Raw genomic sequence first — 170,211 nt, 5'->3', positions numbered from 1 at the left:
GACCTTGCCGATCCCGAGGTTCGGATCTTAGGAGCGGTGCGTCGCCAGGTGTCCGGTGATTCCTTCCGCTGGGATCTGCGTCGAGTCGCTGCCGGCGCTGCCTGGGGCCTGGACGTGACCTGCGATCTGGCTGGCGAGCGCGACGAGGCGGTCGGTGTTCTACTGCGTGGTCTGACGACGCAGATGCGGCAGCAGGGACTGATTCCCGTCACCGTCGACCGGTTCCGCTAGCGCTTCAGCACACCGCGTCCCAACTGTTCGCGCGAACATCGCCAATCGGATCCAGCTACCTCGCTAGGTGTGGTCAGACGGTCGATGGCCAGCGGTTTGTTCATCAGTTCCCGCCCCACCTCGATCGGGTGGATTCGATGTTCACCAGTTTCGGACCCACCTGAGCCGGTGGGAGCATCGGCAGGTCTGACGGGAGCCCGCTGATGCCGCCGATGTCGAAGGTCGACCTGTTCGCGGCGATCCGCCGGGACTCGCGCGCTGGCATGTCGGTGCGGGCGATGGCCGGCAAGTATCAGGTGAGCCGGCGCACGATCCGCGCGGCTTTGCAGTCAGCATTGCCCCAACCGCGCAAGCCGATGCCGCCGCGGGCGTCGAGGCTGGACGAGTTCAAACCAATCGTCGACGCCATTTTGCGCGCGGATCTGGACGCGCCCCGCAAGCAACGGCACACAGTGACCAGGATTTACGACCGGCTCATCAGCGAGCACGGCATGCTCGGAGTGTCGTACTCCGTGGTGCGCCGCTATGTCGCCGACCGCAAACCGAAGATCCGTGTCGAGGCCGGGCGCGGGCCGGTCAACGTGTTCTTCCCGCAGACCCACCGCCCGGGCAAGGAGGCGGAGGTCGACTTCGGCGAGGTCACGATCAACCTGCGCGGCGAGCCGGTGACCTGCATGCTGTTCGCGTTACGGCTGTCGTTCTCCGGCAAAGCCGTCCACCGACCTGTTGACCGCACTACCGGCGCGTCGCATTTCGTTCTGATCGCGTAGTCCGTGACGCTTCCTTCCAGGCCGATCTTGGGATGGAAGACGTGGCAGAGGACGATCAGGCGTTGGTGCGACGCGACGTGACCGCACTCGTGGTAATCCGGGCCGGCAGCGTCGTCTCGACCGGTGATGCGGGTACTGCCCTGGGTGGTGCGCGACGGTGCGGGTAAGCCGATCGAGGCGGTGAGCGCGTTTCTGCGTGATCTGCTGGCGTGCGGCTCGAGCGCGGCGTCGTGCCGCTCGTATGGCTACGATCTGCTGCGCTGGTTCCGGTTCCTCGGTGCGGTCGATGTGGCGTGGGACCGGGCGAGCCGCTCCGAGGTCCGCGACTTCGTGTTGTGGCTGCGGACCAGTCACAACCCGGCCCGGGACCGACGCCGGACGGACGCGCCGGCGCCGGGTTCGGTGAACGCGCGGACCGGCAAGGCACACCTGGCGGCCGGATACGCACCGGCGACGATCAACCACGCGACCTCGGTGCTGGCCGCGTTCTACGACTTCCAGCTCGGCTGCGGCCTCGGCCCGGTCGTCTCGCCGGTGCCGCCGCAGTCACGCAGCGGAAGGCGGTTGAACGGCCATCACAATCCGCTCGAGCCGTTCCGGTTGCACCGGCGCGGCGCCTACCGCCAGAAGCAGCCCGACCGGGAGCCGCGCGCGGTGCCCGATCGCGTGCTCGACGACGTGTTCGCGGCGTTGGCCTGCAACCGCGACCGCGCGCTGGTGAGCATGTTCCTGTCCAGCGGCGCCCGAGCCGCAGAGACGCTCGGGATGAGCGTCGCAGACGCCCAGCCGGGTGACGGCCGGATCTGGGTGCAGACCAAGGGTCTCGGCGGGGCGAAGCAGGCATGCCCGGCCTCGCCGGAAGCGTTCGCGTGGCTAGCGCTCTACCTCGGCGAACTCGCCGACGACGGTGTCCGTCCGCGGCTGAACGAGCCGCTGTGGTGGACCCGCCGACATCCGCTGCGCCCGTTGACCTACACCGCGCTGCGGGCGGTCCTGAACCGGATCAACGCCCGGATCGGTGCGAACATCACCTGGCACGACCTGCGGCACACTCTGTGTCTGCGCCTGATCGACGACCCGGACGTCACCCTCGTCGACGTCCAGCAGGTGATGCGGCACCGCCGGATCACCACCACCGGCGGCTACCTGCGGCCGCGCACCGACGAGGTGATCGCCAAGGTCCACGAGCACTACACCCGCCCCAGGGCGTCGCCGAAGCCATTGACCGGCTGGGACTACGACCCGCAGGACCTCGCCGACGTGTTCGGGGACGTCTGATGGCTCGGCATGGACGGGTCGCCCGCACCCCGGTCAGCCTGCGCGAACCTACGGTCCTGCCCAGCGGGCAGAAGCCGCCTCCGGAGGCCGATGCTGTGGTCGGCGGCCGGGACAATGCCGGCCGAGACGAGCTCGTGCGGCTGGCCGAGGCGTTGCTCGTCGAACCGACCCACCAGCAGCGGTCCCGGCAGCGACGCGGGCTCGCCCGGGTGCTGGACTGGCTGGAGTCCTTCCCGGGCGAGGGCTGGCAGGACCGGTGGCTGCTGGCCGACGGCGATGAAGCCGGAACCGGGTGGGGACCGGCCGGGTTGACGGCAGGACAGCGGCAGCGGCTGACCGCCGGACTTGGCGTCCTGATCGTGCTGCGGGCCGTCCGCCCGTCCTACCCGTGGCTCTGCGGCAGCCGGCTGCTGGGCGTCTACGCCGCGTTCCGCCGGCACAATCACGCCAGTGTCTTCGCCGAACTGGAGCAGACCGCGTCCGATCGCGGCGCCGGCGAGTATGCGGCGGAGGCGGTGAACCTGCTGACCCGCATGGTGATCGTGACCGGCAAAGACCCGCGGGAGCTGGACCTGGCCGACTTCATCACCTACGCCGACGCTCGTCGCGGCAGCGGCAGGACGGTGGCCGCGCTTCCGTTCGCCTACGAGATCCTGCACGCTGCCGGCGGCCTCCACGGTTTGCCGACGACATTGCGCCAGGCCCGATCCCGTGGGCAGTTGTCGGTGGCCGAACTCGTGGACCGCTACCTGGTCGCCTGCCGGCCGGTCCGCGACGTGCTCGTGCACTACCTGACCGAACGCGCCGCAGCACTCGACTACGGCTCCCTGGTCAACCAAGTCCAGGCACTGGTGGACCTGTTCTGGGCCGATCTGGAGCGTCACCACCCTGGCATCAACTCCCTGCACCTGCCCGACTCGGTGGCGCAGGCGTGGAAGCAACGCGTCCGCACCCTGCCCAATGGAAGACCGCGCCGCAACGTGCACACCGTGCTGCTCATAGTGCGGTCGCTCTATCTGGATCTGCGCCAGTGGTCGCTGGAGGACCCTGCCCGGTGGGCGATCTGGGCGGCTCCATGCCCGATCGGCGAAGCGGACGTCCGCGGCTACGTCAAGGAGACCCGGCAGCGGCAAGCCCGCATGCAGGAGCGCACCAGGACCCTCATCCCGGTCCTGCCGCGACTGATCGCCGCCGCCAGCGAGCACCTTGAGCGAACCCGAGTACTGCTCGACACGATCCGCGACGTCCGGCCCGGGGAAGAGTTCACCGTTGCCAGCGAACGGTTCCAGCGCGCCGGCCGTGAACGCAGCCACTGGCGGCCGACTGCGCTGTTCGCCGTCCCGCTCGACGAGCCCGGGCCACGTTTCGACGTTGAACGTCTCGAAGACAATGCCTTCTGGACCTGGGCCACCGTCGAGGTCTTGCGCCGCACCGGCGCCCGCATCGAAGAGCTGCTCGAGGTGACCCACCTGAGTCTGCGCCAATACCAGGCTCCCACCGGAGAGAAGGTGCCGCTGCTGCAGATCAGCCCGTCCAAGACCGACACCGAACGGGTCATCCCGGCCGACCCCGATCTGGTTGCGGTCCTGGCCCGCATCATCCGCCGCGTCAAGGACGCCAACGGCAAGGTCCCGCTGCTGAGCCGCTACGACGGCTACGAGCGGAAATTCGGGCCGCCGTTGCCGCACCTGTTCCAACGCGTCACCCACCACCGCCTGCAGGTGATCCCACCTGACCGGGTCCGTGAGCTCGACGCCGTCCTACAAGCCCACGACATCACCGGCGGACCGGGCTGGCTGATCGACATGCTCGCGCTCACCCGCCGACGTCTGCAAGGTGGGACCCAAACTCACGCCCATTGATCACGGCGAAACAGTGCACCCTGGGCCCGAAGAAGACGCTCATTCAGGACCCATTCTCACGACCGAAGCCATTCCGCCAACTATCGCGGACAGTCACACGGGACACGCGAACGGCGCCTCAGCCGGAAACGGTCAAACGGTAATCGGCGTCGGAACCCGCCACTGCGGGAATGGGTCCTCCGCCGGGTACGGGGTCTGCGAAGCACCCGAGGTCGCGCGCAGCAGGATTCGGCTGCCGTCCGCGCACAGCACGCTCACACCCGCGGGCACCGTACCGCGTTGGTCCGTCGGGCCGAGGTTCTCCAGGGCGACCAGCCGCCACGCCCGGAACTGGGCGGGCTTCGCGGCATCGAGCAGCTGGGCGGCGAGCACGGCGATCCGCTGCGCCCCCAGCCGCGGCGGTGGCAGCTGCTCGGGCACCTCCAGCGGGGTCTCCTTGCCCTTCCACGTGGTCGGGCCTGACAGGTACATGTGGGCGTCACGCTGGTCCCGCAGGTCGACGCCGGCGAGGGACTCGGCGGTGCCTTTGCCGTACCGGCGGACTTCGGCGATGTCGGGGTGCTGCGCCGCATTGAATAGGCGCTCGAATACGTCCAGGACGTCGGTCAGTTCCATGATCCCCCCATGATCAGCTCGTGGGGGAGTGTAGTGGCGGCTCAGCAGCGCCATCCGCGTCACCGCGCGACTCGATATATTCTCCGCGTGTCCCAGCATCCGCCGGGCTTCCTCGTGCGCCCGGCGATGCCGCCTCTTCTCGCCGGGCAACGGGAACGGGGCGCATGCCCGCGACCTTGATTGCGGGTTCGTCGCTCATGCGAACTCGTCGAAGTCAGGTCACGAACCGTCCAACCGGCCAGCACGGCACGGGCGGCGTCCTCGGCGCCCGCGAAACCTTCCTTCTCGGCCCTTGCCGGCCACCTTGGTTGCGAGCCGCCGTAGCGGAGGTCGATTTCGGTACGGACCCCACTGTCACGGCTGCCTATTCGATGGTCAGTTCGGTGTCGACTGCTGCGGCCGAAGGCTCCGGTCCGGTGTGGGGTGTGCGCGGTACCGATGCTGGCCTCGCTGGCATCGACTGCGTGGAGGCGTCGACGGCGTCGGCTACAGCGGTGATGACACGGTTGAGGCCGCGGATGCTGCACAGCATCTGTTGCTGGGTGTGGTGGGTGGCGGCTGCTTCGATCTGGCGTAGCAGATCGGCGAGCGGGTGGATGGGCGCGGTTACTTGGTTCGCTGGCCCGTGAGGTTGCGGGTAGGGTGGTGCTGACAACAAGGATGCTTGAGCACTCTGGCTCAGGTGTTCGGGGCCGCGCTCGCCACTTGTAGGTTGTGGTGGAGCGGCCCTGTTGCTTGTCACGGTCAGTTCTCGGCCGGTGTGTGCGTCGAGGACGGTGGCGGTGTCGGTGATCCGGGACCACCATTGCGGGTCGTCGTGGGCGACGGCGCGTTGCAGTGCCCAAGCGGCGGCGTCGGCCATCCACAGCCCTGGTTGCTGCCGGTCGTCACGGTGCAGCATCCGCATACGGGCATTGATTTGCCGGCTGCGGACCAGCCTCTTGTACGTGTCGGTGTCAGGTGCGTCGGCGATGCTGACTTTGCGTCCCTCCCGCTGGGTCTGGGCTTGTTCATCGGGGCCGGCACGGGTGTCGGCGATGACGTCGTGGACTTTCTGTTCGTCGAGTTGGTGCAGCATCCGCCCAAGTGCCTGTTGCCGTGACTGCTCGCGGTCGCGGGGGCCGATCGGTTGGGCGACGTAGAAGGTCCAGCCGGCGTGCTCGATGATGGTGTCGAGCAGCGCGGTGATCCGCGAGTGGAAGCCGCGCCGGTATAGGTCGGTGGCGTGGAAGCTGTTGTTGCCGGTGGCCTGCCGCACGGCGGTGATGGTGTCGGGTAGGTCGGCGCCGTCGATGACGATTCCCGCAAACAGGTAGAGGCCGGTGCGGTTGCGGCGTTCGATGACGGTTTCGTCGACGAACGCCAGACGATAGTCAGCCATCAGCGCGCCCGTGGTGTGACCGCCTGCTGGGGTGCAACTCGTCCGCCGTGTGCTGATCAGTCATGGCCGAGGTCCAGATCTGGTGTCTCGGTCTGCGGCAGATCCGGGTCGGTGGTGTCGGCGACGCGGTGCTGGCTGGCGGCGGCCTGGTCGGCGAGTTGCTGGCGGACGGGAGCGGTGTGCTGCTGGGGGCGGGTGGCGTCGACGGCGTGGACGCGGTCAGCGGTTTGGCGGGCGGCGTCGGCCAGGCGCCGGGTGCTGGTGGCCAGGTTGCGGGCGCGGCGCGCGGATTCGGCCGCGGCGGCCAGGCCGCCGTAGCGGATCGGCAGGGCCTGCTGATACCAGGTGTTCCAGTCGCGGTGGCGTTCCTCGAGGACGGCGACGTCGTCGGCGGCCGCGGTGACGCGGGCGCGGGCGTGGTCGAGACGTGCGCCGAGTTCGTCGACGAGGACCTGGGCGCGCAGCGCGGCGACCGCTGCGGAGTGCTGTTCGGTGGCGGTGCGGGTACGGGCTGCCGTGGGTCGCCACCAGGCCGGCGCCGGTGTCGGTGCGGTGATGGTGGTGGCGTGGTGCTGGGCGGTGGCGAGCGTGATGCGGCTGTCGCGCAGGTGCTGTTCGGCGGCGACAAGCCGGGTGTGGGTGTTACGGAGTTCGCCGCTGACGTAGGGCGGTGCGGCGCGGTCGGCGGCGCGTTGCGCTTCCATGAGGGTTCGCAGCTGGCTGTCGGAGGCGGCGGTGATCTTGCCGGTGAGGGTGGCGATGCCGAGGACGAGTTGGGCGCGGTGCCAGGCTCCCCACCGTGCGGGGTCACGGTCGGAGGGTTCCGGGCCGATCGGGTCGTCGCCGGTGATGGCGTAGCGGTCGCGGTAGGCGGCGACGACGGCGGCGCCGGAGAGCCAGTGCTGGCGTCCGGCTTCGTCCTCTGGCGGGGGGCCGAGAGCACGGCTCCAGGCAGGCTGGTGCTGCGCGGCATTCTCGGCGAGGGCTTCGATACGGCGGTCGCAGATGGCCGCGACGTCGGTGAGGGCGGCGCCGATGTCGCCGACGAGGTCGGGTAGCCGGTCGGTGTAGGTGCCGGCGTGGGGGCCACTGATGGCTACGGTCGGGTCGGGCCGGATGTCGCGGTAGGCGTTGTCGATGCGCCAGGCGAGCACGGCGGCGGTGTCGCGGGCGCTGTGCAGTTCCCGTTCGGAGGCGATCGCGGCGAGGACCTGTTCGGGGTCGTAGCCGGCGGCGGCGAGGCCCTGCAGCCGGGCGGCGATGGCGGGCATGGCCGGGTCGGCGGCGAGGTTCGCGGCGACGGTGTCGCCGGCCACGCGGCGGATGACGCCGGTGTAGCGGGGGGCGGCGGCGCGGGCGGTGAGGTCGTCGTAGATTGCACCCCAGCGACTCAGGGCGTCGACGTCGGCCCACAGCGTTTGCTCGGCCTCGGTGGCGGAGCGGTCGGTGGTGTCGGTGCGCAGGATGTCGGCGAGCACCGTGATCCCGGCGGTGGGCGGCTGTGGTGGGTGGCTTTCGGGTGGTTCGTCGCTGGTGATGACGGCGATCTGGTTGAGCAGCCGGCCGCGGGTGGCCATGACGTACAGCCTGGCCCGGGTCGTGGCGGAGTCGACCAGGGCGCGGCCGACATCGACGGTGCGGCCTTGAGCGGAGTCGACGGTCGCGGCGTAAGCGAGCTGGACGTGCTCGGCAACGTAGGCAGCGGGCAGCACCAGGGCGGCTTGGGTGGTGGTGTGCCGGACCTGGAGGGCGCCGTCCTGGCGGACAGTGAGGACCTGCCATTGGTCCCGGTTGGCGACGAACCGGTCCTCGGCGATAAGGTCACGGTTGTTGCGCCGGGTGACGATCAGATCGCCGGTACTCGCGCGGGTGCCGTTGGCGAGCGTGACCGCGTGGCCGTCCTGGACGAGGCCGGCACTGATCAGGATGCGCCGGGCCTGCGCGGCGAGGTCGGCGGCCTCAGCCTCGGTTTCGACCATGATCAGGCTGGAGCGGCCCTGGATGATGTCGGCGGCCCACCCGTCGAGGACCCGCCGGGTGAGGTTTTGGCGGTCGCCGCCGAGGATCCGGCCGCGCCGGTCGTACTCGGCAAGCACAGTGGTGTCCGCCTCACGCAGCCGCAGCGACGCCGGGCCTTCCCACGCTTCGGCGAAACGTCGGACCTCGGTCAGGGTGGTGGTGTTGCCGAGGGAGGCGAGGTACCGGAACATGCCGCCAGGCCCGATCGCCGAAATCTGCTCGGGGTCGCCGACCAGGATCAGTTTCCCGCCGACGGCGTCGAGCAGCTGGGTGAGGCGGACCAGGTCGAGGGTGGAGGCTTGGGATGCCTCGTCGACGATGACCCACTGGCCGGGAGCGAAGGTCCAATCCGCTGGGGTGGTGCCCTCGGGTGGGGTGTGCTGGGCGTGCAGCCACATGGCGATGTTCTCGGTCCGGATGCCCGGCGATCCGCCTTCGCGGGTGGCTTCGGCGAGCACGTACGCGGCGTTCTGCGACACGGTCAGGCCGAGCACGGGAGTGTTCGCTCGGTGTGCGGCGACGCCGACGGCTCGCTGCAGGTAGGTCTTTCCGGTGCCGGCTGGGCCGACGATGCCGGTGACGCGCCGGTCGTCGCCGACGGCGAACCGCAGTGCTTCTCGCTTCTCCGGGCTCAGGTCGAGTTCGCCGGCGACATTCTCGAGCAGCGCTCGGGCGGCCGGAGTAGCGCCGCGCCGGGTCGCGTAGGCGATGAGTTCTTTCTCGGCGGCCAGGACCGGCTGGGTAGACAGTTGCAGGTCGCGGTGGCGGGTGTAGATGCTCTGCTGGTCACTGCCGCGCACGAGGGTGTCGCCCCATTCCATCAGCGCTGGCGGCGTTAGGACGCGCAGGCCGGCGGCGTGGGTGCGTACGGCGTGGGCGGCGAGGCGCTGGACGTGCTGCCAGTCGGCGGTGCGGGCGGTGCCGGCAGGCACGTGCAGGACTCGGCCGATGGCCAGCTCGAGGTGGTCGAGGGTGAACACCGCCCGTTCGGCGCTGAGGTCGTGGATCGCCTGCTCGACCGCCAGGTGAGGAACCCGTCGGGCCGCGGCATCGACAACAAGGTGGCGCTGCGCGTCGTCGCGGATCCCGAGGCGAACAGCGGCGTGATGCAGGCTGTCGGGGTCCCGACGGCGTCCGGCCAGGGTGCGTTCGGCCTCGCGCAAGACCTGCACCGCAGCGTGGCCGATGTGGTCGCTGAACGTGCCGGCGACGATCTGCCGGACCGAGGTCGAGGTGTTCAGACCGGCGACTCGGTCTTCGCGATGCCAGCGAGACACGGCGTCGCGGGTCGATTCAGGGCCGTCCTTGAGCTGGCGGGTGCGCAGGGTGGCGTCTTGTGCGCGGCGCCGCCACCGGCCCGCCCGCACGCGTTCTCGGCCTGCTGACGGGTCGGTGAGCCGTTCGTCCATCTCTGTTTCGATGGCGGCGCGGCGCTTGGAGTAGTGCGCGAGCATGCGCGGGGTGAACCCGATGATCTCGCGGATCGGGGAGCCTTCCCGGGCGGCGAACCGAACGCCGAGCCGACCGCCGAGTTCGGTTTCGACGGCGCGTTCGTAGGCGATGCGGGCGGCGATGCTGGCTTGGTAGAAGGCGCGGCTGTCGAGCGACAGCCAGTCATGGCGGCCGTTGCGGGTGACGCGGACTTTTGAGCTGACGATGATGTGCGAGTGCAGTTGTGGGTCTTTCTCCCGGGACATGCGGTGGTCCCAGACGCTGGCGGCGAGGCCGTCGGTGTCGACCTGCACCAGGCCGTTGGTGCCGAGCCGGGTGAACGCGCCGTGGGCGCGCAGGTGTTCCAGGGTGGCTCGGACCCCTTCGTGGTGGGCCGCCATCACTTGCTTCTTGATGCTGTCGTCGCCGAAAGCCCACAGCAGGCTGACGCTTTTCACCGGGGAAACGGTGACGTCGAAACCGGCTACGGGACGCCGTTCCGGGGCGGTCCAGATGTTGAGCCACACGCGGGCGATCTGCTCGTAGGTCGCGTCTGGCGGGAGTTTGGCCCACGCTTTTTCGACGGCGGCTTGGCGGGCGGCGTCGTCCATCGGCTGGTATTGCCGCCACAACCTGCCGAGTTGTTCGCCGGTGACGGGGTTCTTTCCCTCGGCGAGCAGTCGTTGTAGTTGCTGTTCGGTGACGTCGCCGTGGACGCCGAACAATGCGTTGCTTTGCCCGGCCCACCAGCCGGGTGCTTCGCCGTGGGCGGTCGGGTCGGCGTGGTAGGCGACGACGGAGTGGGGTTGAGCTGGGCGAAAGTCGTGCCGGCCGGTGGCTACCTGCCGGGTCAGATAGGTGATCCCGGCCCCGGGTGCGATGCGGGTAACCGTGAGCATGACGCCAAGAGTAGGGCGCGGGTAGGCCCTTTTCGACATTTGAATGCCAGGGGGTGTGCTAGATCGTAGAACGAGTAGAGGGATGAGCTCTCGTTTGTGCAGCAAGCATATAGTGCGACGATTGTTAAACGATGGGGAAACTTTTTAGGACGATGGTTAAACCATTCTTGGCAATGGCAGGAAGGCTGGTGGTGAAGGTATTTTGGCCAGCATGGCTAGCAAGACGAGTAATGAGGCAGTGCAGGCACTGCGGCAGCAGCAGAAGGCGGAGGAAACCGCGCTGGTGGCGGTTCTCGGCGCGAGCGGTGCGGTGGAGCAGGCGCGTCAGCGTCGGGCGGCGGAGCTCGCGGCGCTCGACGCTGCCGTGAGTGATGCTGAGGCGGGCGAGGATGTGGCCTTGGCGGTGCTGGGTGCGCTGATGCCTGCCGATCGGGCGGGCCGTTTGGCGGGGGTGAGTCCGGCCCGGATGCAACAGGCGCTGCGCCGTGCGGCGGGCGAGACCGTGACCGGAAAGCTGGAGACTCTGACCGGCGGCGGGACTGTGGCGATGCGGCGGCGTGGCCGTCCACGCGGCTCGGGTGTGCCTCGTCGGGCGGGGCGGAGTGGGGAACGGGCGGACGTGAGCTCAGCGACCGACGATGAGCATCGCGATCAGCAGGAGCGCGGCGGCAGCGGCGAGGGTGACGCCGATGACGGCGAGCGTCCCGCCGCATCCGACGACGGAGCGGCCTAGACGATCGTTGTTGATGAGCGGCATGGCGGGCGAGCCTCCGGGGGTGCGCGGGTGGTGGTGTCATTCTGCGGGTGGAGCGTTGATCGTGGCCGATGGGCGCGCTACGGTGGGGTTCTGCCTCTCTCGGCGTTCGCGCCGATGTGATGGTTGGTATTGGGCCGGCGGACTTGGCTGTGCATTCCCTTTCGGGGGATGTTCCCCCTTGTGGGGCCGTCGGCCCATCTTTATGCGCTCCACGGGCCAGGACTGAGGGACTGTGGTGGTGCGGCCGGGAGTGGCGGGTGCGGCAGCCCGGGGCGGCGTGCTCGATGCGCGTCGACGCGGCCGCCATGCGGGCGGCTCGCTGACGGCCCCCGGGGCGCGCTGAGTGCGCGCCCCGGGATCGCGGTGGTTAGAACGGCGGCTCGAAGTTGTCCCAATCGATCGGGGCGGGTGCGTAGCCGCTCATGATCTGAACGGCGGCGGGAACTTCGCACATGCCTTCGCGTGCGGCGTCGGCGTTGAGCTTGTCGACGAGGTCATCGGGAATCTCGGCGTACTCGCTGAGCATGTCGATGATGACTTTCGCCTCGGTGATCTCCCGGAAGTCGCATCCGAGGTCGTAGTCGGGGGCGTCGTCCTCGTTGTCGTTGGTGGTGAGCCAGACCTGAGCGAAGAAGGTGCCGAAGGTGCGTTCCCATCCGGCGACGGCACAGGACACGCTGGGGTCCACGGGCTTGAGTTCGTGGCGGCTCATGATTAAGCCTCTCTGTTGAATTGTAATGATTGGTATTGGTCGGGGCTTGGCTTCCCTGACTGCATTAATGGTATAGCACTAAATGACTGAAGTCGATGTCCAGCGCATTTAAGAATGAATGTTTTTGGGGTTTCGCGCGCCCGCTGTGACGCATTGCGTAAGCGTTCCTGCTGGTCACGGGCGCGCGCACGGCGGCTGGCCGCTTTTTCGGCCGTGGGGGGCGAGCTTGCTCGCCAGGTTGGGAGCGGCTGGAGCCAAATTCGCTGCGGGGGTTTCGATTAAAAGATCATGCGGGTTGTGCATGATGTTTTATGAGCCCGCAGTGGATTTGGTGGAGGCCGTGAGCGACCTACACTCGTAGCGCCAGCCGACGGCCGGAAAAGGGGCATTGACAGCGCGGCCGTAGGCCGCTCCTTTCTACCGGCCGGCCACGGCCGGCCGGGTTGAGCTCGCGCCGGCCCGCCAGTCCTGCGGCAGACGGGTGCGGAGGACCCGGAGGTCCTCCGCACCTGAGTGTTCTACCGCTGGTTGTAGCCCTGGACGACCTGGAACTCCCGGTAGTCGGCGGGGCTGGCGGTGTCGTAGAACTCCTTCTCCCCGACCAGGACGAACTTGCGGGCGGCGCGGGGGCGGTTGAGGCCGGTGTCGCGGCGCGTGCGGCGGTCGGTGAAGTCGAGGTGCTGGAACATGGCGCTGCCTCCCTGCGGTGAACCGGTGCGGCTGCCGCCGGTGGTGACCGGGCAGCCGCGCTGACGGGCCCAGGTGGGACCGGCGTGGCCTGCCGGTGGGCAAGCCAGCACTTGAGGTCAAAGATCTTTGGCCGGTGCAGCGCAGCAATCCGGCCAAGATGTTTTGCCGGCTTGCCCGCCGCCGGACGGGTCGGTCATCCATGAGGACTGGCATGTGCGTCTGTCCGGCACCGGCGGCCAGCCAGCATCCGGCACCGCCAGGGGCGCCATGTTCGGCCCTCGACACACGACCGCCGCGGTTACGCATCGTGGCGCCGGCCGGGTCAACCGCCCCCCGCGGCGCCAATCTCTTCCCGAACTAACTCGCGCCGGGCGGCAGCGCCACCCGGCGCGAGGACTTCGTGCGCTCCTGCTGTTGGCCGCTGCGCGGCCGTCACAGGGTTCGGTGCACTGGGCAGTGCCCGACTTCAGGTTTCTTGGTGTGACGGCGGCGGGTGGTCCCAGTCCAGGTGCGATTGCACCTGGACCGGCCACATCCGGATTCAGGCGCCGAGACCGTGCTGTCGGGCGAGGGCCGGACCGAGTTCCACTGCGGCTACCGCGGCGGGCAGGTGGCGGTGCTGCCATCCGTGCAGGGCGGTCGCCAGGTCGGCGCCGTATTTGCGGTGCTGGGTGAGCGCGGCGGCAAGGCCGGCGGCTTGTTCGATGCCGTTGTTGGCGCCGCGGGCGGTGTGCGGGCGTACCGGGGCGAGCGCGTCGCCGATGAGCACGGCGTGCCCGTCGCCGACGGGCCAGGCCATGCGGGTCGGCGGGTCGATGTCCATGACCGCGGCGCCCATCCGGGTGTTCGTGGCGTGGACCAGGGCAGCCTGTTCGTCGGGCAGATAGCGCTGGGCGCTGTCGTCGACGGCGGCGTGGGCGGTGCCGGTGACGTGCTGCGGGAGGGCGAAGACGCGCCGGGTGGGTGCGGCGCCGAAGAAGTCGGTGTACTGGGCGGCGGTGGCCCCGAGGTAGAAGGTCCAGTCGGTGCCGCCGGGAATGGGCGCCACGTTGAACTGCATCCCGCTGCGATCGGGTTCGAAGCGCAGGAAGTCGAGCAGGCCCGGCACGATGGTGTCGCTCTGGCCTCGGTGCGCGACGTAGCCGGCGTAGTGCAACTGCCGTTGCGGGTCGAGCAGCCGCCGCCCCGTGGAGGCGCGGCCGTCGGCGAAGACGATCAGGTCGGCGGTCGCGGTGTCGCCGTCAGCGAAGTGCAGCAGCGGCCGGCCGTGCTCAGTGTCCAGGCCGGTGACGCGTTTGCCGGTGTGCAGTACCCCGGAGGGCAGGCGGCGGGCCAGCGCCGGGTGCAGCAGCGACCAGGTGGTGTTGCGGCCGGCATAGAGGTGGCGTTGCTCGGCGCCGGGCCGGCGCTCGCGGACGGTGATCTGCATGACCGCCTCGGAGTTGTAGCGGACGAACTCGTCCTGCGGCACGCCGAGCTGGTCGAGGACGTCCAGCGCCGAGTGTTCCAGGCCGATCAGCCCGCCGCCCAGCGGTGCACTGGCGGGCACGGCCTCGTAGAGGGCGACGGTGTCGAAGCCGGCGTGCAGCAGCAGCAGTGCGGTGGTGGGGCCGGTCAGCGATCCGCCGACGACGGCGATCCGCAGCTTGGGGTTGGGACGGCTGGTGGTGGGCGTGTTCATAGGCGTGGCCTCCATGGGTGTGAGCCCGGGGCGACTGGCGCCGGTTGCACCGGCGCTGCCGCGTTGACGAGGCCACGGGGGACCGGCCCGAGTGGTGGCGGGCAAGCCAGACACTTGCGGTCAAAAGATCTTGGAAGCGCAGCGCTGCTGCCGATCGTTGACCACTGGGCTGCGCTTCCAAGATGTTTTGCCGGGCTTGCCGGCTGCTACCGGGTCGGTCATCGCTGAGGACCGGCGAACGCGGCGGCCCGCAGTGATACCGCCGCGTTCGCCGTTGGGCTATGCATCCCGAGGTGCGGCGCACGCGCATCATCTGCCGAGCAGTACCGGCGCATGTGCCAACAGCTGGGGACGGACAGGCGCACCGAACCTCCATGCATTACCGGGCGGCAGAGGGCGACTGTGCACTGGCGTGAGTAGAGCGGCGCGATGCTGATGGATCCGCGGCCCTACCCGCCGGTCTCACCCTGGCAATGGCTGCCGGCTCTGCCGAATCTGGCCTCCAGCGCGGCGATCAGTGTTGCTCGGTCGGTTGTCGACGCGATGGCCTCGCCGATGTCGGCGAACGAGCGCACGACCTCCCCGGTGTTGGTGCAGTCAGCCTCGAAGTCACCGACACCGGGCGTGTAGCGCAGCAGTGTGCCGAGCGCCTCGTGGTGCGGCTCTTCGTAGACGGTGAAGCTGAACTGGTGCGCCGGTAGGATGCCGCCTTTCATCAGCGCGCACAGCTCGTCAGCTATGTCGTTGCGGGTACCGACGAAGGCGACACCGCTGATGTCGTCCAGGGAGGAATCGTCGGTGATGTCGCTCGCGTGCTCGTTGAAGATGGTGCAGATCGCGTCGGCGTATCCCTCGGGCAGTAGCTCGGGATGATCGATGTGAAGGTGTATGGCGATGCTGTCGGCCATGGCAGATGGCTACTTTCTGGAGCAGGGAGAGTTCGCGTAGCAGCTCGCGGTGTGAGGGGTGCCAGCCCTAGAGCTGCTGGTCCGTCGTTGTGCCAGGCCGGGGCACGGCCGGCTTGATCTCGTACGGTCTGAGGGGCGTCACTGCGTCTCACCGGCATCGGCCTGCTGTACGACGTTGCCGTACTGGTCTTTGGGCACGGTGGGATCGATGATGGCGGCGGCCCAGGCGATACCTTCGCGCCGGTACCATGACGGCATCGAGACCTCGTTGCAGCGGGCCCGGAGAAGGTCCGCGAAGTCCTTGCCCGCTTCCCGGTAGACGCGCCGGGTTTCGGCTCGCGCATCTCTGGCCTGCTGTTCGGCGGTCTCTCGCTGCAGGCGGTCCAGCGCGCTGGTGTCGTAAAGGTGCCGGGCGTAGCTCTCGGTGGTCAATCCTTCGCCGCGGTCCAGGCGCTCCCGGAAGTTCCCGTCGGCCGGCCGGAATCCCAGCGTCCGGCGCAGCGCCTCGGCATAGAAGTCGTTGCCGTATCGCTGCTGCGGCTCGTGGTGGATGAGGTTCGCCATCTCGGTTTGGAGTCGTTCGGCGATGCGATCCCAGTTCACGGAGTCGTTCGTCACGGCCGTCGTGTCCTTACTGGTTCAGCGGGTGGTCAGGCGGAGCTGGTGGGCGCCGGTGGTGTGCACGGCTGGCAGATCGGGCCGAGGTCGGCCTGATATCCGGCGTCGCAGGCCTCGCACACGAGGCGCAGGCATGCCCGGCATTCGCCGGAGGCGACGCTGTCGAGCGGGGTGCCGCAGAAGCCACAGTCGCCGGTCAGGCAGGCGCCGTGTTGCGGCCGGGGTGGTGCTGGCGGCAGGGATGATCACTCATCGACGCTGTGCCGCAGATGCTCATCAACGGTCGCGGCGGTCAGGGCTGTGCCGGTGCGGGTCTCCGGGCGGGTGATGCGCCGCCAGCCGGCCGGGTCGCAGGCCAGCCATGTGGTGTTCTCGTCGGTGGTGACGGCGATGACGTCACCGACGGACAGCGAGCGTCGTCGCAGCAGCCGGTAGGTACAGGCGAGCAGGAAGTCCACCTCGCCGGCGTCGGTCTTGCCCCGGCTGGCCTGTAGATCGTCGAGGTCGGTGTTGAAAATGTGGAACGCCCAGCTGCCGATCTGTTCCGGCGTTGTGTCGGCAGGTAGGTGACGACGGTGGGTGATGACCTTTGTCAGGGTGTGGTCGGGCTCGTAGGGGAGGAACTGGGTGTCGACGTTGTGGTAGATCGCGATGTAGAACAGCGTCACGATGGTGCCCTTCGACGAGAGGTGAGCAGCATTCATGCCGGGACCGGCGAGAGAGAGCCACGGGGACCTGCCGACGCGGCCATGGCAATGGCGTCACGCGGGAGCCGTCGAGGTCGCGCAGTCGGCCCGAGGGGACACAGAGCGGCGCTCTGGTTTGGCATAGACGAGGCATCGCCGCTGACGGGCCGGCCATTGCGCAGCGGAAGCTACCGGCGCGCATCCGGAACGCTCTGGTTCAGGCGACGGATCCTGAGCCACTTGTCCTCTTGGCGTTGATCGCCGCCCGACGCGGTGAAACCGACGGTGGGACGGGGGATCGCTCAGGCGGCACGCTGCCCGGCCGGTTCGCATCGGCCGGGCAGCGTGTCATGACTACCGCATCAGGGTGGCGGTGGTCTCCTCGGCGGACTCGGTCGAGACGGCGAAGTCCGCCACGGTCGAGTAGTTCAGGACGTACGCCATGCCTGCCTGGTCGGCCGGTCGCCCGCCCAACTGTTCATCGGTGACGGTGAAGGCGACCGTGTAGGTGCGGACCGGAAGCGGGACCTCGTCCAGCTGGTAGGCGTCGACGAGTTCGCGGTACAGGCGGCAATACTCCTCGTCGCCGTAGCCGAGGTCGATGGCCTTCCGGATGGCCGTCTTCAGGCGGGCCTTGGTGACGAACGGATCGGTGGAGTCAGCCACGGTGAACCGCTCGTCGGCCACGTCAGCGGCAGCGTCGTCGTAGCAGATCCGGCAGGACAGGTTGCCGCATCCCTCGCTCCCGCGGCGCAGTGGCTTGAACGACAGCCCTTCGTTCAGGGCTTGCTTGGTGATGGACTCGGCGGTGCCGCACCAGTTGTTGTCGGTGGCGTGCTGGCGAATGCGGGCGAGGACGTCGGAGAGGTAGACCGATCCCTGCGGAGCGGCCGGCCGCCCGGTACCGGCGGAGTCCTGATCGTCCGGAGTGGCGCTGGTGATCTGGTCGGTGACGTTGTCCGTCATGGTGCATGCCTCCATCAGGCTGTGCTGATGCGGCACCCCGCGCCGGGATTCGGTGATCCCGGCGCTGGGGTGCCGCGCTGACGGGGCCGGTCAGAGCCCACCCATGTGCCTGGGGATGCAAGCCCCCGTTCAGCGGAAGATCTTGGCGGTCGAGCGCAGCGCTGACCTGGGCGCCAAGATGTTCGGCTGGGGGCTTAGCGCCCTCGGCACGGGTGGGCCGACCTCGGGTCCCTCAGCGAGCGGCTCCAGACGCCGTAGTGGTTGATCGCCGGAGCGTGGGCGGCGTCGTGAATGACCACGCGGGCCGGTGGCTGGCATAGGCAAACGGGAGTCACGCCCGTAGCGGAGATACGACCCCGTTACCTTTTTGATCGTCCCCACCGGGGACTGCTCGGTCGCTCGGTCCGGTATGGCTTACTGCCCCTGTCGTTCGCATGATCCGGGGGGTGTTGTCGCCGGGCCGGGTGGCGTCGACGGATCGCTGATAGGGACACGACCGCCTGGCGGGTTGGGGTAGGTCTCCTCGTAACGTGGCTGCCGACGGTCGACGCCGGACTGGCGATCGGGCTGAGAGGTAGCGTCGCGGGGAGGCGAAGTGCACGGCGGTTACCAGGTGTTCCTCGGTCTCGACGTTGGCAAGGACGGCCACCATGCCGTCGCCCTAGACCCCGGCGGTAAGCGGCTGCACGACGCCGCGCTGGTCAACACCGAAGCCCGACTGCGGCAGGTGTTCGACAAACTCGCCCGTCACGGCCGGATCCTGGTGGTCGTCGACCAGCCCGCGTCGATCGGAGCGCTACCGGTCGCGGTCGCCCGAGCCTGCGGTCATCAGGTGGCCTATTTGCCCGGGCTGGCGATGCGCCGGATCGCGGACCTGCATCCCGGTTCGGCGAAGACCGACGCCCGCGACGCCTACGTCATCGCGGACGCCGCCCGCACCCTGCCCCACACGCTGCGCCGCGTCGACGTCGGTGACGAAACCCTCGCCGAGCTGGAGGTCCTGGTCGGCTTCGATGATGACCTCGCAGGCGAAGCCACCCGGATTTCAAACCGCATCCGTGGGCTGCTCACCCAGATCCACCCCGCGCTGGAGCGTGTTCTCGGGCCGAGGGTGCAGCACAAGGTGGTGCTGGAGCTGCTGTCGCGTTGCGGTGGTCCGGCCGGGCTGCGCAAAGCCGGCCGTTCCAAGCTGCTGGAGATCGCCGCGAAGAACGCTCCTCGCATGGGCGAACGTCTGGTCGGGCAGGTCATGACCGCTTTGGACGAGCAGACGGTGACCGTTCCCGGCACGGCCGCGGCGGAGAAGATCCTGCCCCGGCTGGCCGACAGTCTCCGCGGCGTCCTTCAACAGCGTGATCAGGTCGCCGGTGAGGTCGAAGGGATCCTTGATGCGCACCCTCTTGCCCGGGTCCTGACCTCGATGCCCGGCGTCGGGGTCAGGACCGCAGCCCGGATCCTGCTCGAGGTCGGTGACGGCACCGCCTTCAAAACCCCTGGCCATTTGGCCGCTTACGCCGGCCTGGCCCCGGTCACCCGCCGCTCCGGCATCTCCATCCGCGGTGAACACCCACCCAAGGGCGGTAACAAGCAGCTCAAACGCGCGTTCTTCCTCGCCGCCTTCGCGTCGCTGGCGCATCCGCCCTCGCGGGCCTACTACGACCGCAAACGAGCCCAAGGCAAACGCCACAACGCCGCCCTCATCTGCCTCGCCCGCCGCCGCTGCGACGTCCTATTCGCCATGCTCCGCGACCAGCAGCCCTACCAACCCCGACCGGCAGACCACGCCCTCGCAGCTTGACGAAACCCATAGGGACACCCGTTACCTTTTTGATCGTCCCCAGCCGGGGGCTGCTCGGTCGCTCGGTCCGGTATGACTTACTGCCCCTGTCGTACGCATGATCCGGGGGGTGTTGTCGCCGGGCCGGGTGGCGTCGGCAAGACCGCTGATAGGGACCCGGCCACCCGATCCTGGGTAGGTCTCTCCGTAACGTGGCTGCCGGCAGTCCGACGCTCTGACCAGCGACCGAGCCCATGATGGACATCGTGGGAGACCAATAGTGACCAACGAGTACGGCGTGTTCCTGGGCCTGGACGTCGGCAAGACCGACCATCACGCTGTTGCACTCGATCCGGCGGGCAAACGGCTGCATGACGCGGCACTGCCGAACACCGAGGCGGGGCTGCGCAAGCTGTTCGACAAACTCGGCCGGCACGGCCGGATCCTGGCGGTGGTCGACCAGCCTGCCTCGATCGGCGCCCTCCCGGTGGCGGTCGCCCGAGCGTGTGGGCACCAGATCGCCTACCTGCCCGGCCTGGTCATGCGCCGCCTCGCTGACCTGCATCCCGGCACCGCGAAGACCGACGCCCGCGACGCTTGGGTGATCGCCGACGCTGCTCGGACGCTGCCGCACACGCTGCGCCGGGTCGACGCCGGTGACGACACCCTTGCCGAGTTGGAGATGCTGGTCGGCTACGACGACGACCTCGCCGGTGAGGTCACCCGCATCTCGAATCGGATCCGTGGCCTGCTCACGCAGATCCACCCGCCGCTGGAACGGGTCCTGGGCCCGAAAGTGCAGCATGCCGCCGTGCTGGAGCTGCTGTCGCGGTGCGGTGGCCCCGCCGGGCTGCGCAAGGCCGGCAGGTCGAAACTCGCCGAGATCGTCAAGAGCCGAGCTCCGCGAATGGGCGCCCGCCTCGTCGAGCAGGTCTTCGTCGCTCTGGACGCCCAGACGGTGGTCGTTCCTGGTACCACCGCGGCCGAGACCATCCTGCCGAAGTTGGCGGACAGCCTGCGTGAGCTGCTGATACAGCGTGACCAGGTCGCCGGCCAAGTTGAGGAGATGCTTGATGCTCACCCTCTCTCCTCGGTCCTGATCTCGATGCCCGGCATCGGGGTCAGGACCGCAGCTCGGATCCTGCTCGAAGTCGGCGACGTCGCCGCGTTCCCGACCTCTGGCCACCTGGCCGCCTACGCCGGACTCGCCCCGGTGACCCGCCGCTCGGGCACCAGCATCCGCGGCGAGCACCCGCCCAAAGGCGGCAACAAGCAGCTGAAACGCGCTTTCTTCCTGTCCGCGTTCGCGGCCCTGTCCGACCCGCTCAGCCGGGCCTACTACGACCGCAAGAGAGCCGAAGGCAAGAAACACAACGCCGCCCTCATCTGCCTCGCCCGCCGCCGCGTCGACGTCCTCCACGCCATGCTCCGCACCCGCACGCAATACCAGCAAAAACCGGTAGAAAAACTTGCGCTCGCTGCTTGACAAAAACCATAGGGACACCCCCCGCCGGTGGCGGAGCCCAGCGCCGCGGGTGTCGGCAACACCCATCTCTGCCCTCCTGCTGCGGACAGCACCGCACGACGGCGATGCGGCGCCGGGTTCTCAGCTACGCACGCGATGGCGTCCCGACCTTCCGGCGTCGCGACCGGCTTGGCCGGGCACGCTGTCGACACCGATGACCCCGTCCTTCGGGATCGGCGTTCAGCGCGATTGGCCGCGAGCGGTCGCACGCCGCTCGGCGGACTTGATCGCCATCGGGGTTCGCCGTTGCGCTGCGGTGCTCTGTCTCGCGACATAGCGTGTGAGCCGGCGTCAGGCAGGCGGGCTCGACAGAGCTGCTCTGCGGCGTAGTTCGCGCAGCGGTAGTGGGTAGCTGACCCCCTGACGCTGTTCCTTCAGGATCGCGACGTCGCCGAGCTGGGCACGGAGTTTCTCCTCCTCGGCTTCGGCAGCCCGATACCGTTCGGGAGCGATGTGCAGCAGGTGCCGCCACTGGCGCTGACCAGCCCGCACGCACACTCCGAAGCAGTTGTTGTGGCTGAAGCCCTGCTCATAAAGGCGGGGCGGCCGAAGGCCTTCAGCGCGGGCCCAGTCGAGCATGTCCTGCTTGCTCAGATGCGGCGGCTCGCACATCGGGAACCGCACGGGCCACGGCGCCCACCCTTTTTCGATGGCCGGCGTGCGCCGCTGTTCGCTCGAGTCGATCCCGACGTACAGCATCGTGTTCGCCGGGTTGGTGTTTGCTGTCAGCCAGGCGCGGCAGGGCCGCTGTTTCAGGTGCACCGAGCACGGGGCGATTCGCGAGTTCCCGACGAATCGTTGGTCGGCGAAGACCTGCCATGGGGTGCGGCCGTCTGCCACCACGATCGGCTCGACGCCGAGCAGTGATCCAGCGTCGGCAACAAATCTCCACAGATCAGGATCTTCAGCCTTGGTGTCGGCCGCGAGCAGGACGAGGTTGTCCGTGCTGTGTTCGGCGGCGACACGCATGGCGGCCGCCCAGCTGCCGATGCCTCCGGAGAACTGCACGACGTGCTTCATCGGCGCGGCGTTCGGTAGCGCGGATCCCGGGCCGCGCGCCTGGTTGTGGTCGCGCGGCCGGTGCGCTGCATCGGACGTCGGCACTTTGCTGTCGCTGATGGTCATGGCGTTGTCCCGGTACGCAGTGCGGCGGTGCGGTGCAGGACGTCGCGGTCAGGGACGGTCCAGCCGTCGGTGGATACGATCTGCTGTTGTCCGTTGAGGTCGGTCAGCGTGTACCAGCCGGTTTCGCCGGGAGCTTGTCGTTGCGGATCGATGGGGCCGTGTTCGGCGAGGTAGGCCGGGATGCGGTCGGTAGCGAGCTGGCGGAGCTGGGTGATCCAGTGGGCGGCGGGGCTGTCGTTCCAGCCGGGGTGCTCGCACGACTGGTGCTGTAGCGAGGCTGCGGCGGCTTGAATAACGTCGGGGTCGATGCGGCCGGGGTAAGGCTGGTACCGGTAGGTGTCGACGTCACGGTCGCGGAAGCTGTCAGGGCCGGGCCGGCCGCCGTCACGGTCGTGCGGAAAGCAGTGGGCAACGCTGGTGAGGTTTTCCTTCCACAGCATCCGGCCGGTCTCGTCGCCCTGGTCGGCGGTGATGACATTCCAATCGATAGCGGCGGTGAGGAGAAGGTCGAGGTGGTCGCGGTCGACGATCCAGGCACTCATGTTCGTTTTCCTTGCGCAGAAGCGGGGATGTGCTGAGACGGGACGCTGGTGGGACACCCCGATCGGGGTGTCCCACCAGCGAGGAGCTCAGTGCAGGCCGATCATCGGCAGCGCCGGGGTGTGCTCGAGGATGGCGAGGGCGACGACGTGCAGGCCGATCAGGCCGGAGACGTGGGCGAAGTCGTGGGTCAGGTGCTCGCGGACCTTACGCAGAACGCTCTTGGGCTTGTTGCCGTCGTTCTCGGGCATGGACGTCACCTTTCGATCGAAGAGATGCAATGACTGACGGTGCGAAGAGTGGGTTCAGCGGTTCTCGGAGTGCTCGTCGTATGACCGGCCGGGCCATCGGGCCGCGTCGAGGCTCATGCCGGTGAAGGCGCTGGTGTCGTTGTCGCTCCAGTACCAGGAGCAGGTGTGCGGGTTGTGGCCGGTGCCGGGATCGGCGCCGCAGTCACTGCACGGCCGGGCGACCGTGGGAGTGCGGCAATCGTCGGTGTGCTCGAAGTACCAGCCGGTGCAGCAGCCCGCCGGCACGCGGATATGAATCGGTGGTGTGATGGCGCGCAACCGGGGCTCCTTCGCGCGTGGGGACGGCCGCCCGGTCCCGGGGCTGTGCTCGGGACCGGGCCATGCACGGCCGGTGTCAGCGGGGGCGGTGAACGGATTCGAGGTTGCCGACGACGTCGGGCCACGCCTCGGCGGCGATGGTCTCGCCTTCGGGGCTGGTGACGAGGTGACCGCTTCGCTGGCCGGCCGTGGAGCGGTTGCCGACGTCGCGGATGCTGACGCTCAGCTCGCGGGCGTACATCTTCAGCCCGAGGACGCCGTTGTTGTCGTAGGGCATCAGGGTGTTGCCGATGACCGTGACGGTGGTGCGCAGGCTGAGCTTGCGGGCCTGCTGAGCGAGTTCACCCCAGCAGAGGATGTCGATGACGAGCCGGCCTGACGTGCGCTTCTTGTTGCCGTCCATCCACTCGCGAAAGTGGGTGATCTCGAACTGCGTGTACTCACGGCCGTCACCAGCAACACCGATTTCGGGCCGGCGGGTGATGATGCCTTCGTAGACGATCTGCGCGAACATGAGCGGCTCCTGCCAAGACGAGGAATGGGCGAGAGGACCGGGCCGGGGCCGGCCGTGCCGGCCCCGGGATGCGTGGACTAGAAGGCGGGCTCCAGCTCCCGCTCGGCCGGCTCATCGAGGTCCGCGGACCACGGCGTCTTGGCGCCGTCGGTCTCGGTCTCGACGACCTGGACCTCCTCGAAGCGGGAGCTGAGGCCGATGTCGGCGGCGGTCACCTGCAGCAGCGCTCCGGCTTCGCCGTTGTCGCGGCGGTTGTACGCCCACGGCGCCAGGTCGTCGCGGGCGACGACGAAGACGGTGTTGCCCTTCTTCCACTTGGCGGCGCGCTCGGCGAGATCGCCCCAGACGGTGACGGTGATCCACATGGTCGGCGCGTCATCCCACACGCCGTCCCTCTGGACGCGTCGGCCATGGCCGACGCGCAGGTGGCAGACGCTGCGCCCGGACTTGGAAATCTCGAGCTCGGCGTCGGCGGCGAGGTTGCCGTCGAACGAGAAGTGGTACATAGGGTGACTCCCCTTCAGCGGTGCGGTGCGGTGCGGCTGAAGCCCCCGGGTTGTCGGATCGGGTGATCCGCAGCGCCGGGGTGCCGCGCTGACGGGGCCGGTCAGAGCCCGCCCATGTGCCTGGGGGTGCAAGCCCCCGTTCTGCGGAAGATCTTGGCGGTCGAGCGCAGCGCTGACCTGGGTGCCAAGATGTTCTGCTGAGGGCTTAGCGCCCTCGGCGCGGGTGGGCTGACCTACGGGCCATCTCAGCGGCGGACACCTCCGGACGCCGCCGGATCTCACGCCGAACCCGCGAACAAGCCGGTGAACTCACGCTGGCGGGGCATCACCCCGGACGACAGCGCGGCCGCCCGGGGCTGGCGGATCGACGATCATGCAGGCGCCGGTAGGACGACTGTTGCGGCTCCTGGCCGCACATTGACAGGCCGCCGCTTCGAGGTTCGGAGGTGCGACCCGGTAGCGCCCAGTCCCGCGGGCAGGCACGGCGCCGCCTGCCCGCAGGACAAGGCAACCTGGACGGCGATGATCGTCGTCGGCAAGGGTGACTGCTCTACCTCCGCTGGGCTGCAACGCGCATCGCCTATGCCGGCACCGGCGAACATCTGGCCATGCGCGAGGAGAGCGCGGCTCGGCGAACGCCGCGGTTGTGACGGGAGCTGGTGCGACGTTGGTGCTCGCGTCGCGCCGTACAGGCGGCGCCGATCCTGACATCGATCCGCCGGAGGGCTACTCGGTCGTCGCAGCGACCGTGGATGGCACAAAGCAGGACGGCTTGGCTGCTGCTTTGTCGGACGAGCTGCACAGCTGCTGGTTACAGCGGTGTCGGCCTCTTCGCGTCGGCCGGCCGATGAGACCCGTCGGCGTCGGGCTGTGCTGGAGCAAGGGTGCATGGTCCGGTGAGCTGGGCGAGTGTCACCGTGATGGCGTTGCCGTCGCCGACGGTGCGGGCGTAGCCGAGCATTTGCGAGACCGCGCTTCGGGTGGTGCCGTCGACGGCGCAGCGAATGAAGTGTCGGCAGGAGTTCTGCGCTGTGCGGTGGGTGTCGCTGTCGAAGCGGCTCCAGTCGACCGGCTCGTCGCTGCCAGCGGATGCGATGGTCGTCATCAGCGGACCAGCCCTTCGCGGTGCAGCCGGGCGATGAGTGCTGCGAAAGCTCGGCTGGTAGGGCTGTCGGCGTCGATTTCGGCGGGCATCGTCTGGCGCGCTCGATCGAGTAGCTCCTGCAGCGAAGGCTGTTCAGCGGTCCGCGTGTCGACGATCTCACTGCGCGGCGGTTGCTGGCCGGCCACCCTCGATGCTGCCGTCCGCGGCTCGGCGGCGGCCGGCCCGGTGAGGTCGAGCAGTAGGGCCGGGTCGGCGTCGGTGCGTACGGTCGTGCGTGCCTGAATCTCGCGTGCGATGACCTGGCATGCGTCGTGGCCGAGCTCGAACCCCACCCGGTGCAGGACCGCGGCGGCGTCCGTGCTGACGTGGCCGCCGAGGGCGTCGATGATGAGTTGGGCGTAGCGGTGGGAGTATTGCTGCGCCAGTTGGCGGAAGTCGGGCTGGCTGTTGCCGTCGGTCATGTGATCCCTCGGGGCTTCTGGAGACGATAGGTGGCTGACGGCCTGAGCGGAGGAGTTGGGTGATCCCGCCGGGCCTGGGCTGTTCTGGAGAGAGCCCGCAGGTCGGGTCTGCGGGTCGGTGTTCTGTTGCGCGCCGATGAAGATGGTGACGGCGCGTACTGCGGGTCGCCCGTGTGAGCGGCCCGGGGCGTTCTGCCGGAACGCTGGGTAGATGCTGCCGTCTTCCAGGCCCATCACGCTGGAGCGCGCCACCTGGCCGTCGACGAATGCGTAGATGTCCGCGCTCAGATACTCGTTGCGGTCGCCGGCGGCCACGCCCGCGAACTCCACGATTGCCTTCTTCGCGCCACCGGCGAAGGAGACGATCACGATGTGGCGCTGCTGATCGGCGGTGTCGAGGTCGATGGTGGGGTGGTGGCCGATGCGGTCGAGGTAGTCGGCGAAGGTCTTTGCCATGAGAAGGGACTGCTCCTGGAGGGTCGAGTGTGAGCGTGGCACGGCGGCGGAGGTGGCACGGCGGCCGAGCCACAGGTGTGAGGAAGGTAGGGCCGGGGGTGCCGATGCGGGACGGGGTGAAGGCCGCGGTGACCGGCGGCCTGTCACGGTGTTTGCCTTGCGGGATCAGGCTGGTTCCGGCCGCGGACTTGTGACGGCCAGCGGCCGGTCGTCGCGCTGCCCGCCCAGGCAGAGCGCTTCCGGCGGCAGGGAGCACGCCAGCCGGTGCAGCGACGAGCCGTCGGGGTAGCGGTCGTAGAAGTCCCGATGCGCTGAGCGGGCCGCCGCTTCGGTGTAGGGCTGGGCGGCGAGCCGGTGTACCGAGGTGATGATGTGGTTGAGGAAGTAGGCCGGCCAGGTGAACATGCGCATCGCGGCGATGAGGCCGGTGTCGGCATGGACCAGGAACGTCGACACGCGGGTGTGCGTGCCGCGGGGTGCCGGCTGCAGGGAGAACGGTGTGGTGAGCCGCTGCGGATTGAACGGGGCGTCGTTCCACGGCGAGTCGCCGTACTGGAACAGCAGGAATCCGTTGATGCCCTGTTCGGTCCACCCGAACCGGGCCTTGCCGGTGTGCACGGCGGCTATCTCGCGCAGGCTCGGGCGGGTCAGGAAGATCGTCAGCCGGATGTGGTCGGCGTCCATCCACAGGTGCGGTCCTTGCGGCCAGACGGACCGGTCGGGATCGAACGAGCCGCCGACGCGGTAGGCGTGGCCGTCGGTGAACGTCGCCTCGACCTCGCGACGATGCGCCGCGCATGCGGCGCCCCGGCCGCTGGCCCAGCCGCCGCCGGCGTCGGTGATCAGCCACCACTGCTCGCGCTGGTTCAAGCTATGCCGGCCGACATCGCAATGGCGCACGGTAGGTGAGGCGGGGAAAGGGCCACTGACGGTTACTACGTTGTCCATATCGGGATTCCCTCGAGGAGTCGTGGATTTCGAGCCCGCCAGATGCAGGGTGGCGTGGTGCTCGCCACCGGCGATGCGGGTGCCATCGGCGTAGACCTGTGTCGGTGTGCGCCGGATCGCATGTCACCCACCGGTGCCGAGTCCGCAGGCACGCGCGGCGTAGTCGCGCGTGGTGGTGTGGGTGACCGAGTCCGAAGAGCGGCCGGATGTGCGACCGCCGTAGGGCCAATGACGTCGGGCCGGGCCCCGAGCGGTCTGCAAGAGCAGTCTTCCCAGGCGTCGCGAGAGGTCAGAACAGTGTCAGCTGCTCATGGCCGCCAGACGGCATCGGTCGGGCTCGCCTGCGCGATGCCGTGCGCCGCAGGTGCGGATCGCGGCGCAGCAGGTTGTCGACGTGGATGCGGTGGCCGGGGCCGATCTGCGGGTAGCGGATGCCGTTGGTGCCGGGTCGGCGCGAGATGCGGCGCACCTCCACGTACGGCCAATGCAAGGCGATGACGGCGCATCGCGGCTGCTGATAGCAGATCGGTGGGGCCAGGAGGGTTCGTGCGGTGGGCCACACGTGCATGCCCACCCGGAACTCACCAGGAACGATCTTGGGAGCCATGGAGCTGGAGCCGTCCTTCCACGCGTGTGGGTGGGGCGGTCAGCTGTTGCCGAAGCGGCAGGTGACGCGACTGCCGTGATGCAATCCCCGGCACTGGATGCCGCCGAGTTGCCGGGCGGGGTCGGCGGCATTGCGTCGCAGCATGGCTTCCAGTTCGTCGATCCGTGTGCCATGCAGCTGCTGGTAGGGGCTCTGGTCACCCATGAGTTCAGCGAAGAGCGGATGGTCGCCGAAAGCGGCCTGCCCCATCCGGAAGTACAGGCCGGCGCCTGCTCCGTGTATCGGGGTCTGCAGGCTGACCTTCGACAGCAGAAGGCAGATCTCGGCAGCGGTTGCCGGGCGTAGGTCTGTGTCGGCGGCGACGCGTTCTAGGAGTTCGCGGGCGTGGCCGCGGTAGACGAACTCGGTGCCCATGCCTGATCCGATGTTGCGGGACTTCAGGAGGCCGAACGTGTGGAAGAGAAGGTCTGCCTGGCCGGGGTGGCGGCGGCTCGCTGCGGCGATCTCGTCTTCGGCCCACTCGACGGGAGTCAGCAGCGAGGCGACCTCCGTCTGAAGTGCGGTTGCCAGGGCTGCTGGATCGACCCCGAGGGCTTGGTGACGGGAAGCGTCGATGACAGTCATATGCGGAATTCCTCATGTATGGATACTGGTGGCTCACCGTTCGGTTCGGCGCGAGCGGCGGGATCCGGTGAAGCCCTTGCGGACGTGAGATGACAGTGGGGGCGGCTGGCGTTGTAGCCGTTCTGGCTTGTGCCGGGGTGCCGTGATCTCCGGTGTTGGCGGGGCCGTCATCGGCGTCGCCCTGGAGTTCGGCGGCGACAAGAGGTGGTCACGAAGAGCGGCCGTCAGGCGGTGGTGTGCCTCGCGCCGCTGTCGTGTCTGCCGCCGGTCAGTGCGCGGCGTGCCGCTGTGCACGCTGACGCCGTGAGGCGGCCAGCTGTCATCGGCGTGGACGATCGCGCCCGGCCCGCCAGCCGGAGTCGATGGTGCGCTGCGCCTCGGCGAGGCTCAGTCCGGTCTGCACGGCCGCCGCGGTCAGTTCGTGGCGCACGGCGGCTTCGTCGACGTGGCCGCGAGCCGACAGTTGTCCCAGGCGGAATGCCGCCAGGTGCAGGGTGTTGTTGCGTTCTCCGCCGGTGATGCGGGTGCCGCCGGAGTACACCGGCGCCGGTGCCTGGCGGATGCGCTGTAGTTCACCGTCGAGCGCTGCTCGTGTGTACCGGTCGAACCGCGTGATCGTCTCGGCGGTGAGCGTGACGGGGACGGCTGGTGCGGCGACGAGGGCACGCAGTGGTGGCGGGCAGTCGGGAAGGGCGCGTCCGTTCCACGGTTGCTGGAAGCGGTAGGCGGCGCCGCTGACGTGGACCGATGGTGGGGCGACGACCAGGCCGCCGGCGCCGCGCCAGTCGACGCCGGGTAGCAGGCCAACCCGGTTCGGCAGGTCGGTCGAGGCGTACCACAGGTGCCAGCCGTTGCCGGTGCGGACCAGCGGCGCGGCCGGTTTGATGACGTCGAGGGTGTCGAGCACGGCGGCGAGTCCGGCGCCGGTGTCCATGTCGCAGACGTCGAGGGCGGTTCCGGTGACGAGGCCGACGTTGGCGTCGGGCCATTGGCGCCACCAGGAGTCGATCAGGCCGGGGTCACGGGAGGCGTCGTGCAGGCCGTGCCGCAGCCGTGGATGCTTGCCCGCGGACTCACAGCCGTCGGCGTTTCGGCAGGTGCAGGTGCCGTCGGCTGCCGGGGTGTGCAGGGGCAGCACCGGGATGCCTGCCCGGGCGTACCACAGGGCTGCTTTATGCAGGTTCGGATCGGCTTGTCGGGCTGTGCGCCTGGACAGGGGGCGGGAGTTGGTCGTGGTAGCCATCGGCGTATCACCGGCTCGGGCGACGTGACGGGACACCGGCAGTACCGGAGGCATCCGGGCGTCGCCGGTGGCTGTTCAGGCGCGCGGGGTGCGGCGAGATGGCCGTGGTGACAGCAGAGTTCGGGGGTGGCCAGGAGAGGGTCATGATCGTGGTCCTTGCGCGGAAAGGGATCGGCACCCGGGAGGGAACGGATCGCCATGGTGAGTACGACGGCCGCCGGATCTCGAACGCGTCGCCCGGGTCGGCCGGTCCAGGGGGTCTGCAGGCTCCAGCCGTGGCGGTTCGAGGGCTGCCGTGGCGTTGGTCGGCGAGGTGTTGTCACAGGCCGAGAAGTTGCTCGACGGTGAGCCCTGCTGTCGTGTCGGTCAGCGGCACGCGGTCGGTGTCGTGGCCGAAGAGGTGTTGAACGAGATTGCGGGCTGGCCGCCAGTCGCGATGCCAGGAGCCGTCTCCGCCGATGACGAACGTGTCAGGAGCCAGCAGATGGCAGCGCAGCAGCGTCGCGGTGACAGCGAGGTCGTACGGGAGCCAGCGGGTGTTGCAGTAGAACCAGTGCCGTCGCTGAGGGCCGGGCGCCGGGAGCAGGAAGCTGTCGCAGCCGGCGTCGTCGGCGCCGTTGAACGCGATGCCGGACATCGCATCGATCACCGGCGGGCCGTTGCGGCCGGGGCCGGCCAGCGCGATGGTGCGTGACACCTCCTGCACGATTCGGGTTGTGTCGTGGATCAGCGAGGGCCAGACCGCGGCCCAGGCGGGATGGTTCGGCTGGTAGCGCCAGTGGTGGGTGTGGCCCACGGTGGATCAACTCCAGAAAAGAGTGCGGTCAGGGTGGGGCGGGGCGTGATCGCCCGTGGCTGGGAGGAACGGGCGATCACGCCCCTGGCGGCCCGGCCCCTGGGGAAAGAAGGACCGGGCAGGCGGGAGCAAAGTCAGTGCGGCGCGGCCGGGCGCGGCGGTTCGGCATCGATGACGCGCAGAGCGTTAACCGCGCTGTGCAGGTCGGTCTGCACCCGGCCGAGAGCGGTACCGGTCTGCACGAGACGGCTGGTCAGGCCGTTGTGGCGGTCGGCCGGGCTCGTGCCGTCGAGGCTGGTGACGAACCGGCCGTGCAGACGCTGATCGATCGTGGCAACCCACGAGGTGACGACAGTCCGGGTGCGGCCGGTGAACAGGGAGAGGTTCTGGACGAGGCAGATCGCGTGGCGGGCGGCCGGGACCGACGGCAGGGCGGCGATCGCCTCACGCAGGGCGGTATCGAACGCCGCCAGCGGCAAGTCGTGCGGCTCATCGGGGGCCGCGGTGATGCTGCGGGGACGCACGCAGAGCAGATCGTCAAAGTCTTCCAGCAGCAGCGACAGGCGCAGGCGGTCGCCGCGGTGCTGGTGGCGGCGGCGGCAGCCGCATGGGCCGGCGAGGACGTGGGGTCCGTGCCGTGAGGGGATGCTGCCGCGGTAGTGCACCGGTTCCATGTCGGTGACCAGAAGCCGCGCCTCGTCTGCCAGCCGGGTGAGCTGGTCGGCGAGCCCGGAGGTACGTTCGGCGGCCAGGTCGCACGCGTGACGGACGTCGCGCCAGTGCTCGCCGGTACGGCGCTGGCTGGTGTCGGCCCTCAGCGGGCAGATGGTGTCGGCGACGTCGGCGATCGCCGACGCGAGCGACTGCGTAGCGGCTGCTGCCGCGGTGATCCCCGTGCTGCGGCCGGCCGCGGTGGCGGTCAGTTCAGGGTTGCGGTCGGCCCGTAAACAGTTGAGAAGGTCGATGACGGTGGCGGTGTTCAGCCCGCGCACAAGATTCCTCCAGCAGATCCGAGACCAATGGTTGCGAGCGTCCGACGGTGTACGCCGCGGTGAGGTGCGCACCGTGACGACGTGAAGGCCGTTGTCGGGTGCGCACCTTCGCCGCGTTCAGCGGGGTGAGATGTCGAACGTGCCGGCGTCCGGGACGGTGGTGGTGACTCCCGGGAACCGGCCGAGGATGGTCGCGGCCTCGGCGATGACCGGCACGGCTTCGGTGCGGGCGCACCGCTCGTTGGTGGCGGAAAGGTCGATCCTCAGCTGCACGTCTGCCGTGACCGAGGCCGACCGGCGCCTGGCGGTGACGGTGAGGTCCTCCGGATGGGTGTGGTAGACGTAGACGCCCTTGACCTGGCGAAGCTGGTCCTCGGCCTGCCGGAGCGTGACGAGCGCTGCCTCACGTGCGGCAAGGTCACCGCGGGCGGCGACCTGAAGACTGACGGTGAGTGTGGTATCGACGAGGAACGGCCAGCCACGATGGGTGAGTTCGACGGTCAGCTGCTCGTTGAGGGCGTCGACCGCCTTCTCGAATTCGTGGCACCAGCGGCGACTGTCGGCTTCGGCGCGTAGCCGCTCGCCGATGCGCGCGATGTCCGCCTCATGAAGCCGCAGACGCTCGTCGGCCAGCCGCCGGTGGTGCTCTGACTCTGCGGTGACCGCCGCCAGCCGCGCACGCAGCTGTGCGACGTCGTTGGTAGCGGAGGCGGTGGTATGCCGCCGGAGAAGCTGAAGCATGGAGTGCTCGCAATCGTTGATGCAGGGAGGGGAAAGGGAGGATTCGACCGCCGACCAGGTCGATCCGCTGACGAGGGAACCTGCGCGCTGACGACGGTGCTGAACTGGCGATACGCCGCCCTCACCGTGACGGCAATCACGGCGGTGGGTCGACGCGGACGGGTCTTGGAGCGACGACACGGTGAGGGCTCTGCCCGGACAGCACAGAGCCCCCACCGTGGGTCAGCGACAGCGGTCACGCAGCAGTCGCGTACTCCGCGTCGTCGTCCTGCTCCGTGTCGAGCACCGTGAACCGCGCAGCGACAGGATCGGGTGCCTGGGGACCGTCGTCGGAGACAGCCGGCGACGCCTCACCCTCGATCTCCCCGTCGCCGCCGATGTCGTCGGCGTCGGCGTCGGCGTCCGGCTCGTCCGCGGTGGTGACGTCCGCGTCGTTCTCGTCCGAATCGTCCTCGTCCTCGTCCTCGTCGGCTGCGGTGGCCGGCAGCAGCGCCTGGTAGAGCTCCTTCTCGGCCTCGGACATGGGGTAGCCGTCGGCGGTGAGCCGGTCGAACCAGGCGACCGCCGGTTCCTTGCTGACCCAGCTCAGGTTGCGCCGCAGCGCGTCATCGAGGTTGTTCTCCTGGCTGCACACGTACTTCGCGATCAGGCTGCGGCGCAGCCGGTCCTCGCCCGCCGTGGCGATCTCGGCGCTGGTGAGACCACCGAGGGCCCGGTACAGGTCCTCGAGACCGCCGCCGCGGTACATGGAGTGGCCGTTGTTGGCTGCCCGCAGCGCCGCGGTGGCCAGCTTGCGGCAGTTCTTGGCGGTGCCGTAAGTACGCTGCACGAACTCGTGCCGCACTGAGACGGCCGCGCGAAGCCCGTCGAGCATCTCCTCGCGGCGCCGGTCCTTCTCCTGCTGCTCGGCGATCTCCTCGGCACTCATGCCTTCGTGCTTGTCCGCCTCCTGGCGGTGGTAGCCGAACTTGGCGGGGTCTTCGCAGTAGATGACGGTGCGGGCCTGGCCCCCGTTCTTCTCGACGAACGCGTGCCACCCCGGCAGGGTCTTGACCTTCTCGACGTCCAGGGGCTGGTTGTCGGCGTCGACGAGGCGGTCGGCGGCCACCGCAGTGCCTTCGTACCCGAATCCGCGCGGCTTCGGCGTGACGTCAACGCCGTCGATGAGCAGCTGGGCTTTCGCCAGGTCACGGCTGCGGCCGTACTGGCGCTTGTCGCGCAGCGAGCTGAGGGTGTGCTTGAACTCGTACTCACCCTTGCCGATCTTGTCGAGCAGCCGCTGCTGGTCCTCCGGAGAGTCTGCGAACTCCTCCAGGCCTTGCGCCATGTCGAGCGTCAGCGTGCCCGAGTTGAGGGCACGCTGTGCCCGCGACGGCAGTGACAGGGCTTTGACCGCCGTCGTCACATGCTCCACCGCGATGTTGCGGGCCTGGGCGATGGCGTCTACGTCCCAGTCGAGGTCCAGCAGCATCTGGTAGGCGCCGGCTTCCTCGATGGCTTCGAGGTCCTTGCGGTGGGCATTGGCCTCCAGGATGGCCAGGATCTCGAACGCGGCTCCGGCGTCGTCGACGATGATGCACGGCACCCGAGTCTGTCCGGCTTCGATCGCCGCGTAGTGGCGACGTTTGCCGCCGAGAACCTCGAAGATCTCGGTAACCGGCTCGTCCGCCTCGTCGCCGTCGGCAGCGGCCGTCGGCTCGGCGGGAAGTTCGTTGACCGGCGCCGGGCGGCCGACGACGACCAGCGGATCGCGAACACCGAACATGCTGATCGAGGCGACCAGTTCGGCGAGGTCACCGAGTTCCTGGCGGGGGTGCAGCGGACTGTCACGCAGATGCCGCGGATCGAGGTTGCCCGCCCGAAACGGCGGCAGCTGAACGTCCTCACCGGTGTTGAGCCGGATCGGGCCGCTCACGATTTCGCCGACCACAAGCGACGACGACGGTTCGAGGGTGGTCTCCGCCGACACCACGCCCCCACTGGCGGCGTCGGTATCGGGCTGCTCAGCAACCTCGCTGGAGTTCTCCGGGTTGATAGCGACAGTAGTCACGATGGATCTGTCCTCCACAAAAGAGAAAGAAAAGAAAAGGCCAAGGGCGTCCGCCGAGGGCTGAGTGGCCCTGGGCGGGGCTGGCACGATCCGCTTGGGCCGGCCGATCGGCGCAGACCCGCAAGACCCACCCGCGCAGCAACGGCACAGCCATGCAGCCGCTGTGACGGGTGGGCCTTGAGGGGCCAGCCGCGGTCGGCCAGGATCAAGGGCCAGCGACACCCGGGCCGCCGCCCACGGCGGCGACCCGAAAGGTCCGCAAAAAGGCAGGAATGTGGGTGTGGCGAATAATCGTTATACCGAGTGACTCAAAATGCGTATACGCCGAACGGGAATGTGGACGGAGTCCTGGTTAGAACGGTCGCAGAGAAACGACCGGATGACGAATACAACATTTCTTGGCATGGATTCAGGTCGGCAAGACCGCGGCGCGGCCGGCTGATGTTTGTGTCCGCGCCGTCAACGTTCTTGGTCACCGGGCACTGGCATATCGGTGTCTCGCTGCGTGGTCCGGCAGGCGAGTGGTCCGGTTTCCGGTGCGAGGCCGGGTGCGGCGTCGTTCGGCCATCAGCCGGGCGGCGAGCCTCGGCGCCAGGTCGGTGATCGGCCACCGCACTCGCCAGCCGTCATGGACGGGCCCGACACCGGTGCCGGTGACGACTTTTGCCATCAGATCGGCGATCCGCTCGGGTGAGATGAGGTCCCATACCTGCTGGCAGGTAGGCCGCAGCTGCGCATACAGGTCGATGGCGGCGAGTCCGGCCCAGGATTTGGCGATGTCCTCGCCTCGCTACGCCCGGTGATCGTCCTCGTCGAGGACCGCGTCCGTGCCGGCCAGCGAACACAGAGCGTTCACGGCGGCCTGCGGCAGGTCGGCGATGAACGCGCCGAGCTCGGTCACATCGCGGGCGACGGTGTCGGTCCACGTCTCGGGGAACCGGCGGTGCAGGCTGCGGAAGTTGCTGCGCTGCACCACATGTGCCAGTCCGGCGGCCGCATCACCGCACGCGAACCGGCCGCAGTTGACGTAGACCGCCTGGCCCGGATGCCGACGCCAGTCAGTGACCGCCAAAGGTGTCACGTAACCGGCCTGGCGGCGGCCACGATCGGTGAAGCCGATGCGGTGTCCCGCGGCACGCAGCCGGTCGAGAACCGGAGCGGCTGTCGCCTCAAGCAACTGCATGAGCTGGTACTCATCACGGGGCAGTGAAAACATCGGCGGCCCGTTCGTGGCGCCGGCCGCGGTCATGGGGCACGACCCGTCAACAGCGATGATCATCTGCGCTGATGCCGGAACTCTGTCCACGGTGGTGACGCGGGCGGCTCCGACGAGAGTGACGGCCGGCAAGACCCGGCTGGTGAGGGCAATGTCGGCTCGGACGCTCAGACGCACACCGGCGCGTGTCGCCAGCTCCTGGACCTGGCCGCTGATGTGCGGGTCGTAGGTGATCAGCAGGGCGCTGGTCACGACTGGATCCGCGACGTCGCCGCCGGAAGGTGTGGGGTGGGCGGCCAGCGCAGCCGGTGAGCGGGCAGGTGAGCGCCCACGACCAGGCTGACGGTGCGGGTGAAGCCGTCCTCAGGGTCTGCTGTGCGGGCACGGTCGAGTGCCGCCTCGGCCAGCGCTTGCTGGCCGAGGCGCCACGCGGACCAGGCGGCCAGACTCGCCGGTGCAGCGACGTGCTGCTGCGGTGCCCGGCGGGTGACGTCGAGCCACAGCTCGCGCTGCCACCGCCGGCCGGTGGTCTGGTGCCATGCCGCGGTGAGCCGGTCAGGGTCGTGCAGCGCGAGACACAGCCGGGCGACCTGTTCGGCGGTGAGCCGTTCACCGGCTCGGGCAGGTGCCGTCAGCGCCGCCACCTGCGCGATGTCGGTGTTGGCAAGGGTGTTGAGGGCCGCCTGGGTTTCGGCCTGGGCCCTCGGGTCACCCGCAACCAGGGTGTCCAGTTCCTGCCGGGAGGGCAGCACCACCCGCCCGGTCAGAGCCAGCTTGGCGGCGAGCTGCGTACTGCGCGGGTCAACCGGTATGCCGCCGTCGGGCGTGCAGTCGCACCCCGACGTCAGGCAGGTCAGAATTCCGTCGTCGTATAGGAAACGGCCCAGGACAGGCACGAACAGCTGAAGAGCGCCGCTGACCTCGAAAATCTTCGCGCGGTGGATGGCGCGTCCGTAGCCGATCAGGATGATGCCGGCGGTGCGGTCGCGGACGTGCGTGGCCAGGTGTTCCAGCAGCGCTTCGGCCGGTTCGTTCAGCGGCAGGCTGATGGCGTGCGGTAGGTGTTGGCCGACCGGGCGGATGATCGCGACCAGCGCGTCGGCGGGATGGTAGCCGAGCAGATAGGGCACCAGGCCCAGCAACTCGCCTGAGCCGCTCGTGCGGGGCGGGAAATCGGTTTCGAACATGGCGGTGCGACTCCTTTGAGAAAGGTGCGAATAGACGGGTGGTGGATGGCCTGACAGAGCCCATGGGCAGATGCGCAGTAGCGGATCTATCGCGCGGCGCGGTGCGGCGCGGCAACAGCCGAGGTCACCGCAGATGTCGTGGCGGCCATCGGCCGGTGGGGGCCAGCCGGAGGCGATGTATCGACGCGTCGATTGAGGCGGCGCGGGTGGTCAACTCGGCTGATCTCGGTCGGCACCGTCAGCAAGAGCCGCGTTGTGTTGCGCGGCGATGTGCCGGGCGATCGATTCCGAGGCGACGTCAGCGACGGTGGGGATCCCCGAGGACGGCGGCACGTCGGCGGGCGTGACCGACCATCCGCCGATCACGTCGTTCGGTCGTGCGTACCAGCGGGCGTGTGTCAAGGCGTGACTCAGCGACGGGCCGACTCTGGACTGCCACCATTCCGCTGTCGCGTGGGCTACCGGCTCGGCGGTGCCGGCGTCCTCATCGGCGGGGCGTGCGTCGCTGTCGGTGATATCGGATTGACCCAGTAGGTAGGCCGCCAGCAGCCGGGCCTCGTCGAGGCCGTAGACGTCCCACCAGGTGTCCGCCTTGATCCATAGAGTGTGCTGGTCAGAGCCGCAGTACGGACAGGCCGGCAGTTCGAGGCGCTGTTGCAGGACGACTCCGTATACCTGGCCGGTCAGCCAGTACCGCCATTGCTGCTCGTCGTCGGCCAGATGCGGCGCACCGCATTGGGGACGGATGACGACCGTCGCTGCGTAGGGGCACGCATCGAGGGCGCTCCCGGCGACGGCCGCGGTAGGGGTCAGGGACAGTCAGGGGTGGGATTGCGCTCGTTGTCGACGGCGCCGGCAGTGACCGGTCCGGGCGTGCGGGAGCCGGAATCCTCACGGGTGTCGAGGCTGAGGCCGAGTCGGCGACGTTCCAGTGCGATCAGCGCGCGAGCAGGGGCATGCCAGCTGTCGTCGTCCATCGCCGCCGGTGTCTGGCCTTCGGCCAGAGCATGCAGGGCCGGAATGTGCTGGGCGTAGGGGGCGCCGAGGGTTTCCAGGTCGGTGCAGGCCCGGTCGATGGCGTCGCGCATCTTCTTGGTCCATCGGCCGGGCTGTCCCCATCTCGCGCGGGGACGGCCGTGCAGGGGCCCTTCGCACAGGTGGTAGCCGAGCCAGACGACCGGTGGGTGCACCCCGGCCGCGGCGGCGAGCAGGGCGTTCTTGTCGTAGTCCCAGGCCCTGCCGCCCCGCTGCTGCCGGTGTCCGGCAACCTTCGGTTGGGTGAGGGTGCGCCAGTAGTCCGGGTGGACTGCGGTGGAGGCGACCAGGTCCTTGGCGTCGCGGAAGCCGCCGTCGGCGATGGCCTCGGGCAGCCGGTCATGAAGCAGGTGGGCCAGCTCCCGGCGGACGGCGGGCACCGCGGGGTCGTTGGCCGGTGCCAGACGGCGCTGTCGTCCGGTCGGCGCCGGCAGGTCGACGACGGCCAGTAGCGGTGTGTCGACGGCGAGGTAGCCGAGCAGCACCGCCGCGAAATCGCTGAGAACACGCTCAAAACCGCGGCTGCGATCCCGATAGTCGGGGATCGGCAGCCAGCGTCCGCCGCCACGGTGGGCTACGCGATGCGCGGCTTCGTGAATCAGCACCAGCAGGGAGCGGTGCCGGTCGGCAAGGACGGCGCGGTGGATGGCTGTGTCCCCGGTGCTGGGCGTGTAGAAGCCGTCCGCACACGGGCTTTCCTCGCTGGCCGAGTAGACGCGGACCCGGTCCAGCGCGAACGGGCCGATCGCACGGCGCACCAGGTCGCGGCAGGAGGTGAGCACCTCACGTTCGGCGGAGGTGAGCGCCTTGTCGGGAACCCAGGTGGTCTTGTTGCGGGCGCGCTCGTAGTGGCGGGTCTGCCGTGTCTGGGCGACCTCGACACCGAGCAGGTCCATCAGGGACCGCTGCAGGTAGCTGGGCAGGCCATCGGCGGTGATCTCGGTGTAACCGTTGTCGATCAGGTCCAGCGCCGCTTGCTCGTTGCCGGTGGTGGTGTAGTACGCCAGATCGGGTAGATGGGTGCGGGACCACCAGCGCCAGGCGGCGCGGGCGTACGGCTCGTAAACGTCGCTGAAGAACTGCTCCGGCTCGGCCAGCTTCCCACCGCCCAGCACGTGCTGCGCGAAACGGGCGATGATCTGCTCGTCCTGGCTGGTGGCGAGCATGGCCCGTACGGCGGTGCGCAAAGCTCCTGCGTCGACGACGGTCCGGTCGCGGTTCTGCATGCCCTTGGCGTCCAGGGGCAGGTCGTAGGAGGCCAGCAAATCCGGCTGAACATTGACCAGGACCCCGCCGATCCAGATTCGGCCCGGTTCGCCGTCGAGCACGCATTGCCCCGGCGCGGCCGGGGGACGGTAGCCGGGTTCGGTTATGGCCCGGAACCGGCTGCGGGCTTCTTCGGCGAGCTCACGTGAACATTCGACGGTGAAGACGGTGCCCTTGACCCGGCCGGTGCGGTACAGGTGGTAGACCAGCAGCTCCGCGCCCTGCTGCGACAGCGACGGGACCAGGCCGCCGAGCAGCCGGCGCCGTTGCACACTCGGTGTGAAGCCATAGCCGACTGTCTCGCACCGCACCTGCCCGATCTGCGGGCTGCGGGCCAAGACGAGCGCCGCCAGCTTCTTGCCCTCGCCGAACTGGCCGATCTGATCGGTGGCCTTTGTCGAGTGGCCGAGCACGAGCCCTTCCTCGGGGATACCGGGCCCGTCGTCGGCGATGATCATGACGCCGTCAGCCCAGCTGACCCGCGCGTCCGGATCCTCGTCGAGCGCATTGGCGATCAGCTCGGACAACGCGCGGACCTCGGTCCACGAACTCACATAGTCCGGAGAAATGGGATAGGTCAGGGTGGTCACGGCTGACAGGTCTGCGGTGCCACTGGTGTCGAGGTGGTCGATGGGAACCCCGGTGGCCGTGGAATCGTCCACAGTGTTCTCCTTGCTGAACTCGAGGGAGGAGCAGCGCGGGATCTGACCGCTCCCAGCAGGTAGACGGCGCGGCTCTGCGGAGGCAAAAAGGGGATCGGTCGGCACGAAGACGGCGCGGCGGTGGCCGGTGTCCCGGTATGCGGAGACACCGGCCCGCTTCGTGCGGTTAGCCGAGGAGCCGCTCGACGGGGAAGTCCTCTGGCGGCGGCCAGGGCAGCTTCTCCGGTTTGAGCGGCGTGGTCAGGAAGGTGGCGATCAGCACGGACAGGGAGTTGTCCGGCGCCATGGTCGCCGCCCGGGTCAGTGCGGTCCAGGCGAGCAGAGATTCACGGCGGCGCCAGGCGGTCCAGGCGACTAGGTTCGCCGGCGTCGTCACGTACGCGTCGGGGACCCGGCGGGTCAGATCTCGCCACAGGTCGTGCTGCCACTGCTGATCTGTGGTCGCTCGCCACGCCGCGACAAGGCCGCCGGTGATGGTGAGCGCCACCGCCAGGTGCGCGGCCTGCTCGTCGGTGAGCCGGTCGCCGGATCGTGCGATCGCCATGCTGTTGTGCACGACGTCGACAGGATCCGGCAGCAGCTCTGGCAGAGCCGCGAGCGACGCGGTGATGCGCTCTCGCGCGTCGGTGTCGACGGCGATGAAGTCGTCGACCGCCTGCCCTGACGGCAGCGCAACCAGGCCGCGGAAGGCCATCTCCGCGGGAAGGACACTGCTGTCAGGGTCGAGGACAGCCCCACCGGCTGGCGTGCACGGGCAATCGGCGACGAGGCAGTAGTAGCGGTCACCGCAGACCAGCAGGCAGTGACCGACCGGCACCGCCGTGTGCAGCTTGTCGGCGAGCTCGATGAGCTGGTCGCGGTCCGACAGCGGCCCGTATCCGACGACGTACGCCGCGCCAGTAGCGGTCGTGGAGGCCATGGCGATGGACTGTTCGACCTTGACCGACAGCGGCGTTTCCCGGTCGAAGGCCACAACGTCGGTGAGCCGGTCATCAGGGTTGACGAACACCACGATCACGCACTGGTCGAGGTGGGCTCCGACCACGTACGGCATTGCGGCGAGTAGATCGGCGGGGCCGCGGGCGACAGATGGCGCAGGTTCGAGCATGTGATCACTCCAGGCATCACAGCGGGCTGCGGCCCTGATGCGCAGACTGCCCGGTGTGTATCGCGATCGGGAGAGGCCTCCGATCGCGATACACCGGTCCGGGCCGGGCGCGGGGCCGCACTGACCCCGGGCGCGGACCTGCCCTGACGGCCCAAGGGCAGGCCAGGACCAAGCCCCGGGCGGCCACCAGCAGCCGCATCGCAGTCCAGCGCAACAGTGGCGTGGCCGCTCCAGGGGTGCGGTGTCCTGGCCGGCCCGGGACGGGGCCGGTATAAGCGCTTGCGGGCAGTGACGGCCACCGTCCACCGAGGCGGTCGCGACGCACGCCACGACTGAGTAACCCCTGAGAAGTAGTTCACCGATCCCGGCCGAAGCAGCCGGCAGCCATCGCACCACTGGACGCTGCAACCCGCGCCAGGCGGCGCGCCCCTCGCCAACCTCAACTGAGCAGCACGCTTGAGATGTCTCAACTGAGCAGCACGCTTGAGATGTGACGTCCACGAGCCGGCCAGGGCGACTCCTTAAGTCTGGCGCCCATCAGCTGCGGGGTACTCGCGGGCGAGCCAGATGACGTGCTGGCCGATCTCCTCGAGGACGTCGTCGACCGACGTGACTACCTGGGTGGCCGGATGGCGGCGCAGCAGTTCGTGACATCCCTGCGACAACACCGAAGTGACCGGGCCGGGAACGATCATCGCCGGCCGGTTCAGATCGAGAGCGCGATTCAGCATCTGCCTGGTGCCGCTACGGGGCGCGGCTTCCAACACGACAGTTCCTGCGGTCATTGCGGCGACGATTCTGTTCCTCAGCAGAAACCGATGCCGCAGCGGCTCGGCACCTGCCGGCCATTCACTGACCAGTAGGCCACGGTCGGCAATCAGATCAAACAAGGCGGCGTTGCCAGCGGGATAGGGCCGGTGCAGCCCGCAGGCGAGCACCGCGACGGTCCGTCGGCCCGGGGCGGTCAGCGCGCCTCTGTGCGCGGCTGCATCGACGCCGAAGGCGCCCCCTGAGGCAACCGTCCATCCACGTTCGGCCAGACCGGACGCGAAGCGGCCGCTGATGTGAAGGCCGTACTCGGTGGTGGCCCGTGCGCCGACAATAGCCACGGAGTGGGCTGACGCGTCGCTTAACGGCCAGTCGCCCCGCACCCACAAACACAGCGGCGGCATGGCGTTGCTGTATCTGTGGCGAGCTGCGTCTGCTGTCACGGTTGCCAGGTCGTCGAGCGGTGCGGGCCATTCGCTGTCAGACGGTGTGACCAGCCGTATGCCCGAACGGTCCGCGCGCCGCATCGCGATCTCGGCGGCTCGCCGGACGTCGACCACGCGGGTGCGGGCTGTGATCGCAGCGCGCAGGTCGGCGTCGTCGATGTCACCGGCAAGCAGGCGGTCCAGGGTTGCGGTCGGACCGGTCTGCTGAACCATCGACCAGATGATGTTGGTGCCGGGGTCAGCGAGCCGGGTCAGCGCGACCCGGGCGAGCCGGTCCGCCTCGCTATCGGCCTGGTTCATTTGCATGACGTGCTGAGTCATATCGACCTTCGTGTGGAGTGAGCAGGGGTGGGATCGTGGTGCGTTCATGGCTGTGGCAGTACCTGAGTCGCGGGCGGCCTGATGCCGAGCCGGCGGTGCTCGGCGCGGGCCGAGGGTCAGCGGCAGCGTGTTCTGGCTGCGTCCGCCTTGTGTGATTGGCGCAGGCCGACGGCACTCGTCCGATGCCGAGGCGGCGCCGGAAGGGGCCGCGTTCTTGCAGGATTGGGACGGCAGAGCAGTTGCGATCTCTGGACCGGCGGTCTACGTCTCGCTGTTGTCGCGGGCCCTGCGACGGTCAGCCGGGGTTCGCGGGTAGGTCATCCCCGCCTCGAAGACGACCGGTCCGCCAGCGTGTTTGCTGTGGTAGAGCGCGATGTCAGCGCTGGTCAATGCGCTCTCCCACGGATAGCCGGCCGGTACGGAGACCAGTCCGGCGCTGCCGGACACCGTCAGCGGGCCGGACGGCAGATCAGCGATCGCCAGGTCAGCGGTCGCTGCGACGGCGACCGCCTCGGCGGTCGCGCTGGTGGCCGTGGGCAGGATGACGGCGAACTCGTCACCGCCAAGCCGACCAGCCCACCCGCCGTAGCGCGACGCCAGCTCGGCCAGGCGGTGGCCGAGCGCGGACAGGATTTTATCGCCGACGGGATGCCCGTGCCGGTCGTTGGCCAGCTTGAAGTTATCGATATCGACCAGGATCACCTGTCGGCCTTGCATGGCCGCGCGGGTGTAGGCGTCCTCGAGACCGGAGCGGTTCAGGAGCCCGGACAGCGGGTCGTGCAGAACCCGCTGGGTCAGCGTGTTGACTTGGGCGCGTAGTCGCCGGATGAGCGGTGCTGCGGCGAGACGTCCGGCGACGGCGCCGAGCAGCAGGCCGGTGAGGCATAGCACCGCGGCGGAGAACCAGTGCATGAGTAACGCCTCCACACGAAGACACGCGGATCCCGCGGCCGGGAGCGACCGCGGGATCCAGAAAGTGGATGAAAGCCGGGTGCCGGCGAGCTTGCTCGGCACCCCGATCGGCGGCGTCAGGCCATGGCAGCCTTGGCCGCGAGGTGCAGCGCCTGGCCGGCGGTGGTCTCCATCCGGTAGGCGACATCGGCGTCAGCAACGCTGCGCCCGAAGGAGGTGACCGCCTGCATGATCCCGCCGGCGCTCAGATCGGCGCCGGTGATGAAGTGCGCCAGGATCTCCTTCTGCTGGTCCTCGGTGTACTTGAGTTCCTTGCCCACGATCTTGATCGTCTCGTCGGGGCGGGCGACCACGATGCCGGCAGCCTGCTCCATCTCACGCACGGCTCGGGTGACGAAGTCGACGTCCAGGTAAGCGCGGACGGCGTCCTTGGTCTGCTCGGTGATCAGTTCGAGCAGCTTGCGCAGCGTCGCGGGAGATGGATCGATGATCCCGTCACCGTCGGTGATCTTGGCGCCTTTGTGGGTGCGGCTGAGCAGCGGCTTGTCGATGGTCTGGCCGTTCATGCAGACCTTGACCCGGATGAACGGGGCGAGGCTGTACTTCCCGAAGCCCGTCTCGGAGTTGGTGAGAATGAAACCACCATTGATGACGGGCAGGTCACTGCCGAGGCGGCCGTCGAACGGCGAGCGGTAGTTGCGCAGCAAGTCCGGGGCCAGGACCTCGATCTCGGGAGAGATGAACCGGACATACATGCGCCGTTCGGTGAGGTCGCAGGAGTCCACCTCGACGGATACGCCGGTGTCGCGAATGCCGTTCAGGACGGCGAGCAGCACGTCGAGGTTGTCCAGGCGCAGGAAACTGTCGGACAGGAACGCCCGAGCGACACCGCCGTCGTTGCCGCCGGCGGTGTGCCGTAGGCAACGCACGAGAAAGCGCCGGTGGTCTCGCTCCATCCAGGTGTTGACGTTGTAATCGAGCGCCGGCACGTTGTCCTCAGCCATCCGCCGCAGATAAGGCAGAGGGATGTTGAGCTTCTCACCGACCCCGGCGAGCGCGATGTCGCTGAGGGTGTAGGCACCCGTCGTCAGGGTGACGCCGTCGTCGCCGAGATCCGGCTCCGTGCCGTTGAGGAGCAGCATCCCGTCCTGGCAGCTCAGTGTGCCGGTGCCGGCGATCACGTCGATCGCGCGGGTGTTCCGGTCGTTCAAGATCTGCATCAGATGGGGCAGTCCGATGTGACGGTTCGGTGCAACGGTCAGAGTCGTCTGAGCCATGAGGCACGTCCTCCACGAACACAAAGCCACCACCGCGGCGGCAGCTGACGAGACGCACCCACCTCGAGCCGGGTCCGAGACGACCGGCGGGCGAGCGCGTGCTGGCCCCGGTGCCCGTGGCCGGCCCGGCCGGCCGGACGGCAAGGCAGAGGGCGAGGAGATCTCTGGCCGAAGGCCAAGATGTTTTCGCCCTGCCTTGCGGCCGGTGCCGGGCCGAGCCAACGTGCCCAGGCCAGCACCGCCGCGCCGCCGCGATCACGGCCCGGAACCGGATCCGGCCACCGTCGGAAAGAGCACGGTATTCCTGGGGCATTCGCGGCCGGTAACGGGACAACCGAAGACAACATCAGCCAATGGAAGACAACCGAAGACAACTATTGCCCACCGAACTGATCCGGCACAGTCGAATGCGCGGGAGAACGACAACGTCCGCGCATTCCCGTCATCCACTCCGGTCGGATGCCGTCACGGTTGATCCAAGGGAATGAGCAGACCGGTTCTCCCCACCTGCATCCTTTCAGGAAGGGAATTTCCATGGTCCGAGAATCAACACCTGCGCGGCGTTCAATTCCGGCGCGGGGCCTATTCGCGGCGGTCCTGGTCGTCCTGGCGGTGCTCGTGGTCGCGAGCCCGGCGTCGGCGAGCGTGTCGAAACATCACGGCAAATGGGCGAGTCAGGTCGCCGGCTGTCAGTCGAACTTCCGGATCGGCAAGACAGCCCGGCTCATCGCCGGTAACGGCGCCGACTACGGCTGGGTGGAGTGGCGGGCCAGCCGCACCGGTGCCTGCGCTGGCTACCAGTGGGTGCGGCTGCACTTCACCCGTAACCTCGGCTTCACCTCCAACGAACCCCACTACAAGTCGTGGCAGATGCAGTACAAGAACCGTCCGTGGGTGCGGGGTGCGGAGTCACGCCATCAATACAACCTGAAGGTGCGCGGCCTGCGGTATTTCAAGGCAGGAGACTACAACTCGCGGATCTTCTACGCGCCCAGCGAAAAGGCCTGCGCCACCCTCGAAACCTACGCGAACCGGCGGGCCGTGAGCCTGCGCATCAACGGTCAGGGACAGCTGCCCAAACTCAAATACTGCGCCTGAGAACGCGGCCGTCGAAACGGTGAACCGTCAAGATGCTGTTCGCCGCCGGGCATCGATGTCGCCGCACTGCACGGGTCGCCACCGAGGAACCGTCTCCGCAGGGTGAGGAGTGGTCATGCGTGTCCTGCTACTAGTCAGCGCTTTCAACGGGTTGAGCCAGCGGGTCTGGTGTGAGCTGCGGGCCGCAGGTCATGAGGTCGGCGTCCTGCTCGCGGCTGGCCAGCAGGAGACCATCGACGGGGTCCGGGCGGCGGCGCCCGAGCTGATCATCTGCCCGTTCCTCAAGCATCGGGTACCCCGCGCAGTGTCGGAGAACTACCGCACCGTGATCATTCACCCAGGGCCGGTCGGCGACCGCGGCCCGTCATCGCTGGACTGGGCGATCGGCGAAGGCGCTACCGAGTGGGGCGTGACCGCCCTGCAAGCGGTCGACGAACTGGACGCCGGCCCGATCTGGGCGACCCGCACGTTCCCGATGCCGCATCCGCCGGTGCCCAAGTCAGCGCTCTACAACGGGCCGGTCGCCGACGCCGCGCTGCAGTGCGTGATGGAGGTGATCGTCAAAGGCGCAGATCCGCAGTTCGTGCCGGTGGAGCAGCACCGGTACCCGGTGCAGATACCGGGCGCCCGCCCGCGGCCCGCTATCAGGCAGGCAGACCGGGCCTTCGACTGGAGCCAGACCAGTGCGGAGATCGCCCGGATGATCCGGGCCGCTGACGGGACGCCCGGGGTCCGAACCGAGATCGCCGGGCTCACGGTGCACGCCTTCGACGCGCACCCGGGCCAGCAGTTCCCGGCCACACCGGGCCGGCTGCTGGCCCGCCGAATGGGCGCAGTTCAGGTCGCCACCGGCGACGGCAGCGTGTGGCTGGGGCGGCTGCGCCGCGCCGACGCCGGCTCAAGGTTGGGCATCAAGCTGCCTGCCACCAGCGTGTTGCCGCGCCAGCCCCGGCAGCAGCGTCGGCGAATGGCGCCGCCGCTGATCAGTGCCGCCCCGCTCGCCCGCGGGCACGGCCTGCCAGACGGGCTACGGGAGATCACCTACCGGCCTGCGGGGGCGATCGGCTGGCTGACGATCAACTTCTACAACGGGGCGATGTCCACCGAGCAGTGCCGGCGGCTCGCCTCAGCGGTGCGGCACGCCGCGACCCAGGACACCCGTGCCCTGGTGCTGACCAGCAGCACCGAGATGTTCTCCAACGGCATTGACCTGAACAGCATCGAGGCTGCCGCCGACCCCGCCGCGGAAGCGTGGGACAACATCCAAGCAATCAACACCGTCTGCCGGCAGATCATCGAATGCACGAGCCAGCCGGTGATCACGGCGTTCGCGGGTAACGCCGGCGCCGGCGGGGTGATGCTCGGACTGGGCGCAGACGTGGTGGCCGCCCGGGCCGGGATCGTGCTCAACCCGTACTACGACATCGGCCTGTACGGCTCCGAATTGCACACCTGGACACTGCCGCGCCGCGTCGGCGTGGAGCCTGCACAGCGGCTGCTCACCGATAAGCTGCCGGTCACCGCCGAGCAGGCCGCATCGATGGGTCTGGTCGATGCGGTCGGCCCGCGTCACCCGGAGGCATGGATGCGGTGGCTCGCCGAACTCGCGCACCGCCACAGCGACCCCGTCACGGCACAACGGATGTGCGAGGCGAAGCAGGCGCGGCAGAACACCCAGCCGATGCCGGTCGCGGTGTACGAGCTGCGCGAACTGGCCGAAATGAGCCGCGACATCTTCGACGACCGCAGCGGCTTCGCCGCCGCTCGGCGTGCTTTCGTGTTCAAGGCCGCGCCGCGCATACCGGATCAGCTGCGGATGCAGCCCGCCACGATGATCGGCTCGCGCATGGGATGACGGCGACGGAGCCGGTCTGGGCCGGCCTCGCTCGGGGGTGGGCGGTCAGGCGGCGCCTACGCTGCGGGCCGGCGCGGCATCGGCGGGGACCAGGTCGGCCATGTCGACGCCCGCTTCGGTGAGGAGCCGCTCGACGGTGGCGATCGCCAGACCGTCGGCGGTGTTGTCGGCGGGCACGTTGATGAGCCGGTAGAAGTGGTCGCGGCCCCGACGGATGGCCTCGACGCGCCATCGCCGGTCCACCGTTTCGAACGCTCCTTCCACGGTTTCTTGTCGCTGCGGTGCCGTTCGCGGCGGAGGTGGAGCAGTGGCGGGGTGGTCGTGGCGGCGCGCGGCTCGGGGTGGCCGGTCGGTGCGGAGGCCACGCCACGCCGAGTGTCGCAGCCGCCCGTCGGGGGTCCAGTTCCGGAACGCGACTTCACCGACCAGGACGGGCTCGACCCAGTGTGCGTGCCGGGCGTGCTCCTGTGGCACGTCGGCGACAGCGGGAGTGGCGCGATGCAACGGTTTCAGCTGGTCGCTGAGCTGGCGGAGCATGACGTCGGTGAAGCCGGTGCCGACGTGTCCGGCGAACGTCAGCTGATCGGCCTGGTCGTAGACGGCGAGCAGCAGGGAGCCGATGGTGCCGGCCCGGCGCCCCTCGCCCGGCTTCCAGCCGATGACGAGGACTTCCTGGGTACGCACGAGCGGCACTTTGGTCCAGTCGCTCGAGCGTTTCCCCGGCCGGTACGGGGAGCCGAGCCGTTTCGCGACGACACCTTCGAGCCCGCCGAGTTCCGCGGCGCGCAGCACGGCGTGGCCGTCCTTGTCGACGAGATGCGGCGGCGTCCGCACCGCGGGGCTGTCGAGAGTGAGGCCGGCGAGCAGGTCGCGGCGTTGTTCGTAGGGCAGGTCGAGCATGGATCGGCCGTCGAGCTGGGGCAGGTCGAACACGTAGTAGACGACCGGCACCGCGGTCAGCAGTGCCTCAGTGGGCCGGGCGACGTGGATGCGGTTCGCCAATTGCGCGAACGACGGCCGGTCACCGGGGTCCAGGGCGACGATCTCACCGTCCACGACCGCGGTGTGCCCGGACAGCAGGCGGCCGAGGTCGCCAAGTTCGGGGTAGTTCGTGGTGATGTCGTTGTGGTTGCGTGACATCACTCGTACCGCTCCGTCGTGCAGGTATGAGACGGCGCGTACGCCGTCGTACTTGAACTCGAACGCCCAGCCCGCGCCAGCTGGCAGCGCACCGGCGGCGGCCAACATCGGCGGAATCAGATCGGGCAGGGCTTCGGTCACCCACTTTGCCTACCCGACCTGGCAGCCAAGGTCACCCGCTCGGACTGAACTACGCGCGTGTAGTTCGCGAAGCTGCCGTCGTGCCGGCGCTGACCGCGCTCGCCCGTTGGGGGACCACGGTGCTGGATCGGTGTGGACGCGGCAAGTAGCGTTCGGTGCGACCGGTAGTCGACGGGTCGCGGGGTGATCATGCGGTGGATCATGGGGCGGTTCAGGCACTGGCGGCTGTCCGCGGAGCTGGGGGACTGGCTGCCGGTGATGGCCATCCTGGTCGGGTACGGCCTGATCCGCATCGCTGTTACGGCCGCGGTCGTGTATCGCGGCGGATGGCCGACTGAGGCATTGGGGTGGAGCGGCGCCGCTGGCAGCCTGGCGGCGGCCGGACAGGCGGCCGCAGTCGCGCTGCTGCTGCCGGCCGTGCGACGACGACGGCCAGCGCTCGCCTGGACGATCGCGATATTCGGAGTTGGCATCGCGCTGATCGATGCGGTGTTGTGGGTGGTGCTCGGCAGTGCTGCTGCGCCCGGCGGATACGCGTGGCAGCTCGTCCTGGCCACAGCCCTCGCGGTAGCCGCCCTGGTGCTTTGCCGTACCGGCATGCGGTGGATGTCGTCCGGCTCGGGCTACGACCTTCGCCGGGTCGAGAGGGTTCTGGTGCGGACCGGCGGCGTGTCGATCGTGCTGGCGGCTTCGGGCGGCATCTCGGCGGTGTTGGTGGAGCAGCCGGTGTGGGCTGATTGGCTGCTGCGGCTGCTCGCGGTTGTCGGAGCAGCGGCCGCGGTCAGCGCCGTGATTGCCGTGCTGGCGTTGGTGCTGGAACGGGTGCGTAGGCAGCGCGGGGCCAGGGTCGCGGACATGTACCGGCAGATTTCCGATGCTGCGGAGCCGGCCGATCGGTGACGCTGACGGCCCGGCGCGGTGTAGGAACCCGAAACCGGCCAAGTGAGTGTGGTCGGTCGGGCTGGGTGGCCGGGAGAGTTGTACCTGCGCCTGGGACGCGGCTCGCGGCGGTACTGGGCGTATCGAGTTGTGGCGGTTGATGCCATGATCCTGTCGGCCGTTGGTGCTTCTGGGCCTGCCCGCCGGGTCGATGGTTCAGTGCTGCGGGCTGCGGTCGTGACGCAGCCGGTCCCACGCGCGTCGCGTCTCGAGCACCTGGCCCAGTGACTCGTGTAGTTCGCGGAGCACGGCGACGTCCGCTCTGGTCCACTCGCGGATCCGAGTGCCCGGGTCGAGGGGGACACCGTGCAGGAGCAGGGCGGTGTGCGCGTGAGCGAACCGGCGTAGCGCGGCGATGTACGCGGTGCGCGCCAGGGGCGTCTGGCGTTCCGGCCGGCTGGTTCCCACGGAGCTGATCGTACAAGCGTGCCAATCATCAGGTTTCTGTGGGTAGTTGAGTAGGTACTCCGCCGTGGCAGAAGTGGATCATTTCGATGAGGTTGTCGAGGTCGGCGTAGCCGTGGGCGCGGCGTTGGATCAGGCGGATGCCGGCGTTGATGGCTTCGAGCAGCGAGTTCGACAGTTGCAGATCGATGGCGTTGAGGACGCCGTCGCGGTGGCGGCGCAGCCGTTTGGCGAGGGTGACGAAGGCGTTGATGCCGCTGCGCCGGGCCCTGTTCGTCCAGCGGCGCAGATGCTCGGCGGCGTCGGCGGCCGGTACCTGGTAGAGCCGGCGGAGTTCCTCTTTCAGCAGCCAGGCGCGGTGCAGCCGCGGATGCTTGCGGCGCAGTTGCTCGATGATCGCGGCGCGGGTCGGGTCGTGTTTCTCGCCTGGCTGGCGCAGGGCGCCGCGGACTTTCTGCCAGGTCTGGGTGGGTGTCATCGTGTCCACGCTGATCTTTACGCCCTGCTCGCGGCAGGTTTGGTAGGCCAGATCGAGGGCTTCGCCGGCCCATTTGATGACGTGGAACGGGTCGAGGCAGACCTTGGCGTGCGGGATGTGGGTGATAGCGGCCTTGCGGTAGATCGGCGTCATGTCCATGCTGACCGCCTCGATCCGGGCCCGGCCGTCTTCGCCCAGCGACGCCAAGAAGTCTCCGAATACGTGCTGGGTGCGGCCTTCGCCGACGAACAGCACCCGGCCGGTGTCATGGTCGGCGACCACGGTCAGGAACTTACGGCCCCGGCGGTAGGCGATCTCGTCGACGCCGATGCGGTAGAGCTTGCTGAGCCGGTCGCTGTCGAGGTGGACATCGACCAGTGCGCGTACCAGGGCGTCGACCTTCGCCCAGGTGGTACCCAGCAGCTTCGCCACGCCGGTCTTGGACATGCGTTTGACCAGCCAGCAGGCCATGTCCTCGAAGTCGCGGGTGAACCGGGACCCGGGCCGCGCCCAGGGTGTCCATTCGGTACGGACCCGTCCGCATCCACGGCAGTCGACCCGGCGGATCTCGGCTTCGATCACTACCGCGGAACGGCCGAAGTTCAGGTGGCGCCACCTGCGCCGGGACCGGTCATACCGCGCCCGGCTCGTGCGACCGCACGGACAGACCAGCATCAACGATGTCAACCGGACCGAAACGACCATCACGGTCCCCTCGAAACGTACGCCCTCGACGACCGTTGCCTTGAAACCCAGAAGACGGTTGATAACCGTAGCGGCGCGCACGTGGATCCCTTGTTCAGCATGGCTTTAGACACCTGCCGAACGATCGGGACATCCACTGCGCGCCGCCCTTTTGTGCGTTAAGGCCCTAAATCGGACCCACAGAAACCTGATGATTGGCACAAGCGTTCGAAGTCGTTGTCGCTGGTGACAGCGTCTCTGGTGATCAAGATCGTGTGACTTTCGGTCTTAGCTGGCACTTTTCTGCGGTAGTTGGCACCGCTGTGACTGCCGGCGGTGGTGGCATCAGTAGCCGCGGAGATCACGACGTCGTGATGTCGAAAAGTCGGCGATCAGGCGGGTCACCAGCGGGCGCAGCGCAGCTGATCTTGCGCGGCGCCAGGTGGAAATGCTCGGATTGAAGGTGTCCGGGACCGTCGCGGCGCGAATGCACCACATCCCGGCCAAGCCCACGACGAAGCGCGATGCCTCAGCGGGCAACGAGCACAACAGCCGATACGCGCGTTCCGTTGCCGCTTGCTGACCGAGGGAGTGTCCGGTGGCGACCACGTCCGCCGCCATCTGCGCGAGATCGATCCACGGGGCGCCGGCCGCCGCATATGCCCAGTCGAGCAGTACCGCCGTTGTGCCTTGCTCGTCGACTGTCGTGTTGTCGAGACGGAGGTCGCGGTGGACCAATGCATCGCCTGTCGTCCAGTGGTCCCACCCGGCCACCATCTCGGCCGCCGGCTCCGCGTAGGCCGCTTCCCATTCGTCGCGCGTGCCGATCTCGAGCAAGCGCGTCCAGCCGTCGAAGTCGAAGATGCGTTGGGACACTGGCGGGAGCATGTCTGGCGCCCGGTGCCCGTTCGCTGCCCGGCATGCCTGGGTGACAGCCGCGATCGATGCATCGGTCCATGACGCCTTCGTCGCGCCGGGCGCCCAGGTGGTAGCCAGTGCGGCCCAGGACCCATGTTCGACGGTCGCGAGGCGTCGAGGCGCCGGCACCGAATTTGGCAGGGCGTCCAGGATTCCGGCTTCCTGCAGAATCATCTTGTGGTTGTGCGCCCGGACCTCGGCGGACACGGCCTTGACGAAGACCTGTCGCCCGTCGGCCAGTTGCAGGCCCGCTGCCGGCCCGGGTGACATGCCGCCGTGCAGATCCTGGTGAGCGACGATCGTTGTGCCGAGGGCCTCGGCGAGCGCAGTTCGTACCGGCTCTGGGGTGTCGGCCCACGCGGCTCGGGGTGTAAACGTCACGCCGCATCATATTCCGGGCATGCGCGCCGCCCTTGGACGTCGTCAGTCCGAGCGCCGGCTCCGGCAACGCGCCGGATGCGTCGAGCACATTTCGGTCGACGTCTCTGGCTATCGCAGTTCGGCTCCCACCTGCCCATGGTGGTCACGACCGCGCGTCGACGGCAGTGACCGTTTGATCGGTGTATTGGTCGCTGGGCCAGCACGTCCACCAGGTCCCGGCGAAATCCAACGCCAGCAGCAGCCGAGCCTCCGCCAACGACTCGAACCCGTGATGCCGGCCCGTGCTCACCAAGAACTGCAGGCCAGGCCGATGTCGCTGGTCACAGGCCCAGCTGAAACGGCGTACCGGCTCACAACCCGCCGACGGCATCGCCCCAAGATCGCGTACCGGGCTCGACACCGCGCCGCCGTCGTACCGCCACGAAGCCGTCCACCGCCGAGACCAATCAGACCGTACGTCCAACTCCCCGCGGACCTGATCAAGTCCACCCAGCAGCACAGCCAGATCGGCCCAACCGCACGCATCCGACCAACTACCCGGCGCCAACGGCACCGGGCCCACGTCCAGGTCAACGCTGCGCTCTCTGGCAGGCACACCAGCATCGAAACCTACGCCGACCCACCGGTCACCCCAACCTGCTCCCCACGGGTGACTACACCACCGAAAAAGCCGTACCAGTGCCACCCAGAACCGAAAATCGGTGCCAACTATCGCCGAAACCCGGCGCAACGCAGCAGTTCACTGCCGCTGGTCTGGGCTTCCCCTCGTAACGTGGAGACATCGCCTTAAGGGATTGGTGATCGGCGATGGCGGAGACACGACGAAGGTTTGATCAGGATTTCCGAGATGGTGCGGTGCGGTTGGTCCGGGAGACCGGCAAGCCGATCGCGCAGGTGGCCCGGGACCTGGGGATCAAGGACGGCACCCTGGCGAACTGGGTGAACATGGACCGGCGGCGCCGGGAGAATGGCGCCGGTGACGGGCTGGGTGAGGACGAGCGGGCCGAGCTGGCCCGGCTACGTCGGGAGAACGCCGAGCTGCGGATGCGGTGTGACGTACTCAAGCGCAGTCTGGCCCTCTGGGTCGAGGACTCGATGGGCCGGTAGCCATGGCCGGGTTCATCGCCGTTCAGAGGGCACAGCACGGCATCCCGTACGCGGTCTCGTGCCGGGCACTCGGTGTGTCGCCGGCCTGGCTGTACAAGTGGCTGCCCGGCGACACGTCGCTGCGCCGGGCCCGCCGGCAGGCGCTGACCACCCTGGTCGTCACGCTGTTTAACCGGCGCAAGGGCCGTTACGGGTCCCCGCGGATCACCGATGATCTGCGGGCGATGGGCTGGCGGGTCAGCGTGAACACGATCGCCAAGATCATGGCCGAGCAGCACCTGGCCGCCCGGCCGAAGCGTCGCCGCCGCAATCTCACCCGGCCGGACAAGTCCGCGCGTAAGGCGCCGGATCTGCTCAACCGGAACTTCAGCCCGCCGAGCGAGCCGAACACGGCGTGGGTCGGTGACCTCACTGAGATCCCGTGCGAGCAGGGCAAGTTCTACCTTGCCACCGTGCTGAACCTGCACTCACGCCGGGCGGTCGGGTTCGCCATGGGTGCCCACCACGACGCCGCCCTCGCGACGGCCGCGTTGCAGGTTGCGATCGCGGTCCGTGGTGGTGACGTGGCCGGGGTGATCTTCCATAGTGATCAGGGCGGGGAATACACCGGCAACCTGTTCAAGGCGGCCTGCGCTCGGGCCAAGGTGCGCCAATCGATGGGCCGCACCGGCTCTGGCCTGGACAACGCGGTCGCCGAGTCGTTCAACTCGACCCTGGAGTTCGAGCTGCTCGCCGACGCCGGCCGCTACGCCACCCGGGCCCAGGCCCGCACCGCGGTCGCCGCGTTCATCGACGAGTACAACCACGACAGACGGCACTCGACCGCAGGCCGGCTCCCGCCGGCGGTCTACGAGGCCCGGGTCCGTGCCGAACGGGTGGCATGAAGATCCAGAGAAGGAGGCGGCTACGCCGCCACTCTTCCCAGACCATCAAGATCTAAAAACCTCAAGATCAAAGTCTCTACGGTTTCAGGGGATTGCCAGTCAGTGCCAGCGACGGCCGAAAGTCACAGATCGTTGGCCGACGGAGACGCCGCCCCTATTGGCGCGGATGCGCCGGGAGTCGTCGTTTCACCATCAGGGTGCCCGTTGCATAAACAGCGGGCGGTGGGCGTCGGGGCCGTCTGGGTGGTCGTATCGCCGCCACCCTAATGATGCCCAGAACTCATCGGCTTCCTGGCTGAATGCCAGCAGCCGACGGTCCGGATACCGAACATGAAGTCCTAGCATGATTACGGTGCCGAAACCTCGACGCCTCTGCGACTGCGCCACCTCGAAAAACCCGATCTCGAGTGTCGTCGTGCCGAGCTCAGGGGTCGCGTAGGCCTCGTCGATCACCACTCCCGGTTCAAGATCAAGGCGTGCCACTTCAACCTCACCGAGACGAACTTCGAGCAGAATATAGGGGTCCTCGGGGTCGAACTGATGACGCCACCAGTCGCGGCTGAATTCGTCGCTCTCGGCAAACGGTTCCCAGCCGTATCGGTCTTCGTCCGGCCCCGGTCGCTTCTCAATGAAAACGAATTCCACAATGCGGATCTTATCCAGGGCCGCCTTGTCCAAGCCGTATCGACAGCTGACCCAGGTGTGATGTCCGAACCGGGTGATCGCTGCGAGTTCGCCGACAGTGGTGTGGCGTCGGCGGCGGTTGTCCGCGTGTAGGGCGACGCCGCAGCCGAGTCGCTGAACCCCCAACGCCAAAGTCGGTCAGGTGGCTCGATCGTTGAGTGCTGCCCACGGGCTCGACGCTGGTCGGGTCTCAAGGTTTCCCCAGTGTCCGTTCGCAAGCGGTTCTGGCAAGGTGGATGACGGCGCGAGGCGGCGAGCTGGCGGCGGGACAATCACAGGCGGTCGGTAGTGCAGAGTGAGCGTGGTCGAGCGGGGGCGTGCAGCGCTACCCCGCCCGCTGGTCTGCACGTCCAGCTCCTGCCACTTCAGACGGCCTCGCCCTCGTCCGAGGCCGTGCCACCGGCGGCCGGTCACTTGCAGGGTGAGGTCGGCTCCGGTCCATACCTGCGTCGAGACGAGCACCGTACCGCGCTGGCGGGCTCGGGCCTGCAGCGAGCGGATGATCGCGGCGGCAGTGCCGACCGGTGGTTGCACCACGACTATGTCCACGCCATCCAGGAGTGTGGCGACGACGGTCGGCCAGTCCGGGCCCGGCTCTGGGACCAGGGCGAGGTGGCCGAGTGGAATGCTGTGGTCGACGCTCGCGCATAGCGCGCCGAACGCGGGCATGCCTACCACAGCGGCGTACGCGCCGGTGTCTTTCAGCGCCCCGGCGAGCAGGACCATGATCAGCGATGTGGAGCCGACCGCGGCGACGGTGGCGCCGCGGCGTATCCCGCCCGGCCAGGGCATGAGCTGATTCAGATCAGGATGGGTCGGGACGGCGCGCGAGGCGTCCGGGGCAGTAAGCGCCGCTTCCGCTGCTGTCTGTACCGGGCGCGTGAGCAGGGCCGTGGCTCCGCGAGTCTGAGCGGTCGCATTGACCCGATCCAGGGCGGCGCGCCCGTCGGCGGCACCGCTGATGCGGCCGTCGCCGATCCAGGATGTGTCCACGCCTGCTCCCGCGTCTCACTGTGCTGCGGGGAAGGGCAGCCACCTGCGCATGTGCGAGCCGATTCGCGGTCGTATCGAACATGCGTACGACTATCAGAGTAACAAATGCCGGTGGGGCTGCAAGACGCTGATCGTCGCTCGTGCCACGTCGTGATGTCGTACTTGGTGTCGCTGCACGGTGACCGCCGGCTTGGCGCAGCAGCACATGACCGACAGGCGATGGTGTGGGGCCGGCTGATCATGGACGCCCCTTTGCGTCACGTGCCGGAGGGCCGCTCGACGTGCCGGCTTTACCGATGTGGGCACCTCAGCCTGCGCAGTAAGCGGCGGTGGCGACTAGCTCGAGGTCTTGGTCCCTGGGCATGGTTGCTAACTCGGAACAAGGCTGCTGCTAGGCACAGAGTGGTTCCGGACCATTCCAGCGCGGTGACGAAAACATTTATGTGCTCGTGGGCTACTGCGAAAGTGACGGCGAGGCCGGCCATGGAGCAGCCGGCCGCTAACGTTCCTGCCGCCAGTAGCACCATTGCGGCGATACACACCGTAAGCCTCCGTCGCACGGGCTGCATATCGATCCTCGTTGTGCGTATTGGGATGGGTGACTGCCCGGATTGACGGTCCACCTGCGGGCTTGGGCCGAGGGTGGCCCGTAGGTCGCAGGTGAGTTCGTTTTCGGTGGACTCGCCGATGTCGTCACCCGGCTGGGTTATATGTCGGGGTGGAGTTCATCGGACGTCCGGTGCGGGGGAGACCGACGGGTGGTTGACCTGTCGGTGGGTTGGCAGCGGATGTCGTGGGTGTGCTGGCGGTGGCCGGTGATGGTGTCGCGGGTCTCGACGAGGAGCAGCCAGCTGAAGGTGGCCGCGAACAGCACGGTGAGGGCTGCGGGGACGGCTATGGGGTTGTAGACGGCAGCGGCGGGCACGGTGGCGCACGCGGCGCAGAGATGCAGCCTGATGAGCCAGGTCGCGGTGGTGGCCAACGCAGTGGTGGGCTGGTGGTGTCGGCTGCGGATGGCGATAGCGGCGGTCACGGTGTGGGTGAGGGCGCCGAGGGTGCACCACGCGGCTATCGCTGCGATGGCGGCGGCAAGACCGGTGTCGTGCGGGGCAGCTTCGGTGGCCAGCCAGATGAGGAACATGGCGGGCGCGGCGTGGAAGCCGGCGCTGACACCGTTCTCGATGGCACGGCGGGTCAGGCGGCGGTTGGGGCACGGTTGGGCGGATCGCCGCGAGGCATCACGGCGCGGCGTGATGGCCGCCCGGGGGCGGGCGGCTGTGGGCGGTGCGGTGGTGGCAGAGGTTGCCGGTGGGGCGGGGTGGATGAGGTCATGCCACAGGGCCGGCTGGTCATCATCGGTGGTCATGGCGGGTTACCAGGGTTTGCGGGCGACGCCGCCGTAGACGGGTGCCTGATCGTCGGCCGGTGCTGGTGGGTCGTGGGGGTCGTGGTGCCAGTGGCTGACCGGGGTGAGCCCGGGTTTGAGCATGTGCAGGCCGGTGAAGAACCGGCCGATCTGGGTGCGGGTGCGGCTGGTGAACCCGTCTTTACCGGGATAGGCCGTGTCGGTCTGCGCTGTCCGGGTATCGGCGGGAAGCAGGTCATAGCTGACGTGCGACAGCACGAGGAAGCTGCCGGGGGCGAGCGCGCGGAGCAGGGTCCGGACGCTGGCGTAGGCCTGCTTGTCGTCGACAAGGAAATGCAGGACGGCGACCAGGAGCAGCCCGACCGGCCGGGACAGGTCAAGGGTGCCGGTCAGCTCATCACTGGTGAGGATGGCGCCGGGCTGGCACAGGTCCGCCTGCAGGTAGGCAGTGCGCCCGGGTGGGGTGCTGCTGAGCAGGGCGCCGGCATGAACCAGCACGAGGGGATCGTTGTCGACGTAAACGACGCGGGAGTCCGGGATGATCTGCTGGGCGATGTGGTGCGGGTGCCGGTCGGTGGGCAGGACGGTACCGATGTCGAGGAACTGGTCGACGCCGTGGCGTTGGGCGAGGTAACGCACGGCACGCGCGGCGAACCGGTGGTTTTCGCGTGCGGCGGTGACGATGCCCGGGAACCGGGCGGCGATGGCGTCGCCGGATTGGCGGTCGGCGGCGTAGGTGTCTTTGCCGCCGAGCCAGTAGTTGTAGCGGCGGGCGGGGTGCGGCCGGGTGGAGTCGATGGGCGGGTGCGGCGGGAGCGGCTGCCGCAGCGGGTCGCCTGGCTGGTGACTCATGCGGGTGCTCCGGTGGTGGGGCAGTCCGGCGCTTTGCAGTGGCTGCGGTGGTGGGCGTGCAGCCAGAAGTCGCGGCCGCTGATCAGGACCACGCACAGGTGGGGTCGCCAGGGTGAGCGCCGCCATCGGGTGTGCTGGCTGTTTAACAGGTCGGCGGCGTCGGTCAGGGTGGTGGCGGGGCTGACGAATTCGTGGGTGCCGTCGGCCCAGTCCCGGCGTATCGCGTACACGGTGCCCGAAGGGGTCGCGCCGACGGTGCCGGCGGGGGCTGGTGCGGCGGGAGCGGGCCGGCTACGCCGGGGTCGTCTGGTGAGTCGCATCATCGGGACTGCTTTCAAGGACGTAGTGACGGGTTGGGATCCGGGCCGAGCCAGGCCAGGGGCGGGCGGTTGTGGCTGGTGTGTGGTCGTGCGCGTGCCTGACGTGGCCGGGTGCAGGGGTGGGCGTGACCGGGCTTCGGAGGAAGAGGATGTTCGGTCACGCTCACCGGGTCGCGCCACCGGAGGCTGGGGGTGGTGGCGGGAGGCTTCGCCGGGTGGACCGGCCGTCGAAACGGTGTGCGGCGGTCAGTTGCCGTTGCTTCTGGTGGCAGTCTTGTCCGGGGTGTTGACCATGCTGGTGGTTGTCGGCTGGCAGGGGCAGTCGCGTCCGGTTGCCGGGTCGAGGTCGCCGCCGATCTCGCACCGTGGGGTGAAGTTGGTCAGCGGGGCGTAGCCGTCAAGTGCTGCGTACCGGACCGGCTGCCATGCGGTCACTGTCAGCGGGATCGCCGACGAATCCCCGTACTCGTGCCGGTCCTCGCGTTCGATCAGTTGTGCGGCCCACTGTTGAGCGTCCTGGACCTGCGTGGCTGTGTGCAGCTGCTGGTTCATGTCGTCGAGCAGCAGAAACGCGTGGTCGTCGCCGGGTGTCAGCAGTACCCAGCAGCCGTGGGAACGGTCGAAGACGAGCAGCCGGGTCAGCCACCTGCGGGTACGCCTGAGGTCGGCCTCGTCGGACAGCACGATCTGCCGACCTGACAGCCGCGGCGGTCGCCGGGTTCCGGCTGCCGGTTCGGTGAAGCACTCAGCGTGTCGGCGCGTGTCGGCGACGGGGGGCACGTTGGTCGTGGTGGTGTTCTCGGTACTGCTCATGGGGGTGAAGCTCCCTTTCGGTTAAGCGGATCGTGGCCAGGGCGGAAGCGGTGGTGCTGCGGGCGCCGCGACTGATGCACTGGTAGACGCCCGGGTGCTGGGGTGGGGGTGAAGCACGGCGGCTGGGCCTGCCCGGTCCGAGGGTCGTGTGGGGCACTGCGCAACTCGAACCGGGCAGGTGCGTGTCTGTTGTGTCTCGTCCGGCGCGCCGGTGGCTCGCATTTGGGCCGGCTCTGCGCGACGGCTGCGAGGCGGATGGGCCGGTGAATTTCGGTCACCACGTTTGGTGCGTTTCGGCGTGGCCGAGGCGATGGGGGCGGTAGGCGCAGACAGGGCGGTGGCGCGAGGTGGTCTCGGCGTCCGGCAAGTAGCGGATCTTGGCCTGGCCGGGCAGTAGTGAGGCGAGGGGGTGTGGCGGGCTTCGTCGCGGAGGAGTGCGAGGTCCGCGTGGCGGCGGTAGCCGTCGAGGATCCGCAGATAGGTGCGTAGGACGGTCTCACCGGTCGGGTTTGCGCCGTTGACGTCGGGACGTCGTCGCCACAGAAGCCAGGCGGGGCTGATCGCGTCTGCTGCGCCGGTGCAGTGGCCGCTGTCGTGGAGGCAGCCGGCCACGGCTGCCCGGATCAGGAGGTCGTCGCTGGGCCGGTTGAGCTGCAGGTAGGTGGTGATGAGCTCGCAGCGCAGCATGACGGATTCCTCGCATTCGCCCTGCTGGTGCAGGACTTCGGCGAGCGTTTCCATGGCGGCGAGCAGCCGGGGGTGGTGGTCCTGGTGGAGGCGGCGGGCGGGGTCGTACGCGTACCGGGCGACGTGGACTTGTCGGTGGCCGTGGGTGAGTGGCGCGTACAAGGTGCAGGCGCCGATGAGGATGGGGTTGCCGGGCACCCTGGTGAGGTCGATGCCGCCGAGGTGCCGGCTCAGTAGTTGAGCCGCGGCCGCGGTGCGGCCTTCGGTCAGCAGCTGACGTGCTGTGTCGATGGCGTGGGGCAGCGCATCGAGGTTTTGGCGGAGGGCCGCGGTGGGGGCGAAGTACGGCGGGAGGCTCACTGCGGTGGGCTGGCGGAGTTGCTGGGGCTGGGGCCGGCCGAGGCAGCACTGTATCCGGTATCGGCGATGAGGGCTGTAGACCACGTGACGTGTCCTTTCCGGCGGGCAGGTCTTGACGGATGTAGTTCGTGGTGCGAGAGATGTGCGGCTGGATGTCTTTCTGCGGTTTGTCTCACTCCAGCCGGGCGCCGGTCACGACCTCATCGGCATCCCGAGGCACGTTGTCGGCATAGCGGCGCACGGCGTCACGGGTGTTGAGCAGGAACAGCCCGGCGGTGCCGGCCAACACAACCGGGATAAGCGCGAGAGGCACGACGTACGGGCTGGTGATCGCGATGAGCAGCAGCACGGCGAGCGCGACGCTGAGGTGCAGCCAGGCGAGCCGGGATGCTGCGGTCAACAGCGACGTGGTGGGCCGGCGGTGCCTGGCCCTGGCGGCGATCATGGCGGCCAGAACCAGGGCGGCGGTGGCCAGCGTCGCGTGGCAGGCCAGGGACAGGGCGGCCAGGAGCGCCGAGCTGCCGTATCGCTGTGCGAGAACGGTGGCCGCCCAGCCGAACAGCAGGACGAGGCATCCGAAGAAGCAGGCGAGCGTGGTGTTGCCGACGACCTGACCGGTCAGCCGGCGGCGGGTGACGGTGGCGGCTCGGCGCGGCGACCCCGGAGTGGGTGGGCGGGGTGTCGCCGGCATCGGTGTGTCATGAGCGGCTGGTCCGGGCGGCGGCGCTGGCGGTGGCGGGTGGACGAGGTCATGCCGTGGCGTCGGCTCGTGGTTGTCGGGTCTCATCGGTCCTCGCGGGGCGCGGCTGATGTCGGTTGGCGGCGCCAGTCGCCACGGTTGCGGATCTCGACGCCGGAGAGGTGCAGCAGCCGGTGGGCGGTCCCGTAGGAGACGCCGAGCTCGGCAGCGATCGTGCGGATCGATTTCTTGTCGTCGCTGTACATGCGGCCGACGCGTGCGGCGGCTTGCTTTTCGGCCACGGATCCTGGGCGTAGGCGTGGGCCGGCGGTGCGTTGTTTGCGGATCTGCACGCCGGCTTCGGTGAGAACGCTGCGGATGAATTTGGTGCCGCGGCCGACGTCGCGGGCGATGGCGGCGAGTGGGGCGCCGTTGCGGTGCCGGTTGAGGATTTTTCGCCGGATCATGGCGTACTGCGTCGGGGTGAGTTTCGGGTACTTGAGGTGGGGGATCGGTTTCTGGCCTGTAGCCGGCGTGGGTTGAGAGGTAGTCATCGGGCTCTCGTCGGGCGATAGGCAGTGGGCAGCGGGACGAGGCCCGCGGCGCTGTAGTGGAGGTGCCGGATGGCAGTTGCCGGGCGAGGCGGGCAGCTCGAGTCCTGGTTTGCCGCGCTGCCCGGGTGCTGGTGGCTGCGGTGTTCTGCGGCTAGCGCGGTGTGTTGGTGGCCCGGGCCGGTGCTGACGGTCGGCGAGGGCTGGGGATGGTGCGGCCGCGGCGCTGGTGGGCGAGGTCGGTGAGCAGTTCGTCGATCCACGCTGGTTCGATGCCGGGCATGCAGATGATTCGCCCGGTGTGGCTGTCGCCGCCGAGGACCCAGGGTCGTGGCAGCGGCGTGGCGGGCTGATCGAGGGTGATGGTGAAGGCGTCGGGAAGGCGTTGCGCGGGCCAGCCGATGCGGTGCAGGGCGTCAACGGTGTGGGCGGCCAGGTCGCGCGCGCCGTTGGCGCGGGCGCGGTGTTCGTCGATGCCGTGGTGGAACAGGGCATGGGACAGCAGCAGTGGGGTGTGTCCGGATCGGGAGCCGGTGATGGTGGTGTCGGCGGCGCCGATGTAGGGGATCGGCTGCTGGGTGTGGCCGGTCGGCGGGCGTGGGTAGGCCAGTACGGCGCAGGGCATCAGGGTGGACAGGAATTTGTGCCCGGAGATGACGATGCTGGTGGCGCCGGCGGTGAAACCGAACGTCGGGCGACGGGCGACGGGCAGCAGGGCCAGGGGGATACCGGCGAGGGCGGCGTCGACGTGGATGCGCCGCCGGCGGATGCCGAGGTCGTCGCAGCGGGTGGTGATGCCGGCGACGTCGTCGACGGCTTCCCGTTCGGTGGTCCCGACGGTCGCGACGATCATCGCGGCGCGCTGGCGGTTCGCGGTGAGGTGGTGACGGAGTTCGGCGAGCCGCATCCGGCCGTGCTGGTTCGTGCCGATCAATGTCAGCGGTGCACGGACGAGGCGTGCGGCTTTGGCTACCGAGTAGTGGGCGGCGGTGGAGGCGTAGATGATCGTGTCGGGGTGGGCGGTGAGGGCTTCGTCGATGGCGTGCAGGGTGCCTTCGGTGGCGCCGGTGGTGACGTAGCCCCACACGTCGTCGCCGGCGCCGAATAGTTGGCCGATGCAGCGTACGACGTCGCGTTCGGCCTCTTTGGTGTGGTTGGGGCCGTGTCCGGGCTGCCAGGGGTCGCCGACGTTGTTGAGCAGCCGGGTGGTGAGCAGTTCGGCGAGGGCGGGGTAGGTGATGTCGGTGGCGCCGGGGAAGGCCAGGTTGTAGCGGCGGTCAGCTGCTGCGGCCGCGCGGCCGGGCGCCGCTTGAGGCGTCGTGGTGTGGTCGACCGGGGCGGGGCGGGTGAGGTCGTCGAGGCTCATTGAGATCTCCGTCGGCTGTCGCGTCGGGTGGGGCCGGCCTGCCGGCGGGCCGGGTGTGTGGTGAGGGCGCGACGGGTCTGGTCGGCGGCGCGGATCTCCCGGTCGAGGTCGTGCATCCAGGTGAGCAGGTCGCCGTGGACGGCGTCCTGGTACAGCCGGTGGAGGCTGACGTCGAGGTATGGGTACGGGGAGGTCACCTGAGGGGTGCTCAGGGCGCGATGGCTGTGGATGGTTACCCGGTTGCGGTCGTTGACGCCGCGCCGGTCGGCGAGAAGGGCTTGCGGGCCGGGTTCGGCGGCGACGAACAGGATCGTGCCGGGGATACCGAGCTGGCTGGTGACGGCTCGGCTGACCTCGGCGAAGGTGCCGGTGTGGGTGTTCAGATTCGACATGGCCAGCCCGAGGTATTCCGCTTGCGGGAGCATGCCGCCGTCGCAGCGGTTGGCCAGCTCGTCGCGTACGTCCCACGGCTGCTCGGGGTCGCGGTTGCGGACCAGGTCGGTGGCGGCGGCGAGAAGGTCGGCGGGGTCTTCGGTTTCCGGGCTTGAAAGCCACAGTTTCGTGGCTGCTTTCACCTCAAGAAGCCCGTGGGTCGGCAGTGTGGCATTGGTGGGCTGGCGGAACAGGAACGCGACCGCGTACGGGGCGATCGGCTGCCGGATCCGCATCTCCCAGGCGGCTTGGGCGTGTTTGATCGACAGCGTCCAGGCGCGGTGGAACACCTGCCATTGCAGGGCACCGTCACGCCGTCGCTGTTCCTCCTGGCGCCGGGCGCGGTCTTCCTCGTCCCGTGCCTGCCGCCAGGCGCGGTCCTGTTCGTGTCGCAGTGCTGCCAGCTCAGCTTCTGTCGGATCCGCTGGCTGCTCGTCGCCGGGGTCTCGCGAGCCGTGGTGTGTGCCGTGGTCGGGCCGAGGCTCACTGAAGATGCCTTGTGCTGCACCGTGATGGGGCATCGGTAGGTCGGTCTGCTCGGCGGGGTACGGCGCCAGGTGGTCTCTGTTGCCGTCGTACTGCCGGTGGCCGGCCGGGTTTGGGGGCAGCGGGCGGGGCGGGCGGGGGTTGGTCACGGTGTTCATACCTCGACGCCCTCGAGGACATGGTCTTGGACGGTGCGCCCGTCGGGCACTCCCCGGCCGATCTGCGCGTACACGTCGGGGCGGGTGCGGCGCAGGACCAGGCCGGTCACTGTGGCGATGATGATCGCGGTGATGATCGGGGCGGCGACCAGCCAGGGTGTGGCCGAGCCGGGTGGGGTGCCGAGCAGGTTGCTGAGGCTGGAGACCATGAACAGCACGACGAAGATGCCGATGATGCCGCCGGTGAACGGGAACACCTGCCGGATCCACACTGATTCGGTGCCGCCGAGGCCGCGTTCGAAGAACGTTAGTGCCGACCAGTTTGCTGCGGTCAGCAGCACCAGGACGCAGACGGCGCCGATGGTGGACAGCCAGGTGAAGATGGTTGCCATCGGGTCGGCGCCGGCGGCCATGAACAGGGCCAGGACGACGGCGGCGGTGACCGCCTGCACGGTGGCGCCGCCGAGCGGGGCCCCGCCGGTGCTGCCTTCGCTGACTTTGCCGCACCAGGCAGGCAGTACGTTTTCGCGGGACAGGTTGAACACGATGCGGGCGTCGGCGGCGGCGAACGCCGACATCGCGGCCAGCACGCTGGTGCCCAGCAGCACCATGGCCAGGTCGGCGATCACCGGCCCGTAGACGGTGCCGAGCAGCGTTAACGGCTGGCTGTCGTCCTGGCCGGCCGCGGTCTGCAGGTTGTCGAGGCCGATCCAAGAGCTGTAAGCCCACGAGGCCAGGCAGTACAGCACGCCGCATACGGCGATCGCCCCGCCGGTGCCGACTGCCAGGGCCCGGAACGTCTTGGCTTCCTCGGCGAAGGCCAGAACGGTGTCGATGCCGGCGTACGCGGCGACGGCGAACACGATCACGCTGGCCGCCATCCCCGGGACCAGCAGACTCGACGGGGCGAACCCAGCGAACGACACGGCGCCGCCAGCAGGTTGGGTCAGTCCGGCGGCGATGAACAGCATCATCACGACGAGTTCCAGGGCCAGCGCGATCCCGAGAACCTTCGCGGCGATGTTGCCGCGGTACTGGCCGAGCAGGAACACGGCCACGCCACCCAGGAGCGCCCACAACCACCATGGCCCGCCGAGCAGGCCGGCCATGGTGGTCCCCAGCACCGGGTACAGCGAGATGTGCAAGGCGTTGTAGCCGACGAACGTCACCCCGGCTGCGGCGAGTCCGAGCGTCGGGTTGGTGCCCTGCGCCAGCTGCGCGTAGAACGGGGCGCCGTGCCGGACGTGCCGGCCCACGGCCACGTAGGCGACGGCGAGCAAACCGATCACGAACATGACCACGACGAAGGCCAAGGGCTGCCCGGTGACTCCGGTCGTGCGATAGGTGGTGGTGATGCCGCCGTTGAGCACCGTCAACGGTGAGCTAGCCAGCACGCCGAGGCTGCCGACCGCGACGGTGCCCATCGTCAGCCGCGCGAGGGTTGCTCGGGTCACGCGACCACCTCCCAAGCCACGGCAACGCGGCTGCCGGGACAGGGGTTTCCGGCTCGGGCTTGGTCCGGTTGGGGCTGTGCCGCGACATGTGCCGCCGGCCCCGTGGTGCCTTGCACGTCGCAAGAGACGGGCGTGGGTGCTAGGTAAGTCTTCATCGTGAAATATCCCCCGGGTGACGCCGCCAACGCTGATGCCGGGCGGTGCTCGCGGATGGCCATGCTGCCGATGGCAGCCGGCGCGATCCCCACCGCTGCCAGAAGGGAAGACCCTGGCCGCAGCAGTGATCACTGAGTACATGTCCACACTGGCAAATTGATCGGACCTTGGGAATGCCGAAAAAGGGTTGGAAACGGCGTACTGAAACACGGTTGGAACGGCCGTGGTTCGCGCATGTATCAGTGTGAGAGCGCGTCGAACACGCGGCTGCCTAGCAATGCTCGCTGCAATCAGAAATGCTTGAAATTGCAGCGATCAACCAGCCGGTTTATCGGCGGTGAAGAGCCAATCCGCGCTAGCGACATCGCCGACCGGCCGGGGGTGTGGTGTCAGCCAGCGCTGACCGCCTTGGATCGGGTGCCGACCGCCCCGTACATGGCGATGTCACCCGGGCTGGGCCGCTCGTCGTCGTTGCCGGGGCGCCAGTCGGCGATCGAGACGATCCCGGGTGCCACCAGGTCGAGGCCCTCGAAGTAACCGCGGATGAGGTGCTCCGGCCGTGGCCGGACATCGATCTCGCCCGCGGCGGACATCGCCTCAAAGCGAGCCACGGCGTCGCCGTCCTGATGGTCCAGGGTGGCGTGACTGATCACCAGGAAGCTGCCCGGCGCCAGCGCGTCGACCAACTGCCGGACGATGTCGGCGGTTTGGTCGTCGTCGGGCAGGAAGTGCAGCACCGCGACCAGCAGTACAGCGACGGGCTGGTCCAAGTCCAGGGTGCGAGTGAAGATGGGATCGCGCAGCAGAGATGCGGGATCACGGACATCGGCTTCCAAATAACCGGTGCAGCCTACTTGATCACTGATCATCAACGCCCGCGCGTGGACCATCACCAGCGGGTCATTGTCGACGTACAGCACCCGGGCCTCCGGTGAGACCTTCTGCGCGATCTCATGGGTGTTGTCCGGCGTCGGCAGGCCGGCGCCGATGTCCAGGAACTGCCGGACGCCGCACTCGGCGGCGAGATACCGGACCATGCGGTGCAGGAATGCGCGATTCTGGCGGGCGGCCTGAATTACTGACGGAAACACGTCGGCGATCATGTTGCCTGATTCCCGGTCGGGGGCGAAGTTGTCCTTGCCGCCGAGCCAGTAGTTGTATCGGCGGGCCGCATTCGGTCGCGTGGCGTCGATGGCAGGGGAACCGTGGGCGTTCGCCGGCGCGGTCCTGGTCATGGCGGCCGGCCTAGTCGGCTGGCCGCTGGCGCCGAGCCCGGTCTCCGGTGCTGTTTCGTCATCGCTGTGCAGCGGCCCGGTGCTCTGGCTGACGTACAGCCCGAGCTCCGCGTCGGTGGCGACATCGAACAGGCGCCGTAACGCGGCGCGGCGGTGTTTCCGGGGCCAGTGGTTTTGGCCGCGTTCCATGAACCCGACCCACTGCCGGGTGACATACAGAGGTCTCAGGTTCTCGTCCGGATACAGCTCGTCGAGGATCCTGTTGACGGCTTCCGCCATTTCGGAACGCGACATGAACTGATCCCGGCGAAACGGCGAGGGCGTCCGCTCCCGTAGTCTCCGTAGGGTCTCGTTCGGTGTCGACGTCGGCTTTGTCGTGCGCGAGCGTGGCGGGTTTCCGGTGTCAGGTGGGGCTGGAGTGCGCATCGGCCTTTCCCCGTCGGTCGAATACGGTCAAAAAACAAGCGGAGAGATGGGTCGGTCGGGCAATGTTCCTGCGGAGAGCGTGCCGTTGGCTGTCACGGTTTCCGCGCTATGCCGGCCCAGTAGTAGGCGGCTTCGGGATCGACATTCGGGTCGTCCGGGCGCCACGCGGAGACCGGTACCAGTCCGGGCTCCAGCAGTTCCCAATCGCCGAAGAAGGCACAGACCTGCTCCTCCGCGCGGGTGACCAGGGTCATCCCCGCCCCGGTGGCGGCCGCGACCGCCGCGTCCACCTCGGCCGGGTTGAAGTCGGCCGTCGGGTGGGTGATGGCCAGGCAGCTGCCCGACGGCAGCGCGTCGCGCAGCTCGGCCACCTTGCTCCACGGGTCGTCCTCGTCGGCGAGCAGCATCAGGATGGCGATCAGGGTCAGCCCGACCGGCTTGGTCAGGTCCAGGGTGTCCAGCAGCGCCCGGTCGGTCACGATCGAGGCCGGGTCGCGCAGGTCGGCCGAGATGTACTCACTGCGGCCCTCGGGGTGGCTGAGCATCAGGGCGCGGGCGTGGACCAGCACGATCGGGTCGTTGTCCACATAGACCACCCGGGCGTCCGGACGGATCTGCTGAGCGACCTCGTGCAGGTTGGGCCGCGTCGGTATGCCGGTGCCGACGTCGAGGAACTGGTGGATGCCCTCGCGTTCGACCAGGTCACGGGCCACCCGGTGGACGAACTTGCGGTTCTCCCCGGCCATGTACCGCATCCCGGGGATGGCCTGCATCATGGCCTCGCCGACGGCCCGGTCGACCGCGAAGTTGTCCTTGCCGCCGAGCCAGTAGTCGTAAACACGAGCCGAGTGCGGGACGTTAATGTTGATGCCGGGAGGGGCAGGCGCACGGTCGCTGCTCATCCGACGCCCACTAGCGACGAAGCAGTGGGCAAAGAGGGCTTCTCCCGATAGTTCGGCACGGAGGGTGTGGACTGACGGTGACGTGACCGGTGTACGGCGAGGGCGTCAGCGATCCAGATGGCCGGGCCCCGCATCGCAAGCCCCAGGGTTTGGGAGAAGGTGAATGGCGTAGCCGCGACGAGCACAGCTGTCCGGCGACGGGAAGAATGCGCTGCGAGTAGGCCCATGTCCGGTGCGGCGAGCCGCCGTGTCGGGGGCGCGGTCACCGCCTGTCCTCGCGGGACCCACGGATGCCGACTGTGCCCCCGCCATGGTTGGTCACGCGCGCGGACCCGGCCCGGTACCGGCGAGCTGACGTGTTGCGGCGGCCAGGAATGCTCAGTTCGGGGCTGTACAGCATGGTTTGCGTGATCGCCCCGCCCGCCGCCAGGAGCACCGGTGCGCCGTGCGGGCGGTATCCGCAGCGAGCGCACAGCACGGCGAGGGGCCCATCAACCGCGGTCACACACCGCGCCGGTAGTAGCGGGGCCGGCTCAGGTTCGGTGAGCAGTTGGATGGCGACACGGTGGCTCCGCCATCGGGCCAGCACGCCCAGGCCCACTAGCCGCAGGTGCGGCTGGGACAGGCGCGGCTCGTTGCGTGCGGTGCCGAGCTGGTCGAGACGTCGGTGGAAACCGTCCTCACCGCGGGCGGCTGCCGGATGCCGGGTGCTGTCGGTGGAGCAGGGCAGCCACAGCGCCGCCGCGACCACCTCGCCCGGCTCGTCGGCGACCCGGGCGGTGCCGTGCTGGATCGCCTCGACGACCCGGGCCTGGTAGAAGTCGTACAGGTGCCGACCACGGGTGACGGGATCCGGGCCGAGCCAATGGCCGAGCGCGGTGTCCAGCGTGGTGACCGAGAGAACCTCGGCAACCGAGCGGATGTCCCAGAAGGTGACGTCACGAACGGTCAGCATCGGCCGTTCCTCTCGCCCAGCCGGCCGGGCGCAGACGCGGACGCGACGGTGAGCCCGCAGGCGTGTGCGGCCGGATGAAGCCGAACCCGGCCAGCGAAAGCCTCAACGATGTCCGCCGGTCCGACACTCGTGGCCTCGCTGCTCAGATCCGGCACCAGCAGCAGACCCGGCAGCGGCGGCACCAACCCAGCCAGCGGCGGTAGGACGGCTCCTGGTGTGCAACCCCGCTCCATCACCGAAGCCGCGGCAGCCAACATCGTCGACAGGCAGGTGTCGGCCTCCACCTTGCCGAGTAACCCGGCCAGCATGCGAGTGCCGGCCTGGCAGTGGCTCCGCTGGTAGACCGCGATCGCCTGCATCGCGCTAGCCACGACGTAGCGGAGCCAGCTGAACGGCTGTTCGCCGGCGACCGCGTGCACGAAAGCGGCACACGCATCGGCTGCGTCGGCGCCGCCCACGCGCAAGGCCACGTCGGCGCTGACACCGACGGCCAGAGTCCGGCGGCGAAGATCACCGGCAGACTGTTGCGTGATGTCGGCTGCGCCCCGACTTGCTTTCAGCGCCGCGTCCGGATGTCCCTGCCAGGCCAGGGCTTCCGCCGACAAGATCAGCAGATCGGCACGTCGATCGGCAATGACCTTCCCGGCCAGGCGTTCAGCGATTGTCTGCAGGCTCACCTCGGGGGTGCTAGGGCGGAGGACCGGCATGGCCTGCACATCCGGGCTGCCCAGTGGCGCCAGGCCGGCATGCGCGATCATCTGCGTGCTCCCTTCACCTGTTCCTTCTGTCGGCGTCGCTTCACGCGGTGGCAGTTGGCTGGACGCGCTACCCGATCGCTCATCAATGCCGGTGATCCGGGGCCTGACGCAGCGTCGCCAACCTGCATGCGACCGGCAATAGACGCCCGCCGCCGAACGGCGCAGGTCAGCGCCATCACCGTGCCGTTTCGGCGCGTCCCCAGGCGCAGCGCGGGGCATCGCCGTCATCGTGGCGCTTCCGCCGGAACACCGAACCTCAGAGACACAGCAAGAAGGTTCTTCGCTCCTCGGTACGCCGGCTGCGTGCAGGATCGACGGCTTTCCACGTCGGGCACCGGGCCTTGGAGGCGACGCGGTGCTTCGGTGTTGCCAAGCCGCAGGCGCCCGGTGTGGAAGCGGCGAACGGTTGGCCGTCGCCCGTGAGCACGACGGTCTTCAGGCAATCGCGCGTCACCAGTTTCGGAAGGCGGGGAGTTCGAGCGGGATCCGTCTTGGTTGCGGTGGGTCGAGCCGGTATCTCGATTCATCAAAGCTCCCAGGACGTCATGAAGCGGTCCGCTGAATGTTCCGATGCGTCAGGCCGTGGCTACGAGAATTGGTAACTCGGTGTCGGCGTAGGGTCCACGATCACGCATTGCCGTCAGGCGTGGAAGGCCGGAAACATGGGAATGTTAGGGGAATTTAGAGGGGAATCGAGAGGGGAATTATGTGAAGCGACCTGGTCTTCCGCCGTCGAGGCGTTTGCTGCCGGTCGGTCGACTATGAAAAGCTAGGTTACGATGCCATCGTTGCGCCCGACCTTAGAAGATCGGCGCACGACGTCAACGATTTCCGGCGGAGGTCGCATTGCCGAGAATAAGCCCATACGTTTGGCGGCTACGACTCGCTGCCGAAATGGTCGACGCCCGGAACCAGGCGGGATATACGGCCGATCGGCTTGCCAATGAAACGGGAACTCAGCGACAGAAGATCAGCCATATCGAGACCGCGAGAAAGCGGGTCAGCGTTGACGTCATTCAACTGATCACTAGGCACCTTGGAGTGAACCCCACTCGTGCAGCGAAGATCATGAATCTAGCGAAAGGGTCGGCTCAAGCGGGCTGGTGGGAGCGTTTCGACGACGAGATGGGTCCACGACAGGCACATATCGCGGGCCTCGAGGCGGGCGCCGTCCGGATCGTTCAGCACCAGCCAGCCCTTGTTCCCGGTCTGCTGCAAATGCCGGAGTTCGCACGGGTGCGAGCTGAAGCCGACAGACCAGGGACGCCGCGTCGCTTCTCGGCCGCGCGTATGGTCGAGGCGCGGACGCAGCGGCAAGCGATCTTGCTGGGCGCGGACGCTGTCACCTATGAGGTGATCATCGACGAAGCGGTGCTACATCGGCATCTCGCACCACCGCAGGTCATGCAGGCGCAGTTGACCCACCTTATCGGCGTAACGATCAACATGCCGGCCGTCACCGTGCGCATTCTTCCCCTGAACGCCAGGGTTCAGGGTTACGCGCAGGCCCGTACGGAGTTCTCCGTCTACACCTACCAAGAACCCGAGGCCCTGGAGCTTGTCACCGTCGACACCAACGTCGAAGACTTGATGATCGCTGAACCGGCGACCGTCGCAGGCTGTGTGGAAGTCAAGTTCGACGAGACCGGGCAGGTGAGTGTGCGAGATTCCAAGAACCCAGACGCCCTCACTCTCCGGTTCACCGGTGACGACTTCCAGGAGCTCGTTTGTCACGTTCGATACGGTCACTTCGGCGGCCCCGTGTCGTTCACTGATCACCACGGTCGTATCGAGGTGCGCTTCAAGGGAGACGGCCTGATCACCATCGCCGATGCTGAGCAACCCGGCCTTGGCGTGCTGACTTATAACGAGCACGAGATCGGAGCCTTCGTCGCCGGTGTCAAAGCCGGAGAATTCGACCACCAGCCTTCCGAAAGCCCGAAGGGCGTTGGACCGTAGGCGTCGGACGCCGCGGACCAGGCTGGCGCCACCGGTCAGAAGCTCGCCGGCAGGTGCCCCTGGCTCGCGACTATCAAAATCACACTGACGAGTGGCTGGCAACAAGCCCATACCTTGCGGACTTGGTCGACCGCAGACCACGATGCGAGAAGCCTGATCCGCTTCGATTAAACACAGCGCTGCAGGAGGCGGCATGTCCGCGCAAGCACCGGTCCCGAACGACCTCTTCCGCGACGCCCGCGTGCACCTGTTCGGTAGCAGAGAGGCTCTCGCCAATGCGGCGAACGAGATCGTCCCGGCTTCACACCTGCTGACCGCCAACGACATCGGCAAGATCGAACTGGGTAAGGTCACGTGGCCTAGGTCGCCGCGCCGTCAGGCGTTTCGGCATCTACTGCAGGTTGCCACCGACGCAGAGATCGGCCTCTTCGACAAGAAGAAGCAGCAGCCGACTGCCACCAGTTCTCTCCCGCCAAGCCCCGCTCTTGACCTATCCCTCAGCAGCCAGCGGCTCGTGATCCTCGGGGTCGCTAGTCCACCCCAGGTTTTGTCCCGTGAATCGAGCATCCGCCCTCACCCCTTAATACCGAGGACACGCACAGGGCGCACACTTGCCAGCAGGCCGACAGCCACTGCATCCGACCAGGGAACCGAATCCGCGCACTCAAGGCTCGCCGATGCTGGCCCTTCAGCACAGGTGATTTACGAGGAACTGTTCGAATCATTGGATTCCGCGGACAATGACTGGAATAGCTTCTCCCGGGTCACGAGCATGCTTGCGCAGCAGCGGCAGGCCGTCGCGCCGATGGCCCTGCTGAGCCTGGTTGAGGCACACCGAGACTGCTTGTCAACATTACTCCGTAATGCCGGTTCCGACCCTGTTAGGGTCAAGATTGGCGCCATGCTCGGTGAAGCGTCGGTCGTCGCCAGTCGTCTATGGAGTGCCCAAGGCAATCGGGCCATGGCGCTCGCACATTGTGCCTATGCACGAAGGCTCGCCGATCGGCTACGAAATCCTTTCCTTGGCGCCACAGCGCGGATCTTCGAAAGTAATCTGCACTCCGACGCGTCGAGCTTGATCGACGCTGACGGGGACGCCATTGCCGGACTGAGGCTGCTGGAGGAAGCGGCTTCAGCCGCATGTCATCTGAGCGCCCCGGCCCGAGCGCGGATTGCCGCCGAGCAGGCGCAGACTTACGCAGCCCTCGAACTGCGTCGTGAGGCCAGCCTTGCCCTCGAACACGCACGCCAGGCCGCGGCGGAGATCCAGCCCGGGGACTGCGTTGGCTTGTACAGCGACTGGAACCAGAACCGGGTCCGAGTCTACGAAGGAACCTGCCAATTGCTACTCGACGAGCCCGTTAAAGCCGTCGACACACTTGAGTCAGTCCTCCACGAGTTGAAAGACGATCGGCAGAATACAAACGTCCTCCTCGCCGCAAAGGTGGATCTTGCCAGCTCGTATGCCGCGATCGGCAAACTGGCCATGGGCTGTTCGATCTTGGGCGACACCTACGAGCAGCTAAAGATTGTTGGCAATTTGCGTGGTATCCGGCGGGCCGAACGCGCCAGGGAAAAGCTGAGCGCATGGGTTGGTAATCCGGCCGTCCGTCAACTGGATGTACGAATGATGGCGGCCTAATCGTTGCTGCCGTTCTGCTTGTCGCCGAGCATAGACCGGACTGTTGAGACAATGGTTTGGGAATCAAAGTGATCCACGATGGCGTCGGGATCGTATGGGGTCAACTCGTCTCTGCTCGCTCGGTGAGTCACCACAACCACCCGGAAACCTGCATGCCGCGCGCAGGCTATGTCGTTCGGCGCGTCGCCGATAATAAGTGCCCGGCTCGGCCTCAACCGATGTCCGTAGACGCGCTCGAACCGCTGGGCTACGACAGCGGGAAGGTTGAAGCGATCACGATCGTCCGACCCGTAACCACCGATGTGGAGGTCTAGATGCGTCGCCAGCCCGAGTTCGACCAGCTTGATCTCCGCAGCGGAGCGAAGATTGCCGGTTAGGACCGTCTGTACGAACCCGGCTTGATGCAGCTCAGCAATGCTAGCGGCTACTCCCGGGTAGGGAGGTTGGACGCGGCGTAGCTCCTCGCGGCCCTCGTCCATCACGCCAGCGAGTTTCTCCCCGAACCGCGATATGCCGGCCTCGGCCTCGGCAGGAGGAACACCCGAGGCGATCGCCGTGTCAACAACGATGGACTCGTCCGTGTACCCGTGGACCTTCTTCCCTGGGAAGGTGACAGCGTTCTCCGTGAGCTCATACGTTCGGGCGATCGCCCGACGCAGCCAGCGAAGATCCGCCGGAATCATCGTGCCATCCACGTCCCAAATCACAAGGCTGACGTCGTCAAAGTCCACTTCCGCATCGTTTCACAAACGTGACCCGGGCACTTGCCACGCCGCACTGGCTGGAGCGCTGGCCAAAGGTGCGGACGACCCCGCGGAGTGACCGGGGAGGCAGCCGGTCATCAAGTGGCAATAGGTGATGCCCCGCTGACGGCCGTCCACCAGACGTCAAAAATCGACAGCGATCATTGTTTGCTACTTTTCAGGAAGGGTGTTCCTGCAGGTAGATCCCACATCGCTGGCTAGATTCCCTAGATTCCCATCTAAATTCCCCTGTGGATGACGTTCCTCTCCACGAGGGCAAGCCGGATGGTGGAACAACACGAGGGCAGTCGCAAACCGGACACGCTCGCCGCCGGCTGGGACGCAACGGAAGGCAATACGACCTGCCTCGGCCTCTTCGGCTACCCGTCCCAGTCGACCCGAGAAGCACCGTGCCGTCAGGAGAGAAGCATGCCGTTTGCCCCCGCCGGAGCACTTACGCCGCCGCTGCGTATCGGTTACAGCTTCTGGGGTTTTCTCACAACCGGTGTGATCGATACGCCCGATGGAGCTCGTAGCTTCCGCCGCGCGTTCGTCGATGCCCTACAAGAGGCCGGTCACGAGGTGGTGTCGTTGCAGGTCAACCGCGACTTGATCGAGGCCGGCACCGACCTGGCCAGCGCATACCGCTTCGATGAGGGCTTGCCGGACCTCGACGCCATCGTATTCGAGTGGCGATGGCCGCTACCCGGCCGCAACACCACCGTCTGTGGGACGCCAGGGCACACCTGCGATCTGCACCGTCAGCAGCAACTGCTCGACCACTACACCCACGGCCTCGGGTTGCCAACTGTCGTCTGGGACCACGATCTATGGCTGCCCGCCCGCGATCCGCTGCGGCGGCAGACAAACGTGCGTGTCGCTGAGCCCGCATTGCATCCCAGCGCGGGCGCAATTACCGTAACGTCTCCTATCCCGGATGAGGCGCTCGACATTGCCGCCCCGAGTTTCCTTGCCCGGCTTCCTAGACCGCTGCCTTTGGTGTACGTGGGCAACCAGTACGGCCGCGACGAGGCGTTCGATCGCTGGTTCGCGCCCGCTGCCGCACAGATGGCTCACCGGGTCGCCGGGAAGTGGACGAATACGAGCGCGTGGCCGCACGTGCAGTTCACCGGCCGAATCCGATTCGCTGAGGTCGCCGGGCTGCACGCCCAAGCGCTCACAACGGTGCTGCTGAAGCCGGAGCGGTACCGCACCGTCGGTGCCTTCGGCTCCCGTCTGTTCGAGTCCGTCACCCAGGGATGCCTGCCGGTGACCCCGGCCGACACGGTCGGCGCCGACCGGCTCACGCCGAAGAGTTTGCACGTGCGCGACGCTGCTGAGCTTGTCGACCGGATCCGCTGGATCGAAAGCATCGCGGGCACTGACGAGCATGCCAGCTTAATCCGCGCCTGTTTGGACCTGCTCGACCCGTACCGGATCTCGCGGCAAGCCGCCGTGCTGCTCGCCGCCCTGCACGACCTCGCCGGCACCGGCCGGCCCGACCATATCAGGAGCCGCTGATGCTCACCCCGGACGAGTTCGACACATTCACCGACGCGTACACCGCCGTGCTGCGCCGCATCCTCACCGACCCCGAGTACGAGACCGTCGGCCGCGGCAAGGACGGCCTCGAAATCCCCAACATCAGCTTCCGGCTCACCGAACCGACCCGGCGCACCCCGTGGCTGGCCAAGCGCCGGTCCAACATCGCGTTCAACTACGCCGAGCTGCTCTGGTACGTCGGCGGCCGCGCCGACGTAGCCACGATCAGCTACTACGCGCCCCGGCTGGCGAAGCTGTCCACCGACGGCACCACCCTGACCGGCACCGCGTACGGTCCCCGCCTCTTCGGCCCAGGCGGCCAGGACGGGCTCTCGCAGTTCGACCGATGCATCAAGGCACTGCGGCAGGACCCGGACAGCAAACGCGCGGCGATGGTCATCATGCACCCACATGAGCCGATCGGCGTCGACAACCCGGACGTCGCCTGCACCCTCGCGCTGCAGTTCATGCTCCGCGGCGGCCGCCTGCACGCCACCGGATACATGCGCGGCAACGACGCGGTCATCGGCCTGCTCGGCGACACGTTCGCCTTCACCATGATCCAAGAGATCGCCGCCCGGCACCTCGGCGTCGAACTCGGCACCTACACCCACCACGTCGGGTCGATGCACATCAACGTCCTCGACCGCGACAAGGTAACCGCGATCCTCGCCGAAGCCGACAGCAGGCCCGCCCCGCAGTTCCCCGCCCCGCCGATGCCCGGTCTCAGCGACGCCGACCTCGAAGTACTGCTCGACTGGGAGAGTGCCCTGCGCACCGGCGACAGCGAACTGACGGCCGAGACCGCTACCGAACTGCCGCTGTCGGACTACTGGCAGCAGGTGCTGCTGATCTTTCAGGCGTACCAGCAGATCCAGGCAGGTCACCCGGTCACCGCCGACATCACCGCGGCGCTGACGCCCGCCCACCGGTGGCTACTCGCCGCACGCTGGCCCGACCGGATTCCCAGCCCTGAGCCGGCAGCGCAGCCGTCATGACCGACGGTGCCGCAGTCGACTGGAACCTCTGGACCGTCATCCTGCTCAAACCGGACTGCCTGCACCGCAAGCTCCTCAGTCCCGTGCTGGCCATGGTCGCCGAGCACCTGACCGTCCTGCATGTCACCACCGTGTTCCCGACCGAAGAGCAGATCTTCGCGCACTACGCCGACATGCTGACGCGCTCCGCCGAACTCGGCCGTGACGTGCCCGCCGAACTGCGCCGCATCTACGTCGGCAAGCGGGCGGCTGTCGCGCTCGGCTACGGTCCCGGCGCCGCGCTCCGGCTGCGGGAACTGCTCGGCCCGACCGACCCCGCCGCCGCAGGCTTCGACACGATCCGCGGCCGGTTCGCCGCCGACAGCCTCGCCCAGGCCGCCGCCGACGGGCGGCTGATCGACAACGTCATCCACAGCTCGGACACCAGTACGGCCGCCGCCGGCGACTTCGCCACCTGGTACGGACCCGGCAACACCCACCTGCTGCGCGCCCCGATCGCCGCCCACGTGAATGGAGGCCACCGATGACCGGCCCGACCCTGCTACAGATCTCTCCCGGCCCGAGACAGCTGCGCCTGATGCCCGAAGCAGAGCAGGCCGGCCTCGATCCGTACATCGCGCAGATCATCGGCAATCGTAAGAGCGGCCTGTCGCTCAACCACATTGTCGGTTGCACCCTCAACTGCGGCTACTGCGTCCGGCACTTCTGGGGCAACTTCGACATGAAGATCCCCCAGTTGCTCATGCCGACTGAACAAGCGATCGACCTGCTGATCAACCACCCGATGTTCACCCCGCACGTCACGCCGCTGCAGATCTTCAACAAGGCCACCGACCCGTTCCTGACCGGCGTCAAACCGCACCTGTTCCAGGTCCTGGCCGCCCTCGACGACCGCGGCTTCACCAACCACATGCTGGTGATCACCCGGTTCAAAGTCACCGCCGACGACATGGCGTTCCTCGAAAGCCTCAAGCACCTACGGGTCACGCTGCTGTTCACCTACTCGGGGATCACCGACGACCGGATCGAGCCGATCTCCAAGAGCAACATGACCGTCACCTCTATCCGCACCGCCGCCGAACACCGCCAGCGGACCGGCGTCATCTTGTACTGGCGTCCGATCACTCCCGGCTGGAACGACAGCCCCGAAACCATGGCGCACGTCCTCGACGTCGGCCGTAACGTCGACGCGATGGTCTTCACCGGCCTCTACCACAAGCAGGAGAACGCCACCTACCTGGAGAACCTCGGCGTCACCGTCCCCTACACCGAGCTCGAATACCATCGCCGCAAGACGATGGCCGCCGACCTCGACACCCGCGTCGTCGCCGCCTGGCGCGCTTCCGGAACCACCACACCACTGTTCCGCAAGACGTCCTGCGGCGTCGCCTACGCCCACACCACGTTCGACTACAACGGCCATTGGGGCGTCCGCGAACTCTGCGACATTTGCCCTCTCGAGCAGCAACGCCGCTGCGCCGACGCCCTCCGGCAGCCCACCGACAACGCGATGCGCGCAGCCCTCGACCACTTCGGATTCGACACACCCTGGGTCCTCGACGACGGCCACGTCTGGACCACCGGCCTCGGTGAACAGCGCCGCTACGCGCTGCAGCACCACTTCCAGTTCCAGATGTGGGACATCGAAACCCCGCACGTGCTCGGCGCGCACGGCAGGTCGATGACCGGCCACGACCTTGTCCCCGACCAAGCCGCCGACTTCGAACGGGTGAGGCGAACCTTCGCGCTTGCTGCTCGCACCGAGGACGACTGACCGCCGGTACGGTGAACGCAGTGACCACCGAACCCCAGCCCTGGCACACCGCCAACCTGGTCGCCCTTGACCTGGAAGGCAGCGGCGCCCAGGAACGCGACCAGGAGCAGATCCTCGAGATCGCCGCGGTCCGGCTGCTCAACGGACACCCGGACATGGCCACCGCCTACACCACCGGCATAGATCCCGGCCGCACGATCCCCGCCCGGCCGTGGATCTCACCCGGGCTGGCCGGCACCGCCCTGCACGGCCAGCCCACCCTCGACACCATCCGCCCTGCCCTGCACGCGCGCCTCAACGGCGCCTGGCTCGTCGGCCACAACATCGGCGTCGACTGGCGGCTGCTGCACCGGCACCTACCCGACCTGACCATCGCCGGCCTCATCGACACAGTGCGCCTCGCGAAAGTCACCACCATTCCCGGCAAACTCGGCCTGACCAACCTGCTGGCCCACCTGCAGCTGACCGCCGCCGTCACAGCCGCCGCACCTGACAGCCAACCCCACCGAGCGCTGTGGGACACCGTCGGCGTCGCGCTGCTTCTCCCCGCTCTGATCCGTCGACACTTCACCACCCATCCGACGCTGCAACAACTGATCGCCGTCGCCGCAATTCCCACCACTCCTGCACAGCCGACCGCCGCGCCGGCAGATCCGCAACCGACCCTCTTCGACTAACAGGTCCTCGCCGACACGGGGGCTTAAGCGAAAGGCACCCGATGACGAGCAGCACCGACACGCAGACATTCGCCATCGGCGGTGACCTGCCGATCCGGCGCCTCGGCTACGGCACGATGCAACTCACCGGCCCCGGCCACTGGGACCTACCTGCCGACCCGGACACCGCCCGCCGCATCCTGCGCGCCGCCGTCCACGACTACGGCATCAACCACCTCGACACCGCTGACTCCTACGGCCCGCACACCGTCGAAACGCTGATCCGCCAAGCACTGCACCCTTACGCCGACGACCTGCTGATCGCGACCAAAGGCGGGCTCACACGCCCGGGACCGAACATCTGGCGGCCCTGCGGACGCCCGGAGTACCTGACCCAATGCGCCGAACTGAGCCTGCGGCACCTCGGCGTCGACGCACTCGACCTGTACTACCTACACCGCATCGATCCACAGGTGCCGCTCACCGACCAGCTCGGCGCCCTCGTCGACCTTCAACAAGCCGGAAAGATCCGGCACATCGGCCTGTCGAAAGTCACCGTCGACCAGCTTGAACAAGCCCGTACCATCACCACCATCGCCGCCGTGCAGAACCAACACACACTGACCAGCACCGACCCTGTAGTCGGATATTGCGAACACAACGGCCTGGCCTACGTCGCTTACAAGCCGTTCGGCGCCGGCGCTGACCTGCCACGTAACGAGTCCGGCGCGAACTTGCACAGGCCGGCCGAGATTCTGCAAACGTTGCTGGACCGTTCCCCGGCGATGCTGGTCATCCCCGGTACGGCCTCGCTTAAGCACCTACAAGCCAACTGCACCGCCGACGGCGTCGCGGCCTGAGAACTTGTCCGGAGGGACCCGCGTGGCTGCCACCGAAACAGGAGCCAGCCCAGCCACCGACAGCACCGCTGACGGTCTATTCGGGTTGCTCGTGGACACCGCCCAAACACTGACAGCCCGCTACCCCCAAGACACGGGAGCATTCGTCCGACTGGCGAAGCTCACCGAAGAGACCGGGGAAGTCGCCGCGCAGATCAACATCTGGGCCGGAACCGGCCTCAAACGAGAGAAACACGGCGAGTTCAACCCCCGCGAACTGGCCGCCGAACTCTCCGACGTCCTGCGGTCCGCCGTCAGCATCGCCCTCGACCTCAACATCCTTGACCTGCTCATCGCCGAGATCCGCGGCCGGCACACCGAAATTGTCGCAGCCCCCACTAGCACCGGCCTATGACACCGTCCGCCAACAAGAACCAGCCGCTGCCGCCCCGCACACTCTGCGTACAAACCCTCGCAGCGACGAAGTCGCGCAGCAAGCTACGGCGGTGGAACCCTCCCCCTCTTGCCAGCCGCGCTGCTGGTGCGGCTCGCCGCGAAATACCTCGCCCGCGGCGACCTCGAGCGCGAAGCCGCGATCCGCCGGCAACTGCAGGATCCGCAGTTCGCCCGCGATGCGCCGGGCTGCGGCGCATTATTGCGGCCCGCATCATGACCGGCGCGCAACTGACTCTGGGTGTAGCGGTCGCCGCTGCACACCGGCTGGTCGATGTCGCCAAAGCCCCTGACCGGCTCGCCTGACCGACCCGCAACCGACATCACCGCAGCCGAGCCAACGGCGGCCATGACAACGAAGAAGGGCCAGCATCGTGACGGCAGACAACGTGATCTGGGCCGAGGTGCACCGCTGGCGGGCCCTGCTCGACGAGCAGAACGGCACCGACCGTCTGGAACTGACCTGCAGCATTATGAAGATCGCTGAAGAGGCGGGCGAGGCCACACAGGCGTGGATTGGTGTGCTGGGCCAGAATCCACGCAAGGGGGTAACGCACACGGTCGATGACGTGATCGGTGAACTCACCGATGTGGTGTTCACCAGCCTGGTAGCGATCGCTAGCCTCGGCGCCGACCCGAGGGACGCGGTCGCCGCGGTGGCAGCGAAGGCCGCGACCTACCGATCGGGCCTCGCCAGGACTACGGCGGGGTCACCGCCGACTGGACCGGGGCCGCGCATGACAGCTGGACCGGGGGTATCGCCACAGGTGGACGGCGGGCCGGTGCCGGACACGTTCACGGCGCTCGTGGCGACGGTGCATGCGCTGACACGCCGCTTCTGCTCGTGAGTATCGGTCACGCCGCCGCCGTTAGCCGTGCTGCGGACCCTGGCTGGCCCGATGAGAACAGGCTGCCCAGCCGTCGGATCCTTCACCGCCGCCCTCGTGCCGTACCACGGCGCCGACCTGCCCGGTGGGACCTACGGACCACCCACCGCCACATCGCAACCGACCCCGCAAGCCACCTTTGCGCAAGGGAGAACACCAGCATGATCTCTTCGATCTTCACGGCAGGAACGACAGTCGTAAGACGCGACGTGATCCACGGTCGGGTCTGGACCGCCGGCGCTCACCGCGTCTTGCACGACGACGGAACGAGCCTCGTACTCGCGACCTGGCCGGGCACCATAGGCCTCGCGCCGACCAGATGGATTGAATGGTTTACCACCGGCGACGACACGCAACGCCCCCAGGCCGTCGCCGACCTTGCCGACGGCCGGTGGCAGCTCGGCCGCTGGACCTGGCGCGACACGGCGGTCCTGACCTGGGTCGGCCTCGACCCGTACTTCAACCTCCAGCTCTACCTACCGGTCAACGGCGGTACCCCATTTTGGAAGATCAACTTTGAGCGGCCGGTGACCCGTACATCGGCCGGTATCGACACGTTCGACCTGCTGCTGGACTACGTCACCGATCCGGCCACCGGCCACTGGCGATGGAAAGACGAGGACGAGTACGCCCAGGCCCGGCAGCTCGGAGTGATCACCGACCCCGAGCGCCGGCAGGTAGACGCTGCCAGGGAGCGCGCCGTCGCCTTCGCCGAAGCCGGCCGGGGGCCGCTCGGCGAGGACTGGGATACCTGGCATGTGGCCGGCGATTGGCCGTTGCCGGTACTACCCGCTGACGTCCTCGCGCTCGGCGCCGGGCCGTCGACCGGAGAACCGCGATGACCGCTAATCCGTCTCTCATCGAACACAATTCCGCCGTGTTTACTGATCCTGCTGATAATCAGGGGGAATTCTGGCTCCGGGAAGACCACCACGGCGCGGGAAGCCCGCCGCAGATTCGGCCGGGGTGCGGCCCTGCTGAGCCTTGACCAGGTTCGCCGTGAGATTTTGCGGGAGCACGGCAGCGGGCGGATGGGCCCGGGAGCTCAGACGCGTAGGCCGGTAGTTCGTAGACGCGCAGCCAGGATCGACGGAAGAACGCGGCTCGCATGGCCGGGGTCTTGTGCAGTGACAGCCGGTCCCAGACCAGCACGATCGGGCCTCGTAGCTGCTGATAGGCGCCGTCGAGCATGGCGATCAGGTCGGGTGCGCGGAACCCTTTCGGCTCACCCTTACGGCCGTCGTAGAGCAGGGTGCGGTAGATCAGCCGGCTGCGGTGGCCGGGCCGGTAGCAGCACAGCCCAGCCACCGATACCCGCACGGTGCCCTTCGCGGTCACCTTGACCACCGGGGTCACGCCCTTCGGCGCCCAGGTCGTGGCTTTGTGCGCTCTTAACGTCTGCCCGCACTCGTCGGCGAACACGATCCACGCGCCGCGGCGGGCAGCGACTCTTTTAGCGCCGGCCACTGATACCGGCGCCAGGCGGCGATCGCTTCCTCATCGCGTTCAGTGGCTCGGTGGACCGGCATCCCCACCGCTGGTCACCGGCATACCCAGCCGCCGGGACCTCGTCCAGGCGACGATCCGCCCTTCGGCAGACGGCGAACCACCAGCGGGAATACCAGTGCGTGAGAGCCGGTCAGGCTGCTGCCTTCAGGCGACTGACCTCGGCGCCGTGCGACTTATTGCTGGCCTGGGACCCGGGGCATGGAGCCCGTGCTGCCGGCTGGTTCGGCGGGCCTAAAAATGTGCGAGCTACTCGGGCCGCTGGTTGAGCCGCCAGCTCGGAGCCGGAGAGCGCTTGTCCGGCGAGCCGGGAGCGGTGTCTTGGGCGTTGGCCTCGGCTGCCAGCTTGGCTTCGAGTTTCTCCACCTCTGCTGCGCAGGCTGCGGCTTCCTTGCGGCGCTCATCTTCGCTCAGGCATTGATACCAGTCGTGGAATTCGTTGACCTTCGGCTCCAGCGCGTCGGCGTATGTTGAGAAGGCGATTCCGTCAGACAGGCTGATGTTGCCCCGCCGAACCTCGGTTCCCAGTTCACGCAGGACATCGCTGTCACCGTTCTCGGCGAGGTACAGCAGGAATCGGTGGGCGATCTCGCATTCCGCCTGTTCGTTCGAGGCCCCACGCTGAAGGTGCTCGTCCATGGTCTCCTTCATGCCGGGGGTTCGGTAGCGGGGTGCTGGTAGGGGCGGTAGGCAGTGGGTGCCGGGAGAGCGCGCCAGTGTCAGCGGACCAGGACTGGATCTGGCCGCTGACCGCGAAGACGACGTTGTACGCGGTGGAAATGATCAGCTTGAGGTCGACGCCGAGGTTGTAGACCTTCCACGCCTGGTAGGCGGCGTAGCTGTAGCCGGCGACTGCGCCGATCCCGGTTTCAATGGCGGCGGTCCCGGCGGCGGCCGCGATCACGCCCGCCATAGCGGCATCGCCCATGTCCTTGAGGATGCCGGAGACGGATTCAGCGACCCGGAAGGTGCCCTCGGCGGCTTTGACGTAGGAGTCGGCCAGTTCGGTCAGGCTCAGCCTTTGCTCACTGAGTGCGGAGCCCAGGCTCGTGAAGTACAGGTATGCCGACTCCGCCGCGTTGCCGTCCCACGCGATGTCAAGGTCGAGGTTGCCCTGGGCGACGTTGACGCCGATATCCGGCAGAGCGTGGGCCAGGTTACGGATGGCGCCGGCAGCCTCCCACACGGTTTCCCAGTCGCCGCCGAAAACCTTGGCGGCCTCACCGACGACGTCGTAGCCGCAGGCCTGCTTGATGAACTCGTTGATGAGGTGCGACGCGCTGAACCAGTCGAACACTGATCCGGGGTGGGAGAACGGTTGCCCGAGGATGTCCTCGGTGTGCTTCGCCGGGTCCGTCAGATGAGCGGTGGGGTCAGCCGAGTCACTGAAGCCCATGGTCAGCTGACCGCGGGGATCGGTCGATGCACCGCAGGCAAGCTGTCGTCCAGGCGCTTCGCCGAATCACTGTCGGTGCGCTCGTAGTGGGCGGCCGCGTTGAAGAGCGACTGTTGTGAGTCCTCGAGGATGTCTACCAGCCGGTCCAGCAGCGCCCCGAGTTCCTGACGAACCCCGAAGTGTGCGTAACCGATGGGATTGATCAGGCCGCCCTCGACGCCGGGTGTGATGTCGGCGACCCGCGCATGGAAGTACGCCTTGCATTCCTGCGCGTCGTCGAGGGCACGCCGGAGCAGGAAGCCGTAACTGCGTAACGCCTCCGGATCCACGTTCAACGTCACATCGCTCACCTCTCCCGGAATCGAGCGGATCTCACACCAGTGCGGCGCGCAGGCCGAAGATCAACGCGTCGCCCACAATGATCAGCGCCGCGCCGGCGCCGACCCGTTGGGCGGACCGCTTCGGGTCGCCGGTCAGGATCCCGATCGCGGTAACCACGGCGCCGGCCACGATGAACGGGGCAGCTACCACGACCGGCATCACCGGGAATTGGGATCCGCCGGGACTGCGGGCCAGCAGCGAGAACATCAGCAGCGGCGCACCGCCGACCAAGATCAGGAAGACCCCCACGTAGCGACGCAGGTCCCGCGACGGGTCGGAAAGAGTACTCAACCTTCTAATCCTCCTGATGGCCGGACTCCCGGACAATCTTGATCAGGGTCCTAGCGCCCTTGCGGAATCCTTTGATCCATTCGGCGTAAAACAGAGTTTGTCAGTGCTGCATCTCGTGGCAGTCAGCCGGGAAACGCATTTCGGCGCACTTCTGGCCACTCGGCAGGCTGCAGGCCAGCGACTCCGCACCTCGGCCGAAGACCGCAAAAGGCGATCAGCGAAGCCGGGCGAAGCGCAAAGTGCCCTGTCGTGTCGTACATCCCGCTGGTTCACCTTCCCCGTCGGCGGTCGGTTCAGGATAGCCAAGAACTTCAATCAATGCGGCAACACTAGGCACTCGCTTAGGGCGCCCGACTAGAGGTGTGTGCCGCTTGATGAGGCGAAACTGCCCGATGGTGAAACTCGCAGAATCCCGCAGCGTTGGGCATTACGCGGCAGGCAGCAATCATCCGTTCTCGAAGTTCACAGCTTGTCGTTTCTCGCAAGGACGATGAGTTCAGGGTGGAGGTTCGCTACGCCGGCACCGGTGTAGTGCGAGCGCCTCACGCATCTCAAAACACCCTAGTCGTGTGTAATAAGCGTGCGACTAGAGCGTGTATCAATTTAGGCGTCTGCCTAGCTTGCGCACGCCTAGCCTCGGCTCATGGTCAGCAAGCGGCAGATCAGCCTGATGGGCTCACACGAAATCCGCGTGCGCCTCGGCGGGATCAGCCGGCAGCGCGTCTACCAAATCACGCAGGGCCGAAGCTTTCCCGAGCCGATCGCCAAGTTGGAGATGGGCAACGTCTGGCTGACTGAAGACGTCGAGGAGTGGATCAAAGAGCACCGGAGCGACCCGGAAGGGGACTGACGGTATCGCGTAGGCAGCCGACAGATCGCTGGAAGCAACAAGGTCTGACCCGGGGCGGGCGCCTCGCCGCAGCCGTGGTTCACGGCGAAGGGATGCGCGCAAGCGCCCGCTGGGATCGTGACGCCAACGATGTGACAGTTCGGTTGCGTACACGCCGGGTGCAGGCGCGGCCGTTGCGACCACCGCTGGCACCATCACGGCCTGCAAACACAAGAGCAGTGGCGCACTACGCGTACCGCCCGCGGGCAAGGCCTGCACAAAGACCGAGACCACGCTCGCCTGGAACGCTCGCGGCGCTGCTGGCCCCCGTGGCCCCGCTGGTCCGCCGGGACCCCGGGGTGACAAGGGTGAGCCGGGCACGAAAGGTGCCGTCGGTGCTCAAGGCGAAACAGGAAGCCGCGGGCCAGCCGGGCCGCAGGGCGAGCGCGGACCTCAAGGACCGCAAGGCGCCACTGGCCCTGCGGGGCCCCGGGCGCACCCGGAGCCCCAGGACCGCAAGGGCCCGCAGGCCCGCAGGCCCGCAAGGCGTTTCTGGGCCCTCAGGGACAGCAGGCAAACCACTCACCACGATCCGATTCGGCTATTTCAGCTGCACGCCCGGAGGTGCATGCCCAGCGACCGTGGACGCCTCGGCAGCTACAGGGGACCTCACCCTCGCCCAAGGAACCGCCCTTGGCGGTGACGGCCAGCCGCAGACGAAGGCCAGAACCGGGCTCGCGGTCTCACCCGCCAGAACTCGAGCGGGCGGCGGACGCACTTACAGAAGCAGGTGCCAGCTGATGACCGCGATCAGCATCAGGACCGTCAGGCGGGCGGTCCGCGACATGCTCAGCCCACTCCGTGATACCGGGCAGTTCGGCTCGCTCGCCAAAGCCACCCGTACGCCCTCGGCGCGTCGATTGCGATCCTATCTCAGCCGTTTCAGCCGAGCGAACAGTTCGGACATTCCGGGCGAGTCGAGTACACGAGATATCGCCATGGCAGAGACATTCGCATCCGGTAGGTCGATCCCCAGATCCATGGCAGCGCTCCGGACGAGGATTGCGAGCGACGCCCCATCAGATGCTTCGCGGGAAGCCTTCTGTACCAGCTCGTACGCTGTGACGCGGGAAACGTTGGCGGTCAGGAGCATTGACAAGTACATATCCGAGTAGATCGTTTCGCCAGCGCGTTCGATATTGGCCTTCATGCGGTCGGCATTCACTGTCAATCCGGCGACCACATCGGCCGTGATGACGACAATATGTTCGGTGATGCTTGACGCGTCAGGCAGGCAGATGCGTTCCACGGATGAGTGACTGATGTCGCGTTCATGCCAAAGCGCGATGCCCTCCGTCACCGGAGTCACGAAGCTTCGGACAATGCGGGCGAGGCCGCAGACCTTCTCACTGGAGATGGGATTTCTCTTGTGGGGCATGGCTGAGGAACCCGCTTGACGTGCGGTGAAGCCCTCCGCCAGCTCGCCCACCTCGGTGCGCTGGCCATGGCGGACTTCCAGAGCGATTGCCTCACAACTAGTGGCGATCAAGGACAGTGAGGATACCCAGTCAGCAAGTGAGTCGCGAAGCAACACTTGCGTGGCGCACGGCGCCGGTCGCAGCCCGAGCCGTTCGGCCGCCATCTGCTCGAGCCGTGGATCCAGGCCGGCATAGTTCCCGACCGGACCGGACATCTTGGCGATCTTGTTGGCCTGAGTCGTTGTGATGAGCCGATCGCGACATCGTGCGATGGCGAAGGCGAAATCTGCTACGCGGTGGCCCCACGTATCCAGCATGGCCGCCATGCCGTGGGTCCTGCCTAGGCGCAGCGTCGATGCGTGACGAAGAGAGTGCGACCGGAGTTCATCGACCAACGTGTCGAGCGCTTTCCCGAGGATCCGGCTTGCGTCCGCGATCAGCAGCGATTGTGCAGTGTCAACAATGTCCGAGCTTGTCAGTCCGCGATGAACCCATGATGCAGCTGGCTCATCCATGGGGGCCGTCCAGGCTCGAAGAAACGCCTCGAAGTCGTGCCGAGTCACCGCTTCGAGGTCGTCGACAGCGGCTACTTCCGGTGGCGGGATCGACGCGGCATGGGCAACGAAGTCGCCCGGAATCTCACCCAGGGTGGCGCGAGCCTCGAGGGCGGCGAGCTCCACCTCCCTCCATCGAGTGAAACGGTTGGCTGATGACCAGACCGTCCGCATTGCGGATGATGTGTAACGCTCGTGCACCTTGTGCTCCCGAAAGCAGATTGAGGTCGTGAGCTGGGTAAACGGTCTGAGTCGCCAACGGTACCGAGGCAGAGCCGATGCCGAACCGAAGCCTGTGTCTCCGGCCAACCATGGCAGGCTAGGGCGATGCCAGAAGAGACCGCGACCGCAGCGGTGGTCAGAGGCGGCAGGTCGAGGCTCGCGGCGCGTTCGGGTCGTACTTCGGCCAAGCGCCGTCGTGCGCCCAATCCTGCTCAACTCGTCCTCGATCTGGACCTGCCGGCGCCGATCCACCCACACCACGGTGCGCGGAGCGCGGAATCGCCCGAACCGCCCGGTCCCCGCCCTGACGACGCCTTCATCCGGAGCGACGCGGCGCTGGCGGTCATGGCTTTCCACGGGGCATTCGGCTTGCCGCGGCGACTTCTGCCGTCAGTCAAGGTTAGCGAAGGGCTGTCGGAACTGCGTATCAGTTTGCTGGAGGAAGAGATCGGCGAGTTCGCGCAGGCGTCGCGAGCGCGTGACCTTGTAGGTATCGCCGATGGCCTCGCTGACATCGTCTACGTCGCCTACGGAGCAGCGATCACTTATGGCATCGATCTCGACGCCGTTCTTGCAGAGGTACACCGATCCAACATGAGTAAGCTGGACGCGTCGGGTCGGCCCGTACTCCGCGCGGACGGTAAGGTGATCAAGTCCGAGCGGTACCAGCCGCCAAACATCTCCGGAGTGCTCTACCAGCAGCTACCGTTGATGTAGGCACGGAACACGAAGTCTTCCTGACACGAGACGTATCAAGCAGCTTCACCTCAATTAGGATCCCCTCATGGCGGATACGGCCGAGGGCATTGATCAACTCAAGTGGACAAATCCGTCCGTGCGGGCCATCGCGGGTGACGCGGATCCGCTTAAGCTCGTGACGGAGCGAGCCAGGGCGCTCATGTTTGCAGCGTTGGACTCAGGCCTGTCCGGCCCGCCGTTCGACCCGTTCGCGCTTGCCGGACTGATGGGCATTGGGATCCGCGCGAGAGCCGACGTAGCTGACGCACGAATCCGACGTTCGGACGCTGGTGAGCTGACGCCGAGCGGTGCTCCTTTGGCCTCCTTTGTGCCGTCACAGGCGCCGCTGACAATCGAATACAATCCGTCGCGGCCCCGAGGTCGCTTGCGATACAGCGTCGCGCATGAAATAGCGCACGCTCTATTCCATGATGTGGGTGACGCCGTCCGCCACCGGACTGCGACAGGCGCGGTACCCCGTCAAAGCGGGGAAGATGACTCCTGGCAGCTTGAGTTGCTCTGCAACGTTGCGGGTTCAGAGTTCCTGATGCCGGTGGAGGCGGTCGCCGGCATCCTGGACATTGATCCCGACATAGATTTTCTGATGGCGACCCGGGCCAAGCTGGACGTGTCCACTGAGGCGCTCCTGCGCCGGGTCGCCCATGAAACGAACCGGCCACTCGCCATCGTCGCGTCCAGCCGCGTGGCAGACACCCTCGGCTCGAATCTTAGGTGCGAGTACGTAGTGCACTCCCGAACGTGGCGCCCGGCGGCCGTCCGCGGCTTGCAGATTGACGGGGCGGGCCCGTTCGGAGCGCCGACCGCAGTCGGGCAAACGGTCCGGGGGAAGCAGACGCTCGCCGGCGAACCCCTTCTTGTGCAAGCTGTTGGAATCGCCCCATATCCTGGACGTGTCTTCCCTCGTGTGCTGGGCCTCGTAGAGCCAGCCGGAGCGCCACGCTTGGCGCCGACTGGAATCGACTACGTCTCGGGCGATGTGTCCCGCCCGCACGGCGAAGGGCCTCTGCTCGTTGCACACGTCGTATCAAGCACGGCGCGTGCTTGGAGCCGAAGGGGGGTCGGCAAGTCCCTCACAGCAGCATTCCCGGAGGCGGCGACCGCCTACCACCAGTGGAGCGTCGCCTCGCCAGAGAATCTCCGGCTCGGTAACGTGCATCTGGTTCGCGCGGCAATCAGCACGAACATCTATGTGGCGAGCATGGTTGTGCAGCAGGGATTCGGTCCGGCATCGAGGCTGAGTTACCAGGCTCTACGTGATGCGCTGCGGTCGTTGGCGCACCACGCCACTCGTCTCGGTGCGTCGCTCCACATGCCTCGCATCGGAGCCGGTGAAGCCGGAGGACGATGGGACCTGATCGAACAAGAGATAGAGCAGTCCCTGCTCGGAGCAGGCCTTACCGTCAAGATCTATACGCCCACCCGCACAATCAGATGACATCGGCTTGATAAATAGCTAATATCAGAACAGCTTGGCGGGAGGCCTGATGAAAAGTCCCCTGCGCATCATCGTCGTCAGCGGGCAGGTCGGCGCCGGCAAGAGCACCCTCGCCGAAGCCCTCGAAAGAAGGTTTCAGGCCCGTCGGCTCAGCACTAAGGACGCACTGCGCAATCTGGCTGCAGACACCGCCCGGCAGCTACCAAACGAGCGGCGAGCCCTTCAAGACTTCGGCGCCGAACTTGACGAACGGACCGCGGGCCGTTGGGTAGCCGACGCGACCGTCGAACTGCTGGGGGAATACCCCGCAGCCGAACTGGTCATTATCGACGCTGTACGGCTGCACAGCCAGGTCGAACGATTGCGTGAAGCGTTTACCTCCGCAGTCACCCACGTTCATGTCTACGCGCCCGACGATGAGCTCGCTCGCCGCTACCAAGAGCGCGGCAACTCCTCAGGTATCACGGAACTTAAGTCGTATGACGAGGTTAAAGCACACGCCACTGAGGCGAATGTCCATAAGCTCAAAGCAGAGGCCGATATCGCGGTTGATTCGCAGAGATGCGTGCCTGAGGACGTGCTGACCCGGGTCGCGGCCGCCCTCGGCCTGTATGGTTCGGGCCGTGAGCAACTCGTGGACGTAATTGTCGGCGGCCAATACGGCAGTGAGGGCAAGGGAAACATAGCCTTCTATCTGGCGCCAGAGTACGACGTTCTGATGAGAGTCGGCGGTCCGAACGCCGGGCACAAGGTACCGTTACCGACCCCGTACACCCACCGTCTCCTTCCCTCGGGCACTCAGGCGAACACCAATGCGAAGCTGCTCATCGGGCCCGGCGCGACTTTAGACGTCACTCTGCTCATGGGCGAGATTTCAGACTGTTCTGTCGACGTCGACCGGCTCACGATCGACCCGCAGGCGATGGTAATCGAGGACGAGGACAAAGCGGCCGAAGCGGCTTTAGTTGCTGCCATCGGGAGTACGGGCAAGGGCGGCGGACATGCCGCGGCCAGAAGGATCAGCGGAAGAAACAACCCCAACGTGCAGCCGGCGGTGAGGCTCGCAAAGGACGTGCCGCAACTTCAGCCGTACGTTAGAGAGTCTGCACACGTGCTAGAAAAAGCGTTTCGACGTGGCGATCTCGTTCTACTGGAAGGCACACAGGGCACTGAGCTGAGTCTCTATCATGGAAGTTACCCGCATGTCACCAGCCGGGACACCACCACCGCCGGATGCTTGGCAGAAGCTGGCATCGGCCCGCATCGGCTGAGGCGGGTCGTCCAAGTCTCGAGAACATATCCCATTCGGGTGCAGAGCCCGAACAACGCTACCTCCGGTCCGATGTCGCAGGAGATAACCTTCGATGACATCGCCGAAAGGTCAGGTATTCCTGCGGATGAACTCCACGAAACAGAGAAGGGATCCGTCAGCAATAAGAAGCGCCGCGTTGCTGAGTTCGACTGGCGCATGCTTCGACGCGCTGTTGAGTTGAATGGGTCCACAGACATCGCTCTCACCTTCACTGACTACTTGGATCAGAAGAACCGGGACGCCAGGCGCTATGAGCAACTGACGCCAGAGACAATTCGTTTTGTGGAAGAAGTTGAAAGGGTTGCAGGTATCCCCGTCAGCCTGCTTGGAACCAGATTTGACGTTCGTAGCGTTATCGATCGGCGACGTTGGTGACTCGAATTCCGGCCGCGCGCAATTGAAACCGAGGTCACATGAAGCCCGAGGATCTGGCCGAGACCTATCCGCTGCTCTACCACATGGCCGAAGAGGGAACGTGGCCGTCCATTAAAAAGTACGGCCTCCTGACCACTCGCCAACTCGTCGAGTTGAGCCGTCCCGCCTCAGAAGTGGCGGACGCAATCTTGAAGCGACGGCGACCGCGTAGCGTCGAGCTCACGACGGCGGGGCAGGCATTCCACGTACGCGACCAGGCTCCGCTTCGACTCAACTTCCTGGAATCCTGCTTGCAGGACATGACGATTCAGGAGTGGCTTGACGTCCTTAACAGCAGGGTGTTTTTCTGGCTCACCGCCGAGAAGCTTGCCCAATTGCTAGCGGCGCGACGCTACCGAAGCAGATCCCATGACGTTCTCGTGGTCAGCACCAAGAGCCTACTGAGCGAATATGCCGATGTTGTTCGGCTGTCTCCGGTCAACTCTGGGGCGACGCTGTACCCCAACGCCAGTGCCCGTGGCCCTGAGACCTTCCGAACGATCGGCGACTACGAATTCACCGCATGGCGAAAGCGGCGAGGGCTAGGTGGGGCCATCGTCGAGCTGGCCGTGGTCGACGGGGTGCCGAACATCAGCAATCATGTAATAAGGGTTGAGCGGCGCCATCAGGACCAAGTACTCGAGGTATTATTCCAACGCTGATTAGTCCCGAATGGTGCCGTGATGAGTGAACCAGGCGAGGCAGATCGGAGGCGTGCCCTGCGCAGCGCCGGATGCACGGCTGCTGCAGGTGCCCCTCACCCAGGCCGCCGCTAGACTTCGGAGTGGTGCTCGAATCTGCCGTTGGATCAAGCCCGTATTCGCTGGTAAAGGCTCGTGAGCGTCAGACGTCGATGGAAACAGCGTTGCGGGTGCCGAGAATGTCATCCATGCTGGTCAAGCGGCATTTTTATACTCGTGGATGAGTCCTCCGATTCGATCGTGTCGGCGGATGCGGAGCCGTTCAAGGGTCGCCGGGTCGGTGGTTGGGTCGGGCAGCGGTGCGCGTGGTCGGGCGTTGGCGATGCCTCGGTGCGGCCGGTGGTCGTTGTGGTGGCGTTCGTACTCGCGCAAGGCATTCAGCAGATGTGCCTGATTCCAGATCGGGGTCCGGTCGAGCAGTTCATGGCGGCAGGCTTGGATCCACCGTTCCATGATTGAGTTCATGCGGGGCATCCGGACGCCGCTGAGCACGACCTCGATCCCGGCATCCGCGAGGACGGCGTCGAACAGGGCCGGGTACTTGCCGTCCCGGTCACGGATCAGGTACCTGAGCGGACATCCGGTGTCTTCGAGGTCCATGACCAGGTTCCGGGCAGCCTGCGCGACCCACGCGGCGGTGGGATGCGCGGTGACGCCGATGATCTGGATGCGGCGGGTGGCGTGTTCGATCACGGCCAGCACGTACAGGTGGGCGCCGGTCAGCGTCACGGTTTCGAAGAAGTCAGCCGCGATGATGGCCTGGGCCTGGGAGCGCAGGAACGTCGCCCAGGTACTGCTCGTACGGTCCGGTGCCGGGCCGACGCCGGCGTCTTTAAGGATCTCCCAGACGGTGGAGGCGGCGACCTTCACGCCCAGGGTGAGCAGTTCGCCGTGGATACGCCGGTAGCCCCAGCCGGTGTTCTCCGACGCCAGACGCAGTACCAGCCGACGGATTGACCGGATCGTTCGTGGCCGGCCGGCCCGGCGGGGCCGGGAACTCCTGGCGTGCCGGCGGGCGATCAGGTCCCGGTGCCAGCGCAGCACGGTCTCCGGGTGGACCAGTAGCCGCAGGTGGTTCAGCACGTCGCGCGGTAGCGGGTGCAGTAGGGCTGCCAGCCAGGCCCGGTCGACTGGAGTGAACCGGACCCGTTCGCCGTGCAGCTGCCGTTCCAGGACCGTGATCTGGTGCCGCAGGGTGAGAATCTCGGCGTCCTTGTCGCGGTCCCTCATCGGCAGCAGCCGCAGTAGCACGAGGGTGTTGGTCACGCCGAGGTACGCCAGTCGAAACAGCACACATCTCATCGTCGCGCAGTACTCGGCGTAGAGCACCGTCGCGATTCAGCCGAGTGGATCCGCGTCGGCACCGGCTTTGTCGCCTCGGTGATCAAGATGGCTGTGACCAGGATGGATGAAATTTTCGGCATCCACAACGTGCGTACGGTTTCGTGCAAGTCCCGTTGATCTCGCCGTCCACCGCGGCTTCCCGATTGAGATGCTCATGGCTGAGTCGCGGGCCGGACCGTATCCTCGAGTGCCGTTGAGCAGCATGTTCGCGGCCTGGATGTGCTGCCTTTCCCTGTGAGCTGTCGCCCGCCCGCAGGTTCAACCCTCGATGCCAGGCCAATATCCTATGTGGATGATCGCGACACATCGGCGACACGAACGCACGTACGGTGATCTTGGCCTACTCCTCCGATGCTGTGGCCTCGGCTATCCGGCTGTACTGATGGACTTGGGTCATGGTCATGGTTGTGGTCGTGCGTCGGTGTCTTCGCTGTCATTCCATGATGGCGGTCGGCGGTGCGTTGCGGAAGTTGACCGGGGTTGTCCGCGGTAGTCCCGCCGGTTCCCCTGCCCACGAGTGTTCGCTGAACGAAGCCTGGCCGCTTCGCGCGGCCGAGTCCAGCAACCTCCAGTGGGCAACGCTGCGACCGGTCGAGGCATCTGCGGACGAAGCCAGACCTGCGTTGGGCGGCGCGGTGCCGTGAGATTCGCTTGAGGCATGCGCAACGGCTGCCCTCGAGAGTGTTTCGACGCACTGAACTGCCGGACGAGAGTGCGTTCACCGGACTGGAATAATTGCGCAGTGTCTGTGGTTTCCTTTCAACCGCAGACACTGCGCAGGGCGAGTGCTAAGACATGGACGGATACAGTCAGGTCTAGATTGTCAAGAAAGAGAAGGCGGCGACGAACCCCGGCTTTGCGAGCTGTCCTTCACGACCACGGGCACGGGACTTCGGGTTAAGTCCGATAAGAACAGCAATCTAAACGTCGCTGATGCCGCTGGCCAGACGGTCTTCACCGGCAACACGCAACCGATGTGGGACGCCGCTGCTCAGGAAATGACCACGGGAGTGAACTCCGGAGCCAAGAGCAACCGGCGAGCAACGACTACGGCAGCGCGCGCGACGATGCTGATCAAGACCGATGGCAGAAGGATCATAATCTACCGTCAGGGCGCTGTTTGCTGACCCTCAGGTCACATTTCCCGTGTACATCGAACCAGGCCTCACGCTGAATCGACTCGGTTTTCTGTGGTCAGTTCGGCCGCTCCCGACACGGCGTTCTGCAATGTTTTCGACGATGCGTTCGTCGGATCATGGGACGGCGGATCGATTGTGCATCGGTCGTTTTCTATCTTGATCCCAGCATCGGAGATCCTGGGATCGCAGGTCAATCGGATCGGCTGCCGACGCGGCAGGCGCACCGGAGCTGTCGAGGTTGTGGGAATGAACGAGCAGCGCCACGCAGCGACACTGCTCTCACTCAGCTTCCGGCTCGCTCATGGGGCATCGCCTTCTGCCGGTGGCAACAGGACGTCCGTGACGTCCCGCCGTGGCAGGGTGCGCCCAGGCGTGCCGTAACCGATGCGTAGGGCCAGTTGCGGGTAGCCGCTTCGGCCGAGTGAGCGGCGCAGTTGGTCGCGGGCGGCCGGCACCTCGATCGGCTGGGAGATCATCGAGGCCGCCAGGCCGGCGTCGGTCGCGGTCAGCAGCACCTTCTGCAGTGCCTGGCCGGCGGTGATCTGATCGACCGGCCGATCACCGGGTACGCCGAGGATGGCGATGAGGGGTTCGGGTTCGTAGTCGCGGCCGGGCGTGCGGCGCCGGTCACCGAAAGTGCGTTGAGGAAGTAGATCCTGTGGTTCGGCGAGGGGCGCGCCGGCGCTGACGGGTACGCCGTCCGGCGCATAGCCGGCATGCGTCCAGCTGATCAGTTCGGCCTGGTATCGGTTGTCGCGGCGCAGGACGCGGTCGGCACTGTCGGCGATCTCGGCGAATCCGGTGAGGGCGGTCATGCCGACCAGCAGGTCGAGCCAGGCCGATTCGGCGCGGGCAGCTTCGATGAGGCGGATCCGGGTGTCGGCGGGTACCGGGTCGGGCGAGAACGGCGCCCGGTTGCTGTGCCGGCGTGGGATGGCGGCGTGCAGGTTCTGCTCGGCGGAGGTCGGCGGCCGTTCGCGTTCGGGAGTGAGCCGGGCGACGAGGTCAGGTTCGCCGGCGTTGGGGCGGAGGTGGACCTCGGCGGGCCGGCCGTGAACGGCCAAGGCGAGGCGGGCGTTGTAGGTGGCGGCGCCGCAGGCGAGCCGGGCTGCCCAGCCGGACCGGTCGGCGACGGATAGGTGCCTGGTTGGGTCGGCGAGGATCTCGATCGCGCCGTCGCGCAACCGAAACTGCCACGGCTGGCTGTTGTGCAGTGAAGGGGCACGGATTCCCGCTTCAGCTGCCAATAGCAGATTTGCCTCGCCGTAGCCGTTCACAGCCGGTCTCCTTCGTGTTGCTCCGATGGGACACCGCGACCCGGCAGAAGGCCTCGCGCCGATGTCATGTCGGGGACCTCCGTCGTACGGTCCACCCACCACCGTGCCTGTTGCCGGCAGCGCCCGTTCAGGGCCGAAGGTCCCGTTTCGGCCGCTGATCGGAACGCGCCAAATCAACTTCGTCTTGGTGCCTTCGCACACGGCGCCGGTTTCGAAGCTGCCGCCCAAGTCAGGGGCGCGTGCCCATGCTGACGACACCGTCGCGGGCGGGTTCGAAGCCGAAGCCGTCGTCCTCGGCGCACATGATGACTTCTCCGTCGGATCCACTCACCGCGGGCCCATGGTCCCTACGGCTCGTTGGCTGGACACGGTATGAAGGACAGATGATCCGTGTCTTTCTGCTCGACGACCACGAGGTGGTGCGTCGCGGTCTGGTCGATCTGCTGCAGGCTGACGGCGATATCGAGGTGATCGGCGAGTCGGGCCTTGCTCAGGAGGCCACGCGGCGCATCCCTGCGTTGCGGCCCGACGTGGCCATCCTCGACGCCCGGCTGCCCGACGGCAACGGCATCGACGTGTGCCGCGACGTGCGGGCCGTCGATTCGTCGATCAAGGGACTGATCCTGACGTCGTACGAGGACGACGAGGCGCTGTTTGCCGCCATCATGGCGGGCGCCTCGGGGTACGTGCTCAAACAGATCCGCGGCAACGACCTGCTGGATGCGGTTCGGCGGGTGGCGGCCGGTCAGTCGATGCTCGATCCGGCGGTGACCCAGCGGGTGCTGGAGCGCATTCGGCACGGGGTGGAGCAGCCACGTGAACTGGCGTCGTTGACCGATCAGGAGCGCAAGATCTTGGAGTTCATCGCCGAAGGGCTGACGAACCGTGAGATCGCCGGCCGGATGTTCCTGGCGGAGAAGACGGTGAAGAATTACGTCTCGAGCCTGTTGGCCAAGCTCGGCTTGGAGCGGCGGACGCAGGCGGCAGTACTCGCCACTCGCTTGCTCGGCGAGCATCCGAACAGGTGACCGTCGTTGAACCACCTCAGTAAGAGGTGCGCCACGCCGGGCCAGTCTCGAGGCGGAACGGGATCACCCGGCCGCGATGAGCGGCCGGGCGAGGCTGTCCCGTCGATGATTGCGCATGGCGTCAGATGAGCCAGCGGTTCTTCTGGACGATCGGCAGGGAGGCCCACCACTTGCCCAAACCCCAGGTGTGACCGGCGTAGGTCAGCGCCAGGACGATGCCGGCGAGGCCGTAGATGATGTGGTAGTCGATGATCGGGTTGGTCGATCCGCTGGGCTCGCCGGCGGCGGTGGTCTGGTCGAGCGGCCATTCCGCGGCCCACATGAGAAGCATCATGAGCGCGCCGGCGCCGGCGGCGAGGCGCATGCCGATGCCGAGCACGAAGGCCAAGCCGATGGCGAGTAGGCCGAGCATGAACGCCCAGTTGGCCCAGGGGTCGCCGGCGATGTTGTGGAAGAACGTCTGCAGCCAACCGGGGCCCACCTCGACACCGGACAGGAATCCCTTGGTGGGCGAACCACCGTTGGTCCAGGCGCGCTCCGCCGGGGTGGCGAAGCCCCAGCCGAAGGTCTTGTCGAAGAACGCCCACAGGAAGACGAAGCCGGTGGAGATGCGCAGAACGGCCAGTGCCCTGGCGGCGGTCTTGGTGAGCATGGAACCCGGGGCTTCGACGTGCTCCAGGTGATTGGCAGTGCCTCGGCCGATGGTTGTCATGGTGTCCTCCTTCATCGATGTCCGCACCTTGAGACTGCACCGGTCATGGGCCCGGATCCCGAGGCCATATGCCTGACTTGGACAGGCCGAAAGTCCCGCCTTGCCCGGGGTGGCCGCGCCGAGATATCGGGACGAGTGGCCCGGCCGGTGGTGCCCACCGGCCGTGACGCCGCCCGCTTCCGGGCGCCTAACTTGCGACTATGGGCAGTGATGTGGCGACACCCCGGAACCGGCCGGTCATGGTCGGTGTGAACGGCTCGCGCATCAGTCCGCCGCTGGTCGACCTTGCGGTGGCGGAAGCGGCTCTGTATGACGTTCCGCTGCTCATCGTGCACGTCTGGCCCGGCCGGTACAGCGGCGCCTACCGTGGCCGTGGGACCGTGCCGTCACGCGCCGACGCACAACGGCTGCTCGAACTGTCGGCCGTCCGCGCCCGGTTGACCGCGCCCGACGTGCCGGTCAGCACCGAGCTGCTCGATGGCGGTGCCGCCAACCTGCTGACCCAGACCTCGGGACGCGCCCGCCTGCTTGTGCTGGGGCATCGCGACGAGGTCGTCACCCGGCCGGCCTGGGGTTCGACGACCGCCTACCTGGCGCACCACAGTGCATGCCCGTTGCTGGTCTATCGCGGGGCGACGCCGTGTGACGGGCCGATCGTGGTGGCGACCTCGGCCCGGCCGGAGGGCAACGCCACCCTTGGATACGCTTTCGCGCGTGCCGCGCTGGTGAACGCCCCGCTTGTCGCGATTCACATGTGGACGAGGCCCGGCGCCGCAGAAGGGATTCCCCTGGCCGTTCCACCAGGAGCGTACGGCGAGGAACGGGCGGGTGCGGAGAAGGCGCTGACCGCAGCTTTGGCCGGCTGGACCGAGCGGTTTCCCGGCGTGGTTGTCGAGCGGCTCGTCGTCAACGACTTCGAGATGGCGTACACCATCGAACGCGCCCTTCGGCGCGGTCGCCTCATGGTGGCCGGGATCGGCCGGAGCGGCAGCTTCGCCGAGCTGCTCTGCAGCGCGCGGGCAGCCTCCGCGGGTGTGCGGAGGACGTGTCCGACGGTGTTGGTTCCGCCCTCCTCGCCGATGTCGTCGCATGGGGCGGCCACGGCCTCCATGACCGGGTCCAACGGCACTGGGAACGGCGCGCGTGCCGCGACAGGCTGAGAGTGAGCCCCACCGGTTCCGGGCGAAGGCCTGAGACGGCGGCTCCCGGTGCGGCCGGTTCCGCGTCTGCCCCCTCAGGAGCCGGCCGCGCGGCCCTCGACCCGGCGCTGCGAGGAGAAACGATGACCACCACGATCACACCCCCGGTTCGGGAGATCCTCCTCGACTGCGTGCGCACCGCGACGGCTGCGCCGTCGGTGCACAACAGCCAGCCGTGGAAGTTCCGGGTGCGGGGCGGCCGCGTCGATGTGTACGCCGACTCGTCGCGCCACCTGCGCGTGCTGGACGAGGAAGGCCGTGAACAGCTGATCAGCGTGGGCGCGGCCGTGTTCACCCTGCGCCTGGCGATCCGGAGCAACGGCTATCGCTGCGACTACACGCTGTTTCCCGAGCCTGGCGAACCCGATCTCGTAGCGCGCGTGACCGCCAACCGCCCCGCCCCGGTCACTGCTGCGGCGGAAGCGCTGGCCGCCGCCGTCCCGCACCGGCACACCAATCGGTGGCCCTTCGCACAGATACCCGTTCCCCGTGAGGCACTTGATCGGCTGCGCGACGCCGCTCGTCGTGAGGGTGCCGTGCTGGCTGTGGCCAACCCAGCCGGCCGCGATGCCGTTCTCCGCCTGGCCCGCCATGCGGACCAACGGCTGCGCCGGCGACCCGGCTACCGCGACGAGTTCGCCCGCTGGACCGGTGATCGCGTACGCAACGACGGTGTTCCACCGCGAGCGGCCGGCCCCTGGGACGCGCTGGAATCCGTGCCTGTGCGCGACTTCACCGAGGTGTCGGCACAGCATCAGAACGGCGAGCCGTTCGAGCCGTACCCGACGGTCCTGGTTCTTACCACCGCGAGCGATCGGCCCGTGGATTGGGTGCGCGCCGGACAGGCCCTGCAGCGGGTGCTTCTCACCGCGACCTGGCAGGACCTGGCGACGATGCCGATCAGCCAACCCGTCGAGGTACCGGCTGTCCGCTGGTTGCTCATCGAGCCCGGCTCCGGATTGTTCGCGCAGATGGTGTTGCGGGTGGGCTACGGGCGTACTACCGAAGGGACACCGCGGCGGCCCCTGTCCGAAGTGCTCATGCCTTCTCACGATTCCCGTACCGACGGCTCTGTCCGGGCTCGGCGGCGTGCCTCGGGCGGTTCGGTGTAACGGGCTGGCCGGTCCTCCGGCGGTGCCGTCTGTTCGAAAAGGGACAGGGCACGGACGGGTCGGGACTTTCGGCCCTGAGCATCGTGCGCGATGATCGAAAGACTCGGCGGGTACCTGTCGAAAGGACCCGCCCGTGGACGCGCTCGACCTGGCCCGATGGCAGTTCGGGATCACCACCGTTTACCACTTCCTGTTCGTGCCGATCACGATCGGGATGTCGGCCCTGGTGGCCGGCCTGCAGACCGCCTGGGTGCGCACCGGCAAGGAGCACTACCTGCGCGCCACCAAGTTCTGGGGCAAGCTGTTTCTGATCAACTTTGCGATGGGTGTGGTCACCGGCATCGTGCAGGAGTTCCAGTTCGGGATGAACTGGAGCGACTACTCCCGCTTCGTCGGGGACATCTTCGGCGCACCGTTGGCGATCGAAGGGCTGCTGGCCTTCTTCCTCGAGTCCACTTTCCTCGGCCTGTGGATCTTCGGTTGGGACCGGCTGCCGAAGAAGCTCCACCTGGCGACCATCTGGCTCGCCTCGATCGGGACACTGCTGTCGGCGTATTTCATCCTTGCCGCCAATTCGTGGATGCAGCACCCGGTCGGCTACGAGGTGAACACCGTGACCGGCCGGGCCGAGCTGCACAGCATCGGGGCGGTGCTGACCAACTCGACGACGCTGGTCACCTTCCCGCACACGGTCACGGCGTGCTTCCTGACCGCCGGTGCGGTGCTGCTGGCGGTGAGCGCGTGGCATCTCAAGCGCCGTAATCAGGAGGACGTCTTCCGGCCGGGCCTCAAGCTCGGTGCGTGGGTGGTGCTGATCGCCGGCGTCGGCGTGCTGATCACCGGTGATCTGCAGGCCCGGATCATGACCGAGCAGCAGCCGATGAAGATGGCCGCCGCCGAGGCGCTCTACGACACCTCGAAGCCGGCGAGCTTCTCGCTGTTCACCATCGGTTCGCTGGACGGCCGCGAGGAGGTCGCCAGCGTCCGCATTCCCTCGCTGTTGTCCTTCATGGCCACCGGCAGCCCGAGCGGCGAGGTTGAGGGCATCAACAATCTCCAGGCCGAGTACGCCGAGAAGTACGGCCCCGGCGACTACACGCCGTACGTGCCAGTCACGTATTGGTCGTTCCGCCTGATGATCGGCTTCGGTGGGCTCGCCATGCTCGTCGCGCTCGCCGCCCTGTGGGCGACCCGCCGCGGCCGGGCGCCCACCAGCCGGTGGCTCTGGTTCGCGTCGATCGCCTCGATCGGCATGCCACTGGCCGCCAACTCCTTCGGGTGGATCTTCACCGAGATGGGTCGCCAACCATGGACCGTCTTCGGCGTCTTCAAGACCGCCGACAGTGTCTCGCCGTCGGTGAGTGCCGGTGAGGTCGCCACTTCGCTGATCGTGCTCACCCTGCTCTACGGCGTCCTCGCGGTGGTAGAGGTGGGCCTGTTCGTCCGGTACGCCCGCGCCGGTGCGCCGGACATCTCGCCCGAGGCGGACAACGAGCCCGCAGACCGTCCGCTGGCGTTCGCGTACTGAGAGGCCGTCATGGAACTCACTACCGTCTGGTTCGCCCTCATCGCGATCCTCTGGGCCGGCTACTTCCTGTTGGAAGGCTTCGACTTCGGCGTCGGCATACTGCTGCCGGTGCTGGCCCGAGACAACCGGGAGCGCCGCCTGTTGATCAACACCATCGGCCCGGTCTGGGACGGCAACGAGGTGTGGCTGCTGGTTGCCGGCGGCGCCACCTTCGCCGCCTTCCCGGAGTGGTACGCCACCCTGTTCTCCGGGTTCTACCTGCCGCTGCTGCTCATCCTGGTCGCGCTGATCGTGCGCGGGGTCGCCTTCGAGTACCGCGGCAAGCGCGACGACGACACCTGGCGGCATCGTTGGGACCTCTGCATCATCGGCGGCAGCCTGGTGCCGGCGATCCTCTGGGGCGTCGCCTTCGGCAACATCGTGCGTGGCGTACGCCTGGACGCGAACCATGAGTACGTCGGCGGCTTCTTCGAGCTGCTCAACCCGTACGCGTTGCTCGGTGGCCTGACCACCCTGACGCTGTTCGTGCTGCACGGCGCGGTGTTCCTGGCCTTGAAGACCGGCGGCGAGATGCGGGAACGGGCCGGCCGGCTCGCTGAGCGGCTGTCGCTACCGGCGATCCTGGTCGCCGGCGGTTTTCTGGCCTGGACCGCGGGCACCCACCACGACGTCACCGGGTGGCTGATCTTCGCCGCTGCGGCGCTCGCCCTGGCCGGCGCGGCCTTCGCCACCCGGCTGCGCCGCGAAGGCTGGGCGTTCCTGGCCACCGGGGCCACCCTCGTGCTCGCCGTCTTCGGCCTGTTCGTGACGCTCTTCCCGGACGTCATGCCGTCCAGCATCGCGGCAGCGAACAGCCTCACCGTCGACAACGCCTCGTCGACGCCGTACACGCTCAAGGTGATGACCTGGGTGGCGGTCGCTTTCACCCCCGTCGTCCTCGTTTACCAGGGCTGGACCTACTGGGTGTTCCGCAAGCGCCTGACCCTCGAACGGATCCCGGTGTGAAGCCCTTGGACCCGCGGCTGCTGCGGTACGCCCGCGGCACCCGCACCTACCTCGCCGCGACCGTCGCCCTCGGGTTGGTGCTCGCCGCGCTGATCGTCGCCCAGGCCACCCTGCTGGCGCACGGCATCACGGCCGTGTTCCTCGACGGCGCCGACGTGCGTACGCTGACGCCGACGGTGGTCGCGCTGGCCGCGGTGGTCGCCGGGCGGGCCGCCGTCGCGTGGGCGCAGGAAGCCGTCGCCGCGCGCTCGTCCGCCGCCGTCAAGAGCGAACTGCGCGGCCGCCTGCTCGCCCATCTCGTCGCCCTCGGGCCGGCTCGCGGGGGAGACACCGGTGCGGTCACCACACTGATCACCCGAGGACTCGACGCTCTCGACGCGTACTTCGCCCGTTACCTGCCGCAGCTCGTGCTCGCCGCACTGGTCCCGGCGGTCGTGCTGGCCCGGTTGCTTCCGGCCGACCTGATCGCCGCCGTGACCATTGCCCTGACCCTGCCGCTCATCCCGGTGTTCATGGCGCTCGTTGGCCTGCACACCGAGGCCGCCAACCGCCGCCAGTTCCGCCTGCTGACCCGCCTGTCGCACCACTTCCTCGACGTGGTCGCCGGCCTCACCACACTCAAGATCTTCGGCCGCGCCGGGGCACAGGCGGCCACGATCCGGCGGATCAGCGCCGAGCAGCGCCGCCTCACCATGCGGACACTGCGGATCGCCTTCCTGTCCTCGCTGGTCCTGGAGCTGCTGGCCACCCTGTCGGTGGCGCTGGTCGCGGTCGGCATCGGCCTGCGCCTGGTCTCCGGTCACCTCGATCTGACCACCGCGCTGCTCGTGCTGATCCTGGCGCCGGAGGCCTACCTGCCGCTGCGGCAAGTGGGCGCGCACTACCACGCCAGCGCCGAAGGACTGGCAGCCGCGGAGGAGGCGTTCACCATCCTCGAGACCCCGGTACCCACAAACGGATCGGCGCCCGCGCCGACCGGGAGGATCGTCTTCGACGACGTGGTGGTCCGCTACCGCGACCGCGACGCACTGCGCCTCACCGCGACGATCGAGCCGGGCGAGATCGTAGCGGTGACCGGGCCCAGCGGATGCGGCAAGTCCACAGCACTCAACGTCCTGCTCGGCTTCGTCGCTCCGGACAGCGGCCGGGTCACTGTTGGCGGCATCGATCTGGCGACCGTCGACCCCGGGGACTGGCGTTCCCGGATCGCGTGGGTGCCGCAGCGGCCGTACCTGTTCGCGGGTACCGTCCGCGACAACATCGCCCTTGGCCGGGACATGGCCGCGCCACCCGAACCGCCGACCGCCTTCGCCCACTGCTTCACCGGGACCGCGCCTGTGGCCTCGAGCCCGGAGGTGGTCATCGCGGCACGGCGGGCCGGGGCGGACCGATTCATCGCCGCGCTGCCTGACGGCTACGGGACCGCGCTCGGCGACGACGGCGCCGGGCTCTCGGCAGGGCAGCGGCAACGCATCGCGCTGGCCCGCGCCCTGGTGCGCGACGCACCGATCGTCCTGCTGGACGAGCCCACCGCGAACCTCGACACAGACACCGCCGACGAGGTCATGGCCGCGATCCGGCGGCTCGCCCACGGCCGTACGGTCATCATGGCCGCGCACCGCCCTGAGCTGATCGCCCTGGCCGGCCGGGTCGTCGACCTGGCCCGGCAGCCGGTGGGTGCCTGATGAGCTGGGTGCGTCTGCTGCGCACCGCGGCCGCCCCCGCCACCGGCGGACTGGTGCTCGCGGTGCTCGCCGGGGCCGGCGCGGCCGGTGCCGCGGTCGGTCTCATGGCCGTCTCCGCCTGGCTGATCTCCCGCGCCGCCCTGCACCCACCGGTACTGCATCTGATGGTCGCGATCGTGGCGGTCCGCGCATTCGGCCTGACCCGCGGCGTCCTTCGCTACGCCGAGCGCCTGGCCGGCCACGACGCCGCCCTGCGCGTCCTCGGCCGCCTCCGGGCGCGCGTCTTCTCCCGGCTCGCCGACCTGGCCCCGGCCGGGCTCGCCGGGTACCGCCGCGCCGATCTTGCCCAGCGCCTGGCTGCCGACGTCGATGCCGTGCTGGACATGCTGACCCGGGTGCTGTTGCCGTACGCCGTCGCCACGCTCGTCGGAATCGGCTCGGTGTTGCTGGTCAGCGCGTACTCGGCCCCCGCCGGGCTGGCAGTCGCCGGCGGCCTGCTGCTCGTCGGTGCGGTCGTGCCGGTGCTGCAGGCCCGGGCTGCCCGCCGCGCCGACGGGCGACTGGCGCCCCTGCGCGCCGAGCTTGCCACCGGAACGGTTGACCTGATGCACGGCTTGCCCGACCTGCTGGTCTACGGTGCTGTCGATGCTCGCCTCGCCCTGCTCGCCGACGCCGACGCGCGACTGCGCCGGGCGCAGCAGCGCTCCACCGCGATGGCCGGCCTGTCCGCGGCCGTCACCGCGCTGGCCACCGGCGTCTGCCTGCTCGTGGGGCTGGCCGCCGGCGCGGTCGCGGTACGCTCCGGCGCCCTCCCCGGCGAGTTGCTCGCCGTAGTGGTGCTGACCCCGCTCGCGGTGTTCGAAACGGCCGCCGGCCTGCCCGCCGCGGCGCAGCAGTTCGCCGCCGCAAGGGGATCGCTGCGACGGCTCGCTGACGTGCTCTCCACACCGGTGCCTGTCATTGCCCCGCAAGCGCCGGTCGATGTCCCGGACGGCCCGGACACGCTGCGGTTGGAGGCGGTCAGTGCCGCCTGGACGCCGGGCGGCACCGTGCTGTACGACGTCGATCTCGAGCTGCGGCCCGGTGCCCGGGTGGCGCTGGTCGGCCCGAGCGGCTGCGGCAAGAGCACGGTTGCGGCGCTGCTGGTCCGGTTCCTCGACCCGAGCGCGGGCCGGGTGACTCTGGACGGCATCGATCTGCGCCTTCTTGAGCCGGAGCGGGTCCGGCGAGTCGTCGGTTACCTGCCCGAGGACGCCTACCTGTTCGACACCACCATCGCGGCGAACCTGCGGGTCGCCCGCCCGGACGCCACCGATGACCAGTTGCGGGCAGCCCTGTCCGAGGCGCGGCTGCTGGGCTGGGTCGACACCCTGCCCGACGGGCTGGAGACGCTGGTCGGTGAGCACGGCCGGGCGTTGTCCGGCGGGCAACGTCGCCGGCTCGCCCTGGCCAGGGCGCTGCTGGCCGGCTTTCGGGTACTCATCCTGGACGAGCCCACCGAGCACTTGGACGACGAGAACGCCGCCGCGCTGCTCGACGACGTACTTGCCGCCGCCGGCGATCGCAGCGTCCTGGTGATCTCCCACCGCGCCGACATCACCGCCCGGGTGGACGAGGTGATCGATCTGGGACAGGCCCGCCCGGCAGTGCACCAAGGTGCCTCGGCGTGCCGTTGACCGTCCGCCCTCAATACACCGTCAGGCCGTGGGCGCGGAACTGGTCGTGCACTCGCCGGAGCAAAGCCTCGTCCGGTGCCGGTGTATCGGCGAGTGGGAAAGGCAGCCCGAGGGCGGCGTACTTCGGTGCGCCGAGGCGGTGGAACGGCAGCACCTCGACGCGTTCGACGGTGGGCACGCCTGCCGCGACGGCGGCGACGGCGTCCACGTTCGCCGGGCCGTCGGTGAGGCCGGGCACCAGCACGAACCGTACCCAGATCGGCATGCCGCGGTCGGCGAGGCGGTGGGCGAAACGCACGGTGGGCGCGAGCCGGCCGGTCCCGGTCACTTTCCGGTACGTGGCCGGGTCGCCGGACTTGATGTCGAGCAGTACCAGGTCGGTGGCGTCGAGCAGGGCGTCGTCGGCGCGGTCGCCGAGGAAGCCGCTGGTGTCCAGGGCGGTGTGCAGGTGCATGTCCTTGCACCGGCGCAGTACTTCACGGGTGAAGGCCGGCTGTTGCAGCGGTTCGCCGCCGCTGATCGTCACTCCGCCACCGGCGATTTTGAGGAAGCGCTCGTAGCGGCGGATCTCCAGCAGCAGGTCGTCGGCAGTGGTCGGCCGGCCGTAGCGCCGGTACTGGGTGTCCGGGCTGTGGCAGTACGGGCAACGCAGCGGACAGCCCGCGAGGAAGGCGACGAAGCGGGTGCCCGGCCCGTCCACTCCGGTCGATAGGTCGAAGGAGTGGACGGAGCCGGTCACGGCGGGTGCCGCCGTGATGAGGTCGGTCATCACAGCGTCCCGTGAAAGGTGCGGGAGATGACGTCGCGCTGCTGGTCGGCGGTGAGCTTGACGAAGTTCACCGCGTACCCGGAGACCCGGATGGTGAGCTGCGGGTACTTCTCCGGGTGCTCCACGGCGTCCTCGAGCGTGGCCCGGTCGAGCACGTTGACGTTCATGTGGAAGCCGCCGCCGTCGGTGTAGCCGTCCAGGACACCGGCCAGGTTGCCGATCCGCTCATCGCGGGAGTGTCCGAGACCGTCCGGCGTGACTGTGATGGTCAGCGAGATACCGTCCCGGGCCGCGCGGTAGGGCAGCTTCGCGACCGAGAGGGCCGCGGCGACCATGCCGTGCTTGTCGCGGCCGTTCATCGGGTTGGCGCCGGGTGCGAACGGCTCCCCGGCGCGTCGGCCGTCGGGGGTGTTGCCGGTCTTCTTGCCGTAGACGACGTTGGACGTGATGGTCAGCACGGACAGGCTGGGTTCGGCGTCGCGGTAGGTGGGCTGCCGGCGGATCTTGTCCATGAACCGTTCGACCAGATCCACGGCGATCGCGTCGACGCGATCGTCGTTGTTGCCGAAGGTCGGGAAGTCCCCGTCGACGGTGTAGTCGACAACCAGGCCGGTCTCGTCCCGCAGGGCCTTGACCTGGGCGTGCTTGATCGCTGAGAGGCTGTCGGCGGCCACCGACAGGCCGGCGATGCCGGTGGCCAGGAACCGGTGCACCGGGTAGTCGTGCAGGGCCATCTCGAGCCGCTCGTAGGCATATTTGTCGTGCATGTAGTGGATGACGTTGAGCGCGTCCACGTACGTCTCGGCGAGCCAGTCCAGCGTTCGGTCGTACGCGGCCAGCACCTGGTCGTAGTCCAGCACGTCCTCGCTGATCGGTTCGGCCGGCGGGGCCACCTGTTCGCCGGTCATCTCGTCGCGGCCGCCGTTGATCGCGTACAGCAGGGCCTTGGCGAGGTTGGCGCGGGCGCCGAAGAACTGCATGTCCTTGCCGACCCGCATGGCCGACACGCAGCAGGCGATCGCGGTGTCGTCGCTGTAGGCGGGCCGAATCAGGTCGTCGTTCTCGTACTGGATGGCGCTGGTGTCCATCGATACCTGTGCGCAGAACCGCTTGAAGCCCTCGGGCAGGGCCGGCGACCACAGGACAGTGAGGTTGGGCTCCGGGGCGGGCCCGAGGTTGTAGAGGGTCTGCAGGTAGCGGAAGCTGGTGCGGGTGACCAGCGGCCGGCCGTCGCAGTCGAGGCCGCCGAGCGACTCGGTGACCCAGGTGGGGTCGCCGGAGAACAGCTGGTCGTACTCCGGGGTGCGCAGGAAACGGATGATTCGCAGCTTGATCACGAAGTCGTCGACCAGCTCCTGCGCCTGCTGCTCGGTCAGCGTGCCCTCGGCGATGTCACGCTGCAGGTAGACGTCGACGAACGACGCGGTCCGGCCGAGCGACATCGCGGCGCCGTTCTGCTCCTTCGTGGCGGCCAGGTAGGCGAAGTAGAGCCACTGGATCGCCTCGCGGCCGGTGGTGGCCGGACCGGAGATGTCGTGGCCGTACCGGTCGGCCATCAACCGCAGTTCCTCCAGTGCGCGGATCTGCTCGGCCAGTTCCTCGCGGTCGCGGATGACATCGGGGGACGACAGCCGGGCGTCCAGCGAGGACCTGGCGGCTTGCCGCTCGGTGATGAGCCGGTCGACCCCGTAGAGAGCGACCCGGCGGTAGTCGCCGATGATCCGGCCGCGGCCGTACGCGTCGGGCAAGCCGGTGATGATGTGTGAGCGTCGCGCCGCCTTGACGTCGGCCGGGTAGGCGTCGAAGACGCCGTCGTTGTGCGTCTTGCGGTACTGGCTGAAGATCGCCTTCACCGTGGGGTCGAGGCTGAAGCCGTACGCCGCGAGCCCGGCCTGCACCATGCGCAGGCCGCCGTTGGGCATGATGGCCCGGCGCAGCGGCGCACTGGTCTGCAGTCCCACGATCAGCTCGTGGTCGCGGTCGAGGTAGCCCGGCTCGTGCGAAGTGATCGTGGAGGGGGTGTGCGTGTCCACGTCGTAGATCCCACGCCGGCGCTCCTCGACGAACATGCGCCGCAGTTGCCGCCAGATCCGCTCGGTGCGGTGCGTGGGTCCGGCGAGGAACTCCGGTCCGCCGGCGTACGGCTCGATGTTGTCGTGGATGAAGCCGCCGACGTCGATCGTCTCGCGCCAGCCGGTGCCGCGGTAGCCGCGCCAGGCGTCGTGGGATGTGGTGGCCATGGCCCCTCCTTCTTCTCCTTACAGCCTTGCCGATCGTTGACCCGGCGGTCAGGGCCGGAGGTCCCGGACGGTCGGAACCGTCCGGGACCTCCGGGTGCGGGCGCGATCTCGTCGGCCCTGTGGTGTGGTCTACGGCAGCAGCACGAGGCGGGCCGGGACGCGGCCGGCGAGCACCTCCTCGATGGCGTCGTTGATCTGCTCGAGCGCTCGGGTCTCGTAGAAGACCCGGGTGCGGCCGACGGCGTGCAGCCGGAAGACCTCGGCGAGGTCGGCGCGGGTGCCGACGATACTGCCGATGACCCGGATGCCCTTGAGGACGGTCTGGAAGATCGGCAGGGACATGGCGTTGTCCTTGGGCAGCGAGACCAGGATTAGCCGGCCGCCGCGGCGCAGCGAGGCGTGCGCCTGTTCGAGCACCCTGGGGTCGGCCGCGAGCACGACGGCGACGTCGGCCCCGCCGAGCGCCTCGATCGCGGCGACCGGGTCGGTGGTCGCAGCGTTGACGGTGTGTGCCGCGCCGAGCTGCTTCGCAAGAGCCAGCTTCTCGTCGGTGACGTCGACCGCGATCGTCTCGCCGCCGAAGATCTGTGCGTACTGCTGAGCGAGGTGGCCGAGCCCGCCGATCCCGAAGATGGCCACCCGGTCGCCGGGCGTGACGCCGCCGACCTTGACCGCCTTGTAGGTGGTGACGCCGGCGCAGGTCAGCGGCGCCGCCTCGGCCGGGTCGAGACCGGCCGGCACCGCGACGGCGAATCGGGCGTCGGCGATCAGGTACTCGGCGTGCCCACCGTCGATCGCGTAGCCGGTGTTGAGCTGCGCCTCGCACAGCGTCTCCCAGCCGGTGATGCAGTATTCGCACGAGCCGCAGGCGTACCCCAGCCACGGGATCGCGACCCGGTCGCCGATCTTGTGCTGGGTCACGCCCGATCCGGCCTTCTCGACGATGCCCACACCCTCGTGACCGGGGACGAACGGCAGAACGGGTTTGACCGGCCAGTCGCCACGGGCGGCGTGGATGTCGGTGTGGCAGAGGCCGCTGGCCTCGATCCGGACCCGGACCTGACCGGCGCCCGGCTCGGGGACCGGCACCTCCTTGACTTCCAGCGGCTGGTCGAAACTGGTGACCACGGCGGCACGCATGACGGAACTCCTTTGATCTCTGCTGCATCGAGCGTCGTCCTTCGCGGCAGCCGTCAGTAGGGCCGAGCGACCTGCCGGGAGGGCTGCCGACATGACGGCCGAGGACCCTCTCAGTAGGGCCAGACGTCCCTACTCGGCGGCCCGTAGCAGGCCGAGCATGGAGGCAACGACACGGAAAGGAGTTCGGTGATGAAGGGGCGTGTGTACGGTGAGCCTGGCGTCCGATCCCCGACGGAGATCCCCGACCCGTGGGCCCATGCTCCGCGGGACGCGATCATTGAAGTCGATGCCCTCGCCATCTTCGGCACCGACCCGGCGTGCTGTGGCGTGCTGAAAGCGGTGCTGTCGCGATGAGGGCCCCAATGCTCCTGATCGGCGCCGGGTTGGCCGTGGCCGTGTCGCCGTGGGCCCGCCGGCGGTATGTCACCTGGGGCGCCACGCCCGAGGAGATAACCGGGACCCTGCCCGGCGACGACCTGCTGCCGGATGCCGGACTGGTCTCCACCCGGGCGATCACGATAGACGCGGAGCCGTCGGCGGTCTGGCCGTGGCTGGTGCAGATGGGCAGCGGCCGTGGCGGGGCCTACACGTACGACTGGATCGAGAATCTCTTCGGGCTGAGCATGCACAGCGCCGACGCGATCCTGCCGCAGTTCCAGCAGCTCGCCGTCGGCGATACTCTGCCGCTGGGGTCCGAAGGGCCCGCCATGCGGGTCGAGATCTGCGAACCGGAGCGGACGCTCGCCTTCCGATCCGACGACGGCGCCTGGGTTTGGATCTTCGAGACGCGGCCGGATCGGGGCGCGACCAGGCTGATCAGCCGCAACCGCATCTCCCCGCCGGGCACGGGCCGGGCTGCCCGGCTGGTCTACGACGTGGTGATGGCGCCCGGAAGTTTGATCATGGAACGCCGGATGTTACACGGCATCAAAGAGCGAGCCGAGCGGATCGGCAGGTCGGCGGACCCCGTCACGGCCTGACCTCTCGGCACCGACACCACCGGCGCCGAGGTCTTCTCCATCACCTGACTTGTCGCGCGGGCCCGGCCGCCACCGGGGCTCCGCGCCCATCACTGGAGCGCGCCATGCCCTCGTTGAGCGTCTTCGACCTGCTCGCCATGCACGATTTCGTCGCCGACCTGCCTGCGGGCTGGCTTCACCGGCTCGCTCTGACCGGACAGCCGGTGTTTTTCGGCCCCGGGCATCGGCTGTGCCGCGAGGACGGGAACGCCGACCGGTTCTGGCTGCTGCACTCCGGGACGGTCGCGGTCGACTTCTACGTACCGGGCCGGGGCGACATCGTCGTTGAACGTGTCGGACCCGGCTCGCCTGTCGGACGGTCGTGGATGCGGCCGCCATACCGGTGGCGCTTCGGCGCCGTCGTCGCCGAAGACGTCCATGCCGTTGAGTTCGACGCCGAGCGAGTGCGCAAGCTGATCGCCGAGGACGCCGATCTGGGACGTGAACTGACCGGTCGCATGCTGGACGTCGTGACTGCCCGGCTGCAGTCCGCGCGGCATCGGCTGATCGAGCTCTACGCCTACCCGGCGGAGTAGTGGACGCTGATCGCGGATTTGATGTACCGCGGCGCACGTCCCACGCTCCGGCCCCACGCTGACTCGTTCCGTCAGTCCCGCCTGACAGGGCCGAAGGTCCCATCAGCCCCGGCTTCCGGCCCTACGGGAGAAGGCGTCCCCCGCCATACGGTCGACCCGACGACGAAGATCCGGGAAGGAATCGCCGTGACCGCGGTTGTGTCCGACTTGCTGCAGACCCTCGCCGAACCCGACGAGGCCGACCTCGCTCGCCTCGACGCCTGGTGGCGGGCCGCCAACTATCTCACCATCGGCCAGATCTACCTCAAGGCCAATCCGTTGCTGCGCGAGCCGCTGACCGCCGAGCACATCAAGCCCCGGCTGCTCGGGCATTGGGGGACCAGTCCCGGCCTGTCGCTGATCTACGCCCACGTATCACGGTTGATCCGGCACACCGGCCAGCAGGCCATATACCTGGCCGGGCCGGGCCACGGTGGTCCCGCGCTGGTCGCCGCCGGCTACCTGGAAGGCACGTACTCGGAGATCTATCCGCAGGTCAGCCGAGACGAAGAGGGCATGGGGAAGTTGTTCCGCCAGTTCTCCAGCCCTGGCGGTATCCCCAGCCACGTCTCTGTCACCACACCCGGCTCGATCCACGAGGGCGGCGAGCTCGGCTACGTGCTGGTGCACGCGTTCGGTGCGGTGATGGACAACCCCGATCTGCTGGCGATCGCAGTGGTCGGCGACGGTGAGGCCGAGACAGGCCCCCTCGAAGGCTCGTGGAAGGGTGTCTCGTTCATCAACCCGGCGCGCGACGGTGCGGTGCTGCCGATCCTGCACCTCAACGGCGCCAAGATCGCGGGCCCCACCGTGCTGGCCCGCAAGCATGCCGACGAGGTGCAAGAACTGCTGCGCGGTCACGGCTACGACGTCATCGAAGTCTCCGGGGACGACCTGCCCGGCATGCATTTCCGGTTCGCTGCAGCCCTCGCGCAGGCGTGGGGGCGCATCCGCGAGATCCAGACTTGCGCCCGCAACGGCGAGTGGGACGGCACCCGTCCGGCCTGGCCGCTGATCGTCCTTCGTTCGCCGAAAGGCTGGACCGGACCGGCCGAGGTCGACGGAGTCAGAGTCACCGGCACATGGCGGTCGCACCAGGTGCCGCTTTCCGGTGTCCGGGACAACCCCGAGCACCTGGCGATCCTCGAGCAGTGGCTCAGGTCGTACCGTCCCGAGGAGTTGTTCGACGCGGCCGGAGCGCCCGCCGACGTGCTCCGCGAGCAGGCGCCGGAAGGCGACCTGCGGATGAGCGCCTCACCGCACGCCAACGGCGGCGTCCTGACCCGCGACCTGGACCTTCCTGACTTCCGCGGCTACGCCGTCGAAGTCGCCGCGCCGGCCACTGAGCGGGCCGAGTCGACCCGCCGCCTCGGCGAGTTGATGCGCGACATCTACGCAGGCAACCCTGACCGGTTCCGGTTGTTCTGCCCGGACGAGACCAACAGCAACCGCCTGGGTGCGGTCTTCGAGGTGTCCGATCGCGCGTTCATGGAGCGCGTGATGCCGGGCGACGTTGCGATCAGCCGCGACGGCCGGGTGATGGAGGTGCTTTCCGAGCACAACTGCCACGGCTGGCTGGAGGGTTACAACCTCACCGGCCGGCACGGCATGTTCGCCACCTACGAGGCGTTCGCCATGGTCAGCGCGTCGCAGACGGTGCAGCACGGCAAGTGGCTGCAGGAGGCGCAACACCTGCCGTGGCGCGCGAAGGTGCCGAGCCTCAACGTGCTGCTCACCTCCACCGCCTGGCGCAACGACCACAACGGCTTCTCCCACCAGGGACCCGGCCTGATCCAGGTGGTGCTGACCCAGCGCGGCGACATCGCCCGGGTCTACCTGCCGCCGGACGCGAACACCCTGCTCTCGGTCGCGGACCACTGCTTCCGGTCGAAGTCGTACATCAACCTGATCGTCATCGACAAGCAGCCGCAGCTGCAGTACCTGACAATGGACGAGGCGATCGAGCACTGTGCCCGCGGCGCCGGGATCTGGGAGTGGGCCGGCACCGACGACGGCAACAGCGACCCGGACATCGTCCTTGCGTGCGCCGGCGACATCGTCACCATGGAAACCGTCGCCGCGGCGCAGATCCTGCGCGAACGGCTTCCCGGCTTCAAGGTCCGCGTCGTCAACGTGGTCGACCTGATGACGCTGCCACGGCCGAAGGACCACCCGCACGGCATGAGCGGGACCCAGTTCACCGAGCTGTTCACCGACACGGTAGACGTCGTCTTCCCCTTCCACGGCTACCCGGGCGCGATCCACCAACTGGTGCACGGCCGGCCGGACGCCGACCGGTTCCGGGTGCGCGGCTTCATCGAGCAGGGCACCACGACCACCCCGTTCGACATGATGGTGCGTAACCGGGCGTCGCGTTATCACCTGGTGATGGACGCCATCAACAACGCCCACCGCCTGCCGCGCGGCGCCGCCGACCTCAAGGCATGGTGCGAGGCGCAGCTCCGGCGCCACGAGGCGTACGTCGTCGAGCACCTGGAGGACATGCCTGAGGTTCGTGACTGGTCGCTGGAGCGCACAGAGCCGTAGCAGCCATCGCTGCCAGACGGCGGCTCCGGAGCTTCCCGGGGCCGCCGTAGCGGAACGGTCTCGATTGCCGTCCGGCGATGATGACGTCTCGTTGATCCATACGGGCGAGGCCTGCGACAGGCATCGCTGTACCGCACCGGCGACCAACGGCAAGCGCCACCGGCGAGAGCAATGCGGCTGGGACGGAGTCTGCTGAGGCGGTGTCGGGCCACGCACCTCAAAACAGTCACCGAGAAGAGGGCGGCGCTGACCGCGAGCCGCAGCCAGGCAAGGGGCGCGTCAGCCGTTGCACCACTCCGGCGAGCAGGGTGGTGTGGCTGATCATCGCCACGACGTCCCGCCGTTGGCCAGTGGTGTGGAGAAGAGCCGTCCCGTCGGCGTCAGCGGACTGTGTAGCCGGTCCTCTCGATCTCGTGGCACCGGCGGCACTTGTGGGCCTGCGGCGCGTTGAACTCCGTGTTCGCGTATAGCCATGGACCCCAATCATGCTCGGACCCGGACTCCGTCGTGCCGCACCTCTCGCAGTGGCGAACCTGTTCGCACCGGTCGGCATTGACATAGGCGAACTCGCGCCAGGTGTGGCAGATGCTCTCGTTGGTCTTTCCGCATGCGGTACAGACGCGCATGCTCTCGCATCGAACGCCCGGACCGACCACCGCCCCGAATGCGGGCCTGTCGCGCACAGCAACTTCCTGAAAACGTTCATCTCGGCTCCCAACAGAGGAGGAGGCCGTAGCTTTCGAGACGAACCTATGACGCCGACGGAGAACGTCGTCAGGGCCGAAAAGACCCGTGACGGTGAGGCGTATCGAGGCGAACGTATGCCCTATGGGCCATCACCCTCCGGACCGGGGCGGCGGGCCACACCATGACGGCCTGGATGGCGTTGGTGCTCATGTGGCCTCCTCCTTGCTCGGTCGGGTCGGGCTCGGTCAGTGGCTGGCATCCGCGCCGCTGTCAGGCCCACGGGCGCGATTGCTGGCGCAGCGAGAACGATCGCTCTTCTCGCGCCTTTCTCGAGCGACATGACGGCCGCACGCACTTGAAGGATCAAACCGCCAGAACGTTGATCTCAGCAAGAACTCGGGCCTTTCGAGCCGGCCCTCCAGGGACTGTCGGCCCTCTCGCGGCGGCGTGTCGGGGCAAATACTCAGATTTATCGAACACGCAATGCCGAATTGAAGGGCTTCGGGAGAAGACCGTCGTTTTTCGATGACGAGAGGGCAGAGGCGATAATGGGTAAGTACATCGCAGGCTCTGACCCGGCCGTACCTGCCGGCCGCCACGTGCTGGAGGACTGCGTCGAGGCTGCCACCATGGCGCCGTCGCTGCACAACAGCCAGCCCTGGAAGTTCCGGATCGCCGACGGTGCCGTCAACGTGTACGCCGACCACACCCGGCAACTGGCCGTCCTCGACCCCTCCGGGCGAGAGCTCATGATCAGCGTGGGAGCCGCGGTGTTCAACCTGCGCCTGCGGCTGCGCCAGGCCGGCCATCTTCCTCGCCTGACCGTCTTCCCGGACTCCGGTCAATCGGATCTCGTCGCCACGGTGACCTCCGCCGGTCCCGCGCCTGTCACCACCTCCCGATCGAGCAACTCGCTGCCGCGATCGAGCACCGGCACACTAACCGGCATCCGTTCGCGCGCACCGTCATCCCCGCTGACGTCACCGAACACTTGAGCGCCGCAGCAACCAAGGAGGCCGCCGTCTTGACGGTGGCGAGCCCGGCCGGCCGCAACGCGATCATCGCGCTGTCGCAGGCAGCCGATCGCCGGCAACGCGCCACCGGTGGCTACCGGGCGGAACTGGCCCGGTGGACCATCCACCGCATCGCGCATCGCGACGGTGTCCCGCCCACAGCGATCGGGCCGTGGGATGCATTGGAGACCATGCCGATCCGAGACTTCGGGTTGCTGCAGCCGCAGTTGAACCGGCCCACCGAGGCGTTCGAGCCTTATCCGAGCATCATGGTCCTGGCCACCGCCGGCGACGACGCCGCCGCCTGGCTCACCGCCGGGCAGGCTCTTCAACGCGTGCTGCTCACGGCGACGTGGCACAACCTGGCCACCACCCCGATCAGCCAACCCGTCGAGATTCCCGCCATCCGTGAGCAGCTGACCGACACCCGGAAGGGTATCTGGGCACAGATGATCCTGCGTGTCGGATACGGGCGGCCCGCCCCCGCCACACCAAGGCGGCCTCTGAGTGAAGTCCTGGAAACCGGCAGGGCCGACTCTTGAGGATCTCAGTGGGATCAGCTGCGCGTGTGCCCGTCTGCGACCGAGGACGGGCAATGCGCCGCCGTGATCACCGGGAGCCGGATTGCCCTGGATCGGCCTTGCCGCGCCCGAGGCCGTCGCGTACCGGCATGATGATCTGGCAGCGTTGCCGGGCTCCGCTGAGCTGTTGGGCTCCTGGAGCTTTCGTCTTCGGTCTGGCAACGCCGGCAACAAAGATGATCCGGTGGATGTCGTCGACCGGATGCCGCGATCGGTCGGATCAATACGGAAGGACACCGATGACAGAGGATGCCGACGTCCGTAGCGTGCTGGCGCGGGCGGCAAATGCCGCCAGGTTCGCGCCGTCGATCCACAACACCCAGCCGTGGCGGTGGATCGTGTTCGGCGACCGGCTGGAGCTGCACCGGGTGACCGATCGTCAGCTGCGCTTCCAGGACCCGGACCGGCACATGCTGCTGATCAGCTGCGGAACCGCCCTGCATCACGCCAGGATCGCCTTGACCGCGGAGGGTCGGCAGCACCGGGTGGAGCGGGTCGGCGCCGACCCGCTCGCGGTCGTGCATCCCGGCGAACGCGTCGCGGTCGACCCGGCGGCGATCCGCCACTTCGAGCAGCTCTCGGTGCGGCACACCGACCGGCGCACGGTCACCGGCGACGCGGTCACCGGTGACATCCTCGACGTGCTGGTGAAAGCGGCCGAACAAGCCGGTGCCCGGCTGCATGTGCTGGGCCGCGACCAGGTGATCGAACTCGCCGTGCTGGTGGAGCAAGCCCAGAAGGCCGAAGATGCTGACGAGCTGCTGCGGGCCGAGTCGACGACGTGGGTGGGTGGTGGCCGTGCCGCCGGTACGGGCATTCCCGATGCGAACCTGCCCGCTGAGTTGCCGCCGACCACCGTCGCGGAACGCGACTTCGGTGCGTCCGGCACTCTTGCGGCCGGTTCCGGGCACGACACCGCCGCCACTTACGCGCTGCTCTACGGCCCGGGTGACGAGGCCGTTGACTGGTTGCGCGCCGGTGAGGCGCTCAGCGCGGTCTGGCTGACGGCCTCCGAGCACGGCGTTGCGCTACTGCCGTTGAGCGGCCCGGTCGAGGTTGCGTCCACCCGTCATCAGCTGAGGCGACTGCTGGGCGGCATCGGATTCCCGCATATGGTCATGCGGCTGGGCACGTTCGATTCCGCACGGCCTGTTCCTGCGCGGACACCACGCCTGCCGACCGAACAGGTGGTCGAGATCCGCGACTGACTCCGCCGGCCGCACCCGGCACCGAACCGCGAGGGGCGATTCGGTCCGGCGGCGTGTCAGCTTATGGTGGCGCCGATCAGCTTTCCGATGCCGAAGGTGACAGCCATGGCTGCTGCGCCGCCACCCACCAGCCGCACCACCGCACGAGCGATTGACGCCGAGCCCATTTTGGCGCTGATCGCGCCGGTCACGGCGAGGGCGACAACAACGACGACGAAGGTGACTGTGACCCGTATGTGCGGCGGCGACAGCAGGATTGCGATCAGTGGGAGCAGCGATCCGGCGGCGAAGGCGAGCGCCGAGGCGCCGGCCGCGTGCCACGGGTTGGCCAGACCGTCAGGGTCGATCCGCAATTCGACGTCCGCGTGGGCGGCGAAGGCGTCGTGCGCGGTCAGCTCCTCGGCTACCTGACGTGCGGTCGCCTGCGAGAGTCCCTTCGCCTGATACATCGCCGTCAGTTCGTCGAGCTCCTGGTCGGGGAACTCGTCGAGTTCGGTGCGTTCCTTCGCGAGAAGAGCGCGTTCGGTGTCGCGTTGGCTGCTGACTGAGACGTACTCGCCCAAGGCCATGGATACGGCGCCTGCCACCAGGCCGGCGAACCCGGCGGTGGCGATAGGGCCGCTGGCCAGGGTCGCTCCGGCTACTCCGATGACGAGGCCGGCCGTAGACACGATGCCGTCGTTGGCGCCGAGGACCCCGGCCCGGAGCCGGTTCAGCCGGCCGGACAGCGCGCCGCTGTGTGGTTCACCGGAATGTGTCACGGTCACTCCGCCTGGCTCATGGTCTGCATGACTGTAATCGTGTTCCTGTCCGTCGGTTCAAGGCAGAGGCAACCGGCTCGTCATCGGGCCGGCGAGCCGTGCCACGCCCGTCAGCCGCGCCACGTCCCCGTCGGTGAGCACGCCGCTGGCGACAGGCGAGCCGGCAGCACTCTCCCGGTGATCAGCGCGCTCGGCCGAAGGTGGCTGTCGCCCGCCTGCCCGCTGTGGGAGACGACGGCGCGGCCACTGTTGCGCTCCATCTCACGGCACTGATGTTCCTGGCCAGCGCAGCCGTCGCAGTTGACCGGCCTGAGTTTGGTTCTGCTGGCCGTTACACCGTGGCTGATCGTGGCGCTGTCAGAGGCGGTGCTCGTCGGCGTGGGCGCCGGGATGGGCACCCTGTGCGGTGTGGGCGTGGCCGCGCTGCGCCAGATGGACGACCGGCACGTCTCGCTGTCACGCGACCTGTGGCAGGCCCTGGCCCGCCGCCTGGCGGGCTCTGACAACCCTTGACGAACACCAGGCCGAAGGTCCCAGCCCGGTGGTCCTGTAGCCCCTGCCCACCCGATCAGTTCCGGTTCATGCTGGTAATACGTTCAAGCCTTGCTTGCACGCGTCGAGGAGCATCTGGCGCGTAAGCGGCGGCGGTTGCCCTCCGCAACGCCGCTATGACGAAGAAGCGAGGAACCGCTGGGTGTGCTGGTTTCTCACCTGACTGCGAGGACCGACATGAGCGCGCAACGTGTAGAGGCTCCATCATCGTCGCCGCCGGCCGTACAGGTGCACCGGTACGCCACACCGACTGGCGCGCCCTGCCCCTACACCGTGCGCGCCAACGGTTCCGTGGACGGCGATGGCGCCTGCCGCGGCTGCGGAACCTGCCTGCTCGGCGCCGGCTGGGAAGCGGATCGCTGACACGGCGACACGGCCAAGGAGGATTGTGATGCGGGTCTGGACAGTCGACGACGTGATGACCACAGCGGTCGTGACCGTGGAGCCGGGCGCTTCCTACCGTGAAGTGGTCGATCTTCTGATCGGGCGGCGGATCAGCGCGGTGCCGGTGGTGAACGAGTCGGTCCAGGTGGTTGGGGTAGTGTCCGAAGCCGACCTGCTCCGCAAGATCGAATATGCCGGGGACGAGAAGCCGCGGCTCTTCGACGGCCGGCGGCGGCGTGACGAACGGGCGAAAGCCGCCGTCGGCACCGCCGCGGATCTGATGAGCGCCCCGCCGGTGATCGCCCGCACCGGTATGTCGATCGCCGCAGCGGCACGGCTGATGGACGCTGAGAACGTCAAGCGGCTGCCCGTCATCGACGACCACGGTCGGCTGCTCGGCATCGTCGCGCGCAGTGACCTGCTGAAAGCGCATCTGCGGCCGGACGACGAACTCCGTGACGACGTGCTGACCGGCATGCTCGCCCCCTATTTCGCCGACAGCGTGAGAGAAGTCGACGCACAGGTCAGTGACGGCGCCGTCACACTCACCGGCCGTGTCGACCGCGCGTCGACGGCCGACGCGGCCGGTCAGGTCACCCGGCAGGTGCCTGGCGTGGTCACCGTCGTCAACGCGATCGACTGGGTCTGGGACGACCGGCAGACCGCGACCGGCGGCGGCTACGGCGCAGCCTGAGCCCGTCGAGTGCCGACCTAATGCATTCGGTTACGAAGGCTTGCGTGTGACGTCACGTCACAGTCCACACTGACCTCATGCTCGTCAAGGAGCTCGCAGACCTGACCGGGACCACGGTGCGCACGATCCGCTATTACCACCAGATCGGGCTGGTGCCGGTGCCCGGGACCCGACAGGGACGCCGTAACTACGATCTGAGCCACGTCGCCCGGGTGAGCCGGATCCGCTGGCTGGTGCAGGCGGGCGTGCCGTTGTCCCGGATCGCGACCGTGCTCGACCAGCAGTCCGGGCCCACCGATAACGTCCTGGCGGATCTGATCGCCACCGCCGACGCCATCAATCACGGGATCGCCGAACTGTCGGCCCAGCGGGCTCGGACGCTACGCCTGATCGAGGCGGCACAGCGCGGCGACCTGATCTCGCCGATGCCCGCTGTCGTGGCCGGCTTCTACGACGATCTGGCGGCGCGGGCCACCGACGAAAAAGTCCAGAGGGCCATTCGCCAGGAGCGTGACTTCATGGAACTCGCCTACTACCGCGGCGACATGCCACCGCAGGCCGAGGCCGTCTATCAGGGTCTCAACGAGGCCCGGCTCGCGGAGAGCCTTGCCGGTTTTCACGCGCTTGCCGCCCGATCGGGCGGCGACATCGACGTGGAGAAGGTCGCCGCGGCAACGGTTGAGGCGGCAATGGCTCGGCTCGGCACAGCGCTGCCGCAGCTGATCGCCTCACTCGACCCCGCCGTGGCCTGCCGGGCGGCGCAACTGTACGTACGCGTCAACGGCGACGACCGTCTCGCCCGGGCCATCGCCGACATGTTCATCGCCGCCATCGAGGAGGCACGCAACTGATGACCGCATCCGCCGCCATCGAGGTGCAGGGGCTTGTCAAACGCTTCGGACACTTCGCCGCCGTCGACGGGCTCGACCTCTTCGTCGAACGAGGCCAGGTGCACGGGTTCCTCGGCCCCAACGGCGCGGGCAAGACCACCACCCTGCGCGTCCTTCTTGGCCTCTATCGGGCCGGTGCCGGCCGGGTACGGGTCCTCGGCCGGGACCCCGGCCGCGACCCCGCCGCCGTCACCCGTCGCGTCTCCTACGTCCCCGGCGATCTCGACCTCTGGCCCAACCTCACCGGCCGGCAGTGCCTCGACGCCCTCGCCGGGCTACGTGGCACCCGCGACGAGGCAGCCGAGCGACGCCTCACCGACGATTTCGGCCTCGACGTCCGCAAGACGATCAGCACCTACTCGAAGGGGAACCGGCAGAAGGTGATCCTGGTGGCCGCGTTCGCCGCCCCGACCGAACTGCTGATCCTTGATGAGCCGACGTCCGGGCTCGACCCGCTGATGGAAGAACTGTTCCGCCGTTGCGTGCGTGACGCGGTGGCAGCGGGCCGGACCGTGTTGCTGTCCAGCCACATCCTCAGCGAGGTGGAGAAACTCTGCCACGCGGTCACCATCGTCAAGGACGGCCGACTCGTCGAAGCCGGCCGCCTCGAGCACCTGCGCCACCTCGCCGCCTCCACGGTCACCGCCCGGCTGACCGACGCGCAAGCCTGCCGAGTGGCTGCCGGTCTGCAGCGGATGGGTGTGGCCGACGGCATCGCACCGGGAACCGACCTGGTGCTGAACGTGGTGCGGGAGAACGTACCGCTGGTACTGGAGCTGCTGGCCCGGTCGCAGGCCGAAGACATCACCTGCACGCCGGCCAGCCTTGAGGACCTGTTCCTGCGGCACTACGAGGGGGCCGCACGATGACCACGATCCGACTCCTCGCCCACCGGCACCGCTTGATGATCGCGGCCTGGCTGGTCCTGCTGCTCGGACTGATCGGTGGCACCGTGTGGGCCTATCGGGACACGTACGCCACCGCGCAGCAACAGGCCACCGCGGTGCGCCTCGCCCGGGCCGACACGGCGACCACCCTGCTGTACGGCGAGCTACCGCTGCCCGGAACGCCGGCACAGATGTTCACCTGGGAGGTCGGTGGGATCGTCACGATCCTCGCCGCGGTGTTCGCCGTTCTGCTCACCGTGGCATTGACCCGTGCCACCGAGGACGACGGCACCTTGGAACTGATCCGCAGCTGCGGCGTGTCACGCCACCATCCGCTGGAGGCCGCGGCCGCTGTGCTGACCGCCGTGGCGGCGCTGCTTGCCGGCGCCGGTACCGTCGCGCTGGGCATGTGGGCCGGCCACGTCGATGGCGTCACCCTGTCCGGTGCTGTTGCTTTCAACGTGACGATCGCCTTGAGCTTCCTGCTGGTGGCGGCCGTGACGGCCGTCCTGTCACAGGCGGCCTCCTCCGCGCCGGCCGCCCGCCTGTACGGGCTCACCGCCTTCGCCTTCGCCTTCGCCGTACGCGCTGTCGCCGACGTACAGAATCTGCCGGCCGGTAACTGGCTGAGCCCGCTGGGACTGCGGGCCACCGTCCGGCCGTTCACGGCCGAGCGATGGTGGACACTGCCGCTGTTCGCGATCGTTGTCGCGTCGCTGTGGTATCTGGCGCGGAGCTTGTCGGACCGGCGGGAGTACCGCTCCGGGCTGATCACCCTTTCCGGAAACCGCGACCATCGGCTCACCGCGCATTCCGTGGTGGGGTTGCGGCTACGTCTCACCCGCCGGTCCACCCGGATCTGGGCGGCAGCCGCGACTGCGATCGGATTGATGTTCACCGCGATGGGCTCCGGCGTGGTGGAGCAGAGCCGCGACGGGGACATGGGCGGCTTTCTCGGCTCCCAGATGGGAACCGCTGATCCGGTGGCGGCGTACTGCGCCTACACCGCGACGCTGCTGGGAATCCTGGTCTCCGCCTACGCCGTCCTGCAGGTGCTCGATTACCGGCACCAGGAATCCGCCGGCCGGATCGGCCTGCAACTCGCCACCGGCGTGCACCGCAGCGGGCCCCTGCTGGCCCATGCCGTCGCGGCCGTGGTCGGCACCGCGGCGATGCTGGCGGCTGCCGCCACGGCGACGGCTCTGCTTGCCCCGGTCACCATCGGCGGTAGTCACGCCGCAATGCGCATGTTCACCTTCGTGACCGGGCAGTGGCCCGCGACTGCGGTGCTGGCCGGTGCAGCCGCGTTACTGGCCGGATGGTTCCCGCGGCTGATCGGGCTCGTCTGGTTACCGTTCACGGCCGGCGGCGTTCTCGCCCTCCTCGGCCCGCTGCTCGACGTCCCGCGGAACATCCGCGACCTCGGCCCTTTCCAACAGGTACCCGACTTCTTCTCCGATCGGCCGGACTGGTTCGGCTTGCTGATGCTGCTCATCCTGGCCGTTGCGGCGACCTCCGTCGGGTTGGCGGGCGCCAACCGGCGAGACGTCCTCGCCGGTTGATCTCCGTGATCCTGAGCGGATCCGCGGGCGCAGGTTTCCCGGCGGTGCGTCAGAACGCGACACGGTGGTCGCCCCGGCGACCACCGCATCCACTGCGCAGGTACCCGCCGGGCGAACCCCACGCGTCACTTGTCCTGGTCACGCTGCCGGTCCAGATAGACCGGGCAATCGGCGTGATGCAGCAGCTGCAACCCGGTCGAGCCGAGCAGCGTACCGACGATCACCCCGTGGCCCCGGCTGCCGACCACGATAAGCTGCGCGCCGTGCGAGACACCGACCAGCACGCCGGCCGCACTGTCGTGCGAGACCAGTGCCTCCACCGGCACGTCGGGGAACTTCATCCGCCAGGGAGCGAGCTGTTCGGCGAGACGGGCACGTTCGGCGGTGTCCTGCTCCGGCGTGGAGATCGTCGCCGCCAGAACGTCTGCGCCGTAGTACAGCGGTATCGTCGGCAGGTAGGACCGGATCGCGACCAGGCTGGTGCCGCGGTCGGCAGCTGCGGCGAAAGCCGTGGCAAGGGCATGTTCGGCCGCGTCGGAGTCATCGACGCCGACGGCGACCGGTCCCTCGGCGGGGTCGGTGCGCCCGCGCACGACGACCACCGGGCATGGGGCGTGCGTGGCGACGTGCCGGCTGACCGAGCCGAGCATGAGGCCGGTGAACCCGCCGTGCCCGCGGCCGCCCAGCACGAGCAGTTCCGCGCCGTCGGCGACGGCCAGCAGCCGTGCGGCCGGGTTGCCGATCAGCGTCGCTTCCGTGACGGCCACCCCCGGGGCGACGGCTCGGGCGGCCGCCGCCGCTACGGCGGTGACGCTCTCAGCGAGCTTGCGAGCCATCTCGAAGTGGCCGCCGCCGAAGTCGTAGCGGGCCGAGTTCCAGTCCCAGTCCAAGACGTGCGCGACGAGTAGATCGATGTGCCGGTGTTCGGCTTCGCGGGCCGCCCACTGCACTGTTGCCTGGCCTGATGCGGCACCGTCGGTGGCGACGATGATGGTGGGAGTTCGCATGACTCCTCCTTCTCCATCTCTCCCTCCATCGTGATCCATGGCGATGTCTTCGAGCAGGGTGCGAGGTCATGCCCGGCAGGGACCGAAGTCCTGTCTCAGTGACCTGGTCGAGGTCCTGGGCTGCGGGCGACCGTTGAAGGCGGGCCGTAGGACCCTACTGAGTCTCCGCCAGTGAAGTGATCATGAGGTTATGCCCCGGTTGTCATGATCCGGGGATGATCAGGGGAGGCGTCATGACGCGTGTTGACCAAGTCATCAGCCCTCAGGTGCACACCCACGGCAAGGTCGGTGCGGACACCGTGGCGTACGCCGTGGCCAAGCTCGAGGCGGCCCTGCACCACGCCCCCGGATCGGTTCTGCGGACCTCGCTGACCCTCGACGCGGCGGCCCCGGGCCATCGGGTCGACGCCCACGTCGACCTGAACGGAACGGGTGTGCATGTCCACGCGGTCGGCGAGACGATGCAGGAGGCGGTGGACCTGATGCAGGAGCGCCTCCGTTCACGGCTGCGCCGCATCCGGCGCCGGCCTTACTGACAATCGACGAATGCGACGCTCACCTCCGAGATCGCGCGCTCGGTGCCGAAGGTTCGGTGTGGCCGTCGTCGATCGTTGCCCGGCCCGCGCAGACCTCGGGTCCTTCGGCCCTGACTCCCGGGATGGGTTGCTCCTAGCTTCAGCAGAGACAACAGGGAGGGCTGATGAAGACCTGGACCGTGGACGATGTGATGACCAAGGCTGTGGTGTCCGTGGCGGCGACCGCCTCCTACCGGGAGCTGGTCGATCTGCTGACCGCCCGGCACTTCAGTGCGGTGCCCGTCGTGGACGACTTCCAGCGGGTGACCGGAGTGGTGTCGGAGGCTGATCTACTTCGCAAGATCGAGTATGCGGGGGACGAGGAGCCCCGGCTCTTCGAAACCCGGCACCGGCGTGGGGCACGTGCCAAGGCGCTGGCCAGGACGGCCGGTGAGCTGATGAGCTGCCCTCCGGCACTCACCTTCGCCGGGACCTCGATCGCCGCGGCCGCCCGCACCATGGACGCCGAACACGTCAAGCGCCTTCCCGTGGTGGACGACCTCGGCCGGCTCGTCGGCATCGTCACCCGCGGCGACCTGCTCAAGGCGCACCTGCGACCCGACGACGAGATTCGTGCCGACGTGCTCTCCGCGCTGCGGGCCCCGTTGCTCGGCGATGAGGTCGAACCGGTGGAGGCGGAGGTGAACCGGGGCGTGGTGACTCTCACCGGCCGTGTCGGCCGCTGGTCCACCACGGACCGATCGATGCGTTTCACACGTCAGGTCGCCGGGGTGGTGCATGTGATCGACAGGCTCGAGTTCGACGTCGATGACCGCGAGGTCCCGGTACGGGAACGTTCTTCGGCGTCGCATGAGCATCGAGCGCGCATCGATGTGACGCAGGTACGAGACGCGGGGGTCGTTGGACCCTGTCCCGAGCCGGTCCGTGGGACGACGCTGAGAATGACGAAAGTTTGGAGGAAGAGACGATGACCTACCGTGTTGCCATCAACGGGTTCGGCCGGATCGGCCGTAACTACCTGCGCCGGCTGGTGTCCCCGGACCTGGCCGGCCAGCAGCTGCAGGTGGTCGCGATCAACGACCTGTACGACACCGCGGCGCTTGCGCACCTGTTGGAGTACGACTCGACATTCGGCCGTCTGAACGCCGAGGTCGGCCACGACGACGATGTACTGACCGTCGGCCGGCACAGCATCCCGGTCTTCTCCCGCCGGGCGCCGGACACCCTGCCGTGGGGCGAGCTCGGCGTCGACCTGGTGATCGAGGCGACCGGCAAGCTCCGCAGTCGTGACGACGCGGCGCTGCACCTGAAGGCCGGAGCCGGTCGGGTGCTGATCTCCGCACCGGGCAAGGGCGTCGACGCGACGCTGGTGCCGGGTGTCAACGCCGACAGCTACGACCCGGTGCGGCATCAGATCGTGTCCGCCGCGTCCTGCACCACCAACTGCGTGGCGCCGCTGCTCAAGGTTTTGCACGAAGCGTTCGGTGTCGAGCAGGGTTACCTGACGACGGTGCACGCGTACACCAACGATCAGAACGTCCTGGACGCCCCGCACAAGGACGCGCGCCGTGCCCGCGCCGCCGCGGTCAACATCATTCCCACCAGCACCGGCGCCGCCAAGGCCGTCGGTCTGGTGCTCCCGGCACTGGCGGGCCGCCTCGACGGTGTCGCGCTGCGGGTACCGGTCATCGACGGCTCGATCAGCGATCTGACCCTGCGGCTGGCCGTGGAGGCGACCGCGGCGCAGATCAACGAGGTCGTCGCGGCGGCGTCGGTGCCGGGACGGCCGATGCACGGCATCATCAGCTACACCGAGGCGCCGATCGTCTCGGCCGACATCGTCGGCGACCCGGCTTCCTGCGTCTTCGACTCCCGTCTCACCCAGGCGCAGGGCCGGCTGGTGAAAGTCTTCGGCTGGTACGACAACGAGTGGGGCTACACGAACCGCCTCGTCGACCTGACCGGGCAGTTCGCCGCCGCCACATGATCCGGCAACTGAGCGGTGCGCTCGATGGCCGAGCGGCCCTACCCCGGACGGGGCGGGGCCGTTCGGCAATGCGGCGCGGGCAGCGCCGCCACGCTGGGAAGTCGGGACTTCAGTCCCGGCCGGCCGGGACGCCGGCCCCCCGCGCAATCGCCGCGGGGACGCGACGATGAAGGTGTGACCGGACGGCAGTTCCGGACACTGACGATCGGAGTAGTCCCCATGAGCCGCACGACCGCGACCACCACCCTGCCGGCCGAGACGAACGCAGCCATCAAGACACTGGTCGACAACGGTCTCAAGGCCTTGGACGACTACGCCGGCTTCAACCAGGAGCGCATCGACCAGATCGTTGCAAAGGCGTCCGTGGCTGCCCTGGGCCGGCACGGCGACCTGGCAAGGCTCGCGGTGGCGGAGACCGGCCGCGGGGTGTTCGAGGACAAGGCAGTCAAGAACATCTTCGCGTGCGAGCACGTCACCAACCACATGGCTGACCTGAAGACGGTCGGGGTCATCGCCCGCGACGAGATCAACGGCATCGTCGAGATCGCCGAGCCGGTCGGCGTGGTCTGCGCCGTCACACCGGTCACCAATCCGACCTCGACCACCATCTTCAAGGCTCTGCTCGGGCTCAAGACCCGCAACCCAATGATCTTCGCCTTCCATCCCGCCGCGCAGGGGTGCAGCGCCGAGGCGGCCCGGGTCGTACGGGACGCCGCGGTCGCCGCGGGTGCTCCGGAGCACTGCATCCAGTGGATCGAGCAACCGTCGGTCGAGGCGACGGGTGCGCTGATGCACCACCCCGGAGTGTCGACGATCCTCGCGACCGGAGGCAACGGCATGGTGCGAGCGGCGTACTCGGCGGGGAAGCCGGCCCTCGGGGTGGGCGCGGGCAACGTGCCGGCGTACGTTCACCGCGGTGCGAAGCTGCGCCGGGCGGTGCACGACATCGTGCTGTCGAAGTCGTTCGACAACGGCATGATCTGCGCCTCCGAGCAGGCGGCGATCATCGACGACACCGTGTACGACGCGGCGCTGGCCGAGTTCCGGAGCCTGCACGCCCACGTGGTCACCGCACCGGAGAAGCGCAAGCTCGAAGAGTTCATCTTCGGCGCTGCGGCCGGAGGCTCGGACTGCTCCGGTGCGCGCCTCAACCCGGACGTCGTCGGGCGCAGCGCGTCATGGATCGCCGAGCAGGCCGGCTTCACCGTTGCGGCCGACACGTCGCTGCTGCTCGTGGAGGTCGACCACGTCGGCTTCGACGAACCGCTCACCCGGGAAAAGCTCTGCCCCGTCCTGGCCGTGCTGCGGGCCGCCTCGACCGAGGACGGCATCCGCTACGCCGAGCAGATGGTCGAGCTCAACGGTCTCGGCCACAGCGCGGTCATCCACACGGAGGACGAGCAACTCGCCGAGGAGTACGGCCAGCGGGTCAAGGCGGTGCGCATCATCTGGAACGCACCCGCGTCGCAGGGTGGCATCGGTGACATGTACAACGCGTTCCTGCCGTCGCTGACACTCGGTTGCGGCAGCTACGGCCGCAACTCGGTGTCGAACAACGTCACCGCGGTGGACCTGGTCAACGTCAAGCGGATCGGGCGGCGTGCCAACAACCTGCAGTGGTTCAAGGTCCCGCCGAAGATCTACTTCGAGCCGAACGCGATCCGTTACCTGGCCGACATGCCGGACGTGCGCCGGGTCACCGTGGTCACCGACCACACCATGACGAAGCTGGGGTACGTGGACCGGCTCATCACCGTCCTGCAGCGGCGGCCGGAGCGCGTGGCACTGCAGATCATCGACGACGTCGAACCGGAACCCAGCGTGGGTACGGTCGACCGCGGCGCGGAGCTGATGCGCTCCTTCCAGCCGGACACGATCATCGCGCTGGGTGGCGGCTCGGCCATGGATGCGGCCAAGGTGATGTGGCTGCGCTACGAGCACCCGGAGGTCGTCTTCGCCGACATGCGGGAGAAGTTCTTCGACATCCGCAAGCGGGCTTTCAAATTCCCGACCTTGGGCGAGCGGGCCCAGCTGGTCTGCATCCCCACCACATCGGGTACGGGCGCCGAGGTGACGCCGTTCGCCGTCATCACCGACACCACGAGCGGAAAGAAGTACCCGCTCGCCGACTACGCCCTGACGCCGAGCGTGGCCATCGTCGACCCGGTGCTCGCGGCCGACCTGCCGCCCACCATCACGGCCGACAGCGGCTTCGACGCGCTCACCCACGCCACCGAGTCGTACGTGTCCGTCTACGCCAACGACTTCACCGACGGACTGGCGCTGCAGGCCATCAAGCTCATCTTCGCCAACCTCGAACGAGCCGTGCACAACGGCGGGGCCGACCCCGAGGCGCGGGAGAAGATGCACAACGCCGGAACCATCGCCGGCATGGCCTTCGGCAGCGCATTCCTGGGCATCGTGCACGCCATGTCACACACCCTGGGCGCGAATTTCCACGTGGCCCACGGCCGCACCAACGCGATACTGCTGCCGTACGTCATCCGCTACAACGGCTCCACCCCGGCCAAGCTGACCGGCTGGCCCAAGTACGAGAGCTACCGCGCACCGGAGCGCTTCCAGGACATCGCCCGCATGCTCGGCCTGCCGGCGGCCACACCCCAGGAAGGCGTCGAATCGTACGCGGCCGCGGTGGAACGGCTCCGTGACGCTGCCGGGATCGAGCCCTCCTTCAAGGCCGTCGGCGTCGATGAGACCGACTTCCTGGCAGCCCTGCCGCAGCAGGCCGTCAACGCCTACGAGGACCAGTGCGCCCCGGCCAACCCGCGCATGCCGATGCTCGACGACATGCAGCAACTCATGCGGGCCGCCTACTACGGGGTGTGAGCATCAACCCGGAGCTGGCGGGAGGCGAGTATCAAGCCTGCCCGCCAGCCCGGCGCCCGGCCGGCAGAGGGTGGCCTGATGATGCTCATGTCGTGCCCGCTACGGGCGAGCAGCCAAGCGATCAGAGAGTTGGAGTTCCACATCTCGCCGGTGCGGAGTTCGTCGCGGCCCCACGTGAGAGGTGGCGCCTGCGGTACGAGCTCGAACAGGTGCTGAACCCGTGCCGCGTCCTCATCAACCAGGCGAAGGCTGTCGACGGCCTCCGCCAGATCAGGAATGGACCCGTCACGCCATCGCCGAATCTCGTACCGGAAGGCAACGAACCGGCCGAGCCACCGCAGACCGACAGGGCCTTCGAGAACGACGCCGCGGTCAGCGGTGCGGGTGGCCCAGACCGGCGCCATCTCGATGACATAGCGGTTCCCGTCAACGACGATCTCGAGCGCGCTGTGGTACAGCGCGGCGGCCACCCGCTTCTCGCGCCGGGCCTGGACCATCTCGTACAGTGCGCCGTTCCAGCGCACCACGTGCCCGCCCGCGCCCAATGGCAGCCAGTGGACGACCACGCCGGCCGCTGACCTGCTCGGCTCGACACCCGCCATCGTTGTTCGCCTCCTGCCGTCATCCGATCCCGACACTGTCCTGGTGCGGCACGACCAGGACCAGCCGGTGCGCGCGATGCAGCGTGCTCATGGCGACACTGCCGAGCACGATCTCGCGAACCGCCGACCGGCCACGCGAGCCGAGCACTGTCACCGCTGCCTTCCGGTCACGAGCCGCTATGGCCAGACCGTCCATCCCGCGGCCCGCGCCAGCGCGACACCCATTGCTGCGACCCGGTTGGCCTCCCGTTCCCCCTCCCGCTCGACGGCCTCGACGAATGCGTCAACCTACTGAGATCACGTCCAGAGTCGTCGCCGCAGATGCTCGCCGGCGAATGGCGGAGTCCACAGGCGGGCCGCCGTGGCGTGCGCCGCCGACAGTAACCGAGCGTATTCCTCGATCGCCGCGCCCGACGGCAGCGAACCGTCGTACCCGATCACAACTTGCACTGTGGAATCGTCCATGGGTGCGGGTCCGCATGCTGCCTCCTTCGCCGTTCTGTCTTGCATCGTTAGCCACGTCGAGGTCGCCCGGAAGTGCGACAGGTGTCGGCGCGGCGTCGAACGGCACGTCGCCGGACCCGGGCCGTCGGCCCGAGTGCTCGACCGCGACAGATCACCGGGGGTACGTCTCGGCGAGCACTGTGTCCGTCAGTAGTCGGTTGAAGCGTCCGGGTTCCTCGGCGTCCGGGTTGTGCCCGGACCGCTGGAAGACGTATGTCCGCTTGATCGGCGCCCGCAGCTGGGCGATCCACTCGTCGGCGAGCGTGCCGCGTGCGGTCAGTTCATGCCGGCCTTGCGCGAAGTAGACGGGAACCTCGAGCACGGGAACATTGATGCGGAAGTCGATGCCCTGCAGCCGCGGGTAGAGCACTCCACCCATATCGGCGAAGCCGCGCACCTCGTTCCACGTGTCGAGCAGGCTGTACTCATCCGGGAAGAATCCCCGCAGCCCTCGCGCTTCGTCGAACGCTGGCTCGTGCTCGTACGGCTCCAGTGCGTCGTAGTACTCCATCACCAGCGCATACCCGAACACATCACGGTAGGGTGGCTCACCCAGGGCGGCCAGCTCGTCTCGCAGCCGCTCGTCGCCGTTGCGTGCAGCGTAGGCGTTCAACTGGCGGTAGAGCAGCCGGTCCGTCTCGCGCTGACTGACCATCTGGCCGGTGCCGATGTAGGCGTGGAACAGGTCGGGTCGCCGCTGCACCATGAGGACGCCGAGTGTGCTGCCCCAGGAGTTGCCGGAAAGGTAGATCTTGCGCTCGTCGAAGCGTTCGGCCAGCCACGCCGACAGTTCGATGCCGTCGGACACCAGCTGATCTGGTGTGAGCCGACTTGTGGGATCGAGCGCCGGGTAGGACTTACCGCCCCCGCGCTGCTCCCACACCACCACAGTGAAGTGCTGCTCCAAGGGCTGGTTGAAAGTGCGTACCCAGCCCACGTCGGAGCTGCCCGGCCCGCCGGACAGGTGCAGCAGCACAGGATTCGCGGCGCTGGAGCCTCGCATCGACACCCACTGCGGGGTGCCGCCGAGGCGTACTGCCTCAAGCGTGGCAACACTACCCGCTGGCGTCGTGCCGTCCACGCCGCGCACCGGTGCGACCCGCGACGGCCACACCAGCACCACACCCGCGGCCATGACGGCGAGAAAAGCCACACCGCCGGCCGCGACGGCGGCCCCTCGGCGGCGCGCCCAGGCACGTCCGCCCAGCACGCCGATCAGCATCGGCATCGCCACGATCAACGCATACATCAGATGTACGGTAAGGAACAGCGCGACGCCGAGCGGCACGTCGAAGCGGGGCCGGCCGAAGGCAGCCCCGTCCAGTCGGAAGATCGTGGCCCGTGACAGTTCCCAGAGCGCGATGTGCAGGGCCGGTGCCGCGATCAGCACCCATCGGGTACGGATCAGGAGGCCCGACACGGCGCCGACAATGGCCGCACCGACGAGCAGGGCGATCACCGCGCCTCCGGTGACCGGCCCGCGTGGTACGAGGGCCGCTGCCACCACACCGGACGAGGCGACGACCAACCAAGCCCACGCCCCGGGTGCCGCCGAATGACGTGCTGCGACGGCCTCGACCGCGAACACCGTGCGGCTCTGTAGCGAGCGAGTCATCGCCGGTACTCAGTCGCGACGGACTTCGCCCACTGCCGGGCGCGGTCGAGTTCTCCGGCCAGCAAGGGGCCGGTCGTGCCGTCGACACGGAAGCTCTCCGCCGGAAGGACACGACGGCAGCCGAGGCCGTGCAGCTGCCGAAGTGCCGTACGGGCTGCGGATCCCGGCAGGAACCGCATCTTCACCTTGGTGTCGAAGGCGGCGACCGGCAGCCCGGGGAGCTGTGGCGAGCATTCGAGATACTCGCGAATGCCGACCGCGGCCGCCCCGGCGCGGACTTCGCCCTGTTTGGCCGCGTCCGTCCGGGTGCCGGGACGGCTCAATCCGAAGGCGTGGGTGGGTGCTCCGACCACGAGCAGATCGGCCTCGGCCGCCGGCGGCATGTCGTGGACGTCGGCGAGAGTGACGTCAAAGGTGCCGACGAGCCCGTCCGCGACCGCGCGGGCGACCTCGGCGGTGTTGCCAAACATGGATTCGTAGACCACGAGTGCCTTCATCGCAGTTCTCCTTCAATGGCGTGGCACGGGCTCGCGCACCGGGGCGCGCTGCTGGATGGGAACCGGAATGACCACGACCGGGCAGGTGGCCTTGCGGACGCATTCCGCGCTGACCGAGCCGAGGACGGTATGCCGCAGCGCGCTGTGGCCATGGCTGCCCAGGACGAGCAGGCCGGCGTTGCGTGCGGCGGCGGAGAGCACGTCGGCGGGGCGTCCCTCGATCGCTTCGGCGGCGATCGGCAGGTGTGAGCCGTACCGGGAGATGACCTCCTGGACCTGAGCGGCCAGCACCTCGGAGGCGCGCTGTTGCTCTTCCTCCCGGGTGGTCGCGGTGACCGGGCCGTAGTCGAGGCCGTCCCAGGACCACACCATGACGGCCTGGACGGCGTTGCCTCGTTCGGCGGCCTCGCGGACCGCCCATTCGAGGGCTCGCCGACCGCCGTCGGAGCCGTCGACCCCAACGACGATCAGCTGGTAGGCGTTCATGTGGTCTCCTCCTCGATCAGCCGGAGCCGGCTCGGTCAGTTCGGGTCGCGCAGCCGCCGCAGCACCCGGTCAAGCTTCCGCGCGAACCGGTGCGAGCCGCAGCTTGGCGTCGACCGCGTGGATCCCGTCCGGCCCGGCCCACACGGGATTGAGTCCACCGTGTCGTTGCCGGGTCCGGCCGGGCGTGGTCATCGTCCGCTGTCCCGTTTGCCGTGCGGGCGCACGATGAGGACCGGGCATTCGGCGTGGTGCAGCAGTTGCAGGCCGGTCGAGCCGAGCAGGGTCCCTGCGATCACGCCGTGACCGCGGCTGCCGACCACCACCAGTTGCGTACCGTGGGAAACGCCGACCAGCAACGCCGCAGCGCTGTCGTGCGACAGGAGGATCTCCACCGGAACGTCCGGGTACTTCTCGCGCCACGGCGCCAGTTGCGCGGTCAGCCTGGCCCGCTCGGCGTCGTCCTGCTCAGGGGTGTGCACCTGCGCCGGCGGGAGATGACCCCAGTACGACATGAGGACCGGCACGAACGACCGGATCACGCTCAGCGACGTGCCGCGTGCCCGGGCTGCCGTGAATGCGGCCTCCAGCACCTCGTCGGCGCCGTCGGTGTCGTCGATCCCCACCGCGATGGGCCCCTGCAAGGGCGTCGTCCGCCCGCGGACCACGACGATCGGGCAAGCGGCGTGCATGGCCACCCGCTGACTGACCGAGCCCAGGTGCAGGCCCGCGAATCCGCCTCGGCCACGGTTGCCCAGCACCAGCAGGTGCGCACCCTCGGAGGCAATGATCAACTGGGCTGACGGGTCACCGATCGCCACGTCGGTGCTGACGTCGATCGCCGGGGCGACGGTCGTCGCCTCGGTTGCCGCGCGGGCGGCGATGCCATCCGCACTCTTCCGTGCCGTTTCGAAATGCTCGCTGCCGAAGTCGTAGCGGGCGGCGGCCCAGTCCCAGTCCATGACGTGGACGAGCAGCAACGGCTGGTTGCTGAGTTCTGCCTCCCGTGCGGCCCACCGTACGGCCGCCCGGCTGGAATCGGTGCCGTCGACTGCGACGACGATCGCTGGGGTGCGCATCGTTCCTCCCTCGCCCGTTTCTCACTCCAGCGTCATTGCCGACGACGCGTTTCGGCAGGGCGGCACGGCCCGTGTGAGCGGGCCGTGAGTCCCTCATCGGGGTGTCATCACCTCCGGCCCGGCCCGGCCCGGCCCGGCCCGGCCCGGTCCGGGGCCGGAGGCGACGCGCCGGCGATCACAAAGGAGCCGGCGCCTGCGGCGTCAGCCGCGGCAGGGGGCCGACCGGTCCCTGCGGCGGCGGCGGTGGATCGCTGTGCCGACGGCCGAGTCCCACACCGCCGAGGCCGATCAACGCCACCGCGACGAGGAAGAGCACGATGCCGGTGGCGAGCAGACCGCCGCCGAGAGCCGCCAGGCCCGGCACGCGGACCGCACCGCGGGCGTCCGCGGCGACACCCGCTGAACCATCGGCGTTCGCGACGACCACGGCGTAGTCACCGCTCGTCACGTCCCATTGGAGGGCCACCGTACCCGGCCCGCTCGCCTGCGCCAGCCAGAAGTCCTGGGCCGCCGGTTCGGCTACTCGGCGGACCGCCCCGAGGGCTCGGTTGTAGACGGCACGGCCGGAGTCCAGGCCCACGAGCCGGTCGTGTGCGGTGCCGGCGAGCCAGGAATCGACTGACGCCTGCGGTGCAACGCCGACGAACACGGATTGGCCGGCCGGTGAGGTCGCCGTCACCCGCAGTCCGCCGACGTCGACGACCTCACGGGTCCACAGACCGGTGTCGGTGATGGTGAGGTTCTCCGCGGTGATCGCTGCTGTGCTGCTGTCCAGCATCAGGGTGGGGCTGGTCACGTATCCCGCGTGGTCGCGCGCGGCGTCGAGTGCCAGCAGTGTGCCGCCGCCGATGCCGAGGCCCGCGGCCGGGACGAGCAGCACGGCGCCGGCGACCAGCCAGATGACCGGGCCGGCGACCGGAACGTGCCGTGACGGGCCCGCCCTGGCCGGACCCTCGGGAACCGGATCCGGCTCGCACCCGCCTTGATCGAGTCGCAGCGGGGGGAAGCGGGGAGTCAGCAGCGTCAGATAGGCGGTAACCCGCAGCCCCCAGCGCGCTATACCGACCAGCAGATCATGCAGGCCATGCGGGTAGCGCCCGGTGAACAGCAGCGCGACGACAGCGGTCAGCAACACCACCAGGGTGACGCTGATCGGGCCGACCGTCGGGGTGTCGCCGTCGCGGATCGTTCGGCCCGCCGCCCCGCTCAAGGCGCCCAGGATCATCAGGTGGGGGATGGCGAGCAACCAGGCGACCAGCGGCAGCCAGCGAGGCGGTGACTCGTGGTGCTCCAGGTGCAGGCGAGCCGGGTACTCCGGGACGTCGGCGAGGGTGAACGGTGGATAGGTGTCTGTGCCGAGAACTGGATAGCCGTAATAGCCGACACGCCAGGTCCAGCGCAGCACCCCCAGGTTGTAGGCGCGGATGGGCGCCGGGTAACGGCCGGTGATCAATACCGCCAGGTAGGCCACCAGGGTGAGCACCACCAGCCCGATCCAGAGCACCAGCAACGTCACGTAGTGCGGGATGAGCAGCAGCCACTTGACGAGCCACAGCCAGCGGCTCAGGGATTCGTCGCGGCGCGCTTCGACTCGTAACGGATAAAGGTCCATGACACCTCCCAGGTCTTCCTCCAGCACAAACCCGGTGCCGCCGGGCCCGGCAGGGCCGGACGGCCCTGCCGGGCCCTCTTCCGTGAGCCGTAGCGTCGTCCGTGGGAGACGACTCCCGTCCTGGGAGCAGCCATGGCACTTGCGAGCACGTCCTTCTCCGGCAGGCCGGCCAGCGAAAGGGCTTCGTTGATGGCGCTCCCGCCGCCACCCGACGCCGAAGGTGAGCTTCTCGGTCAGGTGATGACGGGCAAAATCAGCCGCAACGAGCACCGAACCGCGATGGCGGTGCTCGCGCAGAGCGACGCCCGCACCCATCCGCTGCGGGTCCCGGCCGAGTGACCGGCGGCTCGCCTCGGCGCCGCCGTACATCATCCGGAGCCGGCCCGATTTCTCAGGGCTCTGGTGAGGGCGACCGCCTGCACCACCACGGCGATGATGCTGCCGAACAGGCCCACGGCCAGCAAATCGCGCGCCACCAGCGGCCAATTGAACGAGGCGTCCCCGAAGTCCAGCGGGAACACCTGCCACAGCCGCACGAGCGCGGGCAACCCGGCCGCAGTGGTCGCCATGCTGCCGAGAGCCACCAGCCAGCGCGGATCGCGGGCGAACTGCACGAGGGGCACGACGACGCCCACCCCCAGTGACGCGTTGACCAAAGGCATCACGGCGTCGGTCTCCCCGGTCAGGAACGGCACGGCGCCCCAACCCGGGTGTGCGTTGATGAGGTAGAGAAGGGTGACGTTGACTGCGGCGGCGATGCCGTAACCCGCTCGGCGGGCGGCTGTCGACGGACGTCGTCTCTCCGCGTCGGCGGTGATGACGATCTCTGACGTGTTCCGTGTTGGCATGATGCACCTCCCGGCATCGGACGCCAGGCATACTTCGATGTCTGGCTTCAGTCTCCGAGATGTTCTGACTCCCGGGCAGAGGCGAACGACCCGGGGCACTCCCCGCGGGCCGGGCGCCCGCGGGAAGTGCCGCAGCGGGGCTGTCGGCGGTGAGCGCCCGGGCCACCACGAGCCTCGTCGTGGAGTAGATCGGGTAGTGGCGTCATGTCGTGCCACGCCGGATTCATGTCTGCGCCGCTTGCCTATCCGGTTTGTTGGTGTCAGATATCGCGGTGGACCACCGCGATGGTGCATTCGGCATGACGCAGCAGGTGCTGGCTGACCGAGCCAAGCAGCAGCCCGCTGACAGCGCCGTGCCCCCGGCTCCCGACCACCAGAAGCTGGGCGTGGGTACTCGCCAGCGTGAGTGCGGCCGCCGGGTGCGCCACCGTCGCCTCGGCCTGGATCGACAGGTCGGGGAAGGTGTCGCGGACGACGGTCACCAGCGTGTCGAATGGCTCCCGCTCGTGATCGGTGACCGTGTTGGTGGCCATCGGGGTTCTCTCCCACAATCCGGTCACCGGCTGCCAGGTGCGGATCACGTGAAGCGGCACCTTGCGCTCAGCCGCCTGCTCAGCGGCGAAGGTCAGCACAGGCGACGCCGACGCCGATCCGTCGACGCCGGCCACCACGGGCGCGGTTGCGGCCGCCTCGCCGCGGACGACCACGACCGGACAGTGCGCGTGTGCGCTGACCGCCGAGCTCACCGAACCAAGCAGCCCCACGACGGCGCTGTGCCCCCGCGCGCCGACGACGACCAGGCGAGCCTGCCTGGACAGGTTGACCAGCGCAGTCGCTGCGTAAGCGCGTACAGTCCTCGCAGTCACGCTGACCAGGGGCTGAGTCTTCTTCGCCGAGGCGACCGCGTGCTCCAGCGTTCCGTCGATGACATCCACCACGTAGCTGTCGGGCCGCAGAGCCGGAGACGGGACCATGCTCGCCGCGGGTGCCAGGATCGGCCACTCGTCGGCATAGACCAGCTCGACGGACGCCCCGGTGCGGGCCGCCTCGTCCAGAGCCCAGGACAGGGTGTTGTGAGCGTAGGACGAGCCGTCGTACCCCACTATGATTTTGTTGTTCACGGCACGGACCTCCTTTCGGTACCGCACCGCGCCGGGAGCGCGGTGGCGGGTCCGACCGTTCTCCCTCCATCGCACGCTCATCGATGCGTGACGTGCAGGGGTTTAGGTCCCGGGCCGGAAAGGCCGGACGGCCTCTCTGTTCGACGGTTCGTTACCGCGACGCGGCCGCGAGCATGCTCAGCAGCTCCGGTCAGACCGTCCGCGACACCTTTGGCCGTGCCGATGTCGGTCGAGAGTCGTTCGCGGGCCGTAGGTCGCGGCCCGGGCCAGGGCCGCTGTGTTCGCAGCTCTCGTCGCGCAAAGGGGTCCAATGGACTCCACCTTTGATGCCGGTCGACCGTGCCGGGCCTGCCACCGAGCGGCCTAGCGTGCGTTTATGCACAGCGTCGTATCGGTCGAAGAGAAGCTGCCCGTCGTGGTCGGCGTCGATGGCGTGCCGGGCGGAATACAGGTAGTCGATGTCGCAGCCGCAGAGGCGGCCTATCGAGGTGTACCGCTGGAGATTGTGCACGCGTGGCCGGGCAGGCGTGGTGGACCGGCGCGGCTGCGCGCCGCACGATCAGGTCCCGACGACGGCCGCCACCTGCTGGAGCTTGCGGCCCGCCGGGCCGGACACGTCTTGCCGGGGGTGCGGGTGCGTACCCGTTTGGTGGACGACAGCGCCGCAGAAGCGCTGATCCAACTGTCGGCACACGCCTGCTTGCTGGTGGTGGGTCACCGTGATGAGGCAGGGCTCGGCCGCGGCTGGGGTTCGACCGCGGCGTATGTGGCGAACCACGCCCACTGCCCGCTGCTCGTATACCGCGGGCCGAACGTTTCGCGCGGTCCGGTGGTGGTGGCGGCCTCCGGCCGTCACGCTGCAACTGTCGGCTGTGCGTACGAGGCCGCAGCGCGCGCCGACTGTCCTCTCGTAGCGGTACACGTCTGGGCGCCGGAAGATGCCGGCGCCGGCAACGGAGGTGATCGCCACGAGGCCGAGGATCGTCTGTCGGGGTCGCTCACCGTCTGGGCGCCGACCTGGCCGGACGTCGTGGTGGAACGGTTGCTCATCAGCGAGGCCGACATCGGATACACGGTGGAGAGGGCGTCAAGGCGTGGTCGTCTCCTGGTCGCCGGCAGGGGCCGCAAAGGCTGGTCCGTCGAGATGCTCTACAGCATCGGCAGCGTCTCACCGGGTGGGCGCAGGCTGTGCCCCGTGCTGGTGGTGCCTCCGGGATGGTCCGGGACGGACCTCGTGCGCTCCGCGCCGGTGAGCACGGCGCGTTCGTGAACTACGAGGTGGTCACGCGAGCGCGGCCGTGCCGCGGGCGGCGCTTATCCGCCTGTTCGGTGCGCTGTGGCTGAGGCAAGGCCGTGGAAGCTGGGCGCCTGTCCGGCAGGAGAGCCCGGACGAGCGCGACAGGGGCGGGCGAGTGATGCAGCATCGTCTGCGCGACCCAGCCCAGCAGGCCGGCATAGGGCCGATCGCCTCGTGCGCCGACGATGACCAGGCCGGCGCGCTGTGAAGCTTGGCGTAGTACCACCTCGGGATCTCCCTCGATGATCTGTAGCTCGGCGCGGAGCCCGTATTTGCGCTGCATCTGCCCGACCATCTGGATCACGGCCGCAGCGGCCCGGGCGTCGTCGTCCGACTGTTCGCGGATGTGAATCACGACGAGTTTCGCCTGCCGTCCGGTGGCCGCGTCGAAGGCGAATTCCAATGCGCGCCCGGAAGCGGCCGAGCCGTCGGCGCCGACCACGACGGGACGCGCCGGAACCGATGCGGCCCGGGTGACCAGGACGGTGCCGGCGGCGCGCGCCGCGACCTGCACCGTGACTGCATCCGGTGGCATGCACACGGACTGGAGCAGGTCTCCGTCACCGATGACGGTCAGGTCGGCAGTGCGGGACCTGCGGAGCAGGGAGGTGACGGCGGCTCCCTCGAGTGGGCGAACATCGATCAGCACACCCGGAGCGACGCTGCGGGCGTCGGTGATCGCCCGGGTGATCAGAGCTTCTCTGGACCGCGGCGGGTCCAGGGCGGCGGTTCGGGAGAGTTTTGGTATCCAGTTGAACGCATGCACCAGCTCCAGGCGGCACTGACGCATGGCGGCCTCAATTGCGCCCGCCTCGACTGCTCGCCGGCTTGCGGGTGAATCGTTGACACCGACGACGATCAATCCAGCCGTTCCGGTCTCCATGTCTGGCCCCTCCTCCGGAAACGGCGTTCAGCGCACCGTTGCGAGGACCGATCGGGATGCTCCCTCCAGCGTTGCGCTGGCCGTACCGCACCGGGAAGGGCCGTTCGTCACCGGTCCGTTCGCCGGACGGCAGGGACTGTTCGGTGAGGCGCTCCAGCAGGCCAGCTGGTTGGTACTGCGCCGCCGGGACTTTCGTCCCTGTCGATCAAGGCGAGCTGGATCGAGGATGCAAATAGATGGAGGTGGTTGCGATGGTGTTCTTGATTCTCCTCATCGTGGGTCTGATCATGGCCGCTGGCCTGCTTCTCTCGCCGCAGACTGCCGCATCCGCGCAGGGGCAGGACGAGGAGAGTGTCCGCAGCGGACAGGCTGACGGCGATTCCGGATTCACGCCCACCACGCTGGAAGGCGTGCTGGTGGCGCAACTCCTCACAGGGGATATCAGCCGAGGTCAGTACAGCAAGGCGCTGGCCCGGCTCGCGGAGCGGGACGACGAACGCAATCCGATGTCGGTGCCGGGGAACGACCGTCCGGATGCGTGCGCCTGACCCCGCACCTCGCGCTCATTCCCCGGCCGGTCGTCACCAGTGGTGTGCGCGGTTGACAGTTCTGTCGGCCCTGGTCCGTATGGGGTGAGTGGGGCAGCCTGGAGCTGTGCCCGGAACTGTTCTGGTCGTCGAGGACGACCGTGATCTGCGGGAGTTGGCCCGTCGTTATCTGCAGCGGGCCGGCCACCCGGTGCGCACCACCGGCTCCGGCGCCGAGGCCATCACCCTGTTGGCTGCCGGTGCGGTGGACCTGGTCGTGCTCGAGCTGGGCCTGCCGGACGTCGATGGGCGTGAGGTCCTGTCAGCCGCTCGGGAAGGCCGGGACGTGCCGGTGATCGTCCTCACCGCGCGCAGCAGCGTCGATGACCGCATCGACGGATTACGCCGAGGTGGAGGAGTTGCGCGACGGCCTGCAAACGGCCGAGCCGGCTCGGCTGGCCGCCCTGCACGACCAGAGTCTGCGGCTGGGACGAATAGTGCAGGACCTCGCTGATCTGTCCGCTGCCGAGTCGGCCGTGCTGTCCCTGCACCCGGTCGACACCGACCTCGCCGAGATCGCCGCGGCGGCCCTGGCCGCTTCGCTGCCTCAACTGGAGGCTAAGTTGACCACGGCCACCGACCTGGGCGCGCGAGTGCCGGTGCACGCGGATTCTGATCGCATGCACGGCGGTGGTCAACCTGCTCGCCAACGCGGCGTGCTACTGCCGGCCCGGCGACCAGGTACGGGTGACGGTGCAGATGCAGGACGGTGCGGCGGTGCTGGAGGTCGCCGACACTGGGCCAGGCATTGCTCCCGACGAGCTGCCGCACGCGTTCGAACGCCTCTGGCGCGCAGCGACGCGGCACCGATTTCGGGCACCGGGATAGCCTGGCCGTTGTGCGGGAGCTGGTCACCGCCCACGGCGGCACCGTCACCCTGGACTCGCCGGCCGGTTCTGGGTGATTGTCACGATCCGGCTGCCGCCGGCCGGCGTTCGGGCCATCGAGCACGGCCGGCGTTGACGGCCACCGTGCGACCCTGATCCCGGTTCGGTTGATCGCCACCTACGGCGCTTCCGGCGAGCACGCCGCAGCGCACCGGTGGTGGGGCGTCACCGCCCCACCACCCGCGGTTTCATCGGGTCGCCCAGCGGGTGAACGCGGCGAGGTGCCGCTCGGAGGCCGTCAGCAGGTTCCTGTAGACCTGCTTGACGTCGGCCGCAGCGAGTCCGTCGAGGCCGGCCTTCACATCGGCGATGCCGTCCCGCTCCACCTGCTGTCCGACCGCCAGGGCAGCGGCCAGGCTTCCCTCGCCCCGCGCGAGCAGCTCGTCATACGTCGTGCGGACAGCAGGACCGGTGAACGCACCGGCCGCCTGGTTCGCTGTCGGGTCGGCCACGCCGTAACGCTGCAGCAGCGTGCGCACCGCGACCAGGTGCCGGGCCTCGGCCACGGCGACATGGTCGAAGACGACGATGTCGTAGCGGTCCGCGAATGCCGCATACAGGTCGTGGGCGAGTTTCTCCTCCTGCGCCATCGACACCAGCGTCGCCTTCTGCGTTTCGCTGAGTGTGCCCTTCTCGGCGGTGACAGCCACCCCTCGGCAGGTGCCGCCACCGTATCCGCCTCCCATGCCGTATCCGCCTCCCATGCCGTGGCCGAAGCCGTTGCGGTCGGCGGGGGCCGAGCTTGCCGGGACGGGACGGCTGAAAGGACCGGTGCCGGCCAATGCCGGGGCTGCGATCACCAGTCCACCCAGGCCCAGTGCTCCGGTCGCCACGAGGGTTGCTACGCGGCGGGTCTTGGTCTTCATGGCTCCTCCCTATCTCTACCTTCACACTGACCGGTCACCGTGGTGGTGGAGCCGATGTGCGGACCGTGTGGAGATGCTGATCCTCGGCCGGCCGGCATCAATCGTCGGCAGTGGCCGATCGCCCTTGCTCGGCCGGGTGCGCGTGGCGATCCGAAGCGTCCGCTGCCGATGCCGGAGAAATGCGATCCCGGCTCGAACGCCTGACCCGGCCGATGAGAATTCCGGCCAGCAGAGCCGAGATCTCACCGACCGGGAGCACGTGATCGATGACCTCGGCGCGACTGATCGTCGCGTAAGGCATCGCGAACACCGCCGAGGTGGACTCGTCGCTGGCGATCACTGTTCCGCCCAGGTGGTGGATCGCGGTCGCACCGGTCGCACCGTCGATGCCGTACCCGGAGAGCACCACCACGACTGCCCGGTTCCGGGCGGCGATGGCGACGCTGGTCAGCAGGAGGTCGGCGGACGGCCGGTACGGGGGGCGATCACCCGAACGCACCAGGACGATGGTGTAGCCGCAGGTCACCATGGTGTGGTACCCCGCCGGCGCCACCAGCACCCGCCCCGCGATCAACGCGTCGCCGTCGCGGGCGAGCCGTACCGGAAGCCGACTGGAGCGCTGCAGGATGGTGGCGAGCAGGTTGGCGGCCTGCGGGTCCTGGTGGCGCAGCACGATCACCGCGGCTGGGAAGCCGGGCGTCAAGCCGGACAGGATGCGTTCGATCGCCTGGAGCCCGCCCGCTGAGCAGACCAGCGCCACGACAGGCGGACGGTTGTTCCCCGTCACCATGGTGAGCTCCCTTCGTCGCTCAGCGCCCCGGGTGCGAAGTTCTGCCCCCGATGTCATGGCCGGGCCCGATCCGCGGGGAGAGACCCGGCCGGCGCCTCATCCCGGTTCAGCCGGTGGTCTTCCCGGCCAGTGCACCACTGGGTGTGCCACCGTGATCACCCTCCTTTGCAGTGCCCCTCACATCGGTTCTGCCAGCCACGGGGCGTGACTGCCAGGGCCGGTGGTCCCGAAGCAGCGGGGACGGCCGGGCGTCAGGTCAGGGAGTCGCGGCGGCGCCAGGCCACCAGCAGCGCAGGAACGGTCCATCCGGCGAGCACCGCCACGTGCCCGGCAGCGACCCCGGTGCCCGTGGATGCCGGGTCGGTGGCGGTGAGTACCGCGCCCAGCAGATGACGCAAGGGGAACACAGCGGCGGCCGTGGTGAGCCAGTCGGGCAACGGCTGTTCGCCGACGACGAAGATCTCCGAGACGAAACAGAGTGGCAGCAGCGTGCCGAGCGTGACGGCAAGGATGGAACGCGCCGAGGGCAGCATCGCCGCGACTGCCAGACCGAGAGCGGCGAAACACAGGGAACCCGCGACGATCGCGAGCAGCAGCGCCGGTACCCGCGCTGCTGCCAGGCCCACGTCCAGGAAAACGGCGCCCACGACGGTGAGCAGGATGGCAGCGAGCAGCGAAACGATCAGCGCCGCACAGACCCGGCCGGCGAAGTACCAGCGGAATGGCAGGGGAGTGCCGTGCAACCGTTTGAGGACCCCGGCGGCGCGGGCGCCGACCACCGCTTCGGGCATGTCCACGTACGCCGCAACGGCCACCGTGTAAGCGATCATGCCGGCGAACAGGTACTGGGCCATCGGCATCCCGTGCACCCGGCTGTTGCCGAAGACGGTGGGGAACAGCGCGAGCAGCATGGTCGGAAAGACCACCGAGAAGAACACCGACAGCTGGTCGCGCCGCAGCCCGAGCAGGGCATAGCGGAGTTGACCCGAAAGCAGTCGCAGCGGCGACCGGCGGGTGTGTTCCGACGCATCGGACAGGCGGTTCAGCCGCGGCGTGTCTGCCCGGGGAACCGGCACGACCGGCGACGTGACGTCTGTATGTGGCTGCCAGGAGAACCTCGCCCCTGCGACGACAACCCCGGCGAGCGTCCAAGCCAGCAGTACAGCCAGGTGCGCGGGCGCGAATCCGGAGCCGGCAGCGGGATCGAAGGTCGCGGCCATGGCTTGGGCGAAGTGCTTCAGCGGCAGCACCGTCCCGGCCAGATCCAGCCAGCGTGGCAGGTCGGCGCCGACGATGAAGACGTCCGAGATGAACGCGAGGGTGATCAGCAGGCCCTGCGCCACCGTCTGCGCGACCAGCGCGGTACGAGCCAACGAGGCCAGCGCCAGCCCCAGAGCGGCACAGCAGGCGATACCGAGAAGCAGCGTCACCAGCATCGCCGGCACCTTGTGCCAGAAGATCTGGACGTCGTACGCGAGGAGCCCCACTGCGGTCAACAGGAACACCGCCGTGGCGGAGGCGATCACCGAAGCGCCGATCCGGGACACCAGCACGGTCCATGCCGGTACCGGGGCACACCGCAGCCGCAGCAGCGCGCCGTTGTCCCGCAGGGTCGCCATGTCGACGGCTACCAGGACGAACGACGCCTGCGCCACGCCGAATACCGCGAACGGCGATACCAGGAACTGAACCACCGGGACGCCACCGGCAACCTGGTTCCCGACGATCGTGGCGACGATGACCAGAAAGGCGAGCGGAAAGGCGAGCGTGAAGAACGCAGCGATCGGATTGCGCAGGAAAGCGCGTACGGCGTGCCCGGTCAGAGCCGGCAGCATCGCGGCCGGCCGCCGACGCACCGGCAGGCGCGCCGGGGTCTCAAGTTGGACACTCATCGGGACTCTCCTCGGTCAGCGCGAGGTAGACGTCTTCGAGCGTCGGCGGGGCGACGGCGAAGTCCGGCAGGTCGAGCCGGCGATCGGTTGCCCATCCGGTGAGACGCCACGCATCCGCGACCGGGGTGTGGGATGCCAGGCGTACCCGTCCTGCCGTCACCGACGGAGGTGCGCTCAGCGGCGGCAACTGCCCCACCGACACGCCCGGCGGAAGGCCGAAACTGATCTCGGTGGGCAGCTTGCTGCCGGCGCGTAACCGTTCGGGAGCGCTGACGGCGATCAGCCGGCCGTCGCGCATCACCGCGACACGGTCCGCGAGCCGCTGTGCCTCGTCCAGGTAATGGGTGGTCAGCAGGATCGTCGTGCCCAGTTCGCGCAGGTTCGCGATCAGATCCCAGGCGTGGTGCCGGGCAGCCGGGTCGAATCCGGTGGTCGGCTCGTCGAGGAACAGCAGGTCCGGTGCCCCGGCCAGCCCCAGTGCGAGGTCCAGCCGCCGCCGCTGCCCGCCGGAGAGCCCTTTGACCCGGGTCGTCCGCTTGTCGGCGAGCCCGACCAGAGTGATCAGCTCCTCGGGGTCGTGCGCGCGCGGGTACAGCCCGGTTTGCAGGCGGACCAGCTCGCGGACCGTGAACTCCTCCTCGAACCCCGCCGACTGCAACACCACCCCGATGCGCGAGCGGTACGCCGAACCTCCGGTCGCGGGGTCGAAGCCCAGCACGCGTACGGTTCCCGCGTCGCGCGTACGGTAGCCCTCCAGAATCTCCACCGTGGTGGTCTTGCCCGCGCCGTTGGGCCCGAGCAACGCGAAGATCTCGCCGTCGCCCACCGAGAAGCTGATGCTGTCGACGGCCTGTACCGGCCCGTACGCCCGCGCCAGATCGCGTACCTCGATGGTTGCCATACCTACAGCATTCGCGACGGGAACCCGCCTCCGGCAGTGCCTGAGGTCCCGCCGCCGCGGCCGTTGGACCACCGCGTGACAGGAATCCGGTCCTTCGGCCCTTCCGGGAGCCTCTGGCGGCCGCGCATCCTCGGCACAGCGCAATTCCCTCAACGGCGAAGGAGGCGGTCATGAAAGGCCTTGTGTACGGCGGAGCGGGCGAACGTTCCTGGATCCAGGTCCCCGATGCCGAGGTGCGTGATGCGCGGGATGCGGTCATCCGGGTCGACGCGGTCACCATCTGCGGAACCGACCTGCACATCCTGGCCGGTGACGTGCCCGAGGTGACGCCGGGCCGGATCCTCGGGCACGAGGCGGTCGGCACAGTGGTCGGACTCGGCTCCGCGGTCACCGGTCTGGCGGTGGGCGACCGGGTACTGGCCTCCTGCATCTCGGCGTGCGGAACCTGTCGATTCTGCCGTGAGGGTGCCTACGGCCAGTGCCGGGCCGGCGGTGGCTGGATCCTCGGTCACACGATCGACGGTGTGCAGTCCGAGTACGCCCGCATCCCGTTCGCCGACCTGTCCACCTACCGGCTACCTCAACAGGTGAGCAACGAGGCCGCGGTGATGCTGGCCGACATCCTGCCCACCTCCTACGAAGTCGGGGTGCTCAACGGCCGGGTACGCCCCGGCGACACCGTGGTGGTGGTGGGCGCCGGGCCGATCGGGCTCGCCGCGGTCCTCACCGCCAAGCTCTACTCGCCCGCGCACATCGTGGTGATCGACAAGGCTGAGAGCCGCCTGCAGGCCGCCAAGAGCCTGGGCGCCGACGTCACCCTGACCCCGGAACGGGTTGCGCTGGGCACGGTGCACGCACTCACCGGCGGCCTCGGTGCCGACGTCGTCATGGAGGCCGTGGGCACACCGCAGACCTTCGAGCTCTGCACCACGCTGGTGCGTCCCGGCGGCACGGTCGCCAACATCGGCGTGCACGGCAAGCCCGCCACCCTGCACCTGGAAGACCTGTGGATTCGCAACCTCACCATCACGACCGGGCTGGTGGACACGTACTCGACGCCGAAGCTGTTGCAGATGCTCGTCGCCGGGCAGCTCGACGTCACGCAGCTCGTCACGCACCGGTTCCCGCTGGAGGAGATCGAGCAGGCGTACGAGGTCTTCGCCCACCCGGCGCAGACCGGTGCTCTCAAGGTGCTCCTCACCCGGTGAATCGACCCGGCGACCCGCCTCCGGACGGGTCGCCGAGTCTGGGGTTGTCCATGCCCTTCACGCAAAGCGGGTCATGGGGAAGTGGGACGGAGACGGCGCGTGGAGACGGCGCGTGGAGACGGCGCGTGGAGCGGGCCCGCCAGCCGGGCCCGCGCCTGCACACGGCGTCCTTCGATGCGCCCGTCAGTCGTCGACGACGAGACGGCGGGCCCGCAGAATGTGAGCCCACCACGGGCGCCGGGCCGCCGGGCCGGCGCGCAGCCTCGGCGCCGGGCTCCGCTTGATGCTGATCCAGCCACCGGGCCCCATCGTCACCGCGCCGATCGCCGACCGGCGGTGCACCGCCACGGCGGCCGCGGCGGCGACCACGGACACCGTGATGGTGGCGAGCGAGGCGAGCACGACGGCGGTGACGTCCACCGCGGGCACGAACACGGTGCGATCGGGCCCGACGGCGTACGCACCGATCTCGCGCCGCCCGGCGCGGACCGCGACCAGGTCACGCCGCTGATCCACGACGGTGGTCATCATCCCTCCTAGCGGCTGTCGGAGTCGGTGACGGTGCTGGCCGCCGCCCGGCCCGCCTCGAGCCGGGCGATCGGCACCCGGAACGGGGAGCAGGACACGTAGTCCAGCCCGGCACCGTGGAAGAACCGCACCGAGGCCGGATCCCCGCCGTGCTCGCCGCAGACGCCCACGGTCAGATCGGGCCGGGTCGCCCGGCCACGCTCGACGGCGACGCGCACCAGTTCACCGACACCGTCGGCGTCGATCGTCTCGAACGGGGAGGAACCGAAGACGCCGAGTTCGAGGTAACGCCCGAAGAACGCGCCCTCCACGTCGTCGCGGGAGAAACCCCACGTCATCTGGGTCAGATCGTTGGTGCCGAAGGAGAAGAACTCGGCGGAGGCGGCGATCCGCCCGGCCGTCAGGGCGGCGCGCGGCACCTCGATCATGGTGCCGATCCGGATCGGCGGAGCCCCTTCGACGTCTGCGAGGACCGAGGCCGCCTCCGCGCGTACACAATCAAGCTCTCGCACCGATGCGACAAGCGGAACCATGATTTCCGGTCGCGGGTCGCCGCCGGCGGCGACCCGCGCGGCCGCGGCCTCAGCGATCGCCCGGACCTGCATCGCGAAGAGCCCGGGAATCACCAGCCCGAGACGTACGCCGCGCAGGCCCAGCATCGGGTTCTGCTCGTGCAGTCGCCGCACGGCGGTCAGCAGCACGCCGTCGTGCCCCGGATCCCGGCCGAGCGCCTCGGCGCGGGCGACCCGCGCGGTCAGTTCCTCGAGCGGAGGCAGGAACTCGTGCAACGGCGGATCGATCAGCCGGACGGTCACCGGCAGGCCGTCCATGGCGGCGAACAGCTCGGCGAAATCGCCCCGCTGCAACGGCAGCAGCTCCGCCAGCGCGGCTTCCCGCTCCGCGTCGTTGTCGGCGACGATGAGCCGTTCCACCAGGACCCGGCGGTCGCCGAGGAACATGTGCTCGGTTCGGCAAAGGCCGACACCGGTGACGCCGAAGCGGCGTGCCCGGGCGGCGTCGGCGGCGGTGTCGGCGTTCGCGTGCACGCCGAGCCGGGCCGCGTGGTCGGCGTGCGTCAGGAGCCGTTGCACGGCCGAGAGCAGCGGATCGCCCTGGGGTGACAGCTCGCCCTCGAAGTAGCGGACGACGGGGGAGGGGCGAACCGGGACGGTGCCGGCGTGGACCCGGCCGCTGGTTCCGTCGACGGAGATCACGTCACCGGCCCCGACGGTCCGTCCGCGTACGGTGAACGACGCCTCGCCGATCTCGATCTCCTCCGCGCCGCAGACACACGTCTTGCCCATGCCTCGCGCGACCACGGCGGCGTGCGAGGTCTTGCCGCCACGGCTGGTCAGGATGCCCTGAGCGGCGATCATGCCGGGAAGGTCGTCGGGGTTGGTCTCGCGGCGGACCAGGATGACCGGACCGGTCGCTGCTGCCGCGGCGGCGGAGTCGAAGACGACCGCGCCGACCGCGGCACCCGGCGAGGCAGGCACCCCGGCGGTCAGCGGTTCCGGGGCGGCCGCGGTGTCGAAACTGGGGAACATCAGCTGGGCCAGTTGTTCACCGCTGACCCGCTGCAGCGCCTCGTCGAGGGTGATGGCACCTTCCTCGACGAGTTGCCCGGCGATCACGAAGGCGGCGGCGGGAGTGCGCTTGCCGACCCGCGTCTGCAACATCCACAGTTTGCCGTCCTCGATGGTGAACTCGATGTCGCACAGGTCGCGGTAGCGCTGCTCCAGCCGTTCCATGATCGACAGCAGCTTTCGGTGAGCGTGCGCGTCGATGCCGGCCAGTTCGTCGAGGCTCATCGTGTTACGGATGCCGGCCACCACGTCCTCGCCCTGAGCGTTGCGCAGGTAGTCGCCGTACACTCCGCGCCGTCCGGTGGCCGGGTCGCGGGTGAACGCCACACCGGTTCCGGAGTCGTCGCCGCGGTTGCCGAAGACCATGGCCATCACGTTCACGGCGGTTCCCAGATCGTCCGGGATGTGTTCTTGGCGGCGGTAGAGCACGGCACGCTCGGCGTTCCAGGACTTGAACACCGAAGTGATGGCAAGGAACAGTTGTTCGTGCGGAGCCTGCGGGAAGTCACGCCCGGTGTGCGTGTGGAAGACCTTCTTGTACGCCTGGACGAGATCCTGCAACTGAGCGGCGCTCAGGTCGGCGTCCGACCGCACACCGGCGGCGGAACGGGCCGCGGCGAGCTCGGCCTCGAACTCCTCGCCGGGCACGTCGAAGACGGTCCGGCCGAACATCTGGATCAACCGGCGGTACGAGTCCCAGGCGAAACGCTCGTCGTGGCTGTGCCGTGCCAGTCCGGTCACGCTGGCGTCCCGCAACCCGATGTCGAGGATGGTCTCCATCATCCCGGGCATCGAGAACTTCCCGCCCGAGCGCACCGACAGCAGCAGCGGGTCGTCGGCGTCGCCCAGCGTCTTGCCCATTCGCTCCTGAACAAGTCTGAGATGCTGTTCCACCTGGTCGAACAGCCCGCGCGGCACCGACCCGGTACGCAGGTACTCCCGGCACGCCTCGGTGCTGATGGTGAAGCCGGGCGGCACCGGCAGACCCATCCGGGTCATCTCGGCCAGGTTCGCGCCCTTGCCGCCGAGCAGGTCTTTGAGATCCTTGTTGCCGTCGATGAAGTCGTACACATAGGTGGACATCCGGTCCTCGCCCTCATTGGCCAGTGGTTAGCCCTCCTTCGGTGGTATCGCGCGCCGGTCCCGCGGAGTAGGGCCGGATGTCCCGGGCCGGGGAGCCTTGTGCCCGCTGTGCCGGAAGAAACGGACCGAATGGAAGTTTGGCGCACACTCCCGGTCGTCCTGGCTGGCTGAGGCTCCGGCACTTTGCCGAAGGGCCCGCTCCCGTGGGGCAGTGGGCCATTCTCCTCCGGGTGGAGGCGGGCCTACCGTCGAAGGCGGAGGGATCACCATGAAGACTTGGCATGTAAGCGATGTGATGACCACCGATGTCGTCGCTGTCGGACCGGATACCCCGTACCGAGATCTCGTCGACCTGCTCACCGGCAACCGCATCAGCGCGGTGCCCGTCATCGACGCGTTCCGGCGGGTGATCGGTGTGGTCTCGGAATCGGACGTGCTTGCGAAGATCGGATATGCCGGATCGGCGCGGGCGCGCTGGTTCCAGAGTCATCGGCGCGCACAGCAGCGCAAGGCGGAAGGGCGGACCGCCGGAGAGCTGATGACCGCACCGGCGGTCGCGGCGCTGACGAACACGACGGTCGCAGCTGCGGCACGCCGCATGGACGAGGAGGGCGTCAAATGGCTGCCGGTCGAGGACGACCTGGGCCGGTTGGCCGGCATCGTGACCCGCGGCGACCTGTTGAAGGAGCATCTGCGGTCCGATGCCGACATTCGGGCCGACGTGCAGGCCGCCGTCGATGAAGTGCTGTTGGCGGAGAACGTCGCGGCGATGCAGGTCGAGGTTGCCCGCGGTACCGTCACCCTGACCGGCCGCGTCGAACGCTGGTCGACAGCTGTGCTCGCCGCTCGGCGCGCGTCGTTGGCGCCGGGTGTGGTGCGGGTTACCGAACGGATCACCTACGTTTACGACGACCGCGAGGCCGTCGAGTCGGTGCCGGCGTTCTTCGTCGCCTGAGACTCGCGCTGCGCTGCGCTGACAGGATCTCCGGTCCTGGCGGCCCGCGCCGCACCCGGCCAATTTGGAAGTGGAACAGGCCAGTGTCGGCTGCTGGATCGGCCGGCACCACGGCGGACCGGCCACCTCCCTGAAGACGGCCTCACCGGTCCCGACGCCCGGCCCTGCCGTCACCGGCGGGGCCGGGCCGCCCGTTGGAAGTTCCTGCCCGTTTGTCGCGGAGCCTGCCGGACGGATGGCGGGATCACTCTGCCATGTCCGCCCCTCCGCTGAACCCCGGCGCTCGGTCACACGTGCCTGAGGGCCGGGCAGGACAGGACCTGTGGACCCGGCGATAGTGCTGACCGGCCGTACCCCGATCGTTGCGGCGGCTCCTAGTTTGAGGGTATGCACAGCGTGGTGTCGATGAGAGACGAGCTGCCCGTGGTGGTCGGCGTCGATGACATGCCGGCTGGACTGCAGGTTGTGGACTTCGCCGCCGGGCAAGCGGCAGCCCGCGGCGCACCACTGAGGGTTGTGCACGCGTGGCCGGGAAGACGCGGTGGATCACCGAGGCGGCGGGCCTTCGTACCGGATCGCGCGGAGGCAGAACACTGGCTCGGCCTGGCCGTCCTGCGGGCGCAACGTGTCGCACCCGGACTGGACGTCACCTCCGAACTGGTGGACGGCGGCGCGGCACAGGCGCTGATCCGGCGTTCCGTCGATGCCGGCCTCATGGTGATCGGACATCGCGACGACGTGGGAGCCGGACACAGCTGGGGTTCGACCGCGGCGTATCTGGCCCATCACAGTGCCTGTCCGCTGTTGGTGCACCGTGGTGCGGTGCCGGAACGAGGTCCGGTCGTGGTGGCCGTGTCGGGTCGCCGTACAGCGACGCCGGGATCTGCCTACGACGCTGCCGGCCGAACCGGCTGCCTGCTGGTGGCGGTGCACGTATGGTCACGGCCCGAATCCGGCCTGACCGACAGCGACGAGCGACGTGCGGCAAACGACCGGGTCACCTGCTCGCTGTCCGCCTGGGACACAACGTGGCCCGACGTCCCGGTGCGTCGGCTGCTGATCGAGCCGAACGACGTCGAGTACACCCTGGACCGGGCGTCCCAGCGTGGCCGCCTCGTGGTGGCCGGGCTCGGACGCAAGGGCTGGGTCGTCGAGGCGCTGTACAGCGGAGGCGCTGTCCGGCCGTCCCGCCACGGGCTCTGCCCGGTGCTGCTCGTGCCGCCCGGATGGCCGACGCGCGAATCGGCACCCGCCGAACAGGAGGCTGCCACGTCACCCTGACCCTGCCGCAGGTCCCCTTCACTCACTGATCGGCACGCGCCACGTCAGAACCGTACCGTTGCCCTGGGGCCCGGGCCCGACGGTGAAGGCGCCACCGAGGTCATTCGCCCGTTCGGTCATGTTGACGACGCCACCGCGAGCCCGGTTCGGGTCGAAGCCGACACCATCGTCCTCGACACACAGGACGACCTCGCCATCAGCGACCCGGACGGACACACGCGCACTCTTGGCGTGGGCATGCCGAGCGATGTTGGACAAAGCCTCACGCGCTACCGCCACTATCTCGGGTTTCACGTCATCGGGGATCGCGCTGTCCACCGGGCCGGAAGTGTCCAGCACCGGCCGGAAGCCGAGCCCTTGGACGGCTGCCTCCACGGCTTCGCCGAGCTCGGCGCGCAGCGACGGGCCGATCGGCATACGCAGCTCGAAGATGGAGCGGCGGATGTCGCGGATAGTCGCGTCCAACTCGTCCACAGCGGCGTTGATCCGCTTTACCGTATCCGGCCTGACCGCATGCGAGACCGCGCCCTGCAACTGCATACCGGTGGCGAACAGTCGTTGGATGACCACGTCATGCAGGTCCCGGGCGATTCGCTCGCGGTCCTCCAGGACCACGAGCAGTTCTCGCTCCTCCTGCGCGCGGGCGCGCTCGAGAGCGAGGGCGGCTTGCCCGGCGAAGGTCGACAATCGCACCGGATCCTCATCACCGGGTTGCTCACCGGGGGGACGCGTGACAATGAGAACGCCGTGCAGGGTGTCCGCGCCCGCCAGCGGGACGGCCATCGCCGGACTGTCCGGGACCGGGCCCGGCCAGTCGATGGCCGTGCGCAGACTTTCCAGCGCGCGGAACTTCTCTCGCCCGAACTCCGCGCCCCTAGCCGGATCCACCGGAACGAGCTTGCCGACAAGTTCACTGCTCGCCGGATCGGCGCCATCTGCGACCTCGATGGTGTACCGCGAGTTCTCCTCGTCGTACAGCATCACCATGACCAGTTCGGCGCCGGAGACCTCGCGTGCCCGGCGGGCGATGAGCCGTAGAGCCTCGGTCCGCTGTACCGTGCCGAGCAGCACGCTGGTGATCTCAGCGGTGGCAGCCAGCCAGCGTTCCCGGCGCTGCACCAGTTCGTACAGCCGGGCGTTGTCGATGGCGACGCCGGCGGCGGCGGCCAGGGCGATCACGATCTCCTCGTCGTCGTCGCTGAACTCGGGGGCGCCCCGCTTCTCAGCCAGGTAAAGGTTGCCGAAGATCTGGTCGCGGGTGCGCACCGGGACACCGAGGAAGCTGTGCATCGGCGGGTGGTTCGGCGGGAACCCGTACGAGTTGGGATGCTCGGTGATGTCCGGCAGCCGGACCGGCCGCGGATCGGTGATCAGCAGGCCCAGCACGCCGCGCCCGTGCGGCAGATCGCCGATCCTCGCGTGCTCCGCCGGGTCGATGCCGTGGGTGATGAAGTCGGACAGATCCGTGCGGTCGCTGCCGATCACGCCGAGCGCGCCGTACCGGGCGCCGGCCAGTGTGCACGCCGCCTCGACGATGCGCTGCAGGGTGCTGCGCAGGCCGAGGTCGGCGCCGATGCCGACGACCGCGTCCAGCAGCGCGCGCAGACGCTCGCGGCTGGTGACCACCTCGCCGACCCGGTCCAGCATCTCCTGCAGCAGCTCGTCGAGCCGCACGCGCGACAACGGGCTCAGCCCCAGCGACAAGGGCTCGGCGCGCTCGCCGTCGGGGAAGAGTTCCGCCATGGCGTCAGGTTAGGCCTTGGCCGTGCCTCGTGGAACCGCCTTCTCCTCGCGTTCCCCGTCTCCGCAGGTAAGGGCCCGGAAGAGTGAGGCTAATGCGCTGCCGACGCCGAAGATCTCTTCGTTCAACGCGGCGCGACGTGATGAACGGCGGCGGGGCGAAGCACCCGGGCCTGCGGCATGGACCAGGAGGCCCGGAGTCACATGTCCGAGGACTCTGCTGTGAGGCGGCGGAGAAGCGGTCTGCTCAAGGTACGCAAGTCGGCACCCGGCAGGAGGGCAGCATCATGAAGCGTCAGTTGATCGCGATCGGTGTCGCGGGGGTGTTCCCGCTGATCGGTGTGGCCGTCGTCGTGATCGCGACAGCGGTCGACGCAGCAGCACTGGGCATCCACCGTCTGATTCATCGGTGACCCGTCTGGAGGTCCCGGAGCGTCCGGTCCTGACCCGCTGTGGACGCGGTCCGTAGCGTCGGAAGCCGAGGACAGGAGGCGCTGTGATGAAGCCTGGACCGTGGATGATGTGATGACCGAGGCGGTCGTGCCGGTGCGGCCGACCGCCTCCTACCGAGAAATGGTCGAGGTCGGCGATGACGGTGATTCACCGGCCTCATTGAGCAGCTTCGCCCGGTTGGTGAAAAGGTCGAGCACGGTGGCGTAGTGGAGCAGGGCCACACCGATCGAGGCAGCAGCAACCTCTGACCGCCACACCCCCGTGGGTTCGACCGGGGGAGTGCCGGTCCTGTTTTTTTCGGGCATATGGGCTCTCGATCGGCGGCCGGTCGGCCCTGTCGTCGGCCTGACGGCGGCTGCACAATGAGGTGGAAGGGCGGCAACGCCCGGAGAACAGGGCCGGTAGACATGCGGCAACTACCCGAACAGGGTGAGGCGGACCGAGGGATTCCCCGCGCCTACATGCGAGGTTCGACTCCTCGCCCGGCCACCACAGTTACGCCTGTTCTGGTGCGGCGCTTCCGGCTTCGCGTTGCGAGGTTTGCGGCCACCGCGATGGATGCCGCTGCGGTGCTCACCGCACCGCCGTGGCCGCCGCATGCCGTCCCGGGCGGCGCGGCAGGCTGTTGAGCACATGGGCGGCGTCGCGGCCGGCGCCACGCAGGGTTGCCGAGGCGAAGCTGCGTTGCCGTTTCAAGCCCACATAAATGGGTGCGCTTCGTTGCCGCCGTTCGAGCGTCCGCGTCGTTCGAAATCCACGTGTACCATCGGGGAACCGAGGTGGGTATCTACGGGAGTAATGGCTTCTTCAATAAACACAACATCACCGCCAGTGACGTGAATGTGCCGGACCAGGTGCAGAATCGACTCAAGGGAATTTGCGGTAGATCAGATGCGGAAAATCGGGCAAATCCCGGCTGACGCAAATATTAAGGGCGACGCCTGGAAGCGCCCGATGATTGGGTCGAGCGGTGGTGGATGCTGATGCAATTCGTGCGTGTCGAATCAGGCCAAGGCGCGTGGTCTGCAACGGCTCTGGATCCAGGGCCGTATCTTGAAGTGCTCGATGACCTGCTGCCGCAGTTGCCCGACGGGGCGCGTGCCTTCGCTTCAGACGCCGATCACTACGACTTCACCGCTTCCCGATGCGTGAAAGATTTGACCGTCAGTGCCATTTCATTACGAGAAGCCGGGCAAGCCCGGGTTGGTGCTGTGATTGAGTTCGAGCCGAATCGGTTCAAGCACGGCGGGCCGCTGACCGTCGTCTACGATGACGTTCAGAATTTCAGTGTGGAGGTGGATGAAATGAATTCAACCACGCGCATCTGGCCGGAAAGTCGACGACTGGGAAGTGTTCAGTTGGACGAGATAGTTCCGAGCGCCCTCGGCTGTCGCCATGAGATAAGGATGACTGGCGGGGTCATTATTATCGACTGCGCGGACTTGCGCGCGACGTGGGGAGAGCCCTCAACCGATGGGATTGCTCACGCTCACACACACAGTGACTGACGTGTGTCCGTGGCGTAGCGGGCATGTGCAGATTGCCGTCACGCCAGGCACGTTATTGATGAATAGCGGTGCCTGGCGTTGGCGGCGTGCGCCCGGGGCCGTAGGCCTTTTAGCGCGTGCGCGCGGCCCGGCTTCGACAGTATTCACGGGCTGAGGCCTTCGCGCAGGTACAGCCTTTCAGCCCGTCGACCTGGCTGGCGTCGGACTGACCCACGACGATGCCAAACGCAGCCGCTCGTCGTCGATCAGGATGAGCCCGCAGACGCCGGAGCAGAGCAGGACCCTTGATTGACGGCGAACGAGATGACGCCGCCGGTGCCGACGATGTCGATGGGCTTGCGGCTGTCCACCACAGACCGGCACGGAACGTCGCAGCTTGGAACTACCGGCCGAACCGCGCCGAGAACCGCTCACCTGGGCGTTGAGAGTGCTCGGCTTCGACGCGGACGGCGAGGAGCCGAAGTTTATCCTCGGCCGGTACCGGCTGAGGTTTGTCCGAATTTAGCGCGGATTCGTGCGTGCTGCGGTGATCACCGCGTGGGCGGCGCCGCAGCGCACCTGGAAACGAGTTTCCTGGTGGCCTCGGGCGGCATGCAGCGACCGTCAGGACCCTGCCGGGTCAGGCCCGGCCCCGGTCAGTGGATCTCTCCGACCCTCGCCGCAAGGCTGCGCAGGCCACTCGGTGTCACGACCGGCGCATACAACAAGCGCTTATCAACTCGTGCGCTGAGGAACACCGCAGTTCCTGCGGAGCACGGGTCTCGGCGGCGCAGAGGGCTTGCGTGGCGCGGTCGTGACGGCCTTGCTGCTCCTACGCCCGGGCCGTGTCGATGCAGTACCGCGCGTACCGTTCCGATGATTCCAACAAGGCGACCTCAACCGTGCTGGCATGGTGCAGCGCCGTAGCACTGTCACCCAGCGCGGTAAAGACGCCGATCTTGTAGACGGCGACGTGGGTGGCACTGAAGACGAGTTCACCGGGATTGATCGCAGCGCTCATGCGTGTCGCTGCGGCATGCGCCTCGCCGAGCTCGTCGAGGCCCGGCAGTGCGGGAGCCGAGCTGCCGAGTGGCGGATGTGGTCGTTGCTCCATGAAGTCGCCGCAGGCCTGAGGTGGCCCCGGCGGGCCTGGGGTTCCGCACTCGCGTGAGTCATGACAACGAGAAGGCTCTGCGGGATGCCTTGCAGGAGTTCGCAGTGCCCAAAAAATGACATCGACCAACTGGACGAGTTCCTTCTCGGCCGGCGGCGCCCCCAGTACAACTTCCGCACCTGACGCGCAGGAGGGCGCCGATCGGGCGCGATTCTCGGATTTGACCCGGCATCCGTTCCAGGTTGATGTCGGGACGGCGTGAGTGAGCAGTCCGTTTCGGCCCAATATGGTCTAAACAGCATCGCCGAGGGTTCGGTGATCGTGGGTTCGATGCCGGCGTTGGCCTCGTACTTGGCGATGTCGTCGTCGAGGCCCTGGTGGGCGGCCTTGAGGTTCGCGAGTTCCTGGATGGCGGCGTTGATCGCGTGCAGGTCTTTGGCGAGCATGGCGTCGACGATGCGTCCGACGATCTCGTTCTGGCGGAGCAGGAACTCGGCGACGCGCCGGTTGAGGTTGGGGTCCTCGGCCATGGCGGGAGTGCCGCCGCGGTCGGGGACGGGCTTGCCGTCGGTGCCGGCGCGTTCGCGAGCGAGTGGGTGCACGAAGGTGCCCTTGCCGACGACGGCGTAGGTGAGCCCGAGGTGTTGCAGTTCGCGAAGGGCGCGTTGGGCGGTCATCGAGGCGACGCCGTAGTTGTCGGCCATCCTGCGTGCGATGGGTAGCGCGTCGCCGGCCTGGAGTGTGCCGGTGCGGATCTGGTCCACGACGTCTTCGACGACCCGTTGGAACAGGGGCGCGTTTGTCGTCGGCGTCGTGTGGCGACGGTCCGGTCGCCCGGGCGGTGCTGGCCGCCTTGCTGCTCGCCGACTGCACGAGGAGCACCGAGTCTCTGGTCGTCCGTGTCTGTGTGAGCCCGGCGCCACGACTAGAGACAGCGTGTACCACTACACCGGACAGTTGCGCGGCCGGCTGCAGCGGATCGGTCCGTGCGCGCGAATCGCCGGGCACCGCCCCGGCTATCGCCTAAACAGTCGAGAGACTCCGCGTCGGCAGCCGCCCTCTCACACTCGGTGATCAAGACGGCTGCGACCAGCTGGATGGGCTCTCGGCACCCGCAAGGGTTCAGCGGCTACTTTCTGTAGTGGTCAGATGTGCTGGCGTGAAGGGGGTGCGTGTGCCGGATATCGGGCGGATTCTGGATCTGGCTGCGGTGAGCAGAGGGCTGTGAGCGCGATGGAAGGCGTAGCGTCGGCGGCAGAATGCGCCGAATTTCGCTGGACGACAGACGTGCATGTCTCAATATACGAGACGATAAATGGATGGGTCCGAGCTTTGAGAGGACTGCAAAACGGGCGCCGCTGGTCGTGGCCTTCAAGGCTTTGAGCTCTTCTGATTGCGGCGCTGTCTACGGATCAGAAGGTTAGGGGAACACATCCAGCTCCACACCACCCTCGCCGACGACCTGTGGCGGGTGCTCGCCGACCCCGGCCAACTCGAACAGGTCCTGGTCAACCTGGCCGTCAACGCCCGCGACGCGATGCCCGACGGCGGCACCCTGAGTATCGACACCACCAACATCACCCTCGACGGCACCACGACCACCGGCCGGGGCCCCGCCCTACCGGCAGGCCGGCACGTCAAACTGCGGGTGAGCGACACTGGCACCGGCATCCCCGCCCACATCGTCGAACGCGTCTTCGAACCCTTCTTCACCACCAAACCCAAAGGCGAAGGCTCCGGCCTCGGCCTGGCCACCGTCTACGGCATCATCACCCAAGCCGGCGGCCACGTCGAGATCACCTCCGCGCCTGGCGTCGGCACCGCCTTCACCGTCCTGCTGCCCGCCACCGACCAGCAACCCGCCGCCGTCACACTGCCGGCAGCCGCCACCACCCGCGGCAGCGGCGGGGAAACCATCCTGGTCGTCGAAGACGAAGAAGCCCTGCGCGAAGTCACCCGCCGCATCCTCGACCGCAACGGCTACCACGTCCTGACCGCCCCCAACGGGCCCGAGGCCCTCAACACCGCCGAACACGCCACCGGACCCATCCACCTGCTACTCACCGACGTGATCATGCCGCAGATGCTCGGCAAAGAACTCGCCACCACGATCCGCGAGCTCTACCCCGCCACCCGCGTGCTCTACATGTCCGGCTACGCCCAACCCGTCCTGGCCACCCAAGGCACCCTCGACCCCGGCGTCACCCTGGTCGAGAAACCCTTCTCCGAAACCACCCTGCTCGACCGCGTCCGAACCGTCCTGGACACACCCCACCCGGCCTGAACCGGCCTCCGGCCACCGCCCGGCCGGCGAGCAGGCCGCCGGTCATGGAAAGGGTGCCCGCGAACGTTTCCGGTGACCTGGTCCGGGCCGCGCTGATGGAAGCCCGGCCGGCGGGGCTGACCAACCGGCAGTTGGTGACCGCGACCGAGATGAACCAGTATCAAGTCCCGTCCGGGCTGCGGTTCTTGCGCGAGGTCCTCGCGGCGCAGAACCTGACCCCGCTGACCTGGACTCGCCGCGACGGCTACCAGCTGTCGACCGATCCGGGCCGACTGGATCGCTTACGAGCGGGCCTGCGTGCGCACCGAGCTGACCCACATCGCCCCGGCTGCGCGGGACCTGCACCTCGCCGCCGTCGGTGACGACACCACCCAGCCCGCACCGCAAACCGGACCAGGCGATCAGGCGTTCACCGCAGTCCACTTGCACAGCGGCCACGGGCACCAGGGCCGTGCCGTGGCCGACGCCCTGACGGTTTACGCCCGCGAGCAGAAAGCCGCCGCCATCGTGGTCGGCTCACGCGGCCGTTCAGCCCCTGCCGAAATCGTCCTCGGCAGCGTCGCGATGGCGACCCTGCACCAGGCCCACCGTCCTGTGCTCGTCAGCCCTCCGCTCTCCCGCAAGATCTGAACAGGCCTAATCTCTCGAGCTGGCCTCTCCGGCCAGTCGGGACGCCCATTCGTCGATTGCCCGGTACACCTGGGCCACGTGCTGCTCATCGTTCGGGGCGTGCGGGTCGGGTTCGAGGAACGTCAGGGCGGTACCAGCGACGCTGAGCGCCGACAGGGACCAGCGCTGTGGGGGGCCGTCGTCGAACGGGCTCGCGACGATCTCCCGGCGGGCGACATCGGGCGCCGCGATCGCGGCGACGACGAGGCCGTGCATGGCGACGCTCAGGACCGAGGCGAGGGTCTCGAATTCGGTGTCGAGGTCGGGACGCAGCCGGTAACCGAACAGCCCGGTCAGTGTCCGCCACGCGTCGGCGATCCGGGCGATCCGGGCGTTCTCCGACTCGGCGAGCGCGGCCTGTACCTGGTCACGTAGGTCGCTGTCGGTCAGGCCGGAGACGGTTGCGCACAGGGCGTGGTAGGTCCGCCAGGCCGGTGACGCGAGGATGGCGTCCAGATCGAACGCGGCGAGCCGCCGGATCAGCTCGATCATCACGCGATGCCGGCCGTTGGTCGTGGCGAGCCGGTCCTCGTGCTCGGCCAGGACTTGCTTGATGAGGCTGATCTCGTCGCGCACGATCGGCGGTCCGGCGCTGCTGGCCAACTCCCGTACGAGGTCACCGTAGAACTGGTGCTTGTACTGCCAATGCCGGTAGGCCGTGCTGCGGGAGACGTCGGCCGCCCGGATGACCGCCTCGAAGCTGATGTGCTCCAGGCTCACGGTGAGACCGTCACGATCGATCATCTCGATCGCGGTCCGCAACATCCGCTCCCGGGTCTCGGCGTCGCTGAGCCGCCGATGCCGCCGGGTGATACCGCCCGGGCCTTCTCGCCCCTTCATCTCGATGAGAGTAGTTCAGATCATGCGAAACTTGAACTTGAGACTTCATGTCTCAAGTCTCAACTATCACGCTGAATGCATGCTGTCGAAGGACGACTATCTCCGCGCCATGTACATCGGCGGGCGAGGCAACGCCACCGCCCGCCGGTACGCCCGTTTCTGGGCAGCTCTTTTCGGCGCCGGGCTCACACCCCGCCGCTGGATCACCCTTGAAGTGCCCGGCCGCCGCACCGGCCGCATCGCCCGTTTCCCCCTCGGCATGACCGACTGGCAGGGCAACTGGTATCTGGTGCCGATGCTCGGCGGCGACTGCAACTGGGTCCGCAACGTCCGCGCCGCCGGCGGCCGGGCCGTCATCCGGCACGGCCGGGCCCGCCCCTGCCGCCTCATCGAGATGCCCACCGATCAGCGCGCCCCGATCCTGCGCCGATTCCTGCGGCAGATCCCGGGCGCCCGGCCGCACCTGCCTGTCAACCGGGACGCGCCCCTGGAGGCGTTCGCCGCGATCGCCGACCGCTACCCGGCGTTCCGGGTCGACTTCGAGGAGACGAACCCATGACCGCCCCCACCGTCTCGCCTCGCCGAGTCCGCACCCGGCGCCGCCTGTGGTGGGCCCTCGGGATCACCGCGGTCCTGCTGGTCGGCCTGCTCGGCGCGGCCATGGCCTTCGTCGCCTTCCAGACGGCCGCGGCGCCCCTCACTCTGCCGCCTGCCGGAAGTGCTCCGCCGGCCGGGCCGATGCCCGCTCAGTGGCGGATCGCCTCCGGATCGGTCGCCGGCTTCCGGATCGAACAAACCTTCCTCGGCGCCACCAGCGAGGTCACCGGCCATACCGAAGGCGTGACCGGCGCCATGACGACGACCGGCAACCGGATCGACTCCGTCGAGGCCACCATCGACCTGCTCAGCCTCACCACCGACGGCAAACAACCCGCACCCCAGTACGCGGAAAGCCTGGAGACCGCACGCTTCCCACACACCACCGTACGGCTGACCGAGCCGGTCCCCTTCGACGCGGGCTTCACTTCCGGAGCCACCACCGAGCTCACCGCCACCGGCGAGCTCACCCTCCACGGCGTCACCCGCCCGATCACCGCCGCCGTAACCGCCCGCCGCGACGCCACGGGCATCGCGGTCACCGGCTCCGTCCCGATCCGCTTCGCTGACTGGAACATCGCAGAACCTCAAGGGTACGGAGCGCTCGGCGCCCTCGCCGACCATGGCAGCGCAGAGTTCCTGCTGATCCTGCACCCCAACTGACCAAGCGGCCAGCAGTCTCGAATCCAGCCCGCAATATTCACCCTGATCCGGAGACGTGCCCAGCCGGTCGAACCAGCCTCTGACAAGCAGCGCCGGGCAGGAACGGGGGCCGGCTCCAATGATGGTGCCGGCCCCCGCTTGTTCGTCCTGGGTCAGTGCTCGGCCCAATCGCCGAGCGACCAGTCCCGGACCTCGGGCATGTCCTCGAGGTGCTCGACCACGTACTGCTCGTGCTTCGCCAGCTGCGACTCGCACCAGGCCTTCAACTCGGTCGCCCCGGACGGCAGGCGCCTGGCATTGTTGATCGCGTCGATCACCAGGTGATAGCGCGACGCCCGGTTGCGGACCGTCATGTCGAACGGCGTGGTCGTGGTGCCCTCCTCGATGAAGCCGCGCACCCGGAACCGGTCGGCGTCCGGCCGGCCGTGCACGAGCTGGTGGATGGCGCCCGGATAGCCGTGAAACGAGAACACCACATCCACGTGATCGGTGAACAGCTCACGGAACATGGTCTCGCTCATGCCGTGTGGGTGGTCCTTCGACCGCGGCAGGGTCATCAGGTTGACCACGTTCACCACCCGGACCTTCAGCTGTGGCAGCTTCTTGGCGAGGATCTGCGCGGCGGCAACGGTCTCCATGGTCACCACGTCACCGGCGCAGGCCAGCACGATGTCCGGGTCGCTGTTGCCGTCGTCGGTGCCGGCCCACTCCCAGATCCCGGCGCCCTTGGCGCAGTGCTCGATCGCCTGGTCCATGTCCAGCCACTGCAGCTGCGGCTGCTTGTCGATCACGATCAGGTTGACGTACGACTTCGACCGGAAGCAGTGATCGGCGACCGACAGCAGGGTGTTCGCGTCCGGCGGCAGGTAGACCCGAGCCACCGTGCCCCGCTGGTTGAGGACCACCTGGATCAGGCCGGGCCCCTGGTGCGAGAAGCCGTTGTGGTCGTTGCGCCACGCCGTCGACGTGAGCAGGATGTTCAAGCTCGGCACCTTGGCCCGCCACGGCAGGTGCGACGCCTCCTGCAGCCACTTGCCGTGCTGCACCGTCTGCGAGGCACTGACCATGGCGAACGCCTCGTAGGTGGCGAACATGCCGTGCCTGCCGGTGAGGTTGTAGCCCTCCAGCCAGCCGTGGCAGTTGTGCTCCGACAGCACCTCCATCACGCGGCCTTTGTTGCTGATCTTCACGTCATCGGCGGTGACCGACTCCATGAAACCGCGGTCGGAGACCTCGAAGACGGCTCCGAGCCGGTTGCTGTTCGTCTCGTCCGGGCAGAACAGTCGGAAGCTGTCCGGGTTGCGGGAGTAGATGTCGCGCATCATCTCGCCCAGCTTGCGGGTCGACTCGGCACGGCCCTCGGCCGGCTTCTTCACGTCGATCGCGTAGTCGCGGAAGTCGGGCAGGTCCAGGTCACGGGTGAGCAGGCCGCCGTTGGCGTGCGGGCTGGCGCTCATCCGCAGGTCACCGGGCGGGGCCACGTCGCGGATCAGCCCGACTGGGGCGCCGGTGGCGTCGAAGAGTTCCTCCGGCCGGTAGGACCGCAGCCATTTCTCCAGCTCCCGCAGGTGGTCCTCGTTGCCTTTGACACCGGAGAGCGGCACCTGATGCGACCGCCAGGTGCCGGTCACGGTGATCCCGTCGATCTTGTCGGGGCCGGTCCAGCCCTTGGGCGTACGCATGATGATCATCGGCCAGCGGGGGCGCGTGCCGTCCCACGTACCGTTGCGGGCCGCGTCCTGGATGCCCTTGATCTTCCCCCAGGCCTCGGCGAGGACCGCGGCGAACCGGTGGTGCATGCCGGGCAGATCCTCGCCCCCGACCTCGAGCACCTCGTAGCCGTGCCCCTCGAACAGCTTGCGCACCTCGGCCGGGTCCTTGCGGGCCAGCACGGTCGGGCCGGCGATCTTCGCGCCGTTGAGGTGCAGGATCGGCAGCACGGCGCCGTCGTGCTCCGGGTTGATGAAGGAGACGCCCTTCCAGGAGCCTTCCAGCGGCCCGGTCTCGGCCTCGCCGTCGCCGACGACCGCGATCGTCAGCAGGTCCGGGTTGTCCATCACCGCGCCGAACGCGTGCACCAGCACGTATCCGAGCTCGCCGCCCTCGTGGATCGAGCCGGGCGTGGTCACCGACACGTGGCTGGGGATGCCGCCGGGCGAGGAGAACTGGCGGAACAGCTGCAGCAGGCCGCTCTCGTCCAGGCTCACCTTCGGGTAGACCTCGGAGTAGGTGCCCTCCAGGTAGCCGGCGGCGACCAGCGCCGGGCCACCGTGCCCCGGCCCGGCCAGGTAGATCGTCTGCTGGCCGGTCTGCTTGATCAGCCGGGACACGTGTGCGTAGATGAACGACAGTCCCGGGCTGGTGCCCCAGTGGCCGAGCAGGCGCGGCTTGATGTGCTCGTTCGTGAGCGGCTCCCGCAGCAGCGGATTGCCCTGCAGGTAAATCTGGCCGATGGTCAGGTAGTTGTTGGCACGCCACCAGGCGTCCAGCCCGGCCACCTCGGCGTCGTCCGGCGCGGCGAGTCTGCGCACCAGTTCCTGCTGGTCGCTCGGGGCGGTCCGGTGGTCCGAAACGGCGGTCACAGACATGATCCTCTCCTGTGCGATGACATCTCGATCGGATGCTATTGCCGTGCTCGGTGGCTCGCAGTCGAAGTCTGGTTTCCTGGCCGGTGCCGACAGGTCGTGTCGCAGCTCAGGGCGGTGCATGGACCGAATCTTCTCGGTGAACGCCCGGGCGGGCCGCATAGGGGGTGATGCCCGGCCAGGTGGTGCCGCTCGCAGGCTGTGGCCAGAGACCACAGCGGCCGGCCATGCCGACCGCAACGAAGGTGCGGCCCACGGCGCCCGACCGTTGTGAGGGCGGCTCAGTCGGTGTCCGCCTGCCACAGGTCCGGACCGAACACCTCGTACTGGATGTCGTGAACGGAAACTCCGCGAGCGAGCAGGTGTGAGCGGATCGCCTGCATGAACGGAATCGGTCCGCACAGGTAGTAGACGGCGCTACCGGGCAGGTCCACGCCGGTCAAGTCCATCATGCCGGCGTGGGTGCTGGTGACAGGAAGTTCGCTGCCGGAGCCGTCCTCGTACCAGACGTGCAACGCCGATCCCGGCAGCCGGGCCAGATCGGCAGCGACCTGGCGGCGCAGCGGGAACGAGGCTTCGTTCGCGTCGGCGTGCAGCAAGGTCACCTTCAGGCGGGAACCGGCCGCGACCAGGTGCGAGATCATGCCGGCCATCGGGCTGATCCCGATCCCCGCACTGACGAACACCACCGGCCGGCCGCCGTCGTCGAGTACGACATCGCCGTACGGGACGCTCATGGTCAATTCGTCGCCGACCCGGATCTGATCGTGCAGCAGCGTCGACACCTCACCGTCGGGCTTCCCGCCGCCGTGCACTCGTTTGACGGCGAAGTAGCGGTGCTCACCGTCGTCCGCGCGAGTCAGACTGAACTGGCGGGGCTGACGGATTCCGTCCGGCATCAGCACGTTGACGGTGATGTACTGGCCGGGCAGTGACGTCTTCACCGGCCGGTCGTCGATGCGTTGCATGACGAACAAGGTGACGTCGGTGGTCTCCGGGACCTTCTGAGCGACCCGCCACTGCCGCCACACCCGTGCCGCCGTCACTCCCCGGGCGCTGTACAGACCGCGTTCCTGATGGATCAGCGCGTAGGCCATCAGCCAGTACACCTCGTCCCAGGCGGCCGCGACGTCCTCGGTGACGGCGTCGCCGAGCACGTCGCCGATGGCCCACATGAGGTTGTCACGCACGGTCTGGTACTGATCCGCGCGGATGCCCAATGACGCGTGCTTGTGCGCGATGCGGGTGAGCAGCCGTTCCGGCAGCTGTTGCGGACTCTTGATCAGCGCGGTGGCGAACACGGCCACCGAGCCGGCAAGGGCCTTCGGCTGGCTGCCCTCGGCCTGGTTCCCGCGGTTGAACACGCCGTCCTGCAGCTCTGGGTGCTCAGCGAACATGTGGGCGTAGAACCGGTTCGCGATCTCCTCGATGTGAGCGCCGACGACCGGCAACGTGGCCTCGACGATGGGGCGCGCCTTGTCCGACAGCACGGTGGACCTCCCGGGAAGTAGGGGGCGGCCATCCCCCGACACGCGGTCGGAGGTGCCGGCCCGGTGGGTGTCGTATGTCCGCGCGGCGCAGGATGCCTGGCGTGACGCGCTCGCCCGGAAACGGATCTTGTCCCCGACATTAATCAGGATCCGGTCGACAGCGGATGGATCGGGAAACGTGGGGCCCATCGGCACCGTAACTTGGGCCGAAGGGCCCACCGTCGAGAAGTCCGACCCCGAAGCCAGGCCGGAGGATGACGCCTCGCCCGATCATCGGCAGCGGGTGTCGACCAGCGTTGCATGGCGAACGTGCGTGCGAAAAACGCCCTGAGTGCTGCGCCCTATGGCCCGGCCGAGCATGGCGTCGAGCGAGCCCCGACCGGCTGCTTGCCGAATCGGGACCTTCGGCCCAGGCATTTTCGGCAAGATCGTAGTGGAGTGGTAGAGGCCGGTTGTTCGAGTTGCGTCAATGTGTTGCGGTTACCAATGTGGCTTTCAGAGTCATTAGCGAGGGAACGAGGGCAGATGGCGAGCGCGACCGAAACCGCAGGACGGGCGCTACTGGCGGTCGGCGGGTTGGTGCGGCGGGCGGAGGTGTCCGGCGACGGGCGGACGCTGCACCAGATCGGCGGCCGGGAGGCGGACAGTTTCTATCGGGATCGCTGGTCCTACGACAAGGTGGTGCGCTCGACGCACGGGGTGAACTGCACCGGGTCGTGCTCGTGGAAGGTGTACGTCAAGGACGGCATCATCACCTGGGAGCAGCAGCAGACCGACTACCCGAGTGTGGGTGCGGACCGGCCGGAGTACGAGCCGCGAGGCTGTCCGCGCGGTGCCGCGTTCTCCTGGTACACGTACTCGCCGACCCGGGTGCGGTACCCGTACGCCCGTGGTGTTCTGGTGGAGATGTTCCGGGAGGCCAAACGCCGGCTGGGCGGTGACCCGGTCGCGGCGTGGGCGGACATCCAGGCCGACCCGGTGCGCCGGCGCCGCTATCAGCAGGCCCGCGGCAAGGGCGGCCTGGTGCGGGTGTCGTGGGACGAGGCGCAGGAGATCGTCGCCGCCGCGCACGTGCACACTATTGCGGAACATGGGCCGGACCGGGTCGCGGGGTTCTCGCCGATCCCGGCGATGTCGATGGTGTCGCACGCGACCGGCGCCCGGTTCCTCTCGTTGATCGGCGCTTCGATGCTGTCGTTCTACGACTGGTACGCCGATCTGCCGGTCGCGTCGCCGCAGATGTTCGGCGACCAGACCGACGTGCCCGAGTCCGGCGACTGGTGGGACGCCTCCTACCTGATGATGTGGGGTTCGAACGTCCCGGTGACGCGGACCCCGGACGCGCACTGGATGGCGGAGGCGCGCTACCGGGGGCAGAAGGTCGTCGTGGTGTCGCCGGACTACGCCGACAACGTGAAGTTCGCTGATGAGTGGCTGCCTGCGCAGCCCGGCACCGACGGTGCGCTCGCGATGGCGATGGGCCACGTGATCCTCAAGGAGTTCTTCGTCGAGAAGACGACGCCGCGGTTCGTCGACTACGTGTCGCGCTACACCGACCTGCCCTATCTGGTCTCGCTGGAGCCGGTCGAGGGCGGCGGCTACCGGCCGGGCAAGTTCGTCACGGCGGCGGACCTGGGCGAGACGGACGCTGAGGCGGCGTTCCGGCCCGTGTTGTGGGATTCCGCCACCGACGCGGTGGCGGTGCCCGGTGGTTCGTTGGGGGACCGGTTCAGCGAAGCCGGAGTCGGCAAGTGGAATCTCGATCTCGGTGACATCGTCCCGCGGCTCAGCTGCGCAGGCGGGGACGGCGTCGAGATCGTGTTGCCGCGCTTCGACAACGACGTTCCGGAGCTGATGCGCCGCGGCGTGCCCACGGCCCAGGTCGCCGGCAAGCTGGTGACGACGGTCTTCGACTTGATGCTCGCCCAGTACGGCGTCGTCCGGCCGGGTCTGCCGGGCACCTGGCCGACTGGCTACGACGACGCCGAGGTGCCGTACACGCCGGCGTGGCAGGAGCCGATCACCGGCGTGCCCGGCGCTGCGGTGGCCCGTATCGGCCGGGAGTTCGCCGACAACGCCGAGCGCTCCGGCGGCCGATCGATGATCCTGATGGGAGCTGGAACCAATCACTGGTTCCACTCCGACACCACCTACCGGGCCATGCTCACGCTCACCACGCTGACCGGCTGCCAGGGCGTCAACGGCGGCGGCTGGGCGCACTACGTGGGCCAGGAGAAGTGCCGGCCGGTGACCGGCTGGGCGCATCTGGCGTTCGGGCTGGACTGGGTCCGTCCGCCGCGGCAGATGATCGGCACCGCGTACTGGTACCTGCACACCGACCAGTGGCGCTACGACCAGTACAGCGCGGACGTGCTGACCTCGCCGCTGGCCAAGGGCGAGTTCGCCGGCAAGCACACCGCTGACCTGTTGGCGAAGTCGGCGCGGCTGGGTTGGATGCCGTCGATGCCGACGTTCGACCGCAACCCGCTCGACGTGGCCGACGAGGCGCTCTCCGCCGCCCCGGACGACCCGGCCGGGTACGTGGCGAGAGAGCTGGTCGACGGGCGGCTCGGGTTCGCCTGCACCGACCCGGACGCGGAGCAGAACTGGCCCCGGGTGCTGACGGCGTGGCGGGCGAACCTGCTCGGTTCCTCGGCGAAGGGCAACGAGTACTTCCTGCGGCACCTTCTCGGCACCGACGCCTCGCTGCGGGCCGAGGAGGCGGCACCGGAGAAGCGGCCGCAGGAGGTGGTCTGGCATGACGAGGCGCCGGAGGGCAAGCTGGACCTGTTGCTGTCCCTGGACTTCCGGATGACCTCGACCACGTTGTTCTCCGACGTGGTGCTGCCGGCGGCGACGTGGTACGAGAAGCACGACC

The 170,211-nt window shown here is 68.2% G+C and carries 155 protein-coding genes and 4 pseudogenes (1 of these 159 cut by a window edge); 68 read left to right on the top strand and 91 right to left on the bottom strand.

The features are described 5' to 3' along the window. The 4 genes and pseudogenes from ACFQV6_RS16205 to ACFQV6_RS16190 all read left to right on the top strand — a co-directional run. Positions 1–231: pseudogene (locus tag ACFQV6_RS16205) on the top strand (hypothetical protein); the annotation flags it as partial. Between the two features lie 212 nt (positions 232–443). Beyond that, positions 444–1,001 (top strand): hypothetical protein, encoded by a 558-nt coding sequence (locus ACFQV6_RS16200; RefSeq protein ID WP_378028302.1) that lies wholly within the window; start codon positions 444–446, stop codon positions 999–1,001. Positions 1,002–1,127: 126 nt separating this feature from the next. Then, positions 1,128–2,279 carry a tyrosine-type recombinase/integrase gene (locus ACFQV6_RS16195; protein WP_378028306.1) on the top strand — a complete coding sequence of 384 codons (1,152 nt, stop codon included), beginning with the start codon at positions 1,128–1,130 and terminating at the stop codon, positions 2,277–2,279. Then, positions 2,279–4,141 (top strand): hypothetical protein, encoded by a 1,863-nt coding sequence (locus tag ACFQV6_RS16190; RefSeq protein ID WP_378028301.1) that lies wholly within the window; start codon positions 2,279–2,281, stop codon positions 4,139–4,141. The genes ACFQV6_RS16195 and ACFQV6_RS16190 overlap by 1 nt, the downstream gene beginning before the upstream one ends. 132 nt (positions 4,142–4,273) lie before the next feature. Here the strand turns inward: ACFQV6_RS16190 and ACFQV6_RS16185 are convergent, their stop codons facing one another. The 3 genes from ACFQV6_RS16185 to mobF form a co-directional block, all read right to left on the bottom strand. Then, positions 4,274–4,756 (bottom strand): hypothetical protein, encoded by a 483-nt coding sequence (locus ACFQV6_RS16185; RefSeq protein WP_378028300.1) that lies wholly within the window; start codon positions 4,754–4,756, stop codon positions 4,274–4,276. A 364-nt stretch (positions 4,757–5,120) separates the two neighbouring features. Then, positions 5,121–6,137, bottom strand: a complete 1,017-nt coding sequence (locus ACFQV6_RS16180; RefSeq protein ID WP_378028299.1) for a hypothetical protein — start codon at positions 6,135–6,137, stop codon at positions 5,121–5,123. A 56-nt stretch (positions 6,138–6,193) separates the two neighbouring features. Further along, positions 6,194–10,486, bottom strand: coding sequence for a MobF family relaxase (gene mobF, locus ACFQV6_RS16175; RefSeq protein WP_378028298.1), 4,293 nt, complete (start codon positions 10,484–10,486; stop codon positions 6,194–6,196). Positions 10,487–10,724: 238 nt separating this feature from the next. On the opposite strand from mobF, the gene ACFQV6_RS16170 reads away from it, so the two are divergent. Continuing rightward, complete coding sequence (locus tag ACFQV6_RS16170; protein ID WP_378028297.1) at positions 10,725–11,219, top strand: hypothetical protein; 495 nt, start codon at positions 10,725–10,727, stop codon at positions 11,217–11,219. A 391-nt stretch (positions 11,220–11,610) separates the two neighbouring features. Here the strand turns inward: ACFQV6_RS16170 and ACFQV6_RS16165 are convergent, their stop codons facing one another. From ACFQV6_RS16165 to ACFQV6_RS16135, 7 genes are all read right to left on the bottom strand, one after another. Then, positions 11,611–11,955, bottom strand: coding sequence for a hypothetical protein (locus ACFQV6_RS16165; protein WP_378028296.1), 345 nt, complete (start codon positions 11,953–11,955; stop codon positions 11,611–11,613). A 518-nt stretch (positions 11,956–12,473) separates the two neighbouring features. After that, positions 12,474–12,644 (bottom strand): hypothetical protein, encoded by a 171-nt coding sequence (locus ACFQV6_RS16160; protein ID WP_378028295.1) that lies wholly within the window; start codon positions 12,642–12,644, stop codon positions 12,474–12,476. A 542-nt stretch (positions 12,645–13,186) separates the two neighbouring features. Next, on the bottom strand, positions 13,187–14,326 hold the full coding sequence (locus ACFQV6_RS16155) for an FAD-dependent monooxygenase (RefSeq protein ID WP_378028294.1): 1,140 nt from the start codon (positions 14,324–14,326) through the stop codon (positions 13,187–13,189). A gap of 449 nt (positions 14,327–14,775) precedes the next feature. Then, positions 14,776–15,234 (bottom strand): hypothetical protein, encoded by a 459-nt coding sequence (locus tag ACFQV6_RS16150; protein WP_378028293.1) that lies wholly within the window; start codon positions 15,232–15,234, stop codon positions 14,776–14,778. Positions 15,235–15,372: 138 nt separating this feature from the next. Beyond that, entirely contained in the window at positions 15,373–15,852 is a 480-nt protein-coding gene (locus ACFQV6_RS16145) for a hypothetical protein (protein ID WP_378028292.1), read from the bottom strand. A gap of 245 nt (positions 15,853–16,097) precedes the next feature. Further along, on the bottom strand, positions 16,098–16,556 hold the full coding sequence (locus ACFQV6_RS16140) for a hypothetical protein (RefSeq protein WP_378028291.1): 459 nt from the start codon (positions 16,554–16,556) through the stop codon (positions 16,098–16,100). A gap of 336 nt (positions 16,557–16,892) precedes the next feature. Beyond that, positions 16,893–17,504, bottom strand: coding sequence for a hypothetical protein (locus tag ACFQV6_RS16135; RefSeq protein WP_378028290.1), 612 nt, complete (start codon positions 17,502–17,504; stop codon positions 16,893–16,895). A 595-nt stretch (positions 17,505–18,099) separates the two neighbouring features. On the opposite strand from ACFQV6_RS16135, the gene ACFQV6_RS16130 reads away from it, so the two are divergent. Both ACFQV6_RS16130 and ACFQV6_RS16125 read left to right on the top strand, forming a co-directional pair. Continuing rightward, complete coding sequence (locus tag ACFQV6_RS16130; RefSeq protein WP_378028289.1) at positions 18,100–19,302, top strand: IS110 family transposase; 1,203 nt, start codon at positions 18,100–18,102, stop codon at positions 19,300–19,302. A gap of 259 nt (positions 19,303–19,561) precedes the next feature. Next, complete coding sequence (locus tag ACFQV6_RS16125) at positions 19,562–20,767, top strand: IS110 family transposase (RefSeq protein WP_378028288.1); 1,206 nt, start codon at positions 19,562–19,564, stop codon at positions 20,765–20,767. A 330-nt stretch (positions 20,768–21,097) separates the two neighbouring features. On the opposite strand, the gene ACFQV6_RS16120 is transcribed toward ACFQV6_RS16125, so the two are convergent. From ACFQV6_RS16120 to ACFQV6_RS16005, 24 genes are all read right to left on the bottom strand, one after another. Next, positions 21,098–21,931 carry a hypothetical protein gene (locus tag ACFQV6_RS16120; RefSeq protein WP_378028287.1) on the bottom strand — a complete coding sequence of 278 codons (834 nt, stop codon included), beginning with the start codon at positions 21,929–21,931 and terminating at the stop codon, positions 21,098–21,100. Beyond that, positions 21,928–22,473 (bottom strand): hypothetical protein, encoded by a 546-nt coding sequence (locus tag ACFQV6_RS16115; protein WP_378028286.1) that lies wholly within the window; start codon positions 22,471–22,473, stop codon positions 21,928–21,930. The genes ACFQV6_RS16120 and ACFQV6_RS16115 overlap by 4 nt, the downstream gene beginning before the upstream one ends. 87 nt (positions 22,474–22,560) lie before the next feature. Continuing rightward, entirely contained in the window at positions 22,561–22,722 is a 162-nt protein-coding gene (locus ACFQV6_RS16110; protein WP_378028285.1) for a hypothetical protein, read from the bottom strand. A gap of 54 nt (positions 22,723–22,776) precedes the next feature. Next, positions 22,777–23,040, bottom strand: coding sequence for a hypothetical protein (locus ACFQV6_RS16105; protein WP_378028284.1), 264 nt, complete (start codon positions 23,038–23,040; stop codon positions 22,777–22,779). Between the two features lie 76 nt (positions 23,041–23,116). After that, positions 23,117–23,554 (bottom strand): hypothetical protein, encoded by a 438-nt coding sequence (locus tag ACFQV6_RS16100; protein WP_378028283.1) that lies wholly within the window; start codon positions 23,552–23,554, stop codon positions 23,117–23,119. A gap of 77 nt (positions 23,555–23,631) precedes the next feature. After that, positions 23,632–24,060 carry a single-stranded DNA-binding protein gene (locus tag ACFQV6_RS16095; protein WP_378028282.1) on the bottom strand — a complete coding sequence of 143 codons (429 nt, stop codon included), beginning with the start codon at positions 24,058–24,060 and terminating at the stop codon, positions 23,632–23,634. An 811-nt stretch (positions 24,061–24,871) separates the two neighbouring features. Continuing rightward, positions 24,872–25,165 (bottom strand): hypothetical protein, encoded by a 294-nt coding sequence (locus ACFQV6_RS16090; RefSeq protein WP_378028281.1) that lies wholly within the window; start codon positions 25,163–25,165, stop codon positions 24,872–24,874. Further along, entirely contained in the window at positions 25,165–26,082 is a 918-nt protein-coding gene (locus tag ACFQV6_RS16085) for a hypothetical protein (RefSeq protein ID WP_378028280.1), read from the bottom strand. The genes ACFQV6_RS16090 and ACFQV6_RS16085 overlap by 1 nt, the downstream gene beginning before the upstream one ends. A 165-nt stretch (positions 26,083–26,247) precedes the next feature. Further along, positions 26,248–26,952 (bottom strand): hypothetical protein, encoded by a 705-nt coding sequence (locus ACFQV6_RS16080; RefSeq protein WP_378028279.1) that lies wholly within the window; start codon positions 26,950–26,952, stop codon positions 26,248–26,250. 367 nt (positions 26,953–27,319) lie between these two features. Continuing rightward, a complete protein-coding gene (locus ACFQV6_RS16075; RefSeq protein WP_378028278.1) occupies positions 27,320–27,637 on the bottom strand; it encodes a hypothetical protein in 318 nt (105 codons plus the stop codon). Between the two features lie 39 nt (positions 27,638–27,676). Then, positions 27,677–28,261 carry a hypothetical protein gene (locus ACFQV6_RS16070; protein WP_378028277.1) on the bottom strand — a complete coding sequence of 195 codons (585 nt, stop codon included), beginning with the start codon at positions 28,259–28,261 and terminating at the stop codon, positions 27,677–27,679. Between the two features lie 319 nt (positions 28,262–28,580). Beyond that, positions 28,581–29,504: a bifunctional DNA primase/polymerase gene (locus ACFQV6_RS16065; RefSeq protein WP_378028276.1), complete on the bottom strand. Its 924-nt coding sequence runs from the start codon at positions 29,502–29,504 to the stop codon at positions 28,581–28,583. Between the two features lie 319 nt (positions 29,505–29,823). After that, positions 29,824–30,300, bottom strand: coding sequence for a hypothetical protein (locus ACFQV6_RS16060; protein ID WP_378028275.1), 477 nt, complete (start codon positions 30,298–30,300; stop codon positions 29,824–29,826). Positions 30,301–30,434: 134 nt separating this feature from the next. Further along, positions 30,435–31,292, bottom strand: a complete 858-nt coding sequence (locus ACFQV6_RS16055) for a hypothetical protein (protein WP_378028274.1) — start codon at positions 31,290–31,292, stop codon at positions 30,435–30,437. Between the two features lie 117 nt (positions 31,293–31,409). Then, positions 31,410–32,033 carry a hypothetical protein gene (locus ACFQV6_RS16050; RefSeq protein WP_378028273.1) on the bottom strand — a complete coding sequence of 208 codons (624 nt, stop codon included), beginning with the start codon at positions 32,031–32,033 and terminating at the stop codon, positions 31,410–31,412. A 235-nt stretch (positions 32,034–32,268) separates the two neighbouring features. After that, the gene (locus tag ACFQV6_RS16045) at positions 32,269–34,083 is read right to left on the bottom strand and encodes a ParB/RepB/Spo0J family partition protein (protein ID WP_378028272.1); all 1,815 of its coding nucleotides are present in this window, start codon (positions 34,081–34,083) and stop codon (positions 32,269–32,271) included. 790 nt (positions 34,084–34,873) lie between these two features. Further along, positions 34,874–35,551 carry a hypothetical protein gene (locus ACFQV6_RS16040; RefSeq protein WP_378028271.1) on the bottom strand — a complete coding sequence of 226 codons (678 nt, stop codon included), beginning with the start codon at positions 35,549–35,551 and terminating at the stop codon, positions 34,874–34,876. Next, a complete protein-coding gene (locus ACFQV6_RS16035; RefSeq protein ID WP_378028270.1) occupies positions 35,548–36,486 on the bottom strand; it encodes a DUF4192 domain-containing protein in 939 nt (312 codons plus the stop codon). The genes ACFQV6_RS16040 and ACFQV6_RS16035 overlap by 4 nt, the downstream gene beginning before the upstream one ends. A gap of 210 nt (positions 36,487–36,696) precedes the next feature. After that, positions 36,697–36,888 (bottom strand): hypothetical protein, encoded by a 192-nt coding sequence (locus tag ACFQV6_RS16030; protein WP_378028269.1) that lies wholly within the window; start codon positions 36,886–36,888, stop codon positions 36,697–36,699. Positions 36,889–37,295: 407 nt separating this feature from the next. Continuing rightward, a complete protein-coding gene (locus ACFQV6_RS16025) occupies positions 37,296–39,449 on the bottom strand; it encodes an ATP-binding protein (RefSeq protein WP_378028268.1) in 2,154 nt (717 codons plus the stop codon). Positions 39,450–39,615: 166 nt separating this feature from the next. Then, the gene (locus tag ACFQV6_RS16020) at positions 39,616–40,557 is read right to left on the bottom strand and encodes a DUF4192 domain-containing protein (protein WP_378028267.1); all 942 of its coding nucleotides are present in this window, start codon (positions 40,555–40,557) and stop codon (positions 39,616–39,618) included. 521 nt (positions 40,558–41,078) lie between these two features. Then, on the bottom strand, positions 41,079–42,092 hold the full coding sequence (locus ACFQV6_RS16015) for a DNA-processing protein DprA (RefSeq protein WP_378028266.1): 1,014 nt from the start codon (positions 42,090–42,092) through the stop codon (positions 41,079–41,081). Positions 42,093–42,353: 261 nt separating this feature from the next. Further along, a complete protein-coding gene (locus ACFQV6_RS16010; protein ID WP_378028265.1) occupies positions 42,354–43,004 on the bottom strand; it encodes a GGDEF domain-containing protein in 651 nt (216 codons plus the stop codon). A 116-nt stretch (positions 43,005–43,120) separates the two neighbouring features. Beyond that, a complete protein-coding gene (locus tag ACFQV6_RS16005; RefSeq protein ID WP_378028264.1) occupies positions 43,121–44,281 on the bottom strand; it encodes a DUF932 domain-containing protein in 1,161 nt (386 codons plus the stop codon). Between the two features lie 534 nt (positions 44,282–44,815). On the opposite strand from ACFQV6_RS16005, the gene ACFQV6_RS16000 reads away from it, so the two are divergent. Both ACFQV6_RS16000 and ACFQV6_RS15995 read left to right on the top strand, forming a co-directional pair. Next, a complete protein-coding gene (locus ACFQV6_RS16000; RefSeq protein ID WP_378028263.1) occupies positions 44,816–45,379 on the top strand; it encodes a hypothetical protein in 564 nt (187 codons plus the stop codon). Between the two features lie 115 nt (positions 45,380–45,494). Then, complete coding sequence (locus tag ACFQV6_RS15995) at positions 45,495–47,234, top strand: hydrogenase maturation protein (RefSeq protein WP_378028262.1); 1,740 nt, start codon at positions 45,495–45,497, stop codon at positions 47,232–47,234. Between the two features lie 45 nt (positions 47,235–47,279). Here ACFQV6_RS15995 and ligD read toward each other — a convergent pair whose 3' ends face one another. Beyond that, on the bottom strand, positions 47,280–48,515 hold the full coding sequence (gene ligD / locus ACFQV6_RS15990; RefSeq protein ID WP_378028261.1) for a non-homologous end-joining DNA ligase: 1,236 nt from the start codon (positions 48,513–48,515) through the stop codon (positions 47,280–47,282). 189 nt (positions 48,516–48,704) lie between these two features. Here ligD and ACFQV6_RS15985 point away from each other — a divergent pair, with 189 nt between their 5' ends. Then, entirely contained in the window at positions 48,705–49,415 is a 711-nt protein-coding gene (locus ACFQV6_RS15985) for a hypothetical protein (protein ID WP_378028260.1), read from the top strand. Between the two features lie 195 nt (positions 49,416–49,610). Here ACFQV6_RS15985 and ACFQV6_RS15980 read toward each other — a convergent pair whose 3' ends face one another. The 3 genes from ACFQV6_RS15980 to ACFQV6_RS15970 all read right to left on the bottom strand — a co-directional run bounded on the left by ACFQV6_RS15980 (position 49,611) and on the right by ACFQV6_RS15970 (position 52,320). Beyond that, positions 49,611–49,862, bottom strand: coding sequence for a hypothetical protein (locus ACFQV6_RS15980; protein ID WP_378028259.1), 252 nt, complete (start codon positions 49,860–49,862; stop codon positions 49,611–49,613). A 28-nt stretch (positions 49,863–49,890) separates the two neighbouring features. Then, positions 49,891–51,042 carry an ISL3 family transposase gene (locus ACFQV6_RS15975; RefSeq protein WP_378028305.1) on the bottom strand — a complete coding sequence of 384 codons (1,152 nt, stop codon included), beginning with the start codon at positions 51,040–51,042 and terminating at the stop codon, positions 49,891–49,893. Positions 51,043–51,366: 324 nt separating this feature from the next. Further along, entirely contained in the window at positions 51,367–52,320 is a 954-nt protein-coding gene (locus ACFQV6_RS15970) for a phosphotransferase (protein ID WP_378028258.1), read from the bottom strand. Positions 52,321–53,127: 807 nt separating this feature from the next. Between ACFQV6_RS15970 and ACFQV6_RS15965 the strand changes: the two genes are divergently transcribed. Next, positions 53,128–53,427, top strand: coding sequence for a transposase (locus ACFQV6_RS15965; RefSeq protein WP_378028257.1), 300 nt, complete (start codon positions 53,128–53,130; stop codon positions 53,425–53,427). Positions 53,428–53,429: 2 nt separating this feature from the next. After that, complete coding sequence (locus ACFQV6_RS15960) at positions 53,430–54,311, top strand: IS3 family transposase (RefSeq protein WP_378028256.1); 882 nt, start codon at positions 53,430–53,432, stop codon at positions 54,309–54,311. A gap of 192 nt (positions 54,312–54,503) precedes the next feature. Here the strand turns inward: ACFQV6_RS15960 and ACFQV6_RS15955 are convergent, their stop codons facing one another. From ACFQV6_RS15955 to ACFQV6_RS15935, 5 genes are all read right to left on the bottom strand, one after another. Next, entirely contained in the window at positions 54,504–54,989 is a 486-nt protein-coding gene (locus ACFQV6_RS15955) for a hypothetical protein (RefSeq protein ID WP_378028255.1), read from the bottom strand. A gap of 144 nt (positions 54,990–55,133) precedes the next feature. Continuing rightward, complete coding sequence (locus ACFQV6_RS15950) at positions 55,134–55,988, bottom strand: hypothetical protein (protein WP_378028254.1); 855 nt, start codon at positions 55,986–55,988, stop codon at positions 55,134–55,136. Between the two features lie 706 nt (positions 55,989–56,694). Beyond that, on the bottom strand, positions 56,695–57,354 hold the full coding sequence (locus tag ACFQV6_RS15945; RefSeq protein ID WP_378028253.1) for a hypothetical protein: 660 nt from the start codon (positions 57,352–57,354) through the stop codon (positions 56,695–56,697). A gap of 6 nt (positions 57,355–57,360) precedes the next feature. Continuing rightward, positions 57,361–58,206 carry an SAM-dependent methyltransferase gene (locus ACFQV6_RS15940; protein ID WP_378028252.1) on the bottom strand — a complete coding sequence of 282 codons (846 nt, stop codon included), beginning with the start codon at positions 58,204–58,206 and terminating at the stop codon, positions 57,361–57,363. A gap of 566 nt (positions 58,207–58,772) precedes the next feature. Then, positions 58,773–59,339, bottom strand: coding sequence for a hypothetical protein (locus ACFQV6_RS15935; RefSeq protein ID WP_378028251.1), 567 nt, complete (start codon positions 59,337–59,339; stop codon positions 58,773–58,775). 582 nt (positions 59,340–59,921) lie between these two features. On the opposite strand from ACFQV6_RS15935, the gene ACFQV6_RS15930 reads away from it, so the two are divergent. Continuing rightward, positions 59,922–60,263: a hypothetical protein gene (locus ACFQV6_RS15930; RefSeq protein ID WP_378028250.1), complete on the top strand. Its 342-nt coding sequence runs from the start codon at positions 59,922–59,924 to the stop codon at positions 60,261–60,263. Between the two features lie 295 nt (positions 60,264–60,558). Here ACFQV6_RS15930 and ACFQV6_RS15925 read toward each other — a convergent pair whose 3' ends face one another. From ACFQV6_RS15925 to ACFQV6_RS15885, 9 genes are all read right to left on the bottom strand, one after another. Next, entirely contained in the window at positions 60,559–61,077 is a 519-nt protein-coding gene (locus tag ACFQV6_RS15925) for a hypothetical protein (RefSeq protein ID WP_378028249.1), read from the bottom strand. 92 nt (positions 61,078–61,169) lie between these two features. Continuing rightward, complete coding sequence (locus tag ACFQV6_RS15920) at positions 61,170–61,619, bottom strand: helix-turn-helix domain-containing protein (protein WP_378028248.1); 450 nt, start codon at positions 61,617–61,619, stop codon at positions 61,170–61,172. Positions 61,620–61,770: 151 nt separating this feature from the next. Further along, a complete protein-coding gene (locus ACFQV6_RS15915; RefSeq protein ID WP_378028247.1) occupies positions 61,771–62,982 on the bottom strand; it encodes a pyridoxal-dependent decarboxylase in 1,212 nt (403 codons plus the stop codon). Then, positions 62,979–64,058: a hypothetical protein gene (locus tag ACFQV6_RS15910; protein ID WP_378028246.1), complete on the bottom strand. Its 1,080-nt coding sequence runs from the start codon at positions 64,056–64,058 to the stop codon at positions 62,979–62,981. Before ACFQV6_RS15910 ends, ACFQV6_RS15915 begins: the two co-directional genes overlap by 4 nt. Beyond that, positions 64,055–65,512 (bottom strand): APC family permease, encoded by a 1,458-nt coding sequence (locus ACFQV6_RS15905; protein WP_378028245.1) that lies wholly within the window; start codon positions 65,510–65,512, stop codon positions 64,055–64,057. Before ACFQV6_RS15905 ends, ACFQV6_RS15910 begins: the two co-directional genes overlap by 4 nt. A 545-nt stretch (positions 65,513–66,057) precedes the next feature. Further along, positions 66,058–67,182, bottom strand: a complete 1,125-nt coding sequence (locus tag ACFQV6_RS15900) for an SAM-dependent methyltransferase (protein WP_378028244.1) — start codon at positions 67,180–67,182, stop codon at positions 66,058–66,060. 239 nt (positions 67,183–67,421) lie between these two features. Beyond that, positions 67,422–68,231, bottom strand: a complete 810-nt coding sequence (locus tag ACFQV6_RS15895; protein ID WP_378028243.1) for an SAM-dependent methyltransferase — start codon at positions 68,229–68,231, stop codon at positions 67,422–67,424. 262 nt (positions 68,232–68,493) lie between these two features. Beyond that, positions 68,494–69,186, bottom strand: a complete 693-nt coding sequence (locus tag ACFQV6_RS15890; protein ID WP_378028242.1) for a hypothetical protein — start codon at positions 69,184–69,186, stop codon at positions 68,494–68,496. Then, on the bottom strand, positions 69,180–69,944 hold the full coding sequence (locus ACFQV6_RS15885) for a hypothetical protein (protein ID WP_378028241.1): 765 nt from the start codon (positions 69,942–69,944) through the stop codon (positions 69,180–69,182). Before ACFQV6_RS15885 ends, ACFQV6_RS15890 begins: the two co-directional genes overlap by 7 nt. Positions 69,945–70,838: 894 nt before the next feature. Here ACFQV6_RS15885 and ACFQV6_RS15880 point away from each other — a divergent pair. Next, a complete protein-coding gene (locus ACFQV6_RS15880; RefSeq protein WP_378028240.1) occupies positions 70,839–71,903 on the top strand; it encodes a Scr1 family TA system antitoxin-like transcriptional regulator in 1,065 nt (354 codons plus the stop codon). Positions 71,904–72,096: 193 nt separating this feature from the next. Further along, positions 72,097–73,545 carry a hypothetical protein gene (locus ACFQV6_RS15875; RefSeq protein WP_378028239.1) on the top strand — a complete coding sequence of 483 codons (1,449 nt, stop codon included), beginning with the start codon at positions 72,097–72,099 and terminating at the stop codon, positions 73,543–73,545. Here the strand turns inward: ACFQV6_RS15875 and ACFQV6_RS15870 are convergent. Then, entirely contained in the window at positions 73,542–74,276 is a 735-nt protein-coding gene (locus ACFQV6_RS15870; protein ID WP_378028238.1) for an HAD family hydrolase, read from the bottom strand. The genes ACFQV6_RS15875 and ACFQV6_RS15870 overlap by 4 nt on opposite strands. Positions 74,277–74,717: 441 nt before the next feature. On the opposite strand from ACFQV6_RS15870, the gene ACFQV6_RS15865 reads away from it, so the two are divergent. From ACFQV6_RS15865 to ACFQV6_RS15815, 11 genes and pseudogenes are all read left to right on the top strand, one after another. Beyond that, positions 74,718–75,809 carry a hypothetical protein gene (locus tag ACFQV6_RS15865; RefSeq protein ID WP_378028304.1) on the top strand — a complete coding sequence of 364 codons (1,092 nt, stop codon included), beginning with the start codon at positions 74,718–74,720 and terminating at the stop codon, positions 75,807–75,809. Continuing rightward, the gene (locus ACFQV6_RS15860; protein ID WP_378028237.1) at positions 75,809–76,828 is read left to right on the top strand and encodes a thymidylate synthase; all 1,020 of its coding nucleotides are present in this window, start codon (positions 75,809–75,811) and stop codon (positions 76,826–76,828) included. Before ACFQV6_RS15865 ends, ACFQV6_RS15860 begins: the two co-directional genes overlap by 1 nt. After that, positions 76,825–77,355, top strand: coding sequence for a nucleoside-diphosphate kinase (locus ACFQV6_RS15855; protein ID WP_378028236.1), 531 nt, complete (start codon positions 76,825–76,827; stop codon positions 77,353–77,355). Before ACFQV6_RS15860 ends, ACFQV6_RS15855 begins: the two co-directional genes overlap by 4 nt. Next, positions 77,352–78,602 carry a hypothetical protein gene (locus ACFQV6_RS15850; protein WP_378028235.1) on the top strand — a complete coding sequence of 417 codons (1,251 nt, stop codon included), beginning with the start codon at positions 77,352–77,354 and terminating at the stop codon, positions 78,600–78,602. The genes ACFQV6_RS15855 and ACFQV6_RS15850 overlap by 4 nt, the downstream gene beginning before the upstream one ends. Positions 78,603–78,622: 20 nt before the next feature. Beyond that, positions 78,623–79,279, top strand: a complete 657-nt coding sequence (locus ACFQV6_RS15845) for a 3'-5' exonuclease (protein ID WP_378028234.1) — start codon at positions 78,623–78,625, stop codon at positions 79,277–79,279. Between the two features lie 41 nt (positions 79,280–79,320). Then, the gene (locus ACFQV6_RS15840) at positions 79,321–80,118 is read left to right on the top strand and encodes an aldo/keto reductase (protein ID WP_378028233.1); all 798 of its coding nucleotides are present in this window, start codon (positions 79,321–79,323) and stop codon (positions 80,116–80,118) included. 22 nt (positions 80,119–80,140) lie between these two features. After that, positions 80,141–80,512 (top strand): hypothetical protein, encoded by a 372-nt coding sequence (locus ACFQV6_RS15835; protein ID WP_378028232.1) that lies wholly within the window; start codon positions 80,141–80,143, stop codon positions 80,510–80,512. 108 nt (positions 80,513–80,620) lie between these two features. Beyond that, positions 80,621–80,770, top strand: a complete 150-nt coding sequence (locus tag ACFQV6_RS15830; RefSeq protein ID WP_378028231.1) for a hypothetical protein — start codon at positions 80,621–80,623, stop codon at positions 80,768–80,770. A gap of 154 nt (positions 80,771–80,924) precedes the next feature. Then, on the top strand, positions 80,925–81,398 hold the full coding sequence (locus ACFQV6_RS15825; RefSeq protein ID WP_378028230.1) for a MazG-like family protein: 474 nt from the start codon (positions 80,925–80,927) through the stop codon (positions 81,396–81,398). Between the two features lie 248 nt (positions 81,399–81,646). Further along, complete coding sequence (locus ACFQV6_RS15820) at positions 81,647–82,279, top strand: hypothetical protein (RefSeq protein ID WP_378028229.1); 633 nt, start codon at positions 81,647–81,649, stop codon at positions 82,277–82,279. A 27-nt stretch (positions 82,280–82,306) separates the two neighbouring features. After that, positions 82,307–82,453: pseudogene (locus ACFQV6_RS15815) on the top strand (kinase); the annotation flags it as partial. Between the two features lie 85 nt (positions 82,454–82,538). On the opposite strand, the pseudogene ACFQV6_RS15810 reads toward ACFQV6_RS15815, so the two are convergent. The 5 genes and pseudogenes from ACFQV6_RS15810 to ACFQV6_RS15790 all read right to left on the bottom strand — a co-directional run. Beyond that, positions 82,539–82,859: pseudogene (locus ACFQV6_RS15810) on the bottom strand (hypothetical protein); the annotation flags it as partial. 333 nt (positions 82,860–83,192) lie between these two features. Then, complete coding sequence (locus ACFQV6_RS15805) at positions 83,193–83,582, bottom strand: hypothetical protein (protein ID WP_378028228.1); 390 nt, start codon at positions 83,580–83,582, stop codon at positions 83,193–83,195. Continuing rightward, positions 83,491–84,240, bottom strand: a complete 750-nt coding sequence (locus tag ACFQV6_RS15800) for a hypothetical protein (RefSeq protein ID WP_378028227.1) — start codon at positions 84,238–84,240, stop codon at positions 83,491–83,493. Before ACFQV6_RS15800 ends, ACFQV6_RS15805 begins: the two co-directional genes overlap by 92 nt. A 101-nt stretch (positions 84,241–84,341) precedes the next feature. Further along, positions 84,342–84,680 (bottom strand): hypothetical protein, encoded by a 339-nt coding sequence (locus ACFQV6_RS15795; RefSeq protein ID WP_378028226.1) that lies wholly within the window; start codon positions 84,678–84,680, stop codon positions 84,342–84,344. A gap of 31 nt (positions 84,681–84,711) precedes the next feature. Then, positions 84,712–85,011 carry a hypothetical protein gene (locus ACFQV6_RS15790; RefSeq protein ID WP_378028225.1) on the bottom strand — a complete coding sequence of 100 codons (300 nt, stop codon included), beginning with the start codon at positions 85,009–85,011 and terminating at the stop codon, positions 84,712–84,714. Between the two features lie 643 nt (positions 85,012–85,654). Between ACFQV6_RS15790 and ACFQV6_RS15785 the strand changes: the two genes are divergently transcribed. Further along, positions 85,655–85,861: a DNA-binding protein gene (locus ACFQV6_RS15785; protein ID WP_378028224.1), complete on the top strand. Its 207-nt coding sequence runs from the start codon at positions 85,655–85,657 to the stop codon at positions 85,859–85,861. Between the two features lie 907 nt (positions 85,862–86,768). On the opposite strand, the gene purB is transcribed toward ACFQV6_RS15785, so the two are convergent. Beyond that, on the bottom strand, positions 86,769–88,073 hold the full coding sequence (gene purB / locus ACFQV6_RS15780; protein WP_378028223.1) for an adenylosuccinate lyase: 1,305 nt from the start codon (positions 88,071–88,073) through the stop codon (positions 86,769–86,771). A 126-nt stretch (positions 88,074–88,199) separates the two neighbouring features. Here purB and ACFQV6_RS15775 point away from each other — a divergent pair, with 126 nt between their 5' ends. The 4 genes from ACFQV6_RS15775 to ACFQV6_RS15760 all read left to right on the top strand — a co-directional run bounded on the left by ACFQV6_RS15775 (position 88,200) and on the right by ACFQV6_RS15760 (position 92,676). Continuing rightward, positions 88,200–88,811, top strand: coding sequence for a hypothetical protein (locus ACFQV6_RS15775; RefSeq protein WP_378028222.1), 612 nt, complete (start codon positions 88,200–88,202; stop codon positions 88,809–88,811). A 67-nt stretch (positions 88,812–88,878) separates the two neighbouring features. Further along, positions 88,879–90,288 carry an ImmA/IrrE family metallo-endopeptidase gene (locus ACFQV6_RS15770; RefSeq protein ID WP_378028221.1) on the top strand — a complete coding sequence of 470 codons (1,410 nt, stop codon included), beginning with the start codon at positions 88,879–88,881 and terminating at the stop codon, positions 90,286–90,288. Positions 90,289–90,337: 49 nt separating this feature from the next. After that, positions 90,338–91,975, top strand: coding sequence for an adenylosuccinate synthetase (locus ACFQV6_RS15765; RefSeq protein ID WP_378028220.1), 1,638 nt, complete (start codon positions 90,338–90,340; stop codon positions 91,973–91,975). Between the two features lie 38 nt (positions 91,976–92,013). After that, complete coding sequence (locus tag ACFQV6_RS15760) at positions 92,014–92,676, top strand: DUF7002 family protein (protein WP_378028219.1); 663 nt, start codon at positions 92,014–92,016, stop codon at positions 92,674–92,676. A 234-nt stretch (positions 92,677–92,910) separates the two neighbouring features. Here ACFQV6_RS15760 and ACFQV6_RS15755 read toward each other — a convergent pair whose 3' ends face one another. Both ACFQV6_RS15755 and ACFQV6_RS15750 read right to left on the bottom strand, forming a co-directional pair. Further along, positions 92,911–94,017, bottom strand: coding sequence for an integrase core domain-containing protein (locus tag ACFQV6_RS15755; RefSeq protein ID WP_378028303.1), 1,107 nt, complete (start codon positions 94,015–94,017; stop codon positions 92,911–92,913). A gap of 1,480 nt (positions 94,018–95,497) precedes the next feature. Beyond that, a complete protein-coding gene (locus ACFQV6_RS15750) occupies positions 95,498–96,475 on the bottom strand; it encodes an Acg family FMN-binding oxidoreductase (RefSeq protein ID WP_378028218.1) in 978 nt (325 codons plus the stop codon). Positions 96,476–96,858: 383 nt separating this feature from the next. Between ACFQV6_RS15750 and ACFQV6_RS15745 the strand changes: the two genes are divergently transcribed. Next, positions 96,859–97,503, top strand: a complete 645-nt coding sequence (locus ACFQV6_RS15745; protein WP_378028217.1) for a response regulator — start codon at positions 96,859–96,861, stop codon at positions 97,501–97,503. Positions 97,504–97,624: 121 nt separating this feature from the next. Here ACFQV6_RS15745 and ACFQV6_RS15740 read toward each other — a convergent pair whose 3' ends face one another. After that, positions 97,625–98,215: a hypothetical protein gene (locus ACFQV6_RS15740; RefSeq protein ID WP_378028216.1), complete on the bottom strand. Its 591-nt coding sequence runs from the start codon at positions 98,213–98,215 to the stop codon at positions 97,625–97,627. 200 nt (positions 98,216–98,415) lie between these two features. On the opposite strand from ACFQV6_RS15740, the gene ACFQV6_RS15735 reads away from it, so the two are divergent. The 6 genes from ACFQV6_RS15735 to cydC all read left to right on the top strand — a co-directional run bounded on the left by ACFQV6_RS15735 (position 98,416) and on the right by cydC (position 106,420). Further along, complete coding sequence (locus ACFQV6_RS15735) at positions 98,416–99,375, top strand: universal stress protein (RefSeq protein WP_378028215.1); 960 nt, start codon at positions 98,416–98,418, stop codon at positions 99,373–99,375. Positions 99,376–99,497: 122 nt separating this feature from the next. After that, entirely contained in the window at positions 99,498–100,526 is a 1,029-nt protein-coding gene (locus ACFQV6_RS15730) for an Acg family FMN-binding oxidoreductase (RefSeq protein ID WP_378028214.1), read from the top strand. A gap of 133 nt (positions 100,527–100,659) precedes the next feature. Continuing rightward, positions 100,660–102,054 carry a cytochrome ubiquinol oxidase subunit I gene (locus ACFQV6_RS15725; RefSeq protein WP_378028213.1) on the top strand — a complete coding sequence of 465 codons (1,395 nt, stop codon included), beginning with the start codon at positions 100,660–100,662 and terminating at the stop codon, positions 102,052–102,054. A 9-nt stretch (positions 102,055–102,063) separates the two neighbouring features. Next, entirely contained in the window at positions 102,064–103,059 is a 996-nt protein-coding gene (gene cydB / locus ACFQV6_RS15720; RefSeq protein WP_378028212.1) for a cytochrome d ubiquinol oxidase subunit II, read from the top strand. Next, positions 103,056–104,744 carry a thiol reductant ABC exporter subunit CydD gene (gene cydD, locus ACFQV6_RS15715; protein ID WP_378028211.1) on the top strand — a complete coding sequence of 563 codons (1,689 nt, stop codon included), beginning with the start codon at positions 103,056–103,058 and terminating at the stop codon, positions 104,742–104,744. The genes cydB and cydD overlap by 4 nt, the downstream gene beginning before the upstream one ends. Next, positions 104,744–106,420 carry a thiol reductant ABC exporter subunit CydC gene (gene cydC, locus ACFQV6_RS15710; RefSeq protein ID WP_378028210.1) on the top strand — a complete coding sequence of 559 codons (1,677 nt, stop codon included), beginning with the start codon at positions 104,744–104,746 and terminating at the stop codon, positions 106,418–106,420. The genes cydD and cydC overlap by 1 nt, the downstream gene beginning before the upstream one ends. 10 nt (positions 106,421–106,430) lie before the next feature. Here cydC and pflA read toward each other — a convergent pair whose 3' ends face one another. From pflA to adhP, 3 genes are all read right to left on the bottom strand, one after another. Further along, positions 106,431–107,189 carry a pyruvate formate-lyase-activating protein gene (pflA, locus tag ACFQV6_RS15705; RefSeq protein WP_378028209.1) on the bottom strand — a complete coding sequence of 253 codons (759 nt, stop codon included), beginning with the start codon at positions 107,187–107,189 and terminating at the stop codon, positions 106,431–106,433. Next, positions 107,189–109,429: a formate C-acetyltransferase gene (gene pflB / locus ACFQV6_RS15700; RefSeq protein WP_378028208.1), complete on the bottom strand. Its 2,241-nt coding sequence runs from the start codon at positions 109,427–109,429 to the stop codon at positions 107,189–107,191. Before pflB ends, pflA begins: the two co-directional genes overlap by 1 nt. A 129-nt stretch (positions 109,430–109,558) precedes the next feature. After that, complete coding sequence (adhP, locus tag ACFQV6_RS15695; protein ID WP_378028207.1) at positions 109,559–110,569, bottom strand: alcohol dehydrogenase AdhP; 1,011 nt, start codon at positions 110,567–110,569, stop codon at positions 109,559–109,561. A gap of 362 nt (positions 110,570–110,931) precedes the next feature. Between adhP and ACFQV6_RS15690 the strand changes: the two genes are divergently transcribed. From ACFQV6_RS15690 to ACFQV6_RS15665, 6 genes are all read left to right on the top strand, one after another. After that, on the top strand, positions 110,932–111,549 hold the full coding sequence (locus tag ACFQV6_RS15690) for an SRPBCC family protein (RefSeq protein ID WP_378028206.1): 618 nt from the start codon (positions 110,932–110,934) through the stop codon (positions 111,547–111,549). A gap of 104 nt (positions 111,550–111,653) precedes the next feature. Next, on the top strand, positions 111,654–112,124 hold the full coding sequence (locus ACFQV6_RS15685) for a Crp/Fnr family transcriptional regulator (RefSeq protein WP_378028205.1): 471 nt from the start codon (positions 111,654–111,656) through the stop codon (positions 112,122–112,124). Between the two features lie 186 nt (positions 112,125–112,310). Next, entirely contained in the window at positions 112,311–114,710 is a 2,400-nt protein-coding gene (locus ACFQV6_RS15680; protein WP_378028204.1) for a phosphoketolase, read from the top strand. A 1,235-nt stretch (positions 114,711–115,945) separates the two neighbouring features. Further along, positions 115,946–116,392, top strand: a complete 447-nt coding sequence (locus tag ACFQV6_RS15675; protein WP_378028203.1) for a hypothetical protein — start codon at positions 115,946–115,948, stop codon at positions 116,390–116,392. 29 nt (positions 116,393–116,421) lie between these two features. Further along, positions 116,422–116,952: a hypothetical protein gene (locus ACFQV6_RS15670; protein WP_378028202.1), complete on the top strand. Its 531-nt coding sequence runs from the start codon at positions 116,422–116,424 to the stop codon at positions 116,950–116,952. 278 nt (positions 116,953–117,230) lie between these two features. Next, a complete protein-coding gene (locus ACFQV6_RS15665) occupies positions 117,231–118,199 on the top strand; it encodes an Acg family FMN-binding oxidoreductase (protein WP_378028201.1) in 969 nt (322 codons plus the stop codon). A 56-nt stretch (positions 118,200–118,255) separates the two neighbouring features. Here the strand turns inward: ACFQV6_RS15665 and ACFQV6_RS15660 are convergent, their stop codons facing one another. Continuing rightward, the gene (locus ACFQV6_RS15660) at positions 118,256–118,960 is read right to left on the bottom strand and encodes a VIT family protein (RefSeq protein WP_378028200.1); all 705 of its coding nucleotides are present in this window, start codon (positions 118,958–118,960) and stop codon (positions 118,256–118,258) included. A 348-nt stretch (positions 118,961–119,308) separates the two neighbouring features. Here ACFQV6_RS15660 and ACFQV6_RS15655 point away from each other — a divergent pair, with 348 nt between their 5' ends. The 5 genes from ACFQV6_RS15655 (at position 119,309) to ACFQV6_RS15635 (ending at position 123,929) form a co-directional block, all read left to right on the top strand. After that, positions 119,309–119,473 (top strand): hypothetical protein, encoded by a 165-nt coding sequence (locus ACFQV6_RS15655; RefSeq protein ID WP_378028199.1) that lies wholly within the window; start codon positions 119,309–119,311, stop codon positions 119,471–119,473. 430 nt (positions 119,474–119,903) lie between these two features. Further along, positions 119,904–120,590 (top strand): CBS domain-containing protein, encoded by a 687-nt coding sequence (locus ACFQV6_RS15650; RefSeq protein WP_378028198.1) that lies wholly within the window; start codon positions 119,904–119,906, stop codon positions 120,588–120,590. A 77-nt stretch (positions 120,591–120,667) separates the two neighbouring features. Then, entirely contained in the window at positions 120,668–121,441 is a 774-nt protein-coding gene (locus ACFQV6_RS15645; protein ID WP_378028197.1) for a MerR family transcriptional regulator, read from the top strand. Then, positions 121,441–122,349: an ABC transporter ATP-binding protein gene (locus ACFQV6_RS15640; RefSeq protein WP_378028196.1), complete on the top strand. Its 909-nt coding sequence runs from the start codon at positions 121,441–121,443 to the stop codon at positions 122,347–122,349. The genes ACFQV6_RS15645 and ACFQV6_RS15640 overlap by 1 nt, the downstream gene beginning before the upstream one ends. After that, positions 122,346–123,929, top strand: a complete 1,584-nt coding sequence (locus tag ACFQV6_RS15635) for a hypothetical protein (protein ID WP_378028195.1) — start codon at positions 122,346–122,348, stop codon at positions 123,927–123,929. The genes ACFQV6_RS15640 and ACFQV6_RS15635 overlap by 4 nt, the downstream gene beginning before the upstream one ends. 125 nt (positions 123,930–124,054) lie before the next feature. Here the strand turns inward: ACFQV6_RS15635 and ACFQV6_RS15630 are convergent, their stop codons facing one another. Next, a complete protein-coding gene (locus ACFQV6_RS15630; protein ID WP_378028194.1) occupies positions 124,055–124,936 on the bottom strand; it encodes a universal stress protein in 882 nt (293 codons plus the stop codon). Positions 124,937–125,169: 233 nt separating this feature from the next. Between ACFQV6_RS15630 and ACFQV6_RS15625 the strand changes: the two genes are divergently transcribed. From ACFQV6_RS15625 to adhE, 4 genes are all read left to right on the top strand, one after another. Next, positions 125,170–125,472, top strand: coding sequence for an HPF/RaiA family ribosome-associated protein (locus ACFQV6_RS15625; protein WP_378028193.1), 303 nt, complete (start codon positions 125,170–125,172; stop codon positions 125,470–125,472). 164 nt (positions 125,473–125,636) lie between these two features. Then, positions 125,637–126,443, top strand: a complete 807-nt coding sequence (locus ACFQV6_RS15620) for a CBS domain-containing protein (RefSeq protein WP_378028192.1) — start codon at positions 125,637–125,639, stop codon at positions 126,441–126,443. Continuing rightward, positions 126,440–127,459 carry a type I glyceraldehyde-3-phosphate dehydrogenase gene (gene gap / locus ACFQV6_RS15615; RefSeq protein WP_378028191.1) on the top strand — a complete coding sequence of 340 codons (1,020 nt, stop codon included), beginning with the start codon at positions 126,440–126,442 and terminating at the stop codon, positions 127,457–127,459. The genes ACFQV6_RS15620 and gap overlap by 4 nt, the downstream gene beginning before the upstream one ends. Before the next feature lie 219 nt (positions 127,460–127,678). Beyond that, the gene (gene adhE / locus ACFQV6_RS15610) at positions 127,679–130,306 is read left to right on the top strand and encodes a bifunctional acetaldehyde-CoA/alcohol dehydrogenase (protein WP_378028190.1); all 2,628 of its coding nucleotides are present in this window, start codon (positions 127,679–127,681) and stop codon (positions 130,304–130,306) included. Here the strand turns inward: adhE and ACFQV6_RS15605 are convergent. The 8 genes from ACFQV6_RS15605 to ACFQV6_RS15570 form a co-directional block, all read right to left on the bottom strand. Then, positions 130,294–130,908, bottom strand: a complete 615-nt coding sequence (locus tag ACFQV6_RS15605) for a hypothetical protein (protein ID WP_378028189.1) — start codon at positions 130,906–130,908, stop codon at positions 130,294–130,296. The two genes, adhE and ACFQV6_RS15605, sit on opposite strands and share 13 nt — an antisense overlap. 19 nt (positions 130,909–130,927) lie before the next feature. After that, on the bottom strand, positions 130,928–131,104 hold the full coding sequence (locus ACFQV6_RS15600; RefSeq protein WP_378028188.1) for a universal stress protein: 177 nt from the start codon (positions 131,102–131,104) through the stop codon (positions 130,928–130,930). Positions 131,105–131,205: 101 nt separating this feature from the next. Continuing rightward, positions 131,206–131,349, bottom strand: coding sequence for a hypothetical protein (locus ACFQV6_RS15595; protein ID WP_378028187.1), 144 nt, complete (start codon positions 131,347–131,349; stop codon positions 131,206–131,208). 175 nt (positions 131,350–131,524) lie between these two features. Beyond that, positions 131,525–133,027, bottom strand: a complete 1,503-nt coding sequence (locus ACFQV6_RS15590) for an alpha/beta fold hydrolase (RefSeq protein ID WP_378028186.1) — start codon at positions 133,025–133,027, stop codon at positions 131,525–131,527. Next, positions 133,024–133,524, bottom strand: coding sequence for a flavodoxin family protein (locus ACFQV6_RS15585; RefSeq protein WP_378028185.1), 501 nt, complete (start codon positions 133,522–133,524; stop codon positions 133,024–133,026). Before ACFQV6_RS15585 ends, ACFQV6_RS15590 begins: the two co-directional genes overlap by 4 nt. Positions 133,525–133,536: 12 nt before the next feature. Further along, positions 133,537–134,010: a universal stress protein gene (locus ACFQV6_RS15580; RefSeq protein WP_378028184.1), complete on the bottom strand. Its 474-nt coding sequence runs from the start codon at positions 134,008–134,010 to the stop codon at positions 133,537–133,539. 188 nt (positions 134,011–134,198) lie between these two features. After that, positions 134,199–135,086 (bottom strand): universal stress protein, encoded by an 888-nt coding sequence (locus ACFQV6_RS15575; protein WP_378028183.1) that lies wholly within the window; start codon positions 135,084–135,086, stop codon positions 134,199–134,201. A gap of 175 nt (positions 135,087–135,261) precedes the next feature. Beyond that, positions 135,262–136,698, bottom strand: a complete 1,437-nt coding sequence (locus tag ACFQV6_RS15570) for a DUF4389 domain-containing protein (RefSeq protein ID WP_378028182.1) — start codon at positions 136,696–136,698, stop codon at positions 135,262–135,264. A 132-nt stretch (positions 136,699–136,830) separates the two neighbouring features. On the opposite strand from ACFQV6_RS15570, the gene ACFQV6_RS15565 reads away from it, so the two are divergent. Beyond that, on the top strand, positions 136,831–137,037 hold the full coding sequence (locus tag ACFQV6_RS15565) for a hypothetical protein (protein ID WP_378028181.1): 207 nt from the start codon (positions 136,831–136,833) through the stop codon (positions 137,035–137,037). A gap of 29 nt (positions 137,038–137,066) precedes the next feature. Here the strand turns inward: ACFQV6_RS15565 and ACFQV6_RS15560 are convergent, their stop codons facing one another. Together ACFQV6_RS15560 and ACFQV6_RS15555 are read right to left on the bottom strand one after the other, a co-directional pair. Next, positions 137,067–137,546, bottom strand: coding sequence for a hypothetical protein (locus ACFQV6_RS15560; protein ID WP_378028180.1), 480 nt, complete (start codon positions 137,544–137,546; stop codon positions 137,067–137,069). A 260-nt stretch (positions 137,547–137,806) separates the two neighbouring features. Next, the gene (locus tag ACFQV6_RS15555) at positions 137,807–138,667 is read right to left on the bottom strand and encodes a universal stress protein (RefSeq protein WP_378028179.1); all 861 of its coding nucleotides are present in this window, start codon (positions 138,665–138,667) and stop codon (positions 137,807–137,809) included. Positions 138,668–139,043: 376 nt separating this feature from the next. On the opposite strand from ACFQV6_RS15555, the gene ACFQV6_RS15550 reads away from it, so the two are divergent. After that, positions 139,044–139,937, top strand: coding sequence for a universal stress protein (locus ACFQV6_RS15550; RefSeq protein WP_378028178.1), 894 nt, complete (start codon positions 139,044–139,046; stop codon positions 139,935–139,937). 1 nt (position 139,938) lies between these two features. Here ACFQV6_RS15550 and ACFQV6_RS15545 read toward each other — a convergent pair whose 3' ends face one another. Continuing rightward, a complete protein-coding gene (locus ACFQV6_RS15545; protein ID WP_378028177.1) occupies positions 139,939–140,826 on the bottom strand; it encodes a universal stress protein in 888 nt (295 codons plus the stop codon). A gap of 257 nt (positions 140,827–141,083) precedes the next feature. Here ACFQV6_RS15545 and ACFQV6_RS15540 point away from each other — a divergent pair, with 257 nt between their 5' ends. Together ACFQV6_RS15540 and ACFQV6_RS15535 are read left to right on the top strand one after the other, a co-directional pair. Next, the gene (locus tag ACFQV6_RS15540) at positions 141,084–141,395 is read left to right on the top strand and encodes a hypothetical protein (RefSeq protein ID WP_378028176.1); all 312 of its coding nucleotides are present in this window, start codon (positions 141,084–141,086) and stop codon (positions 141,393–141,395) included. A gap of 88 nt (positions 141,396–141,483) precedes the next feature. Further along, a pseudogene (locus tag ACFQV6_RS15535) lies at positions 141,484–141,726 on the top strand (response regulator transcription factor); the annotation flags it as partial. Positions 141,727–141,736: 10 nt separating this feature from the next. Here the strand turns inward: ACFQV6_RS15535 and ACFQV6_RS15530 are convergent. Beyond that, the gene (locus tag ACFQV6_RS15530) at positions 141,737–142,072 is read right to left on the bottom strand and encodes a hypothetical protein (RefSeq protein WP_378028308.1); all 336 of its coding nucleotides are present in this window, start codon (positions 142,070–142,072) and stop codon (positions 141,737–141,739) included. On the opposite strand from ACFQV6_RS15530, the gene ACFQV6_RS15525 reads away from it, so the two are divergent. Continuing rightward, a complete protein-coding gene (locus ACFQV6_RS15525; protein ID WP_378028175.1) occupies positions 142,065–142,262 on the top strand; it encodes an ATP-binding protein in 198 nt (65 codons plus the stop codon). The genes ACFQV6_RS15530 and ACFQV6_RS15525 overlap by 8 nt on opposite strands. Before the next feature lie 247 nt (positions 142,263–142,509). Here ACFQV6_RS15525 and ACFQV6_RS15520 read toward each other — a convergent pair whose 3' ends face one another. From ACFQV6_RS15520 to ACFQV6_RS15505, 4 genes are all read right to left on the bottom strand, one after another. Beyond that, positions 142,510–143,187, bottom strand: coding sequence for a DUF2202 domain-containing protein (locus ACFQV6_RS15520; protein WP_378028174.1), 678 nt, complete (start codon positions 143,185–143,187; stop codon positions 142,510–142,512). 97 nt (positions 143,188–143,284) lie between these two features. Next, complete coding sequence (locus tag ACFQV6_RS15515) at positions 143,285–143,977, bottom strand: chemotaxis protein CheB (protein ID WP_378028173.1); 693 nt, start codon at positions 143,975–143,977, stop codon at positions 143,285–143,287. A 251-nt stretch (positions 143,978–144,228) separates the two neighbouring features. Continuing rightward, positions 144,229–145,869 (bottom strand): ABC transporter permease, encoded by a 1,641-nt coding sequence (locus ACFQV6_RS15510; protein ID WP_378028172.1) that lies wholly within the window; start codon positions 145,867–145,869, stop codon positions 144,229–144,231. Beyond that, positions 145,853–146,770 (bottom strand): ABC transporter ATP-binding protein, encoded by a 918-nt coding sequence (locus ACFQV6_RS15505; RefSeq protein ID WP_378028171.1) that lies wholly within the window; start codon positions 146,768–146,770, stop codon positions 145,853–145,855. Before ACFQV6_RS15505 ends, ACFQV6_RS15510 begins: the two co-directional genes overlap by 17 nt. A 170-nt stretch (positions 146,771–146,940) precedes the next feature. Here ACFQV6_RS15505 and ACFQV6_RS15500 point away from each other — a divergent pair, with 170 nt between their 5' ends. Continuing rightward, entirely contained in the window at positions 146,941–147,978 is a 1,038-nt protein-coding gene (locus ACFQV6_RS15500) for a zinc-dependent alcohol dehydrogenase family protein (RefSeq protein ID WP_378028170.1), read from the top strand. Positions 147,979–148,161: 183 nt separating this feature from the next. Here ACFQV6_RS15500 and ACFQV6_RS15495 read toward each other — a convergent pair whose 3' ends face one another. Further along, positions 148,162–148,506, bottom strand: a complete 345-nt coding sequence (locus ACFQV6_RS15495; protein WP_378028169.1) for a hypothetical protein — start codon at positions 148,504–148,506, stop codon at positions 148,162–148,164. An 8-nt stretch (positions 148,507–148,514) separates the two neighbouring features. After that, complete coding sequence (gene ppdK, locus ACFQV6_RS15490) at positions 148,515–151,175, bottom strand: pyruvate, phosphate dikinase (protein WP_378028168.1); 2,661 nt, start codon at positions 151,173–151,175, stop codon at positions 148,515–148,517. A gap of 268 nt (positions 151,176–151,443) precedes the next feature. Here ppdK and ACFQV6_RS15485 point away from each other — a divergent pair, with 268 nt between their 5' ends. Together ACFQV6_RS15485 and ACFQV6_RS15480 are read left to right on the top strand one after the other, a co-directional pair. Next, the gene (locus ACFQV6_RS15485; RefSeq protein ID WP_378028167.1) at positions 151,444–152,130 is read left to right on the top strand and encodes a CBS domain-containing protein; all 687 of its coding nucleotides are present in this window, start codon (positions 151,444–151,446) and stop codon (positions 152,128–152,130) included. A 405-nt stretch (positions 152,131–152,535) separates the two neighbouring features. Beyond that, positions 152,536–153,411: a universal stress protein gene (locus ACFQV6_RS15480; protein ID WP_378028166.1), complete on the top strand. Its 876-nt coding sequence runs from the start codon at positions 152,536–152,538 to the stop codon at positions 153,409–153,411. Between the two features lie 18 nt (positions 153,412–153,429). Here the strand turns inward: ACFQV6_RS15480 and ACFQV6_RS15475 are convergent, their stop codons facing one another. Next, positions 153,430–155,154 (bottom strand): GAF domain-containing protein, encoded by a 1,725-nt coding sequence (locus tag ACFQV6_RS15475; protein WP_378028165.1) that lies wholly within the window; start codon positions 155,152–155,154, stop codon positions 153,430–153,432. A gap of 284 nt (positions 155,155–155,438) precedes the next feature. Here ACFQV6_RS15475 and ACFQV6_RS15470 point away from each other — a divergent pair, with 284 nt between their 5' ends. Together ACFQV6_RS15470 and ACFQV6_RS15465 are read left to right on the top strand one after the other, a co-directional pair. Continuing rightward, positions 155,439–155,564, top strand: coding sequence for a hypothetical protein (locus tag ACFQV6_RS15470; RefSeq protein WP_378028164.1), 126 nt, complete (start codon positions 155,439–155,441; stop codon positions 155,562–155,564). A gap of 1,017 nt (positions 155,565–156,581) precedes the next feature. Then, positions 156,582–157,112: a hypothetical protein gene (locus ACFQV6_RS15465; RefSeq protein ID WP_378028163.1), complete on the top strand. Its 531-nt coding sequence runs from the start codon at positions 156,582–156,584 to the stop codon at positions 157,110–157,112. A gap of 811 nt (positions 157,113–157,923) precedes the next feature. Here the strand turns inward: ACFQV6_RS15465 and ACFQV6_RS15460 are convergent. Continuing rightward, positions 157,924–158,112 carry a hypothetical protein gene (locus ACFQV6_RS15460; protein ID WP_378028162.1) on the bottom strand — a complete coding sequence of 63 codons (189 nt, stop codon included), beginning with the start codon at positions 158,110–158,112 and terminating at the stop codon, positions 157,924–157,926. Then, positions 158,109–158,969, bottom strand: coding sequence for a GntR family transcriptional regulator (locus tag ACFQV6_RS15455; protein ID WP_378028161.1), 861 nt, complete (start codon positions 158,967–158,969; stop codon positions 158,109–158,111). The genes ACFQV6_RS15460 and ACFQV6_RS15455 overlap by 4 nt, the downstream gene beginning before the upstream one ends. Before the next feature lie 629 nt (positions 158,970–159,598). On the opposite strand from ACFQV6_RS15455, the gene ACFQV6_RS15450 reads away from it, so the two are divergent. Both ACFQV6_RS15450 and ACFQV6_RS15445 read left to right on the top strand, forming a co-directional pair. Next, positions 159,599–160,489, top strand: coding sequence for an ATP-binding protein (locus tag ACFQV6_RS15450; RefSeq protein WP_378028160.1), 891 nt, complete (start codon positions 159,599–159,601; stop codon positions 160,487–160,489). 297 nt (positions 160,490–160,786) lie between these two features. Next, positions 160,787–161,119, top strand: a complete 333-nt coding sequence (locus tag ACFQV6_RS15445) for a universal stress protein (protein WP_378028159.1) — start codon at positions 160,787–160,789, stop codon at positions 161,117–161,119. Between the two features lie 6 nt (positions 161,120–161,125). On the opposite strand, the gene ACFQV6_RS15440 is transcribed toward ACFQV6_RS15445, so the two are convergent. Next, entirely contained in the window at positions 161,126–161,998 is an 873-nt protein-coding gene (locus tag ACFQV6_RS15440) for a TetR/AcrR family transcriptional regulator (RefSeq protein WP_378028158.1), read from the bottom strand. A gap of 79 nt (positions 161,999–162,077) precedes the next feature. Between ACFQV6_RS15440 and ACFQV6_RS15435 the strand changes: the two genes are divergently transcribed. Then, positions 162,078–162,557 (top strand): nitroreductase family deazaflavin-dependent oxidoreductase, encoded by a 480-nt coding sequence (locus ACFQV6_RS15435; protein WP_378028157.1) that lies wholly within the window; start codon positions 162,078–162,080, stop codon positions 162,555–162,557. Beyond that, positions 162,554–163,258 (top strand): YceI family protein, encoded by a 705-nt coding sequence (locus ACFQV6_RS15430; RefSeq protein WP_378028156.1) that lies wholly within the window; start codon positions 162,554–162,556, stop codon positions 163,256–163,258. Before ACFQV6_RS15435 ends, ACFQV6_RS15430 begins: the two co-directional genes overlap by 4 nt. A gap of 152 nt (positions 163,259–163,410) precedes the next feature. Here ACFQV6_RS15430 and ACFQV6_RS15425 read toward each other — a convergent pair whose 3' ends face one another. Both ACFQV6_RS15425 and ACFQV6_RS15420 read right to left on the bottom strand, forming a co-directional pair. Continuing rightward, the gene (locus ACFQV6_RS15425; protein WP_378028155.1) at positions 163,411–165,846 is read right to left on the bottom strand and encodes a phosphoketolase; all 2,436 of its coding nucleotides are present in this window, start codon (positions 165,844–165,846) and stop codon (positions 163,411–163,413) included. 278 nt (positions 165,847–166,124) lie between these two features. Next, positions 166,125–167,522 (bottom strand): globin domain-containing protein, encoded by a 1,398-nt coding sequence (locus ACFQV6_RS15420; RefSeq protein ID WP_378028154.1) that lies wholly within the window; start codon positions 167,520–167,522, stop codon positions 166,125–166,127. 336 nt (positions 167,523–167,858) lie between these two features. Here ACFQV6_RS15420 and ACFQV6_RS15415 point away from each other — a divergent pair, with 336 nt between their 5' ends. Then, on the top strand, positions 167,859–170,211 hold the 5' portion of the coding sequence (locus ACFQV6_RS15415; protein ID WP_378028153.1) for a nitrate reductase subunit alpha. The gene runs 1,316 nt beyond the window's last position; 2,353 of the gene's 3,669 nt are visible here — the first part of the coding sequence; it begins with the start codon at positions 167,859–167,861; its stop codon lies beyond the right edge, outside the window.

It is taken from the genome of Actinoplanes sp. GCM10030250, assembly GCF_042666575.1.
Classification (GTDB): Bacteria; Actinomycetota; Actinomycetes; order Mycobacteriales; family Micromonosporaceae; genus Actinoplanes.
The sequence above is the reverse complement of the archived record's forward strand: the minus strand, read 5'-3'. Positions and strand labels throughout refer to the sequence as shown.

Excerpts from the sequence above, each read along its gene's own strand:
- pflA (WP_378028209.1), bottom strand. The coding sequence starts at position 107,189 with ATGACCGACCTCATCACGGCGGCACCCGCCGTGACCGGCTCCGTCCAC.
- ACFQV6_RS16135 (WP_378028290.1), bottom strand. The coding sequence starts at position 17,504 with ATGACGGACAACGTCACCGACCAGATCACCAGCGCCACTCCGGACGAT.
- ACFQV6_RS15440 (WP_378028158.1), bottom strand. The coding sequence starts at position 161,998 with ATGAAGGGGCGAGAAGGCCCGGGCGGTATCACCCGGCGGCATCGGCGG.
- pflB (WP_378028208.1), bottom strand. The coding sequence starts at position 109,429 with ATGGCCACCACATCCCACGACGCCTGGCGCGGCTACCGCGGCACCGGC.
- ACFQV6_RS15475 (WP_378028165.1), bottom strand. The coding sequence starts at position 155,154 with ATGGCGGAACTCTTCCCCGACGGCGAGCGCGCCGAGCCCTTGTCGCTG.
- ACFQV6_RS15740 (WP_378028216.1), bottom strand. The coding sequence starts at position 98,215 with ATGACAACCATCGGCCGAGGCACTGCCAATCACCTGGAGCACGTCGAA.
- ACFQV6_RS16195 (WP_378028306.1), top strand. The coding sequence starts at position 1,128 with ATGCGGGTACTGCCCTGGGTGGTGCGCGACGGTGCGGGTAAGCCGATC.
- ACFQV6_RS16085 (WP_378028280.1), bottom strand. The coding sequence starts at position 26,082 with ATGGCAAAGACCTTCGCCGACTACCTCGACCGCATCGGCCACCACCCC.
- ACFQV6_RS16010 (WP_378028265.1), bottom strand. The coding sequence starts at position 43,004 with ATGCACTGGTTCTCCGCCGCGGTGCTATGCCTCACCGGCCTGCTGCTC.
- ACFQV6_RS16155 (WP_378028294.1), bottom strand. The coding sequence starts at position 14,326 with ATGAACACGCCCACCACCAGCCGTCCCAACCCCAAGCTGCGGATCGCC.
- ACFQV6_RS15645 (WP_378028197.1), top strand. The coding sequence starts at position 120,668 with ATGCTCGTCAAGGAGCTCGCAGACCTGACCGGGACCACGGTGCGCACG.
- ACFQV6_RS15565 (WP_378028181.1), top strand. The coding sequence starts at position 136,831 with ATGGCACTTGCGAGCACGTCCTTCTCCGGCAGGCCGGCCAGCGAAAGG.
- ACFQV6_RS15785 (WP_378028224.1), top strand. The coding sequence starts at position 85,655 with ATGGTCAGCAAGCGGCAGATCAGCCTGATGGGCTCACACGAAATCCGC.
- ACFQV6_RS16110 (WP_378028285.1), bottom strand. The coding sequence starts at position 22,722 with ATGCCCGAGAACGACGGCAACAAGCCCAAGAGCGTTCTGCGTAAGGTC.
- ACFQV6_RS15890 (WP_378028242.1), bottom strand. The coding sequence starts at position 69,186 with ATGCTGACCGTTCGTGACGTCACCTTCTGGGACATCCGCTCGGTTGCC.
- ACFQV6_RS15495 (WP_378028169.1), bottom strand. The coding sequence starts at position 148,506 with ATGACCACCGTCGTGGATCAGCGGCGTGACCTGGTCGCGGTCCGCGCC.
- ACFQV6_RS15585 (WP_378028185.1), bottom strand. The coding sequence starts at position 133,524 with ATGAAGGCACTCGTGGTCTACGAATCCATGTTTGGCAACACCGCCGAG.
- ACFQV6_RS15855 (WP_378028236.1), top strand. The coding sequence starts at position 76,825 with ATGACCGACGGTGCCGCAGTCGACTGGAACCTCTGGACCGTCATCCTG.
- ACFQV6_RS15580 (WP_378028184.1), bottom strand. The coding sequence starts at position 134,010 with ATGAACGCCTACCAGCTGATCGTCGTTGGGGTCGACGGCTCCGACGGC.
- ACFQV6_RS16120 (WP_378028287.1), bottom strand. The coding sequence starts at position 21,931 with ATGACCATCAGCGACAGCAAAGTGCCGACGTCCGATGCAGCGCACCGG.
- ACFQV6_RS15965 (WP_378028257.1), top strand. The coding sequence starts at position 53,128 with ATGGCGGAGACACGACGAAGGTTTGATCAGGATTTCCGAGATGGTGCG.
- ACFQV6_RS16200 (WP_378028302.1), top strand. The coding sequence starts at position 444 with ATGTCGAAGGTCGACCTGTTCGCGGCGATCCGCCGGGACTCGCGCGCT.
- ACFQV6_RS16070 (WP_378028277.1), bottom strand. The coding sequence starts at position 28,261 with ATGACTGTCATCGACGCTTCCCGTCACCAAGCCCTCGGGGTCGATCCA.
- ACFQV6_RS15520 (WP_378028174.1), bottom strand. The coding sequence starts at position 143,187 with ATGAAGACCAAGACCCGCCGCGTAGCAACCCTCGTGGCGACCGGAGCA.
- ACFQV6_RS15755 (WP_378028303.1), bottom strand. The coding sequence starts at position 94,017 with ATGAGATGTGTGCTGTTTCGACTGGCGTACCTCGGCGTGACCAACACC.
- ACFQV6_RS16150 (WP_378028293.1), bottom strand. The coding sequence starts at position 15,234 with ATGGCCGACAGCATCGCCATACACCTTCACATCGATCATCCCGAGCTA.
- ACFQV6_RS15675 (WP_378028203.1), top strand. The coding sequence starts at position 115,946 with ATGGGTAAGTACATCGCAGGCTCTGACCCGGCCGTACCTGCCGGCCGC.
- ACFQV6_RS15640 (WP_378028196.1), top strand. The coding sequence starts at position 121,441 with ATGACCGCATCCGCCGCCATCGAGGTGCAGGGGCTTGTCAAACGCTTC.
- ACFQV6_RS15920 (WP_378028248.1), bottom strand. The coding sequence starts at position 61,619 with ATGACTACCTCTCAACCCACGCCGGCTACAGGCCAGAAACCGATCCCC.
- ACFQV6_RS15975 (WP_378028305.1), bottom strand. The coding sequence starts at position 51,042 with ATGGTCGTTTCGGTCCGGTTGACATCGTTGATGCTGGTCTGTCCGTGC.
- ACFQV6_RS15685 (WP_378028205.1), top strand. The coding sequence starts at position 111,654 with ATGCCCTCGTTGAGCGTCTTCGACCTGCTCGCCATGCACGATTTCGTC.
- ACFQV6_RS15470 (WP_378028164.1), top strand. The coding sequence starts at position 155,439 with ATGAAGCGTCAGTTGATCGCGATCGGTGTCGCGGGGGTGTTCCCGCTG.
- ACFQV6_RS15775 (WP_378028222.1), top strand. The coding sequence starts at position 88,200 with ATGCCAGAAGAGACCGCGACCGCAGCGGTGGTCAGAGGCGGCAGGTCG.
- ACFQV6_RS16075 (WP_378028278.1), bottom strand. The coding sequence starts at position 27,637 with ATGGCTCCCAAGATCGTTCCTGGTGAGTTCCGGGTGGGCATGCACGTG.
- ACFQV6_RS16165 (WP_378028296.1), bottom strand. The coding sequence starts at position 11,955 with ATGAGCCGCCACGAACTCAAGCCCGTGGACCCCAGCGTGTCCTGTGCC.
- ACFQV6_RS15435 (WP_378028157.1), top strand. The coding sequence starts at position 162,078 with ATGCTGTCGAAGGACGACTATCTCCGCGCCATGTACATCGGCGGGCGA.
- gap (WP_378028191.1), top strand. The coding sequence starts at position 126,440 with ATGACCTACCGTGTTGCCATCAACGGGTTCGGCCGGATCGGCCGTAAC.
- ACFQV6_RS16005 (WP_378028264.1), bottom strand. The coding sequence starts at position 44,281 with ATGGCTCAGACGACTCTGACCGTTGCACCGAACCGTCACATCGGACTG.
- ACFQV6_RS16020 (WP_378028267.1), bottom strand. The coding sequence starts at position 40,557 with ATGCTCGAACCTGCGCCATCTGTCGCCCGCGGCCCCGCCGATCTACTC.
- ACFQV6_RS15875 (WP_378028239.1), top strand. The coding sequence starts at position 72,097 with ATGTCCGCGCAAGCACCGGTCCCGAACGACCTCTTCCGCGACGCCCGC.
- ACFQV6_RS16090 (WP_378028281.1), bottom strand. The coding sequence starts at position 25,165 with ATGACGACCATCGCATCCGCTGGCAGCGACGAGCCGGTCGACTGGAGC.
- ACFQV6_RS15805 (WP_378028228.1), bottom strand. The coding sequence starts at position 83,582 with ATGGACGAGCACCTTCAGCGTGGGGCCTCGAACGAACAGGCGGAATGC.
- ACFQV6_RS16160 (WP_378028295.1), bottom strand. The coding sequence starts at position 12,644 with ATGTTCCAGCACCTCGACTTCACCGACCGCCGCACGCGCCGCGACACC.
- ACFQV6_RS15560 (WP_378028180.1), bottom strand. The coding sequence starts at position 137,546 with ATGCCAACACGGAACACGTCAGAGATCGTCATCACCGCCGACGCGGAG.
- cydB (WP_378028212.1), top strand. The coding sequence starts at position 102,064 with ATGGAACTCACTACCGTCTGGTTCGCCCTCATCGCGATCCTCTGGGCC.
- ACFQV6_RS15985 (WP_378028260.1), top strand. The coding sequence starts at position 48,705 with ATGCGGTGGATCATGGGGCGGTTCAGGCACTGGCGGCTGTCCGCGGAG.
- adhP (WP_378028207.1), bottom strand. The coding sequence starts at position 110,569 with ATGCGTGCCGCCGTGGTCACCAGTTTCGACCAGCCGCTGGAAGTCAAG.
- ACFQV6_RS15665 (WP_378028201.1), top strand. The coding sequence starts at position 117,231 with ATGACAGAGGATGCCGACGTCCGTAGCGTGCTGGCGCGGGCGGCAAAT.
- ACFQV6_RS15945 (WP_378028253.1), bottom strand. The coding sequence starts at position 57,354 with ATGACCACCGATGATGACCAGCCGGCCCTGTGGCATGACCTCATCCAC.
- ACFQV6_RS15630 (WP_378028194.1), bottom strand. The coding sequence starts at position 124,936 with ATGCGAACTCCCACCATCATCGTCGCCACCGACGGTGCCGCATCAGGC.
- ACFQV6_RS15995 (WP_378028262.1), top strand. The coding sequence starts at position 45,495 with ATGCGTGTCCTGCTACTAGTCAGCGCTTTCAACGGGTTGAGCCAGCGG.
- ACFQV6_RS15840 (WP_378028233.1), top strand. The coding sequence starts at position 79,321 with ATGACGAGCAGCACCGACACGCAGACATTCGCCATCGGCGGTGACCTG.
- ACFQV6_RS15600 (WP_378028188.1), bottom strand. The coding sequence starts at position 131,104 with ATGGACGGTCTGGCCATAGCGGCTCGTGACCGGAAGGCAGCGGTGACA.
- ACFQV6_RS16095 (WP_378028282.1), bottom strand. The coding sequence starts at position 24,060 with ATGTACCACTTCTCGTTCGACGGCAACCTCGCCGCCGACGCCGAGCTC.
- ACFQV6_RS15575 (WP_378028183.1), bottom strand. The coding sequence starts at position 135,086 with ATGCGCACCCCAGCGATCGTCGTCGCAGTCGACGGCACCGATTCCAGC.
- ACFQV6_RS15730 (WP_378028214.1), top strand. The coding sequence starts at position 99,498 with ATGACCACCACGATCACACCCCCGGTTCGGGAGATCCTCCTCGACTGC.
- ACFQV6_RS15510 (WP_378028172.1), bottom strand. The coding sequence starts at position 145,869 with ATGAGTGTCCAACTTGAGACCCCGGCGCGCCTGCCGGTGCGTCGGCGG.
- ACFQV6_RS15760 (WP_378028219.1), top strand. The coding sequence starts at position 92,014 with ATGAAGCCCGAGGATCTGGCCGAGACCTATCCGCTGCTCTACCACATG.
- ACFQV6_RS16115 (WP_378028286.1), bottom strand. The coding sequence starts at position 22,473 with ATGAGTGCCTGGATCGTCGACCGCGACCACCTCGACCTTCTCCTCACC.
- ACFQV6_RS16065 (WP_378028276.1), bottom strand. The coding sequence starts at position 29,504 with ATGGCTACCACGACCAACTCCCGCCCCCTGTCCAGGCGCACAGCCCGA.
- ACFQV6_RS15690 (WP_378028206.1), top strand. The coding sequence starts at position 110,932 with ATGCTCCTGATCGGCGCCGGGTTGGCCGTGGCCGTGTCGCCGTGGGCC.
- ACFQV6_RS15650 (WP_378028198.1), top strand. The coding sequence starts at position 119,904 with ATGCGGGTCTGGACAGTCGACGACGTGATGACCACAGCGGTCGTGACC.
- ACFQV6_RS15960 (WP_378028256.1), top strand. The coding sequence starts at position 53,430 with ATGGCCGGGTTCATCGCCGTTCAGAGGGCACAGCACGGCATCCCGTAC.
- ACFQV6_RS16015 (WP_378028266.1), bottom strand. The coding sequence starts at position 42,092 with ATGACTCAGCACGTCATGCAAATGAACCAGGCCGATAGCGAGGCGGAC.
- ACFQV6_RS15915 (WP_378028247.1), bottom strand. The coding sequence starts at position 62,982 with ATGAGCCTCGACGACCTCACCCGCCCCGCCCCGGTCGACCACACCACG.
- cydC (WP_378028210.1), top strand. The coding sequence starts at position 104,744 with ATGAGCTGGGTGCGTCTGCTGCGCACCGCGGCCGCCCCCGCCACCGGC.
- ACFQV6_RS15460 (WP_378028162.1), bottom strand. The coding sequence starts at position 158,112 with ATGAGCGCTGCGATCAATCCCGGTGAACTCGTCTTCAGTGCCACCCAC.
- ACFQV6_RS15635 (WP_378028195.1), top strand. The coding sequence starts at position 122,346 with ATGACCACGATCCGACTCCTCGCCCACCGGCACCGCTTGATGATCGCG.
- ACFQV6_RS15505 (WP_378028171.1), bottom strand. The coding sequence starts at position 146,770 with ATGGCAACCATCGAGGTACGCGATCTGGCGCGGGCGTACGGGCCGGTA.
- ACFQV6_RS15540 (WP_378028176.1), top strand. The coding sequence starts at position 141,084 with ATGGAGGTGGTTGCGATGGTGTTCTTGATTCTCCTCATCGTGGGTCTG.
- ACFQV6_RS15865 (WP_378028304.1), top strand. The coding sequence starts at position 74,718 with ATGCCGTTTGCCCCCGCCGGAGCACTTACGCCGCCGCTGCGTATCGGT.
- ACFQV6_RS15900 (WP_378028244.1), bottom strand. The coding sequence starts at position 67,182 with ATGGCGGAAGCCGTCAACAGGATCCTCGACGAGCTGTATCCGGACGAG.
- ACFQV6_RS15480 (WP_378028166.1), top strand. The coding sequence starts at position 152,536 with ATGAGAGACGAGCTGCCCGTGGTGGTCGGCGTCGATGACATGCCGGCT.
- ACFQV6_RS15850 (WP_378028235.1), top strand. The coding sequence starts at position 77,352 with ATGACCGGCCCGACCCTGCTACAGATCTCTCCCGGCCCGAGACAGCTG.
- ACFQV6_RS15500 (WP_378028170.1), top strand. The coding sequence starts at position 146,941 with ATGAAAGGCCTTGTGTACGGCGGAGCGGGCGAACGTTCCTGGATCCAG.
- ACFQV6_RS15885 (WP_378028241.1), bottom strand. The coding sequence starts at position 69,944 with ATGATCGCGCATGCCGGCCTGGCGCCACTGGGCAGCCCGGATGTGCAG.
- ACFQV6_RS16180 (WP_378028299.1), bottom strand. The coding sequence starts at position 6,137 with ATGGCTGACTATCGTCTGGCGTTCGTCGACGAAACCGTCATCGAACGC.
- ACFQV6_RS15925 (WP_378028249.1), bottom strand. The coding sequence starts at position 61,077 with ATGCCGGCGACACCCCGCCCACCCACTCCGGGGTCGCCGCGCCGAGCC.
- ACFQV6_RS15605 (WP_378028189.1), bottom strand. The coding sequence starts at position 130,908 with ATGGCGGGTGTCGAGCCGAGCAGGTCAGCGGCCGGCGTGGTCGTCCAC.
- ACFQV6_RS15770 (WP_378028221.1), top strand. The coding sequence starts at position 88,879 with ATGGCGGATACGGCCGAGGGCATTGATCAACTCAAGTGGACAAATCCG.
- ACFQV6_RS16050 (WP_378028273.1), bottom strand. The coding sequence starts at position 32,033 with ATGCTTCAGCTTCTCCGGCGGCATACCACCGCCTCCGCTACCAACGAC.
- ACFQV6_RS15895 (WP_378028243.1), bottom strand. The coding sequence starts at position 68,231 with ATGAGCAGCGACCGTGCGCCTGCCCCTCCCGGCATCAACATTAACGTC.
- ACFQV6_RS15430 (WP_378028156.1), top strand. The coding sequence starts at position 162,554 with ATGACCGCCCCCACCGTCTCGCCTCGCCGAGTCCGCACCCGGCGCCGC.
- ppdK (WP_378028168.1), bottom strand. The coding sequence starts at position 151,175 with ATGTCCACCTATGTGTACGACTTCATCGACGGCAACAAGGATCTCAAA.
- ACFQV6_RS16190 (WP_378028301.1), top strand. The coding sequence starts at position 2,279 with ATGGCTCGGCATGGACGGGTCGCCCGCACCCCGGTCAGCCTGCGCGAA.
- ACFQV6_RS15485 (WP_378028167.1), top strand. The coding sequence starts at position 151,444 with ATGAAGACTTGGCATGTAAGCGATGTGATGACCACCGATGTCGTCGCT.
- ACFQV6_RS15550 (WP_378028178.1), top strand. The coding sequence starts at position 139,044 with ATGCACAGCGTCGTATCGGTCGAAGAGAAGCTGCCCGTCGTGGTCGGC.
- ACFQV6_RS15735 (WP_378028215.1), top strand. The coding sequence starts at position 98,416 with ATGGGCAGTGATGTGGCGACACCCCGGAACCGGCCGGTCATGGTCGGT.
- ACFQV6_RS15465 (WP_378028163.1), top strand. The coding sequence starts at position 156,582 with ATGCTGATGCAATTCGTGCGTGTCGAATCAGGCCAAGGCGCGTGGTCT.
- ACFQV6_RS16100 (WP_378028283.1), bottom strand. The coding sequence starts at position 23,554 with ATGTTCGCGCAGATCGTCTACGAAGGCATCATCACCCGCCGGCCCGAA.
- ACFQV6_RS15590 (WP_378028186.1), bottom strand. The coding sequence starts at position 133,027 with ATGACTCGCTCGCTACAGAGCCGCACGGTGTTCGCGGTCGAGGCCGTC.
- ACFQV6_RS16000 (WP_378028263.1), top strand. The coding sequence starts at position 44,816 with ATGGTCCGAGAATCAACACCTGCGCGGCGTTCAATTCCGGCGCGGGGC.
- ACFQV6_RS15935 (WP_378028251.1), bottom strand. The coding sequence starts at position 59,339 with ATGAGCAGTACCGAGAACACCACCACGACCAACGTGCCCCCCGTCGCC.
- ACFQV6_RS15620 (WP_378028192.1), top strand. The coding sequence starts at position 125,637 with ATGAAGACCTGGACCGTGGACGATGTGATGACCAAGGCTGTGGTGTCC.
- ACFQV6_RS15940 (WP_378028252.1), bottom strand. The coding sequence starts at position 58,206 with ATGAGTCACCAGCCAGGCGACCCGCTGCGGCAGCCGCTCCCGCCGCAC.
- ACFQV6_RS15765 (WP_378028220.1), top strand. The coding sequence starts at position 90,338 with ATGAAAAGTCCCCTGCGCATCATCGTCGTCAGCGGGCAGGTCGGCGCC.
- ACFQV6_RS16185 (WP_378028300.1), bottom strand. The coding sequence starts at position 4,756 with ATGGAACTGACCGACGTCCTGGACGTATTCGAGCGCCTATTCAATGCG.
- mobF (WP_378028298.1), bottom strand. The coding sequence starts at position 10,486 with ATGCTCACGGTTACCCGCATCGCACCCGGGGCCGGGATCACCTATCTG.
- ACFQV6_RS15625 (WP_378028193.1), top strand. The coding sequence starts at position 125,170 with ATGACGCGTGTTGACCAAGTCATCAGCCCTCAGGTGCACACCCACGGC.
- ACFQV6_RS15880 (WP_378028240.1), top strand. The coding sequence starts at position 70,839 with ATGGTCGACGCCCGGAACCAGGCGGGATATACGGCCGATCGGCTTGCC.
- ACFQV6_RS16140 (WP_378028291.1), bottom strand. The coding sequence starts at position 16,556 with ATGAATGCTGCTCACCTCTCGTCGAAGGGCACCATCGTGACGCTGTTC.
- ACFQV6_RS15425 (WP_378028155.1), bottom strand. The coding sequence starts at position 165,846 with ATGTCTGTGACCGCCGTTTCGGACCACCGGACCGCCCCGAGCGACCAG.
- adhE (WP_378028190.1), top strand. The coding sequence starts at position 127,679 with ATGAGCCGCACGACCGCGACCACCACCCTGCCGGCCGAGACGAACGCA.
- ACFQV6_RS16035 (WP_378028270.1), bottom strand. The coding sequence starts at position 36,486 with ATGTTCGAAACCGATTTCCCGCCCCGCACGAGCGGCTCAGGCGAGTTG.
- ACFQV6_RS15570 (WP_378028182.1), bottom strand. The coding sequence starts at position 136,698 with ATGGACCTTTATCCGTTACGAGTCGAAGCGCGCCGCGACGAATCCCTG.
- ACFQV6_RS15745 (WP_378028217.1), top strand. The coding sequence starts at position 96,859 with ATGATCCGTGTCTTTCTGCTCGACGACCACGAGGTGGTGCGTCGCGGT.
- ACFQV6_RS15910 (WP_378028246.1), bottom strand. The coding sequence starts at position 64,058 with ATGAACACCGTGACCAACCCCCGCCCGCCCCGCCCGCTGCCCCCAAAC.
- ACFQV6_RS15860 (WP_378028237.1), top strand. The coding sequence starts at position 75,809 with ATGCTCACCCCGGACGAGTTCGACACATTCACCGACGCGTACACCGCC.
- ACFQV6_RS15515 (WP_378028173.1), bottom strand. The coding sequence starts at position 143,977 with ATGGTGACGGGGAACAACCGTCCGCCTGTCGTGGCGCTGGTCTGCTCA.
- ACFQV6_RS15420 (WP_378028154.1), bottom strand. The coding sequence starts at position 167,522 with ATGGGCCCCACGTTTCCCGATCCATCCGCTGTCGACCGGATCCTGATT.